This window comes from Butyricimonas faecalis, assembly GCF_003991565.1.
Taxonomy (GTDB): Bacteria; Bacteroidota; Bacteroidia; order Bacteroidales; family Marinifilaceae; genus Butyricimonas; species Butyricimonas faecalis.
This window is the reverse complement of the sequence record NZ_CP032819.1, coordinates 4,258,740-4,489,425: the sequence shown is the minus strand read 5'-3', so window position 1 is coordinate 4,489,425 and position 230,686 is coordinate 4,258,740. Positions and strand designations below refer to the sequence as shown.

Annotated in this window: 175 protein-coding genes, 6 tRNA genes, 3 rRNA genes, 1 other RNA gene and 4 pseudogenes (2 of these 189 only partly in view); 97 read left to right on the top strand and 92 right to left on the bottom strand. The window is 43.8% G+C overall.

Going from position 1 to position 230,686, the window contains the following annotated elements; genetic code table 11:
- On the top strand, positions 1–260 hold the end of the coding sequence (locus tag D8S85_RS19120) for an RnfABCDGE type electron transport complex subunit E (RefSeq protein WP_087421176.1). It extends 328 nt beyond the left edge of the window; only the last 260 of its 588 coding nucleotides appear in the window; its start codon lies beyond the left edge, outside the window; it ends in the stop codon at positions 258–260.
- Positions 261–340: 80 nt separating this feature from the next.
- Entirely contained in the window at positions 341–913 is a 573-nt protein-coding gene (locus tag D8S85_RS19115; RefSeq protein ID WP_106482098.1) for an electron transport complex protein RnfA, read from the top strand.
- 32 nt (positions 914–945) lie between these two features.
- On the opposite strand, the gene D8S85_RS19110 is transcribed toward D8S85_RS19115, so the two are convergent.
- Positions 946–1,614 carry an HAD family hydrolase gene (locus D8S85_RS19110; RefSeq protein WP_106482096.1) on the bottom strand — a complete coding sequence of 223 codons (669 nt, stop codon included), beginning with the start codon at positions 1,612–1,614 and terminating at the stop codon, positions 946–948.
- A 123-nt stretch (positions 1,615–1,737) separates the two neighbouring features.
- On the opposite strand from D8S85_RS19110, the gene D8S85_RS19105 reads away from it, so the two are divergent.
- Complete coding sequence (locus D8S85_RS19105) at positions 1,738–3,141, top strand: CCA tRNA nucleotidyltransferase (protein ID WP_106482094.1); 1,404 nt, start codon at positions 1,738–1,740, stop codon at positions 3,139–3,141.
- An 8-nt stretch (positions 3,142–3,149) separates the two neighbouring features.
- On the opposite strand, the gene D8S85_RS19100 is transcribed toward D8S85_RS19105, so the two are convergent.
- Together D8S85_RS19100 and D8S85_RS19095 are read right to left on the bottom strand one after the other, a co-directional pair.
- On the bottom strand, positions 3,150–3,926 hold the full coding sequence (locus D8S85_RS19100) for a class I SAM-dependent methyltransferase (protein WP_106482092.1): 777 nt from the start codon (positions 3,924–3,926) through the stop codon (positions 3,150–3,152).
- Between the two features lie 273 nt (positions 3,927–4,199).
- On the bottom strand, positions 4,200–6,140 hold the full coding sequence (locus D8S85_RS19095) for a SpoIIE family protein phosphatase (RefSeq protein ID WP_127075545.1): 1,941 nt from the start codon (positions 6,138–6,140) through the stop codon (positions 4,200–4,202).
- Positions 6,141–6,588: 448 nt separating this feature from the next.
- On the opposite strand from D8S85_RS19095, the gene D8S85_RS19090 reads away from it, so the two are divergent.
- Both D8S85_RS19090 and D8S85_RS19085 read left to right on the top strand, forming a co-directional pair.
- Positions 6,589–8,181 carry a thiamine pyrophosphate-dependent enzyme gene (locus D8S85_RS19090; protein WP_127075543.1) on the top strand — a complete coding sequence of 531 codons (1,593 nt, stop codon included), beginning with the start codon at positions 6,589–6,591 and terminating at the stop codon, positions 8,179–8,181.
- Between the two features lie 47 nt (positions 8,182–8,228).
- Positions 8,229–8,816, top strand: a complete 588-nt coding sequence (locus D8S85_RS19085; RefSeq protein ID WP_106482088.1) for an indolepyruvate oxidoreductase subunit beta — start codon at positions 8,229–8,231, stop codon at positions 8,814–8,816.
- Positions 8,817–8,935: 119 nt separating this feature from the next.
- Here the strand turns inward: D8S85_RS19085 and D8S85_RS19080 are convergent, their stop codons facing one another.
- The 7 genes from D8S85_RS19080 to D8S85_RS19050 all read right to left on the bottom strand — a co-directional run bounded on the left by D8S85_RS19080 (position 8,936) and on the right by D8S85_RS19050 (position 17,104).
- Complete coding sequence (locus D8S85_RS19080; RefSeq protein ID WP_127075541.1) at positions 8,936–12,244, bottom strand: golvesin C-terminal-like domain-containing protein; 3,309 nt, start codon at positions 12,242–12,244, stop codon at positions 8,936–8,938.
- A gap of 159 nt (positions 12,245–12,403) precedes the next feature.
- Positions 12,404–12,817, bottom strand: a complete 414-nt coding sequence (locus D8S85_RS19075) for an immunoglobulin domain-containing family protein (protein WP_158641647.1) — start codon at positions 12,815–12,817, stop codon at positions 12,404–12,406.
- A gap of 388 nt (positions 12,818–13,205) precedes the next feature.
- Entirely contained in the window at positions 13,206–14,006 is an 801-nt protein-coding gene (locus D8S85_RS19070; protein WP_106482082.1) for a metal ABC transporter permease, read from the bottom strand.
- A 98-nt stretch (positions 14,007–14,104) separates the two neighbouring features.
- Positions 14,105–14,860, bottom strand: coding sequence for a metal ABC transporter ATP-binding protein (locus tag D8S85_RS19065; RefSeq protein ID WP_106482080.1), 756 nt, complete (start codon positions 14,858–14,860; stop codon positions 14,105–14,107).
- 4 nt (positions 14,861–14,864) lie between these two features.
- Complete coding sequence (locus D8S85_RS19060) at positions 14,865–15,752, bottom strand: metal ABC transporter solute-binding protein, Zn/Mn family (RefSeq protein WP_106482078.1); 888 nt, start codon at positions 15,750–15,752, stop codon at positions 14,865–14,867.
- Between the two features lie 10 nt (positions 15,753–15,762).
- Complete coding sequence (locus tag D8S85_RS19055) at positions 15,763–16,458, bottom strand: 5'-methylthioadenosine/adenosylhomocysteine nucleosidase (protein WP_127075539.1); 696 nt, start codon at positions 16,456–16,458, stop codon at positions 15,763–15,765.
- 7 nt (positions 16,459–16,465) lie between these two features.
- Positions 16,466–17,104 carry an MBL fold metallo-hydrolase gene (locus D8S85_RS19050; RefSeq protein ID WP_106482074.1) on the bottom strand — a complete coding sequence of 213 codons (639 nt, stop codon included), beginning with the start codon at positions 17,102–17,104 and terminating at the stop codon, positions 16,466–16,468.
- Between the two features lie 166 nt (positions 17,105–17,270).
- On the opposite strand from D8S85_RS19050, the gene D8S85_RS19045 reads away from it, so the two are divergent.
- Positions 17,271–18,302, top strand: coding sequence for a hypothetical protein (locus D8S85_RS19045; RefSeq protein WP_106482072.1), 1,032 nt, complete (start codon positions 17,271–17,273; stop codon positions 18,300–18,302).
- A 70-nt stretch (positions 18,303–18,372) separates the two neighbouring features.
- Here the strand turns inward: D8S85_RS19045 and D8S85_RS19040 are convergent, their stop codons facing one another.
- Both D8S85_RS19040 and D8S85_RS19035 read right to left on the bottom strand, forming a co-directional pair.
- Positions 18,373–19,269: a YitT family protein gene (locus D8S85_RS19040; protein WP_106482070.1), complete on the bottom strand. Its 897-nt coding sequence runs from the start codon at positions 19,267–19,269 to the stop codon at positions 18,373–18,375.
- 4 nt (positions 19,270–19,273) lie between these two features.
- Positions 19,274–20,977, bottom strand: coding sequence for a glutamine--tRNA ligase/YqeY domain fusion protein (locus D8S85_RS19035; RefSeq protein ID WP_106482068.1), 1,704 nt, complete (start codon positions 20,975–20,977; stop codon positions 19,274–19,276).
- A gap of 79 nt (positions 20,978–21,056) precedes the next feature.
- On the opposite strand from D8S85_RS19035, the gene D8S85_RS19030 reads away from it, so the two are divergent.
- The 3 genes from D8S85_RS19030 to D8S85_RS19020 all read left to right on the top strand — a co-directional run bounded on the left by D8S85_RS19030 (position 21,057) and on the right by D8S85_RS19020 (position 25,701).
- Complete coding sequence (locus D8S85_RS19030; RefSeq protein ID WP_106482066.1) at positions 21,057–23,033, top strand: putative porin; 1,977 nt, start codon at positions 21,057–21,059, stop codon at positions 23,031–23,033.
- Positions 23,034–23,141: 108 nt separating this feature from the next.
- Positions 23,142–24,524 (top strand): MltF family protein, encoded by a 1,383-nt coding sequence (locus D8S85_RS19025; RefSeq protein WP_106482064.1) that lies wholly within the window; start codon positions 23,142–23,144, stop codon positions 24,522–24,524.
- Between the two features lie 427 nt (positions 24,525–24,951).
- Entirely contained in the window at positions 24,952–25,701 is a 750-nt protein-coding gene (locus D8S85_RS19020; RefSeq protein ID WP_106482060.1) for a hypothetical protein, read from the top strand.
- A 45-nt stretch (positions 25,702–25,746) separates the two neighbouring features.
- Here D8S85_RS19020 and hydG read toward each other — a convergent pair whose 3' ends face one another.
- The gene (gene hydG / locus D8S85_RS19015; RefSeq protein ID WP_106482059.1) at positions 25,747–27,252 is read right to left on the bottom strand and encodes a [FeFe] hydrogenase H-cluster radical SAM maturase HydG; all 1,506 of its coding nucleotides are present in this window, start codon (positions 27,250–27,252) and stop codon (positions 25,747–25,749) included.
- A gap of 83 nt (positions 27,253–27,335) precedes the next feature.
- On the bottom strand, positions 27,336–27,785 hold the full coding sequence (locus tag D8S85_RS19010) for a GatB/YqeY domain-containing protein (RefSeq protein WP_106482057.1): 450 nt from the start codon (positions 27,783–27,785) through the stop codon (positions 27,336–27,338).
- A gap of 147 nt (positions 27,786–27,932) precedes the next feature.
- On the opposite strand from D8S85_RS19010, the gene D8S85_RS19005 reads away from it, so the two are divergent.
- Together D8S85_RS19005 and D8S85_RS19000 are read left to right on the top strand one after the other, a co-directional pair.
- Positions 27,933–28,859: a lytic transglycosylase domain-containing protein gene (locus tag D8S85_RS19005; RefSeq protein WP_106625178.1), complete on the top strand. Its 927-nt coding sequence runs from the start codon at positions 27,933–27,935 to the stop codon at positions 28,857–28,859.
- A 60-nt stretch (positions 28,860–28,919) separates the two neighbouring features.
- The gene (locus D8S85_RS19000; protein WP_106482055.1) at positions 28,920–30,587 is read left to right on the top strand and encodes a nucleoside kinase; all 1,668 of its coding nucleotides are present in this window, start codon (positions 28,920–28,922) and stop codon (positions 30,585–30,587) included.
- 78 nt (positions 30,588–30,665) lie between these two features.
- Here the strand turns inward: D8S85_RS19000 and D8S85_RS18995 are convergent, their stop codons facing one another.
- The 4 genes from D8S85_RS18995 to D8S85_RS18980 all read right to left on the bottom strand — a co-directional run bounded on the left by D8S85_RS18995 (position 30,666) and on the right by D8S85_RS18980 (position 38,297).
- Entirely contained in the window at positions 30,666–32,108 is a 1,443-nt protein-coding gene (locus D8S85_RS18995; RefSeq protein WP_106482053.1) for a thioredoxin family protein, read from the bottom strand.
- 89 nt (positions 32,109–32,197) lie between these two features.
- Positions 32,198–33,253 carry a hypothetical protein gene (locus D8S85_RS18990; protein ID WP_127075537.1) on the bottom strand — a complete coding sequence of 352 codons (1,056 nt, stop codon included), beginning with the start codon at positions 33,251–33,253 and terminating at the stop codon, positions 32,198–32,200.
- Positions 33,254–33,275: 22 nt separating this feature from the next.
- The gene (locus D8S85_RS18985; protein WP_127075535.1) at positions 33,276–34,790 is read right to left on the bottom strand and encodes a RagB/SusD family nutrient uptake outer membrane protein; all 1,515 of its coding nucleotides are present in this window, start codon (positions 34,788–34,790) and stop codon (positions 33,276–33,278) included.
- A gap of 12 nt (positions 34,791–34,802) precedes the next feature.
- Positions 34,803–38,297, bottom strand: a complete 3,495-nt coding sequence (locus D8S85_RS18980) for a SusC/RagA family TonB-linked outer membrane protein (RefSeq protein ID WP_127075533.1) — start codon at positions 38,295–38,297, stop codon at positions 34,803–34,805.
- Positions 38,298–39,203: 906 nt separating this feature from the next.
- Between D8S85_RS18980 and D8S85_RS18975 the strand changes: the two genes are divergently transcribed.
- From D8S85_RS18975 to D8S85_RS18940, 8 genes and pseudogenes are all read left to right on the top strand, one after another.
- The gene (locus tag D8S85_RS18975; protein ID WP_127075531.1) at positions 39,204–40,439 is read left to right on the top strand and encodes a site-specific integrase; all 1,236 of its coding nucleotides are present in this window, start codon (positions 39,204–39,206) and stop codon (positions 40,437–40,439) included.
- A gap of 18 nt (positions 40,440–40,457) precedes the next feature.
- Positions 40,458–40,832: a hypothetical protein gene (locus D8S85_RS18970; RefSeq protein WP_127075529.1), complete on the top strand. Its 375-nt coding sequence runs from the start codon at positions 40,458–40,460 to the stop codon at positions 40,830–40,832.
- Positions 40,833–41,054: 222 nt separating this feature from the next.
- On the top strand, positions 41,055–41,432 hold the full coding sequence (locus D8S85_RS18965; RefSeq protein WP_127075527.1) for a hypothetical protein: 378 nt from the start codon (positions 41,055–41,057) through the stop codon (positions 41,430–41,432).
- Positions 41,341–42,282, top strand: a pseudogene (locus D8S85_RS18960) (MobV family relaxase); the annotation flags it as partial. The gene D8S85_RS18965 and the pseudogene D8S85_RS18960, both read left to right, overlap by 92 nt.
- A 110-nt stretch (positions 42,283–42,392) precedes the next feature.
- Entirely contained in the window at positions 42,393–42,956 is a 564-nt protein-coding gene (locus D8S85_RS18955; protein WP_127075525.1) for a Crp/Fnr family transcriptional regulator, read from the top strand.
- A gap of 90 nt (positions 42,957–43,046) precedes the next feature.
- Complete coding sequence (locus tag D8S85_RS18950; RefSeq protein ID WP_127075523.1) at positions 43,047–43,373, top strand: DMT family transporter; 327 nt, start codon at positions 43,047–43,049, stop codon at positions 43,371–43,373.
- A gap of 20 nt (positions 43,374–43,393) precedes the next feature.
- Positions 43,394–44,041 carry a DNA-3-methyladenine glycosylase family protein gene (locus tag D8S85_RS18945; protein WP_127075521.1) on the top strand — a complete coding sequence of 216 codons (648 nt, stop codon included), beginning with the start codon at positions 43,394–43,396 and terminating at the stop codon, positions 44,039–44,041.
- 1 nt (position 44,042) lies between these two features.
- Positions 44,043–44,744 carry a DNA alkylation repair protein gene (locus D8S85_RS18940; RefSeq protein ID WP_127075519.1) on the top strand — a complete coding sequence of 234 codons (702 nt, stop codon included), beginning with the start codon at positions 44,043–44,045 and terminating at the stop codon, positions 44,742–44,744.
- Positions 44,745–45,415: 671 nt separating this feature from the next.
- On the opposite strand, the gene D8S85_RS18935 is transcribed toward D8S85_RS18940, so the two are convergent.
- From D8S85_RS18935 to D8S85_RS18880, 13 genes are all read right to left on the bottom strand, one after another.
- Positions 45,416–47,980, bottom strand: coding sequence for a zinc-dependent metalloprotease (locus D8S85_RS18935; RefSeq protein ID WP_127075517.1), 2,565 nt, complete (start codon positions 47,978–47,980; stop codon positions 45,416–45,418).
- Between the two features lie 52 nt (positions 47,981–48,032).
- A complete protein-coding gene (locus tag D8S85_RS18930; RefSeq protein ID WP_172726544.1) occupies positions 48,033–49,163 on the bottom strand; it encodes an amidohydrolase family protein in 1,131 nt (376 codons plus the stop codon).
- 74 nt (positions 49,164–49,237) lie between these two features.
- A complete protein-coding gene (locus D8S85_RS18925; protein ID WP_172726543.1) occupies positions 49,238–50,113 on the bottom strand; it encodes a TlpA family protein disulfide reductase in 876 nt (291 codons plus the stop codon).
- A gap of 11 nt (positions 50,114–50,124) precedes the next feature.
- A complete protein-coding gene (locus D8S85_RS18920; RefSeq protein WP_240648746.1) occupies positions 50,125–51,246 on the bottom strand; it encodes a TlpA disulfide reductase family protein in 1,122 nt (373 codons plus the stop codon).
- A complete protein-coding gene (locus D8S85_RS18915) occupies positions 51,243–52,337 on the bottom strand; it encodes a TlpA family protein disulfide reductase (RefSeq protein WP_127075511.1) in 1,095 nt (364 codons plus the stop codon). Before D8S85_RS18915 ends, D8S85_RS18920 begins: the two co-directional genes overlap by 4 nt.
- A gap of 175 nt (positions 52,338–52,512) precedes the next feature.
- Positions 52,513–53,457 carry a hypothetical protein gene (locus tag D8S85_RS18910; protein ID WP_127075509.1) on the bottom strand — a complete coding sequence of 315 codons (945 nt, stop codon included), beginning with the start codon at positions 53,455–53,457 and terminating at the stop codon, positions 52,513–52,515.
- Between the two features lie 20 nt (positions 53,458–53,477).
- Positions 53,478–55,070: a RagB/SusD family nutrient uptake outer membrane protein gene (locus D8S85_RS18905; RefSeq protein ID WP_127075507.1), complete on the bottom strand. Its 1,593-nt coding sequence runs from the start codon at positions 55,068–55,070 to the stop codon at positions 53,478–53,480.
- Between the two features lie 11 nt (positions 55,071–55,081).
- Positions 55,082–56,476, bottom strand: coding sequence for a TonB-dependent receptor domain-containing protein (locus D8S85_RS22175; protein WP_317128925.1), 1,395 nt, complete (start codon positions 56,474–56,476; stop codon positions 55,082–55,084).
- Positions 56,473–58,626: a SusC/RagA family TonB-linked outer membrane protein gene (locus D8S85_RS22170; protein ID WP_317128924.1), complete on the bottom strand. Its 2,154-nt coding sequence runs from the start codon at positions 58,624–58,626 to the stop codon at positions 56,473–56,475. Before D8S85_RS22170 ends, D8S85_RS22175 begins: the two co-directional genes overlap by 4 nt.
- Before the next feature lie 163 nt (positions 58,627–58,789).
- A complete protein-coding gene (locus tag D8S85_RS18895; protein ID WP_106482045.1) occupies positions 58,790–59,941 on the bottom strand; it encodes a FecR domain-containing protein in 1,152 nt (383 codons plus the stop codon).
- A gap of 86 nt (positions 59,942–60,027) precedes the next feature.
- On the bottom strand, positions 60,028–60,600 hold the full coding sequence (locus tag D8S85_RS18890) for an RNA polymerase sigma factor (protein WP_106482043.1): 573 nt from the start codon (positions 60,598–60,600) through the stop codon (positions 60,028–60,030).
- Between the two features lie 63 nt (positions 60,601–60,663).
- Complete coding sequence (locus tag D8S85_RS18885; protein ID WP_106482041.1) at positions 60,664–61,317, bottom strand: HAD family hydrolase; 654 nt, start codon at positions 61,315–61,317, stop codon at positions 60,664–60,666.
- 53 nt (positions 61,318–61,370) lie between these two features.
- Positions 61,371–61,443, bottom strand: a tRNA-Trp gene (locus D8S85_RS18880).
- A 205-nt stretch (positions 61,444–61,648) separates the two neighbouring features.
- On the opposite strand from D8S85_RS18880, the gene mnmA reads away from it, so the two are divergent.
- Positions 61,649–62,695 (top strand): tRNA 2-thiouridine(34) synthase MnmA, encoded by a 1,047-nt coding sequence (gene mnmA, locus D8S85_RS18875; protein WP_240648745.1) that lies wholly within the window; start codon positions 61,649–61,651, stop codon positions 62,693–62,695.
- Between the two features lie 17 nt (positions 62,696–62,712).
- On the opposite strand, the gene D8S85_RS18870 is transcribed toward mnmA, so the two are convergent.
- The 4 genes from D8S85_RS18870 to lysS all read right to left on the bottom strand — a co-directional run bounded on the left by D8S85_RS18870 (position 62,713) and on the right by lysS (position 67,822).
- Complete coding sequence (locus D8S85_RS18870) at positions 62,713–63,912, bottom strand: hypothetical protein (RefSeq protein WP_106482037.1); 1,200 nt, start codon at positions 63,910–63,912, stop codon at positions 62,713–62,715.
- Between the two features lie 4 nt (positions 63,913–63,916).
- Positions 63,917–64,873 carry a nucleoside recognition domain-containing protein gene (locus D8S85_RS18865; protein WP_240648744.1) on the bottom strand — a complete coding sequence of 319 codons (957 nt, stop codon included), beginning with the start codon at positions 64,871–64,873 and terminating at the stop codon, positions 63,917–63,919.
- Positions 64,874–65,000: 127 nt separating this feature from the next.
- Positions 65,001–66,005: an NAD(P)H-dependent glycerol-3-phosphate dehydrogenase gene (locus D8S85_RS18860; protein ID WP_106482035.1), complete on the bottom strand. Its 1,005-nt coding sequence runs from the start codon at positions 66,003–66,005 to the stop codon at positions 65,001–65,003.
- 92 nt (positions 66,006–66,097) lie between these two features.
- Positions 66,098–67,822, bottom strand: coding sequence for a lysine--tRNA ligase (lysS, locus tag D8S85_RS18855; protein WP_106482033.1), 1,725 nt, complete (start codon positions 67,820–67,822; stop codon positions 66,098–66,100).
- Positions 67,823–68,143: 321 nt separating this feature from the next.
- On the opposite strand from lysS, the gene recJ reads away from it, so the two are divergent.
- From recJ to D8S85_RS22060, 3 genes are all read left to right on the top strand, one after another.
- The gene (recJ, locus tag D8S85_RS18850; RefSeq protein WP_106482031.1) at positions 68,144–69,862 is read left to right on the top strand and encodes a single-stranded-DNA-specific exonuclease RecJ; all 1,719 of its coding nucleotides are present in this window, start codon (positions 68,144–68,146) and stop codon (positions 69,860–69,862) included.
- A gap of 3 nt (positions 69,863–69,865) precedes the next feature.
- Positions 69,866–70,483: a recombination mediator RecR gene (gene recR / locus D8S85_RS18845; RefSeq protein ID WP_106482029.1), complete on the top strand. Its 618-nt coding sequence runs from the start codon at positions 69,866–69,868 to the stop codon at positions 70,481–70,483.
- A gap of 503 nt (positions 70,484–70,986) precedes the next feature.
- A complete protein-coding gene (locus D8S85_RS22060; RefSeq protein WP_228423273.1) occupies positions 70,987–71,487 on the top strand; it encodes a DUF4143 domain-containing protein in 501 nt (166 codons plus the stop codon).
- Positions 71,488–71,548: 61 nt separating this feature from the next.
- Here the strand turns inward: D8S85_RS22060 and D8S85_RS18835 are convergent, their stop codons facing one another.
- From D8S85_RS18835 to D8S85_RS18795, 9 genes are all read right to left on the bottom strand, one after another.
- Positions 71,549–72,154: a TlpA family protein disulfide reductase gene (locus tag D8S85_RS18835; RefSeq protein WP_228423272.1), complete on the bottom strand. Its 606-nt coding sequence runs from the start codon at positions 72,152–72,154 to the stop codon at positions 71,549–71,551.
- A 15-nt stretch (positions 72,155–72,169) separates the two neighbouring features.
- Positions 72,170–73,879, bottom strand: coding sequence for a hypothetical protein (locus D8S85_RS18830; protein WP_106482025.1), 1,710 nt, complete (start codon positions 73,877–73,879; stop codon positions 72,170–72,172).
- 27 nt (positions 73,880–73,906) lie between these two features.
- On the bottom strand, positions 73,907–74,458 hold the full coding sequence (locus D8S85_RS18825) for a TlpA family protein disulfide reductase (RefSeq protein WP_106482023.1): 552 nt from the start codon (positions 74,456–74,458) through the stop codon (positions 73,907–73,909).
- 1 nt (position 74,459) lies between these two features.
- The gene (locus D8S85_RS18820) at positions 74,460–75,011 is read right to left on the bottom strand and encodes a TlpA family protein disulfide reductase (RefSeq protein WP_106482021.1); all 552 of its coding nucleotides are present in this window, start codon (positions 75,009–75,011) and stop codon (positions 74,460–74,462) included.
- 104 nt (positions 75,012–75,115) lie between these two features.
- Positions 75,116–76,564 carry a hypothetical protein gene (locus tag D8S85_RS18815; protein ID WP_106482020.1) on the bottom strand — a complete coding sequence of 483 codons (1,449 nt, stop codon included), beginning with the start codon at positions 76,562–76,564 and terminating at the stop codon, positions 75,116–75,118.
- A 19-nt stretch (positions 76,565–76,583) separates the two neighbouring features.
- On the bottom strand, positions 76,584–77,330 hold the full coding sequence (locus D8S85_RS18810) for a DUF4843 domain-containing protein (RefSeq protein ID WP_106482019.1): 747 nt from the start codon (positions 77,328–77,330) through the stop codon (positions 76,584–76,586).
- Positions 77,331–77,343: 13 nt separating this feature from the next.
- On the bottom strand, positions 77,344–78,816 hold the full coding sequence (locus D8S85_RS18805; RefSeq protein ID WP_158641646.1) for a RagB/SusD family nutrient uptake outer membrane protein: 1,473 nt from the start codon (positions 78,814–78,816) through the stop codon (positions 77,344–77,346).
- A gap of 10 nt (positions 78,817–78,826) precedes the next feature.
- On the bottom strand, positions 78,827–82,114 hold the full coding sequence (locus D8S85_RS18800; RefSeq protein ID WP_127075505.1) for a SusC/RagA family TonB-linked outer membrane protein: 3,288 nt from the start codon (positions 82,112–82,114) through the stop codon (positions 78,827–78,829).
- A gap of 97 nt (positions 82,115–82,211) precedes the next feature.
- Positions 82,212–83,366 (bottom strand): FecR family protein, encoded by a 1,155-nt coding sequence (locus tag D8S85_RS18795; RefSeq protein ID WP_106482013.1) that lies wholly within the window; start codon positions 83,364–83,366, stop codon positions 82,212–82,214.
- A gap of 132 nt (positions 83,367–83,498) precedes the next feature.
- Here D8S85_RS18795 and D8S85_RS18790 point away from each other — a divergent pair, with 132 nt between their 5' ends.
- The gene (locus D8S85_RS18790) at positions 83,499–84,062 is read left to right on the top strand and encodes a sigma-70 family RNA polymerase sigma factor (protein WP_106482012.1); all 564 of its coding nucleotides are present in this window, start codon (positions 83,499–83,501) and stop codon (positions 84,060–84,062) included.
- Between the two features lie 103 nt (positions 84,063–84,165).
- On the opposite strand, the gene D8S85_RS18785 is transcribed toward D8S85_RS18790, so the two are convergent.
- The 7 genes from D8S85_RS18785 to D8S85_RS21605 all read right to left on the bottom strand — a co-directional run bounded on the left by D8S85_RS18785 (position 84,166) and on the right by D8S85_RS21605 (position 94,307).
- Positions 84,166–85,776 carry a PKD-like family lipoprotein gene (locus tag D8S85_RS18785; RefSeq protein ID WP_158641645.1) on the bottom strand — a complete coding sequence of 537 codons (1,611 nt, stop codon included), beginning with the start codon at positions 85,774–85,776 and terminating at the stop codon, positions 84,166–84,168.
- A 16-nt stretch (positions 85,777–85,792) separates the two neighbouring features.
- Complete coding sequence (locus D8S85_RS18780) at positions 85,793–86,626, bottom strand: DUF4843 domain-containing protein (protein WP_106482008.1); 834 nt, start codon at positions 86,624–86,626, stop codon at positions 85,793–85,795.
- Between the two features lie 12 nt (positions 86,627–86,638).
- Positions 86,639–88,114: a RagB/SusD family nutrient uptake outer membrane protein gene (locus tag D8S85_RS18775; RefSeq protein WP_158641644.1), complete on the bottom strand. Its 1,476-nt coding sequence runs from the start codon at positions 88,112–88,114 to the stop codon at positions 86,639–86,641.
- A 12-nt stretch (positions 88,115–88,126) separates the two neighbouring features.
- On the bottom strand, positions 88,127–91,231 hold the full coding sequence (locus tag D8S85_RS18770) for a SusC/RagA family TonB-linked outer membrane protein (RefSeq protein WP_106482005.1): 3,105 nt from the start codon (positions 91,229–91,231) through the stop codon (positions 88,127–88,129).
- A gap of 909 nt (positions 91,232–92,140) precedes the next feature.
- A complete protein-coding gene (locus D8S85_RS18765) occupies positions 92,141–93,232 on the bottom strand; it encodes a nucleotidyl transferase AbiEii/AbiGii toxin family protein (protein ID WP_106482001.1) in 1,092 nt (363 codons plus the stop codon).
- A gap of 29 nt (positions 93,233–93,261) precedes the next feature.
- Positions 93,262–93,981, bottom strand: a complete 720-nt coding sequence (locus tag D8S85_RS18760; protein ID WP_106481999.1) for a DUF6577 family protein — start codon at positions 93,979–93,981, stop codon at positions 93,262–93,264.
- Positions 93,982–94,076: 95 nt separating this feature from the next.
- Positions 94,077–94,307: a hypothetical protein gene (locus tag D8S85_RS21605; RefSeq protein ID WP_172726456.1), complete on the bottom strand. Its 231-nt coding sequence runs from the start codon at positions 94,305–94,307 to the stop codon at positions 94,077–94,079.
- 794 nt (positions 94,308–95,101) lie between these two features.
- Between D8S85_RS21605 and D8S85_RS18755 the strand changes: the two genes are divergently transcribed.
- From D8S85_RS18755 to D8S85_RS18605, 31 genes and pseudogenes are all read left to right on the top strand, one after another.
- Positions 95,102–96,274: a DUF3575 domain-containing protein gene (locus D8S85_RS18755; RefSeq protein WP_106481997.1), complete on the top strand. Its 1,173-nt coding sequence runs from the start codon at positions 95,102–95,104 to the stop codon at positions 96,272–96,274.
- An 18-nt stretch (positions 96,275–96,292) separates the two neighbouring features.
- Entirely contained in the window at positions 96,293–97,141 is an 849-nt protein-coding gene (locus D8S85_RS18750; protein ID WP_106481995.1) for a FimB/Mfa2 family fimbrial subunit, read from the top strand.
- Positions 97,142–97,173: 32 nt separating this feature from the next.
- Positions 97,174–98,205: a fimbrillin family protein gene (locus D8S85_RS18745; protein ID WP_106481993.1), complete on the top strand. Its 1,032-nt coding sequence runs from the start codon at positions 97,174–97,176 to the stop codon at positions 98,203–98,205.
- Positions 98,206–98,384: 179 nt separating this feature from the next.
- Positions 98,385–100,046 carry a fimbrillin family protein gene (locus tag D8S85_RS18740; RefSeq protein ID WP_240648961.1) on the top strand — a complete coding sequence of 554 codons (1,662 nt, stop codon included), beginning with the start codon at positions 98,385–98,387 and terminating at the stop codon, positions 100,044–100,046.
- A 29-nt stretch (positions 100,047–100,075) separates the two neighbouring features.
- Positions 100,076–100,774: pseudogene (locus D8S85_RS22320) on the top strand (fimbrillin family protein); the annotation flags it as partial.
- A 24-nt stretch (positions 100,775–100,798) separates the two neighbouring features.
- Positions 100,799–101,749 carry a hypothetical protein gene (locus D8S85_RS22315; protein ID WP_240648963.1) on the top strand — a complete coding sequence of 317 codons (951 nt, stop codon included), beginning with the start codon at positions 100,799–100,801 and terminating at the stop codon, positions 101,747–101,749.
- Positions 101,750–101,764: 15 nt separating this feature from the next.
- Positions 101,765–103,561, top strand: a complete 1,797-nt coding sequence (locus tag D8S85_RS18730) for a fimbrillin family protein (protein ID WP_240648743.1) — start codon at positions 101,765–101,767, stop codon at positions 103,559–103,561.
- Positions 103,562–103,583: 22 nt separating this feature from the next.
- Positions 103,584–105,206: a fimbrillin family protein gene (locus tag D8S85_RS18725; RefSeq protein ID WP_240648736.1), complete on the top strand. Its 1,623-nt coding sequence runs from the start codon at positions 103,584–103,586 to the stop codon at positions 105,204–105,206.
- A gap of 84 nt (positions 105,207–105,290) precedes the next feature.
- Positions 105,291–106,976: a fimbrillin family protein gene (locus D8S85_RS18720; RefSeq protein WP_127075503.1), complete on the top strand. Its 1,686-nt coding sequence runs from the start codon at positions 105,291–105,293 to the stop codon at positions 106,974–106,976.
- A gap of 21 nt (positions 106,977–106,997) precedes the next feature.
- Positions 106,998–108,257, top strand: a complete 1,260-nt coding sequence (locus tag D8S85_RS18715) for a fimbrillin family protein (protein ID WP_317128922.1) — start codon at positions 106,998–107,000, stop codon at positions 108,255–108,257.
- 18 nt (positions 108,258–108,275) lie between these two features.
- Positions 108,276–108,548: a hypothetical protein gene (locus tag D8S85_RS22045; protein WP_240648735.1), complete on the top strand. Its 273-nt coding sequence runs from the start codon at positions 108,276–108,278 to the stop codon at positions 108,546–108,548.
- 46 nt (positions 108,549–108,594) lie between these two features.
- Positions 108,595–110,274 carry a fimbrillin family protein gene (locus D8S85_RS18705; protein WP_172726542.1) on the top strand — a complete coding sequence of 560 codons (1,680 nt, stop codon included), beginning with the start codon at positions 108,595–108,597 and terminating at the stop codon, positions 110,272–110,274.
- 28 nt (positions 110,275–110,302) lie between these two features.
- A complete protein-coding gene (locus D8S85_RS18700) occupies positions 110,303–111,928 on the top strand; it encodes a fimbrillin family protein (protein WP_106481987.1) in 1,626 nt (541 codons plus the stop codon).
- 41 nt (positions 111,929–111,969) lie between these two features.
- Positions 111,970–113,658 (top strand): fimbrillin family protein, encoded by a 1,689-nt coding sequence (locus D8S85_RS18695; RefSeq protein WP_106481985.1) that lies wholly within the window; start codon positions 111,970–111,972, stop codon positions 113,656–113,658.
- 62 nt (positions 113,659–113,720) lie between these two features.
- Positions 113,721–115,379 (top strand): fimbrillin family protein, encoded by a 1,659-nt coding sequence (locus D8S85_RS18690; RefSeq protein ID WP_127075501.1) that lies wholly within the window; start codon positions 113,721–113,723, stop codon positions 115,377–115,379.
- Between the two features lie 35 nt (positions 115,380–115,414).
- Positions 115,415–117,127: a fimbrillin family protein gene (locus tag D8S85_RS22040; RefSeq protein ID WP_228423269.1), complete on the top strand. Its 1,713-nt coding sequence runs from the start codon at positions 115,415–115,417 to the stop codon at positions 117,125–117,127.
- A gap of 20 nt (positions 117,128–117,147) precedes the next feature.
- Positions 117,148–118,827: a fimbrillin family protein gene (locus D8S85_RS18680; protein ID WP_106481981.1), complete on the top strand. Its 1,680-nt coding sequence runs from the start codon at positions 117,148–117,150 to the stop codon at positions 118,825–118,827.
- 43 nt (positions 118,828–118,870) lie between these two features.
- The gene (locus tag D8S85_RS18675) at positions 118,871–120,556 is read left to right on the top strand and encodes a fimbrillin family protein (RefSeq protein ID WP_158641642.1); all 1,686 of its coding nucleotides are present in this window, start codon (positions 118,871–118,873) and stop codon (positions 120,554–120,556) included.
- A 222-nt stretch (positions 120,557–120,778) separates the two neighbouring features.
- Positions 120,779–122,140, top strand: a complete 1,362-nt coding sequence (locus tag D8S85_RS18670; RefSeq protein ID WP_127075499.1) for a Fic family protein — start codon at positions 120,779–120,781, stop codon at positions 122,138–122,140.
- A gap of 123 nt (positions 122,141–122,263) precedes the next feature.
- Positions 122,264–122,575 carry a hypothetical protein gene (locus D8S85_RS18665; protein ID WP_106481977.1) on the top strand — a complete coding sequence of 104 codons (312 nt, stop codon included), beginning with the start codon at positions 122,264–122,266 and terminating at the stop codon, positions 122,573–122,575.
- A 327-nt stretch (positions 122,576–122,902) separates the two neighbouring features.
- Positions 122,903–123,448 (top strand): RNA polymerase sigma factor, encoded by a 546-nt coding sequence (locus D8S85_RS18660; RefSeq protein WP_106481975.1) that lies wholly within the window; start codon positions 122,903–122,905, stop codon positions 123,446–123,448.
- An 11-nt stretch (positions 123,449–123,459) separates the two neighbouring features.
- On the top strand, positions 123,460–124,047 hold the full coding sequence (locus tag D8S85_RS18655) for a Spy/CpxP family protein refolding chaperone (RefSeq protein ID WP_106481973.1): 588 nt from the start codon (positions 123,460–123,462) through the stop codon (positions 124,045–124,047).
- Positions 124,048–124,117: 70 nt separating this feature from the next.
- Positions 124,118–124,411, top strand: coding sequence for a hypothetical protein (locus D8S85_RS18650; protein WP_106481971.1), 294 nt, complete (start codon positions 124,118–124,120; stop codon positions 124,409–124,411).
- 27 nt (positions 124,412–124,438) lie between these two features.
- Complete coding sequence (locus tag D8S85_RS18645; RefSeq protein ID WP_106481969.1) at positions 124,439–127,276, top strand: TonB-dependent receptor; 2,838 nt, start codon at positions 124,439–124,441, stop codon at positions 127,274–127,276.
- Positions 127,277–127,297: 21 nt separating this feature from the next.
- The gene (locus tag D8S85_RS18640; protein WP_106481967.1) at positions 127,298–128,482 is read left to right on the top strand and encodes a DUF4876 domain-containing protein; all 1,185 of its coding nucleotides are present in this window, start codon (positions 127,298–127,300) and stop codon (positions 128,480–128,482) included.
- A 17-nt stretch (positions 128,483–128,499) separates the two neighbouring features.
- A pseudogene (locus D8S85_RS22310) lies at positions 128,500–130,095 on the top strand (DUF6850 family outer membrane beta-barrel protein).
- Between the two features lie 42 nt (positions 130,096–130,137).
- Entirely contained in the window at positions 130,138–132,069 is a 1,932-nt protein-coding gene (locus tag D8S85_RS18625) for a 4Fe-4S binding protein (RefSeq protein WP_228423268.1), read from the top strand.
- Between the two features lie 177 nt (positions 132,070–132,246).
- Positions 132,247–134,424, top strand: coding sequence for a S46 family peptidase (locus D8S85_RS18620; RefSeq protein ID WP_106481962.1), 2,178 nt, complete (start codon positions 132,247–132,249; stop codon positions 134,422–134,424).
- Between the two features lie 295 nt (positions 134,425–134,719).
- Positions 134,720–134,807 (top strand) — tRNA-Ser (locus tag D8S85_RS18615).
- 451 nt (positions 134,808–135,258) lie between these two features.
- Complete coding sequence (locus D8S85_RS18610; protein WP_106481960.1) at positions 135,259–135,795, top strand: DUF5063 domain-containing protein; 537 nt, start codon at positions 135,259–135,261, stop codon at positions 135,793–135,795.
- 11 nt (positions 135,796–135,806) lie between these two features.
- Positions 135,807–136,406, top strand: coding sequence for a 3'-5' exonuclease (locus D8S85_RS18605; RefSeq protein ID WP_106481958.1), 600 nt, complete (start codon positions 135,807–135,809; stop codon positions 136,404–136,406).
- A gap of 18 nt (positions 136,407–136,424) precedes the next feature.
- Here D8S85_RS18605 and D8S85_RS18600 read toward each other — a convergent pair whose 3' ends face one another.
- A complete protein-coding gene (locus tag D8S85_RS18600; RefSeq protein WP_106481956.1) occupies positions 136,425–137,549 on the bottom strand; it encodes a hybrid sensor histidine kinase/response regulator in 1,125 nt (374 codons plus the stop codon).
- Positions 137,550–137,866: 317 nt separating this feature from the next.
- On the opposite strand from D8S85_RS18600, the gene ffs reads away from it, so the two are divergent.
- From ffs to D8S85_RS18575, 5 genes are all read left to right on the top strand, one after another.
- An RNA gene (ffs, locus tag D8S85_RS18595) (signal recognition particle sRNA small type) lies at positions 137,867–137,965 on the top strand.
- Positions 137,966–137,973: 8 nt separating this feature from the next.
- Positions 137,974–138,047, top strand: a tRNA-Thr gene (locus D8S85_RS18590).
- A 44-nt stretch (positions 138,048–138,091) separates the two neighbouring features.
- A tRNA-Thr gene (locus tag D8S85_RS18585) sits at positions 138,092–138,163 on the top strand.
- 108 nt (positions 138,164–138,271) lie between these two features.
- Complete coding sequence (locus D8S85_RS18580) at positions 138,272–138,571, top strand: nucleotidyltransferase family protein (protein WP_106481954.1); 300 nt, start codon at positions 138,272–138,274, stop codon at positions 138,569–138,571.
- The gene (locus tag D8S85_RS18575) at positions 138,564–138,902 is read left to right on the top strand and encodes a HepT-like ribonuclease domain-containing protein (RefSeq protein WP_106481952.1); all 339 of its coding nucleotides are present in this window, start codon (positions 138,564–138,566) and stop codon (positions 138,900–138,902) included. The genes D8S85_RS18580 and D8S85_RS18575 overlap by 8 nt, the downstream gene beginning before the upstream one ends.
- A gap of 61 nt (positions 138,903–138,963) precedes the next feature.
- On the opposite strand, the gene D8S85_RS18570 is transcribed toward D8S85_RS18575, so the two are convergent.
- The 7 genes from D8S85_RS18570 to glpA form a co-directional block, all read right to left on the bottom strand.
- Entirely contained in the window at positions 138,964–139,932 is a 969-nt protein-coding gene (locus tag D8S85_RS18570) for a YncE family protein (protein WP_106481950.1), read from the bottom strand.
- Between the two features lie 41 nt (positions 139,933–139,973).
- Positions 139,974–141,140 (bottom strand): porin, encoded by a 1,167-nt coding sequence (locus D8S85_RS18565; RefSeq protein WP_106481949.1) that lies wholly within the window; start codon positions 141,138–141,140, stop codon positions 139,974–139,976.
- Positions 141,141–141,191: 51 nt separating this feature from the next.
- Positions 141,192–142,133, bottom strand: coding sequence for an HAD family hydrolase (locus tag D8S85_RS18560; RefSeq protein ID WP_106481947.1), 942 nt, complete (start codon positions 142,131–142,133; stop codon positions 141,192–141,194).
- Between the two features lie 40 nt (positions 142,134–142,173).
- Complete coding sequence (gene pgtP, locus D8S85_RS18555) at positions 142,174–143,574, bottom strand: phosphoglycerate transporter protein PgtP (RefSeq protein ID WP_127075493.1); 1,401 nt, start codon at positions 143,572–143,574, stop codon at positions 142,174–142,176.
- A 331-nt stretch (positions 143,575–143,905) separates the two neighbouring features.
- Positions 143,906–145,123, bottom strand: coding sequence for an anaerobic glycerol-3-phosphate dehydrogenase subunit GlpC (gene glpC / locus D8S85_RS18550; protein ID WP_106481936.1), 1,218 nt, complete (start codon positions 145,121–145,123; stop codon positions 143,906–143,908).
- A 7-nt stretch (positions 145,124–145,130) separates the two neighbouring features.
- Positions 145,131–146,387: a glycerol-3-phosphate dehydrogenase subunit GlpB gene (gene glpB / locus D8S85_RS18545; protein ID WP_106481938.1), complete on the bottom strand. Its 1,257-nt coding sequence runs from the start codon at positions 146,385–146,387 to the stop codon at positions 145,131–145,133.
- A 1-nt stretch (position 146,388) separates the two neighbouring features.
- The gene (glpA, locus tag D8S85_RS18540; RefSeq protein WP_106481940.1) at positions 146,389–148,014 is read right to left on the bottom strand and encodes an anaerobic glycerol-3-phosphate dehydrogenase subunit A; all 1,626 of its coding nucleotides are present in this window, start codon (positions 148,012–148,014) and stop codon (positions 146,389–146,391) included.
- A 431-nt stretch (positions 148,015–148,445) separates the two neighbouring features.
- On the opposite strand from glpA, the gene D8S85_RS18535 reads away from it, so the two are divergent.
- The 5 genes from D8S85_RS18535 (at position 148,446) to D8S85_RS18515 (ending at position 154,867) form a co-directional block, all read left to right on the top strand.
- Positions 148,446–148,865, top strand: coding sequence for a helix-turn-helix domain-containing protein (locus tag D8S85_RS18535; protein ID WP_127075491.1), 420 nt, complete (start codon positions 148,446–148,448; stop codon positions 148,863–148,865).
- A gap of 285 nt (positions 148,866–149,150) precedes the next feature.
- Entirely contained in the window at positions 149,151–150,383 is a 1,233-nt protein-coding gene (locus tag D8S85_RS18530; RefSeq protein ID WP_106481943.1) for a site-specific integrase, read from the top strand.
- Between the two features lie 162 nt (positions 150,384–150,545).
- Complete coding sequence (pgtP, locus tag D8S85_RS18525; protein ID WP_127075489.1) at positions 150,546–151,946, top strand: phosphoglycerate transporter protein PgtP; 1,401 nt, start codon at positions 150,546–150,548, stop codon at positions 151,944–151,946.
- A 28-nt stretch (positions 151,947–151,974) separates the two neighbouring features.
- Positions 151,975–153,498, top strand: a complete 1,524-nt coding sequence (locus D8S85_RS18520; RefSeq protein ID WP_106481932.1) for a glycerophosphodiester phosphodiesterase family protein — start codon at positions 151,975–151,977, stop codon at positions 153,496–153,498.
- Positions 153,499–153,517: 19 nt separating this feature from the next.
- Positions 153,518–154,867: a porin family protein gene (locus tag D8S85_RS18515; protein WP_106481931.1), complete on the top strand. Its 1,350-nt coding sequence runs from the start codon at positions 153,518–153,520 to the stop codon at positions 154,865–154,867.
- Positions 154,868–155,330: 463 nt separating this feature from the next.
- Here the strand turns inward: D8S85_RS18515 and tamL are convergent, their stop codons facing one another.
- Entirely contained in the window at positions 155,331–157,652 is a 2,322-nt protein-coding gene (gene tamL / locus D8S85_RS18510; RefSeq protein ID WP_106481929.1) for a translocation and assembly module lipoprotein TamL, read from the bottom strand.
- On the bottom strand, positions 157,633–162,378 hold the full coding sequence (locus D8S85_RS18505; RefSeq protein WP_106481927.1) for a translocation/assembly module TamB domain-containing protein: 4,746 nt from the start codon (positions 162,376–162,378) through the stop codon (positions 157,633–157,635). The genes tamL and D8S85_RS18505 overlap by 20 nt, the downstream gene beginning before the upstream one ends.
- Before the next feature lie 338 nt (positions 162,379–162,716).
- On the opposite strand from D8S85_RS18505, the gene D8S85_RS18500 reads away from it, so the two are divergent.
- From D8S85_RS18500 to D8S85_RS18485, 4 genes and pseudogenes are all read left to right on the top strand, one after another.
- Entirely contained in the window at positions 162,717–164,261 is a 1,545-nt protein-coding gene (locus tag D8S85_RS18500) for an acyl-CoA carboxylase subunit beta (RefSeq protein WP_106481926.1), read from the top strand.
- Between the two features lie 17 nt (positions 164,262–164,278).
- Positions 164,279–164,593 carry an acetyl-CoA carboxylase biotin carboxyl carrier protein subunit gene (locus D8S85_RS18495; RefSeq protein ID WP_106481924.1) on the top strand — a complete coding sequence of 105 codons (315 nt, stop codon included), beginning with the start codon at positions 164,279–164,281 and terminating at the stop codon, positions 164,591–164,593.
- A 45-nt stretch (positions 164,594–164,638) separates the two neighbouring features.
- The gene (locus tag D8S85_RS18490) at positions 164,639–165,559 is read left to right on the top strand and encodes an ABC transporter ATP-binding protein (protein WP_106481923.1); all 921 of its coding nucleotides are present in this window, start codon (positions 164,639–164,641) and stop codon (positions 165,557–165,559) included.
- 131 nt (positions 165,560–165,690) lie between these two features.
- Positions 165,691–167,030 (top strand): annotated as a pseudogene (locus tag D8S85_RS18485) (ABC transporter permease).
- A gap of 46 nt (positions 167,031–167,076) precedes the next feature.
- On the opposite strand, the gene D8S85_RS18480 reads toward D8S85_RS18485, so the two are convergent.
- From D8S85_RS18480 to gcvT, 4 genes are all read right to left on the bottom strand, one after another.
- Complete coding sequence (locus D8S85_RS18480) at positions 167,077–168,327, bottom strand: DUF1015 domain-containing protein (RefSeq protein ID WP_106481919.1); 1,251 nt, start codon at positions 168,325–168,327, stop codon at positions 167,077–167,079.
- Positions 168,328–168,418: 91 nt separating this feature from the next.
- A complete protein-coding gene (locus tag D8S85_RS18475; RefSeq protein WP_106625173.1) occupies positions 168,419–169,336 on the bottom strand; it encodes a 3-phosphoglycerate dehydrogenase in 918 nt (305 codons plus the stop codon).
- Positions 169,337–169,439: 103 nt separating this feature from the next.
- On the bottom strand, positions 169,440–170,513 hold the full coding sequence (gene serC, locus D8S85_RS18470; RefSeq protein ID WP_106481917.1) for a 3-phosphoserine/phosphohydroxythreonine transaminase: 1,074 nt from the start codon (positions 170,511–170,513) through the stop codon (positions 169,440–169,442).
- 225 nt (positions 170,514–170,738) lie between these two features.
- Positions 170,739–171,836, bottom strand: a complete 1,098-nt coding sequence (gcvT, locus tag D8S85_RS18465) for a glycine cleavage system aminomethyltransferase GcvT (protein WP_106481915.1) — start codon at positions 171,834–171,836, stop codon at positions 170,739–170,741.
- A 239-nt stretch (positions 171,837–172,075) separates the two neighbouring features.
- Between gcvT and D8S85_RS18460 the strand changes: the two genes are divergently transcribed.
- On the top strand, positions 172,076–172,420 hold the full coding sequence (locus D8S85_RS18460) for an STAS domain-containing protein (protein WP_106481913.1): 345 nt from the start codon (positions 172,076–172,078) through the stop codon (positions 172,418–172,420).
- A 48-nt stretch (positions 172,421–172,468) separates the two neighbouring features.
- On the opposite strand, the gene D8S85_RS18455 is transcribed toward D8S85_RS18460, so the two are convergent.
- Positions 172,469–173,470 carry an ornithine carbamoyltransferase gene (locus D8S85_RS18455; RefSeq protein ID WP_106481911.1) on the bottom strand — a complete coding sequence of 334 codons (1,002 nt, stop codon included), beginning with the start codon at positions 173,468–173,470 and terminating at the stop codon, positions 172,469–172,471.
- Positions 173,471–173,605: 135 nt separating this feature from the next.
- Entirely contained in the window at positions 173,606–174,574 is a 969-nt protein-coding gene (locus D8S85_RS18450; RefSeq protein ID WP_106481909.1) for a carbamate kinase, read from the bottom strand.
- Between the two features lie 249 nt (positions 174,575–174,823).
- Here D8S85_RS18450 and D8S85_RS18445 point away from each other — a divergent pair, with 249 nt between their 5' ends.
- From D8S85_RS18445 to D8S85_RS18420, 6 genes are all read left to right on the top strand, one after another.
- Positions 174,824–175,135, top strand: a complete 312-nt coding sequence (locus D8S85_RS18445; protein ID WP_228423267.1) for an FtsB family cell division protein — start codon at positions 174,824–174,826, stop codon at positions 175,133–175,135.
- Between the two features lie 4 nt (positions 175,136–175,139).
- On the top strand, positions 175,140–175,565 hold the full coding sequence (ruvX, locus tag D8S85_RS18440) for a Holliday junction resolvase RuvX (protein WP_106481905.1): 426 nt from the start codon (positions 175,140–175,142) through the stop codon (positions 175,563–175,565).
- A 2-nt stretch (positions 175,566–175,567) separates the two neighbouring features.
- A complete protein-coding gene (def, locus tag D8S85_RS18435; protein ID WP_106481904.1) occupies positions 175,568–176,122 on the top strand; it encodes a peptide deformylase in 555 nt (184 codons plus the stop codon).
- A gap of 82 nt (positions 176,123–176,204) precedes the next feature.
- Positions 176,205–178,133, top strand: coding sequence for a ComEC/Rec2 family competence protein (locus D8S85_RS18430; RefSeq protein WP_106481903.1), 1,929 nt, complete (start codon positions 176,205–176,207; stop codon positions 178,131–178,133).
- Positions 178,134–178,197: 64 nt separating this feature from the next.
- Positions 178,198–179,541, top strand: coding sequence for a Trk system potassium transporter TrkA (trkA, locus tag D8S85_RS18425; protein WP_106481901.1), 1,344 nt, complete (start codon positions 178,198–178,200; stop codon positions 179,539–179,541).
- Positions 179,538–180,986 carry a TrkH family potassium uptake protein gene (locus D8S85_RS18420; protein ID WP_106481899.1) on the top strand — a complete coding sequence of 483 codons (1,449 nt, stop codon included), beginning with the start codon at positions 179,538–179,540 and terminating at the stop codon, positions 180,984–180,986. Before trkA ends, D8S85_RS18420 begins: the two co-directional genes overlap by 4 nt.
- Positions 180,987–181,080: 94 nt before the next feature.
- Here the strand turns inward: D8S85_RS18420 and D8S85_RS18415 are convergent, their stop codons facing one another.
- The 8 genes from D8S85_RS18415 to D8S85_RS18380 form a co-directional block, all read right to left on the bottom strand.
- On the bottom strand, positions 181,081–181,689 hold the full coding sequence (locus tag D8S85_RS18415) for an L-threonylcarbamoyladenylate synthase (protein WP_106481897.1): 609 nt from the start codon (positions 181,687–181,689) through the stop codon (positions 181,081–181,083).
- A gap of 9 nt (positions 181,690–181,698) precedes the next feature.
- Complete coding sequence (gene fsa / locus D8S85_RS18410) at positions 181,699–182,355, bottom strand: fructose-6-phosphate aldolase (protein ID WP_106481895.1); 657 nt, start codon at positions 182,353–182,355, stop codon at positions 181,699–181,701.
- An 87-nt stretch (positions 182,356–182,442) separates the two neighbouring features.
- The gene (locus D8S85_RS18405; RefSeq protein WP_106481894.1) at positions 182,443–183,690 is read right to left on the bottom strand and encodes a YeiH family protein; all 1,248 of its coding nucleotides are present in this window, start codon (positions 183,688–183,690) and stop codon (positions 182,443–182,445) included.
- An 89-nt stretch (positions 183,691–183,779) separates the two neighbouring features.
- Positions 183,780–184,160 carry an SRPBCC domain-containing protein gene (locus D8S85_RS18400; RefSeq protein ID WP_106481892.1) on the bottom strand — a complete coding sequence of 127 codons (381 nt, stop codon included), beginning with the start codon at positions 184,158–184,160 and terminating at the stop codon, positions 183,780–183,782.
- A 104-nt stretch (positions 184,161–184,264) separates the two neighbouring features.
- Positions 184,265–184,858, bottom strand: coding sequence for an OmpH family outer membrane protein (locus D8S85_RS18395; RefSeq protein ID WP_106481890.1), 594 nt, complete (start codon positions 184,856–184,858; stop codon positions 184,265–184,267).
- 89 nt (positions 184,859–184,947) lie between these two features.
- Complete coding sequence (locus D8S85_RS18390) at positions 184,948–185,622, bottom strand: hypothetical protein (RefSeq protein ID WP_106481888.1); 675 nt, start codon at positions 185,620–185,622, stop codon at positions 184,948–184,950.
- Positions 185,609–186,229 (bottom strand): RNA polymerase sigma factor, encoded by a 621-nt coding sequence (locus D8S85_RS18385; RefSeq protein WP_106481886.1) that lies wholly within the window; start codon positions 186,227–186,229, stop codon positions 185,609–185,611. The genes D8S85_RS18390 and D8S85_RS18385 overlap by 14 nt, the downstream gene beginning before the upstream one ends.
- Positions 186,220–187,350, bottom strand: coding sequence for a glycosyltransferase (locus D8S85_RS18380; protein WP_106481885.1), 1,131 nt, complete (start codon positions 187,348–187,350; stop codon positions 186,220–186,222). The genes D8S85_RS18385 and D8S85_RS18380 overlap by 10 nt, the downstream gene beginning before the upstream one ends.
- Before the next feature lie 128 nt (positions 187,351–187,478).
- On the opposite strand from D8S85_RS18380, the gene D8S85_RS18375 reads away from it, so the two are divergent.
- The gene (locus D8S85_RS18375) at positions 187,479–188,669 is read left to right on the top strand and encodes a 6-phosphofructokinase (RefSeq protein WP_106481884.1); all 1,191 of its coding nucleotides are present in this window, start codon (positions 187,479–187,481) and stop codon (positions 188,667–188,669) included.
- 83 nt (positions 188,670–188,752) lie between these two features.
- Here the strand turns inward: D8S85_RS18375 and D8S85_RS18370 are convergent, their stop codons facing one another.
- Entirely contained in the window at positions 188,753–188,965 is a 213-nt protein-coding gene (locus D8S85_RS18370) for a hypothetical protein (protein ID WP_106481882.1), read from the bottom strand.
- Between the two features lie 573 nt (positions 188,966–189,538).
- On the opposite strand from D8S85_RS18370, the gene D8S85_RS18365 reads away from it, so the two are divergent.
- From D8S85_RS18365 to D8S85_RS18340, 6 genes are all read left to right on the top strand, one after another.
- Positions 189,539–190,900 (top strand): TrpB-like pyridoxal phosphate-dependent enzyme, encoded by a 1,362-nt coding sequence (locus D8S85_RS18365; protein WP_106481880.1) that lies wholly within the window; start codon positions 189,539–189,541, stop codon positions 190,898–190,900.
- 50 nt (positions 190,901–190,950) lie between these two features.
- Positions 190,951–191,802, top strand: a complete 852-nt coding sequence (gene prmA, locus D8S85_RS18360) for a 50S ribosomal protein L11 methyltransferase (protein ID WP_106481878.1) — start codon at positions 190,951–190,953, stop codon at positions 191,800–191,802.
- A gap of 324 nt (positions 191,803–192,126) precedes the next feature.
- Positions 192,127–193,443, top strand: a complete 1,317-nt coding sequence (locus D8S85_RS18355) for an aspartate kinase (RefSeq protein WP_106481876.1) — start codon at positions 192,127–192,129, stop codon at positions 193,441–193,443.
- A gap of 28 nt (positions 193,444–193,471) precedes the next feature.
- Positions 193,472–194,617: a diaminopimelate decarboxylase gene (gene lysA / locus D8S85_RS18350; RefSeq protein WP_106481874.1), complete on the top strand. Its 1,146-nt coding sequence runs from the start codon at positions 193,472–193,474 to the stop codon at positions 194,615–194,617.
- Positions 194,618–194,718: 101 nt separating this feature from the next.
- Entirely contained in the window at positions 194,719–195,045 is a 327-nt protein-coding gene (locus D8S85_RS18345) for a helix-turn-helix domain-containing protein (RefSeq protein ID WP_106481872.1), read from the top strand.
- Positions 195,029–196,141 (top strand): type II toxin-antitoxin system HipA family toxin, encoded by a 1,113-nt coding sequence (locus D8S85_RS18340; protein WP_106481870.1) that lies wholly within the window; start codon positions 195,029–195,031, stop codon positions 196,139–196,141. Before D8S85_RS18345 ends, D8S85_RS18340 begins: the two co-directional genes overlap by 17 nt.
- Positions 196,142–196,215: 74 nt before the next feature.
- Here the strand turns inward: D8S85_RS18340 and floA are convergent, their stop codons facing one another.
- Positions 196,216–197,202 carry a flotillin-like protein FloA gene (gene floA, locus D8S85_RS18335; RefSeq protein WP_106481868.1) on the bottom strand — a complete coding sequence of 329 codons (987 nt, stop codon included), beginning with the start codon at positions 197,200–197,202 and terminating at the stop codon, positions 196,216–196,218.
- 3 nt (positions 197,203–197,205) lie between these two features.
- The gene (locus tag D8S85_RS18330; RefSeq protein ID WP_106481866.1) at positions 197,206–197,673 is read right to left on the bottom strand and encodes an NfeD family protein; all 468 of its coding nucleotides are present in this window, start codon (positions 197,671–197,673) and stop codon (positions 197,206–197,208) included.
- 641 nt (positions 197,674–198,314) lie between these two features.
- On the opposite strand from D8S85_RS18330, the gene D8S85_RS18325 reads away from it, so the two are divergent.
- The 12 genes from D8S85_RS18325 (at position 198,315) to D8S85_RS18270 (ending at position 215,700) form a co-directional block, all read left to right on the top strand.
- Positions 198,315–201,611, top strand: coding sequence for a PL29 family lyase N-terminal domain-containing protein (locus D8S85_RS18325; RefSeq protein ID WP_106481864.1), 3,297 nt, complete (start codon positions 198,315–198,317; stop codon positions 201,609–201,611).
- A 15-nt stretch (positions 201,612–201,626) separates the two neighbouring features.
- Positions 201,627–205,076, top strand: coding sequence for a PL29 family lyase N-terminal domain-containing protein (locus D8S85_RS18320; RefSeq protein WP_106481862.1), 3,450 nt, complete (start codon positions 201,627–201,629; stop codon positions 205,074–205,076).
- 1 nt (position 205,077) lies between these two features.
- The gene (locus D8S85_RS18315) at positions 205,078–205,791 is read left to right on the top strand and encodes a hypothetical protein (protein WP_106481860.1); all 714 of its coding nucleotides are present in this window, start codon (positions 205,078–205,080) and stop codon (positions 205,789–205,791) included.
- Between the two features lie 342 nt (positions 205,792–206,133).
- Positions 206,134–206,775, top strand: coding sequence for a DUF6266 family protein (locus D8S85_RS18310; RefSeq protein ID WP_106481858.1), 642 nt, complete (start codon positions 206,134–206,136; stop codon positions 206,773–206,775).
- A 95-nt stretch (positions 206,776–206,870) separates the two neighbouring features.
- Complete coding sequence (locus D8S85_RS18305; protein ID WP_127075485.1) at positions 206,871–207,518, top strand: hypothetical protein; 648 nt, start codon at positions 206,871–206,873, stop codon at positions 207,516–207,518.
- 114 nt (positions 207,519–207,632) lie between these two features.
- Positions 207,633–208,259 carry a GTP cyclohydrolase I FolE gene (gene folE, locus D8S85_RS18300; RefSeq protein WP_106481854.1) on the top strand — a complete coding sequence of 209 codons (627 nt, stop codon included), beginning with the start codon at positions 207,633–207,635 and terminating at the stop codon, positions 208,257–208,259.
- Between the two features lie 18 nt (positions 208,260–208,277).
- Positions 208,278–209,153 carry an ACP S-malonyltransferase gene (gene fabD, locus D8S85_RS18295; protein WP_106481852.1) on the top strand — a complete coding sequence of 292 codons (876 nt, stop codon included), beginning with the start codon at positions 208,278–208,280 and terminating at the stop codon, positions 209,151–209,153.
- 136 nt (positions 209,154–209,289) lie between these two features.
- On the top strand, positions 209,290–211,350 hold the full coding sequence (locus D8S85_RS18290) for an HD family phosphohydrolase (protein ID WP_106481850.1): 2,061 nt from the start codon (positions 209,290–209,292) through the stop codon (positions 211,348–211,350).
- Positions 211,351–211,367: 17 nt separating this feature from the next.
- Entirely contained in the window at positions 211,368–212,408 is a 1,041-nt protein-coding gene (locus tag D8S85_RS18285) for a LacI family DNA-binding transcriptional regulator (RefSeq protein ID WP_106481848.1), read from the top strand.
- 122 nt (positions 212,409–212,530) lie between these two features.
- Entirely contained in the window at positions 212,531–213,457 is a 927-nt protein-coding gene (locus tag D8S85_RS18280; protein ID WP_106481846.1) for an ATP-binding cassette domain-containing protein, read from the top strand.
- Positions 213,458–213,460: 3 nt separating this feature from the next.
- A complete protein-coding gene (locus D8S85_RS18275) occupies positions 213,461–214,183 on the top strand; it encodes an ABC transporter permease (RefSeq protein ID WP_106481845.1) in 723 nt (240 codons plus the stop codon).
- A gap of 17 nt (positions 214,184–214,200) precedes the next feature.
- Complete coding sequence (locus D8S85_RS18270; RefSeq protein WP_106481844.1) at positions 214,201–215,700, top strand: GldG family protein; 1,500 nt, start codon at positions 214,201–214,203, stop codon at positions 215,698–215,700.
- Between the two features lie 4 nt (positions 215,701–215,704).
- Here D8S85_RS18270 and dapA read toward each other — a convergent pair whose 3' ends face one another.
- Both dapA and D8S85_RS18260 read right to left on the bottom strand, forming a co-directional pair.
- Complete coding sequence (gene dapA / locus D8S85_RS18265) at positions 215,705–216,580, bottom strand: 4-hydroxy-tetrahydrodipicolinate synthase (RefSeq protein WP_106481843.1); 876 nt, start codon at positions 216,578–216,580, stop codon at positions 215,705–215,707.
- 1 nt (position 216,581) lies between these two features.
- Positions 216,582–217,091, bottom strand: coding sequence for a DUF6913 domain-containing protein (locus D8S85_RS18260; RefSeq protein ID WP_106481841.1), 510 nt, complete (start codon positions 217,089–217,091; stop codon positions 216,582–216,584).
- 197 nt (positions 217,092–217,288) lie between these two features.
- On the opposite strand from D8S85_RS18260, the gene D8S85_RS18255 reads away from it, so the two are divergent.
- A tRNA-Arg gene (locus D8S85_RS18255) sits at positions 217,289–217,361 on the top strand.
- Between the two features lie 149 nt (positions 217,362–217,510).
- Here the strand turns inward: D8S85_RS18255 and rrf are convergent.
- The 5 genes from rrf to trpS form a co-directional block, all read right to left on the bottom strand.
- Positions 217,511–217,621, bottom strand: a 5S ribosomal RNA gene (rrf, locus tag D8S85_RS18250).
- A gap of 193 nt (positions 217,622–217,814) precedes the next feature.
- A 23S ribosomal RNA gene (locus tag D8S85_RS18245) occupies positions 217,815–220,699 on the bottom strand.
- Positions 220,700–221,005: 306 nt separating this feature from the next.
- Positions 221,006–222,530, bottom strand: a 16S ribosomal RNA gene (locus tag D8S85_RS18240).
- The 16S, 23S and 5S rRNA genes sit together here, the layout of an rRNA operon.
- 775 nt (positions 222,531–223,305) lie before the next feature.
- On the bottom strand, positions 223,306–223,887 hold the full coding sequence (gene ruvA / locus D8S85_RS18235; protein ID WP_106625172.1) for a Holliday junction branch migration protein RuvA: 582 nt from the start codon (positions 223,885–223,887) through the stop codon (positions 223,306–223,308).
- A gap of 72 nt (positions 223,888–223,959) precedes the next feature.
- The gene (gene trpS, locus D8S85_RS18230) at positions 223,960–224,943 is read right to left on the bottom strand and encodes a tryptophan--tRNA ligase (protein WP_106481836.1); all 984 of its coding nucleotides are present in this window, start codon (positions 224,941–224,943) and stop codon (positions 223,960–223,962) included.
- A 368-nt stretch (positions 224,944–225,311) separates the two neighbouring features.
- Between trpS and D8S85_RS18225 the strand changes: the two genes are divergently transcribed.
- Positions 225,312–225,665 (top strand): DUF3276 family protein, encoded by a 354-nt coding sequence (locus D8S85_RS18225; RefSeq protein WP_106481834.1) that lies wholly within the window; start codon positions 225,312–225,314, stop codon positions 225,663–225,665.
- 36 nt (positions 225,666–225,701) lie between these two features.
- Here D8S85_RS18225 and D8S85_RS18220 read toward each other — a convergent pair whose 3' ends face one another.
- The 7 genes from D8S85_RS18220 to murB all read right to left on the bottom strand — a co-directional run.
- Positions 225,702–226,160, bottom strand: a complete 459-nt coding sequence (locus tag D8S85_RS18220) for an SRPBCC family protein (protein WP_106481832.1) — start codon at positions 226,158–226,160, stop codon at positions 225,702–225,704.
- Positions 226,161–226,166: 6 nt separating this feature from the next.
- Positions 226,167–226,796, bottom strand: a complete 630-nt coding sequence (gene pyrE / locus D8S85_RS18215) for an orotate phosphoribosyltransferase (protein ID WP_106481830.1) — start codon at positions 226,794–226,796, stop codon at positions 226,167–226,169.
- A gap of 21 nt (positions 226,797–226,817) precedes the next feature.
- A complete protein-coding gene (locus D8S85_RS18210; RefSeq protein ID WP_106481828.1) occupies positions 226,818–227,846 on the bottom strand; it encodes an aminoglycoside phosphotransferase family protein in 1,029 nt (342 codons plus the stop codon).
- A 317-nt stretch (positions 227,847–228,163) separates the two neighbouring features.
- The gene (locus D8S85_RS18200) at positions 228,164–228,553 is read right to left on the bottom strand and encodes a hypothetical protein (protein ID WP_106481823.1); all 390 of its coding nucleotides are present in this window, start codon (positions 228,551–228,553) and stop codon (positions 228,164–228,166) included.
- A 197-nt stretch (positions 228,554–228,750) separates the two neighbouring features.
- A tRNA-Leu gene (locus tag D8S85_RS18195) sits at positions 228,751–228,834 on the bottom strand.
- A gap of 107 nt (positions 228,835–228,941) precedes the next feature.
- Positions 228,942–229,691: an acyl-[acyl-carrier-protein] thioesterase gene (locus D8S85_RS18190; protein ID WP_106481743.1), complete on the bottom strand. Its 750-nt coding sequence runs from the start codon at positions 229,689–229,691 to the stop codon at positions 228,942–228,944.
- Positions 229,692–229,744: 53 nt separating this feature from the next.
- Positions 229,745–230,686, bottom strand: partial view of a UDP-N-acetylmuramate dehydrogenase gene (gene murB / locus D8S85_RS18185; protein ID WP_172726541.1) — the 3' portion only. 72 nt of this gene lie beyond the right edge of the window; 942 of the gene's 1,014 nt are visible here — the last part of the coding sequence; its start codon lies beyond the right edge, outside the window; its stop codon occupies positions 229,745–229,747.

Sequence of the window (230,686 nt, the reverse complement as noted above, 5' to 3'; positions counted from 1 at the left end):
TATTGGGACGAGCAGAATCATTCGCATCCAAGAACAAAGCCATTCCTTCCATGCTGGACGGTTTGGGGATCGGTCTAGGTTTTGCGATGGCATTAACCATATTAGGTTCTATCCGTGAGATTCTGGGTAGTGGCAAGTTCTTCAACATGACTCTCTACAATGAAAACTACGGAATGCTCGTTTTCGTTCTAGCTCCGGGAGCATTTATCGCCCTAGGTTACCTGATCGCTTTTATCAACAGAATAAGAAAAACCAATTAATTTTTGATTTATGATTCTAGATTTCAGATTACCAAGTCTCATCTTAATCATAAATCACCAATCATAAATCGTAAATTATTATGGAATACGTTTTTATATTTATAGCCGCCGTATTTGTCAACAATATCGTGTTGGCACAATTCTTGGGGATCTGCCCGTTCCTAGGGGTTTCCAAGAGCGTACCCACGGCACTCGGTATGACAGGAGCCGTTACGTTCGTGATGATTCTGGCAACCATGGTAACGTTTATCGTGCAGAAAACCGTACTTGACCCGTTCGGCATCGGATTTATGCAAACCATCGTGTTTATCTTGATCATTGCCGCCCTCGTTCAGATGGTGGAAATCATTCTAAAGAAGGTAAGTCCATCGCTTTATCAAGCATTGGGAGTTTTCCTACCCTTGATCACGACGAACTGTGCCGTGCTCGGTGTGGCCATTATGGTGATTCAAAAAGATTATAACTTACTGGAATCCGTTGTTTTCGCCGCTTCAACCGCTTTAGGCTTCGGGTTGGCATTAACCATCTTTGCCGGAATCCGGGAACAACTGGAACTATCCTCCATTCCCCAAGGCATGAAAGGAACCCCCATCGCTCTGATTACAGCCGGATTGCTGGCCATGGCATTCATGGGATTCTCGGGAATCGTGTAATACGCCAATAGTATATAAAAAAGAAACCATCATTAAATGATGGTTTCTTTTTTATCCATCAAACCTATAAACTGATCATACACGCATCCCGTGAAATCGGAAAGCACTCTATCGACCTTATCCTGTATCTTCTCTCTCGAATTCGTGGTTGCCAGACCGATAACCTTCATCCCTGCACGCCGTCCAGCCTCGATTCCGGAAAAAGAATCCTCGAAGACACAACAGTCATCCGGTTTTATCTGCAACTCCCGTGCTGCCAGCAAATAACACTCCGGATCGGGTTTAGAGCGGGTAATCTTGTCTGCCGTGACCATACATTCAAACAACTCGGAGAACTCCGGATGAACCCTGAAAACGTGAGCCATTTTCTTGTTGTTCGAACTCGTAACCAAGGCTGTTCTCACCCCATGCTTCTGTAACGTCCGGATAAACTGTTCCACCCCGGGAAAGTAAGGAAAATCCATCCGGCACTCGAACTCGTCAAGTTCCCGTGAAATCTGTTGCTGTAAAGCGACATCACCTTCGAAATAATTCTTCAAGATCCGTTCTATCGTCTGTCCCTTAATCACTTTATGAAATTCCGGCATATCCGGATGAAAACGTTTTCCTTGTTCCTGCCAGAAATTGTCGTATTGTCCCTCCGTGTCAAGCACTACCCCATCCATATCGAATAATGCCGCAAATCGTCTCTCTCTATCCATAATCTTTCATCTCAATAATACATATCACAAAAATATCGAAAAAAGGGTAATCCGGACAAATCCGAAACAATTTATTTGGTCTGTACAAGATAACTTGATAATTTTGCAACCAAAATAAATAATATGCAGTTAGCTCATCCTATTTTTAAGATATTATCCGAAATCGCGGTAGAGAAAGGGTTGGAAATTTATGTTATCGGGGGATACGTGCGCGACCTGATATTACGACGCCCCTCCAAGGACATTGACATTGTCGTGTTGGGGAGCGGAATAGAATTGGCTGAGACGGCTGCCAAGCAACTCGGAGATTTAACGGTTTCCGTGTTCAAAAACTTTGGAACTGCCATGTTCCGTTATAAAGGGGTTGAGATTGAATTCGTGGGTGCCCGCAAGGAATCCTATCATCTCGATTCCCGCAAACCCGTTGTTGAAGAAGGCACCATCGATGACGATCAGAAACGGCGCGATTTCACGATCAACGCCTTGGCCATATCCCTGAACCGGGAGAATTATGGCACCCTGGTTGACCCGTTCGGGGGACTTCAGGATTTGGAGAATGGAATACTAAAAACACCTCTCGATCCGATCATCACGTTTTCAGATGATCCCCTGCGCATGATGCGTGCCGTCCGTTTTGCCTCACAACTGAATTTCAAGATCGAGCCCGTGACCTTTGAAAGTATTATCGCAAATCGGGAGCGGTTGAGAATCGTGTCGAAAGAACGGATCATGGATGAGTTCAACAAAATCATGGCTTCACCCAAACCATCCGTGGGCTTAAAATTACTGGAACAATCCGGTCTATTGAGTGTCTTCTTCCCGGAACTATCCGCTCTAAAAGGCGTGGAACACGTGGACGGCATCGGTCACAAGGACAATTTTTACCACACGCTGACCGTTGTGGACTCGGTAAGTCGTGTTTCCGATAACCTGTGGTTGCGCTGGGCTGCCCTGTTGCATGATATTGCCAAACCAGTTACCAAGAAATTCATCCCGGGACAAGGGTGGACTTTTTACGGACACAATCACGTAGGTGAACGTATGGTCGGGAGATTATTCAACCGACTGAAACTTCCCCAAAACGAGAAGATGAAATACGTGCAGAAACTGGTAGGCCTGCATATGCGCCCGATCGTTCTCTCGGAAGACACCGTAACAGATTCAGCCGTACGCCGTCTGCTTTTTGACGCGGGTGACGATATCGACGACCTGATGACTCTCGCAGAAGCGGACATCACCTCCAAAAATGAAGAGAAAGTACGCCGATTTCTAGCAAATTTCCAGATCGTGCGCCAAAAACTGAAAGAAGTTGAAGAAAAGGATGCCATCCGGAATTTCCAACCTCCTGTCAGCGGGGAAGAAATCATGAAAACATTCCAACTCCCACCCTGCAAAGCCATCGGAGATATAAAAAATGCCATCAAAGAGGCAATCCTTGATGGCATTATCGGGAATAATTCTACTGAAGCCCGGAAATACATGTTCCAAGTAGCGGCAGAATTAGGAATTCAGCAAGAAGGCAAATAAGCATCAGTTTACTTTACCTTTTTAGCGATATAAAATACATAACCGTAAAACTCTTTATACTTACGGTACAATTCAGCCTCGTGCCGTCCAAACTTCATCAGTTCCTCAACTGTCTTATTCCCGGGATATTTCTGACTAAATATCTCTCTGGCTTTAATCAATGGAGTAAAATAATTCTCCGTCCAGCAATATTCCGGCAGAATAAAAGTCGCCACGGGAATGTATCCCGCTTTCTGAATCTGGGCCACTTTATTGGGTATCGTGTCAATCTCCGGGTAAACGGACATCCAGAAATCATGGATCTCAGCCGGACGTTCCTCGGTGAACCACGAACTCTCGGAAACGGCAACGTATCCTCCCATCTTCAAGTATCTACGCCACTCATTCAATCCTCGCTCAAAACCGATATTATAAATAGCACCTTCTGACCAAATCAAATCTAATCCCTCTTCCTCAAAAGGTAAAGCATCCATCGATCCGACAATACCTTTCACCCGTTCTTGAAGATTCAATTCTCTGGCATTATAATTAAAACGCTCAACAAATCCCGGGAAACAATCTAGTCCGGTAATGTGTCCTGTCGTATGTTGAGCCAGAGTCATGGTCTGTCCTCCCGTCCCGCAACCAAGATCGGCAATCAAAGATTTTTCGGTCAGATTATCTACAAAACTCAATGCTTTAAGAGTCACGTCGGGACTTCCCGGTCCTTGTCGTTTCACATTCAGAAAAAACTCACAAATCAAATTAACGTCGATTTCAAGAATAGTTTTATTTTCGTTACTCATGATATTTCAAATAATAGCGTACACGTGAAAATAGAATGACATTTTTATCACTGCACACCAATTCATAATTCAAATTATAATAATAATAGAATAATTACTCTCGAAAAGAACTTCCGAAAGCAAGCGAAAGGACAACCCGTATCAGAGATACAGATTGTTTACTACACCAAATCCGATTGTAATCTAGTTTTTAACATGGTGCAAAGATAAGAATTTTTTGTATAAAAAGAGTACGATAAACGAGCTAAAGTTCCCAAAACTTCATGGGGAGGTCTACAAAAGTCCCTCCGTCTTCTTTTTCCTACGTGCATTAAGCCGGAAACTCATCACGGTCAAATCATCCGATTGTTCCGCATTCCCGACAAAACGGTTCACATCCTCGATCACGCTCTCCACCATTTGTTGTGGAGCAAGTCCTGAATGAGCTGTCACCAAATCAAGCAACCGCTCTATCTTATAAAATTTGGATTGTTCATTTTGAGCTTCAGACACGCCATCCGTGTACAAAAGCAATTGAGAACCCGGGGCAAAATAACATTCTTGTTCCTCGTAATTATAATCGGAGGTAACACCCAAAGGCAAATTATCCGCCGTCTTGAAGAAAGAAACCGTTCCATCCGGAGCGATCAACAACGGGTAGGGATGCCCCGCATTACAAAATCTCAGGCGATCCGTGTTTAGATTCAATACCCCGGCAAAAAAGGTGATAAACATGTTCGTGTTCCCGGTTCGACACAAACTCTGATTCATCAAGTTCATAATATAATTCAACGAGGTATCCTGTAGGGCCAATGATCGTATCTGACTAATTGTGGTTGCCATAAACAAAGAGGCGGGGACACCTTTCCCAGAAACGTCTCCTACAGCGAAACCGAACTCGTCCTCATTCAACATCAAATAATCATACAAATCACCTCCTACCTGACGGGCCGGACACAACACGGCATGAATATCAACACATTCTGCTCCCAAGGTGGGAACAAATTGTTTAGGGACCATTCCCAGCTGAATATCATGAGCGATGCGTAACTCACTCTCTATTTTTTCATTCGCTGTCGTTGTCCGACGTAACTGGTCCACGTATTCCGTTAATTGTTTCTGCATGAAAAGAAAGGATTCGTACAACTCTCCCAATTCATCCTTAGATCGGATACGCAGTAACGGCGTGTTAAAGTTTCCCAATGCCACATCTCGGGCTGAAGCGGCAAATATGGTCAACGGTTTCGTGATTCGTCGTACGGACACGAAACAAATAAAATAAACAAATAGCAATAACAGGACAAAACCAATCAAAAGATACATACTAAATCTGCTCAACTTACCAAACACTTGGTCGTATGGACAAATTACCGCCATATACCAGTCAGTTGCCACCACGGGTGTGTAATACACGTAAGACAGCACACCCCCGTCGTCCACGATGATACTACCACTTTTGCCGGCAGCCATTTCGTTTACCAATACAATAACATTAGTATCTCGTGCCTCCTTTGCTGTTTCGAACATGTTTTTACCAATCATGGTCTCGCCTTCTTTACGTAATATATAACGTCCCTGCTTATCTATAACCACGGTATAACTCCCCTTGTAAGGCTTAATCGAATCTACCAGGTCATGCAACCAACGATTGGTTAAATCTACTGATAAAATACCAATTAGTTCATTCTTTTCCCCGTGAATCGGAACCGCGTAAGACGTTGTGATCACATCCGGATCGCCCACATCCCAATAGGGTTTACTCCAGTACCGATGCTCCCTCGCACCATTATACCAGCCTTTTTCAAAATAATTATAATCTTCACTTCCCACTTGAATGGTCTTCACGGAATCTTCAACCATAAATGAATAAGGTGCAAAGTACTGCCCTTTTTCTGGGAAATAGTAGGGTTCGAAAGCGATCGCACAACCAAAAATTTCCGGGTTATCTTTTACAATCCGTCGAGTAATTCCAAACAAAGAGTCCAGTTCCTCGACATATTCAACGATCATCCATCCCAGGTTTTCAGGAATCTTTTCCACCTTGCTCAACAAGGCACTCACGCGCAAATTTGCCTGAGCTGCCATGCTCTCTATCTTATCTTCAGCCTCCTGCGATAACGTTTCTGTTGAGTAGTGATAAAATACACCCACTAAAACAAAAGATAGAATTGTAATGAACGAAATCACGTACAAACTCAACTTAGCAGGAAAAGATTTTTTATATCGATCAAACATAACAATAAACAATTGATGAGAAGTTCCTTTTTATACCCCATTGTAACAAGTTACGAATATACGAAAAAACAATAAAACACGTACAAAAAAAAGCAATTATTCAAGCGTGTTTCCCAAGTAATTCCAGCGAACAAGCTTAACCAGTCCTGATTGGGGATATAAATCCGGAAAAGAATTTCTACACACGAAGACTTCTCATCCGAAATATTTGTTCTTGTTAAATATTAATAGTAATTTAGTCGCGAATTACAAACGAAAACGTTTTAAATATTTAGTAGATGTATAAACCATCAGAATATTATTTCGTTTTAGCCTACATCGTGGGCGTTCTTAAATTGTTCGGGGGACTATGAAAATTCCGCCGAGATAATGTGTAGGCATCTCTTGGCAACAGGTATGTTGCACTCTTTTAAGCAAATAAACAACTTAAATCAATAATCTTTTAATTATGCAAAAACAACTATTATTAGGTGTTGAAGCTATTGCACAAGGTGCTATAGACGGAGGTATATCCGGCGTGTTCGCATACCCGGGAACCCCTTCAACAGAGATCACGGAATACATTCAGGAATCGAAACAGGCTATCGCCCGTAACGTTCACCGGATGTGGTCTGCAAACGAAAAAACAGCCATGGAAGCTGCATTAGGGATGTCCTATGCAGGAAAAAGAGCCTTGGTATGTATGAAACACGTGGGGATGAACGTGGCCGCAGACTGTTTCATGAACGCTGCTATTACCGGGGCTAACGGAGGTATGGTTGTTGTCGCTGCCGATGACCCATCCATGCACTCTTCTCAAAACGAGCAAGATTCACGTATGTACGGTAAATTTGCCTTGATTCCGATCATGGAACCTTCCAACCAACAAGAAGCATACGAGATGACCCGTTATGCTTTCGATTTGTCAGAGCAAATGGGTACCCCCGTGTTGTTAAGAATCACGACTCGTTTGGCACACTCTCGTGCTGGTGTTGAAACGAGAGAGGCTAAAGCCGAAAATGAAATGCGTTTACCGGAAGACAAACGTCAGTTCGTGTTACTTCCTGCTATCGCTAAAAAAAGATATAAGTTATTACTAGAGAAACAAGCTGCTTTCGAAGAAGCATCCGATAATTCTTCTTTCAACCAATACATCGACGGAGCTGACAAATCAATGGGTATCGTCGCTTGCGGTATCGGTTACAATTACCTGATGGAAGTATTCGGTGGCAATTGTCCTTACCCAGTAGTAAAAGTAAGTCAATATCCTCTTCCGAGAAAGATGATCACCAAGTTGGCCGAAAGCACCGAAAAATTGTTTGTATTAGAAGAAGGCTACCCGATCATCGAGGAAGCATTGAAAGGCTACTTGGAAAAAGAGTGTGTACTCGGACGTTTGGATGGCACGCTCCCCAGGGATGGAGAGTTGAACCCGGACCTCGTGGCAAAAGCATTCGGATTACCTTCAATCGAAGGATCACCTGTACCGGAAATCGTGGCACCTCGTCCACCGGCCCTTTGCGTGGGATGTAGCCACAGAGACGTGTACACCGCGTTGAATGCTGTTATTGCCGAATACCCAAACGCACGCGTATTCTCAGACATCGGTTGCTACACTTTAGGAGCTCTTCCTCCATTCCAAGCGATCAATTCCTGCGTGGATATGGGTGCTTCCATCACGATGGCCAAAGGTGCCGCTGATGCAGGATTATACCCGGCAGTATCCGTGATCGGAGACTCCACGTTCACACACTCCGGAATGACCGGATTGCTGGACGCTGTAAACGAGAAAGCAAACATCACGATTATCATTTCCGATAATGAATCCATCTCCATGACCGGAGGTCAGGAATCTTCAGCATTGGGACACTTGGAATCCATCTGTCGCGGTATTGGCGTTGAGCCGGAACACATCCGCGTTCTGCTTCCCGTACCGAAAAACCACGATGAACTATGTAAGATCATCCGCGAGGAAATCGAGTACAAGGGAGTATCCGTGATCATACCGAGAAGAGTTTGTATCCAGAAAGCTGCAAGAGACGCTAAGAAAAAGAAAAAATAAATTGATTTAATGATCAATTTAAAATCTAAAATTAAAAATTTAAAATTATGAAGACAGATATTATATTAGCGGGTGTAGGTGGACAGGGTATCCTCTCTATCGCAGCAGCACTGGGGTCTGCCGCCCTTAACAATAACCTGTACATGAAACAAGCCGAGACTCACGGGATGAGTCAACGCGGTGGCGATGTACAGTCTTTCATGAGAATCTCCGACAAACCGATTTTCTCTGACTTGATTGCCAAAGGAACTGCCGATATTATCCTTTCAGTTGAGCCGATGGAAGCATTACGTTATCTTCCTTACTTGAAAAAAGGAGGCTATGTGGTAACGAACGCCACTCCATTCATCAATATTCCAAATTACCCGGAAGTTGAAACCTTAATGGCAACGTTAAAAGCTCTTCCTCATCAGGTTATCATTGACGCTGACAGTATTGCCAAAGAAGCTGCAGGCAACGTACGTGCCAGCAATTTCGTGATGTTGGGAGCCGCCTCTCCTTTTATCGAGATTCCTTTCGAATATTTGGAGAAAGGTATCACAGCCATTTTCGAACGTAAAGGAGCCGATGTTGTTGAGATGAACTTAAAGGCATTACGTGCCGGACGTGAATTTGCACAAAATTACATTAAATAATCGAAGTCCAAGGATGTCCGCAAGACTTCCTTCTTAAAACAAAAGTCCGTCTAACAAATTTCAAGAGTCAGACGGACTTTTTTAATCTAAGAATAACTTAATTTCCTTGGCCAAATTTGTTATTCACGAACTTTAACCCATTTCATGGCATCGGCAACAACCTCCTGCGGTCCCCACTTTTCATCGGTAGAATCGGAATCCCTGTCCCTATCACTCAAAGTTACCCACGCTGTTGGCCCGTGAAAATTAAAAATACCCAAGGAGATCCATCTCCAATCATCCTTGTCCATAGTCAGAACAACCTCGTGTTCTTCCTCCCCGTCAAATACAGTATAGTAATATTTCCTCGAAAAACGAGGTGCTTTGGACGGATATGCACTTTGTTCATCATAAGGCAGATAACAAAATACCTCGTATTTCCCCTCTTGTGGTAAACGAGCTTCCCACCGCACTTTCTGGTTACCTTTACCGGCTTTTTTGAAATACGCCCCTTTCATGGGAAAACCTTGGCAATTACGTTGAATTGTGAATCCCCAGTGATTGACAGGGGCAAATTGGTAAGATTTGGCCCGTGTCTCAACCTTTCCGAATAGGGAAGCAAGACTAAACTTTCTTGTTTCTTGGATCGTGAAGCCCGGATCCTTGTCGTCCACGATGATCTCATTGTCATTTGTCGGGAACAATGGAGCATCAAGGGGTAAAAAACGCATAGTAGTATCGGTATCGGCATTTCCTTTTTCGTTCGGTAATTCTATTAAGGATGGGAGATTTAAAGCCAATATTGTATTTACATTAAAATTGGTAGCATTTTTTACGTACTTCCTTATATTTCGTCCCTCTCCCGGGGGAATAACCCACCCTGGATCATTACCACTCAACGTAATAATACCAGGCACTTCACCCTGATTAAACACTTTGAAATCATATATTTTATCACCATCCTCGACAGAAATACAATGTCCGGCTATTTGAAAAACAGGTAACCCGTTCTGCTTGAATAGATTCTCGACAATAGTGTCCAACCCGACATTGCTACTTTTGAAAAATTCCTGGGCGAACTCTTCAAAAGTTCTTTCCTCGAAAAGGTGTCGTTTGAGAAAATTGTGATAAATTTCCTGAAATTTATTCTTTCCAATTCGAATATCCAAAAGGTTTAGCAACTCATTGCACTTCTTCTTGATAATATTATCAAGTAATACTGAGGAGAGCGAAGAATCTCGCAAGGCATCCTCCAGGCTGTGATCCTTCAAATAATCCACGATAAGATACTCAACATTCTCTCTCAGCACATAACCATAGGGAGAACTAAATATCGATGTCAACATATCATTTATCAAAGGCCACTCGTCAGAATGAAGAAAACTCGTGTTACCTATGACACTCGGCTCCAGATCACAACTACCGTCCTCCAACAAACTTAATTCACTGTACAAGTGAACACGCCTTTCGGTTTCTTTGTTCTCAAAAGAAGTTGTCAACTCGTCTGCCGAGTATTTCTTCTCCGGCAGGAACACCATCCCTCCCTGTACACGTTCTCCTGACTGCAAAGACCTTCCCGTAAACACGTGAAAATTACAAGGGACTTCCACACAAGTAAGCCAACTGTAAGGGTATTGTAACGTGGGATCGTAGTCCATTTTATTCTTCTGTCGTTTACTTTCATAATCGAAATTATTACTATAAAAATGCACCCTTCTCTTTGTTCCCGCAATAGCGAGAAGCAATTCCTCTCTGGTAACAGCATCATAACGGTCAAGCAAAAATTCATGCTCAGGCAAATAGAAAAGTTCTGCCCTTACCGGGCGATCGTCTTCTACGAACTCAACAGGTTCTCTCACATCAAATCTCGTTCCTATCGTATCATTGCAAATCAATATCTCCCGCCTCTTGTAGTTACCGATACAGAGACTGATCCCGGGCATATTATGATCGAAACTGAACTTCGTATCCCCGGCAGTCTCCCGATCGGCCTGTCCCTGAGATATCGCTATAAGCTTGGAATCATGTTCCACCTCCAAAGTGTAACGAGTGAACATCTTTTCCCGGAAGCACAGGGAATGGTAAGGAGGAATACTGACCGGATACCAAATGCATTCCGGAGAAAGCAGTTTGTATTCTTTCTCGCAAAAAGCGGGGGAATAACCGAAGTGATAAATACCAATCGTGTTCACTTCCGTAGATACATATTCCTCTTCCGGAGTATCGAGGAAACAGAAACTATTGTCAATTTTCCCCTCGTATTTCACGACAACATCTCTCGTTTTGCCGGGAGCCACCGTCTCGTCCGCAAGAATCACTTGTTGTTCTCGTCGGAAAGAAACCGTTTTCCCATCCACCGTGATCGAGGAAACGACGAGCCCAGGATTCAGGTAAAATACCAACGGAAGAATCACACTCTCCCTGTTCTTAACAGTCATCTCGCTCGTCACGGAAATCCCACCGTTCTTTGTTTCTTTCAAATGGAGGTGGTTTGCGATAATCTTGAGTGGTTTCTCCCGCCCGTACCCTGCATAAGCCTCACGGAAAACTGCCCGCTTTTGAGAGACAGTCTGAATGCAATGAATATACACGACAGCCAAACTGCCAGTAACAAGCAACGGCAACAAGGCCACATAAACCAACCGGAATGGCGCCTGCGGATTATTATGAATCCTAGGGTAAGGAATCACGGACAGAATGGCCAACCCACCCCCGAAAAACAGGACAAACACCCGTTGCAACAAGTAATCTCCGAGATTCACGTGACCCGTGAAGTCTGAAAACATATTAGGAATCCTCGTTGCCAAGGGATCAAATAATCCGTTTAACCAAACAGATCCCGGGAGAGTTAACACTCCGAGGATAACCACAAGGAGGATCATGCCTAAGCCTTGGTTCTCCACCAACCTCATCACGCAGGAAGAAAGAGCAATACAGAAAACCGCGACCGGAAGGTTCAGGGTCAACCAATAAAAAAGATAATATCCGGCGTTGAACACTTCGGGATAAAAAAGAAGGTTCAATAACCCACAAAAAGCAAGTACTGACACGTTGACAACCGTGAAAGCAAGAATTTTACCGATGACATTTCCTGTCACGATCTCAGTATTCCCTTGGGCGTGAACATTCAAAGCCATCGTCGAATCCAAACGGGATCGTCTTGTGTCGTTGATCACGAGGATCGCCCCAAAAAACAGTTGCAAGATGTTGAACACGTAAGCACACCTAAAGGGAATGGACGAAGACAGTGACCGCGAAACCCAGTCCATAACCGGTCCCCGAAACAGCTCTCCGATACTTGCCGTAGAACCCAAACGGGATAGTGGTGTGAACATGTAAAGGGTGATCCCCACGATCCCAAGAATAACAAATATTCTAAAAATCACGTTCCGACGAGAACGCTTGTACTCGTATAAAATTTCGGTAAAAACATGGTTATTGTCCATCATGCTTGTCATTTATTATCAATTTAATCCCTAAATACAAATTTTTCGCAAAACACATATGAATAATTATAAAAATCACCTCAAAATACACGACAAGGTGTTCTTGAGGTGATTTCAATTAGATACCAGCAATAAATTAAGTATGCTATCTTGCTTCTAATTTTACTTTGTGACAGTTAACTTTGCTTCTGATACATCCTCTCCAAAAGCGTTACATATTTTAACTCGATATATTCCAGCATCTGCTGGCTTAACTTTATTTATTACTAATGTCGCATATCCCTCTTTAAGATAGGATTTAATCCGATCGTCACTAATCGGAAGTGTTTTTTCATTATGATACCATTCAGCTTTGAGATTCGGATCGTCAATAGGCGTAAAACGAGCAAGAAATACAGCTATCCCCCCTTCATTAAGTTCCAAATTCATGAGTTTTTGCTCTATTTTAGGTTTTTGTCCCACAGCAGAAATTCGCCCAAAGATTTCCGTATTACTTTGTTCCACAAATCTTTCCTCTTGATTGAACCCTGTCAACATAAAGGATAGCACACAAATCGAAAAAATCAATTTTTTCATACTGGTCATGTTTTAAATTAGTAATTATACAAATCTAAGAAAATAATGGCACAAGTTTAAAGATTTATTGATTTTTTTAAAATTTTATAAATAATCCATTTAATACGGATTCATGGTTCTAGAAAATTAGATAAATGAACACGGTAATCTTTCCTATTGTATATACAAAAAATCCCAATATAGATCTGCCCACTTCATCGCTCTTTGAATGTTCGTTTTCTCATTCAGCCTAATTACTTTTACAAGTATAAGCATAGTTATTTTCTGTTCCAAGCCAGCTACCTTTCCCTGAAAAATTTATATAACACCTTCCCCCTAACGCAAATATTACCCTAAAACAACACATAAAAATAACCCGGCTTTTGAAAAACTTATTGTACTTTATTTATTACCGATTCCTTTTCCACAAATAGCAAACAAGAAATATCAACAAGAAGCAAAGCACGATTGTCGCTCCCGAAGGTAACTTCAACGCCGCTGAGGCAAACAACCCGATAATCGAACCCACACAACTGATGATCGTTGCCCACACGAGTTGTTTCGTGAAATTTTTATGAAACATTCCGGCAATAGCCTGCGGCATGGTAAGATACGAAATCACAAGAATAATTCCCGCCAACTTCATGCACAACACGATACACAAAGCGATCAACGCCGTTACACCTATTTCCAAGCCATTTAACGCTATAAAATGCGTCCGACTGTATTCCTTATCAAAAGCGATGTAAAATAAAGGACGATAAAATTTAGCAAAGAACACAATAATCACCAAGCACAACAAAAGCGAGAGAATCACTTGTTCGCCCGTCACCGTGAGGATATTACCGAACAAATAGGATAACAAATTAGGAGCATACCCCGGTGTCAAATAAATAAATAACACCCCGATAGCCATACCTGCAGACCAGAATATCCCGATAAGGGAATCTTCCTTGAATCGTTTGTTATCCGAGAGATATAGAATACAAAAAGCGGCAGCCAAAGCAAACACAGCCGCCCCCAAAAGAGGTGATAGTCCCAAGAAATAGGCCAACCCCAATCCCCCGAAAGAGGCATGCGTGATTCCCCCACTAATAAAGACCATCCGTTTGGCCACGATATAAGTCCCGATCAATCCGCAACTCACGCCAATCAGAATCGTACACAACAGTGCATTCTGAAAAAAAGTATATTCTAATAATTCAAACACCGTATTAATTTTTTGATTTTAGATTTATGACTTTAGATTTTCCCCACGAATCACACCTTTCTCCCCCAGAAAATCGTAGTCCATATATCGTAAATTGATTAGTTTTCATTTGTTCCATCGTGTTTCAACAGCACCCGATGAGGCACTGTTCCATGAGAGATCAATTCAATCGGACAATTATACAATTTCAATTGTTCCGGCGTGATCAGATTGGATTCGTGATAATGCAAGCCGCCATTCACGCAGGCAATCGTCTTCACGTAAGAGCAGATCGTTCCCAAATCATGAGAAACCATCACGATACTCATTGTCTTATTCAATTCTCCCAATACAGCATAAAACTCATTCTCAAAATTCGCATCCACGTAAGTAGAAGGCTCATCCAAAATAAGAATTTTCGGAGAAGAAATAATGGCCCGGCACAAGAACACCCGTTGCATTTGTCCTCCCGAAAGTTCTCCAATCGGACGATTCCCGAATTCTCCCATCCCATAAGTTTCTAAAAGCTCATCCGCCTTTTCCCGATCGGCCTTCGTGTAGCTCTTAAAGATCCCTTTCTCTGACATCAAACCGGACAAGACGACCTCTTTCACGCTAATCGGAAATCTAGCGTCAAAACGGCTGTTTTGAGGCAAATAGCCAAACAAAGATTGCTTGGCGACGTGATAAACGACTTCACCGGAAAAAGGTTTTAACAATCCCAAAATCACCTTCAATAAAGTTGTTTTACCTCCCCCGTTCGGTCCGATAATTCCGATAAAATCATGTTCCCGAATGGTAAGATTCACACCCCGCAACACGACCGTCTGCTCGTATCCAGCTGTAATCCCTCTTAACTCCAGAAGTTCATTCATCCTTCTATTTCATTTTCTGTTCAATGATACCCAATAAAGAACACATCTCCGCCTTCCAGTCCGGGCTCAACGGATCGATGGTGATAACTTCTCCATCAATCTCCTTGGCAACAGCCTTGGCATTGGCCACGTCAAATTGATTTTGAATAAAAACAATCTTTATTCCTTTGACCCGGCAAGTATCGATCACCGCTTTCAAGTGAGAAGGATTCGGCTCTTTTCCTTCATCTTCAATAGAGATTTGTTCCATCCCATAATCCTTGGCAAAATAAGTCAGTGCCGGATGGTAAATCAAAAAAGTCTTATGCTCTTTCTCCGAAATAATTCGACGTGCCGCTTGATCGATGCTGTCTATCTCCACCCGCAACTGACGATAGTTTTTTTCAAACGTCTCCCGCTGATCGGGAAACTTTGCCGCCAATACATCCAATATCGTACGAGCCATCATCTCCGCATACCGGGGAGACATCCACACGTGAGGATCAAAATTTCCTTCACGCGAACCATGATCGTGCTGATGCCCATGACCGAGGTCATGATTACAAGTTCCTTGCTCCAAATCCATCCCGACAGATTGCTTCACAAGCAACATATTCTTCTGTGTTTCCAGAAAAGGATACAAATTACTCAACTCGAAAGGCAAATACCCCACGGCAAAATAGATAGAGCTATTGTGTAAAGCTTTTAACTGTTCCGTACTCAAATCACTCACCGCGGGATTCGCACCCGGCGGAATCATCACGTTCACCTTCACGTAATCACCCGCAATTCTCTCCACGAAATAACGCTGTGGCAAAATACTCACGCTAATTGTTCTCTCTTTATCCGTATTTTCCCCACAAGCCGTCAACATGGCGATTAAAACAACTATAATACTCGGTATTTTTTCCATACTACAAATTTCATTCTTCTGACAAAGCTGTAATCAACACTTTGATCATTTCAAAGGAACGCTTGGGAGCCTCTTCCCAAAAATTCAAATATTGTTTGTAATGATCCCTTACTCCAGGCGTGTCACTGATGATGCGGTAACTCAAGAATGGTACTCCACGCATATAACAAACCTGTGCTATAGCACAAGATTCCATATCTACCGCCATCCCTTCCGGGAAACGTTTTTTTATCTCCGTCAACTCTTCTTTATCGGTAATAAACTTATCTCCACTACATATCAATCCTCCGTAAACATGCCCATCATGAGCCACGGACAATGCCAATTTACACAACTCTTTATCCGACACGAAACGAGCCGGCAAACCTTGCACTTGCCCGTATTCATTCCCTTCTCCACACCACACGTCATGATAAACCATATTCTCTCCCACCACAATATCCATCACTTGGGTCAAGGGATCTATCCCTCCAGCAACACCGGTATTTACAATAACATCCGGCGCATAGCGCTGTATCATTTCCATCGCACCAACAGCAGCACAAACCTTTCCTATACCGCTTTTAGCCAAAATAACTTCCACGTTTCCGATACGGCCTTCTGTAAAGAGAAGCCCATGAACGAACTCGTCTTTCGTCTGCTCCAACAATGATTTTACCAGTCCGTATTCGGACGTCATAGCCACAATTATACCGATCCTTCTCATATAACTTCTATTGAAAAAATGGATTCATTCTTTTTTCTTCCCCGATCGACGTAAATCCTCCATGCCCTGGAACGACACGAACATCATCGGGTAATACAAACAATTTTTCCCGAATGCCCTTCAACAATTGATGCATATCCCCACCCGGCAAGTCAGCCCGACCGATACTTCCCTGGAACAAGACATCTCCGGCAATCAATAATTTATCTTTCTCGGCATAAAAACAAAGTCCCCCGGGTGAATGCCCCGGAACATGAATCACCTTCAATTCCGAATGCCCGAACTTCACGGTATCACCATCCTTCAAATATTCGCCTAAAGCCGGAGGTGGAGTAATTCCCCGCATTCCTAACATCGCGGCATACTTTTCCGCATCTTCCACCCAAAAAGAATCAGCTTCGTGAGCACGTGCAGAAAGACCGTATTCGTCCAACATAAAATTATTTCCGAAAATATGATCAATATGCAAATGAGTATCCAATAAGGCCACAGGTTTTAATTGATTTTCTGACAAAAATTTCTTTAAACGTTCCCCCTCTTCTTTAGAGAAGCAGCCACAATCTATGACTACAGCCTCGCCCGTCTCATCATATAACACGATCGTATTCTCTTGCCATGGATTATTTGTAAATACTTTAATTTTCATCTATTATACATTTTAACGATTACAAATATACGAAAAAAAAGACGTGTATCAAGGTAAAAATTCAAGAGTACATTGTTTTGACATAATCGATCAAAAACTTACTTTTGCTTTTATAAAAGTAAGTTTTTATCTGATAAAATATATTTAATTTCTAATTCTATATGCAATGAAAAGCAGGCTATTTTTTTTGTTCGCTATTTTTTTGTTTGCGAATATAGGACTATTTGCCCAAACTTGTACAAGGTGTCATGGCAAAGGCATCATCTACTTCCAATATGGCACGGGTACCTACGGACATAATAATTCAAAAAAACAGTGTCCCATATGCCACCAGTGGGTTCCATCGGGAGTCTCACACTCCGACCCCTGTCCCTCATGCAATGGTCGCGGTAGTATTCGTAGCACCAATACAAATCATTCTTCCAGAAACAACAACTCATCCCAAACGAACGGAACATTCGAAGCGACACAGAATTTCATCCTTGAGAATGCATTGAATGCCCAACTGAAAGGTTACGATGGCTTCTTAGATCAAAACAATTGCTATGGAAATATCGGCAAGTACAATCCAAACAATCATGTTTATCTGAACAGTTTGACAAATAAAATCAAAGAATTGAATAGATGTACCTCTGGAGGCTTCTCCTCAAAAGGAGCAGGGGTGATTATTTTCGATGGTTACGGTTTCCAAGCAGAGAATGTGCCTCAAGAGTTACTCGATCAACTTTTTGAAATTAATAGAAACGAACAAACGATCAAAGATATCACCTTTTCAGACAATGGCACCTATTGGTGTGTTGTTTACAACATCAATGGGTGGTTTGCACTTGCACCACAGGAAGTCTACGATCAATTAAACAGCATGATTGATAAAGAAATCGGAATTCGATCTGTTGCTTTGGATGATTTCGGACATTACATTATCGTGGGTGATGATGGAACCGTTCTTTGTTCACAGAAGTATCAAAACATCGTAAATGAAGCAAGAAACAAATTCGGAAAAATCGTATGTGCCTCTACAACCCTGCATGGAGGTGTTGTTTTGTGCTGTGATAACGGTGTATATTTCAACAGAATATCCAGTAGTGTTGCCGATGTTTTGAAAAAGCTCGACTTTATTCCTAAAGTTGTGAAAATTTCATACACGGGACACTATTTAATAACGGATGGCAACAACTATTCCTTTTATTGGTTTTAAAAGGATAAGCCAGCTAATTCGCGACAAATTAGCTGGCTTATCCTAAAACAAATCCTTTGTATCTATCCGATCAAATCCTCAACGTATCAAATCCTCGTCCATAGACACCCATAACCGTATTCATCGTAAGGAAGGCATCCGGATCTACCATTTTCGTTACACGCATAATATCTTGCATTTCGCTCTTACGGGCTACGACAATCAACATCTTACGAGCCTCTCCCGTGTACCATCCATGGCAATCCACCACGGTAACACCGCGTCGTAAATCACGGGTAATAGAATTCGCCACTTCCTCATATTTTGGAGAAAATATAAGAAACTGTACAGACTGCATCTGTCCCGTGAACACCAGATCAACCGTGTAGGAGTTAACCCCCATCACCACGTAACCATAGATAATCGTGGCTATTTTTGCCGTAGGATCGATCTCCGTATTCTCTCCGATAAAATAACTGCATCCGATGATGAACACATCAATATACATGATAATCTTACCCGGACTAATGTTACGATATTTATTGATAATCATGGCGATAATATCCGTACCGGCAGTACTTCCCCCGTTTACCAGAGAAATACCGATACCCGCACCACACATGATACCGGAAATCACGGCACACATGAATTTATCTTCCAACAGAGGTTCGTGTATAAAATTCTGCAACACACTCAACAGGAAGGAACTCATGAAGATAGCATAAATGGTTTTGAAACCGAAACGAGGTCCCAAGATCTTGATCGCAATCGCCACCAACAAAAAGTTGATCACGAAATAGCTATACCCGATCGGAATCACCTCCCCGGAAAGAAAATAAATAATTGTTGAAATACCGGTCACACCACCACCTACCATACGATGCGGAGCTAGGAATGCCGTTACCGAAAACGTGTATATCAACAAACCGAACGTAATCAACAAATACGCCCGGATTTCACTCATCAACTTCTCCTTTGTAATTTTCATCACATTAATTATTTTGTTTTGCCCACGTATCCTTCAAACCAACGGTCCGGTTAAACACTAACGCACCCGGCTTGGAATCTTTATCCACGCAGAAATATCCCAAACGCTGGAACTGGAAACGATCACCTTCCTTAGCTTCTTTCAAGCTCGGCTCCAACTTACATCCCGTCAAAACTTTCAATGAATTTTCATTCAAGAATTCCTTGAAATCTATATCTTTATGTCCGGCAGGATCCGGGTCTTTAAACAAGCGATCGTACAAACGAACTTCCGCCTCGATAGCATCCGGAGCAGACACCCAATGCAGGGTACCTTTCACCTTCCGGTTACTTGCCGATCCGGTACCGCTACGGGTATCCACATCATACGTACAATGAATTGTCGTGATATTTCCTTCCGCGTCTTTCTCCACGCTTTCGCACTTCACGATATAAGCCCCCTTCAAGCGCACTTCGTTACCCGGTGTCATCCGGAAGAATTTCTTCGGAGCGTTCTCCATGAAATCATCCCGCTCGATATACAATTCGCGAGAGAAAGGAACCATTCTTGTTCCAGCCGTTTCATCTTCCGGATTGTTCTCGATCTCCACGGTTTCGGTCTGTCCTTCCGGGTAATTGTCTATCACCACCCGAACCGGATCCAACACGGCCATCACGCGGGGGGCAATCTTGTTCAAATGCTCCCGAACACAGAATTCCAATAAAGCCATGTCCACCACGATCTCCCGACGGGCAACTCCCACCTTCTCCGCAAAATTACGGATAGATTCGGGCGTATACCCGGCACGTCTCAACCCGGTAATCGTCGGCATACGGGGATCATCCCAACCGGCCACGATCCCTTTTTGAACAAGTTCCAACAAACGGCGTTTACTCATCACCGTGTAACTCAAATTACGACGGGCAAATTCAATCTGACGGGGACGATACTCCGTGTCAATCAATTGATCCAAAAACCAATTGTATAACGGGCGGTGTACTTCGAACTCCAACGTACAGATAGAATGCGTGATTCCTTCCAAATAATCGCTCTGACCATGCGTGAAATCATACATCGGGTAAATACACCATTTATCCCCCGTTCTGTGATGAGGCACATGCATGATACGGTACATAATCGGGTCGCGCATCAACATATTGGAAGATGCCATATCTATTTTTGCCCGCAAAACTTTCTCTCCGGCTTGGAACTCACCGTTTTTCATCCGGCGGAATAAATCCAAGTTCTCTTCCGGAGTCCGATCCCGGTAAGGACTGTTCACTCCGGGTTCCGTGGGTGTCATACGTTGAGCACTGATCACCTCTGCCGGCTGATCATCCACGTAAGCCTTTCCCTCCAGAATCAATTTTTCAGCCCAATCATATAATTGTTGAAAATAATCAGATGCAAAATGCGGTTCTCCATCCCATTGGAAACCTAACCATTGAATATCTTGTTGTATGGAATCAATATATTCGACATCCTCTTTCGAGGGATTAGTGTCATCAAAACGCAGGTTACACTTCCCCTGGTATTCGGTTGCCAATCCGAAATTCAAGCAAATAGAAGTTGCATGCCCGATATGCAGGTACCCGTTCGGTTCGGGCGGGAAGCGCGTGTGTACCCGACCGCCGTTCTTTCCCTCGGCCAACTCCTCTTCAATAATCTGTTCGATGAAGTTTAATGATTTACCTTCACCTTCTTCTTCTACGAGATGATTTTTATCCATACTAAAATTATTATAACATATTCGACGCGAAGGTAATTAATTTATGAGAGTTTTAAAAGTTTCTGTATATTTGCAGGCCATGAAAAATATATTTTATACCATAATATGCTGCCTGATTTCACTCTCGTCATTAGCCCAGAGTGATTTTGGTTACGGGAATCCGGATAGAATGGGGCCCCAAGAAGAAGGAATGCAACGCGATTCCACGAAAGAACAACCTTACGTTCCGCATCATCGACTAACTTGGAAATGGGTACATGACGGGGTATACAAAAAATTTTACCCGCTTGACACGCTTCAAGACGGGCTGCAAAACACGAACTTGATATTCAAGCATAGTGTTTCCAACACATATTTGGGCAACTTCCCGGCTCCTTACGTGTCCGACATCTACATCCTGCGCCCGCAAGGAGAAGATTTCCTACCGCAAGACCGGCTAAGAGATTATTTCTTCAAACCGGAAGACGCCTTGGATTACAACACCACCACACCTTTCACGCAATTAAGTTATTTCAACGGCGGGGGTCGGGGAAAAACGGAAGACTGGCTGGACGTGTGGCACATCCAAAACATACGCCCCTACTGGAACGCCGGATTCCGGTATAACCTCATTTCATCCGACGGAGCCTATTCTTACCAGAAATCCAAAACATACAACTTTTCCTTCTTCAGTTCATACGAAAAAGACCGGATGGCCGTGTCCATGTTTATCAACCAAAACATCGCACACATCACCGAAAATGGCGGTATCGAAAACTTGGCAGACATTCGGGACACCTCGCTTGATCCCAAAGTGGTCGGTACGCGACTTGCCTTGGAGCCTAGAAACAACCTTATGAATTTCAATTTTAAAGCTCTAGCACAATACAACATTGGAAATCCCAAGGAAATCACCACGCAAAAAGACAGTACCACGATCGACACCACGATAACCTATCCCATGAAATTCGCTTTGGCCTTCAAAGCCGAGGATAATCGTTACTCCTTCAAAGAAGAGAGTGTCGAGGAAGGATTCTTTTCTGATACCACCTATATCAGCAATCAGAAAAATTCCGACATGATCAAAAACCGGAAATACGAAATCGATGCCAAACTCATTGTAAACGAGCATCCCAAGTATAAATATCTACCGGGTGTGTACGCCGGATTAAAATTCAAATACCTGAGCTACGACCAACGCGTCTCGCTGGACTCCGCCAACAACAGGGGAACCAGCAAATACACCGGGACATACTTGACTGCCGGGACTTTCAACATGGACAGTACCACCCTGTTTAATTTCGACATCTGGGGAAGTTTCTGTCTCGCCGGAGAGTACTCTGCCGATTACTCGTTAGAGGGAGAAATTATCCAATATTTGAACAAGGGACGCAACTCCTCTGTCACCGTTCATGCTTTACTGGAAACGCAAACCCCGAATCATTACTATCTCCAGTACCAAGGGAATCATAATCAATGGCAGAATAGTTTCTCCAAGATACACGCTTACAACTTACGAGGCCATTACACGAACAAGCGTCTACGGACGGAAATCGGGGTTGCCCTCAACAACACGAAGAACTACATTTATTTCGACACCACCGCTATGCCCCGTCAATATGATGGAGACCTCATGGTATTCACGGCATGGGCAAAGCAAGTATTCCGTTTGGGACATTTCTATTTCAACCAGAAAGTGTACTACCAAGTAACCAACAAGGAAAAAATATTGCCATTACCCCAAGTGGCGCTTCACTCGCACAACTACTACCAAAATCGCTTTTTCAAACAGGCCTTGGGATTCCAAATCGGTATAGACTTGTTCTACAACACCTCGTTTTATGCCAACGCGTACGACCCGGCAATCATGCAATTCTACAATCAAGAGATCGAGAAAACCGGAAACTACCCGAAAATGGATGTATTCGTCACGTTGAATATCAAGCGAGCCGACCTGTTTGTTAAATACGAACACTTCAACGAGTTCTTCGGGAGCAGGGATTATTTCTCGGCTTACACCTATCCAATCAACCCGGCAAAGTTGAAATTCGGTATCCGATGGAACTTTTTTGACTAAAGAATCGTAAGGTCCATAAACTCTTTCGACATTATGGACCTTATGGACTTTATATACCTTCGATCGCCCCAATTTGGTAATTCACAACATTTTCCGTATTTTTGCAGCATGTATATAATAAAGACTATTACGTACACGCTGTCATTTTTATTTTGTTTCGTCTCGTGCAAAACGAAACAAGAGACACTGGTTATACCTGAACCCGGAACGTTGGAACAAATAGAACAACGCGGTGTATTAAATGTTTGTTGTTACTACAACACGACAGATTACTACGTGTACAAAGGTATCCCCAAAGGATTCCATTACGAACTGGTAAAAAATTTTGCCGACTATCTGGGGGTAAAATTAAATATCGAGATAAACACGAATATTGACGAAAGCATTCAGAGATTAAATGACAACAAGTATGACTTGATCGCCATGAGTCTTTCCGTCACGGATGCCCGCAAGGAAGATGTACGATTCTGTCTCCCCTTGTTTACAACCAGCCAAGTACTGGTTCAATATAAATCAGACACCCTCCTCCAATCGATTGAAGACTTAAAGAACAAAGAGATTTTTTTACAGGAAGGTACCTCCCCCACAAGATTCCTGCAACACTTAAATGATTCCCTGCAACTGAATTTAAAAATTACCGAACTGGAAGACGTCACATTCGAGGATATTCTATTAAAAATAGAAAACGGGGAAATTCCCTACACCGTAATCGACAAAAACATCGCCCAGATTGCCTCCCAATACATGAAACACATTGATTACTCCCTCCAATTATCCCCCGAGAACCCCGTGGCCTGGGCCATCACGAAAAAGGCGACACTACTGAACGAGGAAATCAATAACTGGCTGGGTGCAATAAAAAAAAGCGGGACATTAAATGTCCTGTACAATCGCTATTACAAGAACAGTTACATCACGTCACTACACAACTCCAAATACTACAAATTAAAAAATGGAGTTATCTCCAGCTTTGACCCGATCATCAAAAAAGAAGCCCAAGCAATCGGTTGGGACTGGCGTCTGTTGGCAGCCGTTATCTACCAGGAATCCGGATTCGACCCGGAAGCCACCTCCCATCTCGGGGCCGTCGGTCTGATGCAAGTGATGCCGGAAACTTCCCTGGAACTGGGATTCGAGGCATACGAAGAACCCCAAGACAACATTCACGTCGGGGCATACTATCTAAAATATTTGGAAAACAAATTCAACAAGTTCGAACTCGACACGTTGGAACAGATTAAATTCACGCTAGCCGCTTATAATGCCGGCTTGGGCCACGTGCTCGATGCCATCCGGTTAGCCGAATCATACGGGAAAAATCCAAAAGTTTGGAATAACAACGTGGATTATTTCATACTCCACAAATCCCAACCGGAAATATACCGGGATTCTGTTGCCCGCTCCGGCTATTGTGACGGAAAACAAACATTCAACTTCGTCAACAACATCATAGAAAACTACACTCATTACAAAAACACGATCAAAAAATAACCACTTTACAACGAAATTCAAAGTAAACTTTTCCTAGGAAATACACGTTTATCTTCCGTGGCATATTCGATGTTCTTAGGGATTAAAGACGTATCAAAGACGAATCAAAGACGTTACAAAGACGTTCACGAACGTCCCTGCCACGTCTCCGTGGCGAAATTGATTGACGCTTGTCTTGGAAATGAATCCCTTATCCATTGGATCACGAATGGTAAATATACCTTCTTGCATGCAGGAGTTAACATCTCTCGACAAAATCGTATATAACCACCAAAACAATTGATACATAAAAGTTAGCTCCTAGAGAGGAATCACTTCATCGTGAATCATAAATCATAAAATCTCACTGGCGAATATTGATTTACACTAATATTTTTTATATCTTCGCATCGAGGTTTAGATCATTATTTAACTAATTGCTAAGGATATGCCTTACAGAAGATTACCAAATACAGACGCAGCAAGGATAAGAGCATTAGAAACAGCCTTGAATAACGAAGAGTTTTCTAATATCAACAACTTACCGTTTTCATTAAACCTCAGGCAAAAGATTGAATTCTTCTTACCGAAGTTCAAAACGGCAATTGCAAATTCCCAATGCGCCAGGGACAAACAGAATAAAAACAGCCAAAAATACGGTGAATTCACCAAGAAAGCGAAATTATATATTTCCCATTTCCTGCAAGTACTGAATTTCACGATCATTCGCGGAGAATTAAAACCCGTGGCAAGAACTTTTTACGGGATTGACGAACACGACACCAAACTCCCCCCCTTGGTTTCAGACCAAGACTTGCTGGAATGGGGTGCAAAAATTATTGCCGGAGAACAGGAACGCACTCGTAATGGCGGTGGCAGCCCCGTGTACAGTCCTTCCATCGCCTTGGTGAAAGTAAACTACGAAAACTTCAAACAAGCCTACGCCTCCCAAAAGCAATTCCAACAGAACTCGGCCCGTTGCAGTGCAGAAGTTGCACAATACCGGGGTGAGGCCGACGAATACATCCTTACTTTGTGGAACGAAATCGAGGCTCACTATGCCGACCTCGAAGATGAAGAAATACGCCGCCAAAAATGCGAACATTTCGGGCTGGTCTACGTCTTCCGCAAAGGTGAAAAAGAAGATATAAAAAGAAAAAAGGAAGCAGAGCGTATCACACTCAAACTCCCCTTTTGATATTTTAGATTTATGATTTACGAATCTAAAATCGTAAATCATAAATCACATATACAAGTCCCTCTCCCCTCTCGCGATTCTATCATAATAGGAACGGAACGTGGGGAGTAACTTTTTATCGGTAAAGAAGGGCATTGATTCTATCTCCTGCAACTCCCGGGCGATCAACTTCTCACCCACCTCACGAGTTTCCGGAGAAGCGTAGTCATTCAAATATTCCCGGAACGTCAACACGGCATTCAGTTTACAGAATTTGCCTTCCACCCCTTTCTCCAACAAATTCATGATCTTATCTCCCGTACGACCGCAACGATAACCCGCCGTGCAGAAAGAAGTAATCATCCCGTCATTTGCCAATTCACGGATCACCTCATCCAACGAACGCTGGTCACCCAACATAAACTGCACCTTATCCGGGTTCTCCTCCTGTTTCAACTTCTTGGCATACGCCCCGATTCCCAACTTGGAAGAGGCATCCGTCTGCGTACAGCCGTAATGATTGATCAACTCGCGTTTCAACACCGGATTCTCGCGAGCCGTCACGATCAACCCGCTGTACGGGATGGCCAGACGCAACACGGCAACCACTCGTTTCATGGCTTCGTCGCTCACGATATACGGAGAATGTTCACTCAAGAATGAACCGGGAGCCGGTTGCATACGCGGGAATGACACGGTATGCGGTCCGATGCCGAAATGTTTCTCCAAATCCCAAGCATGATGAACCAACCCCATCACCTCAAATTTCCAATCGTACAAGCCGAATAACGCACCGATAGCCACGTCATCCACCCCGGCTTCCATCGCCCGGTGCATGGCGTAAAGCCGCCAGCGATAATTTCCTTTCACCGTATTGGCCGGATGCAATTCGGCATATCTTCCCCGGTGGTAAGTCTCCTGGAACACTTGGAACGTACCGATTCCCGCACGCCACAACTTCTTCATGTCGGCAATCTCCATGGGAGCCGCGTTCACGTTTACCCGGCGGATATTATTAAAACCATTCCCCGTGGGAGTCGTGCGCTTCACGGAATAAATCGTGGAAATAGAATCTGCAATATAGTCAGCTCCATTCTTCGGATGCTCGCCATACACGGCAATCATCCGCTTATGCCCCTCATCAATCACGGCAGCCACCTCATCCCGCACCTCATCCATCGTCAACACGTGGCGGACCTCGTCTTTATTCTCCGCACGAAACCCGCAATATTTACAGCTATTCACGCAAAGATTCGATAAATACAAGGGTGCGAAGAAAACGATACGGTTATCATACACTTTCTTCTTCACCGCCAACGCAGCCTCCTGCATCTCATGCAACAACTCCGGATCCTCCACGTTCAGCAATGTAGCCGTTTCCGCCGGAGTTAAAATTTTTATATCCAAAGATTTTTGTAAAATATCCCGCACTTGCTGTTTATCGGGATTTTTATGCTTCTCAATATCTGCAAATATCTGCTCTTCATCAATAAAATCCTTTCCCCCATCCAGATATTTATCAATCTCTGCTTGTTTGATTACACTGGCAGTCCAATCTTTCACACTACTCATTTTTCACTTAATTACAAGTTCATAAAGAAAATCAATCACGCGATCGTGAAATCCGTAAACATTTCTTCCAATTCCTACGAACTTTAGCTCAATAATTCTTTTACGATAGCGGAAATCGCTTTACCGTCAGCTACCCCGGCCAATTCTTTGGAAGCAACACCCATCACTTTCCCCATCTCTTTGGCTGAAGTCGCTCCCACCTTCTCAATAATCGCCTTCAACGCTGTTCTCAGTTCTTCCTCGCTCAACTGTTTCGGCAAAAATTCGTTCAACACCTCAACCTGCGCCATCTCATGAGAATACAAATCTTCTCTTCCCTGACTTTTATATATTTCAGCCGATTCGCGTCCCTGTTTCGCCAATTTCTGGATAATCTTCACGCTCTCGCTATCAGCAATCTGATCCGGAGCCCCGGCTACAGATTTTGCCTCGATAAAAACTTTCTTTATATTTCTCAAAACTTCCAAACGGACGGTATCTTTAGCTTTCATGGCCGCCATGATGCCTTTGCTAACTTGTTCCTCTATAGTCATTGCTCTTGAATTTAAAATTAAAACCTACGAAATTACTATTTATTCCTCAAATGTACAATTCTTAGCGATTCTACACACACTTTTTTTCTCTACTTTATCGTAAAAATCAAGAAAAAGATGTATTTTCGAAAAATAAAATCATTGGCAGTGAAAAGGAACATTTTACTTACATTTCTGACAATTCTTGTCTTGCTAAATAGTGCAGCGATCGGGTATTACATTTATCACGATCAAAAGGAACATAAGAAGAACGAGGAACCGCCATTCCTCCTCATGAAATCATCAGACGTGGATTTACCGACAACATTCAGTTTGGCCGGAGAACCGGTACCCCTGGAAAGAATCGACGTGACAGAAGCTTTCAAAAAGGAACTGATCGTGAATACCTACTTGCATTCACACACGATCCAGATTCTGAAAAATGCTCCCCGCTATTTTCATATTATCGAACCCATCCTAAAAGCGGAAGGCGTTCCGAATGATTTCAAATACCTGGCCGTCATCGAAAGTAGCCTGAACCCGCTGGCCGTATCTTATGCCGGAGCCGTGGGAATATGGCAACTCATGAGTGCTACGGCCAAAGAACTGGGACTGGAAGTGACGAACGACGTGGACGAACGCTATCACGTGGAAAAAGCTACCCGTGCCGCTTGTACCTACTTGAAAAAAGCCTATCAAAAATTCGGTTCCTGGACACTGGCTGCAGCCTCCTACAACGGTGGTATGAACATGCTCACCAAACAGATGAACCGACAAAAAGAAAAAAACTTTTACGACCTCCTGCTAAACGAGGAAACCGGAAGATACGTGTACCGCATGCTGGCCTTAAAGCAAATCATGGAAGAACCTCACTTGTATGATTTTTACGTGGACCACTTGTATCCCGTGGAACCGACCACGCAGGTCAAAGTAACCAAAAACATAAAGGACTTGGCGGACTTCGCGCAAGAGCATGGAATATCCTACAAAACGTTGAAACGCTTTAATCCTTGGCTACGGCAGACCTCGTTAAAAGTCGGGAAACATAAAACGTATTATATCGCCATTCCTGAAAACAAGCAAGTATACAAATAAAAGGTGTTCGGCACGCTATTTGTACCATTCAGCCTATATTTGATGTAAAAAACTCCCAACATGGAAAAGAATAAAATAACCATCTTTTGCGAAAACAATGGAAAAGAATACCAGATACCCACTGGATCTAGTTTAAAAGAATTCAAGAAAATTGTATTCCCCACAAATCACCAGAACATTCTGGGTGCGTTAGTCAATAACGAGGTACGAGATCTGCATTACGAGATATACAACCCCAAATACGTGAACTTCATTGATGTCACCACGTTGGACGGGTATAGCGTGTACCTGCGTTCTCTCATTTTCGTACTTTACAAGGCGATACGCGATCTCTACCCGAAAAAAACACTCGTCGTGGAATACCATCTTTCTAACGGAATCTTCTGTCGCTTGGCAAACAAAGAGTTTACACTCACCGGTGACAGGATTACCGAGATAAAAAAAGAAATGCAACGTATCATCGATCACGATTACGAGATCATGCGCACGGAAACTCCCACGGAAGAAGCCATCAAACTTTTCAACCGTCAAGGTTTAAAGGATAAAGAGATATTACTTTCCACCCGAGGGAAGATGTTCACCTCTGTCTATTCCATTGACGGGACTTGCGACTACTTCTACGGGACACTGGCACCTTCCACCGGATGCTTGAAAGTATTCGACCTGATGGATTACAAAGATGGCATGCTATTGATGCTCCCCGACCGGACAAACCCGACGCAAATACTCCCGTTCGTCCCCCAAGAGAAACTGTTCAGCACCTTCAGCGAGTTCAAACGGTGGGGCAAAATCTCCGAAGTAATGCAAATCGGGCATTTAAACCAAGCCATCGAGCACAAACATGCCGGCGACATGATCAAGGTCAGCGAAGCCCTACACGAGAAAAAGATCTCCCAGATCGCCGACCAGATCAAAAAACAAAAGAAGGTAAAAGTCGTGCTCATCGCCGGTCCCTCTTCTTCGGGAAAAACCACATTCGGGAAACGATTGGCCATCCAATTATTGGTAAACGGCATCAAACCTGTCAACTTATCCCTGGACAACTATTTCGTGAACCGGGAAAACACGCCCCGAGACGAGAAAGGGGAATATGACTTCGAGACGATTGACGCTTTGGACATCAACACCTTCAACGATAACATCATGAGTTTATTGAGAGGTGAAGAAGTAGAAATTCCCAAGTTCTCCTTCGAAACAGGCCAACGTTTCTACGACGGAGAGATATTAAAAATGAGTAGCAACAACGTGATTATCGTGGAGGGGATTCACGGTTTGAATCCCAAACTAACCGAATACCTGCCTCATGAAAGCCTGTTCAAAATATTTATTTCGGCACTTACGGTGATCTCTATTGATAACCACAACATTATTAACCCATCGGACAATCGTTTGATCCGCCGCATGGTTCGGGATCATAAATACCGGGGCTATTCGGCTCTCGACACGTTAAAAAGATGGGAAAGCGTGCTTTCCGGTGAACAAAAACACATCACTCCCTACCAGGAAGAAGCCGACGTCATGTTCAATTCGGCACTCGTGTACGAATTGGGAGCTTTGAAACAACAAGCGGTTCCACTTTTGGAAGAAGTGCTGGTAAAATACCCGGAACACTCCAAGGCCTCCCGCCTGTTGAAGTTCTTCTCGTACGTCCAAGCCGTACCGACCCGAGAAATACCACCAACTTCCATCTTGAGGGAATTTTTAGGAGGAAGTTCATTCAAATATTAGAACATAACAGAGGAAGAGCCGGTAATCCCTATTCATCATAGCAGAATTCCAACTCTTCCTCTGTTTGTCGAAAACACGTCAAATACCTTCCAACCCTTTCCGTAACGAGTCTCTAAAGACTTGATCTTCTTCAATCATACCTTCCCAAGAATATTTGACCTTACCCTCTTTATCCAGCAAAAAATAAGCGGGGTAATTGGTTATTTCAAATCCCTCCTTCAAAAAAGCCACAGCGGGATCATCCATATCAATCCTCACGCTAACACATAAAGAATCCAGATAACTCACCCGTTCGGGTAAATCCCACGCCCAATTCCGAGCAATAAAATAAGCATCATTACCTCTCACACATTCTAACAACAACGGCTTATCCTTCACCCTTACTTGCTCCAAAGCATTACTCCAAAATTTCCCGTTACAACTTATCGGAAACCCCAAAAACCTAAACTTTTGATAGAAATCCCATTGTTCAACAGGAGTATTGGCAAATTCGAATAACATCTTGAAAGTAAATTGCCCCATGCGTTCCTTATCTTCACCATTCCCATTCACCCCCACGTATTTCATGGCATACCACAAACAATCCTTCCACTCGTTAAGCTCCACCAATTCTCGCATTCCTTCCACCATCCCCGAGATGTCATTTTCCAAGAAAGCTTTCACTTCTTTTGCCCAAGCCAACACGACTCTAACTTTATCTTCCTCCGAGATCATCGTACGACCAGGGACGGACAACGCTGTTGTAATTTGTTCGATCAAATCGAACGCTTCGGGAGAAGCCTGGCAATCATACATCAAACGCAGGATCTCATGCTTATAGCCTTGAACCAGATAATCGTCAATACGGTCTTTCCCTTGCTTCTCCCGAAATTTATCTCCATGCTTCACCACGTATTCAAAATATTCGCTTCCATATGTATCTCCACTAAAAAGAGGCCAACACTCTTTATCTATCAATTTTTCAAATGATGTCTGTTCAAACAAAACCGACCGAAGACTATCGGCTTCGTGCAACTTCCTTGTATCTTGCAACACCAAATAATAATCCACCCTATTCTGCAAACTCATCTTCTGTTTTTGTTCAAGCAAACTATTCAAAAAAAACAAGGATGACGTTTCACTCACACCCCGGTTGGCCCAAGCCAGAAAATCTTCCGGTCTTCTTGATCCCTGCAAACGATGCCTTACGGTGCCATCCTTTTGCAAAATAAAAAATGTCGGGAGGGACTTCACACCATACTTCTTTTTAAAATCTTTCCCTTCCAATTTATCTATATCTATTTGTATACAGACAAATTGTTTGTTACAAAACTCTCCCACCTCTTTTTTACTCAACACCTCTTCAAACATCAATCGACACGGCTCACACCAAGAAGCAGTAACATCAACAAAAACGAGCTTTCCCTCCGCCTGTGCCCTAGCAAGAGCTTGATCCAAAGAAATTGTATCAAATTTTACACCCTGGGCAAACACACTACAATAAGTCAAAAGACTTATTCCCAATAAAATAATTCTTTTCATACCTGATTTATTAACAAAAGAGGAACTAATTCACCAATTTCATTCAGCAAGCATTAGTTCCCCTTTCATTCTAACATTCTAATTCCTTTCTAACGAAAAGATTGATACGTAGTACCGTTTGCTTCACAAAAAAGCTCCACTAACTTTTTCATGTACAAACGTCTCTGAATACATTTTTCGCTATACTCCACACCTGTAAAAAGATTCTTGAACTCTTCGTCCGAAAAAGCGTAAACAGCAGCAATATAATTCATCGCATCACAAGTTTTTTCCAAAGCTTTACGATGTACTATCTCTCTGTTACTATTGTTAGGATCAATTTCACGCCATTCCGTATCCCCCCATTCCAAAAATCCCATACGCCAATGGTCCCATAATTCTGCACCGAAATACCAATCCGAATTCAAATCAATCTCCTCTCCGGTATCAATCATTCTATAAAATTTATAATCATGCAGATTGTATAGAGTTCTAGCTTTTGTTGGTAAATCCGAATTAGTCATTTTATAAAAGACTTTTAGGGAATCAGAACAATGACTGTCTAACCAAGTATATACTTTAGCACTCAGCACCATTCCGGCCCAAAACTTCAACGTGGATTCATTCATATTCTTTATATCTGCCAGTTTACCCACGGGAGTTGTTTCTATTGATTCCTCAAAAACCCATGCCGTTTTTCCCCCCTCTCTTATCGTATCACCGCCATAATCTGCCGTCAACAAGCTATCAACCAACAATAAAGATTTCATCCTATATTTACCCGAAGGAGGCAAATTCGGGACCACCCATTTCTCGATCGCAGAAGCAGCCTTCAACATGGCAACCGTATCTTTCGATAAAACGAAACGAATATCTTTTGACACGGAACTGTAAATAAGGTATCTTTCACTTACGGTCTCATAAAATCTGACCGGATCTCCGTTAGCATCAACACCATCTTCCACGTACCCCAACGTGTCGTTAACGAACACGGAAACCCCTGTCTCTTCATATATTTTATGAAGTAAATGTCCTAATTCTCCCGGTCTATCCGGCACGGCAAACCAGTCAACAACAGTACTTGCATCCAGTTTAATATCTTCTTCATTACAAGAAATCAATAACATAAAGACGCATACACTATATAATAAATAACTTTTCCACATATAACTTATTTTTTATTATCCGTTACTCCAATTCTCTTTCCACCCGCTGGGGATTATCCACCAAATTACCTTGATTGTACACGATCTCGTAACCGGGAATCGGTAACACCCACGCCGGATCTTCACCATACGGTTTCAACACGTAATCCCCTTCCAAGACTCCATTTTTATCATAAGTCTCATGTCTTATGGATTTTTTCTCCGGGTATTTCGGAGAAACAGCGTACCGACGCAAATCAAACCAACGGTGAGCCTCGAAACAAAGTTCCCGACGTCGTTCATCCCGGATAAACGAGACTAAATCCTTCCCACTCAATCCATCTACAGGGGGGATTTCTCCTTCAAAGCGATTGTACAATAGCGTTTTAATCGTCTGCTTGGCATCCGCTTTATCCAACATGGCTTCAGCTTCCGCCTTGTTCAAATATAATTCCGCGCTCCGAATCACAAAACAATCGTAGACTTTCTCTACCACTTTAGCCACCTTGTACTGCTCATCTCCATGAAGTTCAAAAAAGGCATTCAATCTCAAATCCTTGACTCCCTGATCATCCCATTGGTTATATAAAGAAATCAACTCTTCCGAACAAGCGAAAGAACATATCATAAAATAGCTAATATCCTTGTAAAATAAAGTAGTTGCATTATACCCTTGAGTAAATACAATTTCCGGATTTTGTACATCTAGCATATTCCGGTTTCCCTCTCTTCCCGGAAACGAATTCAAATCCATCAACTCTACACCTTCCAACGCCAATGCTTTCTGGCATTCATCCAACGCCAATTGCCACTCTCCCATATACAGGTACACCCTGCTTAACAAGACACGAGCGGCAAGCTCATTCACCCGATAGATGGTCGGTTGGGTTACCCCCTTCAATTTCTCCGCGGCAGCTTTCAGATCTTCCACGATCACCCGATAACACTCTTCCATGGAATTACGTTTATAATATTCATCCACAATATCCTCGGTAAGATTTAAAGGAACTCCCATATCCGTGGACGCCGTCTCTTTCACGTAAGGATTCGCATAAAGATTGACCAGCAGGTAGTAATAAGCCCCTCTTAAGAAACGAGCCTCCCCTTCAATTCTATTTCGAATCTCAACAGAATCGTTTGTAAATTTTTTCACGTGAGCGATGATGACATTCAGGTAAGCAATATGACTATACATTTTCTCCCAATCCCGATCTTCCCACTCCTCCTCTGTCTTCGGGTTTATCGTCAATTGGTCAGACCAGTCATAGAAATTCTTGAAAGAAACCAAATTGTTAATCACATCTCTAGTGCCATCTTTTTTAAATATTGTCATCACCACATCGTCATCCATCACATGAATATAAGGATAGTAGCCATTTCCATAAATACTGGCCTCTGTAGCAAACGTCGGCTGATCCATGTACCCATTCCCGATAAGAATCTCGTCCAAATCGGTACAACTCTCCGCATACGCCAAATCCTGTGAAAACTCTTCCAAGAATTTTCCGCACGAGTTAAACAATAACCCACAAAGTATTAAGATTACATATTTTCTCATCTTTTTCACGCATTAAAATGTTACATTCAAGCTAAGGCTATAAGTCGGGCGAACGGATATGTTTATCAACTCGGAAGAACCGGATTGAGAGGGATCCTGCCCTTTCAATTTTTTACTGCAAATGGTAAATAGATTTGTTCCACTCACATTCAAATAGGCCGATTTCATATACATTTTATGGCAAATCCTCTCCGGAACGACATAACGTAACGACAAACTCGTCAATTTCAAATAATCTCCCGAAGCAACACGTAGATTGGAATTGTCGTACATATTCCAAATCGTTCCGGCAAATTCATACGGTTTATCATTCCACCAGGGAGTTTTAGTCCTGTTGTAACTTTTAGCATCCAACAAACCGGGAACATTCGTATATTCCTCATCTCCGGGACGTTGCCAACGATTCACGAATTCACCTCGCATATTTGTCACCGGAGGTAAAACGGCTGAATTATTGCTTCCATACATTTGCAACAGACGAATCTTCGATCCCACACTATAGGCTAAATTAAAAGATAAACCCCAATTTCTCCAGCCCAAATAATTACTGATACTTCCCTGCAAAAAAGGTTCCCTACAACCGGAATGCTCCATGACTTCCATACACACCTCTCCCAACGTCATCAACTCATACGCTCTCTGACGAGTCAGGTCATTCCCATTTTTATCCTTTCCGACAATCTCGTCGGCATCCGTCCCGTAAAAAGTAGGACGACCGTCCTTGGGATCCAAGCCTGTAAACTTATAGGAATAAAACGTGTTCACGGGACGTCCCGACACTTGCACCCGGCCATCCAGATAATCCCCGTACCTGATTTCATCCTGTAAAACCTTGTCTTTACCTTTCACTTTATCCACCAATTGATTGAACACGGAACCGAAATTCGGGTTTATACGCCACACAAAACCGCGTTTCTCCCCTCCCGCACCAAGATTCTCGATGGGGGTATAATTAATATCAAATTCAAAACCTTGATTATTTAACGTCCCCTGATTTACCGTGTAACTGCTAACACCGTTAATTCTCGAAACCGTTTTTGACATAAACGCATCCGTCGTGTGCCGGTAATAATAACTGAAATTCCCGACTAGCTTGTTATTAAACAACGAATATTCCAACTCGATGTTATAGGTTGACGTCTTTTCCCATTTTAAATGCGGGTTCGGGTAATACTTGATGGAAGAGTATAATTCGTTAAATGCCCAATGCGTGCCCTTCCGCTGTACAATCAAGTTGGGAGAATCCTGGGCAGACATATTCCCCTGGTAACCGAACGAGGCTTTTAACGCAAGAGTATTGATCCACCATTTATTCGACAACAGATTCTCGTGTATATTCCACCGACCGGAAACGGACCATATCGGGTTTAATTTTTCATTACTAGCATCCCCGAATTTATTACTTCCGTCGATACGCATATTAGCATTAAAAATATACGCATCTTTATAAGCATAAAACAACGTTCCGACCAATCCCACCTGACGAGTCAAATTATGAGTCAAAATCCCCTTGGCAGCAGAATTAGTTTTTAACCAATTGTCATAATCAGGATATGACACGTATCCCCACGAATCCGACAAATTAACATCATCAAAAAGCATTCCCCGCTCCGGAATGTACCCTCGTTTGGTAATGGCAAAACCGGTGTAAAGCGTAGAACTCAACTCACCGATAACAGACGCCTGAAACTGATGGCTGTTTTCTTTATCCAAAAATTTATTGAAGGCCAAATTCGCCCGAATACTATAATTCTCATTTTTAGTATTATTCAATCGCAATTCACCCCCGACAGGCATTCCCGAATTAGCTGCTATATACCCGAAATTAGCAGTCCCGGGAGCATACTCTCTCTTCAAATTTGCCGCATACCAACTTTTCTCTCCAAAGTAAACTTTCTCTTCAAAATTAGATACCCCGTAAGAAAATTGCATCCCGACCTTCAAACTAGGAATCAATCGATACTCAACATTCGCACTCGCACTAATCGCATTGGTTTGCACATCATCATCCGTATTCTTCCTTTCATTAATAATACTGAACGGCTTGGAATACATGTGATCCAAATTATTATCCCTCTGATAAAACATCAAACTACCATCCTCGTTATATGCCCCCACGCTACGAGCCGTATTCAATGCATACGACATCAACCCGACTTCCTGAGGAGTATACTGCCTTTTCTGTACATTCCCGTTTAAATTAAATGACAGAATAAACTTATTGTAATTGATATCGACCTTAGCCATCGCGCTGTAACGATTATTCTCTTCTCCTTTCAAATTTCCATTCTCAGCCGAATACCCCAACGATGTATAATAACGAACATTTTCCGATCCCCCGGAAACACTCAACGTATGCGCGTGAGAATAGGTGTCTTGCATTAACAAACCCAACCAATCGGTATTCACCGTTTCCATATACTTCACCTTCCGAATAAATTCATCCGGAGATATCACCCCATTCACATAATCATTATAGGCAGCCTCATACCCCACGTAGCTCGTCAAATTCGGCACAAGTTGCTTTTTGCGCACAACTTCCTTGGAAAAATCAATTCGTTCCTGCGAATTCATCACATCAACAGAACGATCCGTGTAACGAGGACGTTGGCGATAGGTTCCCGATAATGAATAAGAAACGGTTGGCGCCCCGACTTTTCCCTTTTTCGTGGTAATCACGATAACACCGTTAGAAGCTTTAGGTCCGTAAATGGCAGTAGCCGAAGCATCTTTCAACACGTCCAACTTTTCGATATCCTCGGGATTCAAACCGGAAATGGCATTCCCTAACAAGTTCACGAAATCCAAGTCATTGATACTTGCAGGATCAACATTCACAGGATCAGTCAAAATCACCCCATCCAACACCCACAAGGGAGCTGTACTTCCCAACAACGTTGTTGTTCCACGTATCTTAATCTTGGGTGCAGCTCCCACTTGTCCGCTATTCTGCATAAAAATCATTCCCGGAATCCTTCCCTCCAGCATTTGATCCAACGTCCCGACTCCCGGTTGCATGATATCATCCATCTTCAACGTGGTCACGGAACTTGTCAAATGACGCTTATCCACTTTATAATATCCCGTGGACACCGTCACTTCCTCCAACTCCATCAAATCTTCCTCCAATACAATTTGCAACGTATCCGTCTTCTCCGTAAAATTTATAAGTTGCTTTTTTAAACCTATAAAAGAAAATTCCAGGGAACCCCGTTGTATGGGCAGTGTTATCCGAAACCACCCTTTCACATTCGTGGAAGTTCCGATTGATGTCCCTGCTATTTTTACCGAAACACCGGGTAATACTTGCTTATTTTTATCATACACCCACCCTTGGATAACCTTGGATTTTTCTTTCTCAGATACTACTCTTTCCTGAGCTATTCCTCTGGCAGGCAAAAACATACACACAACAAACAACAAGATTCCCAATAATTTCGTAAACATTAACATTTTGCGCCATGCTATCCAATAGCATGACCAAGCGCAGTTTCGCTTTTTTTCCATAAATTTGTGCTACATAATTTAATAAAACATTTTGTTTTAGGAGAGTTCCAAGGTTTCCTAGGCGTTGGGCTCTCTTTTTTGTATAGAATGCCACCTTAGTTTCTATTGACTTTCAATCTTTTCACACGAGTATTCTATTTAATCATACGCCTCAGCCATAAAACTATACCGGACAAAAAGACAAGAAAACATCGTTTAGAAACAGGTATAAAAGTATTCCAAATTTCACCTTGTGAATATGGTTAGAGAAGTCTCGTTAATTCTTTACCCTGGTGATTTATTCATAACCTTGATTTTAGTTTTACTCCAATCCCCAAAAGCAAAAATTACACAATAAAAAAGCGAGGATCGTGCTATTTGAACCTCGGTATCGCCAAACACCTGCACACAATAGACAACAATCCACGCTTGCCAGCGTGAACATATGTCCATCTTGTGTGCATCAAATTTGGCGATTTCAGGCTCAAGATGTAACAATTTTCACAATATATCCAAGGTAGGCTCTCCTACCCATTATTTCCATTAGGGCAAATATATGAATACTTTTTTTCATTCCCATAACTTTTGCTTCATTTTATTTATCCATCTATAATTTTAATCCAAGCAACCCTCCTTTTGCATGAAACCTGCATTTTTAAAATAAACACATAGCGAGAATACAAATTTGAGCGAAGCGTAGCGAATAGCACTGAAACAGTGTCCGTTACGCTTCGTTTTTATGTGGTAAGGAAGCAACTGAAAGCCACTTTAAAGCCAAATGCGGCAGGAGTTCAGTTACCACCCCATTACTGCCGTAACGGATGAAAATTTTTAGTTAAACGCTTCTATTTCTGCGATTTGCGCAGATTTGCTTATCTGTCGGTAACTCACTGTAATTTAATTTTGTAACCAAAAAAAGGGTGAGTTATGCGAAGTACATTCAAAGTCTTATTCTACGTGAAGAAAGGCAGTGCCAAACCCAACGGCAACCTGCCCCTGATGTGCCGTCTTACCGTGGACGGCGAGATTAAACAGTTCAGCTGCAAGCTGGACGTTCCCCCACGCCTGTGGGACGTGAAAAACAGCCGTGCTTCGGGCAAGAGCATCGAGGCGCAGCGAATCAACCATACCGTCGATAAAATCCGTGTGGACGTGAACCGCCGCTATCAGGAGCTTATGCAGACGGACGGGTATGTTACAGCCGCCAAGCTCAAAGACACCTATCTCGGTATCGGTGTCAAGCAGGAAACCTTGCTGAAACTATTCGAGCAGCACAACGCCGAGTTCGCCAAGAAAGTCGGGCACAGCCGAGCGCAGGGGACATTCACCCGTTATCTGACCGTCTGCAAGCACATCCGGGAGTTCCTGCCCCATACCTACAAGCGTGAGGATATTCCCCTCAAGGAGTTGAACCTCTCTTTCATCAACGACTTCGAGTATTTCCTGCGGACGGAGAAGAAGTGCCGCACCAATACCGTGTGGGGCTACATGATTGTACTGAAACACATCATCTCGATAGCGAGAAACGACGGACGGCTGCCGTTCAATCCCTTTGCCGGATATATCAACTCCCCGGAAAGCGTGGATAGGGGCTACCTTACCCAAGCGGAGATACAGACGCTTATAGATATGCCGATGAAGAACGGACAGCATGAACTCGTACGGGACTTGTTCGTCTTTTCGGTGTTCACGGGGCTGGCGTATTCCGATGTGAAGAATTTCACCGCCGACCGTCTGCAAACCTTCTTCGACGGCAATCTGTGGATTATCACCCGAAGAAAGAAGACGAACACGGAATCGAACATCCGTCTGTTGGATGTTCCGCAAAGGATAATAGAGAAGTACAAGGGAATGACACGGGACGGTCATGTTTTCCCCATGCCGAGCAATACCACCTGCAACAAGATACTGAAAGAGATAGGCAGGCAGTGCGGTTTCAAGGTGCGCTTGACCTATCATGTCGCAAGGCACACGAACGCAACGACCATGCTTTTATCCAATGGTGTGCCGATTGAGACCGTGAGCCGACTGTTGGGGCACATGAACATCAAGACCACGCAGATATACGCCAAAATCACCGCTCAAAAGATAAGCCGGGACATGGAAGCCTTGTCGCACAAGCTGGAGGACATGGAGAAGAACATCTGCCGTGCCATTCAGTAACCTTAAAAGTGAATACCGATGAAAGAAGAAAGGAATATTATCACGATGGACGAACACGGTAATATCATCATGCCGACTGATACAGCCAACGTGTGGATGTCCGAGCCGGAACTTGTCGGGCTGTTCGGGGTAACCGCCCCTACAGTCCATGCAGGAATCAGAGCCGTTTACAAGAACGGAGTTCTGAAAGAGTACGACACAAAACGTTATCTGCGTTTGGAGAACGGTTACGGGCTGGACGTTTACAGTTTTGAAATGGTTGTCGCACTCGCATTCCGTATCGCCTCATGCGGTGCGGAAAGGCTGCGCAATGCCTTGTTAAAGAGGATGTACCGGCAAAAAGAGAAAATATGTCTGTTCCTACTATCATCCGGGGGTGCGTATTGCTGTTAGTACGTACCCATACACGAAACATGTGCGACCGTTTCTGCCATAAGATACACCGTTATTCTAATGAATTGTTGAATACAAGCATTAAGTATATGATAATGAGTAATATATATTCTCAACAAAAGCTCAACAATAGAAATTAGCTGTTGAGGACTGCAAGCAGGAACATTTGCCCTTTCTCTTTTGGTTAGTACTTTGTTGAGAATGTGTTGAGCTGTTATAGCAATGAATATCAACATTATAGATGCCCTATTCATCAATTCAACGGATTTTCATCCGTCATCAACCCGGCAGGAAAACGGGATATGGGGAGTTTGTGACGGCTGCAATGCTCACAGATTAACGATACTCTGTTTACATTGTCATATACGCAAAGCAGGTAAGCAAGGCAAACAAAGTAAACTGGCAGGGACGGACGGCGCACGGGTATTTGCGGACAGAAAATACCGTAGCTTATTAGGGAATTTTCCGAGCCGCATTGCAGGCAACGCTGAAAATTCCCCAATAAGGCAAGGGGGAGCGCAAGCGCAGGAAACGGGAGGAGCAGGCGAAGAAACGCTACCGCAAAAAGCCTGCCGACAGCGTGAGGCTGTGCGCCGATGACATCATGAACCGTTTGAAACTGAAATCCTATCAGGACAGCTATGCCGCAGCGATGGCGAAATACGGGCTGCAAAGGGGGATTGACGGTTCGGACGCAAGGCACGTTTCCACGCAGCAGTACTACCGTGACATAAAGCGTCAGACTGAAGAACTGAAAGCGGAGGTGATGGAATTGCAGGAACGGAAAGATACGGCACAGGAGGAGCTTGTACGGGCGAAAAAGGAGATACAGACCGAGCGGCTGAAAGGGGCTGCGACGACCGCAGCTGCCAACATCGCCGAGAGTGTCGGCTCTCTTTTCGGGAGCAACAAGGTCAAGGCATTGAAGAGGGAGAACAGCATCCTGCATAGGGAGGTAGCCGACCACGAGGAAACGATAGAGGCTCTGCAAGACAAGATACAGACCATGCAGGCAGACCACAGCCGCCAAATGCTGGATATGCAACAGAAGCATATCAACGAATTGGCACAGACAGAAACAAACCTCAAACGTGAGATTTCACGGCTTACGGTGTTGTTAAACAAGACCTTGAAATGGTTCCCACAAATCAAGGACATGATTAACATTGAAATATTGTGCCTTGCTGTAGGTTTCAATAAAGAGCAGACTGCGACATTGCTGACAGGTAAACCCATTGAGTACAACGGCGAGTTGTATTCGGAAGAACACAAGCGGAAATTCATGGCAAAAGATGTTAAAGCCAAAGTATTCTCTGACAACGGTAAGTTTATCCTTACGATTGACTTGCGACCCATCGGCGAATGGTTCAGGGAGCAGTTCGAGAAACTAAGGCAGACCATACGCCAACCCGTTATACAGCAACGGAAAGGCAGGGGAATGAAACTGTAGCCGTTTTATTTCACTGGGAATAATAAAAAGTGCCGTTCATCATTTCGCATGAACGGCACTTTTCGTAATTTTGCAACGGTATAATTGTTCGATATGTAAGATTTAACAAAATGAATATTAATGATATAATAAACAGTATATATCCGCTGCCACAACTTTCTCTTGACACATTGGCAGCTTCAATATCGGAAGTGGAATACCCTAAAAAATTTCATTTGCATCGGGAATATAAAAAGGAAACAAAGTCTTATTTCATAAAGAAAGGAATCGTTCGGGCATATGCACATAAAAACGACAAGGAAATCACATTCTGGTTCGGTCAGGAAGGAGACCTTATATTTCCTCTGCAAACTCTTTTTGCAGGTTTGGGAGAATATGCCACAGTAGAACTTCTAGAGGATTGTGTTTTGTATGAAATTGATTTGGGACGGTTGCAGGATTTATATCGGAACGATATACATATAGCCAATTGGGGACGCCGGTATGCGGAATCAGCTTGTATCAAATCAGAAAAATTGTTTATAGCACGGCAATTCAAGACATCATTGGAAAGGTATCAGGAACTCATAAATGAATATCCAAGCATTATACAGCGGGTTCCATTAGGTATAATAGCCTCTTATTTGGGTATTTCCCAAGTCAATTTGAGCCGTATCAGAGCCCAAATGAAATGAATTTATCAAATGTAAAATCGCTTTTTAAAACATGTAAAGAAGAAACAAACCGCAAATACCGAAATTCGCACCCCATAAAGAATTAAAGTTATGAATTGGTTGCTTTTAGTGGTATCCGGGTGCATCGAGCTCGTTTTTACCTTCTGCTTGAGCAAAGTGAGCAAGACTGCAGGATTTGAAAAAGGTTTGTGGTGCATAGGCACGGTAAGTGCCATTGCGCTTAGTTTGTACATCGTGACTAAAGTTTTGAAAACTTTGCCTATCGGCACAGCTTATGCCGTCTGGACGGGAATCGGTGCCGTCGGCACGGTTCTGATTGGCATTCTCTTTTTTAAGGAGCCGGTAAGTTTCGGAAGGCTTTTCTTTATCTTTACGCTGATAGTTTCCATTATAGGCTTAAAGGTCGTATCTTCCTGAATGACAAAAGATGAAGTAATATGACGGAACAAAACTTTCCACTATATGAAGAAGCTGTTTCTGTTCTTAAAAGAAGGGATAAGAAGCTGGCTTGGCTGATAGAGCGGGTCGGTCCGCTTTCTCATACTGACCTCAAAGATGATTTTCGCTTCTTCATAGAGCAGGTTATAGGACAGATGCTTTCTATCCAAGCCGCCGATGTGATGACAGGACGATTGTCAGACCTTTGTCGGGGAGAAATGACGGCCGGGGCAATATGTTCGTTGTCTGTCTATGAATTAAAAAAGACAGGTATTTCCTTGAGAAAAGCCGAGTGCATCCGGGAAATAGCGTTCATGGTAGAAACCGGCAGTCTCGACTTCGGAAAACTCAAAGAACTTTCCGATGCGGAGATTATAAAGTCCCTGACGGCTATCAAGGGCATAGGAAATTGGACTGCCAAAATGTATCTTTATAAAATCAATCGCCCCGACGTGCTTCCATACGAGGATGCCACCTTTTTAGCCGCTTACAAGTGGCTTTACCGTACCCGGAATGTGAAACCGGAAGCGGTCAAACGGCGTTGCCGGAAATGGTCGCCATACTCTTCCGTTGCCGCTATGTATCTATATGCTGCATTCGATAGAAAGTTAATTGCAACAGAATCGCCTAAATTGAAAGATTTATAAAATGGAACAGTTATCTGCGCAGGTACATAAGCTGATAGACGAACTGGATGAAGTGGCTGACAACCGAACCGCTTTCCGTTCCGAATCAAACAGAATAGGATGCGTGGGGGCTGATTTCTTTATAGGCATTAAAGTTGCGGAAATAAGAAAAGTAGCCGAACGGTACGTCAATATTTGTTTGGATGAAATAGAACAGTTGCTTTTGTCAGAAGTCCATGAACACCGAATGTGTGCGCTTATCATACTCAAAAAACAGTTCAAACAAGGAGACGAACGCGAACGGACTGAAATTTTCGAGTTCTACATCAATCATACGAATTGTATAAACGATTGGGATTTAATAGACAGTTCATCTCCCTATATCGTCGGTGAATATCTACATGACAAACCGTGCGATGTATTGTACCGGTTAGCCAAAAGCGATTCGCCTTGGGACAACCGTATCGCTATGATGGCTACATACACGTTTATACATAATGGTAATGTTGAAGATACATATCGTCTTGCTCTCTCCTTGATGGGGAGTCCCCACGTTCTGGTACAAAAAGCTGTAGGATGGATGTTGCATGAAGCGGGTAAATACGACCTCATTCGGCTCAGTCTCTTTATTGACAAATACCGGCAAGAAATGCCCCGTGTCATGCTTCGTATTGCCGCCAACCGTTTTCCGAAAGAGAAACGTAGAGAATGGATGCAGCTTTGACAATAGAAATAACAAGGCGGCATTTAATTTGAATATAAATTCTTGGAATTTCAAAAAAGATATTCTAATTTTGCAAAAAGAGTTATTTGACAGCATAGCACCGCAAACCGCTGAAAATCGCACGGTTGCCAATTCGTTACTGTTATTTCTCAAATACTCCGCTAAATGTTTATTCCTCAAATGGTTGTGTCAAACCGTTGAAAATTTAAAATAAAACTTTTAGGAACTTATATACAACTTTACAGGGAATCAACTCCCTCCCGGCTTCGCCGTACTCCCTCTATAAACAGAGGGAGAGCTAAGTTACTCTCCGTGGTAATTATTTAATGCAAGTTTAATAGAACCATCGGGAATAACTTATACTGAAAACTAGGGGAAATCCTACTGAAAAGCTATAGAAATAATCCCACTTAACCGTTGCTCAAACGTTGCACATCCGTTGCTCAAACGTTACGGGATGGTTCAGCTACGAGTGAACTTCGGATGAGTTCTGAGTATGTGGTATTATTTGGGTTTGTTTACTACCTTATTGGGGTAAGATTTGAGTAGTATCACGAGAGTAGATTTAAAAGAAGCCTGCCATTGCTGGGAATTTCATCAATGACAGGCTACACACTTTATTTTGAGTTGTATCAACTCATTTTAATACTTACATTCTTTTTGGAATTATATCAATCTATTTTCAACGCTTTACTCACCTCTCGATATAAATAAGCATAATGAGCTTTATCAACAGATGAATTCACTTTCGTCTTCAACAAACTACTTATTTTTTCCAATAATGCTAATTGATAAACTGCGATGTCATTAATCTCTGCAACACTATATCCATACAGCACGGAACGAGATGTCGGACCAAAGGTATTTACCTCGTCCTCTTCCGAAGCAGAACAACAAGAATCTTCTGTGTGATTTGCAATTCCCATTCCAACTACAAAATTACCTCCACCCCGACTATTTAGAGCCTGCGTTAAACTCGTAACGATTCCTCGTTGTAAACCTTTTTCTGTATCAGTCAAACGTTTTCCCTTAATCGTAGAGGCAAATAATTCTGCATACAAATCATTCATGTATTCTTGTAATGTATACGGATTCTGATTTTTAGCCATGTGTGAAGCCAAAACTACTTTTTCAAGTGTTTTTCCTAACAATTGCTGGTGTAATCCTGCCAATTTAGAAGACATGTTTATTCTCACCCCAAATTTGTTCAATAATTCCGAATCATCAAGCCACTCACAATTTCGTAATTCATTCATCACCCAAGTTAAAGCTTCCTTCTGATCTTTTTTGGATACAACCTCAACAGGTTTTCCCGGTGTATTTTCTTTTACGCGAGATACTTTAAAACCTCCAATCTGATAAATGGCATTTGATAAATAACGAACATATTGACTTGCCAATTCTCCATAAAGCTCTTTACGGCGTTCAACATCACCGGTTTCTCCACTCCATTCATCCAAGTTTTTCAGTATATATTTCAAGTTTTTCACACCATATTTACCTGCTTTTACCGGATTATCACCCAAATCTTCCGCCAAAGAACTGGGATCCCAAATGGCAGATACCTGTTGTGCCCCGTAACGATAAAAAGGATCACCGGCCTTTTCGTCTATCCATTTCTCTGCAATTGCTGCTTCTTCCCACATATCTTTCGCTCCAAAAATAGGAGTATAAAGCCATTTAATAGCGTAATAATCATATACTCCTAACTCCGGAGGAGTCAATTTCACCCCTTTGTCTTCCGGTTGAGCCACATAATTAAAGCGCGCATAATCCATTATGGAAGGAGTTGTCCCGTATTTTTGCGTAAATGTAGCAGAACGTAAAGAATCTACCGGAATAGCAGCAGAAGCCCCCATATTATGCATCAATCCCAACGTGTGACCAATCTCATGAGCCACCACATACTCGATGGATTCGTCTCTCACGTCTTGAGGCATCTTTTCTACTCGTACGCGAGGATCAATTTGAGATGTTTGTATAAAGCGCCAGTGATTAATTAATTTCACCATATCGTTATACACGATCACGGATGCATTTATAATTTCTCCGGTTGTCGGATCAACCCAACTCGGCCCCATGGCGTTTTTCTCATCATCCGGACAATAACGAATACAAGAATATTTCAAGTTGTCCGGGTCGAACGAGGGATCATCCGTTGGGAAATCTCGAACTTGCATCACATTTTTTAAACCAATTTGCTCAAAAGCTTTGTTCCAACGTAAAACGCCTTTTTTTATCGGTTCTTTCCAAGTTGACGGGAATGTATTATCCACATACCAAACAATCGGTTTCTTTACCTCTGTTAATTCACCACGTTTCCAAGCCTCTTCGTTTACCGGTTCTAGTTTCCAACGATTGGCAAACAAAAATTCCCGAAAACCGTCTGTTTTATCGCTCACCTCTATTTTAGGCATGGAAACCATAGCCCCGCTAAATCCATTTGTTGAAAAAATGCCAATACGCGAATCTTGGATACGCGGTTTCATCTTCTCTTCCGGCAACAACAATAAAGACACTACAGAAGAAACAGATAAATCTCCCATCGGAAGATTTCCCATAAATCGCATAGAAACATCCACTTGTTGCTTCATCTCAATAGAAGCATTATCATCAAATGCTTTTATTTTCCCATAAGAAATATTCTCTTTTTTGGGTTCCATCATAAATCCTCTTATAGACATTCCAACGGGTCCCAATTCCGATAACATCTTGGTTGCCTCAAATACAACTCGGGAACTATCCGCATTATAAGCTAACACCGGGAATTTCTTATAAAGATTAGGGATGAAATTCTTCTCCATGGCTTCTTTAAGTCCTGGATCCTCACTATTCAAATAGGCTTTTGTATTTGGAACATTAAAAAATACCGTTGAATCTTTCAACTCTACCATTAAATGCTGAGGTCCCTGATACTTATACCCCACATTAATCATTCTTGCAAAACCAGACGAAGCAACCGTACTTCCCACAAGAATTTCACGATCAAAATACTTTACCGGATATTCAAAATAAATTTTATCTCCGATCTTATGAATTGTCATAAAATCACCTTTTGCTGTTTCAACACCAGGCTGTTTTAATAATTTGTCATACTTACTTACATTTTTCTTTTTCTCGACATCTGTCTGTACGACATTTTCCTTTTTCTTGTTCTTTTTCCGCTCGCTCCCGTTTACCAACAGACAAGGGATGAGCATTACCACTACAAGTAGTGTTACATACAATCTTTTCATTACAATGATTTTTATATAAGATTAAACATCTATACTGATCAAAAGATCAGTATCACTTTACTTCTATTCCATTTATATACAACGCTTTCCGGTCTTGAAGAGCATTCAATGACTCCAATGGGTTAGATTTCAATACTAACAAATCCGCTTCTGCTCCTTCTCGAATCACTCCCAATTTCCCTTCTTTTCCGACGACTTCAGCCCCGACAACAGTTGCAGCCCGCAGTACATCAGGAATACTCATCCCACAAGAATCTACCAATAAATTCAACTCTTGCTGAAAAATAGTTTTTCCATCAATCACATCAGTTCCTGCATCTATTTTCACCCCGGCACGATAAGCTTCATTTACCACACGATAAAGGAAATTCATCTCTTTTGAAACTGTGATTGTGGCATCCAGAATTGTACCTCGGGCAATCATCTCTTTGTAAATAGAATCCCGACGGGTTATCTCCTCTGGAGTAAAACATTTTTTCCGGTATTCGGAAGAATAACAGTTTCTCAAACCGACAATCAAATAAATATGAGACACGGTTTCTACGCCCGCTTTCACGACCTCCAATGCATCTGCTAACCTGTTTTCCGCATGTCCCCACGCTTTAAGTCCATGCTTATGACACAATGGAATTATTTTCTGTAGCATCTCTGCAGAAAGATAATCATACAACTTCAATCCCGTGCAACCATATTCTTTAGCCTCTATAACCATTTTTTCCAGTTCCTCCACGCTAGCCGTATCAGAAACACTTTGGCTCCAGGGTGCATTTTCAGTCGGATAACCCTTCGTTTCAAAACGAGGCCTCATATAAAAATATTTCGGTCCGGCCCAAAAAGAAGAAAAATAAACGTCCGGTCCCACCATTGTACCACTATCCAACTGAGCTTTATAAATTTTCAGCGGGCGCATATCACCTCCAGCATCTCGAATCGTCGTAACACCCTCTTTTATGTAAGATTTCACGGTATTATTAAGCCATCCCATTCGTCCACAATCCCCTAGATGAGCATGAGAATCAATTAAACCGGGCATCATATACAAACCCGTTAAATCTTGTTCTCCCTCTTTGATCCGAGTATCTGCTTTCTTTATTTTTAAAATGATTCCGTCTTTCACCGAAACAGTCATTCCCGGTACAATTTTCCCGTTTTCAACATCTACCACGTTAACATTATAAAACACGGTATCCGGTCTTTTCTCACAAGAAAGTAAACAGAAAAAGCATATTAACAGAAGAAATATATTTTTCATCGGTATTATCTATAGTCATTTATACTTACAGGTTCAGCTTCCAACCTGTTTATCACACGATCAAGATAAAACATAAAACCATCTTCTTTGGGAGAAATACCCCAAGCGTTCACGATCTTTCCATCCTGATCTATTAAAACACACCGCGGCAACTCCGTAATACAATAATCTTGAATAAAAGAAGAGTTTTTTTCTGTATGCAAGCATTTGAGATGATTACCTATTTTTTCTCGTTGTACAAAATTCTCCCAAGCCTCTGTCTTGTTTATCGGTAATACCGCTACGGTCAAACAACAAACATTTGTACTATCTTTATATTTTGCACCAATTGCCTTCATTATCGACAACTCTTCCATCGCATTCTCTCCGTCCCATACAAACATAAATACAAATTTCCCTTTCAAATCAACCAACCGGACATCTTCTCCTTGCAAAGATTTCAATTCAAAAGCAGGAGCCTCTACTTTTCGTCCTCCGCGAATCCGACAATACCGATCAACAAGGACCTTCGCCTGATTGCTCAATTTCATGGATTTCGAACACAACCGAATATCTTCCAACACATCATTCACCGTTCCAAATCCATATCCATGTTGCGCCAATTCTTTCTGAATAGCCCACATTACATAACATTCCCGGACTTTCTCACTTTTCACGTTATATAATATCCATGTGGCTCGTCTGAACCAATCGAACGAAGGATTTTTAAGTGTTAGAACATTATTGACTACATTTATAATCTCAGTAGAATCCAATTGTTCCACCTCTGACGAATCCAAATCTATTTCATCCCACTTTTTCTCTTCTTTATTGTCCTGAGCGTTGACAAATGAAATAACCCCCACCGTTAAAGCCAAACACAATATGATTATTTTTCGCATATCCATTTGTTCTATTGATTCAACAATTCAACAATTTTCTCTCGCAATGTATTTCGGCGTATATTCTTGGCGGCAATTTTTCCATCCTTATCAAGTAATATGATAAAAGGGATCTGAGTTATTCCAAATATCTCTCGAATTTTTGAATTATTCCACCCCTTTTCATCCCACACACTTAACCACGGGAATCCCTCTTCTTTATAAGCCTCTTTCCATTTTTTCTCGGAGTCATCTATAGATATACTTAAAAATTGTACTCCTCGCCCGTTAAATTCCTTGTACCGTTCCATCAAACTTTTCATCTCCTGTCGACACGGCCCACACCAAGATGCCCAGAAATCAATGATAACCAGAGAATTTTTGAAAGAAGATCCCAATAAAGAGCTCATCATAAATTTCTCTCCATTAACCCCCGTCATTTCAAAATCCGGACAGTTCTTTCCGATAGCAGTTCTTTCTAACTCTTCAACTCTTTGTTTCAATGCCACACCCCACGATGAAGCACGAGCTTTACTTCCTAATAGATCATATAGCTTTTTCCCTTTCTCATAACTTCCTCCAAGAACAAGAGTCGAAATATGAGCAGAAAATATACTGTTCGGATTCTCTCGTACAAGTTCTTCTGTCAATTGAAATTGCACTTCATTCTCCAATTGCAAAATACGAGTCATTAGCCGATCTCCCAACTCCACATCATTCGCCCCAAATGCTTTCCTATATTCTCGTAACAAAGAATCACATTCCGAACGAACATATTTATCCAACAAATTCTGATATTTTTTATCCAAATCATTAGCAGGAGAGCCCTCCAATTTACTTTTAGAAAAAGAATCATAATTTCCTTTTAAGAACATCTCTTCTCCATCCAAATAACAAATCAAGCTTTTTCTATTTACTTGAATCGTAAACTTTCCTGGTTCCGGCACTGCTGTTTTTAATACAAATTTACCACCACTCACTTCTGCAGAATCCAATGGATGCCTGCTATCCCCCTGTTTGTACAAAAACATTTTTCCATATTTCATCCCGTCCAACTCACCTCTCAACGTAAATCGGTAACAAGATGTTCTTGAAGAACATCCTGTTACGATATAGAATGAAATTAGACAAAACATTAAAACATTGCTTCTCATCGCTTTCTCTCGTTTAATACTTTCTCTATCATTTCTTCCAAATTTTCAAATGGAATTTTTGAAACAATAAAATTGCCTTTCTCATCGATGATCATATACAATGGAATTCCCGGTATATTGTAATCTTCGGCAAACGTTCCACATTCAAACAAATTAGTTAATTCCGTTGCTTTCAATCTTACAAGTCCTTTTTGCCATGCATCCCAATTACGATCCTGAGACACAGTGATAAACTCGATATCTTTTCGTCCTTTATATTTTTCAGCTATTTTGACATAATAAGGCAATTTAGCCACACACCCGCTGCACCAAGTTGCCCATACATCTATAACCAAAATCTTTCCTCTATAGTCTTTCAACGAATGCTCTTTATCGTGTGCATCTTTCATGGTAAATGCCGGTGCCGGTTTTCCCGGTTCTACTCGTTCAGCCCTCTGAAATCTTGCCATCAACTCCTCCTTTTTTTTCCCTTTTGGCATTTTTTGCTCTACCAAAGGATATATTTGTTTCAACGCGGGAGTATAGCCTTGGTACATAAATACGGTTCGCAAAGAAGGAAAATAGTTTAAAATTGCTTTCGTACACCCTGATTCCAATAATTCTTTATATTTCTCATAATCATATTTATATTTCCCCTTTTCTCCCCAAAGTTCATCCGCAATAGCTCCTTCGCCCAGAGCTCGCACGGAAAAATATTGGTCGACTTTTAAAGCAAAAGCTTTATCTTCCACAAATTCATCCGCATAAATATCAATTGAGTTCATCCACTTTTTAATCTCCTTTTGATGCTTTACAGGAATTATTTTTTTATCTTTCTTGTAAGGAACACTATAATAAACAAAAAGTTGTCGAACAAGTTCTCCATTATTTTCAAGGGTAGCTTTTACATCATTTTTGTCTTTGGAAGCAATATATTTTTTTATTTTATCTCCCTGCGCCAAGATAGCTTTGACCGTATCTTTGTCACTGATCTCAAATTCTCTCCATAAATCTTTAACTTCTTCTTTTAAAGATTTTTCCGATTGTCCCATTACACCAGAAGGCATAACAAACAACATCATACAACATACTGTTACTAACCAATTTTTCATTTCAATTCTTTTTAAGTGATTTACAATATACAATAGGTAAAGAAAAGCACATCGAAGGCCATATGTCCCAATTCCTCCAATTTGTGGAACTAAAACACAATACTAAAAAACACAAACATTATCCACTCTCCATGTCACAAATGACATAGACTTTCGACATGCTTTCCTTTAAATTTTAGTCTATCTCCGGTCCATTATGTATAGCCTGAAGATCTATTCCATACGTTGTTTTTAAATGATTTTTTACAATATCCAATTTCTCCCGCAAAAAAGGATAAGTCTCTCGGGGAAACTGAACTTCTATCTCCTCATCTGAATAATAAAAACCAAGGTGAATGTATTGAAAGAAATTCTTCAAACGAGTAACAGGCTTTCTGGAAGTTATTTTATAAAAGTAACCAAATCCATCTGAAGCTGTAATAAATCCCCGATTATAAGGATAATTTGCATTTCCGGGATCATTCGTAACAAATTCTGTAGAATAATCAAATCCGTCATCATATTCCTCCGGAATAGTTATGTTCCCTAAGTTTACAGCATTTTGCAAAATCGTGTACAACAGGCCTCCTCGCAATGAAAAGTATTCAGCTTTCGTGCTAGGCAAGTTTTTATATTTGTCCCACTGTGATGCATAATAACTACCAGCCGTTTTCTCCATATAGACCTCTTCTGTAAAATGCATACATGAAGCCCAAAAATCCATTCCATTATAATTACTTTTCAAAGGACGTCCATTACTGAAATAGTTTTTTAGCAAAAACCAATAAGGTTTAAATACTTTTGTTGTCACCTTCGGAGATAAATAGGCAAAAATATGATTCTTTAAATAATTCACGAGAAACTTCACCTCCTCGTCTTTCAACTCTTCAGCGCTATTATTCGTGGAAGCATAGGACATCCAAGAACGACTCAAGTCGGCTGATGTTACCCCCTTATAAACTAACATGACACCATATTGATCCAAAATTTCTTGAATATCTTCATCCCAAGTATTATTTCCCTGAGGAAATTCAAAACGATCGATATTTTCCTCATCAGAGGTCTTTAATGCATCCTCGTTATAGCAGGATACAAACAATAAACATATCGATAAACTATATAGATAATTCTTCCATTTCATAAATATTCATTTTTATCATTTCATTCTGTAACTTGAATCCCGGTTCTTTTAGCGGGTAACGGATTTTGGGTTAAGGCACGATTCATTTCCATGATGTATTCCGGAATTGGCAATGTATAAAATGGATCTTTTTCTTGTAACACATAACGTGTCATATCTTTACCTCCGTTTCCATTGCTAACTTTCCAATCATGAGTAATGGACGGCATGCCATAACGTCTCAAATCAAACCACCGAAATCCCTCGAAACACAATTCCATTCGACGTTCTTCACGAACCTTCGCTAACAGGGCATCACCGGTCAAACCGGAGAGTGGTGCATAATTCTCAAAACGTTTTTCTCTCAAATCGTTCAATGCTTTCAATGCCGTGATAGTACCATCCTCATCCTCTCGCAAAACGGATGCTTCCGCCAAATTCAAATAAGCCTCAGATAATCGAAACGCATGTGCGAAATATCCTTGACCGCTTGTCATAACAACTGATGGTACATCATACCTACTCTTCGATATTGCAAACTTTCCAAAAGGAAGATAGGCTCCAGTTGCAACACCTTTGTAAGTAGATTGGTCAAGATATACCTCACTCACCAAAGATTTTGTTTTTCGCAAATCGTTATCCAGATAAAGCGAAACCAAATCAGACGAAGCATTCAGGAAATAAAAAGAATAAGTATAAGTATCCCAACGGTCAGACTCTTCTCGTTTCATCATGATATCAAAATCCGACCAATAAGATCTCACAGAACCAAATACCCAAATTGTTTCCGGACATTCCTGTGTTGTAAAATTGTAGTAAGCTTCTTTCTGAGAAGAGGTAAACGTATTCAGATCAGCCAAAGAAAAATTCCCATTATCAATTACAGCTTGGGCATACTTCGCAGCCTCTGACCAATTCTCCATATAGAGGTACACCCGGGATAATAATAATTGTACCATCGGCAAACTTGTTCTCCCGTTTCGCTTGAATTGCATATCTTCAGGAAGGGTCTTGTAAAGTCTTTCCGACTCTTTCAAATCAGCTAACACTTGTGTATATACCTCTTCAACCGAATTACGTGGAAGTTCATCTGAACCTAATGCACTTGTCAGCTTCAAAGGAACACCATCAGCCTTTTTATTATCATTATAAGGAGCTCCAAAGAAATTTACCAATTGAAAATAATAATACCCTCTTAAAGCCAAGGCTTGTGCCTTCACATTATTCTTTTCATCCTCCGTACCTGATACGTCATCAATATAATCCAATGCAGCATTCGCTCCTAGAATAACGCCATAATAAATATCCCATATGGCCATATTTACTCCTAATCGTTCTGCTATTACACAAGCATCCGGTTGCCATGTGAAAAATGCTTGACATTTTTCGTATTCAGTCGCATCCGATCCGTCTTCCTCTGCATCTACATCAGAACACATAATGTCATCATCCAACAACGACAATGTTGTCAAAATATCACGCTGAGCACTAGCAGCGACATAAGCTTCAGCCAACAACATCTCGTTAAGAGAGGAGGCCTCTTTCGGAATGTATTCGCTTTCCGACTTCGGTTCTAAGAAATCAGAACAAGAGATCGTTAATCCTGCAATAAATATCGTCAATAACTTTTTCATCTTCCTACATTTTAAAATCCGACATTAATTCCGATAGAGAAATTCTTCGGGTGTACGCTATTCCCTAGTTCTGGATCGAAACCATTAAAGCGTTTACTAGCAATTACGAATAAATTAGAAACAGATCCATTCAAAGAAAGAGATTTTACTCCAATCCGCTTGCACCAAGCATCCTGCATCCGCCAAGAAAGAGACAATTGATTACAACGGAAAAAAGAGGCATTTGCAACCATAACATCCGAGTTCTCCCAAACTTCAATCCACGACTCTTGTTGTCCGTCGGGCAAGGTTATCATTCCAGTTTGTCCCATGGTCACGAATCCTGGTATATTCGTTTTATCTCCCGGTTTCTGCCAACGTTTCAACAAATCTTTGCTCAGATTGACGGTTGCATCAGGCATGTACATACCCTTACTAATATTTTCATAAGGAGAAGGTAAACGTTTCTTTCCTCCTAACAGCAACGAGAAATTAGACGACAAGGACAAATTCTTCCAACGTAAACTAAGATTTAAACCTCCGGTGAAATCAGGTTCCGTCGTTCCGGAATAAACCAAATAAGTTGTCGGGTCAATATCTGAACTTCTCTCTTCTTCCGGAACATCCAAATAATTAAACAACGGTCGCCCATCTTCATCACTTATGCCGGCAAATGAATAAGACCAAAACGCTCCAAGAGGATACCCTTTTTTCAATATTCTACTAGTTGAACCTGAAATAAAAGCAGTTCTCGTTGGTTCGTAATCGGTTTTTCCCAATTCGTTCCAATTCTTTGATGCATTTAAAGCTACACTAAATGCCCAATTCTTCGTTCTTACCGGGGTAAAACTCAATGTAAACTCAACGCCTTCATTCGTCAACATTCCACCATTCTTCTCCATGGAAGTTTTTCCATATTCGTAAGCAATTTTTTGAGTCACAATCGCATTGGATTTACGCCAATAATAGTCAAATGATAAATCAAACAGATTAAACAATCCAAAATCTACACCCAAATCCCAAGATTTTGTTCTTTCCCAGGAAAGGTCAGGATTAGGCAACCGATAAATTTTTGAAGTAAATTGCTTATAGTCAGAATCAAGAGCACCTCTACTTAAAACTAAATCCGGACCAATATTTGTTAGTGCATTACCTTGTATTCCGTATGTTACGCGCATATTTAAAGCATGTATCCATTTTTGTTGTTGCAACCACTCTTCACCCATTGCATTCCACGACAACCCAAAAGAATAAGTCGGATCAAAACGATTCTTCGTATCTTGGCCGAAACGATTGGAAACATCGTTACGAACTGAAAAATTAAACACGTATCGATTTTTCAACGAATAAGCCAATGTAGCAAAATAGGACAAATAATTATCTGTTTGATGCGAGCGCTTCCAAGCTCCGGAATATAAACTGCTCAATATGCCCAACCGGAAATTGTTGCCGTACCCATGGATGTAAAATCAGACGGTAAAGTGGGTGTCGCTACGGTTTCTCCACGTTCCGGTAAATAACCAAATACCGTATTTCCATTTACAATCTTTTTCCCAGATCGCAATTCCATAGCAATCATCACATTTAAACGATGGTTTTCATCAAAATTTTTAGAAAACAAGATCTTATTTTGAATGTTATAAGAACGTTGAGTCGCATCAGAAGTAACTAAAACTCCACCAAATGGCAACATGGCTGCCTTGTAAAGAGGATCGGTAGCTTCCACCGTTCCGTAATCATACCCTCTATAGCTATTAGCAACATAAAAACTTTGCTCAGTCATGTAAGACTCCGAATTCGTGTTGTTTGAGGTATATCCTCCAACAAATTCATATGACAATCCGTCTAGAATTTCCCACTTAAAATTCAAATTTGCTGAAGCATAAAAATTTCGACTCGTAGAACCTCCATTATCTCGCTCGTTAATAAAATTATACTTTAACATCTTAACAGAATTATATCTGCTATACATCGAACTCACATTATAATAAACGGGGTCTCCTTTTTCATCGTAAGCTGGGATCGCCCGACTTGTTGTCGTCGCATACGACATGGGATTCACGCCTGCCCCAAATGCATTCGTTTCCGTAGAAGATACATTGATCATTGTATTCAAACGTACTTTTTCATGTAATCGCGTATCCACAGAAACTCGTCCTGTCATTTTTTCACTCTCATTACCGATTTCTTGGCCTAAAGAATTACTATATCCTAAAGATACATTATATGTAATTGTTTCATTACCACCGCGGAAACTCAAGTTATGGTTGTGGCTCACGGCCGAACGGGTTAATAAATCAAACCAATCTGTATTCACCGTTTCCAAAAAAGCCTTCCGTTTTGCAAATTCATCTCTCGTCATATCCCCGGCAATATACATTTGCATAGCCCCCTCGTACGTGTACGGATCGGCAAACGGTTCGCTACTATATCTCATCCCCGCATTGAAAACATCTTGAGAAAATTGAATACGTTCCTTAGAATTCATGTAATTAAACATACCGTAATTGGGACGAGTATTGATCGTCATATTACCGGAATAATTGATTGTCAATTGACTTGCTTTTCCCTTTTTAGTCGTAATCACAATCACACCATTCGACGCCTTCGATCCGTAAATTGCCGTAGCTGAAGCATCCTTCAATACCGTTATTGTTTCAATATCCATCGGATTCAACCAAGACACTTGACTACCAATTATATCTTTCAGATCTTGAGTCATAGAACTGGATACCTCCAACTCAAGCGGATCCTCCTGCACAATTCCATCTACCACCCACAAAGGAGATTGATTCCCCAAAATTGTAGAAGTTCCTCTCAATTTTATTTTAGGACTAGTTCCAACACGAGAACTTGTATTAACAACCATTAAACCGGCAACCTGTCCCTGTAACATTTGGTCGATTGAACTATAAGCCGGCATTAAAATATCGGAAGCTTTTAATGTTTTATGGGCACCAACCATGTCTCGTCTATTTACAGTTTGATAACCGGTAACAACAACTTCCTCCATCTTTTGTGAATCTTCTTCTAGGGTTACATACAACGTATCTTGAGCCGTTTTTTGAGAAAAGTCAATTATTTGCTTTTTATATCCTACAAAAGAAAATTCCAAAGATCCTTTCTGTAAAGGCAAATCTAACACAAACCAGCCTTTAGAGTTTGTGGACGTTCCAATAGGCAATCCTGCTACCTTCACCGTTACTCCAGGCATTCCTTGCTTGTGAATGTCATACACATAACCTTTGACACGTACGAATTTCGACTTCTCGTCACTTACTTTCTCCCGGATAACAATAACATTTTGGTCAAAAGTAAATGTCAATCCTAACTTGGGTAATAACTCTTCCAAAACTTTTCCAAGTTCCAGATTCTCTGCTTTCACATTTACCATCCCTTTCGACTGCATCAAAGCGTAATTGTAAAAGAAATCACATTTCGATTGTTTACCAAGCTCCTCTAACACGGTGGTTAACGCCACGTTTTTCATGTCAAGAGTAACTTTCGCCTCTTGAGATAGTACTTTAGCATGTAAAGACATACACATCCCAAACAATAGAATACTCAAAAATTTCATAAACATTAACATCTTGCGCCATGATATCCCAAGGTATGACCTGGCACCATTTCGTTTTTTTTTCATAGATTTGTAGAATAATTATACATGATATACTTTCTTCTCGGTGCAAATGACAAGAAAAGTATATTTTAATTTAGCAGATTGAAGATTGATCAGATTTTCAATCTGTTTTTCTTTTTATAATAATGGTATTACCGTTAATTACAAACTTCACATCTTGAGTTCCTTCCATTTTTTCCAGCAAATAACTTATATTCTCATAGCGTCTCAAGCGTCCGCCAAATTCCATACTCTTCAACTCTGAATTCTGGAAAAAGACATTCAAATTATACCATCTGGCTAATACATCCATTATTTTCTCCAAAGACTCTTGTTTAAAATAATAATAACCATCTTTCCAAGAAGTATAAAGTTCCGTATCAACAACACGCACATCCGCTGTCCCATTTTCCCGATCATACACAAGTCGCATGCCCGGATCCAAATCATATTTTTGTGTTCCGTATCCAACCCTTACTTTCCCCTCTACTAACGTCGTTGCGACCATTTTTTCATCCGGATAAGCATTTACATTAAAAGAAGTCCCCAGCACGCTCACGTCCACGTCTTCAGTTTTCACTATAAAAGGCCGTTCATTATCTTTTGTCACTTCAAAAAATCCCTCTCCTGTCAAAAAGACTTCCCTAACACCTCCCGCAAACCTGACCGGATAACGCAATGATGAACCGGAATTCAGGTACACACGCGTATTATCGGACAATTGAAGGCTAAATTCCCCTCCTAACGGAATCCGAACAGTATGGTACTCTACAGCCACAGAATCTGTGTCACCACCATAAATCAATGTATTTTTGCTACTCGTCACTTTTGATTGATGATTGGCAAGAAGTATCTCCCGAGAAGAAGAGTCCAACTCGATAACTTGCCCTTGAGGTAACACAAGTTCCGCTTTAGGTGAACCCGGGCCGATATTCACCAACTGCATTGTTTTATCTTCACTTTCTTGAGAATACATTAAATACCCCACAACACCGGCTAGCAACAATATACTTGCAGCAATAGAACTCCAACGAATAAACAATCGCCCTTTTCGTTGCTTTCGTACATTTTTTTCGATTCGAGCAAAAACAAGATTCTTGTCTTCCCGGCTTTTCAAATCTTTACCAAGCTCTTTCAACTCATGCAGTTCATTCTCAAACCACTTATGTCCATCCTCTTGTTTCCATTCTTCCAACAGACATCGTTCCTCCTCGGAAAGCTTTTCTCCGGTAAAACTGGCAGCTAAAATTCGATCTATATCATTTTCTTCCATTCCAAAATATTTGTTCTTCTACATATATATCACCCCACCTTTCATTTAGGGTGAAAAGAAAAAAAGATTTTTTCCCGAATTTTTAATTATTTTCCTGTAGAAATAAAAAGTAGAATAGAAGAAAATGTATCTCGTGTCAAGTGCTCCCGCAAAAATCGCAAGGCTATCTTCATTTGTGTTTTGACCGTGTTAATGCTGATATTCAACGTTTCCGCGATCTCCCGATATTTCATATCATCCAAACAAGCCATCAAAAATATCTTTCGACATTCATCCGGAAGGCAACTAATCGTGTAGTGCAACAATTCTATTTCCTTTCCCACCTCTTCCTCTTGAAAATAAGTCGGTAGTTCATCATTCTCCTCAGAAATATTATCAGCTAACCGATCTCTTCGATATTGATCGCGGACATAATTGATCGCCCTGAACTTTATTGCCTGAAACATGAACCGATCCAGTTCTCCTTCAAAATTTTCCAAGCGCCGAGAACGCCATATGTGCACGAAACAATCCTGTACGATATCCTCTGCACTTTCCGAATCTCGTATCAAACGGTAGCAATAAAGCAAAAGTGGTTCATAATAGATATCAAAAAGTTTCTGCAAAGCAGCCCTTTCATCATGCTTGTACAAAGATAATATCTCATTAGAGTTTGCCATTTCACTCGCATTTGGCACAAAAATAGAAAATATTTTCGAGTAAACAAGTAAAATAAAAAATGCCTACAAATGAACCCACTTCATAATCTCATAAGGTTCATCAGCAATATATTGAGCCCCATTTGCCAACAACTCTTTCCGATCCCGGAATCCCCAGGTCACCCCGATCGAGGTCACACCGCTATTCACGGCTGTCTGCATATCCACACCGGAATCTCCCACGTAAAGCACCTCTTCCTTAGAAACTCCAGCCTCTTTCATGATGTCAAAAACAATCGTGGGATTGGGTTTCGCGGGAATACCTTCCCGTTGGCCATAAACAAAATCGAAGACTCCCTCACCAAAGTACTCCGGAATCAACTCCCGCGTAGCCGCGTGGTATTTATTGGAGGCCACGGCTAACAACAGCTGATGACGCTTCAGTGTCTTCAGCAATTCGCAAATCCCATCATAAGGAGCCGTGAAGTCTGCCTTATGCTCGGCATAATAAGCCATGAAATCTTCCCGGATCTTCAACACATTCTCACGCGAGCGTTCTGCCTCCGGTAAAGCCCGTTCAAGTAGCTTATCGATCCCGTTCCCCACGAAATAACGAAAAGCAGGCAATTCATGTGTCGGGTACCCATGTCGCTGCAAAGCATAATTCGTACTCGTTGCCAAATCCTGTAAAGAATTCAACAATGTCCCATCCAAATCAAAAATTACCAATTTCGTCATATCATTTTATCTATATAAATAAAAAAAGAGGTTGTCTGTTCAACCTCTTTCTGCACGGGAGGAGAGGTTCGAACTCCCGACCCTCGGTTTTGGAGACCGATGCTCTACCAACTGAGCCACTCCCGTATTTCGTGCTGCAAATTAAGACAATTTAAACGAGAAAAACAAGTGTCTCGCAGGAGTACGTGTGAAAAATATCATCTTAAAAATACTTATTATCCCACAACTGTCAGGACTTCAAGCAACAAATTCATCCAACAAAATACAAAACCGCATGACAATTCTAAAATTAAACCGTATTTTTGTCCCCGACTTCAATAAATTAAGGAACATGGAAAAAGTGGTAGTCGGCCTCAGCGGAGGCGTGGATAGTTTCGTAACGGCACTCCTGTTACAACAACAGGGGCTTGAAGTCATTGGCGTTCACCTGCAATTATGGGACTCACAGGTCGGACACTCGCAAGAACCGGAAGTCGAAGAATTGTGCAAACAAACGGGCATCAAGCTCTACCGGTTGAATGGCAGGCAGCTCTTCCAGGAACGAGTGGTCCAACCTTTCATCCAAGGCTATCTCTCGGGAATTACCCCCAATCCATGCGCCACGTGTAACAGCTTTATCAAATGGAACCTGCTACGCGATCTGGCAGACGAATTAAACATACGTTACATCTCCACGGGTCACTACATCCGGGTACTCCCTTTCACGAACCATGATTACGTCCACAAAGGAATTGACCCGAATAAAGACCAATCTTACTTCTTATGGGGCGTGCCGGAAGAAATACTACACCGGGTCATCACCCCGTTGGGAGATTACACGAAAACACAGGTCAAAGAAATAGCCAGAACTCACGGCTTCACCCGCCTGGCAGAAAAACAAGAAAGCATGAGTATCTGTTTCCTTGAAAAAGGTGACTACCGGAACTTTATCGCCCGACAACCCGGCACATCCTCTTGCTTCACTCCCGGTTGGATCGTGGATGAATCCGGCAATCCCGTGGGAGAACATACCGGGATTGTAAATTACACCGTGGGACAAAAAAAAGGAATTCCCCTCAAGGGACAAACCCCACAGTACGTTTCACGCCTGTCCCCCTCCACGAACCAAATCATCGTAGGAGACAAAACAAGCTTATTCCGGACAACCTTCTCCCTACACCAAGTGCATTTAATTGACCCCGAAGAAATCTTGTCCGAAGACATCGAGGTAAAAGTACGAGGTATCGGGCTAAATCCGGAAGGATTCGCACGTCTCTCCTTCCAACCCGATCAGACATTACACGTGCAACTATCCTCTCCCGCCTGGGCCGTCGCCCCCGGACAACCGGCAGTCTTTTACCGGCAAGACCGAGTGATCGGGGGCGGGATCGTTCGATAACCGCTTTCCGCACCTTATCACTCTTCACTCCCTGTATCTTTCACCTTTTTATCAATGGAACGACAAAATGCAATATCATCACGGAACAATTTGCGATAAGTAATATACGTCTGAGACTGTTTTGCCCCGATGTAATCCATCAAATGCATCATCTGCGGATTAAAATCTCCCACCCAACTCATATCCAACCAGTCATAAGTCTTTTTCGACAAAATAATATTCTTACAGAAAGCATAAATCATGGCAGCCTCAACCCCACGTCCTTGGAATTCGGATGCAACACCAAAAATTAATCCCAAGGCCACACGCCCGCGCTTGATATAGCGATAGTACAAGAATTTCAAAATACCCAAACCGCTAATCTTACCATTCACATGCTTCACGATATAATTCAATTCCGGAATCATGATAAAGAAACCGATAGGCTCTCCCTTATAGTAAGCAAAATACAACAAATCCGGATCAAGCACCGGCTTCAAGGTCTTGAACAACACCTCCACCTGCTCCTTATCCATTCCTCCGACACCATGCACGTTCAGATTCCACGCCTTATTATAAATGACAAGGAAGGCATCTTTCGCCTGCTGAGGCGTCATCTCCCGGTAAGAAGTAATCCGGTAATCTTCATTCTTCAACAACCGTTCCGACTTCCAAATCACCACTTTGGAAAGACTCTCCATCACAAGGTGAGTCCGGTAAATATATTGCTTAAAATAATCACGGAACCCGTAATTTTCAAAAAACGGGACATAATACTTATGCGTGTAAGGCATCTGAAATACTGGCGGCTTGAAACCGTCCACCAGCAAACCCCACCACTCGTTACGCTCCCCGAAATTCACCGGCCCTTCCATGGACTCCATGCCTCGTTCCTCCAACCATGCCCGACAACGGTCGAACAGCATGAAAGCGGCCTCCTGATCATTAATACACTCGAAGAAACCCATCCCCCCTACCGAATACGAATCCAAATGACAAGAACTTTTATCAATAAAAGAAGCCACACGCCCCACGCATTGTTTTTTTTCATCCCGCAACAACCAACGGGTACACTCGCCATGGTTGAAAAAAGGATTCTTCCTCGGGTCGAATACCTTTGTAATGTCATTATCTAAAGGCCGCACCCAATTTTTATCATTCTTGTAAAGGGATACAGGTAACAGCAAAAATTCTTTTGCCTGCTTTTCGTTCAAAACCTCTTCAATAGTGTATTTCATATCTTTATAAACTAATATTTTCAACTTTTACCGGTGGGTGTATATGCACCTGCAACAAATAAATACCCCGACGAACCCACACGACAATCATAGCCAACACCACCCGGGGAAGGATCAACCAACCGACAGGCAACCCCATCACGGCAAACAACAGCGGATCCTCCAATTGCGAATGAGAAATTGCCAAGTGATGATTCAGCAAATCAGTCTCTTGATGCCCCAATTTTCCCATCTTGACATAATCCATCATGATCGCCGAGCCGTAAGCCAATCCTACCGTGTTCCCCACCAACCACAGGAAAGCCACATTCGGATTCAACCCGAACAAGCGCATCAACGGGGACAACATGGCAGACAATATTTTCAAAATACCGAACTCTTCCAACAATCGCTGCAAAATCATCAATCCCGAAATCACCAGCACGATTTTCAACCCCAACATCACACTACTCTCCAGCCAATGCAACATCGTCTCTCCAAAACCGAAAGAGATCGCCGTTTTCACCATCATTTTCTCGTTCATTTCCGGTAGCAACCAATTCAAACCGATTGCCGCAACGAAACTACCCACGATACGCAGAATCACCATCCACACCGCGGACGAACCGGTTTTCTGCAACACGATGGTTTCCACCACAAAATTATGGGAAATCAGACACATGGTCGCCATGATTAAACTTTCCCGCACGGAGAAATCGAGCGTGGAAAGCAAGGCAATCACGGTATATATGTTCGTAAATATACTGGTTACAAACACCAAAGCCGCGTCTCCCGGCAAACCGATCAAGGTAAACAACGGGGAAGCAAACGAAGAAATATAAGGCAAAATAGTAAAGTACGACAACAAGGTCACGAACAAAGATACCGGCAACATGATTTTCAGGAACCATATTGACGTCTTTATCGCCACGGGTAAGGCCTTCTTCACACACCCCCAAACCCTCGCACTGTAACTTGACATACTTTATTAATTGAAAATTGAAAATTGAAAATTGAAAATGATAAAACCCCACCCCCAACTTCCAATTTTCCAATTAAACTTTTATAATTTTAAAATCGCTTGGCGACTTTTCATTTTAAATTCTAAATTACCGAAGCTCGTCGGTCAGCAATCGAATTTCCATGGTCGGGCTGATTCGCTCGTAGAGAATGTTATAAACAGCCTCCGTGATAGGCATATGAACTTTATACCGCTGATTGATTTCATGAATTCCCTTCACGCCAAAGTATCCCTCGGCAACCATCAGCATCTCCATTTGCGCGGACTTCACGGAATACCCTTTCCCGATCATCGTCCCGAACGTCCGGTTCCGGCTGAACTGGGAATAGGCCGTTACCAGCAGATCTCCCAAGTACGCGGAAAACTTAATATCCCGTTGCATCGGATGAACGGCATTCACAAAACGTTCCATTTCCTGGATAGCATTAGCAACCAACACTGCTTGGAAATTATCGCCATACCGCAATCCGTGACAGATCCCTGCCGCAATCGCGAAAACATTTTTCAGCACCGCGGCATACTCGGCCCCGTATATATCATCGGAAATCGTGGTCTTTACATAGAAACACTCGAATAATTGAGCCACCGCCCGTGCTACCCGCAGGTTCTCACTGGAAAATGTCAGATAAGACAAACGTTCCAAAGCAATTTCCTCCGCGTGACAAGGCCCGGAGATAATCACGATCTGGCCAAAAGGCACCCCGTACTTCTGGTGGAAGAACTCCCCGATAAGCAAATTTTCATCCGGAATCATCCCCTTAATGGCCGAAACAACAATCTTATCTTTCAGCGATACTTGCAATCTTGGAGTTACCACGTTTTGCAGGAATGCGCTCGGGATGGCAAACACGATCACGTCGGAATTCATGATCACCCAATCCAGATCATCCGAAAACGAGATCCTGTCTATATCAAAATCGACACCACATAAATACCGTGGATTGTGTTTCAATACTTTAAAGGCCTTTATCGATTCAATATTTCTCATGAACCAATTAATATGCCCGTTATTTTCGGTCAGCATCTTAGCGATAGCGGTAGCCCAGCTACCCCCACCAACTACTCCAATCCTTGGTTTTTCAACTATTTCCATGATCCAATAAGTTACAAGTTCACAGGTTACAAGTTCCAGGTTTTGTTCCACACGAACTTGTAACCTGTGAACCTGTAACCTGCAACGTTCATTTAGTTAAACCAACTTTTTACCTCATCCGGGGATAAGGTCTTCAAACCTAATTTCATTTTCTTATTCAAACCGCTTAACTCCTGATGCAACTTGTTCGGGTTCTCTACCGCCTTCAAGGCTTCCACGGTCTGGTATCCGGCTTTACGAACCACAGCCACCCAATCAGCCGGGATGCCCAATTCGATAAATTTCTCGTCAGCATCCACGGTAGCCACTTTCTCCGGTTTCATCTGCGGGAACAACAGCACATCTTGAATAGACGGGCTATTCGTCAAAAACATACAAAGCCTATCAATTCCGATACCCATTCCCGAGGTCGGGGGCATACCGTACTCCAAAGCACGCACGAAATCATAATCGATAAACATAGCCTCATCATCCCCTCTCTCCTGAAGCGCCAACTGATCTTTGAACCGATTCAACTGATCGATCGGATCATTCAACTCGGAATAGGCATTAGCCACCTCCTTACCATTCACGAACAACTCGAAACGCTCCGTCAACCCGGGATCGGAACGATGCATCTTGGTCAACGGAGACATCTCCACCGGATAGTCGTAAATAAAGGTCGGCTGTATATAATGGCTTTCACATTTCTCCCCGAATATCTCGTCAATCAATTTTCCCTTACCCATGGTCTCATCCACGTTCAAACCGATAGACACGCAGAATGCCCGAATCTCGTCCTCGCTCTTCCCCGTGATGTCAAACCCGGTATACTCCTTAATCGCCTCAGACATTTTTACACGCTTGAACGGACGCTTGAAGTCCACCTCGTTCTCCCCGAAAGGAGCCTTCGTAGTCCCGTTCACAGCCATAGCCGCCGCTTCAATCATTCTTTCCGTGCTATCCATCATCCACAAATAATCCTTGTACGGCACGTACACCTCCATGCAGGTAAACTCCGGGTTATGCGTCCGGTCCATTCCCTCGTTACGGAAATTACGGGAAAACTCGAATACCCCGTTAAAACCGCCCACGATCAGACGTTTCAAATACAACTCGTTCGCGATGCGCAAATAGAACGGGATATCCAGCGCGTTATGATGCGTGATAAACGGGCGAGCCGAAGCACCTCCCGGTATAGCCTGCAACACCGGAGTCTCCACCTCCAAACATCCCATTTCCGTGTAGAACTGACGGATGGCGTTGATCATCTTCGTACGCTTGATAAACACATCCTTCACCTGCGGATTCACGATCAAATCCAAATAGCGTTGACGATATCTTAATTCCGGATCGGTAAAAGCGTCAAACACCTTACCGTCCTTTTCTTTCACAATCGGTAGCGGACGCAAGGACTTGGACAACATGACCAACTCTTTCGCGTGAACCGAAATCTCCCCCATGTTCGTGCGGAACACGAAACCTTTCACGCCCACGATATCACCAATATCCATCAACTTTTTGAAAACGGTATTATACATCGTGCAAGCTTCATCCCGACTCACATCATCCCGACTCACGTAGACCTGAATCCTACCTTCGGCATCCTGTAATTCAAAAAATGAAGCCTTACCCATAATCCGCCTGCTCATCATTCGCCCGGCGATCACAACCTCTTGCAACTCCTCCGGTGATTTTTCAAATTTATCCCGAATCTCTTTAGAAAGGTGAGTTACTTTAAATTCCGGTGCCGGATAGGCATTTATTCCCAAATTTTTCAACTCGTTTAAAGAGTTCCGGCGAATAATTTCCTGTTCGCTTAATTCTGCAAGACTCATTTTTATATGCTTTAAAAGGTTATATAAAATCTATTCGTTACCGGACATACGCCCGTTCTGAATTTTATTCAAAAATTAATGTGCAAAGATAATAAATAAAGTGCAAAGAAGAAAGCAAAAGGACCACACACCCCCTCGTTATTTACATTTCCCCTGCTTTTTGTTAAAAATTTATCATCAAACATTCAATCACATTTTTATAAAACTGAAACACAAGCGCATAACCTTATTTAGAACAAACCTGTTAAAAAATATAATCCGTATTCTTTTGAAATCCCAAGGAATTTCTGCTTCTTTGTAGCAGAATAGGAGAAAGAGATAATGAAAAAAAGATGGGTCATCAACACCCCACCCGAGTGGGAGAAAATTGACAAACTATCCAAAGAACTTAACTGCAGTCATGTTATCGCTAACTTGCTTTTGCAACGCGGTGTGGACACTGCAGAAGAGGCCCATGCTTTCTTCAATCCAACCAAAGAAATGCTCCACGATCCGTTCCTAATGAAAGATATGGACAAAGCCGTGCTCCGGTTGGAAAAAGCAATCGACACCAAAGAAAAAGTCATGATCTACGGTGACTACGACGTGGATGGAACCACGGCGGTTGCTTTACTCTACAAATATTTAAAGAACAAATGCAAAAATCCGGAATATTACATCCCGGATAGATACACGGAAGGGTACGGAGTTTCCATCCTAGCCATCGACTACGCGGCTCTCAACGGGATTTCACTCATGATCGTAACCGACTGTGGCGTGAAAGCCGTGGAAAAAGTCCGTTACGCCAAATCCAAAGGAGTGGACATCATCATCTGCGACCATCACACCCCGGGAGACGAACTCCCGGATGCCGTGGCCGTCTTGGACCCGCAACGGAAAGACTGTCACTACCCCTACCGGTGGTTAAGCGGTTGTGGCGTGAGCTTCAAACTGGCACAGGCATATAACAAGAAACACAACCTGCCGCCGGAAGACCTCGACAAACTACTCGACTTGGTTTGTGTCAGCATAGCCAGTGACATTGTTCCGATCACGGGAGAGAATCGCATCCTCGCCCATTTCGGTTTATTACGATTAAACAGTGAACCCAGCCTGGGATTAAAAACAATATTAAGTTTCTCCGGCATCAATAAAGACCTGACGATAAATGATATTGTTTTTCGCATAGGTCCCAAGATCAACGCGGCCGGGCGGGTTGAATCGGGCAACAAATCGGTCGAGCTTCTGATTGCCGACGATGAAACCAAAGCCACGGAAGTCGCCGCAAGCATCAACAACTTCAACGACCAACGCAAAAAACTGGATCACGACATCACCGAAGAAGCCCTTGAATACATCAACCAGTCCCACTACGACCAATCCCAAAAAGCAACCGTACTTTACAACCCGAACTGGCACAAAGGTGTCATCGGGATCGTGGCCTCGCGTCTGACGGAATATTACTACCGCCCGACCGTGATCCTGACGGAATCCAACGGTTTGGCTACCGGATCGGCACGTTCCGTGGAAGGATTCGACTTGTATTACGCCATTTCACAATGCAGCGAATTCCTGGAAAATTACGGGGGCCACAAATACGCGGCAGGATTGACATTACGGCTCGAAAACATCGAACCTTTCACGGCTAAATTCCAAAAAATCGTGAGTGAAACAATCACGAAAGAGATGTTGACCCCTCAAATCAATATTGATGCCCAAATCAAATTAAACGACATCACTCCGGATCTTTACGCCATGATTCAGAAGTTTGCCCCGTTTGGTCCCAACAACACCATTCCGGTATTCATGACTGAAAACGTGACGAATTTCATCGGTTCAAAACAAGTCGGACGCAACAACGAACACTTGAAACTGGTTGTCGTGGACGACACGAGAGTCTGCAACGACCGGAGCGGCATAGCCTTCGGCATGGGAAAGGCATTTCCCCGTATCAGTAAAGGCGAGTATTTTGATATTTGCTATACGCTTCAAGAAAACGAATTCATGGGTAGAAGCGACATTCAAATGATGATTCGAGATTTAAAATTCAAAGAGGAGTAAAACATGCAATCTTTATCTTCCAAACTATTGGAAAAAGCGGTAGAACAATTTGCTTCCCTCCCGGGAATCGGACGCAAAACAGCCTTACGCTACGTGTTACACATGCTTCGCCAAAGCCCCGAAGAAGTAAAACAATTCACGGACAGCATCACCGCCTTAAAAGAATCCATCAAGGAGTGTACACAATGCCATAACATTTCCGACAGTGACATCTGTGACATCTGTTCCGATCCCAAACGGGATACCCAGACCCTATGCGTCGTGGAAAACATCAAGGACATCATGTCCCTCGAAGCCACCGGACAATACCACGGACTTTACCATGTTTTAGGAGGAATCATCTCCCCCATGGACGGCATCGGCCCCTCCGACCTCCACATAAATTCTCTATTGGAACGAGTAGCCAATCCTTCCGTGAAAGAGGTCATTTTCGCCTTGCGGGCCACCATCGAAGGAGACACCACGGGATATTACATCTTCAAAAAACTCCCCCGCCAGGATGAAATCACGGTCAGCACCCTCGCTAAAGGCATAGCCATCGGTAACGACCTCGAATACACCGACGAACTCACGCTGGGACGCTCCTTAGTCAACCGGATAAAATTTAGTTTAAACGGATAACCCCATACTGGCAAATTTACATTTCACTAACAGTTAATAAACAGCTAACCTAGAAATAAGTTCACAACTACAGAGCACCGACGTGTCATAGTCGCTCAATACCCACTCTCTTAGAACGTCTTTGTTCTCTAGTAAACACTCTCGGCCAACCCCCGTATGAACTTTACTCTCACCTTTCTCCCAATTAACACTCACTATACTTTATTTGCAAACCGATTTCATACAACAAGAAATTTGAACACCTTTCCTTGTAACTTCTTTCATTATATTGAAAGATATCTTATATTTGTGTTGAAAGAAATTCAATTAAAGACAAGGCAAGAAGAAATCGCCTTAGTAATAAATTCACAAAAGGAGACTTTTCTGAAACAAGATACGGGATTTACCCGTGATGCACTTGTGGATATACCTATTGCAAATTCATTTGCAACGATCATTACAGGAATACGCCGGTGTGGGAAAAGCACCCTCCTTTTACAATTACTTCGTAGAGATTAGTCGGCATGTTTGACATAAAATCTCCCGCAACTTTCTTAGAATATTTTTCATTCCTGCAAGATGCTTATTTACTTGAATTTGTTCCGATATTCAATCATTCATTAAAAGTTCAAGCACGTAATCCGAAAAAAGTATATATTATGGACATGGGGTTATATACGGAAAACTCCATATCAATAAGCGACAATATGGGTCGACGTTTAGAGAATCTTATATTCTTACACCTACGTCGAAAATACAAGCATATTTTCTATTATAAGGATAAAGGAGAATGTGATTTTATCACGATGGAAAAAAATACAGTAAAAGAAGCTATACAAGTATGCTTAACTATAAATGACGAGAATTTCGACAGAGAATTCAACGGTCTATTAGGAGCCATGCAAAATTTGGGTTTGAAAGAAGGATATATTGTTACCCTTAATCAAAGTGATTTATTCGAAAAAGAGGATATGACAATCAAAATGCTACCTGTACATGATTTCTTTGAAATTATTGTATTATAATGAGTTGTACATCAAATCTAGATTACAACTCATTACAACACACAAATACACTTGACAACCCTCAAATCCCATTCAACGCATTGAAAACCTTTTCCGTTTGCGGATCGGATGGACGAGTCATTGTTGCATTCACGATCTTTCCCTCTTTATCCAACAAAATAAAACGGGGAATAGCTGTAATACCGTAAGCCTCCCGGAACTTCATGTCTCGCCCCATATGCAACTGAATTCCGCCCAATTTTTCCTTTTTCACCATTTCCTTCCATACTGACGGGTTTTCGTCACAGGAAAGACTGACAAAAACAATCTTTTTTTTCCTCATCTTCTTTTCCAACTCTTTCAAATAAGGAATCTCTTTGCAACAAGGCCCACACCACGTGGCCCACACATCTATATACACGTATTTCCCCTTAAAATCTTTTAATGAATACATTTTCCCTTTCATATCCGGATAATTAAAATCCGGTGCCTCCGTTCCCGGAGCAAGCTCTTTTTCAATCTGTTTATTAACTTCCTGTCGCTGATTTTCCATTGCTTTCATCAGCACATTGAAGATATCAACCTTTTCTACATTTACAGAATCCTTCGCTTCGTTCACCCCCTGCGCCATCAGGCAAAACGGGGAAAAGAACCAACAAACCAAACTTATTAATCCTATTTTCTTCATATCAAAATTCATTTATCACTCTACAGAAAGCACAACTTTATACGTCTCGTTCGGTTCGAAAAAACAATCATAGATAAAAATAAAATTATCATTCACCTCCACCGTTCCCTCAAACTTCAATTTCTTGGCCAGTTTCGCACCTTTCAGCCTCTCCGGAAAAAAATACGAAAAAGGCAACCGACCTATCGTAGCTGCATTAAAAGGATCCGGTTTCTCCATATAATAATTGCCCGTCATCTGTTGACGTCGGAATTGCCCATCCGTTTGAATAGTCAGCACATATTTTTTACCTTTCCGTTTTCCGGTAACTTCATAATACATCTTTTTTCCTTCTCCATTCAAGCGCACATCCCACTTGGGATCACCGTAATACACAAACACATCCCGGTCATACAAATACCCCATTTGGTTTAACGTGACCAATTCCTGTTCTGTTGCCCGCCCGACAGTCGCGAGACTTTCCTGATAATCACGTCCCACGTTATCCGTTTCCGGATAATCAATCGTCAAAAATTTCGGATTCCATTCATGCAAACGACTCAATATAAACTGAGTATTCAAGTACACGGCCTCCGCAAGAGTGTATCGTCCCGGATCAGTCATCCAGAATTTCCAAGTTCCCCATCCGGCTTGCCCGTGCCATTCGGGAACACTATACCCGGCCAAAGCACTCACGTTACCGTCCTTGATCCAAGCGGTCACCAAATTATCTGATTTTTCAAAAGTAGCACCCCCGTAGTTTCCCATGGCCAAATACACCCGACGATTACTCCCCCGCGGGAAATACAACTTCCCTTGTTTCGAATCCGCATATAACTTTCCGTGATCCACCCGGATAGCATAATTTTGAGCCTTAACAATCTTCAGTTCCTCCATTCCATAAGAACAAGTCAACAACAAATTCGGATCCAATTGTCCGTATAAATCCAAAAACTTATTCAACAACGAATCTGTAATAATCTCATAGGCTGCCAACGTGTCGTTTTTCCTTTGTTTTTCTTTCCAAACAGCCATAACCCTAGTTTTTTGCAAATAACGATCCACTTGAAGTTTCTCCCTAAATTCTTTCTGTAACAATAAAAGAGAATCATCAACAGGCTGCCCACCTTCTCTTTTTTCCGATATCACTTTATTCAAGTGTTCAACCTGTCGTGCAAATTCCGGATCTGCATTAGCCAGTGCATCTTGAAATGCCGATATATGTCTAGAAAAAGCATTACTCTTTATATTAGGATCTATCACGACACATTTATCAAAACTCGATGTATATTCCATTTCCGGGGCAGTGCTTAACGCCGAACGGATAATCATAGGAGTTTTAGCATCTTCAATCATACGCATAGCACTCTCCGCATCATATCCCGTGATAATTCCCCATAGAAAAGTTCCAAAAATACCCGAACTCATCTTACGGTTTATTTTATGCATCATTTTAATATACTCGGCGGTAATATTCTCCGCTTTCTCTACCACGGCCACATACCGGGGATTCGCCTTCTTTAAAGCAGGCAACGCCTCCTCCGGCCAGCTCTCAAAAGGGATAACGAATGCATCATGTCGTTTTTTCAACACCTCGATCACCTTATTCCATCCCGCATCCTCCCGCACGGTCTTACCGGCCAATATCACGTATTCATACTCGTTTACATCCCGTTCCGCCAAAGCGATCGCGGGAAACAAACACACCAATAACACGACACCACACCATATCTTTTTTATACTCATATCCACTCATTCAATATTTTATCATTTTCAAATACCATCCAATTCGGACAACGCCTTTTCTGTCTGGGACCAAGCAGGCATACCGAAATTACTTTCCAGTATCCGTCCTTTCTTATCCAACAGTATAAAACGGGGAATAGTCAAAATCCCGAAATCTCTTAAAATAGGAGCCTTTTCTCCCTCCGGACACACCCATTGCAAAATTCTCTTTTTCTCCGCTTTCACCAACCGCTCCCAAACCTCTCGATGACGATCCACGGAAATACTCACGAATACAATCTTCTTATTATGGAATTCCTCCTCTAACTTTTCAAAATAAGGAGTTTGCTCTATGCAGGAGGTACACCATGTCGCCCAAAGATCGATATACACGTATTTTCCCCGGAAACTTTTTAACGAGACTCGTTTACCGTTCAAATCCTTAAAAACATAATCCGGCATTTTATCCCCTTTTTTCAACAAAACAACCGGTTGTTCTTCCCCCTTCACGGTATCTTGTTGCAAGGCAGCCTCCACGCTCGCGAAAGCGACAACCGACAACAGGGTAAAAACCAACCTCATCCCTCTTTTTCCAAACATATCAAATTCCCTTTAATGCACGTAATGTCTCGTCTGTTTCCGGATCAGATGGTCTTGTCATATCCGGATCAATCACCCGCCCCTTTTTATCCAACAAGATAAAACGAGGAATGGCTTTCACCCCGTACGCTCCCCGAAACATCGGATTCCCGTCAAAATTCAACTGTATCCCACCCATCTTGTTACGCCGAAGATAATTCAACCATGCCTCCCTGTCATCATCGCAAGAGATGCTCACGAAAACGATCCTTTTCCTCTTAAACAACCTTTCCAACCGTTGAAGGTGAGGAATTTCCGCCTTACAAGGAGAACACCACGTCGCCCAAAGATCAATATACACGTACTTACCTTTCAAATTCTTCAATGAAAACTTCCGTCCACTGGTATCCACCGCCAAAAAATCAGGAGAAGGATCTCCCGGTTTCAATTTCTTACCCGGAGTATTTACCTCGTTCTCTTTTGCCACGACCTCATCCACATTCTCTCCCCAACAAGCAGCAAAAGAAAAGTCCATGCTTACCAGCATACAAACTATAATAAACAATACTTTCATATCTTTCAATTCATAACATGATACTCATACAAACCTCTTCATTGGAGGGATAAATTTTTGCACGGGAGGGATATTCCACGTCTCTCCCGTGCAAAAAAATTCGTTTAACTATCTTTCTTATAGAATATTTTCAACGGTTTATCCGCCACTCCCCGGTATTCCCGAACGATCTTTTTCGTATCCATTTCCAGAATATAAATACTCCCCTTCAACTCCTCTTCCGCCCCCGGATTCCATATTCCCAAATAAACATATTTTTCGTCCGAACTCAACTGCATACATGTAATTTCTCCGTCTAACGTCATAAGAGGCGTTTCCGGCAACGTGAAACCTTTATATATCCACTCGTACAATTTATTCCCTTCGGCATAAAAAGTCAAATAATACGTGTTATTGGTCAACATCACGGTTTCCCGGGTCAACGTGATGGGTTGTGTAGCCAGATACGATGATGTTTTGGGATTTTGAAAAGCTCCTTTATAATTGAACAATCCGGCCCGAGCTGTCATATCATCAAAATAAGTTATCGTCACAGACAATGGATTTTCCGGATCGGTAGTTATCACGTGCAATCTATTTCCCTCATCCGCCATGAAATTCACGATATACTGCCCTTTGAAAATTTCATCACTTGAAAACCTTTGATTCGGGAATGACACACTAAATACATGATTAAGATAAGATTCTTCAAAATTCACGAACAACGCATTCCTACCACCTTGAAAATAAACTTTATCATATTTTTCCTCGGTAAAAGACCCCGTATTCGGTGTTACAAGTCCCAATTCATAATCAATGGACCATATTTTCTTGTCCCCTCCCCAAGCCAACGACTTGTACACAGGACTATTCTCAACGAGAACAAACGCACGCAAGCTAGCTTCCGAATATTCCTGATCAACCCGAATAGAGTTCAGATAATCGAAAGTCACCTTATCATATTCGTGAATCACTTTTCCTCCATCTGATATCACAAGTAATTTCTGTTTATACCACGACACGTCTCGCGGATGATTCAACACAATTTCCGGATTTACTTCCTCACAAGCGTTCAGCATAAACTCTTCCTCTCCCGTAACCACGTCTTGCGGTCCTTTCGTACGCAAAAAGGACGTTCTTCCCACATGATTTTCATTCTCGCTCAACACCAGCAACCCCTCTTGAAAAGGAGTTCGAACAAAAAGGTGAAAATAATAAAAACCACTTCCATCTTCATTCGTCACACGTAAACGCACTTTAAATTGTCCCAATTTCCGAAAGGCATAATGCAACACGGGATCCTTTGAAATAACCTGAAGAGAATCCACTATTTTCCCGGCATCATTTACGGCACCCCACGACCATTCATAAGTCATGTTTCCTTCTCCCGATTGAGTTATAGAAGCCTCAATCTTCGAATCTAGTCCGAAATCCACGTAAAAAGTATCTTGAGCCGCTTCTATATGAATCAACGACAACTCCCGAATCACCCCAACCGACTCATCATCAATACAAGATTGCCATATTCCCAAGCAAGCCAAAGAGGTCAGTATATATAAAACTATTCTTTTCATAACTTCTTATAATTTACAATTAATATTTCGGCATTGGAATATTCACATCCGGATGCGGATTCTCCTGATAATAGTCATATAAAGGATGTACAATATATTTTACTGTCACATACTCGTAATTTTGCCAAATATACGAGGCATTCCACCCGGAAAGATAACTATACAACGTTTTGTAGATAGTCGGATTTGTTGTTTCCAGACTTGCTAACTGTTTCATGAATGCCCCATACAACTCTTCCGAAAAACTACCCAAATATGTATCACTCCACCACCCGGGGCGTGCCACCTGCTGTAATTGAAGGATAACCCGATAAGGGGCACTACCACCCATTCCCGGAACCAGGTCAAAATCCTCATTTGCTTTCAGCCGGAATCCGATCGAGACACGCTTAAAAGAAGCCTCGGGATCCCGATTCCGATATAAGGTTAAAGGCAACGAAGTTTCCACCTCTCCGGCTTTCACTATCGCCTCTTTTCCGAGAAAATAGTGAATATTTTCTTCTCCCGTCGTTAAAGAATCTATCAATTCCACGCCTACCGCCCGATCATAATCTCGCGGCATTCCCATGACCTGAATGTATATGTTTAAAGACGTGGAATCGATAAGATATGTAGAACTAAATCCATAGGGGAGAGAATCCCCGACCAACGTCCAATATGCTCCATCTTTCTGACTAGTATCATATCTCAGGTAATCACGGCTACAAGCACTAAACAATACAATTCCCAAAACAATCCACCAATTGATACTATTTATATGTTTCATAATTCGTCCTATTTTAATTTATGTCACTTTCCTCTTCGTCATCATACCTGTATTCAAATTCCGAATCCGGAATTAAAAGCGTGTACAACTCTTCTGTCCCCGTCAGAAGCGTATAAGGCGAGGTCGCGGTCAAATACACTTCTCTCATCTGCCGTTTCATGTTGTAAAACTCTTGTCCTTCCCCGAAGAACTCTTTTTTACGTTCCCGGTTAATATCATCCTGTGTCAGAGCTTTTCCCCGATCTTTAAATTTATTCAACCCGCGGGAGGCAATAAAAGTATCAAAATAATCCCTGGCCAAATCCGGATCTTTTTCCAACAAAGCCTCCGCCATAATCAGATACATTTCGGGCAAACGGATCATATTAATTCCGGCAATGCCACCTCCATAGTCCAGTAGAGAGGCTGTCATATTGCTCTCCAAAAGCAATTTCATAAAGTAATCTTTAGCTTCAGCGTCACCCGTTTTTTTCCGAATCCATCCCACCCGCATTTCGTTTCCCACATCCACGCCACTCGGGTACAAATCATCAAACAACGTGTAAAGAGCGTTCGGATACAACGTTCCGTCCAGTCCTGTTTTGAAAATACCGTAAAAAACCTTCTGATATGTTTCCGTCAACTGATTATTATAGATACCCCATATTCCCTCTTTTTTCGCAATAATTTGCGCCGTGAGTTCTTTTATTTCCGTGGGTTGCGCCAACTGGAATTTCTCACTCTCGATTACTTTACGCGCATAGATGGCAGCACTATCCATATCCTCTTTCATCCAATACACCCGGGCCAGCGTGGCCTGACAAGCATACAGGTTAAAATGAATCAGCGGTGTATTCGTAAAATCATTTCCTCCATCCATTTTTTCCATTCCCTTTGTCAAAAAGCGTTCGGATTCTTTCAAGTCCTTAATCACGGACGCATATACCTCAGCCACCGTGCTAAAAGAGGTTACCAAAGGAGTCCATTGCCGCACATAAGGTATTCCCCTAGCTTCCGGCTCCCTTGCCACGTGCGGGGCAAACAATCGAACCAAATCAAAATGCAAAAAAGCGCGTACTCCCAAAGCTTCTCCCAAGTAAATGGAATAATACCTCATCGAATTTTCATCCTTAGCCGATAAAGCATTAATCAAATTGTTCGTGTAACCGATCGTTTGGTACATCTGAATCCACATCGCACCATATCGAGCTCGCGCATCTGTGTTCTCGTGAGAAAACTGCGCGACAGCATAACGATCACTACCATGATTCGTGTTCAACAAAAAATATTGTGCCATCAAATCGACCACACCCCACGTCATATCCTCCCCGTACAATGCACTCTGTCCCAATTTGGCATAAACACCATACAAAGCATCTTCCACACCCACAGACGTGGCAAATAAATCACTTTCCAAAATATCCGACTTCGGACGGACAGTCAGGAAATCATCACAAGACCACATTCCAAGGGCCAATCCTAATATCAAAACATATATTTTCATCATTCTCATCATATTAAAATGTTGGACTTATTGTAAAATTAAATCCTCGCATATAAGGATAACTGGTTCCCCTCTCATATTTCACGGTCGATAAGCGCAATACATCGGAGAACGTCACCCCGACCATTAATTTTTTCAACCCGATTCGGCGTACCCACGAGGGATTTACGTCATAATTAATTCCCAAGGAAGATAAATACAACTCATTCTGTCTCTCCACGAAACGTTCCGAATGATTATAAGGCATATTCGGATCTATTCTTATATAATCCACCACATCCCCCGCTTTTTTCCATCGTTCCGTGAAAGCCCGTTTATCCACATTTACCCGGTAATCAATATTTTCAATTTTTGCCGCACGGGTGGAATTATATATATCTCCACCCCAAGTATAAGATAGAGCCATATTCACCGAAACGGATTTCCACGCGAAGGAAGACATGATGCTACCCTGCATTTTAGGCACCGAGATTCCAACCGCCACCTTATCTTGTGGATCAAATTTAAACGTGTAAGTTCCATCCTTCTTGATAAATATCTCTTGTCCCGTTGCCGGATCAATTCCCTTGGAACGCACGGCATAAATGGCGTCTTGCGATTCCCCCTCTTCATATTGGAACTTAGGAGACGATAAAGTAACCTCATCCCGATTCTCCGAGTTCTGTCGTTTTAAACTACTACTGATCTTGGTAATCTTGTTTCTTGTCTTACTTCCATTGAGGGTAATTCTCCAAAACATATCCGTTTTTTTGATGATTTGACCGGAAACAGACCATTCTATTCCCCAGTTTTCACTTTCGCCCAAATTAGCCATCGTACTGGAAATCCCGGCAGAAGGCGGTAAAGAAATAGACAACAGCAAATCTTTCGATATCTGCTTGTAACCATCCAAATTCACATCCACCCTGCCATCAAAAAGAGAAATTCCCACTCCCCCGTTCCAAGTCAGCGTACGTTGAGCCTTTAGCTGGTCATTTCCCATCGAACTAGGTATCGCCCCCAATCCCGTGTAATACGTATTCTCCGGATCGTATTGATAAATCGTCATGGGTTTTATTCCCCCGAAGTTAGAACTGCCCACGTACCCCACGCTTAAGCGAAAACGCAATAAATCCACCCAAGAATCTTTCAGAAATGCCTCATTCTGAGCATTCCAACCGACACCACAACTCCAATAAGGAGAGTAAAGATTATCCGTCCCGTAATTCGATCCCCCGGAAGTTCGAAAAGAGCCGTCTACAAAATAACGATTATCGTAAATAAAATTCAGATTCACGTACCAACCGACAGAAGTAGAAATCGTCTCTGTCCCGGAAGGCTTTCCACTTGCGGGATACGAAGATGCATAACTCAAGTCATCAAACTCGGGTTTCAAAAATCCAACCCCCAAAAAGGAGAAATTAGATCGACGATTATGCGAGGCCGTTCCCCCACCGTGTAAACTTAATATAGTTGTATTATCTTCTCCAAATAACTTACTATAATTCAATGCATAAGTCAAACTCCACGAATTTCCTTTACTTCCGGTAATAGTATAACTACCCTTCTGTGATTTTTCCAGTTTATCCGACCACGTGGATGAAGTGGGAGAATCGTACACGTCACTCTGCGTATTGGATTGCGTATAAGAAAAAGTTCCTGTCGCGTAAAGATTTTTAATGATATCCCAACGTGCACCCAGAGAATTCGTAAAATTCTTGATGGTACTTTTACTAAAACCACCTGTTGTTGCATCGTACAAGGGATTCCGGAAGCCGAAAGACAACGATTCATTCCAGTTTCCATATTCATCTTTAGGCGCATCATAAGGATTAATCTTCACAAAATCGGCAAAAGAACCGTAAGGAGAATTTTTAGAATCCGTTTCCGTCCAATTCGAACGATAATTCAAATTCAATTTTTCAGCCACGTTATAGGAAAAATAAAAACCGATACCATAAGTTTGATGAAAATCTCCTTTCATCACCCCGCGCGTATCCCCGTAACTCAAATTAATACCGTAATCAACCCCACCCCCTCGTCCGGTCACAGCCAAAGAGTGTTTGAAAGACCACGAATTTCGCAACGGTTTTGATTTCCAATCCGTGTTTACCCCGGACTTTACCAATTGGTATTTCCGATTATATTCCTCGTCTTTTTCCCCTTTCGCATCGACATACTCCCCGTATAATCTCTCCAACTCCAACTTTTGCTCTGCATTACACAGGTTAAAAGACGACACGTCCGGGAATTGCACGTTCGGTACGAAATTGTAACGCACCCGCAATTTGCTATCCGTTACCTTCTTGCGCTGTACGACAATCACCCCGTTGGCAGCCTTGTCCCCGTACAACGCCGTGGCAGAAGCATCTTTCAACACATCCACCCGGTCTATCTCGTACATATCCAAATCGTACAGTTGCTCCAAGGTGATCTCAACCCCGTCCAAAATAATCAACGGACGATTCAATCCAAGCTCCCCTTGACTGGCAATAGAAGTGGTTCCCCGAATGATAATCTCCGGAATGTAATTCGGGTTAGACCCTTGTTCATTATTCTCCACGATTCTTAAACCGGGAGTCAATATAGACAAAGCCTGAAAGAAATTCGTTTGGGACACACGCAACAAATCCTCCCCTTTTACCGTGGACACCGCTCCCGTGTAACTATTCCTGTTTTGAGTGAACAAACCGTTCACCACCACCTCTTCTACTTCTGTCACATCATCTTCCAGCGTTACCTGTAAGTTCTTCTGATTTTTCAGTTTTACCTCGACGGTTTTCATCCCGACAAAAGAGAACACCAGCACTTGATCTTCTCCTTCGGGGACAGCCATTTCAAAACGACCTTCCGCATTCGTCGCAACTCCTTGACTGGTTCCCTTCAGCACGATAGTCACACCCGGCACCCCATCGCCATTCACATCAACAACCGTTCCCTCGTAAACCGTCACGTTCATATTCTGCTCTTTGGGTAACCGAGGAGAAATAATCACGTGAGATTCTTCAACTTTAAACCCCAAATCCGTGCCCTTCAAACAAAGTTCCAACGTCCTCTCCAATGTCTCATTTTTCACCGTCAACGACACCTTCACGTTCTCCGGCAAAAGAGAACTGCTATACACGAATTTATAACCCGTTTGCCGCGTTATCTCTTTAAACACCTGCTGCAACGAGTTCCCCTTTACATCCAAGGTAACTCGCACCTCTTTCTTTTGCGCCTGCCCATTGAAAATGGAAAAAAAGACGAGTAAAATACCCAAAAACAACCTTTTCATGATGTAAAAACAACATCCGACATCATAATTCTCATTTTTTTTCATAATTTTGTTCTCATTAAATTTTATGAATTTATTAGGTACACCTAAAGCTAGGGGAGTGTTCTCAGCACTTCCCTATTTTTATTTTAACACGTTTCAATTATTCAGCCATTCGTACTGTAATTGTTCGTCCCCGCACTTCAAACTTGACGCAAGTTGCCAGCTCTATAATATCCAAAACCTTATCTATATCCTCGTAACGCGGAAAATCACTCGTGAATTTCAACTGTTCAACCCTTTCATCTTCAACCACAATCTGCACATCATACCATCGCTCCAACTCTCGTAACACTTCAGCCAACGGATGATCCTCAAATACAAAACGCCCGCTTTTCCATCCCGAGTAAATATGAATATCTACCTGCCGCACCTCCAGATGCCCGTTATTCAATGCCACCTGCTGTCCCGGATTTATTTTCACTCGCTGCTCCCCGTAAGCGACTTCCACGCACCCCTCGACTAAAGTTGTTTGCCGCTCTTCCCCCTCATACGCCCGCACGTTAAAAGAGGTGCCCAATACCCGGATCCTCATCCCGTTCGCGTTCACGATAAACGGCCTGTCAACACACTTAGCCACTTCGAAATAAGCTTCTCCGTTAACCTCCACTTCCCTGCAATCATTTTTAAACCGCACGGGATAAGATAATTCACTCTCGGCATTTAACCACACGATCGTTCCGTCTGACAATTCCAAGCTATACTCGCCTCCCCGGGGAGTATATACCCGGTTCACAGCCTCTATTTTCAACGAATCTTCTCTTGAATAAACAATATGGTTATCTTTTATCGAAATCACGGTAGATTTTTCCTCTACTTTCAACTCAGACCCACCGGACAATTTCACCCGTTGCCCGTTATCCAAAACCAACACGGCCCGACGCTCACCCGGAACAATCGGAATTTCCACCCGGGCAATCTCATGCTTTCCCTGTCGTTCGGATCTCCATAACCAAAAAACAGAACCACTCACCACACAACAAACCACGGCAGCAACCATCGCCACCCGCATCCATCTCGCACGTCTCACTTCCCGTCTCTTTCTTGCCTCAAATTTCCGATACCCTTTTTCAAAACTAAACGCCCGATGCCCCCGTTCCTTCCTATCCCAATACTCCCGACCACGAAAACCTATCAACATTTCCCGGTGCCTCTCGCTCTGCCGCACCCATTCATCCAAAAGACGTTGCTCCTCCTCGGATATTTCCCCGAGTAAATAATCATGGATAATTCGTGCTATTTCAAAAGTATTTTTCATGTATCCTTCCGTTTTTCATGAGTAGAACACTACCTATAAACGAAAGTGTCAAAAAAAAAGTATACTTTTTTAAGATAATCCAAGGAAAGGCCATTAAATATATTCCTATATTTGCCCATGCAATAAAACAACATGATATCCAAAACAGAGCAGCAAGATTGGCTAAAACGGCTTTGCGCCGGAGAGGAAGAAGCATACCGTTTTTTCTTTAAAGAGTATTATCAAATATTAGGTTCTTTTGCACAGCAATACGTCAAAGAAGAAATGATCGCCGAGGATATTGTCAATGATGTCATATACGAATTATACCGTAACAAAAAATCATTTCCCGATATCGTTTCCTTAAAATCATTTCTCTTCACGTCTATCAAACATCGCAGCCTAAACTATATCCGAGGCAAAAAAGCACAGGAACGTTACCTGCAAGATCCACAAGTCGCAAATGATACGGAAGAATTTTTCCTCGATGCCATCATTGAAGAAGAAGTATACTTTCTCATGCACAAAGCCATCACCGAACTGCCCGAAAAAATACAAGAGATCTATAAATTAAGCCTCTCCGGGGAATCCAATGAAGCCATCGCCGCACAACTCCATTTGACAATCGACTCCGTTAAAGCCTATAAAAAACGGGGAAAACAGATATTGAAAAAGAAATTACAGAATTTACTCCTGTTCTTAAGCGTCACATTATAAACAGAGAATGAACCGGTACTTCATCCCAAAGACAAAAAGGCATTGAACTTTGAGAGGGAGACATTCCCATCTCCCTCTCCTTACATCATAATTGTCAAATCACTTACCTCCGCTCACGGTACACCACATCCTTTATTCTAGCGAACCCCTCGTATTCCGTCCTTTTCGTCACGCTGTTATTCACCCCGTCCACCGGGTAAAATCCCAACCTGCCACCGTTATTATCCGAAGCTGAATGATTATAAGAACCCACCATCAACTCGTACTGCCGGGCCATAAACTCATCCGATTGGTTGCTCAAGTCAGCCAACGAACACTGCCTGTACAGGTTAAACTTCAACATTGTCACTTCCTCGTTATCCCCCAACGCTATATTATCCATCGGGTACGTCACGTTCGTCCCCAAGTTATGCAAGTACACCTTGTTGCCCACGGCATAGAACATGTAAGGGAACTGGGAATGAAAGGCAAAACTCGTTGCCTTGTCAAAATCCGGGGCGTTCAAGTTCTCGTACTTTGCCTCCTGCACAAAACCGTTACCTGACATGTTGATCCCGTAAATACAACGCTTTCCCGCATCATCCTGCAAAATTGCATAAACCAGACCATTGGAATAACGAGTACTTTCCATGTACACGAGCTCCATACCCGCTCTGAAACTGAACAAAGCGTCATCCGGATCTGGCACCGGGGTCAATATTTGCATGCCATCTGCATCAGAACCGTACTTCCATCCCACGAATCGTTGATTATCCACGTCGTAAAATAAAGCTGTCGAACTGCGCCCCGGACGAGCCAAACTCACTCCGATATATGGGGCTACCCGGTACTCGGGAGTAGCTCCCCGTGCTGAAGTATTCACGGGATATTCAAACGCAGCCCCTCCGTAATCAAGCACTTGGGCATAAGCATTCCCAACATCTGTCACACAAAGACAGGCAAGAGCCCCTGCCGCATTGCTACCATTCACGGATGTATAAAAAATCACATTTTCACCCACCCGAGGAATAACAAAATCAACATTATTTATATCCCATGAAGCATCCGTCTTAAACGTCTCCCGGTCTATTTTAAATGTACCCTCTCCCGACATCACGTATATAATATCGGAAGGATTCGAGTACAGCGTCGGATAAAAACCGATTCCCGCGGCCTGTTTCAATTCCGGTAAACCCAATGGAGTTAAAATATCATAAGCCGGAACAGTCCGCTCTGCAGAGATCACCGAAATCATATCCATTCGCACGCGTTTTTGAGCCCCCTCATCACAAAGAATCATCCACCCCTCGTAAGTTGGGGAAGCAACTTTTACCTCAAACATAGCAGAAGTCTGTACACCCGAACGCTTGTCCATCACGGAGAACCAGCCGACATACGTGTTCGCGACGAATGCCGCCAATGTGTCCAAGTACAACTTTTTCATCGGATTCAAGTCCACCCACCTTTGCCCGGATACAATTGTTCCTCCCGCCTTTAACTCAATCTTGTAATTAAATTCAAAATTAGGGTTATCCTCCGTGATTTCTTCTTTAGAAGGAGAAATCACTTTTGGTTTCACCACGATATGATCCGAGCTACCTAAAACTTCGATTAACTCCGGAATATTTTCTATCGTGATCTCTGCCATTTCACGATAATCGTAATTTCCCTTGTCGTCAAAACAAGCACAAAGAGAAAAAACAAATAAAAACAATATAATTACCTTTATCTTCATAACTTTACATTTTAAATCATTCATACCGGGAATAATCTACAGAATAAGCCGGAGCAAGTTGCATGTATTTCCCATCCGAATCCACTTCCGGTGTATCGGCATCCGCTTGTTCCTGCAGATATTTTTGAACGGCAATGGCAAAAAAGCTCAAACGTCCAAGAGTCACTTTCGCCCCCGCCAATCCTGCATCGTCCCAATCCTCATCACTCAGCCCACAAACAGCATTAACCACAAGATATTTTTTCGACGTCCACTCACCTAGATATTTTTTCCCCTGCCTATTCCAGTACCTCGGTTCTGAGTACATCTCACTCAATGAAAATGCGAACAAATCACCGCGGATTTGCACTCCTTTAGCCGCATAAGCATTCGTATTTTTATACTCCGGGAAATGACATTTAAAATGCTCGTTATCCTTCAAACGTAAAGCCAAACGAATGGTCTTTTCCAACAAATCGTCTGTTCGAAAAAAACGGATCTGAACTTCCGCGGAACTTTTCCCCGCGGGGATAACCATCGTATCGAAAGCCACCTCGTAATGCTTCCCTTCCACGGCTGTCGTTCCTTCTTGATCAATCTCTACCTTAAAAGGTCTGTCGTAATCCACAACCTTACCCATTGTCCGAACCGTGGTTGAAAGCACCTCACTCTTAGCCGATGCCTCCACGGCCAAGAACGAATACGATAATGAATCCGAATAAAATTCCGTGGTGGTACCGTAATAAGAACTCGACACTCGTTGAAAATAAATCCCGGTGTCATCCGTGGTAAATGTCGGTATTTCTTTCTTTTCACAAGCCCCTAAAAGCCCCCCAAAGGCTAAAACCAATAATATATTTCTCCATTTCATAACTTTACTATTTTAACGATTTTCAATTTCCCCGGAAGGCATAGGCAACACGTAATTTTCCTCCTTCGCCTCATACGTGTTCAAATCGTACCCGTTTTCACTAGGAATGATGTTACCGAATAAACGTTTATACAAGAAAAAAATCTGTCCCTCACCGAGGAACTCGCGCAAATATTCCACGCGTAGGCGAGTCATAAAATCCTCTTCCGAAATAACAGGCGAAACGGGCAACCCTCTTCGACCACGTATCTCGTTCAACCACCCGTATTTATCCTCCAACACGGGTTCACATTCCGCCGCGATATAATACACCTCGCTCAAACGAATCAAAGACATGAAAATAGCATAAAAGTATTCAGAATCAGTTTCCCCGCTCGGTTTATCTATATCTTTATATTTGATAAGCATATGTCCGGTCTCACCCACACCGGAAGACACCTGCCACCACGTTTGGAAACGATAATCTTGCGTTTCACTGGCAAACAGGTTAGTACTCACAAAATCTTTTCGGGGATGCAAGTAATTATTTCCAGCCGAACTGGAGCTGAAATAACTGTTATAAACAGCAACACGATCCTTTTTATAAATTCCTGCTAACACTTCTGTAGAGAACACCCGGTCAGGATTTCTTTGATTGGCGAGAAGTTTAGTCGGATCAACGGCCGGAAAATACTCATTCACTTTAGGATCTGTCAACAGTTTTTTGGCCACGTCCAAAGCTCTCGCTTGCTCTCCCGCGTAGAGGTACACCCTCGCTTTCAACGCGAGAACAGCATAATAATTCATCCGCAATTGGCGATAACGCAGGTAAACATCCTGTCCGTCTTCAAGAGAAGCCATCGGACCACCCGCGATCACCGGGTCACTATTTGCCAATAAACTTTCAGCCTCGTTCAAATCACGCAAGATCTTTTCGTGAATCACTGAATCTGCTGTCAACAAAGGCAGCACTGACACCCTCGACGATTCATTGTACGGGATAGATTCCCCATCCGGATTCAATTTGTAGACAGGCCCGAACAATCGCAACATATCAAAATGCAAGAAAGCACGTACTGCCAACATTTCCCCCTTTAACATCCGCCTTTCTTGTTCCGGCAACACACCTACACTACCGTCTATATTCTCCAATACCACGTTACAATTCAATATCGTGTTGTAGGCCGCCGTCCACGTGCTGGACAACTCCTTCTCCACCGAATTATCCGTGTAAGCAAACGTGCTTAATGCAGTCAAATATGTATTGGCCAATAGAGGCTGGTAACGCTTTGAGATCACGTCCACTAATTCAAAAGAGAGGTTTTTACCGTATAGGGCCGAAGCCGCTATTTTATTGTATATACCGTTCACCGCCATGTAATACCCTCCCCTCGTGGCAAACAATTGTTTCTCCGATTGCTTGTCTTGAGGTTGCACGTCCAAAAAATCAGCACACCCGGCAAAACCCGTCAACATCATTCCGAACAATATAATATCTCGTAATTTCATACTCATCAACTATTAAAAATTAAACGAAATTCCCGCCTCCATGCTTCTCGCGAAGGGGTATGATATTCCTCTCTCCGACCTAACCGTTGAGGCACGGAACACATCACGCATGGACCACTGCAATTTTAAACTGCTTAATCCCAGTTTTTTGATCCATCCGTCATAAAATTCGTATCCCACGTATATTGACTCCAATGATAACACGTTCTCCCTTTGCACAAAACGAGAGGACATCGGAGTAGTCTCCGCGCTGGCAATATCCTTAAAACGCACGACATCACCCTCCTTCTGCCAACGCTCGTACAATGCACGCCGATCCTGGTTCTTATTCAAGTCACTCCGGGAAATATTCTCCACTTTGCTATACAACGCCTCGTTGAACACGTCTGCTCCCATCTGGTAACGGAAATTCAAGTTCACAGAAAATCCCTTCCAGTTCAACGAAGTTCCAAGAATCCCCTCCACGTCAGGCCGGGTATTCCCACAAATCACCTCTTCATCGTAAGAGAAATCGTATGTATAACTCCCGTCCTTGGCATAAAACAACTCCTTACCGTTCGAGGGGTCAATCCCCACCGATTTCACAGCCCAGATATCATCCGGATCCGCCCCGTCGTAATACCTCTGCGTATTCCGTCCTTTACCACTGGCATTCAAAGTCGAAAGTTTGTTGCCGATGTTATCTATCCGAGTTTTTTGAGTCCTCAAATTTCCCCGAATCATCCACAAAAAGCGATCTTCAAAATTCTGAAAAATATAATAAGTCACCGATACCGTAAAGCCTTGTGAAATTTGTTCCCCGGCATTTGTCATATACATCGATGTACCCGAAGATAACGGAACGCTCACTTTGATTAACAAAGGATCTGTAACTTTGTAATAGTAATCCGCTGTTAGTGAAAACCGCTTGTTGAACAACGTCACGTCCAAGCCGATATTCTTGTCCATCGTGATTTGCCATTCTAAGTCCGGGTTGCCGATCTGTGACAACATGGCTCCCTGCCCGAAATAATTCATCGAGCCATACTGAAATGAATAAGTTAACAACGATTGCGCAGAGTCAAAATTCTGGTTCCCGGGATTTCCTACCGAAGCTCTCAATTTCAACAAGTCAATCCATCCCACGTGATCCATGATAAACTTCTCCTTGTGCAAGTTCCATCCCAATCCCACCGACCATGTCGTGTTATATTTCCGGGAGGTACCGAAAACCGAAGAGCCACTTGTTCGCAAGCTGAAGTCCATCAAATAACGATCATCAAACGAATACCCCGCGTTAAAATAACCGTTCAAAGAACGAGACTCAGATTCGTAATACGAAGGAGTCCCGTTTTCCGGATAGCCGTTCGCGAAAGAGGGGTAAGAAAAATCCCCATCCGGGAATCCCACTGCCGAATATCCCTGCGTGAGAGACTTGTTACTATATATATTTCCTCCCGCGATCAAATTAATCCGGTGTTTTCCCAACATCTTTGCATACGTGATACTCAATTCCCCTTCCACTCGATTCGTCCGGATATTTGAAGAACGAAACTCTCCTTTTTTAGTTGTTTCCATATTCTCGTAACGGGTATCGTTCCGGGAATAAAATCTCTCCGTGTCATCATTCCCATAGGTTAACCCCAAACGAGCTCGCATTCGCCATGCTATCGACGGGGAATACTCCGCGATAAAATAATTACTCAAGGCGAGATTTTTCCCCTCGTCCCGGCTATTTTGGCTTGCATTCCACAACGGGTTGGGAGCCTCAAAAAAGTCATTGTTTTCCAACCACTTCTCCACCGTCCCGTCTGGATTACGTTTTTTATAATACGGGTTCGCCTGCGCATACTCGTAAAAAGCCACGATCGGATTTTTATAATCTGTGGAAGAAAACGAGAACTTGTTCGAGAACTGGAATTTCGACACCCGGTAAATCAAATCGATATTACCGCTGATCACACTCCGGTCTGACTTTTCCATTACCCCGGAAATTCCGTTGTATCCCACTCCCAAACCAAACAAAAAATTCTCCTCTCCGCCCTGCACGTAAAGCGAGTGTTTCTGGTTCACACCCACCCGCAAAGGTTCCGCCAACCAGTACGTGTCCACCCCGCTCTCGATCTCCTTCAACTTCTCATTATATACTCCATCCAATTCGATCTCGTTTGTCGTACTTGACGGATTAAATCTTCCTGCCAGCCGTTCGAACTCCAACTTCTCCCTCGCGTTCATCAAGTTATAACTCGACAAATCCGGCATCGAGAGATTCAAGTTCCCCGTGTAACTCACCCGCAATTTACCCGCCTCCGGTTTCACCGTCTCCACCACGATCACCCCGTTGGCAGCCTTCGATCCGTAAATGGCCGTCGAGGCCGCGTCCTTCAATATCGTGATAGAGGCCACCCGGTTAATATCCAAATCGTTAATCGCCGCCAACGTCGACTCGAAACCATCCAGGATAAAAAGCGGCTGGTTCGGGTCTGCCTCCAACTGATCTCTCAATCCCGACATGCTCGACTTGCCACGGATCTCCATGTTCGGCAAACGGTTCGGGTCCGAACCAAACTGGTTATCCTCCAAGATAGCGAAAGCCGGGTCCAGCGTCTTCAACCCCTGCAGGATGTTCTGCGTTCCCATCGTTTTCAACTCCGCGGCGGAATAGGTGGAAGCCGATCCCGTGAAACTCTCCTTCTTTCGGGTAAAAATACCCGTCACCACCACGTCCTCCAGCCTCACGTCCTCATCCCGCAACACGATTGTCAACTCTTTCTGCTCCACGCCCGCCCTCAACCGGGGAAGCCTCACGATCTCCGTTTTCATCCCGATAAAGGAAACCACCAGCGTGGCCGTGTCTGCCGGAACTAACAATTTAAACTTCCCGTCCACGTCCGTGGCTGTTCCCATCGATGTTCCTCCCAGGCGAACCGAAACTCCCGGAATGGGTTGCTTCTTCTCGTCTATCACCTTTCCCCTCACCTCCCGGTTCTCCACCCGGGTAGAATCCATCGTCCCGGCCCTCGTCAATAGCGGGAATCCCAGTAACAAAATCATAAACAACCGGATAATCACGTTTACCCCAATCCTTCGAGACAGTAATTTTCGCTTAAAAACTTTCCTGTCATAAGTTTTTTTCATAACTTTGATTGTTAATTAATTAATAAAATTGATTTACACAAGAAGGTGATATTCAAAGTTTTCCAGGCCGAGAATACACCTTCTATTCTATTTTCCGTTCCTTATTTCACCATCCACATTCCATTACAGTTTGATATGATACACACCCCCTTTATCTTGCAAGACAAAGATTTCACCTAACCGGCAAAAAATAAAAAGATCAAAACATTCCTAAACACGAATGCTCTTCTAGCCGATCTCGTTACAAGTAAACGCTAAAAATCAAAGAAAAATGGAAGCCGGATCAGCAACCTCCATGCTAAAATATGATCACGATTTCCCTTCATAAATCTTTTAGTATAAAATTAGGGCGAAAAGAAACGGTTCCGCCTGTCCCGCTGCATAACACCACAAAGGCTGTGGGTGCATTAACACTCCACACGGGGGTTCGGAACCGCCGTATGGAGTTAACAGGCAAAAAAATGCCTGCTACACTGTGGCAGGATTCCCCGCCTTTGTGGTATGTTATGCATCACAAATATACATACATTTTTATAAAAAACAAATATCACCTCAAAAATTAACAATCAAAATTATCCGATGTAGCATATCTTACATTTATACCACTATAATGTGTTACCACTCCGTATCTAAAAAGGATAGAACACCACTTTGTAACAAAATACATTTTTAGCAAGCGAATCATCTGATCTCCTATACAAAAACAGACTCGCAATTTCCCTTCATAAGTCTTTTGATACAAAATTAGGGCAAAAACGGTTCCACCTGTCCCGCTATCTAACACCTCAAGGGCTGTGGGTGCATTAACATTCCATGCAGGGGTACGGAACCGTCATATAGAGTTAACAGGCAAAAGAATGCCTGCTACACTGTGATTGGCAGTTGTAGGACCGTGTCTCTTATTTGAATCTATTTATTCTCTTCGTTCTCTTGAATAATCTTATAAATTTGATACCAGTAATGGAAAGCCTCTGGATTGGATTTTTTCAGTTTATTCAGTTTGTTCAATTCATTTAAAGGATGTGCTGGATTGAACTGCTTTATTTCTAAATCCTTTAAATTAACTTTAGGGTTAAATCTGATTATTTCTTCTTTGGAGTATTTTATTAATATAGTTAAATAAGCAGCTTTGGAGGCGTACGTAACAGCTTTATCCAGGTGAAAGGAATCGGAGAATATATAAGACTTAATTGAAGTAATCCCATTATTCAAGACAGCAAAATTGGTATTCTGAATATCTTTTCTGAAACAGATAGCCAACGCTGTATAAAAAGTATCATCCAACACGTCAGAGATTGTATGTGTGTTTCCCCTGTACTTTAGTTCAACGGTGGCAAAAGCATTGAATACATCCTTAACCATACTGACATTATCAATCTCATCAAATAGACACCCCACATCATACATTTGTTTAATAATCTCCATTCCCATCTCTTTATCCTTTTTGATATAAGGAATGCCGGTTGTTGTTGGAGCAAACGCAGTCAGTTTATCTCCTAATATATTATTAAAGTCTGGAGTGGTAACCATAATGGGAGGTCCTGTTTCTTTAAGGAAACTACTGCTTACCGGAGTTTTCACAAGAGTTTTATAATAAATGCCCTCTTTCAGCACATCTAGTAAAATATGTGATTCCTTTCCGTTAAGTGCAGATATAAAGAACAGTTTATAGTGCTCCTTCTCTATGTCACTTTGTACCTTTCTTTCCTGCTTCTCGTATCGGGCAAATCCCTTTTCTGTTATGAACTTATCCAGATAATCAGTCAGGTCAACGCTCCTGTTAGGTACAATAATGTCAATGTCTATAGATAGACGTTTGGTTGTACCTAACAACAGCATAAGAGCTGTTCCCCCCTTAAAAACGAAATCCAAACCTGAGTTGCTTAATCCCTCCAATAACATCAATGCTCTGATAACTTTCTCTATAAGGATTTTATCGGCTTTCTTCCTCTTTGAAATTCCTTCAACCCAATCCTTTTCAATACTTTTTATGTCTATCATAATATCAAAATTTTGGCAGTATAAGTGAATTACTGCCGTTTTATAGAATTAATAATTTCCTCTATCTCCGCCTTTTTCTCCTTGCGGCTTGCATACCTTAACATTGTGCTTTCATTTACGGTATAATCATTGAAAGCATTCTTATATATATGGTATATCTCGTTCCCCTGAAAGGGGGTAAACTCTCTGTCGCAATACAAATCAACCAATATTTTTTCCAACGAAGCTACTTGACCACTCTTTTCTTTCAGTAGAGGAGCCTCAGTAACCAATGCACGCACACAAATATATCCGGCAAAATCGGACAAATCTTCTTTTATATCCTTGATACGGACAACCTTGTACCTCATATCCTTCAACGCTCTGTAAACTGAATCAATAACCTCACGTTCCACTTCCAAAAAAATCACGTTATAATTAATGAGATGTTGGCTAAAACTATTGATTATCGACAGTTCCCAAATACAATAATTAATATAGGGATATTCTTTCCTGATAAATTTCCCCGCCTTTATAGTCTTTGCCGACAATTCGGGAGAAAAGGTTAGTGTTTTACCTTCACGATATTTTCCCCTGCCAATTCTCTGGATTATCCCTTTCTGAACCAAGTGATATATCCGCCAGTTTGCGGTTGCCTCCGGTATCTCAGGTTCCTCTTTTCTATATAAATAGAGTATATCCGTATTGGTGATAACTTCCTGCCGGGTAAACAACTGCTTCACCTTACTTTCTTGTAATTTGCTATTCATATCTCTTCTTTATAATGTAGTACAAATATACATCAAAATTTCGGCAGTAATATCTTTCTACTGCCGAAATTTTGAAAAAATATCCTATCCTATTATTACGACAGCATGAGATATAACGTACATAATATCAAAGTAATAAAGTCCTGCCGTCCGAAAATACCCCGTGCCATTGCCACGAGTTCATCCTCTTTCCGCTTCTCCTTTACCGTTTTACATTCCAGTCCGTGTAACCTCCCCACCAGTGCGAAGCAATCCCCTGTATAATCATCATTCCCAAAATCCTTCATTTCATAAACTCCGCTTTCGCACTCATAGTACAATTGCATGAAGCCCGTTTATCCTGATAGAATAGATTAAGGAAAATAGGAATACAAGGATAATATCCCGTGTTTACCCGTTGCACATTTGATGTACTTAGGGATTAAAGACGTATTAACTTCGATACAAAGACGTTTCAAAGACGTTCACGAGTGTCTTTGAAACGGAATTAATAGGTCTTTGCCTTATGATTATCCGATAATTACCTTAAGTCTTCATTCTTCCTTCATTTGGTAACGGGTAATAATACATACATTCTTGCATTTGGGAATGAATACAAAATAACTTATACTGAAAACCATAGGAAATCCTACCGAAATCCTATGGAAATAATCCCGCTTAGTCGTTGCTCACACGTTGTTCAGACGTTGCTCAGACGTTACGGGATGGTTAAGCTCTGGATAAACTTCGAATGATCTCCGGACGTGTGGTATTATTTGGGTTTATTTACTGCTTTATTAGGGTTAGATTCGAGTAATATCACGGGTATTATGGCATGATCACGATAAGTAATAAATCTTCGCTCCGCATGAAAGATGATGCGATACCCCCGAGAAGAGCATGGCAGAAATCATTGGAATGGGGAAAATCGTCAAAAAACGTCAAAAACGTACAAAACGAAAAGTGCTCAAACAACAAAAAATATGCTCAAACAACAACGTAAAGTTATCTAAACGACAAAAATATGCGATTACCACAATTAAAACGCCACTCCCCTGTTCGGTACTTTTTAATTCTAGTCCGTTTCTCTAAATTTGCGTATGTTTAACCAATTTACATAATAGTAAAACATACCGAATATATGAGCAAAAAAGTCTATTTCTTATCCTTATTCTTATGGTTGTTCGCCATGACCGTCCCCGCGATGGCACAAGAAAAAAGCGACACCACGTACACTTTCCGGTTCGTCTCTGGAAAAGACATCTTCTACATTCCATGGAGCGGCAACGGCAAGGAACTATCCCGGTTGCTGAAAGCCATAGAACAGAACCGCACGGCCATCGAATCCGGCCAAATGTATATCTACGTCACAAGCCTCACCACGCGTTCTTCTGCAGAAATGGCAAAGATACGCCGCAACAGGGTGAAGTCGGAACTCATCTTACATGGAGGGGTGAAAGAAAGCCACTTCGTGACCGACAAGGAGATTGAAAACAACCGCAAGGACATGAAAGGAAACAAGCATGATTATGTTGTGGTCATGTTGCCGGCTCCGGTAGATAAGGTTGCCCGGATTGCGGGTGCGGAAGCTGCCGCCAGAGTAGCAGCGTACAATCGCGAAGTATCGGGCGAGGCCGAACGCGAACGCCTTGCCGCGGAGAAAAAGAGGGAGGAAGAACGATTGGCAAAAGAGCAAGCCGAAAAGGAACGCCTCCTCGCCCAAGAGCGGGCAGCGCGTGAAAAAGCGGAAGCCGAACGCCTTGCCGCGGAACAAGCCGAACGGGAACGATTGGCAAGAGAGCAAGCCGAAAAGGAAACCCACAAGCCCACGTCTTCCACTTTCGCCCTACGTGCCAACCTGTTGCGCTGGGCCACGCTCACTCCCGATCTTGGAGCAGAATGGCACGTGAACAAAACGTGGAGCATTCAATTGAACGGCACCTGGACGTCCTGGACTTGGGATAACAAGGACCGCCGTTACGCCCTTTGGGAAATCTCGCCCGAGGTACGCTATCATCTCGGTACGGAAAAACGAGGCTACATCGGGGCCATGTACCACACGGGACATTTCAACTACAAGCTTTCCGACACGGGCAAGCAAGGCGATCTCATGGGCGGCGGCCTGACGGGAGGTTACATCCTGCCTCTCGGTTGCAACTTCTCGTTCGACTTCACGATAGGAGTGGGTTGCACCCACGCGAAGTTCGACAAATACAGTGTCATCGATGGCGTACGAGTAAAAAAGGGCAAAGAGAGCAAGAATTACCTGGGCGTGAACCGCCTCGGTGTATCACTGGTGTGGAACATATTTTAAACAGGGAGGAATATCAAGATGAAAAACAAGAAGACACGTTATATGACCATCCTGACGGCGGCTATCGCGCTGTCGTTGACCTCTTGTGTCAAGGATGAACTCTTCAACACGCCCCATCCCGACCTAGGGGCCGTGATCGTTACTACCGACTGGAGCGCGAAGAGCGCGGAGGCGGAAATACCGCAAAACTACACGCTCCGCATGGGAACGGAGGAGCAGGCCGCGAGCGGCATTATCAACACGTTCAAGACGTTGCTGCCACAAGGCAGTTACGAACTGACGGCGTACAACACCCCCGAACACATCGGCATCAGCGGTAACACCGCCACCGTCGGGGAGAGCGAACCGGGATACATGGAGCCGATGCCGGGTTATCTATTCTCGGCACACCAAACCATCGACGTGATGGCGGATGACACGCTGAAAGTGACCGTCCCGGTAAAACAGCTCGTGAGACTGCTGAACGTGGAACTCACGGTAACGGAGGGTGACTACAACCGCGTGCAATCGGCCACGGCAACGCTCGACGGGGTGGCCTCGCGAATCGATATCGTAACGGGCGAGCGCACCACCGCGGCAAAGAGCCTGAATACCCTCGTGCAGAACGGCAACAAGTTCACGACCTCTTTCCGTCTGCTAGGCATCATTCCTACTGCAAGCCAAAAACTTACAGTATCCATTCTTTTCACCAACGGTGACACGCAGCAGATAGAAAGCAACATCTCAGATAAGCTTGCCGACTTCAACGACCGGACGGAAGCGAAGACACTCACGGGCGAGTTGCTGCTGCCGATAGAAGCGGGAGTAACGGGGGCCACCATCACGAACTGGAAGGAGACCGACGGCGGCAACGTGGACGCGAACTAAAGAAATTAATCATGTAAATTCAAAATAATGTTATGAAAACGAATACGAAATTTTTCATTCTCGCGGCGGTAACGCTACTAGCAGCGTGCGCGAAAGAGAACGAGGAACCGAAGAACCCCGTGGCAGCACGCATCACGGCTGGCGTGAGCGGTCCGATGACCCGTGCGATCAACAACACGTGGAACACTGACAAAATCGGCGTGATGGTGGTGGATGAACCCAACACGCCCACGACCATGGGTAACAAGTACAAGAACGTGGGATACCAAACCACGAGCACCGGCACCACCGCGGACTTCACCCCGATAACGAAGGGTTACGGCATCTTCTTCGAGGACGCTTCCAGCAAATTTACCTTTGCCGCCTACGCACCTTATACGTCGAGCGCAAACGCTTCCATCCTACCGGGGAGTAACGGGGAAATAACCGTCACGACGGATAACCAGCCCACGGTGGAAGACCAAGAGAAGATGGACTACATCTATGCCACGGGAGCCCAAGCCGGCAAGAGTAACCCGACCATCAGTTTCACGGACAACACTGCCACGGGCGGCAGCGACTGCTCCTTCAAGCACCAGATGGCCCGCCTTATCCTCAAGGTGCAAGCATCAACAACTGACGGATTCTCCGACACGGACGTGCTGAAACTTGCTGACTACAAGTTGGGCGGCCTGATCCACGAGGGAACATTCAATGTGACGACCGGTATCGCCGCAACCACGGGTAGCGTTGTGAACGATTGGAAGTTGCGCGAATGCACTGGCACCCCGAAAACGGCCGCGGACAAGTGCGTGGCAAGTTTCGATGCCGCCACGGGCGTGATGACCTTCTCCATGATTCTACTCCCGCAGACGCTCGCCGACTACTTGAATTTCGAGGTGATTCCCGATGATGGTATGTCGCAGACCTACGCCAACAAGGACAAGATCAAACCCGCGCTCGAAGCCGGTTACTCCTACACCTACACCATCACGGTGAAGAAGACGGGACTGGCCGTCAGCGGGTGTACCATCGAGGACTGGAACGACGGTGGAAGTCATTCGGGCGACGCGATGATGCAGTGATGCCTGACAGCCGCCGCCGTGCATCAGGCGTAAGCACGGAGGTACGCCAAAAGGTGTAGCTGCCCGCGTCGCGGCGGGCGGCGGCACGAAGAAAAGAAATACGATAAAAAGATAATGATATGAAAATAACAGGTTATTCAAGGCGATGGCCGCATGTCGGCTCGTGGTTGCCGGCCTTGATGCTCGCCGGCGGGTTGCTTGTTTCCTGCGGCAAGGATGATACGGTGGGAAATACCACGTCTCTACCCGAGGGCATGTACCCGTTGAAACTGACGGCAGAGGTGGCACAACAGCCGCAGACCCGCGCCGGTGGCAAAGAGACGTGGACGGGTGGCGAGGAAATCGGAGTGACGGTAGAGGGCTACATAGGTGGTATGCCCAAGACATACGTGATGGATGCCTCGGGCAACGCTGTTCCAAAGGATGACGCGAACGCCATTTACTGGAAGAACACAGCCGAAGCCCGCATCACGGCATGGACTCCTCCATATATTAATGGTAGCCCGGATGTCGACATTTCCGACCAAAGTGGCGGGTACGCCGCTTTCGACGTCCTGTATGCCAGTGCCGTAGGACGTTATGGCCAGACCATCAACCTCCGTTTCAACCACCGTATGGCTAAAATGGAAATCACGCTAGCGGCGGGCGAAGGTGTCACGGAAGAGGAGGTGGAAGGGGCAACCGTCACCCTGCTCGGTGACTCGGAGGCTTACTTCAGCTGCGGCATGGTGGGTGCGGCTGACCAATCGGATGGCGAGATAAAACCCTATCACGATGCCGCAACCAAGAAATACGAGGCGGTGGTTGTACCGCAGTACATGACGGGAAAGCCGCTCATCCGGATAGCTGTCGGCTCGGATGTCTTTACCTACACTCCCGATACGGATGCCGCGGGCAATCTCAAGTCTGGCAAGCGGTATACCTACGCCATCACCGTGAAAGCAAACGGAATAGAGGTACAGGCGGCGACCAGTGGCACGTGGAGCGATGGCGGCGAGGAGAGCGTCTCCTCCAAAGAAGTGAAACGGAGTTTCACGGCTGACGAGCTTAAAATCGGCGACTACTTCTATTCCGACGGGACTTGGAGCGACGGCGGTCTGCGCAAACGCTATGACGACGGCAGTGTGGCGATAGCGGAACCCAAGCCCGCTCCCGTGATGGTCAACCCTACAACCGGCGCAAGCAGGGCAGTCGTCGGCATCGTGTTCCAGACGGACAAGAGCCGTATCGGTGCAAAGGAAAAAGAGAAGTTAGGCGGTGAAGGCAAAGTTCACGGCCTTGTCATGGCTGTGAAGAATGCTGCGACAGATCGGCAGCGGTGGGGACCGTATGGTCAAGATGAGGGTCTGACGAAATGCAATACGAAAGCCGATAACTATAATGACATCAGCGGTTACGGAAATTGCGAGCATATCCGCACCAATCGCGGCAACTTCGACAATTATCCCGCATTCAAGGCCGCCTATGATTATAACACGACCTGCCCGGTTTCCGCGACTACTACCGGCTGGTATTTTCCTTCCTCCGGCCAGTGGTGGGACATTCTGCAAAATCTGGGCGGTTGTCCGGCTTTGGCAAAGCAGGATGAACAAACCTCATCGCAAAGCGGTGATTTCACTTGGACAGGTCAAGGCGATGTTCCCGCTGCTTTAAATGCATGGATGGAGAAAATTGCCACAGACAGCAAGGATAATTTTAGAAACGGTGACTGGTTTTGGTCGTCTTCGGAGTACTCGGACTACCGCGCACGGCTCTGTTACGTGAGCGACCGTGGTTCCGTGTACTGTGAGTGGTCTAATAAGAGCAGCAACTTCGATGTTCGTCCCGTCCTTGCTTTTTGACCTATTTACCTGTTTAATCCATTAAGAACATGAGTATGAAGATACAAAACATATACCACCTCTTGCAAGCCGCGTTGCTCCTGCTGCTTGCTGTCTCCTGCACGCAGGAAAAGTCCCCTGCCGCACAAGACAAGGCGCGGCAACTCACCATCTCCGTTACCGACGGGGGATATACATCGACTGAGGGTAAAACGACCCGAGCCGTGGAGAACGGCTACACCACCGAGTTTACCGAGGGGGATGCCTGTGGACTCTTCGTGGTGCGCGGCTTATACTCGGATAAGAAGATGATTTATTCCAACGTGAAACTGACCGCCGAGAGAGATGTCGCCACGGGGAGCCTCGTTTGGAAGCCCGAGGCTGGTACGACACTTGCGGGAGGGCTGTCGGATGAGGAATACTACCTCTATTACCCCTATAGATCGGACTTGGACAACACGGTCATAAGCAATCTGTTAGAGCACGCAATTGAGTTTCCCGAAGAGAATTTCTTTAAGCCGATTTCGTATGATTGGCCGGTGAAGACCGACCAAAGCTCGTATGCGGATTACACCGCTTCCGACCTGATGACAGCCTCTTGCACTCCCACGTTGGACAATGGTAAGCTTCGGCTCGATTTCGTCATGACCCACGCCCTATCGTTGGTCGTCATCGAGATGCCGAAGACCGTTTACAAGTTTACCGACGCGCAGGTTCCCGACTACACCGTGCAGTCAGAAGCCACGTTCACCGGTACCGCCAAGCCACTGCGCATGGCCGACGGCACTTACCGCTACTTGTTGCCGAACTCCTTGCCGACTATCGAGGGAAGTTATGACGAGGGGAACAGGGAGTTTACCATCACCACGTCCGCGTCCCATCCTGTCGTAGGGGAATACAAGAGATACAAGGTGGACGGCGCGGCGGAAACCATAAAGAACGTCACCTATGCCGAATCGGGCATTGCTCGCATCGGAGACTTCTACTGCACGAAAGATAACGGTACGACGGGGTATCTGATTCCGAAAGAGGCGGACGAAACGACGGTGCAGGCGGCTACAGTCGTCGGTATCGTGTTCCAAACGGACAAGAGTCGTATCGGACAGGCAGAGAAGAATGCGCTGGGTGGCAAAGACAAGGTACACGGTCTTGTCATGTCTGTCAAGAATGCCGCAACAGGCCAATGGTGGGGACCACTTGGTACAGACGAGGATCTGACGAAATGCAAGATGAAAGCCCAGAACTACAACGATATCAGCGGTTACGGAAATTGCGAGCATATCCGCTCCAATCGCGGTAACTTCGACCGTTATCCCGTCTTCAAGGCTGCTGACGGCTACAACACGACCAGACCGGTTCCCGCGACTACTACCGGCTGGTACCTTCCTGCATCAGGTCAGTGGTGGGACATTCTGCAAAATCTGGGCGGTTGTCCGGCTTTGGCAAAGCAGGATGAACAAACCTCATCGGATGACGGTGATTTCTACGGTGATTTCTCATGGGGTAATCAAGGTGATGTATCCTCTGCCTTGAACGCCTGGATGAATAAAATTGCAGCCGACAGCAAGAATGATTTTAGCGACGGTGACATTTTTGGGTCATCTTCGGAGTGCTCGGCCGGCGATGCACGGGGCTGGCGCGTGCGCTCCTATGGTTACGTGTACTGTTTATGGCGCGATAAGTACTACAGCTACTTCGTTGTGCGTCCCGTCCTTGCTTTTTGATTTCACTTTATCAAGATGGAGACAAACATCCGGTGCGTGCCGTGTGTGCTTTCTAACTGCATAAAACAAAGAACAAATGACGATATGAAAAAAACAGATTCTTCCAAACTATGGTCGTACTTCTGCAGCCGGTTATCGGTTTTGATACTCGCAGGCGGACTGTTCGTCGCCTGTGACAAAGAGGAAACAGGAGGCGTCACGCCCCTGCCCGACGGCAAGTACCCGTTACAACTGACAGCAGAGGTGGCACAACAGCCGCAGACCCGCGCCGGTGGCAAGGAGACGTGGACGGGTGGCGAGGAAATCGGAGTGACGGTAGAGGGCTACATAGGTGGTATGCCCAAGACATACGTGATGGATGCCTCGGGCAACGCTGTTCCAAAGGATGCCGCGAACACCATTTACGGGAAAAACACAGACGAAGCCCGCATCACGGCATGGACTCCTCCATATATTAATGGTAGCCCGGATGTCGACATTTCCGACCAAAGTGGCGGGTACGCCGCTTTCGATATCCTGTATGCCAGTGCCGTAGGACGTTATGGCCAGACCATCAACCTCCGTTTCAACCACCGTATGGCTAAAATGGAAATCACGCTCGCGGCGGGCGAAGGTGTCACGGAAGAGGAGGTGGAAGGGGCAACCGTCACCCTGCTCGGTGACTCGGAAGCTTACTTCAGCTGCGGCATGGTGGGTGCGGCTGACCAATCGGACGGCGAGATAAAACCCTATCACGATGCCGCAACCAAGAAATACGAGGCGGTGGTTGTGCCGCAGTACATGACGGGAAAGCCGCTCATCCGGATAGCTGTCGGCTCGGATGTCTTTACCTACACTCCCGATACGGATGCCGCGGGCAATCTCAAGTCTGGCAAGCGGTATGCCTACACTATCACCGTGAAAGCAAACGGAATAGAGGTACAGGCGGCGACCAGTGGCACGTGGAGAGATGGCGGCGAGGAGAGCGTTTCCTCCAAAGAAGTGAAACGGAGTTTCACGGCTGACGAGCTTAAAATCGGCGACTACTTCTATTCCGACGGGACTTGGAGCGACGGCGGTCTGCGCAAAATCTATGCAGACGGCAGTATGAAGATTGCCGCGGAGAAACCCGCTCCCATGCTGACCAACCCGAATACCGGTGCTGCTAGAAAGGTTGTCGGCATCGTGTTCCAGACGGACCCAAGCCGCATCGGCGCTGCCGAGAAGGCCAAACTGGGCGCAGGCAAGGTGCATGGGCTGGTGATGAGCGTGAAGAATGCCGCAACAGGCCAAAATTGGGGGCCTTACAGTAAGGACGAGGGGGTGACGAAATGCAATACGAAAACCGACAACTACAACGACATCGGCGGCTACGGAAATTGCGAGCATATCCGGGCCAATCGCGGCAACTTCGACAATTACCCTGCATTCAAGGCTGCCGACGATTATAACACGACCTGCCCTGTCCCCGCGACCACCACGGGTTGGTATCTTCCTGCCTCCGGGCAGTGGTGGGACATTCTCCAGAATCTGGGCGGTTGCTTAGATTTGGCAGACGCAGGTCAGCAAACCTCGTCCGAGACTTTGCCAACGTCAGGATATTTCAAGTGGTTCAGGTGGGGACAAGGCGCTCCCGCCCTGAATCGTTGGATGGAGAAAATTGCCGTCAACAGGAAACATGAATTTGACAGCTTTGGCACGTTTTGGTCGTCTTCGGAAGACCTTTCGTATAAATGGGGCACATGGTTTTGGGAGATACAAGCGAATGCCGTGTGCTGCACTCGCAATGGCAAGCAACTCAACCGTATTGTGCGCCCCGTCCTTGCTTTCTGAACCATTTAATCCCTATACACGCATGAATATGAAGATACAAAACATATACCCTCTCCTGCAAGCCGCGTTGCTCCTGCTGCTTGCTGTCTCCTGCACGCAGGCAGAGTTCCCTGATGCGCAGGACAACGTGGCGCGACCACTCGCCATCTCCGTTACCGACGGGGGATATACATCGACTGAGGGTAAAACGACCCGAGCCGTGGAGAACGGCTACACCACCGAGTTTACCGAAGGCGATGCCTGCGGACTCTTCATGGTCCGCGGCTTATACTCGGATAAGAAGATGATTTATTCCAACGTGAAACTGACCGCCGAGAGAGATGCCACCACGGGGAGCCTCGTTTGGAAGCCCGAGGCTGGTACGACACTTGCGGGAGGGCTGTCGGATGAGGAATACTACCTCTATTACCCCTATAGATCGGACTTGGACAACACGGTCATAAGCAATCTGTTAGAGCACGCAATTGAGTTTCCCGAAGAGAATTTCTTTAAGCCGATTTCGTATGATTGGCCGGTGAAGACCGACCAAAGCTCGTATGCGGATTACACCGCTTCCGACCTGATGACAGCCTCTTGCACACCCACGTTGGACAATGGTGCCGTCCGGCTCGATTTCGTCATGACCCACGCCCTATCGTTGGTCGTCATCGAGATACCGAAGACCGTTTATAAGTTTACCGACGTGCAGGTTCCCAACTACACCGTGCAGTCAGAAGCCACATTCACCGGTACCGCCAAGCCACTGCGCATGGCCGACGGCACTTACCGCTACTTGTTGCCGAACTCCTTGCCGACTATCGAGGGAAGTTATGACGGGGGAAACAGGGAGTTTACCATAACCCCGTCCGGTCTTTCCAGCGGCAGTTACAAGAGATACAAAGTGGACGGTGCGACAACGATTCAAAAAGATTATCACTTGCAGGTGGGCGACTTCTTCCTTGCCGACGGCCGGGTGCTGCCGAAAGATGCCGAAGCCTCAGTAGTGCAGGCAGCCGATGTAGTAGGCATCGTTTTCCAAACGGACAAGAGTCGTATCGGTGCAAAGGAAAAAGAGAAGTTGGGCGGTGAAGACAAGGTGCATGGACTGGTTATGTCCGTGAAGACTGCCAGGACAGGTTTGCGGTGGAGTCCTTCACCTATTGATGAGGGCCTGACGAAATGCGTAACGAAAGCCGATAACTATAAAGACATCAGCGGCTACGGCAATTGCGAACATATCCGTACCAATCGTAAAGGCTTCGACAGTTATCCCGCCTTCAAGGCTGCCGATGATTATAACACGACCTGCCCGGTTTCCGCAACTACTACCGGCTGGTATCTTCCTGCCTCGGGTCAGTGGTGGGACATCCTGCAAAATCTTGGCGGCTGTCTGGCTTTTGCAAAGCAGGATGAACAAACCTCATCGCAAAGCGATGATTTCAAATGGTCAGGTCAAGGCGATGTTCCCGCTGCTTTAAACGCATGGATGGAGAAAATTGCTACAGACAGCAAGGATAATTTTAGAAGCGGTGACTGGTTTTGGACGTCTTCAGAGTACTCGGACAACTGCGCGAGGTACTGGAACGTGTACTCCGATGGTCGCGTGTCCTGTATCTGGGGCCTTAAGAGCTACTACAACGGTGTGCGTCCCGTCCTTGCTTTTTGATTTCACTTTATCAAGATGGAGACAAACATCCGGTGCGTGCCGTGTGTGCTTTCTAACTGCATAAAACAAAGAACAAATGACGATATGAAAAAAACAGATTCTTCCAAACTATGGTCGTACCTCTGCGGCCGGTTATCGGTTTTGATACTCGCAGGCGGACTGTTTGTCGCCTGTGACAAAGAGGAAACGGGAGGCGTCACGCCCCTGCCCGACGGCAAGTACCCGTTACAACTGACAGCGAAGGTGGCACAGCCGCAGACCCGCGCCGGTGGCAAGGACACGTGGACGGGTGGCGAGGAAATCGGAGTCATGCTGGAGGGCATGCTCGGCTCTAGGACATACGTGATGGACGCCTCGGGCAATGCCGTCCCAAAGGATAACGGGAACACCATCTACTGGAAGAGCACCGCCGAAGCTCGCATCACGGCATGGACTCCTCCATATATTAATGGTAGCCCGTATGTCGACATTTCCGACCAAAGTGGCGGGTACGCCGCTTTCGATATCCTGTATGCCAGTGCCGTAGGACGTTATGGCCAGACCATCAACCTCCGTTTCAACCACCGTATGGCTAAAATGGAAATCACGCTCGCGGCGGACGAAGGTGTCACGGAAGAGGAGGTGGAAGGGGCAACCGTCACCCTGCTCGGTGACTCGGAAGCTTACTTCAGCTGCGGCATGGTGGGTGCGGCTGACCAATCGGACGGCGAGATAAAACCCTATCACGATGCCGCAACCAAGAAATACGAGGCGGTGGTTGTGCCGCAGGACATGACGGGAAAGCCGCTCATCCGGATAGCTGTCGGCTCGGATGTCTTTACCTACACTCCCGATACGGATGCCGCAGGCAATCTCAAGTCTGGCAAGCGGTATGCCTACACTATCACCGTGAAAGCCAACGGCATCAATGTGCAGTCGGTGGGCAGTGGCACGTGGGTTGCAAATGGCGAGGAGAACGTCACCTCCAAAGAAGTGAAGCGGCGTTTCACGGCTGATGAACTTAAAATCGGTGATTACTTCTATTCCGACGGGACTTGGAGCGATGGCGGTTTGCGCAGACTCTATACTGACGGCAGTGTGGTGATAGCCGCAGAGAAGCCTGCCCCTTTGAATGGCAAAACCGTCGTCGGCATCGTGTTCCAGACGGACAAAAGCCGTATCGGCTCAAAGGAAAAAGATAAGTTAGGCGGTGAAGACAAGGCGCATGGGCTTGTCATGTCCGTGAAGAATGCAGCGATGAGCCAAAAATGGGGGCCTAATAGTCAAGACGAGGGTCTGACGGAATGCAAGACGAAAGCCGATAACTACAACGACATCAGCGGCTACGGCAACTGCGAGCATATCCGTACCTGTCGCGGCAACTTCGACGATTATCTCGCCTTCAAGGCTGCCGACGGCTACAACACGACCTGCCCGGTTTCTGCGACTACTACCGGTTGGTATCTTCCTTCCTCCGGCCAGTGGTGGGACATCATGCAAAATCTGGGCGGTTGTCCGGCTTTGGCAAAGCTGGATGAACAAACCTCATCGCAAAGCGGTGATTTCACTTGGTCAGATCAAGGCGATGTTCTCGCTGCTTTAAACGCATGGATGGAGAAAATTGCCACAGGCAGCAAGGATAATTTTAGAAACAATGACTGGATTTGGTCGTCTTCGGAGTACTCGGACAGCTTCGTACGGTACTGGAGCGTGTTCTCCGATGGTCGCGTGGAATGTGACTGGCGCGCTAAGTACAACTATCTCGATGTGCGTCCCGTCCTTGCCTTCTGATTCGTTTAATCCATTAAGAACATGAATATGAAGAAACAAAACATATACCCACTCTTGCAAGCCGCATTGCTCTTGCTGCTCGCATCCTGCACGCAAGAAGAGTTCCCTACCGTACATTTGCAAGACAAGGCACAACAACTCACCATCTCCGTTACCGACGGAGGTTACGCGCCGGCTGATGGCAAAACTACCCGTGCGGTGGAGAACGGCTACACCACCGAATTCACCGAAGGCGATGCCTGCGGCCTCTACGTGGTGCGCGGCACTCAAACCCTCTATTCCAACGTGAAGCTGACCGCCGAGAAGGATGCCGCCACGGGCGACCTCGTGTGGAAGTCTGAAAATACGACACCGCTTATGGGTGGATTGTCGGATGAGCACTACTACCTCTACTATCCCTACCAAGCGGATATGAGCGGAAAGACTGCAACCCTCACAGGCTCGGCCTTGACCGACACGGAGTTCTTCGCCCCGTTGGTTTCCGCTTGGCAGCCGCAGGACGACCAAAGTACTCATGCGGCATATACCGCCTCCGACCTGATGACGGCCGAGGGGATCGCCACTCCAGACGCAAACAACACCCTTAACCTCTCCTTCCCGATGACCCACCAAATGGCTTTGGTTGTCATCGAGATGCCAAAGACCATTTACAAATTCACCAGTACGAACTATCCCGATTACACGACCGATACCGAAGCAGAGTTTACGGGTGCCGTCCAGCCACTGCGCGTGACCAACGACACTTACCGGTATTTGGTGAACTCGCAAGCGACATCTTTCCCGACCATCGAGGGAAGCTACGATGATGGCAGCAAGGAGTTCTCCGTAACCCCGTCGAATCTTGCTGCCGGCCATTACAAGAAATACAAGGTGAACGGACTGACGGAGTTAACGAAGAGCTACGCCATACAGCCTGGCGACTTTCTCCTCGCCGACGGAAACCTTGTGCCCAAAGAAATATCCCTCACCGAGGAGCAGAAGGCAAGCGTGACGGCCATCGTGTTCTATGTCGGTCACCATGAAAATGATGCTTCCGATTATTCCGCCACACGTATCGGTCAGAAGAAATGTCACGGCTATGCAGTCGCCTTACAGGATGCCACCACTACTAACATCTATTGCATGTGGGGTGTTTACGATAAAGAACTTGGACTTTATATTTCGGGTACGAATAATGTCGGTAATCCTGATATTGACTGGAATGGCTACTCCAACACCCAAAAAATAGTCAATGCAGCGGGTGGAGAGCAGAATCTGAACAAGGACACAGAAGCGGGGTAACCCGCAACCTGGTATGCCGTGGTGGACTACGAAAGCAAGACCCCTGCCCCTCCAAAGAGCAGCGGATGGTTTCTTCCCTCCATCGGGCAGATGCAGCGGGTTCACAAGCAGGGTAACCTGTTGGAAGAAACAAGCGTGTACAGTTCTTTGAACGGGCGATATTGGTCATCTTCGGAACTATACTACTCTCCGCATAGGAGTGTAGTCCATGTGGACTTGTCCAAATACTACCTTGATGTTTCTTATAAGAACAAAGAGGAGTGCTATGTGCGTCCCATCCTGGCTTTCTGATCTGTTTACTTATTCAATAATACATATTTCATTTAAGGACAAAAATATGAAGACACAAGGAATATACACACTACTGCAAGTTGCGTTGATCCTGCTTCTTGCTGCTTGTACGCGAGAAGAGTTTCCTGCCATCCAAAACAAGGTGCAGCAACTCACTATCTCCATTACCGACGGCGGGTATGCATCGGTTGTTGACAACAAAACCACCCGTGCCGTGGAGAACGTCTATACCACAGCGTTCACCGAAGGCGATGCCTGCGGCCTATACGTGGTGCGCGGCACTCAAACCCTCTATTCCAACGTGAAGCTGATCGCCGAGAGGGATGCCGACACGGGCGACCTCGTGTGGAAGTCTGAAAATACGACACCGCTTATGGGGGGATTGTCGGATGAGCACTACTACCTCTACTATCCCTATCAAGCGGATATGAGCGGAAAGACAGCCACTCTCACAGGCTCTGCCTTGACCGACGCGGAGTTCTTCGCCCCGCTCATTGCCTCGTGGCAACCGCAGGAGGATCAAAGTACCTATGCAGCCTATACCATCTCTGACCTGATGACTGCCGAAGGCTCCGCAACGACCGGAGAGGACAATACCCTCCACCTCTCTTTCACCATGAATCACCGCATGGCGTTGACCGTCATCGAGATGCCGATTTCCATTATATATCAGTTTACCGACAAGAGGATTCCCGATTACATCGTGTCACCCGTCACCACATTCTCCGGCATTGCCCAGCCGCTGCGCATGAACGATGGCACATTCCGCTACTTGGTGAATCACGCGACTTCCGCACCGACTATCAAAGGAAGTTATGACAACGGAAGCAAAAAGTTCACCATAAACCCGTCCGGTCTTTCCTCCGGCAGTTACAAGAGCTACAAGGTGGATGGTGCGACAAGGCCTAAAAAGCCTATAGAGCACAAGTTGCAGCGAGGCGACTACCTGCGCGCCGACGGCAGTCTGGTGCCCAATTGGGTACACTTGACCTATGAGCAAAAAGCAAACGTGGTGGCCATTGTATTCTGGACTCCGACCGAGACGGATACTGAAGGACGAATCACGCCGGCATCTTTGACTTTCGACAAGATTATGGCGAAAGAGCACCCCTTTTGTAACCATGGCTTGGCCGTGTCGATTAAAAATGTTTCTTCGAGCCCAATGACGTGGCAAAACGTTAGCGACGGAGTAGAGGATTTTCAAAGCGGACCGAATTTCAATCCGGTCGACAAGGTCGACTATGTGACCATTCGTGAGTTTTCTCATAACCCTAAACTCGGAATTATCAACCGGATTCTCGGCTACCAAAATACGAAAGTGCTGTGGGCGTATAACGATTATTGCAAGGCAAACGGCAAAACAGATTTCTTGGTCACTCCTGCCGAGCTCCTGAAAACATTTATCACACAGAATCCGGCACCGGCAAACAGCACCGGATGGTACATTCCCTCGGCAAAGGAACTGCACATGCTCTGCTACAAGGATGTGGATGACATTACATCCGCATTTAATGATTCTTACTGTGAAACCAGAAATATCGTCGATGCTTCCATCTCTGCCGTCAGCGGAGACGTAGTGGGAATGTACAATAACTACCAATCGTACTGGTCTTCTTCGGAGGGTTCCGCTACTAGCGCTTATAACATGTATTCCTACACTGCATTTATAGTAAATAGCTACAAGGATGGTGGTGTCTTGATGGCACGTGCCGTGTGTGCTTTCTAACTGTATAAAACAAAGAACAAATGACGATATGAAAAGAACAGATTCTTCCAAACTATGGTCGTACCTCTGCGGCCGGTTATCGGTTTTGATACTCGCAGGCGGACTGCTCGTTGCCTGCGACAAGGAGGAAACGGGAGGTGTCACGCCCCTGCCCGATGGCAAGTACCCGTTACAACTGACGGCAAAGGTGGCACAGCCGCAGACCCGCGCTGGCGGTAAGGACTCGTGGACGGGCGGCGAGGAGATCGGGGTGATGTTGGAGGGGATGCTCGACCCCAAGAAATACGTGATGGACGCCTCGGGCAAGGCGGAACCGGCAGACGCCGAAAATACCATTTACTGGCAAGATCCCACCAAGACACGCGTTACGGCATGGACTCCGAATGTATCGAATGTGGATATCTCCAACCAAAGGGACGGGTATGCAGACTTCGACCTCTTGTACGCCTCCGCGCTGGGACGTTATAAACAGACCGTCACGTTAAATTTCAACCACCGTATGGCGAAAATCGAAGTCACGCTCGCGGCGGGCGAAGGCATCACGGAGGAGGAGATAACGGGTGCGACCGTTACCTTTTTCGGTGACTCGGAAACCGACTTCAGCGGTGGTATGGTGGAACCGGCAGACCAGTCCGACGGCGAGATTGCACCGTATCACGATGTCACAACGAAGAAATACGAGGCAGTCATGGTGCCGCAAAACATGAAGGGCAAGCCGCTTGTCCGGGTAGACATCGGCGGAAAAACCTTTGCCTATACTCCCGAAACGGATGTCGCCGGCAATCTCGAGGCGAACAAGCGATACGCCTACGCCATCACCGTGAAAGCAAACGGAATTGACGTGCAGACAGTAACCGGAGACACGTGGAGCGAAGGTGACAAGGAGGACGTGGTGTCGCTTATGAACACGTACACCGCCGATGAACTAAAAATAGGAGACTTCCTCTATTCGGATGGCACGTATAGTGACGGAGGCTTGCGCAAACTCTACACCGATGATTCCTCTGAATGGGACGAAAGCATAAAACCTATAGACGGGAAAACGTGCATCGGCATCGTGTTCCATGCCGGTCAGCATGAACATGATGATTCCGACTATTCCACTACAGGCATTGGTCAGAAAAAATGTCGCGGCTATGCAGTCGCTTTGCAGGATGCCACCACTACTAACATCTATTGCATGTGGGGTGTTTACAATAAAGAACTTGGACTTTATCCTACATATCCAGGTAGCAATAAACGTCCGAATAATATTGATTATCCCGATTATGATTGGAGCGGTTACACCAACACTCGAAAGATAGTCAATGCAGCGGGTGGAGAGCAGAATCTGAACAAGGACACAGAAGCAGGTTACCCCGCAATCTGGTATGCCGTGGTGGACTACGAAAGCAAACACCCTGCCCCTGCAAAGAGCAGCGGATGGTTTCTTCCCTCCATCGGGCAGATGTACCGGCTTTACACGCAGCGTAAAGTGTTGGAAAAGATAAGCGTGTACGACTCTTTGCACGGGCAATATTGGTCATCTTCAGAAGAATACGGCGCTCCAAATTACGAGGCACTCTACGTATCCTTCACGTATACTATTTGGACCATAGATGGCGGTGAGAAGGGAAGTAATGATTGCTATGTACGTTCTATTCTGGCTTTCTGATCCATCTGCCTATTCAACACATTTTATTTGAAAACAAGAATATGAAGATACAAGGTATATACACATTCCTGCAAGCCGCCCTGCTTCTGCTGTTTGCTTCTTGTAGTCAAGAGGAGACGGGAGGCGTTACGCCCCTGCCCGACGGCAAGTACCCGTTACAACTGACGGTGGAGCAGGCACAGCCGCAGACCCGCACCGGAGGCAAGGACACGTGGACGGGCGGAGAGGAGATCGGAGTACTGTTGGACGGCATGACTGATGCCAAGAAGTATGTGATGGACGCTTCCGGCAAGGCGGAACCGGCAGATGCCGGGAATACCATCTACTGGAAGAATACCGCCGAGGCTAGCGTTCAGGCATGGTATCCTTATAGGACCGACTCGCCTGTCAACATCTCCGACCAAAGTGGTGGGTATGCAGACTTCGACCTCCTGTACGCCACTGCCAGAGGGCGTTATGACCAAGCCATCAACCTTCGTTTCAACCACCGCATGGCGAAAGTCGAAGTCACGCTCGCTGCCGGTGACGATATCACGGAAGAGGAACTGGATGGCGCAACGGTTAAAATCTACGGTGTATGGGAAGTCAAATTCATCGACGGTAGCGTGAATCCGAAGGAAAGTACATACGGTGAGATAAAACCGTATCACGATGGTGCAACGAAGAAATTCGAAGCAGTGATGGCACCGCAGAATACGACGGGCAAAGTGCTCATTGAGATAGGCATCGGTGGTAAAACCTTCACATATACCCCCGATACGGATGCCGTAGGCAAGCTCGAAGCGGGCAAGCGGTACGCTTACACCATCACCGTGAAAGCAGGCGGAATAGACGTGCAGGCGGTGAGCAGCGGCACTTGGAGTATCAGCAACGAGAACGTGAATGTCTCCTCCAAAGAAGTGAAGCAGAGTTTCACAAGTGATGAACTTAAAATCGGTGACTACTATTACTCCGATGGGACTTGGAGCGATGGAGGCCTACGCAGAATCTATTCTGACGGCAGTATGGAGATAGCAACTCCCAAGCCCGCTCCGATGCTCAACACGGAGAGCGGTGCAAGCAGGACGGTCATCGGCATCGTTTTCCAGACCGACCCGAACCGTATCGGCACAGCCGAGAAGTCTAAATTGGGCGAAGGGAATGTGCATGGTCTTGTGATGGCCGTGAAAAGTATCTCCGGAGTTACAACGTGGGGACCCAATTATGCTGAGGTTATGACGAAATGTGATTCCAAGAAGAAAAACTACGACGACATCAGCGGCTATGGCAACTGCGAGTTTATCCGTAACTATTATAGTCATTTTATCAACCATCCTGCCTTTAAGGCAGCCGACGACTGGAATGCTTCGGATAGTGAACACAAAGCGCCTGAGAACACTACCGGCTGGTTTCTTCCTTCCTCCGGTCAATTGTGGGACATTATGCAAAATCTGGGCGGTTGTCCGGCGTTGGCACGATTGGATGAGCAAACCTCGGGAACCCCCAATATTAGCATGAAGTGGGATAAGCAAGGCGATGTCCCCGCCACTCTGAATAACTGGATGATACATATCGCCGATAAAAGCAAAAGTTTATTCCGCGAGATCGACCAGTTATGGACATCATCTCAATACGGTGACTACGACACGTCGACATGGTGGGTGTACTCCTCAGGCACCGTGTTCTGCTATAAGACTTTTAAGAATAACGGACTATCAACAATATTCGTGCGTCCCGTCCTTGCTTTTTGACTATTCACCTAATTTAATCTATTGCAGCGAAACCACACGACTTTTTTACATTCATTGGAAATATGAAACTATACAATATATACCGAACCTTACATCTGACAGTCCTCGTTCTTGTCGTCATCTCGTGCAGCAAGAACGAGCCGGTGTCGCCTGACGGTACAGAGCCGGGACAACCCGTCTCCATCTCCATCACCGACGGGGGCTATGTATCCGCCGATGCCTGCAATGCAACAAATGATCCGGCCTCCCGTGCCGTGGAAAACGGTTATACCACCGAATTCACCGAAGGCGATGCCTGCGGCCTCTTCGTGGTGCGTGGCGGAAAGCCGGTTTATTCCAACGAGAAACTGACGGCCGAAAGGGATGCCGCCACGGGCGATCTCGTCTGGAAGACCGAGGAGGGCACGACGCTTTCCGGCGGACTATCGGATGAACACTATTATCTCTACTATCCCTATCAGACGGACATGACCGACAAGACCGCAACCCTTACGGGCAACGCACCGACCGACGCGGAGTTCTTCGCCCCGCTCATCGCCTCGTGGCAGCCGCAAAAAGACCAAAGCACATACGCCAACTACACGAAGAGCGACCTGATGACCGCCAAGGGAACCGCCGCTAAAGGTACAAACAACACGCTTCGGCTATCTTTCTCCATGACCCACCGCATGGCTCTCGCCGTCATCGAGATGCCTGCAACGGTTTATGAGTTTACGAATACCCCCGCCATCCCTGCCTATACTGTCAGGATTCCTGCCCGCTTCCAAACCGAGAATCTGCCATACGCTCTTCCCGGCGGTGTCTATCGCTATGTAGTGCATCCGGCAAATGCTACCAAACTCATCGGCTCTTACGATGACGGAAAGGAGCGCGGGTTTGCCATTGAATTTGCGGCGGGTGAACTTGGTTCCGGCATCAGCAAGACTTATAAGGTGGACAGTGAAAGGGCAACACCTCAGTCGCACCATTTGCAGATCGGTGATTTCTTTCTCGCCGACGGCCGACTGCTGTCTAAAGACGCCGAACAGTCCGAGGTACAGGCAGCCAAGGTCATCGGCATCGTCTTCCAGACTGCATCCGGGCGTATCGGTGAAGCCGAGAAGAGAGCCTTGGGCGAAAGCAATGTACATGGTCTTGTGATGTCCGTAAGGAATGCCGCAGCGAGTGCCCAATGGAGCTCTGAGACACATGAGTTTGAAGGTTTGAAAAACTGCGAGTCTAAGTCCGATAACTACAATGACATCAGCGGCCTGTACAACTACAGAACGGTCATCGACTACGCGGAAAAGAACGGCAAACTTTCGTCATATCCCGCTTTCGAGGCCGTCGCCAAATGGAATGCCGACGGCAGTGGACATGAAGCCCCTGACCATACCACAGGCTGGTTTCTTGCTTCCACCGGCCAGTGCTGGGATATCCTTCAGAATTTGGGCGGTTATGCAGCTCTGGCAGATCCCACCGAACAAGGCTCGACAGATACCGGCAATACTATCTTTTCATGGTCCAATCAAGGCGATGGTCCCCGCCGCTTGAACGTTTGGATGGAAAAAATCGCCAACGGCAACAAGGATAAATTTGTCAGCAGTTGTTTTTGGGTGTCTTCGGAGTACTCTGTCAACAAAGCACAGTGCTGGTTCATGGAGTCCTCTGGCTATGTGCATTGCATCTCCGAGGAGAAGGAGGAGAGCAGCATCGGCGTGCGGCCTGTCCTTGCTTTCTGACCTATTTAATCCATTTATCCATTAAGAACATGAATATGAAGATACAAAGCATATACCTACTTTTGCAAGCCGCGTTGCTCCTGCTGCTTGCCTCTTGTAACCAAGAGGAGACGGGAGGCGTTACGCCCCTGCCCGACGGCAAGTACCCGTTACAACTGACGGCGGAGCTGGCACAGCCGCAAACCCGCGCCGGAGGCAAGGATACGTGGACGGGCGGTGATGAAATCGGGGTGCTGTTGGGTGAGATGCCCGATGCCAAGAAATACGTGATGGACGCCTCGGGCAAGACGCAGCCAGCAGATGCCGAAAACACCATCTACTGGCAAAGTACCGCCGAGGCTAGCGTTCAGGCATGGTATCCTTATCAGATCAACCCGTATGTCGACATTGCCGACCAGAGTGGCGGGTATGCCGCCTTCGATTTTCTGTACGCCACCACGCGGGGACGTTATGACCAAGAGATCTACCTCCGTTTCAATCACCGGATGGCAAAAATCGAGTTCACACTGGCGGCGGGCGAAGGCATCGCGGAAGAGGAGGTGGATGGCGCAACGGTTAACATTTACGGTGTACAGGAAGTCAACTTCATCAACGGCACCGTGCAACCCGTGGAAGGTTCATACGGCGAGATCGAACTCTATCACGATGCCGCAGCGAAGAAATTCGAGGCGGTGGTGGTGCCGCAAGATATGACGGGCAAGCCGTTTATCCGGATAGGTATCGGTGGAAGAACCTTTGCCTATACGCCCGAAACGGAAGCCGTGGGCAAGCTCGAAGCGGGCAAGCGATACGCATACACGATCACCGTGAAAGCAAACGGGATTGACGTACAGGCGATGACAGGCGGCACTTGGAACACAGCCGGCGAGGAGAACGTGGCGGTGGTCAAGCCGATTGTTTACACCGCCGATGAAGCGAAAGCGGGAGACTACATTTATTCGGACGGAACCACCTCCGACGGCGGACTGCGCAAGCGTTATACCGATGGACGAGCACCGGTCATCGCCAGCCCGAAGCCGCAACCCATAGCGGGCAAGAATGTTGTAGGTGTCGTCTTTTGGACACCGAAAGATACCGACCCCACAGGCAGAAAAACTCCCGCCTCCCTGACCGATGACAAGGTTATGGCAAAGGATTTTCCCAACTGCACCCACGGACTGGCCGTTTCCAAGGTGACCCACCAGATATTGGTGGGCTATCAAAAAGCGTATGAGCATATTTCGGTGAATTTTCAAGACTCCGAAAATTTCAACCCTGCCAACAAGGCGGATTATGTGTCTATTCGCAGCAGTACGATGTATTTCGACCCCATTAACCGAATTCTGGGCTATCAAAACACGAAAGTAATGCGGGCCTACAATGAATTTTACAAGAATACAAGCAACCGCATCGTCAAGCCCATTGCCGAACTGGAGAACTTGACCGCATCCAACCCTGCACCGAAGAACAGCACCGGATGGTTCCTCCCTTCGGTAAAGGAACTGCATATACTCTGCTATAAGGATGTGGATGACATCAAACGGCATTATAATTACACTTACTCTCAAGCCGAAAATTGGAATTATATAGTCAACCCATCCCTCGATGCAGCCGGCAGTCAGCGAATAAGAACCACCGCTTACTGGTCGTCCACGGAGGGATATTATAACGACGCTTTGGCCTATATCATGTTGTTCCCCGGGGCCACCCAGCGCCTTTCTCATAAGTGGGAGTACGAAGTTGAGGTGCTGGCCGTATGTGCTTTTTAATCACGTTAAAAAATGAAACTATGACAAAGCTACAAATTCTATATCCCATTTTGGCGGTGACGCTGTTGCTCGCGTCCTGCACTGCCGATGATCATACGACATTCGTCCCAAACGAAGCGCAACGGTTGTCCGTCACCGTTACTGACGGAGACTATACCTCCGCGACAACCGATGACACGAGTGCTACTTCCGCCACCCGTGCCACGGAGAACGGTTATACCACCGAGTTCACCGAAGGCGATGCCTGCGGCCTCTTCGTGGTGCGCAGCGGACAGATGATTTATTCCAACGAGAAACTGACTGCAGAAAAGGATGCCGTCACGGGCAACCTCGTATGGAAGCCCGAGGAGGGTACGACGCTTTTCGGCGGGCTATCGGACGAACACTATTATCTCTACTACCCCTATCAGGCAAGCATGGACGGAAAGACTGCAGCCCTTACGGGGAACGCACCGACCGATGCCGAGTTCTTTGCTCCGCTCATCGCCTCATGGCAGCCGCAAGAAGACCAAAGCACATACGACAACTACACGAAGAGCGACTTGATGACCGCTAAGGGAACCGCCGCCAAAGGCGCAAACAACACGCTTAGGCTATCTTTCGCCATGACCCACCGCATGGCTCTCGCCGTCATCGAGATGCCCGCAACGACATACAAGTTCGAGAACGCAACGGATATTCCCGACTTCACCACTCCGGTAGCGGCAAGTTTCACGGGGAATAACCTGCCATTCCGCAACACCGATGGCTGCTACCGTTTCCTCTACAACTCCGCCACCTCTCCCTCGCTCGCAGGCAGCTACGATAACGAGCAGAAAGAGTTCTCCTTCAGCCCCTCAGCCACGGCAGGCAGCTACAAACGCTATAAAGTGGACGGCGCAGCAACAACAGTAAAGAAGTGCACGATGCAGCCGGGTGATTTCTATTGCCGAGACGCGGAAGGCAACGGTTATGTCATTCCGCAGGAAGCCTCTTTCGCGTTAAGTCAACATCAGTGCATCGGAATCGTCTATTACTTAGACGATATAACCGGTGACAATTCCGGATTGCTGGACACGAAATTTCCCAATGGCACCCACGGCATCGTCATGTCACTCTGGGATATCGACGAAAACGGAGAGCCTAAAGATGGCAACGGAATAATGACTTGGACTTATGGCGATTCCGAGTCTGTCTACGACTGGATTAAAAACAATATTTCGATACTCGAAGCCATCGGCGCTATCGAAATACCCGATATACAGGAAACAGATTCTTATTCCGGCTATGCCAACACCTGCGCTATCCGTGCATATAACGAACATCTTTCGCCCGATGACAACAGACGGGTAAAACCGCTCTATGCCCTTGATGCTTTTTCGATGAAAGAGGCCTATAAAGCACCCTCCAACAGCAGCGGTTGGTACTGGCCTTCTTGTGAGGAATTGAAGGTCATGTTCCTGGGGCAGGGTAACAGCAAGGGTACATCCGGTCGTGACCTGCTTGACGGGCAGATAGGCAAACTTCCACTCAAAGACACCTCGAAACCCGAACAACCTGCAAATGCTATAAAGTTAGGGATTGCCGAACGCTGGTCGAGTACGGAGTACAACCGCCAGGCGGAAATCGCCTGGAACATAAACTCTAATGGCGAGGCGGGCAAATATCCTAAATACGACGAGTTCATGGGCTACAGGGTACGCCCTGTACTCGCATTCTGACCTATTTACATGTCTAATCCATTTATCCATTAAAAACAAGAACATGAAGATACAAGACATATACCACCTCCTGCAAGTCGCGTTACTCTTGTTGCTTGCCGCCTGTACAAAAGAAGAGCTTTCTGCCATCCAAGACGAGGCGCAGCAACTCTCCATTACCGTTACTGACGGCGGATATATTTCTGCGACAAGTGCCGACCCGAATGCCAGTCCCACCACCCGCACCGTGGAAAAGGACTATGCAACAGAATTCACGACAGGCGATGCCTGTGGCCTCTATGTGGTGCGGGGCTCCCAGATGATCTATTCCAACGTGAAACTGACTGCCGAGAGGGATGCAGCCACGGGCAATATCGTCTGGAAACCCGATGATGGAACAATGCTTTCCGGCGGGCTGTCGGATGAACACTACTACCTCTACTACCCGTATCAGGCGAACATGGACGGCAAAACCGCTACCGTCCCGCCGGGTGCGACTCTGACGGACGTGTCGTTCTTCAGACCGCTCGTCAACTCGTGGCAGCCGCAGGATGACCAAAGCACCCATGCTGCCTACACGGCCTCCGATCTGATGACCGCCAAGGGTACTGCCGCTAAAGACGCAAATAACACTCTTCGGCTTTCCTTCTCCATGACCCACCGCATGGCATTGGCCGTCATCGAAATGCCGACGACCGTTTACAAGTTTACCGACGCAAGGATTCCCGACTACACCGTTATTACCCCGACCTCGTTCGCCGGCACGGCCAAACCAAGGCGTATGGAGGATGCATATCGCTACGTGGTGCACCCGAACGCAACATCTTCCCCGACCATCGAGGGAAGCTACAACGGCGGAAACAAGGAGTTCTCCTTCACCCCATCCGGTCTTACTGCCGGCAAATACAAGATATACGAGGTGGACAACGCACCCGTGACAAGGAAAAGTTACACGATACAGGTGGGAGACTACCTACTCACCGATGGTAACCTGCTTCCCAAGGATACACCCCTCACTGCCGAGCAGAAAGCAAACGTGGCAGCTATCGTATTTTGGACTCCGGCCGAAACCGAAACTACCGGACGGCAGACCCCCGCATCACTGACAGATGACAAGATTATGGCAGCAGATTTTCCTGCCTGTACCCACGGACTGGCCGTATCATTTAAAAATGTCTCAACAGCTATGGTATGGCAAGCCTCTTCCGAGTTCGTGAAAGATTTTCAGAACGGAACGAACTTCAACCCCATCAACAAAGCGGATTACGCATCCATCGCCTCAGATAGAGGAGCGACCGACAATATAAATCGAATCCTCGGCTACCAGAACACGCAAGTGCTGCTGGCATATAACGCTTATTGCAAGGCAAATGGCAAAGACGATTACATTGTTCTTCCTGTTGCTGCACTGGCAAACTTTCCCGCAAGAAATCCGGCACCGGCAAACAGCACCGGTTGGTTTCTTCCTTCGGAAAAGGAATTGCACATGCTTTGCTACAAGGATGTTGATGATGTTTATAAACAATCTAATGACACTTACATCCAGACCCGAGATATAGTCAACGCATCCTTGCAAACGGCCGGCGGTAATCCCTTGGGAGCTTATTCGTACTGGTCTTCTTCAGAGGACGCCTCCTACAGAGACCTCGCTTTTGTAGTGGAATTAGGGAATGCCTACGTGCGCACAGAATATAAGAAAGGTTCCAGCGTCATTCACGGATGCCGGGTGCGTGCCGTGTGTGCCTTTTAACTATTTAGTCTGTCTATTCTCCCATGCATCATTATCCTTCCCTACAATCCGTCTAACAGAAGGGGGAATGGAAATTTGGAGTTTATGGGCAATCTCTTTGCCCATAAACCCTAATAGACAAAAATAATTCGTATTTTTAATTGTTTTTATAAACAAAACCATTGCAAAATAGTATCTTTGTAAAGAATAGACTGTCTTATCACTAAAGCTAATATCAAGTTTATGAATGCTGAAACAAACCGTATAGAATACAAACAAGAACTCACCGATGATTTAGAAAAAGAATCTGTAGCCTTTCTTAATTACCTAGAAGGAGGTGTACTCTATATCGGAATTGAAAAAACTGGCACAGCAATCGGAGTTACTGATATCGATCGTGACATACTCAAAATCAAAGATCGTTTGAAAAACAATATTACTCCATCTTGCATGGGATTATTTGATATAGCTACAGAAAATATTGATTCTAGGGATGTAATAAAAATCACATTTGCCAGTGGCCCCGAAAAACCTTATTATATAAAAAAGCTCGGGATGTCAGAAAAAGGTACATTCATTCGAGTGGGGACTGCTGCAGAACCCATGCCTGTAAAAATGATTGAATCACTCTTTGCTAAACGTACCCGCAATTCAATTGGCAAAATAAAAGCTCCCAACCAGAATCTTAATTTTGAGCAATTAAAAATATATTACGAGGGAGCTAACAAAGCATTAAATCAACAATTCGCAACGAACCTTGAATTGCTCACTGAAGATGGACAATATAACTACGTGGCCTATTTACTAGCAGACGCGAATGGCATGTCTATAAAAGTTGCTAAATATGAAGGCCTTGACCGTGTCGACTTAATGGAAAACAATGAATATGGTTATTGTTCGTTGGTCAAAGCAACTAAACAAGTATTGGATAAAATCAACGTTGAAAACAAGACCTTAGCAAAGATTACCCCAAAAGAACGAGAGGAAAAAAGAATATGGAATTCCGTTGCCTTACGAGAAGCAGTGATTAACGCTATAGTACACAATGATTACACGTCTGAAGTACCTCCTAAATTTGAATTTTTTGATGATCGAATAGAAATCACTTCATTTGGAAGTTTGCCACAAGGTATGACTGAAAAAGAATTCTTTGAAGGCTATTCCATACCCCGCAACAAAGAATTGATGCGAGTATTCAGAGACTTGGATTTAGTTGAACATCTAGGCTCCGGAATACCTCGTATTCTAAGGTGTTATGGGAAAGAATGCTTCAAATTCACAGAGAATTTTTTGCGTATGACATTCCCTGCTTTAGAAAAGACTACCCCCCAAGTTACCCCCCAAGTTACCCCGCAAGTTACCCCGCAAGTTACCCCGCAAGTTACCCCGCAAGTTAAAGAACTTTTAAAGGCATTGACTGGAGAAATGAATCGCTTAGAACTCCAAAACAGACTAAACCTTTCAGACAGAGAACACTTCCGGAGAAATTATTTAAAACCTGCACTAGAATGTGGTGTTATAGAAATGACAAAACCAGATAAACCCAATAGTAGCACTCAAAGGTACCGCCTGACAGAGCTAGGGAAACAAATAATTAAAGTATAACGATAATCCGACATATTGATTGCAATATATTAAAGAATAAAAATAAACTTTTATTGTCTTTCATTCGTATGATTCTGGTGTGATTTTTGTGATAATAATGATATAAACCATTCGAATAAAGTTATGAAAGCAGCTTTGTTTTTTGAAGACGACCAGCTTTGCCACCTCGGTGAAAACATGGGGAAAAAGGCGATAAAAGTATCTACTATTACGACTGAAGATGATAAAATCATTTCGATAAAAAATAGTGAAGTGAAAAATCGGAATATGAATTATTTTACCCAGTGGTTAGTGGAGTGTGGTATAAAAATGATTTATGTTTCCGGTATTGACGAGAAAGTAAAACGATTCTTTGAACAGATGAAAATCATTGTGAACGTGAAGAACCAGTCTGATAAAACTCTTTTGTTGGCAGAAATTACTTCTCAAAAGTAATGAATTGGATTTTGCAGTTTATCCCGGATCTCAACCCCGGGATAATTTTTTTACTTCCTTCGAATACTATTGTTTAAATCTTCTGTCCCCGTATCAACGTTATCCCCTCCTGCATATCGATAGCATTATCACGGATTCAATATAAGCGTACTTGTCTATTGCCTGTTAAATAAATGAACATTGTTTTTTTTTGGACATTCAATATTTTTACTACATTTGAGATCAATAAAAGAACGTTTTATGATATCACGGCATCTGTCGTAATACCATCTTACTTGTAGGGATTAAGCGATATTCCCCAAATGAGAAGTGTGAGAAAATCTTGATATGGGCGAAAAAGAGATGATAAAAGCGATACTTAAAGGCGATCAGAAAGCCTTTAAGCTATTGGTTGACACCTATCAACTGATGGTTGTCAATACTTGTTATGCTTTCGTTCATGATCAGGATGAGGCAGAAGATATCGCCCAAGACGTCTTTATCCAAGTCTTTGAGTCTCTAAGCACATTCCGGTTCCAAAGTAAATTATCCACATGGCTATACAAAATCGCGGTGAATAGATCCATTAATCACTGCAAATCCCCCAGGGGACGAGCCATAAAAGTCGATATTGAATCATGGAAACAACAAGAGGTGGCACTATCGCCTGAAATGCCACAACAACAGCTATTGGAAGAACAGGAACAATTGGAATTATTACACCGTTCCATTGACAGACTTCCTGAAAACCAGCGTACAGCATTAATCCTAAACAAGTATGAAGAACTTTCATACAAGGAAATTGCTGAGATCATGGGGACTACTCTCTCCTCCGTGGAATCGCTTCTTTTCCGTGCGAAAAGTAATCTTGAGAAAATATTCAACACGAAATAAAAGATATTATCATGAAAAAAATAAATAAAAAGTATTTGATTTACTGGGTGAACATTATTCTGCTGATGTTGAATACGGCTCTTCTCGTATTCTTCTGTTTCACACCCGAAAAAACAGTCTACAAGAGTGAAAACTCCACCATATCCAATGAATTTTTACGCAAAGAACTGAATTTCACTGATGAGCAGTATAAACTCATCAACGAATTGGATAAAGACGTCCTAAGAAGACACCAAACCGTATTAAAATTACTCTGCCAAAGACGTTATCAGATGTTGAACGAACTGGCTAAACCCAATCCGTCCACGGAAGAATTGAACAAGATTGCCACCTCCGTGGGACATTTGCATAAAGCATTGAAGACACAAACAGCACGACATTTACTCAATATAAAAAAGGTATGCACCCCAGAACAATCGAAAAAACTCGAAAAAATGTTTATCGATTTACTGGAGATTAACAAACATTGCTCGGAATGCGCAGAAAAATGTACGGATCAAGAAAAATGTAAACGATGCAATAAATTTCAGAACTACAAGAATATAGAATCCGATTCATTAGAGATAAACAAAGATTCTATAAAAAATGTCGTGAAATGATGAAAAAAAACATCTTACCAGCGCAAGTTTTTATTGCGAAGTCTGTCATATAACCAAAGAGAGAAAAATCATGAAAATTGAAGAGATCATCGAAAAAGACAAGGTAAGGGAAGTACGTGAGGACTTTTACAACGGGATCATGAAAAAAATGACCCGGAATAAAACAGACAATGCCGGTCTGATGATCCGAAAAAGGCACCTAGGTATGAGCATTGCCGCAGGAATTGCACTAGGCATTCTGGTGGGCAGTATACACCACTATATGCACAAGACCGATCGGCAAGTGGCAATGCAGGAGTGGCTAGGGAAGTATAATATTAACGACACTAAACTTGAATGTATTGAGGACAGACTTTTTAATTAGAAACAGCTAAATCTATAAGATCTTACTATGAGTTTGAAAAAATTGTTTTTTTTAAGCACGGTTATCTTTTTGATCGGGCAGATAGACTTGTATGCCCAATCTGAAAAGGTCAGCCTATCCGGAACCATACAAGACGCGAAATCCGGTGAAACACTTCCCTTTGTAGTGGTCAATATCAAGGACTTAAATCTATGGACCACTTCTGACATCAACGGAAAATTTTCTTTCAAAGACGTAAAAAAAGGCGAATATACCTTAACCGCTTCCTGCCTTGGGTACAAAGATTATGAAATGAAAATTAATCTAAGCAAAAATATTGAAAAATATATCCTAAAACTAGAGGAACAAACCCTGGCACTAAAAGAAGTCACCGTGACAGCGACAGCTGGAAACAAACTTAGCAGTTCTTCTTCCATTAAAAAAGCGGCATTGGAACACGTACAGGCTTCCAGTATCGTGGACGTGATGCAATTATTACCGGGAGCATTGACCGTTAATCCGAACTTAAACGATATCTCGAAACTGACTATTCGCGATGTCACGGGAAAAGATGCCACCAACGCTTTCGGAACTGCCGTGATCGTTGACGGAGCACGTATGTCAAATGATGCAAACATGCAAATGACCTCCACTGCCCTATCCAATCAAGGCATAAGCACTTCGGCCGGAACCGGAATCGATGCCCGTCAGATCGCCGTGGACAACATCGAGTCGATCGAAGTTATCCGGGGAATCGCTTCTGCAGAATACGGAGACTTGAACTCGGGAGCCGTGATCGTCAAAACAAAGGCCGGGAAATCACCCCTGGAGGTACGTTTCAAGACAGACCCGAAAATCAAACAGGTTTATGCGGGCAAAGGTTTTGCCTTGGGAGAAAATAAAGGATTTTTAAATATTGACGCCGATTACGTGCAATCACAGAATGACATTCGAACTCCGGCAAAATCCTATAACCGTTTGACCGCACAAATCGGTTACTCCAACGTGTTCAATCCACAGGGGAAAGCTTTCAGTTTGAATGCCAAATTTAAAGGTCTGACCACGTTAGACAAACAAAAAAGTGACCCGGATAAGCAATCCGAAGAAAAGACAAAAGTTGAAAATCAGGAAATCAGTTTGAATATCTACGGAAACTGGATGGTAAACAAAGCTTGGTTAACCAGTCTGAAATACACCGTAGCCGGATCCCTTGGGAGACAATATAACTGGGACCACGAACAACATACAACAGTCGGGGCTGCCACTACGAACGCCATGGAATCCGGGGAACATGTGGCCGGTTTCCTGCCTTATGAATACTATAGCGATTTGAAGATCGAGGGAAAACCCGTTTACGCGCAAGCCAAACTAACAGCCAATATCTCCGGGAAATACGGAATATTCTATAATAACTTCATGCTAGGAGGTGAATGGAGTACCAAAGGAAATGAAGGAAAAGGAAAAAGTTTTGACCCAAGCAATCCTCCCTCACAAAACATTCGTCCCCGTTCATTCAAAGACATTCCCTATATCAATGAATACAGCGGTTTCATCGAAGATAAAGTAAAAATTGAAATAGGCAAAAGATCAATAGAACTTTCTGCCGGAAGCCGATTCACCAAGATTGACACGAAAGGAGCAGATTTTGACGTGATCGTGGACCCGCGTTTCAATGCCCGACTAACGTTATTAGAAAATCGCTGGAACAAGAAAGGCTGGGAAAGCTTAAGCATTCGTCTAGGATGGGGAATTCAGCATAAAATGCCGACTTTGGCCTACCTGTACCCGGATCCGGCTTATATAGACAAAGCCAGCTTCTCGTTCAAAGACGATGCCAATAATCGTAAATTGGCCGTGATCACCACGAATGTATTCGAAACGGACAACGATCATTTGAAAATCCCCAAAAGTAACAACTTCGAAATCGGGGTAGACTTCAAAGTATTCAATATTAATGCCAACTTAGCTTACTTCAAAGAGAAGTTGACCCATGGATACAACCAAGCCAACTATGCCGTTCCCTATCAATACCGGGAATATAACTACAGTTCCAGCTTGACCAATCCGGAATACGTGAACGGAGAAGTCGTGGAAAACGGAACTCCCGTGGGTTACCGCATCTTAAAAACATTCGGACTTTTCCAACGCCCGGATAACGGCATCACCACTGACAAATGGGGGATCGAGTACTCCTTCGACTTCGGGAAGATCGAGGCGATCATGACATCAATTCTCGTGGACGGAGCATTTTTCCACACCAAAACATTCGACAACAGCCTCAAAATGAATCATGAAACTCGCTATATAAATAATGAACCTTATCCTTATGTCGGGTTGTACGTGGGCGGTACCAATGTCGGAAACGGGAATCTGTACCAACGCTTGAACACGAACGTGCGTTTAGTGACCCACATCCCCCAATTACGACTTGTGTTCACGTTAGGCGCTCAATGCGTGTGGATGGATAAATCGAAAGCCTTATCGAAATACCAAGGACAATGCCTGGCTTACATGAAAGACAACGACGGGAACATAATTGAAGGAGATGTAGAAAAAGACAAAACCTATAATAAGTATATAAATCCGGTTGCATACATGGATCGGGACGGAGCTATTCACCCGTTCACAGAAACGGAAGCAAACGATCCGGTATTCCAACACATGATCAAAAGCGATAAATCTACCTATTTCGTGGAAGACTCTCTTGATCCGTATTTCATGTTGAACCTGCGTATGACGAAAGAAATCGGGAAATTAGCCTCTCTTTCTTTCTATGCGAACAACTTCACAAATGCCAAACCTTGGAGATATTACAAATCCAGCGGTTCTGACTTTAGAGTAAACAGTGACATTAGTTTTGGTGCTGAAATCAGTCTGAAATTTTAACGGATAAAAAAAGGAATAAAGATGAAAACATATCATATACTTACACTTCTGGTTGTATTCCTTTTCACGGGATGCTTGGAAGAAGAAAAAATGAGTATCGGAGCCCGAATCAAGGTGAACATGCCGGAAGGTTATGAGGATATAAGCCCGGAAGGGATTGATGTGAAATTATACAGTACGACTTCCGGACTAACTTACACAAGCCAATGTGACGCCTCCGGAATCGCAACATTCAACGCAGAATACGGTTTCTACGAGGCAGTAGCCCAACACCGGGAAAGAGGAGAAAATACGATCGACATCTTTAACGGGAGAATGGAACGAATCGTATTAAATGAAAACACAAAAGATGGGGATACTTACACGATAAATTTGAGCCATGCCAAATTACAGCAGCTAATCATCAAAGAGATTTACTATGCCTCTTGTAAAAATGATGACAATAAAAACTATGGGAAAGACGCTTACATGTCTATCTACAACAATTCCGATGAAGTCGCTTACCTGGACAGTCTGTGCATAGGAAGCGTATATCCACCTACGAGCAACAGTTCTAGTAACTTCACCAATCAGGACGGAAGTTTATGGGATGAAATGCCTTTATTCATGATGGCATGGCAATTCCCCGGAACAGGCAAAGACTACCCGTTACAACCCGGAGAAGAAACAATTATCGCAGTCAATGCCATCAACCATGTGGATATTGCTTCGCAATCCGTAGATCTTTCCAATATAGATTTTGCATTCTGGGATATGCGGTTAACAGCAGCATCCACTCCCTCACAGGGTGTTGAACCCTTAAAGATGATCGGTTATACCCAAGGTACGTCATATAGCATCAGTTTACCAGGACCGGCTATGGTAATTTTCAAAATTCCGACATCCGTAGCCATCAGTGCACAAGCCTATGGTGATGATCCAGAAAACTTTAAACCAGACCCAACAAAAACTTCTGGCCAAAAATACCTGATGATACACAAAGATTGGGTAATTGATGGAGTTGAATGCGTAGCGAGTGCCAGTAAAGCAAACAAGCGAATCCCGAATAACATCGATGCCGGATTCACCTATATGCCAGCGAATTATCTGGGTAATTCTGTTCACCGAAAAGTAGATGAAATTATCGATGGTAGAATCATATACATGGACACCAACAATTCCAGCGAGGATTTCGAAGTAGTTCCGAACACATTAAAAAACAGATAGACGAACTGTATCTAAAAATGAAGATTATGAAATTCAAAAAAATATATACATTGGGTCTGGGTCTACTCATCGCCGGGATGTCGGCAGTAAATGCCCAAACCCAAGACGACGAGAAGATTTTTTACCGGATGGATCGGGTCAAAGCGAATAATCCTTGGACAAAATCTTTAAACTATGCCGGATTGACATTCAACGAAAATCAAGATTTCACTATCGTAGAACTTGATTTCCAATACGGGAAAGGCAATTTCAGAAATGTAAATGCCCCCCACGCGTTCAATAAAACAAGCCTGCAAACAGAGTCTTTCCGAAGACTGAACAAAGTATTCTTCTACGGGAAATTCAGTTTTGACTACATGAATCGGCTTAAAATGGGGTGGTGTAACGTTATCAACCCGTACCGCTCCCCCATATTCTTTGCCGACAGTATGCCGGGACGGCAAACCCTGGAAACTTACATGCTGGAAGGCGGTATCGGCTACATGATCGGAAATCACTGGAGCATCGGGGCCAAAATCGATTACTTAACTGCTAGTAATGCCAAGAAAAAAGATGCCCGAAACAAGAACACATACGTGAACTTGAAAGTGTATCCGGGAGTGGTTTATCGTTCCCAATACGTGAACTTGGGACTAAACTTCATTTACCAGAGAGAAATTGAAAACATTAATATCAGAACCATCGGTACCGGACGGACTCCGGAACTTCTTTCCGTTGAAGGGTTGTGATTCTACACATCCGAACAGGTAACCTCAACCACCAGTATCACTCGGGACATTCAGGATGAAGCCTTAGGCGGTGCCGCACAAGTGGAATTCTATACCTCTCGGATCCGACTCTTCAACCAATTCTCCATGCTGGAAAAGAAACAGGAAATTTTCAATGCCAACTACAACAAAGAGCGCGGAGGAGAAATGAAACAACGTGTATATAATTATACCGGAGCACTCAATATCAGCGGAGAAAAGTACAGTCACTACATGAACCTGCAAGCCGATTTTTCGAACATGCTAGGCTACGAAAACATCCAACAAAAGGAGGTTATAAACCAAAACAGCACTTGGACTCAATTCGGGAAAAAGAATAAATCTTCTATCGAATCCATTGTTTGTGATGCAAATTACAACCTGTTCCGCAATCGTACCGCGTACAACAGTTGTTGGAATGCACAAATCGGGGCGAAAGGCTTTTACGCGGAAAGAGTGTATCGTCTCTACCCGGCCAAATTCCAACAAATATTGAAAAACATGGAAGGTTATCTTTCATTCGAAAAAAACTTCCTGCTCAAAAAAGGAATGCTGGATTGCGGCATCCATGGAGCTTACACGATCGGTGGAGGCACAATGTTAAAAATGAAACAGGAAGCCGAAACAGCCTTACCGAATATCGATGAATACCCACAACGGAAAGATTTACTGGAACAGGAATTCGAGTACATCGCATCGGATAAAATCGCCGGAAGCATAAACGTTCGTTACACCTATTTCCTCAACAAGGAAAAAGGGATGAACTTGTACGCTATCGGTCATGTCAATTATAAAAAATCTACCAGCGGCCTGTATGACGGCAAGGACTGGACCACCTTACAAGCCACGATAGGACTATCATTCTAGGGAATCAAAAACAACAAATATTAAAAAAAAGAAATGAGCAAGATGAAGAAAAACTTATGGAGACATGTACTGCAATTGGGTGTAATTGCGGTTATTGCCGGATTCATTTTAAAAGTATTCGTCGGAGGCGGGCCGGCCAATGTCGAAGCCTATTGTCCGTTCGGGGGACTGCAATCTCTCGTAACTTACCTGAATTCAAACACACTGGCATGCAGCATGTCAATGGTGCAGATCATGATGGGAGTAACCTTGGCAATCGGCGTTATTCTTTTCAGCAAACTATTCTGCGGCTACCTCTGCCCTCTGGGTACGGTAACGGAATGGATGGCCGTTTTACGCAAAAAAATGAAGATAAACATCAACATCTCCACAGGTTCAGTTGTAGATAAAATTTTGAGAGCCATCAAGTATATCCTGTTATTCTGGATATTTTACATGACCATCTCAAGTAGCGAATTATTCTGTAAAAACTTTGACCCATACTACGCTATTGCAACCGGGTTCAAAGGCGAACTTACCGCGTGGATGGCGTCGATTTCTATAGTCTGCCTATTCCTGGGGAATTTGTTCATCAATATGTTCTGGTGTAAATACATCTGTCCTCTCGGGGCATTAAGCAACGTGTTCAAATTCACGCTTACCTTCTTGGGATTGTTAATACTCTCATTGATTTTAGGCCGTTTCGGGCTACCGATGCAATGGTATTGGTTACTCGGTGCAAGCTGTGTAATCGGTTACATTTTCGAGATCGTTTACCACAAGAGCAAAGTATTCCCATTACTCCACATTACCCGGGATGACGAAAAATGTACCCACTGCGGCTTGTGTAGCAAAAAATGCCCGCACCAAATTGACGTGGCAAACTTGAAAGTCGTGAAAGACATTGATTGTACCTTATGTGGTGAATGTATGGGAACATGTAATAAAAATGCTTTACAGATAAACCGCAAACCGGCATTCCGATGGTTGCCCGCAATTCTAGTCGTTGTTCTCTTCTTCGTCGGACTGTGGATGGGTACCCATTGGGAATTGCCGACCATCGATGAACGTTGGGGAGATCCTGCAAAATTAGAACATTTGGAATCCTTCGAACGTGACGGCATGAGAACCGTGAAATGTTACGGTAGCTCCAAGGCATTTGCTGCCCGCATGAAAAACGTTCCGGGAGTTTACGGGGTAACGACCTACGTGAATCGATTCGCTGTCGTGGTTTACTATAACCCGGATGAGACAAGCAAAGAAAAAGTTGAAAACGCCATGTTTACCCCGGTAAAACGGAAACTGAACACGCCTCCAGCCGAAATGGAACAATTGAAAGTGATCACCTTGGGCGTTGAGAAACTATTCGACAAAATGGACGTGACCTTCTTGGGAAATATTATTCGTGAAAAAGAAGGCTTCTATGGCATCCAAACCGAATATGACTGTCCGGTAAAAGTGAAATTATTCATGGATATCAACAAACCGATCGATAAAAAAGAATTAAGCAGCATCATCGAAACCCGTGAATTCGAAATGCAGGTACATGGCGGTGGAATCAAGAAAGTAGAATGTGACTACGAGCTAGTAAACATCTCGAATCAAGTAGACACGATCGGTCGTCAGGAGTTCCTTGAAATGATGTTCCCGGCAACCAATTCTCGTTTCCAAATTGCCTTGAAAAAATACGGAGAAGATGCTGCCACGGCTGTTTACGAGATGCCCTACCCGGGATTGGATAAACCGTTAGTTCAGCGTCAAGTCCCCTATTTGGGAAGTTTCCTTTCCACTCAAGATGGCGTGATGGGATTCGCCACGGCATTGAACGGTGACACCCCGGTTATCCGGATCACGTACGTGAAGGATGTGCTAGACGATGACAAAATTTGGGAAATTCTTCAAACCCCGAAATGGAAAATCCATTACACGAACGGGACAACCAAAGAAATTGACGCCACCTTAACCTTCAAAACACCGGGTAAAACCGTAGAATAAAAACACAAAAAATTTTATCATTCATTTATCTCGCCAGAGCAATCCAAATGAATTGCTCTGCGAGATTTATACCCATACAAGTTGTAAATCTGATCATCAGCCCCTTGATGACACAGGACATTGGTACTGACCAAACAATCCCGATGGGATTCGTATTATTACCCAAAAAATAACAGGATGAAGAAAACAACATTTATCAAAAGTATTTTTGCTACGCTCTTAATTGTAAGCAGTGCGTTTACAACAAAGGCAGACGAAGGAATGTGGTTGATCCATCTCATGGCTCAAACCAATTACGAGGCGATGAAAGCCAAGGGTGTAGAACTCTCTGCAGAAGAAATATATAGCGAAACCACTCCTTCTTTAAAGGATGCCATCGTGGCCCTGGATTACGGAAGTTGCACGGGAAGCATGATCTCCAAAAACGGTTTGATGATCACGAATCACCATTGTGCTTACGATGATATTCAAAAGTTGAGCAGCCTTGAACACGATTACCTAAAAAATGGTTTTTGGTCAAAAAATCAAGGCGAAGAAATTCGCATCCCGGGTAAAACCGTCATGTTTTTGGATCGGGTGATCGATGTCACAGACGAATACCGGAAAGTACTGAAAAGCTTAGAAAAAGATGGCGAAATCATCCCTTACTCATCCAGAAGAGCCAACTCCGTGATCGAGAAGAAATACGCGAAGAAAGGGTATGAAGCCTCATGTGCGGCCATGTTACGCGGTAACAAATATTACTTATTTTACTATAAAGTGTACGAGGATGTGCGACTCGTAGCAGCTCCTCCCACTTGTTTCGGGGCATTTGGACAAGACACGGACAACTGGTCATGGCCACAGCACAAAGGAGATTTTGCCATGTACCGGGTGTATGGTGACAAGGATGGAAATCCGGCAAAATACTCTCCCGACAATCAACCGATCACACCGAAATACGTGTTACCCGTGTCTATAAACGGGATTAAGGAAGGTGACTACGCCATGGTCTTGGGTTACCCGGGATCAACTGCCCGCTACACGCCATCCTTTGGGGTAAGCGAGAAAATCAACATCACGAACCCCGCCATGATCAAGGTGCGGGACACGAAATTAGCGATCCTGCGAGAAGCCATGAATGCCGACGAGAAGATCAACATCCAGTACGCTTCCAAATACTTCATGAACAGCAACTACTGGAAATATGCCATTGGCGAATGTGAGTACACGAAAAAATATGATGTAGTCGGAATCAAAACAGCAGAGGAGACCAAACTAACCGCATGGATCAATGCAGACCCGACACGCAAAGCTAAATATGGTAACCTGATCGATGAACTTCGAGCTTGTTACGCCTTCGCCGCTCCCTATGCGGCCTCGGCTATCTATCACCGGGAAGCTATCGTAAACGGGGCTGACTTGACTCGTTTGGCCATGCGTTTTAAAGGCTTCGAAAGTACCATGGAAAAACAAGGGTGTTGTGTCCTGCACAAAGATTGTTCCCAATGCAAAAATCTAAGACACTTTTGCGAACAATATTTCAAGGATTACGACGAACAGGTAGACCGCAAGGTCTTCACGGCTATGATTGAATTATACGTGAATAACATCGACCCGAAATTCTTTCCGGAAGAAATTGGTAAACTGGTGAAAAAATTCAAAGGAGACTACCAGAAATTGACAGACTACGTTTACAAAAATTCTGTACTAGCAACGAAAGACCGTATGTTTGCTTGGTTGGACAAGGGGGTTGACAAAAAAACGATCGACAAAGACCCCGCATATTTAATCTCGAAGTCCACACAAGCGAAAAACTACGAGTTACGCGATTATTTAAAAGATAACACTCAGAAAATAGGTGCTTTACGCACGCTTTACGTGGAGGCCCTTGTAGAGATGAACAAGGGAACCGTGCTTCCCCCGGATGCCAACTCAACAATGCGAATCACCTACGGAACGGTTGGCGGTTACTCTCCAAAAGACGGAGTTACCTATGATTACCGTTCTTCCATCGATGGCTACAAAGAAAAATACATAGAAAACGACCCGGAATTCAACTTGAACCCGGACTGCTGGGCCGCTATCCAAAAAGGAGATTGGGGACGCTATGCCGATAAAGACGGCAAACTTTATACCGGATTTGCCACAAATCTCGACATCACGGGAGGAAATTCCGGTAGCCCGGTAATCAATGCCAAGGGAGAATTAATCGGATTGGCCTATGACGGGAATTGGGAATCTATGGCCGGAGACCTCTATTATAACCCGAAATATAATAAATGTGTATGCGTTGACATTCGTTTTGTTCTGTGGATGATAGACAAATACGCGGGGGCTTCAAATTTACTAAAAGAAATTAGCATTGTTGAATAATAAAAATTACTATATTTGTTTGGTCAAGGAGTGAGTAATCTTGATACGAAAAGCACACTACGATTATTTAATGTTTTTAATCAATCGGTCACTGAAGCACGCACCAAAAAAGTGATCTTAGTTTGATTCCTTGACATAGCGGTCTCTGAGCGGGACCGCTTTTTTTTGCGTTTACCACCATACATTCACCATTTCATCCATATGCCTTGATTTTCAGACTACAACGATTTACCATTAAAAATCCTCCCGAATATACACTTTCATTAAAAATAATTTCTATCTTTGTCCCGCATTCGGAAAGATGCAGGAGTGGCTGAACTGGCACGCCTGGAAAGCGTGTAATCCTCTAAAGGGATTCGGGGGTTCGAATCCCCCTCTTTCCGCTGAAAATGAGATAAATGAGAGTTGGAACAAGAATCTGACTCTCTTTTTTCTTTTAAGGGATTCGAAGGAAGGGCTGGCGGGGTTCGTAAGAATCCGACTCTCTTTTTGCATATAAAAGGATTCCAAGCTCAATTCTTATCGATTTTTAACGGGATTTCTACAACGATTTTTCCCGCAGGGCGTATCAATAGTACAATTTCACCAGACAGATGACAACATCAAAAGGGAAATAAAAAAATTGCTAGCATAGGTAGAGAGTGAGAATTCCCGACGTCATAGCCGGGGAATATAGTGAATGTAGATTGTTGCTAGTCTCGGTGCGGTTACTTCGTGATGGACGTAGCCGCACTTTTTTATTTCACATTATCGAATAATTATGAAAAACTTTCCCACATATTACAGATAGTCTAAGATATTTGGTAATTTTGTGGCGAAAAATAGAAACAGATTATGGACGATTTACAACACATCGGATATAGCAGGGAGGTCATTGAATTCGTCGCCGTAGCAAAAGAATTTTGCAGTTATCTAGAAGGTTCCCACGAGGAAGAACCTAGCGAATTGCTTTCGAAGCTACAAAAGTTTATCCCGCTCATTTACCTGAAAGGAAGTCTGCTACCCTCGTGCGAAAGCGACAACCTCGGAATGATAGAAGAAGTGGTGACAGAAGAGGATTATAATGCATTACTTGCAACATTAAGTCGGATCCTTGGCGAGCATGACGAGTATCTAGAGGTTTTTGACGACAATATGCAATACAGTGAGGCTCCGGTCGTGAATTCGATTTCCGAGAAACTTTGTGATATTTACCAAGATTTGAAAAATTTCATTTCTGCATATCGCAGCGGGATGATCGATGTCATCGAGGAAGCATTATGGCAATTAAATAACAGTTTTGAATTATATTGGGGAAAGGCGTGTGCTAGCGTATTAAGGGCTATTCACTTAGCAATATACAAAGTTGTAGACACGGATGACTCCATGTAGGAGAAATTGGTATGGAATACAAGACGAAGATCAGCGAAGAAGAAATAGAAGAATTACCAAACTTTACGTTTGACGGGGAGATCATCGTGATTGATCATGAGGATAAAGTGGATGCAGCCGTGGACGATTTATTATCCTACTCACACATCGGATTCGACACGGAAACCAAACCGGCATTCAAAAAAGGGGTAACACATCACGTAGGCCTGTTACAACTGGCCACTGACAAACGGGTATATTTATTCCGTTTGAACAAATGCGGCCTGCCCGAATCGCTACAGGAGCTTTTGGCCAATGAAAACATAATGAAAATCGGCGTTGGGATACGCGATGACATTCGAGGACTCAGAAAACTAGCCAATTTCACCCCGGCAAGCTTTCTGGATTTACAGATATTTGCCAAGGCTTTCGGCATAGAAGAGATGTCATTCTCTAAATTAATGTCCATTATTTTCAAAGTGAAAATATCCAAACGACAACGGACATCAAACTGGGAAGCTCCACGATTAACCCCGGCTCAATTACACTATGCGGCAACCGACGCATGGGGGGCACTAAAAATGTACAAGGCATTAAGATCCGGAAACAGCCAGTTGCAGCAAGTATCCTAGAGTTTATAAAGTATTACTTTATAAACTCTCGCTCAGAGGCATGGAAAAATAAAACGTGGAGCCTTCCCCCTCTTTCGATTCAAACCACAATTTTCCGTGATTCATTTTCACGAAATCCTTACAGAGTTGTAACCCCAACCCACTCCCCTTCTCTTTCTGCGTTCCATAAGAAATAAAATGTAAGCCATCATCCAGCAACCCCTGTTGATGCTCCTCACTGATTCCCTGCCCTCTATCTTTCACTGCTACCTCCAAAAAACCGTTTTTTTCCTTGCAATCCACATCAATCCTCCCTCCCGCGTAACTGAATTTAATCGCGTTGGATAATAAATTACGCAATACAGTCTTCATCATATTCACATCCGCATACCCGGTAAAAGGTTGATCAATATGATTGCAAATCTCGACCCCCTTCGCCTCTGCAATATTCTCCTGCAACACGATCACCTCCTTTGCCGCCTCAGTGAAAGAAAATGCCTGCCCGTACGGCTGTAATAACCCATTTTGACTATTACTCCATAGCAACAAATTTTCCAGCAACAAGAAAGCCTCATCTGTAGTCTCTTGCAACATTTTGATAAGATGCTTCATATTATCATCCGGAATTTTCTCCTTCTGGTGATCAATCGCTTCAAGAATCATTTTAAGCGTACCGATCGGAGCTCGCAAATCATGGGCGATGACGGAATATAGCTTATCTTTTGAACGGGACTCACGCTGGATTCGTTCATTCTGCCTCTCGATAATACGCTGAGATTCCAGTAAAAGCAATTGATTATTTATTCGCAGAATCAACTCTCTCTTACTCAACGGTCGAGAAATAAACTCCACCCCCTCGTAATCGGCCACTTCCCGAAAATCGTCATAACGAGTGGGAATCGTCATGTAGAGAATTGGGATCTGTTTAGTCAGTACACTTTGTTTCAACTGATGTACAACCGTAACCCCCTTCCCTTCCTCTAGTGCCAAGCGAATAATAATCATATCCGGCAACCTCAACTTTGCAAGTAGAAACACCTCATTCGCCTCCAGAGTAGACAACAATTTAAAATTCTCTCCGGCCAGCAAGCTTGTCATCTTTTCCAAATTCGAAACAGAATCGTCAGCCAAAAGGATTGTATATTCGCTATGATCTATATGCATTAGCCACAAATTTATAATCAATTTTTGAAAAAAGTTTCGCGTAGAGCCTATAAAAACTCTGCGCCCGTTATTCTATTTTCTGTCTGCATACGCTTCTTGGGGATCGTTCAGCCCTCAATATTTGTTTCTTTTCCTAGCATTTATACACGAATTTTACACCTCAGGTTACATGATTCCACATTTTTATTGTACAAAATCAAAATACTTTTGCAAACAACTTTCTATAAACCAATACATTAAACATACACCCAAAAATTAGCCTATAAAAAAGGACGAAAACATTTGGTAACTGAGAAGATTTTTGTACTTTTGTGCCCGGGTAAGTCCTATGCGACCAGCTCCTGTCGAACTCCCCCAGGGTCGGAAGACAGCAAGGGTAGATGGTTGAGCGGTGCGACATAGCAAGCTTACCCTTTTAGGAAACGCCTCTTTAGCTCAGCTGGCCAGAGCACGTGATTTGTAATCTCGGGGTCGTTGGTTCGAATCCGACAAGAGGCTCAAAAGAAGAGAGGGAGGAAAAGTGAGTAAGTTCTTTTTAAGTTGCTGATGTAGCTCAGGGGTAGAGCACTTCCTTGGTAAGGAAGAGGTCTCGGGTTCAAATCCCGATATCAGCTCAGAGGTAGCAGTCAATAAATTGGCTGCTTTTTTGTTTTATAGTTAGTTACTCTCGACATTATGGTTTTCTCCTCAACATTCACTATATTTGCAGAGAAAAGAGTAATATGAATTTAATTGAATTAAATATCGATCAAATAATTGCCTTATGCAAAAAATACAAGGTGAATAAATTATTTGTCTTCGGTTCTATTCTCACCGATCGATTCAATAAAGAGAGCGATGTCGATTTTATCGTTAATTTTGACAAAGCACAAGTAACAGATTATTTCAGTAATTTTTTTGATCTGAAATATGCCTTGGAAGATATTCTGGGAAGAGAAGTCGATTTACTGGAAGAACATGCCATTCGTAACCATTACTTGAAAGAAAATATAGAGCAAACCAAAGCGTTAATATATGGATAACTTTACCAAGAAACATTTGCAAGATATACTCAATGCGATTGATGACATTGAAACTTTCTTCGATGGGCAACCGAAATTATTTGAAGAATTCTGTAGAGATATACGTTTACAAAGAGCGATCGAGAGATGTATTGAAATTATCGGTGAGGCGATGAACAGAATATTAAAGGAAAACAAGGATCTTGCCATCACAAATGCTCGCAAGATCGTGGATGCTCGCAACTATATTATACATGGTTATGATAGTCTTTCCGTGGATATTCTTTGGAGTATTGTTGTCAATCACCTGCCCCATTTAAAAAGTGAAGTAAAGAAGTTACTGCAAGAATAAAATCCCCAAGGTCTTTATGCCCCGGGGGATCTTCATTTAATTCAGATTCCTTCGCTAAGAATTATTTTACTTTCTCGTAGATATAAAGTTCGTGAATCTCTCCAGTATACCCCTCTTCTTTGAACGGACCTTGTGACATACCAAGAACAATCAACGTACCACGATTATTTAATACAACCAAATCATCATTTACCGGGTCAATTGAAAGACCTTCAATTTCTCCAGCACGACGGAAATCACTCATTTCACGGAATAACTCAACTCTTCCGGCCTTTGCCCCGGCTGCAATTTTACCTTTACGCATCACAGGCTTTCCGTTTTTGTCAAGTTTCACGCTGAACGGAGTGTCTTTAACCACTTCAGTTCCTTCCTGCAAACCGGTAAAATGTACTTCTGTGATGTCTGCAACATAAATATTGTCAGGAATATTGTACAAAGATTCTCCATCATCTGAAGTAAAAAGCATTTTTCCATCTGCGATGAAGATTCCCTGACACCAATAGGGGGTCGGACGACATTGCATTTTCGTGTAGTATTGCCCTGTTTCAAGACTATAGCAATACACGTAACGGCTATCTACCCAGTCTGACATCCAAACCATATTCTTCTCACGATCCACAGCAAGACCGGACACCTCTACTTGTCCTGATTCAGGAGACCAAGGAAGATCACGCTTCCACTTTAAAGTCTCTGCGTCATAAATAGACACGGCAATATTGTAACCACGTCCGTATTCGAATTTCTCAATTCCACAATAGATCTCGCCATTATACACGTCAATATCACCAAAGTGATTGGCTATCTTAGGATCCTGGAACGGTTGATCATTCTTCATGATAAGATTACCTTGCTTATCATATTTGTAAAGAACTTTAGTATCAGACACATAGTAATAATTACTGTCAATGGCTATTCCTTGACGTCCTGCCACGGGAATAACTCTTTTCAAACGATACTCAGTTCCTAGATGCTGAGCACTTGCAGACATTCCAATAAAAAGTAATGCCAGAGCGAAAAATAATTTATTCATAATCCTATAATTTAATTTGTTGGTAAAAAGATTGAGTATTATTAGAATTTAAGAAGACACATGAGTTGCAAGCTATTACCGGTGCCGGTTTTTGTTCCTGCATCTTTCACTTTGTCCGGATAAGTTGAGATGATATAATTCAATTGGAATTTAACATCTTTGATCACTTCATAAGTACAACCTAAAAGGAAATTATCCTTGTTGTTTGCAGATGTCTTAACGGCTTTGTCACGATACATGTCATAACGCACTACCGGTAAAAATTTACCTAATTTATAAGCAGCAAGCACGTAGAAGCCATCTTCTTTCACGTTAGCATCATCACTTTGAATGTGACCGTACTCTGCACGAACATCAAGACCATTCGGATCATAATACCAAGCACCAGTGATGAAACGATTCATCGGGAGGTAATTCTTCACCTCGTTGTTTTCGTTCAAACCTTTGTATTCACCCCAGTTATAACAACCGATGATACGTAATTTTTCTATCGGACGAATCGTGATCCGACCCACGAAATCTTTTGATTTATTATCATCATTCAACGTCGGAAGATAACCATTCGTCAAAGATAATTGGTAACTCAAATAACTAAATTTCTGATCTTTACTCTTGAAAAGATCTCCATAAGCCATTACTCCAAGATCGCGACCATAATCAATAAGATCTGGTGAAGAGATCGCGTTACGACACACCATACGATAGCAAATATTAGAAAAATCTACCGTCTCCAAAGTAGCCGGGGAAATATCATAATTCTCGAAACCAAGTGGTAAATAGTATTGACCTGCACGAAAATGCAAAGCATCTGTGATGTGAGCATTAACAAAGGCATCCATTACAGTAATCACTTTTTTCTTGTAAGCAGAATTATCTACTGATCCCGAGAAACACTCTAGTTGGGCGCGGAAATCAAATGTTTTTGAAACTTTTTTATCAATGATCAAACGCATACGTTTCAATTGAAATGACGACCTATTATCACCATTCTTGTCTCCCCAGTTATAACCAGTTTGAATATAACCGGAGAATTTCGGCAATATGGATAACAGTTTATTTACTTGTTTCGCAAGATCGTCGTTGCTGATTTGCGCAGCCTCGCTTTTCGTGTTAGAAGGTTCGTCTTTATCAGACTCGGCCCGAGCAATTGTACATACAAAAAGAGTACAACATAACACCAATACATTTAATAAATAGTTTTTTTTCATAATGACATAAATTAAGTTCATTGTAACTATGTTGGATAATTCTTCTCGAAATTATTCTTTAGGATTAATCGCGTTTTCTCTAATTCCCCACTCTGAAGTATGGAATCGTACTTTGGGATCTCTGACATCATTACACCGAACGATCACAGCGCCTTCTTTTTCCCAATACCCTTTTACAGTGAGACCATTCATCGGACCATCTTCTGGACCACGTACCGTCTTGTCATCCGGATTTACGACGATCTTCAAACCACAAGATTGATTCAACATATCCATATCTCCCCGACTATTTCCTCCCACTACAAGCGGGCGAGTTTTAATGAATGTCGGGATAACATTCGCTTTTCCATCATCTTGCGGAATTGGCAGTACGATTTCATTTGTCAACACTCCGTTTACCACGACAGACTTCATCCCGAGAATATTTACTTCGGGGATTCCCAACTCCTCAGATAAAAATTTTTGATACAAAAACTCGGGAGAAGCTGTCAGTATCCAAACTTCAAATCCATACTCTTTCAAATTGGCGATAAGCTGTTTCATTTCCGGGTAAAACTTTCCTTGATATGATTCTACATAACAATCGTATCCTAAATTTGCAACTTCCTCCGGAGTCATGCCTGCCAAAAAATGTGCACGATCCTCAACATAAGCCTTTCCTACATTATTACCGTCTTTTACCATCCGGTTGAGAATTGCCATTTTCTCCTTGGAAAATTTATCGCTCTTACCCTTGTAAAATTTATCGGCATAACGATACAACGCCTCATCAGCCAAGTAGTGAGGTGCTTGACCTACCACGGTTCCATCCCCATCAAATACTGCAACTTTACGAATATTCATGGTCAGCGTCGTATTCAAAAATGTTTCGATACGTTCATTGATTTCTTTTGACCATCCCTTGATCTCCCGGTAAGTTTGTGCGGTGATCGAGGGTGTAATAAATAGTAATAATACAATCACTATCCCACTCATCAAATGTTTTTTATTCATACAATTTGCTTTTAATAGTTGATCTGAATAATTCTATTCATTATTTTTTATTTTGTACCAGATACTGTTCCTCCTTGTAAGTGAAACCCACGAAAACGATGGACAGGGCGCAGGCGACGAGCAAGAGGACGAACGTGCCGTCCCAGCCGAACGAACTCTGGGCGACGTACCCCATCACCACGTTCGCCAGGATGGCGGTGCCGAAGAAGTAGCCGAAGAACCCGGTCAACCCGGCCGACGTGCCGGCGGCGTTTTTCGGTGCCAGGTCGAGGGCTTGCACGCCGATCAACATCACGGGACCGTAGATGAAGAACCCGATGGCGATCAGGGAGAGCGTGACGATCATGTAGTTATCCGAGAATTGCCAGTACAGGAAGATGAAGAACGCCACGAGAGCCATGAATATGATCGTCGTGATCGCCCGGCGTCCCTTGAACACCACGTCGCTGAGCCAGCCGCAAACGAGGGTTCCCGGGATCGCCGCGAACTCGTAAGCGAAGTAAGCCCACCCGGCTTCTTTAATATCGTACCCCTGCGCCTCCTTCAGGTAGGTCGGGGCCCAGTCCAGGCAACCGTAGCGCACCATGTAAACGAAGGCGTTGGCGATGGCGATAAACCACAACATCTTGTTGTTCAACACGTACTTGAAGAAAATCTCCCTCGTGGTGAGCACCTCTTCCTGCTTCTCGCTGTAATTCTTGGGGTAATCGTCCCGCCATCTCTCTATCGTCGGCAACCCGCAGGACTGCGGCGTGTCGCGGATCAGCACGTACGCGATCAAGGCCACGAACAAGGCCACGGCCGCCGGGAAAATGTAGGTTCCTATGATGAAGTACCTGGAGCTGTCCGCGCCGTAGAACCACGACCCGAACCACATGGCACCGTACACGGCCATCGGGCCCACCAGGGCGCCACCCACGTTGTGGGCGCAGTTCCAGATGGACATCTTCGTCCCCCGTTCCTTCACGGAGAACCAGTGTGTCATCACCCGGCCGCAGGGAGGCCACCCCATGCCGTTAAACCAACCGACCAGGAAGTTCAGCACGGCCATGATCACGATGGACGTCGTGCTCGCCCCGAACAGCTCGACCGGCACGGCCATGAACATCATGGACAGGGCCGCCAGTACCAAACCCAGGGGAAGGAACACCCGGGCGTTGCTCCGGTCCGAGACGCTCCCCATCAAGAACTTCGACAGGGCGTAGGCCACGGCGTTCAACGATAACACGATACTCAGTGAACCCTTGTCGAACCCGTAAGGACCGGTGGGGTCTGTTAGAAACGGCATCGCCATCGAGAAGTTCTTACGCACGATGTAATAGCCGGCGTAACCGACGAAGATGCCAACGAAAACCTGCCAACGCAAGCTCTTGTAACTCGAATCGATCTTACCTTCCGGTAATAAATCCTTGTGAGGTGCTGGTTTTAAAAAATTCCACATGTTATTAGATTTTTATTGTAAAAATATTTTGTCAAAACACACTTCCACGCTTTTTTGTTCTATGGACTTGTTTTCAATACTCAAAATACGTTTTTGTATCCTGCTTTTTTGTCAATTCATACTTGTCATTTTTTATAGACGCCGCACTTATTTCTTAAATCGAAATCGATTGCTTTCTTTTATACAATCATATTGTTTCATTTTGCAACAAATGTATGCCAATTGATTTTTAAAACAAAATGTTTTTCGAGAAAAAATTGTTTAAATTTTGATTTTAACACATTGTTTTTCGCTACCTGGCTATAAACACCTTAGCGTGGCATGGCAATAATCACTCTAAGGCATTGGCTAATATTGATATAGGATGTTCGCATCGTTTGGAAGTTGACATTTCGATTTGCCATTTACATGTTTCACAATCGGTAACCACGTAATCAATGTCAAGTGCTTCTATTTGCTTGAATAAAGACTCGCCTATATCTTGAGAGGTTTTGTAATTCTCTTTTTTGAAACCGTAAGTCCCCGCGATGCCGCAACATTGTGAATCCAATACGGTTAATTCAACATTCGGGATTAATTTCAACAACTCGATGGAATAGTGAGCCCATCCCAGTTTTTCCATGTGACAAGGCGTATGATAGGCTACCTTGATTTTTTCCCCTGTTTTGAAAGTCAATTTTGTTTTCTTTTGACTTAATAACCGATAGATATACCGGGTGGCCAATTCCACATTCTCTCGGACATCGGCATTATCAACATCCAGCAAGTGAGGGTATTCGTCTCGAATGGTAAACGTGCAGGTTGAAGAAGTCGCAATTACAGGCAATTTCTTTTCCAACACGGACTTGCGGATTGAATCTATATTCGTGCGAGCCTGTTTTTGGGCTTGTTTGATCAACCCGTTGGAGATTAAGGCCACCCCACAACACTTTTCTTTTTCTAAAAGTTGTACCCCGATACCGAAAGCGTTCATTACCTTAATTAAATCTTTTCCCAATTGAGGGTTGTTGTAGTTTACGTAACAACCGTGAAAATAGCTCACTTGGCTCGGATAAGCTGCTTGCTTTTTGGCAACTTTTTTATACCAACTTTCAAAAGTCCCGAAAGCGTATTTCGGGAATGTGCGTCGGTGATCGATTTTCATAACTCCATCCAGAATTGCCTTTACTGGTTTTAGTCCCAAAGTTGTGTTTACGATCGGGGCAAACGGGGTGGATAGTGTTCCGACAAGATCCGTGTTTGCTAAAATATAATCTCGGAGTTTCGGTTGTTTTTTGCTGTATTTAATCCGGGCCGCTTGGATGATGTCGCCAATTTTCACATTCGAAGGACACGCTACCTCGCATCTTTTACAATTGATGCAATATTTTAAAGATTCGTCGTAAAAGTTGAATTTCTTCAACCGCAAGCGCTCCCCGTCCGGGCCGGCTTGTTTGGGACCCGGATAATTGGGATTTACTGCTGCTACAGGACAATAAACGGTGCAGATCGTGCATTTGATGCATTGTTCAAAATTGTTGTCGCTGATATTATGTTGTTGGAGATTCATGGCTTCTTTATTTACTTAAAATCTGTTCTGCTATATACATGGCGCTCAAAATGGAAACTCCGGCTCCGCATCCCTCTTTTAAAGGATTGAATCCCTCAAGGATGGCCCCGGTTGCATAAAGATTCTCGAGAATTTTACCTTCTCTCATACAACGGAACGAGTTGTCGGTTTTGATTCCGAAAGATTGGTAGGGTTGTGATTCGAACACGTCGCTGTTGTACCATTGTGTTCTGTTCGGGGCATACGTCACGTCGAGATCAAAAATGGGTTCGTATATTTTTTCCGTGCTGGCAATCAATCCCTGGCTGAAATAACTTCCTGTGGCAAGAATGAAATTTTGTCCTATAAAAGGTATATCTCCGTGATTGGAAGAGTAAATTTGCGAGATTCTGTTCCCTTTTATTTCTGCCCGTAAAACCGTATCCCCCAGCATATAGACACCTCCGTTTTGCTGGAAGACGGAACGAAGTTTTTGTTGGGTGTGAATACCCGGAACGGAAGGCGGGAGCGTGGGCAAGAGATAGATAGGTTTGTCAACTTCTTTTCGCAAGTAATCTACCACATCTTCGCGGTTTAATCCCGTGATGGCAGGTAAAATGATTGAGTCACAATCTTCGCTTTCCGCTTTTAGTATTTGGACTAATTCTTGTATGTTTTCTTGTTTGTCAAAAATACGGGCTATATTGACAGAACGCATTTCTGTCGGATTCTTACGCAAGTTTTCAAGAGCCGGAAAATTGACAGCATGAATGCTGCATTTGGTTCCCAGCTTTAGGAATTCATCTGCAATAAATTGCGTGTAAAAATCAAGAAACCCTGTGACGTTAAAAATGCCCGGATGTCGGATCGGCAAACATTTTTCGTTCTCGCTTATCAATAAATTCTCAAGCGTGAGCCAGGTAGATTTTAATGTCCCCATGGGAGTCACTCGATAGTGATTCTTCTCGTAATCCCCCTGGGTGGCAATTCCCGCGTTTTTTAAAAACTCTTTGGTCTGTTGAGTTAATATCTTGAATTTGTTTTCGCCAAGTTTCGCATAAGGATGTGAGGGAGCTTGTTGGATGAGTTTGCCTATCGCGTCCAGTGGTTTTTGAACACTTGTCCCGTCTGGCAAATTATTTAACAAGTCAAATGATCCAGAAGAAAAATGCAAGGCACTTTGGCCTGAGGATATGATAACGCATCGTTGTCCTCGTTGGGACAAGTAAATTCCACTGATTAAACCGGATAAGCCACCACCGATGATAATTGTATCGAATTTCATATTATTTCTTAGATGATGATGTTAAACCACAAACGCCTTCATAAATCCAGGCCGTATACTCACACTCGCGCAACGTGTCTCCCCAAGCAATAGGAGACATCCCTTTCCACCTTTCGTTCAAGAAAGAGGCGAGATCCGCCTTGGCTCTATTCGTGCATACTTTTTTCATATCACTCATTAAACCCGCTGCACGACACGCACAAAGTTCTCCTTGACAGGTTCCCATCCCGACGCGAGTTCTTCTTCTCAGATCAATCAAATTATTGACATCCAGTTCATTTAATGCATATTTCGCTTCGCCGACAGAAACCTCTTCACATTCACATATCAAACTATTGTCTAATGGCGTGTTTCCAGAAAAACGATCAGCCATATCCCCGTGTCTGTAAATAGTTGAATTGCGTTGCGTCAGAGGTACGGATATAATTTTTTTGCTGATTTCTTCCATGTTTTCCCTTGAGCCGGGGAGTTTTTCCGTGGCAGTCGTACACGGGGCAGAGAGATGGAGTTTTTTACATATCAAGTCTGTCGTCCACTCGGCCATTAATCGATAGGTCATCAATTTTCCTCCCGTGATCGTGATAAATCCTTCCAGCCCATCGCGGGTTGCATGATCTAAAAGTACAATTCCCCGACTTACACTTCGTCCGCTTGGATCATTGTCAGATGCGACCAACGGACGCACACCAGCGTACGCTCTTAATATACGGGTTTGAGCCAAAATGGGTGCCATTTTCTCCCCTTCTCGCAACAATACATCAACTTCTTCCGGGGTCACCTTCATGTGATCAATTTCTTCAAAAGGCACCTTGCTGGATGTTGTTCCGATGAGGCAGATCGTATCACCCGGAACGAGGATGTCAGCATCCGCCGGCTTGCGACACCTATTTAGTACGATATTATTAACTCGATGTCCAAAAATCAGCAATGCTCCTTTTGAAGGAAGCATGTTTATATTAATATCCACGAGCTTCGCTATATTATGCCCCCAGATTCCTCCGGCGTTGACAACAATAGAGGCATAGTAGGATTTGATTTCGTTTGTTTTATGATCTAGAACTTTTACTCCGATCACTCGATTTTGCTCTCGTATAATCTCGATCACCTCTTGATACGTGAGTATTGTTGCTCCATGCAATTTAGCGTCCATCACGTTGGATGCCGTTAGACGGAAAGGATCCACTGCTCCATCAGGAACTCTTACTGCCCCGATAATATCCCGGTTTGCGGATGGTTCTAGACGTAATGCTTCTTTCGGATCGATGATATCCGCACGGATTCCCGCTTGATGACATGCTTCTACAAATTGGGACTGATAACTAAGATCATCCTCCGGTAAACTTAAAAATAAGCCGTCCGTTTCTTCCACACAATGACTGGCAATTTGGCGAAGAATCATATTCTCTTTGATACATTCTTCCGCGGACTCTTTGTCGGTTACGGCATAACGGGCTCCACTATGTAATAAGCCGTGATTCCTTCCCGTAGCACCGGTAGAGATGTCAAATCTTTCCAATAGAAGTGTTTTTACACCTCTACGAGAGCAATCCCTGGCAGTTCCTGCTCCGGTAGCACCACCTCCGATGATTATCACATCAAACGATTGTGTAGTTTCATTTTGCTTCATGTGTATGAAATTTTATTTTTCACCACAAAGAAATGAATAAAACGAAACATATCAAAATTAAAAAGCAATTTTTTTGCTAAAATCGAAATAAAAGAAAAGTAATTTCATTTCGATCGAAAATACATGACATGATAAAAGAAACAATAATGATATTGAATCGATAGATCCAGAATTTCATGTTCAGAAAATTTTATATATGAATAAAGGGTACTAGAGAAATATAGAAAGGAGACAAAAGCATAACGGGAAAATGCTCTGTCTCCTCACATCACTAACTGATTAATGTCCTCCTTTTTTGGGGGATTCATCAATAATCGTTATATTTGTAACAAATGATAGTCAAAGGTAATACAAATTTGGATTAAAGCAAATTTACATTGGATTATTTTTGTCAAAACAGCATAATTTACAATAATTCTAAATAACACAATATGTCATTTTCAGAAAGATTACAAAAGGTAATGGATGAGAAAGGGTACACGAAATATAAAGTGGCAAAATCCTTACATATGTCTGCGACAACGATTTCCAACTACTTAAAGAACAAAACAAAGCCAGACACCACAAAGTTAGAAGTGATGAGTCTTTTATTGGGAGTAAATCGAAGATGGCTTTTAACAGATGAAGGAGAGAAGTATCGTAAGGAAAATGTTGTAACAGAGCAAACTTACGGAAATCTTTCTGTTCGGGATAATGACGAACTTACGGTTCGATATCTTGCAGGAATTGTTAACAAACAGGCGTCTTCGTTACAAGCTAGAGATGAAGAAATCAGAAAGTTAATAACAATGCATGAAGTTTTGTTAGGAAAGTTGACCGCATTGGTGGAAAAATTGTTTGAGAAGCTCTGAAAATAACACAATATTGGATCACACTAATTCTCTGTAATTTATCGTTATAAGATGAAATATAGAGGGTGTTCAGCTACTTATTCGTTACCTAATTCAGCAAAATGAAAATATTTTTGAACAATTCTCTCATTTCGAGTATTACTTTTTAGATATTAGAGAATTGTTTTTTCTATATATACTCTTGAATGGCAAATTATGCAAGAGTAAATTCCATTATATCTAAAATTTGTCAAATGAAAAGTGTTTACTTTATTTTGACTTTACATCAATTATAAAAATAGAATTATGCGTAGTACATTCAAGTTGTTATTTTACGTTAAGCGTAACGCTCCCAAAAATGATAATAGCCTACCATTGATGGGAAGGATAACTGTAAACAAGGGAATTGTTCAATTCAGTCTTAAAATGACAGTCCCGCCTGAATTATGGGATAGCAAGGCTGGGAAAGCTATGGGGAAAAGTGAGAAAGCAAAAGATATAAATCGACAGTTGGAACAAATTCGGGTGACAATAAATAATCGTTATCAAGAAATTGTGCAAGCGGGTGGAGGTGTTACTGCTGAACAAGTAAAAAATGCTTATTTGGGAATTGGCATAAAGCAGGATATGTTTCTCAAGTTGTTCGCTTGGCATAACGAATTGTTCGCTCGTAAAGTAGGTAATGGTCGAACCCAAAATACATACAAAAAATATTGTAATCTTTACAAACTCATGCAGGCTTATATTCTGAAAGAATATAGGCGTGAAGATATATCATTAAAAGAATTGAATCTTTCTTTTATTAACGGCTTTGAATATTTTTTACGCACGGTCCGGGGGTGTTGTACAAATACAATTTGGTTGTATATGATTGGGATAAAGCATATTATTTCTATTGCACGGAATGAAGGTTTACTTGTTGCTAATCCATTTGCAGGCTATATGATCAGTCCCGAACAAGTGGATCGGGGGTTTCTTTCGGAAGAAGAATTGCAATTATTAATGAAAGCCCACATGAAGAATAAATCCTATGAATTTGTACGTGATCTATTTGTTTTTGCTGCATTTACAGGACTAGCTTATTCCGACATTAAAAATTTAACCAAGAGTAACCTGCAAACATTCTTGGACGGCCATTTATGGATCATCACGCGCAGGCAGAAAACAAATATCGATTCAAATATTCGACTGCTGGATGTTCCCAAGCGAATAATTGCAAAATATGAAGGCAAAACCGGAGATGATCGTTTATTTGCCGTTCCAAGCAATTGGTCATGTAACAATATATTGAAAAACATCGGCAAACAATGCGGATTCAAGATTAAACTTACCTTTCACGTGGCACGTCACACGTTCTCAACTTCGCTTACATTAGCGAAGGGCATGCCTATTGAAACTGTAAGCCGAATTCTAGGTCATACGAATATAAAAACCACACAGATTTATGCAAAAATAACTAACGAGAAGGTGAGTAGGGATATGGAACTTCTTTCGCAAAAATTAGCCGGGTTGGAAAAACAATTAACAGCAAAGATCTAAGTCTGTCACAAACTGCAAAAAGGATGAATAAATTTACAAGGTTTTATCCATCCTCTTTAGCTACTAAAACATTACCTTTTTATTGATTCACATCTTATTAAGGTATTCTTGTTCAAGTTATTAGATGATTGTAAATAGTTTTTACAATAAAAATCTAATAACATGTGGAATTTTTTAAAACCAGCACCTCACAAGGATTTATTACCGGAAGGTAAGATCGATTCGAGTTACAAGAGCTTGCGTTGGCAGGTTTTCGTTGGCATCTTCGTCGGTTACGCCGGCTATTACATCGTGCGTAAGAACTTCTCGATGGCGATGCCGTTTCTAACAGACCCCACCGGTCCTTACGGGTTCGACAAGGGTTCACTGAGTATCGTGTTATCGTTGAACGCCGTGGCCTACGCCCTGTCGAAGTTCTTGATGGGGAGCGTCTCGGACCGGAGCAACGCCCGGGTGTTCCTTCCCCTGGGTTTGGTACTGGCGGCCCTGTCCATGATGTTCATGGCCGTGCCGGTCGAGCTGTTCGGGGCGAGCACGACGTCCATCGTGATCATGGCCGTGCTGAACTTCCTGGTCGGTTGGTTTAACGGCATGGGGTGGCCTCCCTGCGGCCGGGTGATGACACACTGGTTCTCCGTGAAGGAACGGGGGACGAAGATGTCCATCTGGAACTGCGCCCACAACGTGGGTGGCGCCCTGGTGGGCCCGATGGCCGTGTACGGTGCCATGTGGTTCGGGTCGTGGTTCTACGGCGCGGACAGCTCCAGGTACTTCATCATAGGAACCTACATTTTCCCGGCGGCCGTGGCCTTGTTCGTGGCCTTGATCGCGTACGTGCTGATCCGCGACACGCCGCAGTCCTGCGGGTTGCCGACGATAGAGAGATGGCGGGACGATTACCCCAAGAATTACAGCGAGAAGCAGGAAGAGGTGCTCACCACGAGGGAGATTTTCTTCAAGTACGTGTTGAACAACAAGATGTTGTGGTTTATCGCCATCGCCAACGCCTTCGTTTACATGGTGCGCTACGGTTGCCTGGACTGGGCCCCGACCTACCTGAAGGAGGCGCAGGGGTACGATATTAAAGAAGCCGGGTGGGCTTACTTCGCTTACGAGTTCGCGGCGATCCCGGGAACCCTCGTTTGCGGCTGGCTCAGCGACGTGGTGTTCAAGGGACGCCGGGCGATCACGACGATCATATTCATGGCTCTCGTGGCGTTCTTCATCTTCCTGTACTGGCAATTCTCGGATAACTACATGATCGTCACGCTCTCCCTGATCGCCATCGGGTTCTTCATCTACGGTCCCGTGATGTTGATCGGCGTGCAAGCCCTCGACCTGGCACCGAAAAACGCCGCCGGCACGTCGGCCGGGTTGACCGGGTTCTTCGGCTACTTCTTCGGCACCGCCATCCTGGCGAACGTGGTGATGGGGTACGTCGCCCAGAGTTCGTTCGGCTGGGACGGCACGTTCGTACTATTGCTCATTGCCTGCGCCCTGTCCATCGTTTTCGTGGGTTTCACTTACAAGGAGGAACAGTATCTGGTACAAAATAGAAAATAAGATCACCAAATAATTCAAATTTAATATTATGGTTAATAAATCATGGAGAATTGCAATGGCATGTGGAATAGCCTTAGCTTTCATGTCTTGCGAAAATCAAAAATTCAATGACACGTTTGTCGATTCAGAACGTGTACATGTAGACACGCTATCAACCGAATTACAAAAAGTACGGGATTATGTCCCCCAATATGCCGTAGTAGCTCACCGCGGTTCAACCTATTGGACTCCGGAAGAAACCGAAGCTGCCTATCGCTGGGCACGGGAGATGGGTGCCGATTATTTAGAAGCAGACTTGCAAGTGTCCAAAGATGGCGTTATCCTTGCTCTACACGATACTGACTTAAAACGTACCACCAACATTGAAGATGTTTTCGGGGAAAGATTCCCGGAAAAAACGAGAAGAGAATACTATAAACTTTTAAATTACAGTGCTCAAAAAATAGACTCGTTGATCAGCGCGGATAAAAAAGCATTCGTGCCCAACTATCCTTGCTCTTATACTTATTACGAATTAATGCTTTTGGACGCAGGAACTTGGTTTAACCAAGATGCCGCCAGCCAGGAACAAGCTCGTAAAGGATTTTCAACGAACCACCAGTACATCTCTACACTTCAAGACTTGATCATGTACTCCAAAGGATACAAACTGGAAAGATACAATGGAGACGACCAAGCAAACGGTCACGTGAATATTTGGGGTAGCGCGACGAACAATGAAAGAGTTGTAAAAACAATGGTTGTCACCAACGAAGAATTCAGCAACCCGGTAAACTTCGGAGTAAAAGATAAAGTCGTTCGTTATGAATTCGGCTATATAAAAGATGCAGAAGGTAATAGCGGAAACACACCCGGAATTTACATCGAATTCAAAGAACCGTGGTTAAACCCGTCTAACTTCGAGCAAATGGTGTACGATGAATTGCAAATGAAAAACGTAACGGGCTTCCAGGAAAAACTCAACATGAACATCATTGCAGGAGGCGAGGAAGCAGAAAACACCCCATTCTACGTAAATGGAAAAATCAACGTGGGTAACACGAACGGAAAAGTCATCCTTCAAACCTTCTCATTACAAAGCTTGACACGCGTATGCGACTTGTTCAAAGGCCAGGTTCCAATGTGTTTCTTGTTATGGAAAGGAACCGGAGCAACCGACTTAGCTTACGATGATCCGCAAGGGTACGCTTCGTTCATCAACTTGGGTGTAAAATACAAAGCACACTACATCGGACCGTGTATTTCCGGAGCACCGAACAATTACCCGGAATTAAATTACCCGTGGCAACACAACTTGATCCATCGTGCTAAAATGAAAAACCACCCGTACTCTTTCGATACTTACGACCAAATGGCTAAATACTTCGGTCAATACAACTGGGGTAACGAAGGTGGTTCACGTTATGAAGCCCCTTATTTGGATGCCTTCTTCACGAATCACACGGACATGAGTCTTCAATACATGGTAGATTTCGGTTACCGGAAATCCCCCGCTCCGACAGAAATTCCGGACGCACGTGAAGTATTGGAAAAATTAGGTTATGACAAATAATTTTTAATCGATTATCGTAATGAAAAAATATATATTATTACCTGTCATGATGGTAGCCGCCATGTTGTCTACCACAGCAGTGAAAGCCCAAGAAGATGTAAACCCTTTGTTGAAATATGTCAATAAAGAAAACGATCTTAAAGCAAGCATCGGTGGTCGTATGTTCGCTGATTTAGCCTATTATCACACGGAATGGACCCCGATGAACTCCGGTGCCGCTATCACGGATGCCCGTATTCACGCCTCCCTGACTTACGGAAAATTGTATATCTACGCGGACTTCGGTTTCGGAAAAGGTGAATTCAGTCAAAAAAATCTATTCGCTCAATACACTTTTAAAGAAAGTTTAAAAGGTATCCACCTGGTAAAAGCCGGCTATTACAACGAACCGTCAAGCATGAGCATGATGACCAGCTCCTACAATTATCACTTTATCAGCCGCCCGTCGGTTGCACAAGCATTGGCTCCGGGACGTTCACTAGGAGCTACTTACAAATTCTTCAACAGACACTTCTTTGCAGATCAAGGTATATTCTCCCAATTGAAATACAACGACCAAGAAGAAGGTTACCAAGGATTCAGCTTGAGCGGACGCTGGTTATGGAAACCGATAAACGATAACAACATCACCTTACAATTCGGTACCGGGTTACGTTATCAAAGAATCAACGGTGGCGAAGTCTACCAAGATGGTGTTTACAAAACAAACATGCACGTGGCTGCCAACATGCAAACCTACGTGGACGAAACAACTAAATTCTTAAGTTGCGATCTACCATGGGCTAAAGACGCGTTCACCATCAGTCCTGAATTCTTATTCAAGAGCAATCGCGTATTCGCTCGCGGAGAATTTATCTGGAAAAAAGTATGGAAAGACCGTGACGATCAAACCTTATTTGAAAGTCAGCTGGGTGGCCAACAAAGTTGGACGAATGTTGAAGGATGGAGAGGTGGCAACAAATTACGCCCGACAATCATGAACGGCGGATACGTAGAGTTCGGCTACTTGCTTCGCGGTAAAGCCTATACTTACGATGACGAGTACGGCTTATTAAAAGGCATGGGAGACAAAGGTGGCTTGGAACTCGTTGCACGCTACTCTTGCACGAACTTAACTGACATTACGGATGGGGATATTTTCCTTGTTGGTAATCACAAATTCTATCCCAACGGAAAAATCGTGGACTACCCTTATTCTTCCAGTATTGACGGGGGAACCATGCACACGGTAACACTCGGGTTGAATTATTCTTTCAATCAATATATCAAAATTATGGGAGAATATCAATACGCGAACTTAAGCAACGTGTATTTCCCGGATGATAAAAACTTCCATCAATTGCAATTGCGTGTCATGTTTGCCTTCTAATTGCCCAGAAAATTTCAGGGAAAGAAAACACGCCGAAAAAAGGCTGTCAAACAAGTCTATGCTTTAACGACTACCTCCCCTAACCCCTCCTACACAGGAGGGGTTTTTGCTTGGTTATCAACCCTTCCCCTGTGTAAGGGGGAGTTGGAGGGGGTAGTTTGTTGATACGGAATAAGACTTTGAGGACAGCCTCGTTCATTTTGAATCCGAAATAAATTAACGGGGAAGTAAAACGGAAACAGGTAAATACAAATCTCCTACAAACATTCCCTCCAAAAAGCAAAGACAGTTGCCAAACGGCTTTAATACGTAGGGGACACGTCCGTGCTTCCTAGTGGGTTGCTTATTACCCGCTTATCTCCCGCCTAATTCAAAACATCATCAACAAAAGTAAGGAAACACTTAAAAATATCATGCCGGTAAAAGCATGACACATCAAGTCATATCATGCCAATATTCCCTTTTAGAACGGGTAACCAATGGCCAAATGAAACTTCAACCCGTCTTTGAATTTAGGAATATTATAATATCCCGACTTATCCGGATTCTTATAAGGGGTGTGTAGAGCAATTCCCAGATCCCCCCGGAGCACGATAAAACCGAAGTCATAACGTAAGCCGAAACCCGTTCCCAAAGCAATCTCTTTCAACAAACCGGCAAACTTAAACTCCCCGCCCGGACGCTTCGGATCATTCCGCAACAGCCACACGTTACCGGCATCCAAAAAGATGGCGCCGTTCAGTTGATACATAATTTTAAAACGAAGTTCCACGTTCCCTTCCAATTTTATATCTCCCGTCTGGTCGAGGTATGCCGTTTTGTTATCGCTTTCCTGATGATAGCTACCGGGGCCTATCGACCGGATCGTGAATGCCCGGATGCTATTGGCTCCCCCGATATAAAATTGCTCGCTATACGGCATCACCCGGGAATTTCCGTAAGCATAACCGATGCCCCCCATAAAGCGGGTAGCCAGAAGAGAGGTCTCCGTTACCTTACGATACACGATGACCTCAGAGGTCAATTTCAAGAATTGCGAGTAGATATTACCGAACAACTTTTTGTTTTGCCCCTGGTGATTTCCCGTGATATATTGTATGGCAGAAAGAATATTTCCGGCTGACATCAGCGTGTTTTGCCAGTATAATCGATTGGGATTCCGTCTTGTTGCCGCCCTGTCGTATGTGTACGAGTAGGACATGGAAGGGATCAACTGGTTTTTAAAACTCATCGCTATCGCGGGGTTATTCTCCATCGTTTCATCAAATTCTTTCGAGGTTTGCAACAAATGGGTGTACGTGATCTTCAAAGGGGTGATCGTGTGGAATACCCGCCACGAGGATTGAAAATCATAACCGAGAGATCCCGTGAAAGAAAGCATCCGGAAAAAGGTATGACGATTCAAAAAATCTACTCCTACCTGAAAATTCGTACGCTCGGCAAAATCTTTGTTGCTTTTCAGAAAGTCGGGTACCAGCAAGCGGGGTAATGACAACCCGACATTCACACCCAGCTCGTAAGAATTGATTAGCCCGGAATTTGAATTCGTTTTTTTATCCCCGACTTCCCACTCGTAAGCACCATTCAACTTAAAGGTCAGGTTTTCCCCGCCCCGGAATAAATTTTTATTCGTTATTCCCAACGATAGGCCGGGTCCGAGCAAATTATTGGATTTAGAGGAGACGTCTACTTCGATCTCCGTCTCAATCGGTAGGTCATACACGGCATTAATGCTAAAGTCCAAACTTCCGAAACCGGATTTTTTCACGCTATCCGCCCGGGTCACGTTCAAATTCGTGTACTTAAAAATCCCTAACCGGGCCAAGCTTGTCTGGGTTCGATTTTGTCGTCTGAACGAATAGATGTCCCCGGGAAGCAAGTGCAGGGAACGAGCGAGGACTTTAGGCTTCACGTCCAAAGGTTTGGTGTATTTTACTTCTATCCCCTTATAAGACAGGGTGTCTTGAGTTTCTGACTGGTCGGAATTTTCCAACACCAGTTCCACGTTCCCCACCTTGTACGGTTGCAGGGCTACCGCCGGAACGCCATGTTTCAAGGCTACGCGGACGTCCGCCACCCGTTTTTCCCGTGTCGTATCGACCAGGAATTCGATGTAATCCGCTTGAAAATAATAATACCCGTTATTCCGGAACATTTTAGTGATCCGGGTGCGCTCGTCTTCCATCGTGTACAAATTATACTCTGCCCCGGATTTTAGCAAACATCCCCGTCGCGCCCTCTGTATCAAACTATCCATCCTCCCCGTCCATCCCCAAAATTCAACACTCCCCAACAAGTGAGCTTCCGGCACGTAGACCTGATAACTGATTTTCGCCTTCTTGGGATTCCGTTTGTTGGGGATCAGTTCGTAACTGGTTTTTACCCCGAAATAACCGTATTCGCTGGCAGCGTTTTCCACCACTTTCAAGCGTAATTCCGGTTGTACATCAGAGATCAACACGGGTTTTTTGGCCAATTTTTTATACAACCAATGTTTTAGTCCTTTCTCTTTTTTCACGTTCCAGTTATACACCCACAGCCCGATCGGAAAGGGCGAACGTATGTAAGGAGCGTAAAGCGGGTTATTCGGCGGGAAACCCAAGGGGCCGGAAATAGCCGAACTCTTCGGTCCCTCCAACTTTACTCCTTTGGCCGTTTCGATGTTCATTTTTTTCACCCCGGTGTACAATATCTCTCCTTCCGTCAGCCGCTTCGTCTGAGAACAAGAGCTTCCCAATATCATAAATACGATAATAATACATAAATTATTTCCCAGACTTTTCATTTTCTATCGGTTCTTTTTGGGGTTCAACTTGTACTTTCTTTTTACGCCGGAATATATCCATGAATTTTTGGAAGTTCTTTCTCAATACCACACCTATACCGGTTTGCGTCACCTCACCTTCCAATACGCTTTCGTAACCCGTGTGACGGAAAATTTTCAGGAAGAAATTCGGATTCTTTCCAAACACGTACTCGATGGCAATGTCATCCACGAGGTTTTCCTCGACTCCCCCGGCCGCGGGATCGTTATCCGTAGAGATCCGTCCCCCGACTTTCACCCGTACTTTATTATTAAATAAGCGTTTCGAGAATTGATAAGAGTAATCCGTTTTCTTGGATTCTCCCGCTTCAGACACTTGATTATAGGTGTTGATTCCAAACGTCAAATCCATATTTTTCAGATGTTTCCGAGACCATTGATTTAATTCGTTTTCCACGAAGTTATTAAGAGCATTATCGGAAGCATTGGACTTTGCCACGGTCCCCGGCCCGGAATAGGTGCCATAGATCATCATGTTCATCGCTTCCTTGGAACGTTCTTCGGCAGTCATCGCCGCCAATTGATTCTGTACCGTGATATCTCCTTCTGCGGCAAGATCAAAGGTGATATCCAGTTTTTCCAGTGTATTCGAAATTTTGATCATGGCTTTGAACGTCACCAGGCGGGACTTCTGGCTGTCGTCCGTCACACTGGCCGAAACGGTTTCCGCCGCCGTTATATTCAAGGTCGGATTGGCCAAATCCCCGGTCCACTCCACGAAACTGCCGTCCTGTATTTTGAAATCCTTTTGCCCGATGACCGGCAGTCCATACGAGACGACACCACTTGTCAACACGTATCTTCCCACGAGGCGGGTCTCTCCCACCGGGTTCAAGGTGTACGTCAGGTTTCCCCCGCCATTGATCGCCACCCGATTCTGACCGTTCGATGACAGCAACACGTTCAGTCCGACCAACGGCGCGATGTTCACGGACATGAGCAAATCCAAGTTCACGGGGCTAATCTGTTGCAACTCGTCGTCCGCCGCCAATTGGGTCGTATCGCTGAAAGATACGAAACGCACGACATCCGCGCTTCGGTCTGTCAATTCCAACGGAGAGGATTTCAGCGTGTAGTAGACTTCGCTGTTATCCAACAGATTGATATTTCCCCGCACCTTCAGGTTGTCCAACATTCCTTTCAGCGTTGCCGAAAGGTCGACAAACAATTTCCCGAAGACCATGGTCTCCGTGTTCTCTTTCACTTTCATTGCCTGGAAGTTTTTAGCTTGAATGGAGGCATCCATTTTTATGGCCGAGAACGACGCGAAGTCAACCGTTCCCAATAGTTCCAAACGTTGTTTATTGGGAGCAATCAGCCCGAAATGGTTAAAATCCAGGAGGTTGTTATGTATTTTAATGGCTGACGAATCTATTTTAAAGGTTGTCCCGATCATTAAGGCTTCTATGGTTCCGTCCTTGAAACGCAAATCTCCATTTATCAAGGGTTGGTCCATTTGCCCTTTCACTTGAAAAGCCCCGATCATATCCCCACCCAGGTTCATTATACCCGGGGGCGTAAAAGCTCCCGCTACACGCAACGGGAATTTAGGGATGTCGATATCCAGGGCCATATTTTTATCTTCAATTCCTGTCATTAATTTGCCTTTGACCAAAAGCGCCTTTACTTTATCCACCGACAAGGAAAAATCCACGTCGTGTTCCGTCTGTCGCGACAATCGGTATGTCATGCCAATTCCCAAATCTCCCACGTGTTCTTTCCCATAATAAAAATCATCGACCTTGACCGCCCCGTTAAGGTCGATCACGTCATTTTTACTATACATCTGCATATCAACTCCTAACAAACCGGATATATCCGGAAGGAACGAGAGCGCTTTAGAGAAGCCGCCCAAGTCAATGGCTTTAATGTCTACAATTAAGGATTCCGGTTCATGATGTGCGTTTTCTTCCGAAATCAGACGGATCCGCTTGTCGCCATTCAATAATTGCAGATTAGCTGCCGGTATCTCCCCTTGTTTCAAGCGAATGAAGTTGCCCCGGTTGATTTGCCATGAAACATACCCCAAGATAAGGGGATCCGGGGAAATACTCACGCTAAAAGCACTATCCTGTAAAGCGATATTAGCCCCGACATTGAATATTTCCCCTTCCTCGTTGGCATGTTCCCGTATTCTCACGTTTATTTGATCATATTCGACGTTTCCTTCCGCGGTCAAGCGGGATAATCCTTCCAATTGATCTTTAGCCCCGAAAATTTCCGCTCCATAGCACAATGCCACGTTCTTTTGCTTGGCATACACGAACAGGCTGTCCAGGAGAACACCCTCGATATTCAATCCATAAATTTTTGAATTTAACCGGAAATCACGCGACACGTCGGTTCCGACGTCCAGTGCCACGCGTTCAAAGCGTATCCCGTTATTTTTCAAGTAACCGTTCAATAAATTTTCCCGACCGGCACCTAGGGTCAAGCGGAAATCAGGTAGCAGTTCGTTCAATCTCTCCATGTTAAAATCATGTTTCTCGATCTGCTCAACCAATAATCCGCCAACAGCACTAAAACGATCGATTAAAGTGGTGCTTCCCCCATCCCCTTCAAACGTCACGGTCAAGTCTCCCGCCTTGACATCCAACAAGGTCTTGTCGGGCAAGCCGGAGAAAGTAATATCCAAATCCCCCAACTTGCGAGTGGCAAGGTCCCGCAAGACAATATTTGAAAAATCAGCCTGTAAAGAGGAGGTTCTGTCCGCCTTTAATTCTGCATCGACATTCAGCCCCAAAGAAAAAGACATATTTTCCGGCATAAAATGCAATCCTTTCAGATCTACCTGTTGAATATCTCCATTCACGTGTATCTTGTAGGCGTTGTCATCCAAGCCTAACCGGAATTTCATTCCCAAGTCCAATTCCGGATTATCACTCACCAATTCCCCGGTTAATTCCCGATCTTTCAACGCCGCGTCCAAAACGATATTTTTATAATCGTACCCGTTATAAAATAAGGAGTCGAGTCCAACATCCACTTTCGCGATCATTTCTTTCCAATCAAGCCCCCGCCCCGAGGCCAAAAGATGAGCCGTAATAGTCCCTAACGAGTCATTCGGCATGAATTTATTCAACGCAAAATCTTTCCAATGAACTTCCGCACGATAGGTTTCCTCCTGCCAGGCAAAATCGGCAACTGCATGCAAGATTCCTCCTCCGGGCTTCAATTTCATATCCACTTTTGCCGTCCGGTTCGCGATAGTAACATCGGTGGTTAATGACAAGTGGTCCGGTAGAACAAATCCAACCTCCTCATTCTCTGACAAGAGAGGCGCGAAATACGCTCCCCGATCGACAACAAACGCCAGATTCAATTCCCCTGCCATTTTTTCCATATCGGTCACGCATGACACGCTCCCCTCGCTTTTCAACGAAAAACCATCCGTTGCCCCAATTTCAAAACGAGTAATGTTCAATTGATCGACCTTGCCTTTTACCAAACCGGATAAAGAAAAAATTTTATCCGATAACCAATTAGTGATCTGATCATTGGAATCCGGCAGAAACAACAGGACGTCTTGTCCGGCGATATTTCCGTCTATTGATAACTGTATAGGGGTTTCCATGCCGAAATCACTGATCCCAGATTCCGCCCGAAGATTCATTTTCAATTGGCTGTTACCGGTTTTTAACACCAAATTCGACACGTTCGTTTGCTCGCTTTCCAAGCTAACCCGACAAGATAAGTCTCTTAAATCTAATCCGTTTCCTTCTTTGAAACGCAAATTTTGAATCATTGCCGCCATCTCGGTTCCCCGGTTAAACACGCTATCCATTTTCAACGAAAGTGCTGATACGCGAATCGTTTCCGGGAACTGTTCCGCATCAACAGGCACACGCATCGGTTTCATCAAAAAACGATTATCCACCAATTCAACGGTCCCTACCCGAATTTGCCAAGGAGTACTTTCCTCCGCGGTCACCTCTGTTTCACGTTGTTCTCCGGTAGATTCTGACATCAGCAAATCGCAAAAGCCGCGTACCAAGGTGATTTTTTCCAAATCAACCGTCTGGTTTTCCAATCCGACATCCACGCCTTTCAAGAGTGCCTCTCCCATCCCAGCATGAAATTTTCCCATGGGAAGACCTTGTAACTGATAATCAACGCTATCAATGGTTACTTCTCCCACCTTAAAATGCCAACGAACGGGTTCCCCGCCCCCGGTTGTATCAACCGCGGATGGGCCACTACCCAAATTCATCCGGATGTTTCCGCCTTTAAGAGCGATGAAAGGGATTTCTGCCTCTTGTTGAGAGAGATTCAATCGATCCACGCGAAGGCTCAATTCCTTCAAAGCGACCTTCATTTTTAACGCAGAGAGAGAATCCTCAAAATGAATCGCCGCGTTCTCCACGATCAAACGACGAATTTCTATTTCTTTTTTCAAAAGTTTTGTCAAGGCAACATTTACCTGAATGACATCGGCATACAGCATCGTGTCTTTTTCCGTCTGTCCCAGATAAATATTTTCAACGGCCAGATCGAGTGGAAATTTCAACAAGATTCGACCGACCGACAGTTTCATGTCCAAATTTTCATCCACGTACTGCTCCGCCTTCCCTTTAACAAAATTTTGAATGGCCGGAACATACAAAAGAATCATCACGAGAATTACCAAAGAAAAAAGAACCAGAATAATTCTCAATGCATATTTAAAAAGCTTTCGCAAAAATCTCATTTCCCTTTTTTCATCAAAGATTAATCAACTACAAAACTACAATTATTTCTCCAATTCGACCACCAGGAACAAGGCTTTTGCCTCATATTTTCTGATCATACTTTTCCTCAACCCACAATTCGAATGGTTCATTTAACGAACAATCCAAGCGGAGAGTTACGAGATAGTGTAAATTCACGCGTTGATTATTATTCCATAAAACCTTATCTAATAATATTTTACTTACAACCATTCAAAATAGTGTTTTTTTCTTCATTTCTTTTTCGTAATTTTGCAAATTGGTTGATAGGATCTAACACGAGATAAGACCTGTCATTTACAAATAAAAAATAATATTTATGTCACTTAAAAGAAATGTTCTTGATTTAAGAAAGAGAAAAGAAATTGTTCTTCAAGGAGGTGGCGAGGAGGCGATTAAGAAGCAAGCTGCTATGGGGAAATTGACAGCCCGGGAGCGTATTGAAGCAATTTTGGACAAAGACTCTTTCCATGAGTACGACATGTTCGTTGAGCATCAGTCTAAAGATTTTGATATGGATAAGAAAGTTCTTCATGGTGACGGTGTCATTATCGGTACCGGAACAATTTATGGAGAACCCGTATGTATTTACGCGCAAGATTTCACCGTTGCCGGTGGTTCATTGGGTTTGATGCATGCGCGTAAAATCACCAAAATCATGGACCATGCTTTAAAAATGCGTGTACCTTTAATCGGAATTAACGATTCGGGTGGTGCTCGTATTCAAGAAGGAGTTGACTCACTAGCCGGGTACGGAGAGATCTTCTTCCGTAATACCCAAGCTTCTGGTGTAATCCCTCAATTATCCGTAATCCTCGGTCCTTGTGCAGGTGGAGCCGTATACTCTCCCGCCTTGACGGACTTCGTGTTTGTGGTGGACAACATCTCCAAGATGTTCATTACCGGACCGGAAGTGGTAAAAACGGTATTAGGTGAGGTGGTAACCATGGAAGAACTCGGAGGAGCCAGAGTTCACAGTGAAATCAGCGGTAACGCCCATTTCTTCGCTCATTCAGAGTATGAATGTTTCGAACAGATTAAAAAATTGTTGACCTTCATCCCCTGGAGTAACGAAGCAAAAGCCAAACCGTTCCCTTCCAAACCGCCAAAACCGGAATACAAAATCGAAAAAATTATTCCTTCCGACCCGACCCAACCTTACGATGTACGCGATATTATCCGTGCTGTTGCCGATGATTCGGACTTCCTTGAGGTTCAGCAAGAGTTTGCTAAAAACATCGTTGTCGGATTTGGACGAATTGACGGGGAAACGATCGGATTCGTGGCAAATCAACCTTCGGTTCTTGCCGGAGTACTGGATTGCGACTCTTCAGACAAGGCCGGACGTTTCATACGTTTCTGCGATGCCTTCAATATCCCCATCGTAACCTTCGAGGACATGCCGGGATATTTACCGGGTGTTGAACAAGAGCACATGGGAGTTATCCGTCACGGGGCTAAAGTTCTTTACGCGTATAGCGAGGCCACGGTACCTAAGATCACGGTTATCCTTAGAAAAGCATACGGTGGAGGTTATATCGCCATGAATTCCCGCCATTTGAAGGCCGACTTCATGTTTGCATGGCCGACTGCCGAGATTGCCGTCATGGGACCTGAAGGAGCCGCCAATATTATCTTCAAGAAAGAGATCATGGCTGCCGAGAACCCGAATGAAATGCGTAAAATCAAAGTTGCCGAATATCGTGAAAAATTCGCCAATCCTTACGTGGCCGCTTCTAAAGGTTATATCGATTCCGTGATCGAACCCGAGGAAACCCGAAGGATTTTGAAACACTCTATCGAGGTATCCAGCAACAAGTCGGTATTGACCCCGGCTAAAAAACATGGAATTCCTCCATTTTAAACTAAAATTATACCACGATGAGTACACCAAAATACGATTCATTAGAAATCGACGGCTTGAAATACAAAACCCAACTGACCGATAAATTCATTCATCGGAAACAATGGGAAAAACCCGATCCGGGTGCCGTTATCACCTACATACCGGGTTCTATTATCGATTTGTACGTGAAGGAAGGTCAAGAAGTGAAAGCCGGAGATTTACTTTGCCTTTTGGAAGCCATGAAAATGCACAATAAAATTCAAGCTCCCATAAGCGGTACGGTCACGAAGATCCACGTCAACAAGGGAGATAAACTTCCAAAAGACGCTTTAATGTTTGAAATAAAATAACTTCAAAGGCTGCCGAATCCGGCAGCCTTTGACAAATATCCGATTATGAGTTTCTTTAAAGCCTTGAACATCGTCAAAACCTATGCAAATCACAAGGCATTGGACGATGTGTCGATCAATATCCCGGAAGGAGCCATCTATGGACTACTTGGTCCTAATGGAGCCGGAAAAACCTCCTTAATTCGAATCATTAATCAAATTACAGCCCCTGATTCGGGAGAAATATTTTTCAGAAACGAACATCTGAAACCGTCTGATGTCAACCGGATAGGTTACCTCCCGGAAGAACGAGGGCTCTACAAGAAAATGAAAGTCGGAGAGCAAGCCGTTTATTTAGCTCGCTTGAAAGGAATCAGTAAACACGAAGCGATCATCCGCCTTAAAATGTGGTTCGAGAAATTCGAAATTGAAGCTTGGTGGGATAAAAAAGTGGAAGAGCTATCCAAAGGTATGGCTCAAAAAGTACAATTTATCACTACCGTTCTTCACGAACCGGAATTATTGATTTTCGATGAGCCCTTCAGCGGTTTCGACCCCATCAATGTCGAATTATTAAAACGGGAAATTCTTGAATTACGCAAGAAAGGTACAACGATCATCTTTTCCACTCACAACATGGGATCGGTAGAAGAAATATGTAGCCATATCGCTCTGATTAACAAATCGCGCAAGATTATCGAGGGACCGATCAACCAGATTCGCGAGAAGTATGCCAGCAACACGTACCAACTCAGTTGCCGTTACAACCCGGAGTTTTCACCCGAACAAATTATCGGATCGGAATTCGAGATAGTATCTCAACGTGTCGAAGGAGACCGCCAAGATATTATTTTGCAACAAAACACCTATTGCCCGGCAAATACCCTTTTGTCAAGAGCTCTGCCCCAAACAGACATTATCTCTTATCAAAAGATTATTCCCAGCATGAACGACATCTTTATAAAACTCGTAAAAGAACAAATCTAAATAATTTTAGATTTACGATTTTAGATTTACGATTGATGTTTTAGATTAAAAATAATTATACTAGATTGAAATATTAAAATGACGTTTTCAATACCTCATTTTCCATTTTCAACTTTCAATTTTCAATTAAAATGAACAAGATACTCATTATTATAAACCGGGAGTTTACCACGAGAGTTCGTAAAAAGACCTTTCTTGTTGTTACTATTTTTGTCCCGATCCTATTCGCTTTATTCTACGCCTTCCTGATGTGGATGCTATTGCGAGACGATAGCCAAGAACGCACCATTGCGGTGATCAACGAATCACCGCTAGAAACCCCGCTTCAAAAAATCAATAACACGAGTTTCACGTATATCGATCAAGATGTACCGGAAGCAAACTATATTGACTTTCTGCAAGAGCATGATTATTACGCCATTGCCCGCATACCGGCCGATGTTATAACCCATGCTGAGGTTCCGGTATTCTCCACCTCTCAAGTTCCCATGGAATTGAAGAACGAGATTGCCTCACAATTACGCCAGAAAATAGAGACGGTGAAGCGTGCTGAAGTAATCGCCAAGACCCAAATGCCGGATCTGGAAGCAGAATTGGACGCCACCAAAACACCTGTATTGGTGAGAACGTTACTCGTCACGGATACCGGAGACGCCAAAGAGAGTTCGTCCGAGATCACGTCTATCATCGGACTGGTTGCCGGGCTAATCATCTATTTCTTTATTTTCATGTATGCCTCTCAGGTAATGAAAGGGGTTATCGAGGAAAAAACGAATCGCATTATTGAAGTATTGGTTTCTTCGGTAAAGCCTTTCCAATTTTTGCTGGGAAAGATTATCGGAGTAGCTGCCGTGGGACTCGTGCAATTCTTGATATGGATTGTTTTGGGAGGAGGCATCATTCTGATTTCTCAAGTTATCTTCATGCCCAATCTTGACCTGGAGGCCTTAAAGAACGCCAATGATTTAAATATGTTTGCCCAAGGTACGGAAATTAATCCCGAACAATTGGCTATCATCCAGAATCTGGTAAAAACCATTGACCCGCTGTTTATCTTGAAATTCGTGGGAGCCTTTTTATTCTATTTCATTGGAGGGTATTTATTATACGCATCATTATTTGCAGCCATTGGAGCCGCCGTTGATAATGAAACAGACTCCCAACAATTCATGACTCCCCTGTCAATTATTCTGGTTATTGCACTTTACATCGGTATTGCCGCAATGAAAAGCCCCGAATCCCCCTGGTATTATGGAGTTCTCTCATCCCGTTCACCTCACCGGTGGTCATGCTTGTACGTATCCCGTTCGGTGTTCCGGCATGGGAGATCATCACTTCAATGGGATTGTTAGTCGGTTCTTTCCTTTTCTTCACGTGGTTATCCGGTAAGATTTATAGGGTGGGAATCCTCATGTACGGCAAGAAGGTCACTTGGAAAGAATTATACAAATGGCTTCGCTATAAAGCATAAGAAAAGCGACTCTTTCGAGTCGCTTTTTTATTGGAATCAAATCTTATTAGATTTTGTGGATTACCATTCCTGAACGAAGTTTCGGCTCAAACCAAGTCGTCTTCGGAGGCATGATATTACCGGTATCGGCAATATTGATCAATTGTTCCATAGAAACAGGATATAAAGCGAAAGCCACTTTCATTTCGCCATTATCAACACGACGTTTCAGTTCTCCCAATCCGCGGATACCTCCCACGAAATCAATCCGTTTAGAAGTACGCAAATCTTGAATATCTAAAATGTCAGCCAATACATGCTTAGAAAGGATGGTTACATCCAATACCCCGATCGGGTCATTATCATCGTAACTTCCCGGTTTAGCCGTCAATTTATACCATCTTCCACCTAAATACATACTGAATTCATGTAATTTAGCCGGGTGGTAAATCTCCGTACCCATATCTTCAACCGTGAAGTGTTCTTTCAATTTAGCCAATAATTGCTCTTCGGTTAAACCGTTCAAATCTTTTACCACCCGGTTGTAATCGATGATCTTCAACTGATGATCCGGGAAGTGAACAGCCATGAAGAAGTTATATTCTTCTGTACCATTGTGGTTCGGGTTCTTTGATTTGAACTCGGCACCGATACGAGCAGCAGCAGCGGTTCTGTGGTGTCCGTCAGCAACATACGTGTAAGGAACTTTCGTTGCAAATAATTCCTCCAGACGTTTGTTTGTTTCCGGGCAGTTGATAGCCCAGAAGTGATGACCGAATCCGTCTTCTGCCACAAAATCGTAGTCAGCTTTCTGGTTCTTCACGATATCCTCAACGATAGCATCAATTTCCGGAACAGCTTTGTAAGCAAAGAATACCGGTTCCAAGTTTGCTTTCACGTAACGAGTCAAGATCATACGATCCTCTTCTTTATCCGGACGAGTCAATTCGTGTTTTTTGATAATCCCGTTCATGTAATCCTCGCAGGCAGCGCAACCTACGATACCATATTGAGTTCTTCCGTCCATTGTCTGGGCGTAGATATAGAATTTAGCATCCTTGTCTTGAACCAACCATCCCTTTTCCTGGAACATTTTGAAGTTCTCAACACTCTTGTTATAAACAGTTTCGGAGTGAATATCAGTTCCTGCAGGGCAGTCAATCTCGGCTCTGGTAACATGTAACAATGAACGAGGTTTTCCTGCAGCCATTTGTGCTGCTTCCTCTGAATTCATTACATCGTAAGGTAGACACGCTAACTCCTCACAAATTTCTTGAGACGGTGTACGCAGTCCTTTGAATGGTTTTACTATTGCCATATATAATTTTAGATTTGTGATTTACGATTTATGATATTAAATACATTTCAATCTAAAATCATCAATCGTAAATCTAAAATTTATAACTTGTCTATTTGTTTACTCTGAATTTCTCGTCACCTTTCTCGATGAAGTTCACGATCTGGTGAGCGGCAGCCAATCCGGCGTTAACGTTAGCCTCTTCAGTTTGAGCACCCATCTTTTTCGGGGTAGCGAAGAAACGACCTTCGAATTTGCTGAAACAATCACAATCCGGAGCGATATCCGTGATATAGTGGAAGTCAGCTCTTTCTTCCATCAACTTAGCCAAACCTTCTTCGTCGATCACTTCTTTACGAGCGGTATTTACCAAAACAGCGCCCTTCGGCATGTTTTTCAACAAATCATAGTTAATTGATTTCTTGGTTTGTTCTGTTGCCGGAATGTGCAAAGATACGTACTGACACATTTTGTACATTTCTTCTGCAGAATGTACCGGGGTTGCACCAGCATTCTTAATTTGTTCGTCCGTCATGAACGGGTCGAAAGCGTAAACTTCCATACCGAATCCACGAGCGATACGTCCCACGTTTTGTCCCACGTTTCCGTAAGCATGGATACCGATTTTCTTGCCTTTCAACTCAGAACCTGATTTTCCGTTGAAGAAGTTACGAGCCATGTAAACCATCATACCGAAAGCCAATTCAGCCACAGCATTTGAGTTTTGTCCCGGAGTGTTCATAGCGACTACATTGTGAGCGGTACAAGCAGCCAAGTCGATGTTATCGTATCCGGCACCGGCACGAACGATTACTTTCAATTTTTTAGCTGCCTCGATTACTTCTTTGGTAGCTTTGTCGGAACGGATGATCATAGCGTCAACATCGGCAACAGCAGCGATCAATTCGTCTTGTGAAGCATATTTTTCCAATAAAACTAACTCATATCCTTGAGCTTCTACGATTTCTCTGATTCCGTTAACGGCAACCGGAGCAAACGGTTTATCTGTAGCAATTAATACTTTAGTCATGATAATTACAATTTTAAATGAAAAAAGATTTACGATTTCCGACATCTTTGCTTTCATTTTCATGAAAGAGAAGCATACGTCCGAAATCGTAAATCGTCAATTATTAGATGTGTTTTGCTTCAAATTCTTGCATTGCAGCAACCAAAGCTTTCACGTCTTCGATCGTACAAGCGTTGTAAGTAGAAGCACGGAATCCACCTACTGAACGGTGTCCTTTGATTCCCACGATGTTTTTAGATTTAGCGAAATCAAGGAATTCTTTCTCCAATGATTCATATCCTTCTCTTAACAAGAACGGAATGTTCATTCTTGAACGAGAACCTTCTTTTACAACCGGACGGAACATTTTGCTTCTTTCCAATTCAGCGTAAAGCATATCGGCTCTTTCGATCGCTAATTTTTCCATCGCTTTAACACCGCCCATAGCTTTTACCCATTTCAAGGTTTCTTTTACTCCGAAGATGTTAACGCATGGAGGCGTGTTGTACATGGATTCTTTGTCCACGTGAGTTTTATATCTCAACATTGTCGGGATCATTCTGTCAGCTACCACGTTGTTCAAGAAGTCATTCTTGATGATCACGAAAGTAACACCGGCAGGTCCGAGGTTCTTTTGGCATCCACCGTAGATCATGGCATATTTAGACACGTCAACCGGACGGCTGCAAATGTCAGAAGACATATCTGCAATCAAAGGCACCGGAGAAGTCGGATCATAGAAGATTTCCGTACCGCGGATCGTGTTGTTTGACGTGATGTGCATGTAATCCACGTCTGAAGGAATCGTGAATTCAGGATAATAAGTAAATCCGTCAGCCTCAGAAGAAGCAACGATTTCAACTTCACCCCACATTTTAGCCTCTTTAATAGCTGCAGTTGACCAAGTTCCGGTATTTACATAAGCAGCTTTCGTTTTCAAGAAGTTGAAAGGGATCATGCAGAACTGCATACTAGCACCACCACCCAAGAAAAGAACAGAGTATCCTTCCGGAATATTCAATACTTCTTTGAACAAAGCAACAGCCTCGTCGTAAACAGCTTGAAAATCTGCAGAACGGTGAGACACTTCCATGATTGATTGTCCCGTGTTACCGAACTCTAATACTGCTTTTGATACATTTTCCAATGTAGAATCCGGCAATTTACATGGTCCGGCATTAAAAATGTGTTTTCTCATCTCTAAAATATTTAAGTAGATAATTAATTAAAATCTTGTTTGCAATCGCGTTACAAAGATGCAAAATAAGTCTGTATAAAAGACTTTTTTCCGTAATTTTTATTCGTTTTTCTTAGTAACTAAAAATCAACGTTTTAAATATTTTCGAAAACGTTTTTTCTTTTATATAAAAACGAAGCACCCAGAAGCGGGTGCCTCGTTTATGTCTAGCTTAAAAGCACCCGACTAAAAGAACGGGGTCTTGACAATTTTAGCTTTTAACGCTTTATTTCTTACACGAATGAATATCTCGGTATCCAGTTTGTGGAAACCACTCTTCACGTATCCCGTACCGATAGACTTCCCAGTCCAGGGAGAAACTGTACCGGAGCAAACCACTCCGATCTCATTTCCTTCTGCATCCTCGATCACGTATCCCTGACGAGCAATACCTCTGTCTTGCAGTTCGAACGGTTTCATGTAACGGCTCGGCTTGTCAGCTTTCAATTTTTCATGGTAAGCACGGTTAATAAAATCATTTCCCGGTACGAATTTCGTGATCCAGCCCAAGCCAGCCTCGATCGGAGAGTGGTCGTCATCGATCTCGTGTCCGTACAAGCAGAAACCTGCTTCCAAACGCAAGGTGTCACGAGCCCCCAACCCGGCAGGTTTGATTCCGAATTCAGCCCCGGCTTCAAACACGGCATGCCAAAGTTTCTCGGCATCTTTCACGTATGCATAGATTTCGCAACCACCGGCTCCGGTATATCCGGTTGTAGAGAAGATCACTTTATCGATTCCTGCAAACGGGATCTCTTTGAAGGTATAATATTCCATATCTACCACATTAGCCGTGGTCAATTTTTGCATAGCCTTCAATGCCAAAGGACCTTGAACTGCAAGCTGACAAATATTATCAGAAGCATTTTCCAAATCGGTATCCACGTTCATACCCAATTCTTTCGCCCATTTCGTACACCAAGCCCAGTCTTTTTCGATATTTGCTGCATTTACAACCAACAAATATTTCTCTGCGCTGAAACGATATACCAAAAGGTCATCCACGATACCACCTGTTTCATTCGGGAAACAGCTATATTGCACCTTACCATCCGTAAGGGCAGCCACATCATTAGAAGTAAGCTTCTGTACCAATTCGAAAGCTTTCGGGCCTTTTACCCAAAATTCTCCCATGTGAGAAACATCAAATACACCTACTTTTTCGCGAACCGTGTTGTGTTCGTCTTTAATACCCGTGTATTCAATCGGCATATTGTAGCCGGCAAAAGGAGCCATTCTTGCCCCCAGTTCCTCATGGAAATGTGTAAATGGAGTCGTCTTCATTTTTATATCGTTTAAATATTCATTATATTATAAAGTATAACTATAACACTCCGCAAAGTTAAAACTTTTATTGTTCTTGCCTACCCTTTCTGAAAAAATATTAGCATTTTGGTCTAATCTTCAAAATTAGGGACAAACCACCCGTTAACTTATTTGCAATCTCGGTAAAAATGATTACTTTTGTTCAAAACAACTACAAGTAAATTTACTACATATTAACCCATAGAAACTATTTGAACATGATTCTACAAGTAACTGAACAAAATGGTATCACCATTGTCGAATTCATAAACATGACTCGTTTCACGTTAGCGTCGGCAGACGAAGTGAAAACGGAACTCAGACCTTTGTTAAACAATAAAGATTGTCGGATGCTTTTCGACTTTCATGACATTGAATTTGTAGATAGTAGTGCTATCGGCTGTATTATTGCACTTTTCAAAACAGCGAAAAGTGTTGGCTCTAACTTGAAACTTTGTAACCTTACACCGGAAGTATTAAAAATATTCGAGCTCTTACACCTGCAAGTGATCTTCGACATCACGGGAACGCGTGAAAGCTGCATGGCAGACTACGTGAAATAAAAATAAAGCCGCCTTTTGCGGGCGGCTTATATATAAAGTAACTCAACATTAGTCACCTAACGTAGCAACCATCACGGCTTTGATCGTGTGCATACGGTTTTCAGCCTCATCGAACACGATTGAATTTTCTGATTCAAATACATCCTCGGTTACTTCCAATCCATTCATACCGAATTGTTTGTAAACGTCACGACCTACTTGAGTTTCCAAGTTGTGGTATGCCGGCAAGCAGTGCATGAATTTGCATTTTTTGTTTCCAGTCAATTCCATAACTTTAGCGTTAACTTGGTACGGGGTCAATAATTTGATACGCTCTGCCCATACTTCAGCAGGCTCTCCCATGGATACCCACACGTCGGTATACAAGAAATCACAACCTTTCACACCTTCTTCTACATTATCCGTGATGGTAACGGTAGCACCGGTTTCTTCTGCAATAGCCTTGCAAGTCGCAACTAATTCTGCATTCGGTTGCAATTCTTTCGGAGCAACGATACGAACATCCATACCCATTTTAGCTCCACCTACCATCAATGAGTTACCCATGTTGAAACGTGCATCGCCAAGATAAGCGAAAGTTACTTTGTTCAACGGTTTATCGATATGCTCCATCATGGTCAAGAAGTCAGCTAAAATTTGAGTCGGGTGGAATTCATTGGTCAAACCATTCCATACCGGAACCCCAGCGTAACGAGCCAATTCTTCAACGATATCCTGTGCAAAACCACGATACTCGATACCGTCAAACATACGTCCCAATACGCGAGCCGTATCAGCCATAGATTCCTTTACTCCAATTTGAGATCCGGAAGGACCCAGATAAGTTACATGTGCACCTTGATCATAAGCGGCAACTTCAAAAGCGCAACGAGTACGGGTTGAAGTTTTTTCGAATATCAAAGCGATATTTTTACCTTTCAAACGAGGTTGCTCGGTTCCGGCATATTTTGCTTTCTTTAAATCAGCAGCCAAGTCCAACATGTATTTGATTTCTTTCGGAGTGAAGTCCAATAACTTCAAAAAGTTTCTGTTTCTCAAATTAAAAGCCATAACTTTATTTATTTTAGATTTATGATTTTAAATTTCAAATTGAAAAAAATGACGAGCATTTTTCTTTTATAAAAACGGTCAAAAGTAATATATCCTAACGAGAATTAAAACCAATTCTTCGTTTTAAATTCTCAATTATCTTCTGTCGTCCTCGTATTCCATTGTAATCTTGGATCCGTATCTCCGGTCTTCCAATTTGGTTGCTTCTGTGATAACGGATTTTTGCCCTCCGGCTTTCACGAAACGCAAGCAAGCCCGGATTTTCGGGGCCATACTACCTTCAGCAAAAGTACCATCTTCCAAATATTTCATCGTGTCGGCATAATCCAAGAACTCCAATATTTGCTGGGTCGGTTTCTTGTAATCCTTATAAATATAAGGTACATCTGTCAAAATATAGAATTCATCCGCTTTTACCCGGGTTCCAACCATGGCAGAAGCCAAATCCTTGTCGATTACCCCTTCGATCGGCTGAATATCACCTTTCTCATCAATATATACCGGAATTCCGCCACCTCCGGTCGTGATCACGATGTTTCCCTCGCGAGCCAAACGTTCAACCAAGTCTGCATTCATGAAATCTTTCGGGTCTGGAGAAGGAACCACTCGACGCCAGCCGCCTTCCACCTTGATCTCTTCTTTGAAGACCCAACCTTTTTCCCGGGCCAGCTTGTCAGCCTCATCTTTCATGTAGATTTTACCCACCCGCTTGGTCGGATTCTGCAAAGCCGGATCGTTCTTGTCAACAATCACCTGTGATACCATGGAGATCACGTTACGTTGCAATCCGTGTTCTTTCAATATATTACGCAAATTGCGTTCAATCATGTACCCAATTTGCCCTTGCGTGAAAGCCACACAAACATCCAATGGCATCGCCGCATTGTCATATTTTTCAACTCCTGCAGCATTATCCATCAAAACATTTCCGACTTGAGGACCGTTCCCGTGGGAAATGATCAGATTATATCCTTCTTTTATTAAATATACCAAATTTTCCAAGGTGTCGATGGTATTGGCATTTTGCTCTTCAATAGTACCTTTTTGATTCCCTCTTAAAAGAGCATTACCTCCCAACGCAATAACTGCTAATTTTTTTTCCATTACTCGTATTTATTTATTATTTTCTTTTCTGTTCGAAAAATTCTGTGTCCACAAAGCTAGCGAAATTAGTTATACAAAAAATAGGTAAAATTCTTTTTTATCAAAAGACAAAATATTGGAAATCAATTAGCTGTATAAATATTCTCCCCATTTTTATAAATATGCAGCGTAAAAACGAGACTTTTGCCCGTTCGGAAAAAATTTATCATTTATTTCTCTTAACCATCTCTTTTTTTGTACCTTTGCGAGATGCAAAACGAAAACAAACCATTATCGAGAAATTTGTTCCAGCGATTTGCAAACAAATACACTTTCGTGGGGTTGCTATTTGTTATCTGGATCGCTCTATTCGATAAATACAGTTTTATCGACCGGCTACAGTTATGTTCAAAGATCAACCAGTTGGAGAACGAGCAAAAGTATTACCGGGAAAAGATAGAAGAGGACAAACGGAAGAAAGAGGAATTGTTGGGGAACCGGGATAACTTGGAAAAGTTCGCGAGAGAGCAGTATTTAATGAAGAAGGAAAACGAGGATATTTTTATCATTGTAAAGGAATAATCAATTGGGAAGAATTATTGCTATTGATTACGGAAAAAAGAGGGTGGGTATTGCCGTTACCGATCCATGCCAAATTATTGCCAACAGTCTAACCACGGTCAGATCGCACGAGGTTTTACAATTTTTGTCGGACTATTGCTCGAAAGAGAAAGTAGATTTGATTGTCGTGGGACATCCCAAGCAGATGGACAACATGGATTCGGAAAGCATGACTTATATCAAACCTTTCCTTACCGCACTCGGTCGCAAACTTCCTGATATTCCAGTTGTTATGTACGACGAACGTTTCACCTCTGTACTGGCTCACAAAGCCATGATCGAGGGAGGAGCAAAAAAGAAACAACGTCAAGACAAGGCTATAATCGATGCTATTAGTGCAACAATTATATTACAGTCATATATGGAATCACAAAGAAATTTGAATATTTAAAAATGCTTTTACCTATTTACATTTATGGACATCCGGTTCTTCGGAAAGTTTCCGAAGATATTACCCCGGAATACGCGGGGTTGAGTAAATTACTCGATGATATGTGGCAAACCATGTACGAATCAGATGGCGTCGGCCTGGCAGCCCCGCAGATTGGAAAAAACATTCGTGTTTTCGTGGTTGACGGTTCCCCGTTCGAGGAGTTGGATCCGGACTGCAAGGATTTTAAAAAAGCTTTTATCAACGCACATATTTTAGAGCGCTCGGGAGATGACGTACCTTTCAATGAAGGCTGTTTAAGCATTCCCGGCATCCACGAAGATGTTATGCGAAAAGACCGGATAAAAATTGCTTACCGGGATGAAAACTGGGTGGAACACGTGGAAGAATTCTCTGGCCCCCGTGCCCGCATTATCCAGCATGAGTATGATCATCTGGACGGAATCGTGTTCATAGATCACCTGTCAGCATTGAAAAAACGTTTACTCAAAGGAAAACTAAATAACATCAGTGCCGGGAAATTCAAACAAAATTACCGGGTTGTTTTACCCAAGTAAATCAGAATAATTTAAAATGTAGCATGTAGAATAGTATTCTATACCTACATTTTAAATTCTACATTTTAAATTCTACACTAGTTTGCATTCCATTTACTGGCATAGATTTCCTTTTTTATTTCTCGCGATCCCGCTGATCTTGGGAATTACTGTCAGTCAATATTTATCAAACTTTCTTTCAGCGTCCATCCTCGGTGTCATTATTACATCTTTCTCCCTGCTTTTCATTATCCGGAAAGTACGTTCCGGTCTTCCGTTTGTACTGCTCTCGTTTACCGGACTTTTTTTCACGGGGGTATATCTATCGGGGACCAAGACTCCTGCAATCATTCCAGGAGAAACGTACCAATTGGCGGGGCGTTGCGAGCAAATTCTTTCCCCCGGAAAGATCGTTGTTTCCTCTCCCCATTTATGCACGTATCTAAAAATTCCGGACTCTACGGAGATCTCGGTAGGAGATTCCCTCTCCGGTCTGATAAGATTATACCCTTTACAAACCTCACACAACCGTCATGATTTCAATTACGACAATTACTTACAACACCAAGGCATACAGGCAAAAGGTTTTCCGGCAGGCGAAATCCACAAAACCGGACACTCGCAAGATCTTTATTCCGTGTGTCACACAATTCGGAATAACCTGGCAACTAAGCTACAACGGGTGATTCCGGATAGTGCAACTTACAAGTTATTAGCAGCTCTTTGCCTAGGGTGTCGACAAGAAATCACTCCCGATACGAAAGAATTGTTCCAGAACACGGGAACGATTCACATTCTTGCCATATCGGGATTACATATCGGAGCGATCTTCGCTTTTTTCTTGGGGCTATTCAGGTTATTCCATTTCAAAAGTAAAAAGTTCCGATTGATTTTGATCCCGCTAATATGGTTCACCGTCTGCATCACCGGCCTCTCTCCCTCCGCTTGCAGAGCAGCAACCATCCTAAGTTTTATTACCATTGGAGAGGTATTCAGACAAGAAACCATACCCTTGAATGCCATTGCCGCCGCTGCTTTTTTTTCACTTCTCATCAACCCGGAATTACTTTATTCGGTCAGTTTCCAAATGTCGTACGCGGCTTACACCGGAATCATTCTAATTTACCCGTTGATGCAAATCAAAAAGATGCACAAGTATCTTCGCCCCTTGTACACGCTACTTTGCATCAGTTTTTCGGCACAAGTCATGACACTCCCCATCATGGCTTACTATTTCCACACCATCAGTTTGAACAGTATTTTCATAAATCTTATCGCGGTGCCTGCAGCTTCTTTTCTTTTATACGGGGGAATTATCTTACTCGCATTGCCAGGATTTATCAGTTTTTACTTATCCTATATTATCATAGGTCTTACACGCCTGTTCATTTTCAGTCTGCAACAATTTTCCAAAGTCGTGATAAATTTACCGGATTTATACCCGACGACGACTCACGTCATCCTATTTTACCTCCTCATCATCCTTGCCATCATTTATTTCATCACGAGAAAACGTCACGTCCTTACATTTATCTGTTGTAGCCTGAGTATCTTGCTCGTTTTTCATTGCTGTTTCATATATTATATCCAAAACCATCAGGAAATCGTGATTTGCAATCTCTATAAGCATTCAACTATTTTATTGAATTACAAAGGCTACTACACTTATCTCAAAACCTCGGATGTCGATGCTCGTTTGTCCACTTACATCACGGCCAATCATCTACAAGCTTTACCCTCCCACGAGGCTTTTGTCGGACAACAAATAAAATTTATCCGGAACCACCTGTCGTCTCCTCGATATTCAATATCAATAGTGGACCACGCTTACCCTACATTTTCGAACGAAGACATCGTCATCATTACCGAAAATATTTACCCGCCCAATTCCCCCGAATTTCACCCACGACAAATCATCATGGACAATTCAAACACAAGTTTTTGCACAAAAGCCTGGCAAAAGTTCTGTCTCAAGAATCAGATCCCGTTTTTCAAGACAAACGAAGTCGGAACAATTATCTTGAAAATATAGGTAATTTTTTATGGAATTCGAATTATAATGCTTTATTTTGCTCGTTAATTAACACCTAACTAAAATGAACATCGTCATAGCGGGAGCAGGAGAAGTGGGGACACATCTCGCAAATATGCTTAGCAAGCAAGAACATAATATCATGTTGATCGACAGCGATGAAGAAAAGCTGGAAGCATTAGGTAATCAACTAGATGTCATGTCAATCGTGGGATCTTGTACCTCAATTGGTGCATTGAAAGATGCAGGAGTACATAAATGTGATTTGTTTATTGCAGTAAATCACCAAGAAGACCAAAATATCAACTCAGCAATCTTGGCAAAAAAACTCGGAGCCAAACAAACCATTGCCCGGGTAAATAATAGCGAGTACCTGGAAGATGAGAATAAAGAATACCTGAAAATGATCGGTATTGATTCGCTGATTTACCCGGAACGATTGGCCGCGGAAGAAATCGTAGCCTCCTTGAAACAGAGTGGTTCAAGGCAGTTGCACGAATTCTCGGATGGTCGCCTGCAACTACTGGGAATCAAGCTCTGGGAGAATGCTCCGGTACTCAACTTGACCTTGATAAAAATGGCAGAACGCTACGGAGCCCAACATTTCCGCGTTGTAGCCATCAAACGAGCTGATCACACAATCATACCGAGAGGGAATGATTCTTTCCGCTATGGAGACCTGGTGTTTATTGTAACAAAGCCTTTTTATGTCCCCAATGTATTCGCTCTTTGTGGCAAATCGCAATATGAGATTAAGAATGTTGTTATCGTGGGAGGCTCCCGTATCGGTATTAAAACAGCTTCTCTATTAGAGAAGAATTACAACGTAAAGATTATCGAAAAAGACCGGGAGAAATGTATTCTCATTGCCGACAAATTGAAATCCTCGCTGGTAATCAATGGTGACGGAAGAGATTTGGCCTTATTACGAGAAGAAGGGATAAAAAATACTGACGCTTTTATCAGTGTAACCCACTCATCTGAAACCAACATTCTTTCATGCTTGCTAGCAAAAAAACTCGGGGTAAAAAAGAGCGTGGCAGAGGTCGAGAATATCGACTATATCGATTTGGCTGAAAACATCGGCATTGGAACTCTCGTGAACACGAAATTGATTGCCGCCTCTCATATTTATCGTTACACGATGAACGTGGACGTAAAGCATTTGAAATTCCTCACCTTCTCGGAAGCCGAGGTGTTCGAGGTCACGGCAGAATTGGGTTCCAAGATTACCCGTAAAACTTTGGCAGACATGAATTTCCCAGAGAACGCAACGGTCGGGGGTGTTATCCGCAACGGGGATGCCATTATCGCTAAAGGAGACGTGCAAATCGAGGCCGGAGACAAAGTTGTTATTTTCGCCTTACCCAGTGCCGTGAAAAAAGTAATCAAATTATTTCAGAAATGATTAACTTTAGGTTTATTACCAACATTATAGGAAAACTTTTATTTGTAGAAAGTGCTTTCCTGATCCTATGTATTATCGTAGCCTTGATATACGGGGAGAATGATCTCATGGCTTTTATTTACTCCTCGATCATCACGCTGGGAGTCGGGAGTCTCATGACATTTACCGTGAAAGTCAAAGACCGGGTACTTGCCAAAAAAGACGGTTATTTTATTGTAACCTGCACGTGGATTATCTTCACCATCTTCGGTTGCTTACCTTACTTGTTCGGAGGTACAATTCCATCGGTTGTTGACGCCATATTCGAAACCATGTCCGGTTTCACGACAACAGGTTCCTCGGTGATAGACAATGTCGAGACCTTACCTCATGCCACGCTATTCTGGCGTTCCCTGACCCAATGGATGGGTGGTATGGGTATCATCGTGTTACTTTTAGCTATCCTTCCCGGCTTGGGAATCGAGGGACGCGATCTTTTCGTGGCCGAAGTGCCAGGTCCAACACATGACAAATTTACGGCAACCTTCAGATCTACGGCCCGGCGTATGTGGTACCTCTATATTTCACTAACAGCAGCTCAAGTCATTTTACTTCTATTAGGGGATATGGATCTTTTTGATGCCATCTGTCACTCGTTCACAACAATGGCTACCGGTGGATATTCAACCAAACAAGCTAGTATTGCTTATTGGGACTCCGCATATATCCAATACGTGATCATTATATTCATGTTTATTGCCGGAACAAATTTCGGTTTACTTTATGTCATGTTGCACGGTAAACTCCGAAAATTGTTTCATGACGAAGAATTTAAACTATACCTTTACATCACGTTAGGAGCCAGCGCAATCATCGCAATTGTCTTATTCCTGAATGGTTATGCAAACTTAGAGTTAAGCATACGGGAATCTATATTCCAAGTAGTTGCCATTTTAACTACAACAGGATTCGTCACTGCAAACTATCTATTATGGCCACCGCTCACGGGCGCCATCATCTTTGCCCTTCTATTTATCGGGGCGTGTGCCGGTTCTACTTCAGGAGGCTTGAAATGTATTCGACTCAATCTATTATTCAAAAATTCGTTTATCGAGATGAAACGAATTATTCATCCTAACGGAATTATCAATGTCAAGTATAACGGAAAAAGTGTTCATCCCAATATCATGACCGGAGTAATGGGCTTTTTTATCTTGTATATATTCATTTTCGCTATCTCCAGCCTGATCATGTCACTATTTACTCAAGATATAGTCACTGCCTGCAGTGCTGCCATCTCTAGCATGAGTAACGTGGGCCCCGGATTCGGAGGAATCGGACCGATGGATAACTTTGCAAACCTACACGACTTTGCCAAGATATTCTTATCCATTCTGATGATGGTCGGACGCTTGGAGATATTCACGGTTCTTGTTCTATTCAGTAAAATATTCTGGAAAAAGTAATCTACCACAAGACAATTTGATCTCATCAGATCCGCTAAAAAAGAATCCCCAAATCATTGACTTGGGGACTCTTTTTTAATTTTCTACAAGTATTCTATAACTCACCCAAACCTTGTCTAGTAACAATAATCTCATCCCCAGTACAATCAATCACCGTTGAAGGAATATTATTTCCATATCCTCCGTCTATCACCAAATCAACCAGACGATGATATTTCTCGTGAATCAATTCCGGATCTGTGATATATTCCTCGACTTCTCCTTCTGCAACTTTCACCGAAGTGGTCAGCAAAGGCCCCCCCAGTTCTTCGACAATAGCCTGAACAATAAAATTCTTGGGTATTCGAATACCTATTGTTTTACGTCTATTCATCAAAACATTGGGCAACTTACTGGTAGCTGGCAATACAAAAGTATACGGTCCCGGTAAATATTGTTTCATCAACCGGAACTCTTCGTTATTTACCTTTGCATAAGCGGCAATGTTTCCCAGATCCTTACAGATCATCGAGAAATTTGCTTTTTCCGCTTTCACGCCACGAATAGCCGCAACCCGTTGAACGGCTTTCACGCTATTTATATCACACCCGATCGCATAAATCGTGTCGGTCGGGTAAATGATAACACCACCATTACGCAAGAGCTCAACGATCTTTCGAATCTCCCGATCATTGGGATTGTCCTCGAATAAACGTACAAGCATGATCGTAAATTATGAATTCACTTTCTTGTGATCAGCCAGGAACGTAGCCAGGCCTGAATCCGTTAGCGGGTGTTTTAACAAACCTTTGATCGCACTCAACGGGCACGTTGCAACGTCTGCCCCGGCCTCAATACATTGAATGATATGTTGCGTGTGGCGAATGGATGCAGCCAATACTTGCGTGTTGAAGCCATAGTAAGCATACATATCCACGATCTTTTCCACCAACTCGATTCCATCACTACTGATGTCATCCAAACGTCCCACGAAAGGAGACACGTAAGTAGCACCGGCCTTAGCAGCCAACAAAGCTTGTCCCGGAGAGAAGACCAACGTACAATTCGTACGAATCCCCTTGTTGGTAAAATATTTGATTGCCTTAATACCATCGGCAATACAAGGCACTTTTACCACGATATTCGGGTGTAATGCGGCTAATTCCTCTCCTTCTTTGATCATGCCTTCGTAATCCGTTGCGATTACCTCTGCACTTACATCTCCATCCACGATATTGCAAATCTCAACGTAATGTTTTTTACAATTCTCGTCACCTTTAATACCCTCTTTTGCCATTAAAGACGGGTTGGTGGTTACACCGTCCAACACTCCAAGATCATTTGCCTCGCGAATCTGGTCAAGATTTGCCGTATCAATAAAAAATTTCATATTCTATTTGGTTTTATTGTTTAACTTCAATATCACGGACAAAATTACAAACAATATCTGTAATCCGATCATATTTAGTTACAAAGTTTACGCTATTAGCCCGAAAAGTATCCAAGCAACAAGTAAAGTAAATACCACGTTAAACGCTTGTGCACCTAAAAAAGCATACGTAGAGCGACGATTTTCTGAGGTTATCAAACTCTTGAAATCCGTCTCCAAGCCAATAGACATAAATGCCAAGGCAAACCACATACCCTGAATATTCTTCAAGATCGGTTTAGCATCCGACACAACCTCAGGAGCTACGAAAAATGAAAAAATAAGAGAAGCCGCAACAAATCCCAACACGAATTTCGGGAAGCGTAACCAAATTACTTTCAGTGTCGGTTTCTCTTCTGCTACCTCTTTCTTTGAATAAGACCAATAAATACTGATCAAGAAAGCCGCAACTCCCAACAACACGTTCTGAGAGAACTTCACGATTGTACTTGTCTGCAAGGCCACTTCTCCATATATCGCTCCGGTTGCGGCCACGGCACCAGTCGTATCAATCGTTCCACCGATCCAAGCCCCTGCCATATCCTCAGGTAATCCCATCAACTTAGCCAAACCGGGCATGATCAAAATCATCGGCACAGCCACGACCAATACTAAGGATACCACGTATGACAATTTTGTCTTGTCGCCCTTGATAGCTCCGGCAGTCGCTACTGCAGCTGACACACCACAAATGGACACTGCACTGGAAAGCATCAATGACATTTCTTTGTCAATTTTCATTTTACGACATAACCAAAAGCAGAAATTCCACACGGTAAAGACAACAACACAAGATTGTATCAATCCTAATGCCCCGGCTTTCAACAAATCATCAAAAAGTACGGTTGTTCCAAGTAACACCAAACCGATCTTCACGAAAAGTTCAGAAGAAAGAGACTCCTTCAACCACTTGGGAATAGAAAATATATTACTAATGAAAAGTCCTATCAACAAACTAAATATCACGGTTTCAAATCCCCAATCCTTCAGGAATTTATTCCCACCGACAACCATAGCCAAAAGTGTGAGGAAAAACACGACCGGAAAACTTGCAGCAATCATTTTCAATTTCTTGCCCGTTAATAACCCGGCAATCAAGGCCATCAAGAACATAAAACAGAAAACAATCAAGGCATGTCCCACGTTATCCAACGTAAAAACCTTATTCATCAAAACATCAGCATTCGGCCAACTGAAAGAAGGCCAATGAGGTTTCAACTGAAATACTACTAAAAGAATTATAAACCACCCCACGATCGTAGAGGTCCAATCTTCGGAAATCTTTAACTTGCTCATCTGGAAATTTATTAATTTAGTGAATAATTTCTGTGGCAAAGTTAGTACCGGAAATCAAAAAAATAATCCGTATTTTTACTAATTCTGAATTAGTACATTTCCAATAGCCCTTTAATAGAGCCCAGGTAATACTCTTTCCAACCTTCAACGATCTCCTCGAAGACCTCATCCGGAATATTTGTATGTTCTAATTCTACACGAGTTCGGGGACCGTCTTTTTTCAATTTAATGGTCACAATAGAACGTTGATCCGTCTCCCCGAAGAACCATTCCTGTACAAGCAAACGATTGGGCTTTACCTCCAGGTTCACGCCACAAATATCTCCCTCCCATAAAGAAAACACGAAACCCTCCTCCGCTTTCATTTCCGCGGGGTATCCACTCCAGAGTTCGATTTGAAAAGGATTCGTCAATGCCGTAAAGACTTCCTCCGGATCAGCCGTAATATCAATTGTGTATTTAAAATTCATGTATAATAATAGACTTTATGAACTTTCAGAACCGGAGGTTCAACCCTATAGATCTTACAAATAAAAAGTGTGATAAAAGTTATTTTATCACACTTCATTATTATTTATTTTTTCGCGTATTGTTCATTTAGTTGACTTACCACCTCATTGGTAATATCAAATCCCTCTTGTGCGAAAAGCACGTTACCACCTAACGTCGTGCTCAGTATTAATTGGAACCCTTTCGCTTTATTATACTCCGTCAAGAAATTCGTGATTGCATCATACAATTTCCGATTTATTTCCATCTGCTCGCGTTGAGCATTCTCGGTCATTTCCTGTTGCAATTTCTGCAAATTTTGTTGTTTGATCATCAAATCCATTTGGGCTTGTTCGGCTCTTTCGCGAGTCATAAAACCGTTGTTTTCCACTTTATTCCGGAACTCTGCAGCCTCACGATCGAAGTTCTTCACTTTTATGTTCAACTCTGTCCGATTTGCTTCCAATTTTTTCAAAAATGCTTCATTCAATTCTCTAGATTGAGTATAATTGTTAAGCAACGTATCCATGTTAATGTAGACTATTTTTGCATCCGCATTCACAGTTGCAGTTCCGCCTTGATTGCTCGTACTTTTACCATTTCCACTGAAATGCAAAATATACAAAACTATCACAGCAATCAACAATAACACATTTAATCCTATCGACAAATTCTTCATAAAATGTAACTTTGTTATTAATAAATCGATTTTTTGAAATTTCGGCCCACACAAGGCCCGTTTCGAATACAAAGATAATCTTTCTTCTTTTAGTTATCCGATTTTTCTCTTTTTTCTATATAAAAAATTTTCTTTAACAGGTCTATTTCCTCAATATTAATGACTTTTCCTTTTTCTGCTTGTCGACGAGCTCGCACCAACCCTTGCAATACAGTGACAGACCGAGTTCCAACACCTAATTTCACGTCAACCATGCCTTTCATTTCTACCTTACGGGCAAAATCCTCGATCATCATACGCCTGTTCATTTCCTGATCCATCGCTTCCACCGGTTTCGAGGCGGCATGTATAGCTTGATTTAGGTTATTCTGAGCATTCAGCAAAAAAGCATTTGATTTATAATTCCCCGTAAAAAAACGCGGCAAGATTAAAACTTCCGACAGCAAAACAGTATCTCGTACCATAAAAACCCCCAGTAAGAAATCATTTTCTCTTAAACTGTCTGAAATTACAACCTGAGTAGGAGCATAACCTATATGTGAAAAACGCAATGTATCCCCCACTTGCACGCTCAATGAAAATCTACCTTGTTTATCAACTCCTCGCACCTCTTTTCCCAATCGAAAGATTGCTTCCGGCAATGGGCGTATGCTATCTCGATCGCAAACGATCCCCGTGACAAACACATCGTTCTTACCCTGATTTTGCCCTTGTACTCCCAAGCAAAAAAATAGAAGAAAAAAAAGAAGACTAAGCTCTTTCATTTTCCCGGGCTATTTCACTATTCTGCAATATATTCAACAACAACTCCCTTGCACGAAACAATTGAGCTTTCACGGTTCCTAAGGGAATACTCAGTTCCTGAGCAATTTCTTCGTAAGAATATTCCTCAAAATAACGTAATTCTATCAATTTACGGTAACGACCTTTCAACATAGCAACTTTTTCCCGCATAAATTCAGCTCGCTGTTTACGGATCGTTTCCTCTTCCGGATTCAACACGTCGGCCGGGACACTATTTATATACCCACGATCATCCGGATTTATATCATCCTTATCCAAAGAAACCACCTTGGCTTTCTTCTTCCGGATAAAATCAATCGTGTTATTAGAGGCAATTTTGAATAACCACGTACTAAACGCAAACTGAGGCGAGTAGTAATTCAAACTTGAGAAAGCTTTCTCGAAAGCCTCGAACATTAAGTCTTCTGCATCAGTTCTGTTATTCACCATCTTCAGTATCATAAAATATACTGAATCCTTATACCTTTTAAATAACTCGGCATAAGCTTGCTCATCTCCCGTTACAGCCCTCTTTACAATCTTGTAATCATAAAGAGCTTTCTCTGACAAGTTGTTTGTTAACTCCATTTCTTCTTGTTAAAAAATGAATATCCATTTTCATACACTCGATAAACAAAACCGATCATACTAATAATAAACGAAGTTAGGAATAATTTTTTTTGTTTCAGACAAATAGCACAAATATTTAACAAAATTACATCCATTAAAAACATTGTCAACATGACAAGAGATACGTATATCGGATAAAGACCTAAGACAATCAAACAAATAGCTGTCAAATAAAAGAATAAACGCACGATCATATCACCATCTATCATCATCCTTTCTGTCATTGTCAATCTCATCTTACTAGCATAATAATATGAAACTTCATTTATTTCTCCTTTTTTGTCACTCTTATCAATTATCACGTACGAATCCGGATCTTTTGTCATCTTTATTGTCCCAAACCTTGATAATTCTCTAACCATATCATTATCGTATCCTAAATACGATTGTGAATTCTTCGCAAATCCACGATTTTCTATGTAATACGATTTTCGGTAGGCCATGTTACATCCATCCCCAAAAATATATTTTTTATTTTTTGCCATGACCATCATTTTTATAAAGCGCAAGAAACGAAACACACGCAAATTCCTCACGTTTTTCTCGGAGAAATCATAATTCGCAAAACCGATGACAGCTGCTGTATTTTCATCAAAATATGACTCCATGGTCTTTATCCAATACATGGAAGAGGGATGGCAGTTAATCTCTGAAAACAACAAGATATCGTGCTTGGCAGCTAAAACACCAATATTTATAGCCAATTTTTTAGTAAATCTGAATTTCGTGTCCGGAAATATTCGCGTGCATCGCAATTGTGGATAATCCTTCTGAATCTCGGCCAATACATCCTGCGTGTCATCTTCAGAACATTCATCCACCACGATCACCTCAAAATTATCGTATTGTTGCATCAAAAAACTTGACAAATTCCGTCGCAAACACTCCGCATTATTGTGTGACGTGATGATAACCGACACTCCTTCATGTACCTGTTTATCTCTTGGTTTGTTTTTACGAGACACAATCACACACCGACGGATAATGTGATAAGTGTAAGTGAGTATCAACACAAACAGAAGTATTACCCCGTACTTAAAAGCACCCAGTTCTCCCCAAAGAAATCTCAAACTCTCCATATCATTATATTAACATTCTTTTATCCATAAAAAACAGACAAATATACTTACTTAATGATGATTTTAACGTATTAATTGAACAATTTTGTGTACATTAGTTCGATTTTACTAACATAAAGCAATACATTATGGGACAACAAAAAAACAGAGGAATTATAGGGATTCTCACTGGCGGAGGAGATGTTCCCGGCTTGAATCCAGCTATCAGGGCGGTAACGATTCGAGCCTTACGCGAAGGATATAAAGTTATCGGGATTAAAAGAGGCTGGGGTGGCTTAATTGACATCGTACGAGATCCGCAATATGACAATTCCGGCAATTTCTTTGAATTGACAGAAGAAATCGTGAATAAAGCTGGACGCACCGGAGGAACATTCCTACACACGTCTAGAACCAGGGCATCCCACGTACCCAAAGCAAACGTACCCAAGCATCTACAGGACAAATACACGGACGAAATCAACGACTTGACCCCGGAAGTATTGAAGAACCTGGAGTTCATGGGCATCGATTACCTGATCCCTATCGGGGGCGACGACACGTTGAGCTACGCGGTACGCTTGAGCAAGGAAAGAGTGAAAGTCGTGGCTATTCCCAAAACCATGGACAACGATGTTCCCGGAACAGATTACTGTATTGGTTTCAGCACCTGTATTACCCGCACGATTGCCCTCACACATGATCTCCGCACGTCTGCCGGATCTCACGAACGAATACTGGTTCTGGAAGTATTCGGACGTTATGCCGGATTCACGGCAATGCTCCCCACCTTGGCCGGGGCTGCCAACCGTTGCGTCATTCCGGAATACGAATTCAACATCGAACGTCTGACCGAACTGCTTTGCGAGGATCGTTTCACGAATCCCAGCAAATACTCGGTAGTACTCGTATCCGAAGGAGCCACGTTCTCCGGAGGCAGCATGATTTTTCAAAGCGAAGAAACAGACATGTTCGGACACAAAAAACTGGGAGGCATCGGGAACATGATCTCGCAACAATTGAAAGAACTCACTCCACAATTTAACCACGGACAGGTAATCAACACCATCACGCAAAGATTGGGATATTTGGTTCGTTGCGGGGACCCGGATGCACTGGACTCTATCGTACCCATGGCATACGGGAACCTAGCCCTGGATTTAATCAATAAAGGATTACACGGCAGGTTAGTCATCCTAAGAAACGGACGTTATGACAACGCCCCGATCGAGATTGTAACCAGTAGTAAAAAGATCGTGGATGTCCCCAAATTTTACAACACGGAGAGATTACGTCCCCAATACAACAGTTTTGAATTCATGCCGCAAATGATACTATAAGACTAAAGCTCCCGGGTACCCGGGAGCTTTGTCTTTTAAGATAAAAGAATCAGTACCAACTTTTAGCTTTTAGTTTTTAACTTTTATCTTTTAGTGTTCTGAGTAATCGAATCAGGCGTAATACTATCAACCTCCACGACAACTTCCGACTCCTCCACAACAGTCCCTACCGGCTCTTGTACTTGTTTCCCCGACTGTACCTTGTTCTTTTGGCTATTCCCGCAAGAAGCAAACATCAGAATCGCGGCAACTGCCACCATGCAAATCCATCCAATTCTTCCAAAAGTTTTCATCATATTCAAATTTAGTTTAGCTAGAAATTTAACATGGAACTATACGAAATTATGACGGTATAGGTTACAAAAAGGTGGGTCACCATCACGGCCCCACCTTAAGACAATTTAGAATTTTCAAAAATTGTTATGCAAAAACATAACAATAACTTTAAACCAAACGTTAAACCAATTTAGTAAGAAATGCCTCCGGCTCTTTATAAATTAGATCCCACTCTGAATTTAAAAAAAGACGTGCTATTGCACACCGGAGGCAATCTCTTTTATGCAATACACGTCTTTTATAACTTTAATTCGAGTGGGATGCTGCAAATGTAAGCATTAAATTTCATTTAGCAACATTATTTTTACGATAGAATTTGGAAAAAAGAAAATCTCTATATAGCTTTGTCTTTACAAAATAAAGAAACATGATGCATAATCAACACATAGCCCAAACTTGGTGGTGGCACCTTTTTAAACTTCATCGTAAACAATGAGGTTATGTGATTGTATTGCATAATTAAAATATAGAGAGCCTATTGTTTACGAACAGTAGGCTCTCTTTTTTTATTCACCTTTTTTAAAATCAAAATCATGAAACCAATCAAAAAATTTATGCTCACCGAGCAAGAAATGCCAACTCAATGGTACAACATCGTGGCTGATATGCCCAATAAACCCCTTCCACCTCTCCACCCGGGAACAAAACAACCGTTGAAACCGGAAGACCTTTATCCGCTATTTGCCCAGGAATTGGCAAAACAAGAGTTCGCTACAGAACGCTACATCGAGATCCCCGACGAAGTGCAAGACTTATATAAAATATGGAGATCGACCCCTCTCGTGCGAGCCTACGCTTTAGAAAAAGCGCTAGATACTCCCGCGAAAATATATTTCAAAAATGAAGGTACAAGCCCGGCCGGCTCTCACAAACCGAACACAGCCATTGCACAAGCTTACTACAACTATAAGCAAGGCATTAAACGCATCACCACAGAAACCGGTGGGGGACAATGGGGCACAGCATTAAGTTTTGCCTGTCAGCATTTCGGTCTGGACCTGAAAGTGTTCATGGTAAAAGTAAGCTACAACCAAAAACCCTATCGCAAGTTGATGATGAACACGTGGGGAGCAGACGTGATCCCGTCACCCAGCAAGCTGACAGAAGCCGGAAGAAAAATTCTGCGGGAACACCCGGATTCAGCCGGTAGCCTGGGGATTGCCATCTCCGAAGCCGTTGAACTTGCCGCACAGGATCCCATAACAAATTACTCTCTTGGTAGTGTACTGAACCACGTGTTATTACACCAAACCATCATCGGAGAGGAAGCACTTCTCCAAATGGAAAAAGCCGGAGATGAGCCGGACATCGTGATCGGATGCTTCGGGGGAGGTTCAAATTTCGCCGGAATCAGTTTCCCATTCATTCGCCGGAATCTGAAAGAAGGAAAACACACCCGGGTAATTGCAGTGGAACCACAATCCTGCCCGAAGTTAACCCGCGGTCAATTCCAATACGATTTCGGCGATACCGTCGGGTTGACCCCCTTACTTCCCATGTACACGCTGGGACACGACTTCCAACCCGCAAGCATTCATGCCGGAGGATTACGTTACCATGGAGCCGGGGTCATCGTCAGCCAACTCCTCAAGGACAAATTGATGGAAGCCGTCGCCATCCCGCAATTAGAGACCTTCGAGGCCGGGATCTTATTTGCCAAAACCGAAGGAATAATTCCCGCTCCAGAGTCCACCCACGCCATAGCGCAAGCGATTCGGGAAGCGAAAATCGCCAAAGCCGAAGGAAAAGCCAAAACGATCCTGTTCAACCTATCCGGACACGGCATGATCGACCTCTACGCTTACGAACAGTACCTTGGGGGAAGCCTCCAAAACTTCGAGCTTTCCGATCAAGAAATAGCTCAATCTCTCGATAAATTAGAGAAAATCATGTGAAGAGCATAGCTATCTGATTTTTTGCTACATTTGCAAAAAAATCAGATAGCATGTTTTATACAGAACTCACATTCCACATCTTCCCTTACGTGGAGGACATTGCAGATGCGATTATTGCCGAACTCGGCGACCTCGGATACGACAGTTTTTCATACACGGACGACGGTTTTAAGGCTTACATTCCAAGCAACAAATTTGATGAAGAACAAGTAAAATCATTGGAAATCCTTTCCTTCTTCCAGTCTCTGTACACGATCTCCTGGGAAAAAGCAGAAATCGAGAATCAAGATTGGAATAAAATCTGGGAGGAAAACTTCACACCAATCCTCGTGCAAGACCGAATTCTGGTAAGAGCCGGATTCCATCCCACGATTGAAAACATAGAACACGAAATCATCATCGACCCGAAAATGAGTTTTGGTACGGGCCACCATGCCACGACAGCACTCATGCTGGAAACGATTCTTGACATGAAACCTGATTTCTCCGGCAAGAAAGTCCTTGACATGGGATGCGGCACCGGCATTCTATCTATCATGGCCGCACAAAGCGGGGCTCAATCGGTTACCGGTATCGACATCGATGAATGGGCCTACAACAACGCCATGGAAAACATTGCCACCAACAACCTGAACAATATACGCGTGCTCATCGGGGATGCAACTTTACTAGACGGACGGGAACATTACGACATCATTCTAGCCAATATCAACCGGAATATATTACTGAATGACATGCCCGCATACGTGAACGTGCTTAACGACAAGGGTTACCTCATCATGAGCGGATTCTACACCGAAGACATTCCCATCATTCGCGAGAAAGCTGAATCATTGCAACTAACCTATCAATCCAACAAAGTAAAAGACAATTGGACAGCCGTCATTTTCCGCAAAAACTAACTTTTTTGTGGGAAATTACAGGTTTCAGATTGTTAAAAAAGAACTTGAAATTTGCCAACCTGTAACTTGTGACGTGGCGTAGCCACATATCTGTTAATATTTTAACAAAGGCTTGTTTTTTCAATTTCAATATGCAATATTTGCATCGTGAAAAACACAAAAGAAGAATGAGAACAAAGTATACGAATAACTATAAACAGATGATGTGCATGCAAAGGCTCTTTGCAGGCTAACGCACTGTTATCAAAAAACTGTCGAAAAAGCCTGTGTGAAAACACGGGCTTTTTTCATGTAAAAAATAAATGATTTAAAAACAATAAACGTATGAACGTATTAAAATTTGGAGGAACCTCGGTTGGTTCCGCACAACGAATTCAAGAAGTGGCAAAATTAATCTCGGACAACCAACCCAAAATTGTCGTTCTTTCTGCCATGTCCGGAACGACCAACACGTTAGTAGACATCACCAACTATCTATACCACAATGACAGACAGGAAGCCTTGACGACAATCCAAAATCTCGAACTGGATTACCTGATGACCATTAGCGACCTCTACAGCACCGAGGCATTCAAGCACCGGGGACAAGAATTTGTACAAACCATCTTCACCTATCTCCGCTCATTCATCAACAAGGACTTCTACCCGTTACAAGAAAAAGCGGTGGTCGCCCAAGGAGAGATCATCTCCACCACGCTGATGCATTATTATTTGCAAGAACAAGGCATTCCTTCCACGCTCCTGTCCGCTTTGGATTTCATGCGTATCGACAAAGATTGTGAACCGGATTATTTCTACATCGAACAAAATCTAAAACGCCTATTATCCAATCCAGCCACAGAGCGCATTATCATTACCCAGGGATTTATTTGCCGAAACGCGTACGGGGAAATAGACAACCTGAAAAGAGGAGGCAGCGATTACTCAGCCGCGTTAATCGGTGCTGCACTCAACGTAGACGAAATTCAGATATGGACCGACATTGACGGTGTACATAACAGCGACCCGCGGTACGTGAAAAACACGAAAGCCATTCGTTCCCTATCTTTTGACGAAGCGGCAGAACTCGCCTATTTCGGGGCAAAAATTCTCCACCCGTCAAGTATTCAGCCCGCTAAAAAAGCAAACATTCCCGTTCGCATGAAAAACACGATGAACCCAAGTGACGAAGGAACTTTGATCACGAAAGAAAGCCCTATCCAAGATTTCAAGGCGGTAGCGGCAAAAGACGGAATCACGGCCATAAAAGTCAAATCCAGCAATATGCTGCTTGCCTACGGTTTTGTTCGAAAAGTATTCGAAATATTCGAATCCTGGAAAACCCCGATCGACATGATTGCCACGTCGGAAGTTGCCATATCCCTCACGATCGACAGCACATGCCATCTGGAAGACATCCAAAAAGACCTTGCTAAATACGGTACCATCGAGGTGGAAGAATCGCTTTCCATCATCTGCATCGTCGGGGATTGCTCGATCAACAATAGCGGACTCGCAGCTCGGGCTCTTACCGCCCTGAAAGATATCCCCCTGCACATGATCTCTTACGGGGCTAGCGAACACAGCATTTCCCTGCTCGTGAAACAAACCGACAAACAAAAAGCGCTCGAAGCACTTAGCGAAAGATTGTTAAACCAGTGAGTTCATAATCCTCATAAATTCAACCTCCATGAATATAGAAACCATCAAAACATTTCAAACCTTGAAGACCCCGTTTTATTACTACGACACGACTCTTCTACAGGCCACCCTTCAGGCAGCCTCCCAGGCGGCTAAAAAACACGGATTCCATTTGCATTACGCCATAAAAGCGAATGCCAACCCACATATTCTCGACATCATTCAAAGCCACGGGATAGGGGCGGACTGCGTGAGTGGCAACGAGGTTGCCCAAGCCGTAGCCAATGGTTTCTCCGCGCAACAGATCGTGTATGCCGGAGTCGGGAAAAGTGACGAGGAAATCCGGCTGGCGCTTGAAAAAGGGATATTTTGCTTCAACTGCGAATCTTTACCCGAAATAGAGGTGATCAACTTGCTGGCCGGAGAAATGGGGAAAAAAGCCTCCATCGCTCTTCGGGTAAATCCCAACGTGGATGCCCACACGCATCACTACATCACCACGGGAATTGAAGAAAACAAATTCGGGTTCTACCTTTACGACCTCGACCGCGCCATCACGGCCTGCCGGGAAATGGAAAACATCCATCTTATCGGGCTACACTTTCACATCGGTTCCCAGATCACCGATCTCACGGTATTCCGTGGACTTTGCCTGAGAGTGAACGAAATACAATCTCGATTGAAAGAACAGGGCATCCTTCTCCCCCACGTGAATTTCGGTGGCGGGCTGGGTATCAATTACGATTGTCCCGCGTGTGGTCTGATCCCCGACTTTGCTTCTTATTTCCAGATTTTTGCCGATTTCTTCGAAGCCCTGCCGGGTCAGCAACTTCATTTCGAACTAGGCCGATCCCTCGTCGGGCAATGCGGTTCACTCATTTCTCGCGTCCTGTACGTGAAGGAAGGGAAACATAAAAAGTTTGTCATCCTCGACGCGGGAATGAACGACCTTCTACGTCCGGCACTTTACCAGGCTTTCCACCGGATAGAAAACCTAACCTCCGCGGGAGAACACGAAAAATACGACGTGGTAGGCCCTATCTGTGAATCATCCGATTGCTTCGGCAAAGACCGGGAACTCCCCCTCACCAAACGGGGAGACCTGATCGCCATTCGTTCCTGCGGCGCATACGGGGAAGTCATGGCCTCACGCTACAATCTCAGAGAATTACCGGGGAGTTACTTTTCCCGGTAATTCCCCGCGGTATTTCGTTTCATAAAAAGAAATTCGTATCTTTGTAATGAATATTATAGTATTCTATAAACACAAAATATTCATATAAGAGATATTATAGTATGAATTTAATATACAATTTTGATTTAGATACCCCGGATGAATTACTGGAAATTCTTGCTAAAAACCTACAGCAACGAAGACTGGAAAAGGGATTATCAAGAAACGCCCTTTCCAAGCTAAGTGGCGTACCCACCCCCACGATTGCCAAATTCGAACAGAAACACACCATATCTTTGGCCGCTTTCGTGTCTATGGCCAAGACATTGGGTTACAGCAAAGATATTAAGGAATTATTGTCTCGCCCCCTCTATAACACGATGGAAGAGTTGGAAACAATCAATAGAAACAAAAACAGAAAGCGAGGACGAAATGAAATGGACCGATAAACTAAATGTACTTTATCACGACAGGGTTGTGGGCAAACTCTGCATGACCCCGGACAATTCATGTTGTGCTTTCCAATACGATAAAGAATGGATTGCCACGGGATTCTCAATATCCCCCCTTGACCTTCCCCTCAAACCGGATCTCTTTCTGGCCAAACCCAAACCGTTTTGGGGGAATTTTGGAATTTTTGAAGATAGCCTACCCGATGGTTATGGACGTTACCTGTTAAACAGGCTATTAAAAAAACAAGGAATAGACGATTCAAAACTCACTCCCATTCAAAGACTAAGCATTGTTGGTTGCTCAGGCTTGGGAGCTTTATGCTATCTGCCGGAAACTTACATTGGCGAAGATAAAAACCTACCGGAATTAGACAAACTCCAACAAATGGCACTAGACGTGTTATCAGAAAAATCTGACAAAGGCGAAGACACCCTTTATTTTAACAGCGGTAATTCCGGGGGATGCCACCCCAAATGTTTATTACTCGATGAACAAGGCTCTTGGCTAGTCAAATTCCGTCACACCTACGATCCCTCGGATATGAGCATCATGGAGTATCGATACAATGAAATAGCTCGCCAATGTGAAATCACGGTTCCTGACTTCAGATTATTTGACGGAAAATATTTCGCAACCAAACGTTTTGATATAGAAAACGAAAATCGATTGCATATTGCCACAGCCGGAGCATTATTGAACGAATCGATTCAACTTCCCAAACTGGATTATAAAACACTCCTCCACCTGACAGGTTATCTCACGCAAGATCCTCATCAAGTTGACGAAATGTTCAAAAGAATGATCTTCAACATACTAACAGACAATAAAGATGATCATGCCAAAAATTTCAGTTTCATTTGCAGGGAAGGAACTTGGTCTCTAGCCCCCGCCTACGACCTCACTCGTTGCAGCAAGGGCTACAACGGAGGACATGCCACCACCGTCAACAACCACGGAAATCCCAACATCGAAGATATGCTTATTGTTGGAGAAAGCATCCGTATACCTCGAAAGAAAGGATTAGAAATCATCCGTTTCGTCGCTAGTCATTGCGATGAATTGCTCGTTGATAACTATCGCTTCCAACTTTAACGGACACTTTAGTTTCATAATAAAACAGACCCGAGAAAACCCGGGTCTGTTTTACATTTTTAACCATCCATTCACTATTTCTGGTTATTCTTCTTATCATTCGGCTTGGCAATGGATTCTCTCATTTGCGTATCCGCCTCGATATTCTTCATTTTGTAGTAATCCATGATACCCAAATTACCGCTACGGAAAGCCTCGGCCATGGCCCGGGGTACTTCCGCCTCGGCCTCGATTACTCTTGCCCGCATCTCCTGGGCTAGCGCTTTCATTTCATGCTCGGTAGCGACAGCCATCGCCCGGCGTTCCTCCGCTTTCGCCTGGGCGATCTTCAAATCGGCCTCGGCCTGATCGGTCTGCAATTCAGCCCCGATATTCTTACCTATATCAATATCGGCGATATCAATAGACAAAATTTCAAAAGCAGTACCCGAATCCAACCCCTTGCTCAACACCACCTTCGAAATAGAGTCCGGATTCTCCAAAACCTCCTTGTGCGAGGCAGCAGAACCAATGGAAGAGACAATACCTTCCCCGACACGGGCCAGGATGGTTTCCTCCCCGGCACCCCCGACCAATTGACGGATATTAGCTCGCACCGTAACCCGGGCTTTGGCTATCAACTGTATACCATCTTTAGCCACGGCAGCCACCGGCGGAGTATTAATCACTTTCGGGTTCACGCTCATCTGCACGGCCTCGAACACGTCACGACCGGCCAAGTCCACGGCCGTTGCAATTTGAAACGTCAGGTCGATATTCGCTTTTGACGCGGACACCAAGGCATGTACCACTTGAGCCACGTGGCCCCCCGCCAGATAATGCGCCTCCAGCAAGTCGCGATAAAGTTCCAATCCGGCCTTTTTCCCCTCGATCATGGCACGAACGATGATCGTGGGAGGCACTTTCCGCCAACGCATCAAAACTAATTGCAACAAAGATATTTTCACATCAGACACTAACGCTTGAAACCACAAGCCAATCGGAATAAAGTAGAGTATCATCCAAAGTAAAAAAAGACCTCCGGCGATAACCGCTACCAGAAAAAACAAACTACTCTCCATCTTCTATTCAGTTTTTAATTTAACTACAATCTTATTTTTATATACTTTCAACACGATCACTTCCCGGTTCTCCTCAATATACCCGGAACGGGATTCTGCCTCGACCACACTATCCCCCACCCGTACTTTTCCCATCGGGGCCAAGCGTCCCTGTGTCACCCCGGTGTCGCCTTCCCGGATGGATTCATCCACTCCTTCCACCGTGCTGTCAATCTGCGTGTGTAACTGCATACGTCTCCACGTCTTCGATCGCAAAACATAATAAGTCACCCCGAAACCACAAAGAGCCGTCCCCAACAAAGTGAAATGCCCGACCGTTGTTCCCATCGTAGAATAAGCCAGCCAAACAGCCCCGACAACACAAGCGAAACCAAGAATCCCGGCAATATTCACCCCCGGAAATACTAGAAATTCGAGAATCAACAGGACAAGACCTATCGCGATAAGCATAAATAACACGAACCACTCCATATTCAATATTTTATTTGGCTAAAGATACATTTTTTCGTGAAATAAACATGCGCATCGTCTTGAAAAATTCTATATTTCTCCTTCCCTTCTCCTACATATCCGGCAAACATCTATTGATCACCTATTGATCATCTATCCATCATCTATTCCATCATACAATACATGATGAATAGATGCTCGGTAATTTATCCTCTCGTAACACCCGGAAGAGAAAGAGACATGTACAAGAAAATTCCGATTTTTCCCTGTGCAAATGGAAAATAGACTATCTCAAATTCTTTTTATTCTAACGTTTATTGTAAATTTGTAAAGCGGTCACCCCCGTGAGTGTTTGTAAAATGCTAATTATTCAATATATTTGTGTGTCGTTTAGAAACATCTAAACGATGACAATTTAACGAAAAGCGTTTAGTTTTATCCTTTCCTTTAAAATCGCCAATTTTTTTGCAAAGGGATAAACGGTACAAACGCTCATGCTTGCCATATAGTTATCTACATTATATATGGTTTAGCGTGGGGTGACTGTTTATTTTTGCAAGGGTGTTTGGCGATACCTAAAGGAAGATAAACTGAAAGTTCCCACGCTTTTCTTTTTATAAAAACTTACCTTCAGGGAATTAGGGTTACAAAAGTATGGTTGTATGAGGTATTTATTTACTCTCTTTTTCAAGTGCCAGCACTTGATATGGATTTTCATCCTATGCGTTGCTTTCGCAGGATGCAAGAATGATTTCGACGACAGTGAATTACGCGGACAAATCGCGGACCTAGACGGGAGATTAACCACTCTCGAAAAGTTGTGCGCACAAATGAACACGAACATCTCGTCCATGCAGACGATTGTCAACGCGCTGCAACAAAACGATTACATCACGGGAGTTACTCCTATCACGGAAGGCGAATCCATTATCGGCTACACGATCACTTTCACCAAGAACAAACCTATCACCATCTACCACGGGAAGAACGGCTCGACACCCGTCATCGGGATTAAGCAAGACTCCGATGGCATCTATTACTGGACGCTGAACGGGGAATGGCTGCTGGACGCATCCGATAACAAAATCAATGCACAGGGAACCGACGGAGAAAAGGGTGAACCTGGAGAGAAAGGCGAACCCGGGCGAGACGGGATTACCCCTGTCTTAAAAATAGAGGAGGGATACTGGTACGTTTCGTATGACAATGAAAACAGTTGGAAGCAACTGGGAAAAGCCTCCGGGGAAAAGGGAGAGCAAGGTGAAGCGGGAGAAAAAGGGGACTCCATGTTTAGTAGCGTGGACACCAGCAGTGACGAGTATGTTATATTCACGCTCGCGGATGGCACGGAATTAAAACTACCGAGAAAAGACTCGTTCGGAATATATTTTTCAAATACACTTCCTGGGATTAGCTCGGGAGAAACAATTGAAATAGGATACACGCTATCGAAAGGAGATGAAAAGACATTGGTGAAAACCGTCACCTCGAACGGATGGAAAGCCGTGGTGAACCCAAAAGATAATCTAAGCGGAACCATCACTATCACGGCTCCCGACCCGATCACGGATGACGAGGTACTGGTGTTCGTTTCCGACGGGAAAGAGAAAACCGTGATGTCAGCGATTTCATTTTGTATCATTATCCTTGAAAACGTGCAGAACAACACCGTGATAGTTGGCGGTGGGAATGGAGATTTGAACCTGGAAATCACGTCGAACTTGGAAATAAAAGCGGTGCCTAAAAATGAATGGATCGTGTTAGATGAACAACCATTGGGCAGATCTCTCGTGACGAATCATTTTCATTTCACGATTCAAGCGAACGAGGGAGAACAAAACCGCACCGGCAATATCGAGGTGCAAGACATGGGAGGCAAAGTATTAAAAACTATCATCGTCTTCCAAGGAAATGCTTCGAAAGAAAAACTCGCGAAAGAACGGGAAATTTTGATTAAATTTTACCATGCAACCAATGGCGATCAGTGGGAAGATAACACAAACTGGTGTAGCGATAAACCTGTCGGAGAATGGTACGGGATAGAAACTAGCAATTACAATGGTTTAATTGATCGAATACGATTTGTCGGTAATTTTAATGGCAACAATCTGTCGGGTTATTTAATTCCAGAACTGGGAGATTTATCTAATCTAAGTTTTTTAGAGATTCAATTCTCTAAAATTTCCGGTAGCATACCCGAAGAATTAGGCAAATTACAACACATCTATCACTTGAATTTATCATGCAATCAGCTAACCGGGGAAATTCCAACCTCTATTAGCCAAATGACAAATTTAAACGATCTAAATCTACAAAAAAATCAACTATCAGGAGAAATACCAAATTCTATTTGGCAAATGCCTTCCCTTGAACGCATAGAATTACAATACAATCAATTATCAGGGGAATTACCTCAAAATATAAATGACTTAAAAACTTTAGATTATTTGGATTTATCATACAATCAATTCACTGGAGAAATCCCCGAAACAATTTGTCTGTTACCAAATTTGTATAGATTAGAATTAAACAACAATCAACTGACAGGAGCCCTCCCCGAAAATATCGGAAATCTCAAAAAACTTTATATTTTAAACTTAGCAGACAATCAACTCTCGGGAACAATTCCAACCACAATCAAACAATGTTCAGAATTACGCTATATTCGCCTAAATAATAATCAATTACACGGACACATCATATTTGATTTCTTCATGCAACAATGTACTGGCATCGGTTTAAGCAACAACTATTTTACCGGATCTATCCCGGTAGATTTGGCGAGCTGGTTGCTGGACGATAATCATAAATCTATTAACATTTCATACAATTGCCTGTCGGGAACAATCCCTTGGGAGATTGTTTCTCACCCCAGGTGGGTCTCATTGAGGTCAGATTTCCTACCCCAAAATGAAGGATACCAGTTAGAAATACCGACATTATACGAATCGACAGACTACAGTGAAGACGGAAAGGTTGTAATACTACAAAAAGCAACAGAAGGGAATGGCATTAATGTCGCAATTGTCGGAGACGGATTCGCTGATGTTGATTTCACCAGCGGGCATTTCGATAATGTGATGCACAAAACCATGGAAGGATTATTTAGACTGGAACCTATGAAATCCTTCCGCCACTTATTCAACGTCTATGCCGTCAAAGCCGTTTCAAAACACAATGTTTTCCTGGATGGTGAAACCGCCTTAGAGGGTAAATACGGGAATAGCGACTCCCCTGGTTACGCCCGCGCAGAATGCAATCCAGAAATCCTCAGAAACAAATACATAAATAAAATACCCAATTTCAATACAGACCAAGACATCTGTTTCGTTATATTTAATGCTTACACGTCTAACGCCAAAACAACGTACACTAGCTATCCTCAAGGATTTTCTTATTCTATCTCAGGTCTTGGAAACTATACCCCTGCTGGTAATGATTTGCACGGATTTGAAAATGGCATCTGCCGTGGATTCGGTTTAACATTCGGCAAACTGGGAACCGAGGAATGGATTGAAACATTTGGCGATATCGCTACCGATGCCACCAAAGAGAAAATATTAAATTACCAAGCCAATGGCTGGTACGCAAACCTTAGTGTTGATCCTGAAAATGTTCCATGGAACAAATTTATGACGGATGAACGATACACGAATGAAGATATCGGAATCTATGAAGGAGGAATGTATTGTGCTTTTGGAATTTACAGGTCATCCAATACAAGCATCATGAGAACGACTATTGATGAGGTTATTTTTAATGTCCCTAGCCGCGAAGCCATTTACAAGCGCATGATGCGACAGGCTTATGGTGACAGCTGGCAATACGATTACGAGAAATTCGTGGAATATGACGCTATCAATCGCAATTCAATCCCCAAACTCTTGCGACGCACCACAGATACCCCTAAGGGAGACAGCCCTCAATATCATCCTGTCGTTATTATCCATGAACAATAATAAACATTATAGATTATGCTAGAAAAATATTGTTATACACGACATAAATTAACTCACTTTATCAAGTGCTTGCACTTAGTATGGCTATCGCTCCTCTGCGTTACTTTCGCTGGATGTAAAGATGATTTCGACGACAGTGAATTACGCGGACAAATCGCGGATCTGGACGGGAGATTAACCTCTCTCGAAAAGTTGTGCGCACAAATGAACACCAATATCTCGTCCATGCAGACGATCATCAACGCGCTGCAACAAAACGATTACATCACGGGAGTTACTCCAATCACCGAGGGGAGCACCACGATCGGGTACACGATCACTTTCGTTAAAAACAAACCCATTACCATCTACCACGGGAAAGACGGGGAAAAAGGAGAGAAAGGGGATGATGGTGTTACCCCACAATTCAAAATTGAAAATGGTAGATGGATGGTCTCCCGGGACAAGGGTTCCACGTGGGAGGACGCGGGACAGGCAACCGGTGACAAGGGAGAAGCAGGACTACCGGGTGTCACCCCTGATTTAAAAATTCAAAATGGCAGATGGATGATATCATGGGACAAAGGCTCCACGTGGGAGGATTTAGGACAAGCCACAGGGAATCAAGGACAACAAGGTGCAGATGGCATCACACCACAATTCAAAATCGAATTCGACAACTGGTTCGTGTCCTTTGACAACGGGACTAACTGGACCTTTTTGGGGCAAGCTACCGGTGATAAGGGAGAAACAGGCAAAGACGGGGTAACCCCTGTTATCGGAATAAAACAAGATATCGACGGTATCTATTACTGGACCCTGAACGGCACGTGGCTTTTGGATAATAACAATCAAAAAATCAAAGCAGAAGGGACCGACGGAAAAGATGGACTTCCCGGAAAAGATGGAATTACTCCTCTATTAGATATTAAAGACGGGTATTGGGAAGTATCATATGACAATGGAATAACGTGGAAAACATTATGGCGAGCCACCGGACCTCAAGGAGAAAGGGGAGAACAGGGCGAAAAAGGGGAACAAGGAACACCGGGAAAAGATGGGGATTCCATGTTCAGAGACGTGGACTACTCAACAAGTAATGAATACGTTATCTTTACACTCTCCAATGGCGAGCAATTGAAGATCCCGACATGGTACGCTTTCGAGGAATTAAGAACACAATGTAACCAAATGAACACGAACATTTCCTCGTTACAAAGCATTGTAACCGCATTGGAAAACAATGATTACGTTACTTCTGTCACTCCCTTAATGGAAGAAGGTAAAGCTATCGGTTACACAATTAGTTTTTCCAAAAGCCCGGCAATTGTTATCTATCACGGAAAAGATGGACAAGACGGAACACCCGGACAGAATGGCGTCGCTCCAATTATAAGCATTAAAAAAGATACGGACAACATCTATTACTGGACATTGAATGGCAATTGGCTTCTGGATGATAGTAACAATAAGATCAAAGCACAAGGAACAGATGGTAAGGATGGACTAGATGGAACACCGGGGAAAGACGGAAATGATGGAGCACAAGGAACACCGGGACAAAATGGCGTTACTCCTCAATTAAAAATTGAAAAAGGATACTGGTATGTATCATATGAAGAAGGGAAATGGCAACAGTTAGGACCGAGCACGACGGGTGGTGCATTTTTCGAGGAAGTAACAGAAGACGAAGATTATGTGCACATGACATTAAACGGTGGAAATACGATCTCGATTCCCAAATACAAACCACTTTCAATTACATTCAGCGAAACCGAAGACATACGGGTTCTTCCTAGTAAAACTTATTCCATCAATTACACGTTGGTTGGTTCTGATTCTAAAACAGTTGTAAAAGCTTTAACTCAAGATGGATTCCGTGCAGTTGTAAAACCGACTGACCACACCCAAGGGGTTATTGAAATTACAACTCCCCCAACAATTTTGAACAGCGAGGTATTAATATTCATTTCAGATGGAAAAGGACACACGATAATGAGTTCTATCAATTTCGTGGAAGGAATAATCAATGTTACAACAAAAAGCTATATCGTTGAATATAATGGAGGACAAGTTGAAGTGAAATTGTCTACTAATATTAACTATACCGTAGAAATTCCCACTGAAGCACAATCATGGCTAAGCGTGGCACCCAAGGGCAGGGCTGCAATGCGTGACGAGGTGATTACTTTCATCGTGCAACCGAATCAAACTGTACGAACTCGTTTCGCTAATATAAAATTAATTGACAAAATTGGAGTCACTATCGAAACGATTTTAATCAATCAAGAAAAAGGTATTGCCCAAACCGTATACACCGGGAGAGGACAACTTGAACAATTAATAAATGCAGAAGATGTACCATTAATAGAAGAATTAATTGTTTCTGGAGCCTTAGATAAATCCGATTTTGATTTCATGAAGACCATGCCAAACCTAACTAAAGTGGATTTAAGAGGGGTTTTGACTACAATGCCTGAGGGTGCATTCCGGGGAGCTAAAACAATTCTTTCTGTACGCCTACCCAGCATGGTGGTAATTCCTGATTACGCATTTACCGCGAGTTCTATAACATCTGTTGAAATACCAAGTTGCGTACGTAGAATTGGGGCTCACGCTTTTAACGGATGTCCATTAACATCCCTAACACTTCCTTCCGATTTAATAATCATTGATGAATATGCTTTCATAGGTTTACCTTTAAAAGGAGATCTAGTTATCCCAGATAAAGTAACCACAATCGGTAACTATGCTTTTTCTAATTGCAAACTTGATGGTAGGGTTATATTAGGAGAAAGCATTACAGAAATAGGTCAAGGAGCTTTTCAGAGATGTGAAACTGTTACGGGGGATTTGGTTATTCCTAATTCTGTGAAAAAAATCGGGAAAGAAGCATTTGCGAGATATGGACTTGCGCATACAAACGGATTCAATGGTTCTATAAAAATAGGGAACGGTCTGACATCTATCCCAGAAGACGCATTTATGACTTCTAAATTTAACGGCACACTTACAATAGGAGAAAATGTTACGGATATAGGTTATCGTGCATTTAATGATTGTCCCTTTTTGTCTGGAAATTTGATTATTCCTGACAAAGTACGAACAATTGCCGATTATGCTTTCCGTAATTGTACCGGTTTTACAGGTTATTTACTTTTAGGCAGTAGTGTTAAAACAATTGGTTGTTTATCGTTTGCAAATGCAGCCTGGAACTCAACATTTGAGCCTTGTGAGTTGAATTTTTCTAAAATATATTCCAAAGCGTATTCGCCGCCAACACTTCATGATACTAATTACGATGGAATACCACAACATTCTTTCGGTGGTGCATTCCGTAAACGTTTTGTTTTAGGAGTATCTTTGCCCGATCCTAATCCTAGCGGTTTGTATACTTCCCCGAAAGAAAAGTATGAAGCAAACCGATCATGGAAAAAAGCGTATTCTACCATTGAAGAAGTTGATTTTGAAACATTAATAAAATAACATGCAAAAAGAAAGATTATTAAAACTCTGGAAGAAATTTCAAAAACAAATGACCTCCGAGGAGCTAAACAATATCCTTGAGCGGGGCATTTGTTTCTCGAAGATAGAAATACCACACCGAATTTTAGTCACGGGTATGAACCCATCGTTCCGGCAAGGGGATGTGGCACGCAAGGAAAACATATGCGAGTATAATTACCAAGGGATAGTGGAAGGCGGAGAAGACCGTTATTTTTTGGCTTTCGACAAGCTTTTCCCGGAGGAGTACAAACAAGAAGTAGCATACATGGATTTGCTGAATTTCCGGGAAACGGATCAGGAAATGGTGTGGAAGTTTTGCAATGACCCGAAAGGTCTTGAACTCGTTGCCGAAAATTTGCGGTTGAATCAACTTTTCATGGAGCAGGTGGTGCGCCCGCGATTAATTATGGTCAAGAATAGAGGTTCATGGTGCTTCTGGGGTAAAGAAGCAACAGCGGACGCCAACATCTGGATGGGATACCGCTTCGAACACTTGGAGCCGCTCCCTTGCGGTGAGCTGTGCCGCATCACGGGACTAGTGGATCATCCGGACCGGGTAAGTGACAACGAACTGTTGGAAACGAACCTGAAAGGAACGTTGGTGCTGTTCACGAGCCATTTCCAATACCAAGCCTCGGATAAACTGCCCACACCGGAATTGATTGCCCGACTATGTGACATGATGGAAAAGTAAGATTATTATTACATTTTTATAAAACGAAGAGTTGCCGGAAGTTTTCGGCAACTCTTCGTTTTATAAAATTTTCCTATCACTTTTCCTAGAAAAATGGGCGTATTCTAGCTGATTTTCATATTTAACAATATTTAATGTGCGCCATAAACACCTATACAACTGCAATTTACAAAAATATCGTCTTCTCTAATGCAATATTCCCCCTCAGGTGCGCGCAAATTTAACATTTGCCGTGTATAATGCCTCATGTAAGGATAAGACTTCTCAAGAAGTTAGATGCTTACCTCTCGTCCAAGTGTGTTGGAGAGAGAAATATATTATTAATTTTTTAATTTTTGCAATATGGCAAAAATAATTTCGGATCCGATAGAAAGCTATCGGGGGCGTATTGGTAAAATAAGTTACTACATACGCGAAAGCGAGAACATGGCTCGCAAAAGTTCGTCGAACGCAAAAGTTTCCGATGCCCCGGCAGCCGTTGCACAACGAAAGAAGTTCAAAAGACTGACAGAATTAACCCAAGGGCTTGCCCCGGTTATTCAACTCGGATTTCCCCAGCGTAAAAGAGGACTGTCTCCCGCGAATGCCTTCATGTCCTTGAACAAAGGGATTTGCACGGTGGAAGAGGACAACACGGTGACCGTGGACTACGAACAATTGTTATGTGCACAAGGATCACTCATGGAACCGGAGATCACCGCTACTTACAGTGCCTCAACGTCAAGGATTACCTTCGAGAACACGAGTATGGAAGATTTCGGGTATTGTAACGCGGATGACAAGACGTACGCCATGGTGTTGAACACCCGGTATGCCGGATGCCGGGTGATACCCCTTCGCGAACGCGGAGAAAATAGTTCAACAAGCGTGACTTTTCCGGTAACGTGGGAAAAAGGAGACCTGAAAGTGTACATCTTTGCCACGAGCGCGAACGGGAAACAGGCTTCCCCATCTGTTTGCATCACGCTAGCAGAAGAGGCTTAACATGTAGGATGAGAGGGAGTTTTCGGACTCCCCCTCTTTACTAATCCAAACTGAAGGAACATAAATGTAATTATTAAACACCTTAATACTATATCATGAAAGTAAAAGACCTTATCAACAGATTTTTCCAAGGAAGACACAATAACATTATTTTTTACGCGAGGGGCGACAAGATGCACGCCCGGCGATATGCCATTCCCGGTAAAAAACGAAAATGGGAAACCGAGGGACGCACCCCCAAGCAGCAGGCTGTCACGACACGCTTCAAAGCCGTGCAAGTATTTTACATGACATTTGCCAAGCAAGTATCACCCGAGATATGGCGTGCCGTGGCGAAGGCAGAGAAACGATTCGCCTCGAACGTATTCTTTTCAAGAAATTTCCATTGTTTTGGAGACGAGGGAAAAATCGTGGATTTCGAGAACTTCTCGTTCACGGACGGAACACTGGCACTTCCCCGGGAGTTGAAAGTTTCACGAGAAGCAAACCGTTTTACCATTTCATGGCAAGAGGAACGGACATGGAAAACTACGGCAAGCACGGATAAACTGCAAGTGGGCGTGATCTATGACAATGACCCTCGAATACCTCGCTTAGCCTGTCAAGTAAAAGGCGTACGCGGAGAATCGCAAGGAGAGTTCTCGCTCAACGAAGAAATCGGGCAAAATGCCCACCTGTACATTTTCTTCAGCAGTGACGACGGTCTCAGATTCTCTCCCAGCCAACACGTGCACGTGGAGTAGTTTTATCCATTTTTCAATATACGATTTTCAATTCTCGATTATTATATTTTACTTTGCAACGAATTTTTCTTCGCCGAGATAAGCGATGAATCAAGCACCTAAAAGAGAGGAAGAATGAAATACACAGAATTGGATGACAATGAAGAATTCTACCGCAAAGTAGAATATTACAACAAGGCAAGAATCGAAAAACTAAGCTATCATTATAAAGAAATTCTCACATTATTGGGAGAAGATCCCGAAAGAGAAGGATTAGTGAAAACCCCGTATCGTGTTGCCAAAGCCATGCAATTTATGACAAAAGGTTACACGGAAAACCCGGAAGAAATACTTCGCTCCGCCCTGTTTAAAGAAGATTATCGCCAAATGGTAATCGTCAAGGATATTGAAATCTATTCTCTATGTGAACACCACATGCTCCCGTTCATCGGACATGCTCACGTGGCCTACATTCCGAACGGGTATATCACCGGGTTGAGTAAAATAGCCCGGGTGGTTGAAGCTTTTTCCAGAAGGCTTCAAGTACAGGAGAGGTTGACAAATGATATAAAAAATTGTATACAGAATACACTCAATCCCCTCGGTGTTGCCGTGGTCATTGAGGCCCAGCACATGTGCATGATGATGCGGGGCGTGCAAAAACAAAATTCGGTAACGACGACTTCCGATTTCAGCGGGGCTTTCGAAAAACTTGCCACGCGGGAAGAGTTCATCCGACTAATTAGTAACAAATTTCATTAAGAAATAAACATGACGAGTATGAAAAAAGCATTTGTTTTCCCGGGCCAAGGAGCCCAATTCGTAGGCATGGGTAAGAGCTTATACGAAAACTCACCTGCAGCAAAAGAGTTATTTGAAAAGGCAAACGAAATCCTGGGATTCCGCATCACGGACCTGATGTTCGAGGGGACTGACGAAGATTTAAAGCAAACCAAAGTAACACAACCGGCCATATTCCTTCACTCGGTGATTCTTGCAAAATCGTTGAACGAGAAACCGGATATGGTGGCGGGACACTCTCTGGGAGAATTTTCCGCGCTTGTAGCCAACGGGGCTCTTTCTTTTGAAGATGGCTTGCGTCTTGTTCACGCCAGAGCACTTGCCATGCAAAAAGCATGTGAGGCAAACCCATCCACGATGGCTGCCATCCTCGGGTTACCGGATGCGACCGTAGAAAATATTTTAGCTGAAATTGACGATATTGTCGTTCCGGCAAACTACAACTGCCCGGGCCAAATTGTTATTTCCGGAACAATGCAAGGAATTGCCACCGCTTGCGAAAAACTAAAAGCAGCCGGGGCCAAACGGGCTCTCCCGTTAAAAGTCGGGGGTGCATTCCACTCTCCGCTGATGGAACCCGCCCGGAAAGAACTGGCCGATGCCATCATGCACACCCACTTCTCACAACCCTCGTGCCCGGTTTACCAGAACGTGAACGCACAACCGGTATCTGACCCGGAGGTGATCAAAAAGAATTTGATTGACCAGTTAACAGCATCTGTACGTTGGACTCAAACCGTACAAAACATGTTGGCAGACGGAGCTTCGTCTTTCTTGGAAATCGGTCCCGGAAACGTGCTTCAAGGATTGATCAAAAAAGTAAGTACCGAAGTTGAAACTGCAGGAATACAATAATCTTGTTTAAAACATTGTATTCCCGCAGAGCTGAAAGCTCAACTTGAAACTTGTAACAATTTTAAAGCCTCCCATGGGAGGCTTTAAAATTTTATTTATATCTTTGAACAAAGATAATTCAAGATAAAATCGGGATATGTCAAACAATAAAACCAAACGACACCGTACGATCCAATACGTGTTCAAAATCAGTACAATAATCATCATCTGTGGCCTCATTGTCTTATTGCTCCCTAAAGTAGAGAGATTTAAATACTCCTACCAAAAAGGGATGCCTTGGAAATACGAGACATTGATCGCACCCTTAGATTTTCCATTGCATAAAAGTGCCGAAGAACTTGCTGCCGATATTGAAAAAATCAAAGAAGAGCAAGCCCCCATTTTTAACTTCAAAGCAACAAATGTTGAAGTTCAAATCAACAAACTTTCGGAAAAAATAAATCCATATCGAACCGCGCACAACGGAGAAGATATGGATAAAATCATTCAAAAACTGCGGGACATTTATTCCAAAGGTATTCTGCTGATGCCGGAAAAAATGGATCCTGCTAAAATAAAAAATATTCTTATCGTCAAGAACAACATTGCCTTCGATGAAAAGTTCTCCAACGTGTACACGCTAAAGCAAGCCTACGAAACGTTGGTTAAATACATCGAGAGCCTTCACCTGAACAAATCCACCGAGGAAGGAATACTTAGTTTGGGCTTGAACAACTACATCAACCCGAACTTGGAATACGATGCCGGAAAAACGGGACTTGCCATTGAAACCAGTATAAAAAGTATCACGCCAACCCAAGGAATGATCAACCGGGGAGATATTATCATATCCCAAAACGATCTGGTAACACCCGAAAAATATAAAATTCTGGAATCTTTCCGGATAGAACATGAGCAAAACTTGGGCTCAACCATTGACCGAATCCGGATCTCGGTTGCCCAAACCGTGTTGACCTTGATTGCTATCATGAGTTTTTCAATTTTCCTGTATGTTTCCCGAAAACGACTATTTTATAACAACAAGGACTTTTTCTTCCTGTATAGCATGTTCTTACTAACCATTGCCCTGGGAAGCATCAGTTACTTTCAACACATCAATATCCTCACGATTCCCGTTTTGTTCTTCCCGATCATCGTGAACATACTGTTTGGGACAAGACCGGCCCTTTATCTATTGATAGGTACAAGCTTGCTGGTTTCCTACTACGCTCCCAACAATTACATGTACTTCTTCATGCAAATATCGGCAGGAATCGTTGCCATGTTCAGCCTCTTGCACCTGCAACGTCGCTCTCAATTATTTATTGCACTAGGTCTAATATTCCTAACTTACACGTTAGTATATGGGGCATTCTCGCTCATTCAAGAGGGGGCGCTCACGCCAAAACATCTATTCGCTATCGTGTTCCTCATTATAAATACTGGTCTGTTAAGTTTAATTTATCCGGCCCTTTACCTAGTAGAACGCCTCTTCGGGTACACCTCTGAAATCAGTTTACTGGAATACTCCAACCCGAATCACCCGGCCTTGCGCAACCTGACCAAAAAAGCCCCGGGGACATTCCAGCACTCCCTCATGGTTGCCAACCTGGCGGAAGAAGCAATTTACCACATCGGGGGAAGCCCTCTTTTAGCCCGTACGGGAGCATTGTACCACGACATCGGGAAAACATACAACCCGATCATGTTCGTGGAGAATCAAACAGGTGGTTTGAATCCACACGACCTTCTGGGTTTTGACGAAAGCGCCCAAATTATTATCAAACACGTGACACAAGGCCTGGAACTTGCCAATAAATACAAATTACCGGAAGTGCTCAAGGATTTTATCCGCACGCACCACGGTAAAAGCAAAGTAAAATATTTCTACTATTCTTTCAAAAACAAATACCCGGACAAGGAAATAGACGAATCTTTATTCACCTACCCCGGTCCGGACCCCGTGAGAAAAGAGTGTGCCGTAGTCATGATGGCCGATGGCGTGGAAGCTGCCTCACGAGCACTGGAAATCAAGGATGAAGAAAACCTGACCAAACTGGTAAATAGCCTGATTGACGGCCTTCTTCAAGATGGACGTTTCTCTAACGCAGACTTGACATTCAAGGACATTTCCACGGTGAAACGAGTATTTACAGAAATGCTTATCAACGTGTACCATGCCCGTATCGCGTACCCGAAATTACAAACCAAAGCATAACCTCAAGACCTAAATATATGACACAAAAACCAATAACCATCAAAGACATTGCCGAGAAATTAAATATATCCGTGTCTACCGTTTCCCGGGCGCTAAAAGACAATCATGAAATTAGTGCACAAACACGCAAAACCGTACAGGATCTGGCAAAACAACTCGGTTACAAACCCAATCCCATCGCCGTAGCCCTAAAAACCCATAAAAGTCATTCGATCGGGGTTATCGTTCCCCAAATTGTGAGTACTTTTTTTGCCACGGTAGTGAAAACGATTGAGGAAGTGGCAGACGGTCACGGTTACAATGTTTTGGTCATATCTTCGAACGAAAGTTTCCAAAAAGAACAAAAAAGCGTAGAGGTACTTATGGCCAACCGGGCGGATGGAATTATCCTTGCCTTATCACACGAGACGAAAGATTACGAGCATATTAAAATGATACAGGAATCCGGAACCCCGATCGTGTTGTTCGATCGTACCACTAATGAACTCAACGTGTCACGGGTTGTAACGGATGGTGTCACTGCAGCATTTCAAGCCGTTCAGCATCTCGTTTCTGAAGGTTGCCAAAAAATAGCTTTATTATGCGGTCCCGAAAACGTTGGCATCGGGGGCAATCGTATGGAGGGCTACGAAAAAGCCATGGAAGCCAACCATCTTCCAGTGAAGCCAGAATTGATCTGCCATTGCTCAGACTTCACAGTAGAAGCAGGAAAAGAAGCAACACGCCAATTGCTCTCCCGGAAAGAAAGACCGGATGCCATATTCGGGATCACGGACGACCTGGCAATCGGGGCAATCGAAGCCATCAAAGAAAAAGGCCTTAATATCCCGGAGGATATCGCTATTGTCGGTTTCTCCAACACGAAACGCTCACGCTACATGAATCCGACAGTAAGTTCCATCAACCAGTTCCCAGAAAAGATCGGACGGGCCGCGGCTGAACTTTTGTTTGATCAAATACTAAACAGCAAGCACGCTCAGATTAAAAAAGAAATCATTAATTGTGAACTGATCGTTAGAGAATCTTCGGACAGACGATGTAGACACGACAGATGCTAACATAATTACAAAAATCTTAACAATATAAATCAAAACCTTGTTAATTACTCGGTTAAAGATTATTAAACCTAAAAATCAACGGTTTGAATGACTATTTTTGTAGAAATTAATAACAGCAGCCCATGGATGTAATTGTGGAAAACCTGACGAAATCTTTCGAGAATCAGAAAGCCGTGGATTCTATTTCTTTTCAAGCAAAAAGAGGCGAAATTCTTGGTTTTCTGGGGCCGAACGGTGCGGGTAAAACAACTACAATGAAGATCATGGCAGGACTACTGACACCGGATTTCGGGAATATCACATTCGGGGACTATTCGATTGGGAAACAAACAGGTAAAATAAAAAATATCATTGGCTATCTCCCGGAACGAAACCCCTTGTATAACGAAATGAACGTGATTGATTTTCTATTTTTCATTTCAAAACTCCACAACATTCCCAAATACAAAATCACATCACGTGTTCTGGATATGATTCGTTTATGCGGGTTAGACAACGATAAGCACAAACAGATTGGCGAATTATCCAAGGGATTCCGTCAACGGGTAGGAATTGCCCAAGCATTAATTCATGATCCGGAAGTAGTCATCCTGGATGAACCGACAACAGGACTCGACCCCAACCAAATTTTCGGAATCCGCAAAATCATCAAAGAAATCGGGGAAGAAAAAACAGTCATTTTAAGTTCCCATATTCTTTCTGAAATCGAAACGACTTGCGATCAAGTGATGATCATGAGCAACGGAAAAATCGTAGCCAACGGTACGACATCTGAACTTCGTCGCAAATCAGATGCTGAATATTGCCTGAAAGTAGGCATCAAGGGCGGAGAAACATCCGACATTCACAAGGCTTTAGACAACCTACCGGGAGTGCTCCACATCGAAATTATTCATAAACAGAATTTTGAACTTCAATGCAAACCCGATATAGAAATTGAAAAATCAATCTTTAGCCTTTGTCAAGACAACAACTGGTACATCAGCGAGTTAACTCCCGTACAAACCAGATTGGAAGATATATTTCGTAAAGTCACACAAAATGGATAATTCATGGGTGCAGTTAAAGTTATCATAAACAAAGAATTAAAAGTAGCATTTAATTCACTATTAATATACATCGCGTACACAGCTTTCCTTGGTGTAACAGGATTTGTTTGCTGGTTCTCCGGGAAAAACATCTTTTCAAGCGGACAAGCCTCTTTAAGCAACCTATTCAACGTGTTTTACTGGACACTCTTTTTCCTAATCCCGGCACTCACGATGAAAAGTATTTCAGAAGAACGCAAGGAGGGGACCTTCGAACTCTTATTCTCCAAACCGATTAAAACAGGGCAGGTAATCATGGGAAAATTCCTCGCGATACTATTACAAGTAGTTATATGTCTGACATTAACACTTCCCTACTATATCACGATTGCCTCACTGGGCAACGTTGACCATGCCGTTGGTTTTTGCGGTTACCTGGGGCTCATTCTAGTCAGTGGGTGTTACATCAGTATCGGAATGTTCGCTTCATCCCTCACCCCGAACACCATCGTAGCCTTCTTCATCACGTTTGCTATTGAAACAGGATTCGTGCTTTTATTTGAATTCATTGCGGAACTATGGGGTTCCGGATTCATGGCGGCATTATTCACGTATCTCTCCATAGGAGAGCATTTTGATGCTATTCCCCGCGGAGTGATCGACACGAAAGATTTGGTGTACTTTATCAGCGTAATTATTATATTTTTAGCATTAGCAAAACATTATATCAGTAAAAATCGGTTTTAATATTTAGAACAAAAGTGATGAAAAAGAAATTAATATATAATCCGACCTACTTGATTTTATCACTGATAGCGGTAAATATTATTTCCTATTTTCTATTTATCAGGATCGACCTCACGAGTAACAAAAAATATTCTTTAAGCCCTGTCAGCAAAACAATGATCAAAAAAATTGACAAGGATATTTCCGTTACCCTATTCATGTCCGAAGGTCTCACGCCCGACAAAGTAAAACTCGGGCGGGAATTCCGACACCTGCTAAAAGAATACAAAACAATCAGTAATAAAGTATTCACCATAAACACAATCATCCCGAACAATAGAGACAAGGAAGCTCTGGCGGAACAACTGGGGATAGAACCTATAGCACAGGAAATAGCCGAGAGAGACATGGTGAAAATTCAAAAAGTGTACTTTGGAGCTGTCATCCAGATTGGCGACAAAAAAGAAACCATCAACATTCTCCCGACCACGGCATTGGAATACGAGGTTACCCGTCGTTTAAAAGAAGCTTGCGACACGACCAAACCGACTATCGGCTTCTTACGTGGACACAACGAAATGTTGAGGCAAAAAACACAGTTAATCGAGCACGAGCTATCTCATAGCGCCAAGATCGAATCCATGCGCATAGACCAGTTTACAGATCTGAATGACTACAAAGTAATCTGCATCGTGGGACCAAAAGAATCATTCAGCAAGGAAGAACTCGTTCGGTTGGAGCAATACCTGGAACAAGGAGGAAGACTCTATATTGCTTTGAATCATGCCGTCGGACAAATCAGTTACAGCCAAAATAACGGATTCATCAATCGGGTCGGCATTGAAGACATGCTGGAAGAATTCGGGTTGAAAATCAACTATGATTTCGTCGTGGATAACTATTGCGGACGTATACTGGTCACGCAAGACCAAGGATTTCTACAACTCCAAAGCGATCGCCATTTCCCGTATATACCCATCATCCAGAACTTCAGTTCACATGTGATCACGAAAGGTCTGAATGCCATGTTATTACAATTTGCCAGCAGCATCACGAATGTAAAAACGACATCCGCTTACACGTTCACCCCACTGGCAAAATCATCTTCCATTTCGGGAGTACAAAAAGTTCCGGTATTCTTTGATATTTATAAAACCTGGACTCGAAAACATGACTTTAACCACCCTTACAACACCGTTGCCGCATTATTAAGCAACGAAGATAACAACAGTGCTATTGTTGTCATCACGGATGCCGATTTCATGCAAGACAAATTCTTTGACCCGTTCTATATCAGTAATATCAATTTTGCCGTCAACTCCATCGAATGGTTGGCGGACGATTCAGGATTGATTAAATTGAGAAACAAATATATCGAAAACCAGTCCCTAAAAGTAGTAAGCGATTCTTACAGGAGATTTTTAAAATATACCAACTTCTTCCTGCCCATCGTGCTCGTATTACTTATCGGTCTATATCAATACAGGGAATATAAAAGAAAACGGTTGAGACGCTCTCAACCGGGTCGTATCGATTAGGTGATCACTCATCTAATCGTTTTATTTTTTGATACAAGGTCTCACTCACCTCGCACAACGGCGATCTTAACTTTTGGCAGGCAATCACACCCCTGGCATGTAACGCTGCTTTTATCCCGGCAGGGTTTCCCTCTTCAAAGAGAGCTTTAAACATCTCGCCCAACTGCAAATGAATCTGTCGAGCCTCTCCATATTCACCTTCCAGAGCCAAATGTAACATCGAGGAAAACTCACCAGGCATCACGTTCGCTATCACCGAAATAACACCACTTGCCCCAATAGATACCAAAGGCAAGGCGATGCCATCATCACCCGACAAGAATATAAAATTCTTCGGCATACCGGAAATAATTGCCGTAGCCTGTTCAAAATTTCCCGAAGCCTCTTTAATGGCTATGATATTCTCAAAATCACGAGCTAACTTCAAGGTTATCGCCGCGGTCATATTCACGGATGTACGTCCCGGAACATTATATAGGATAACGGGAAGAGGAGTGTGTTCGGCTATCGCTTTAAAATGATTATACAAGCCTTGTTGAGAAGGTTTATTGTAATACGGGGTAACACTCAAGATAGCATCTCCCAATTGCAAATAAGGCAGTGTCGCAAGATCATGGATTACTTGCTCCGTATTATTCCCCCCGATACCCAAAACTATCGGCAAACGTCCAGCGTTCTCTTCAGCAATAACCCGCACGACAAAAGCTCTCTCTTCAGCCGTCATCGTTGCCGCCTCAGAAGTCGTACCCAAAGCAACCAGATAATCCACTCCGCCATCAATCACATAATTCACCAGATTCCTCAGAGAATGTTCATCTACACGTCCCGTTTCGTCAAATGGAGTCACTAGAGCAACCCCTACTCCCGAAAACTTTTTCATTTCAATACGCATTTATCTTAGTTAATAATTCAAACAATCGATTCATAAAATCATCTATATCCCTCACTCTGTCAAAATCAATATCATGCCCCGTATTATAACCGATCTTACAAGAAGTCTTAGCCGACCGCATGATATAACTCCCCCACGCATTCTGATTCAACGATAAGTCAATCAACAAGCCCTCCTTTCTGTCCAGCAGTTCCTGTACCCGGGGATCGCAAAATTCTCCCTTATAAGAAACCCCTGAACTATCCAAATAAATAGCATCCGGTATTTGTTCCTGATTCAATCTCGACCGCCGAAAAAAAGCAAACAAACAAACGGCCATATGATTCCCCAAAGCCTCCCGTACCTTATTAACGGAGGACATTGGGACATCATCAGCTCCCCAAAACACTATACATTTTTTAGCTGTATCTAAATTATAAAATGACAACACTCGTTCGTCTTTTACCACCATGTGCTTTAAATGGTGCTTTTTAAATTCTTCCGCAATACATTTAAACATATAAAACTATTTATCTGGCTTTTCTCCTAACTTTATCATATTCATTTGTACATAAACAGAGTAACACAAATGTAGTAATAAAAATTGTATGCCCTCCACTTTGTTATTTTTCAAACATAAAAAAAGTATTTGAAAAAATACCGTTAACTCTTGCAGAAAAAAAGAACATTCTCTATCTTTGCAACGCAAATCAAGAAGGACTCGTAGCTTAATGGATAGAGCACTTGGTTACGGCCCAAGAGGTTGTGGGTTCGACTCCCGCCGAGTTCACGAAAATCCCCTGAAAGACACTTTCGGGGGATTTTTTATTAGTTTAAACTTGCCTTCGGCAAGTTACAGGTTCGTCGAACAATTAAAAGTTGAAACTTGAAAATGAGAAAATAAAAAAAGAGCGAGTCGTGTTGACTCGCTCTCCCTAAATTCGGCATCGACCTACTCTCCCACCCAAGGGCAGTACCATCGGCGCTAACGGGCTTAACTTCTCTGTTCGGGATGGGAAGAGGTGGATCACCGTAGCTATAGATACCTTTTAATAAGTTTAGAATTTAGAACGTGGAATTTGAAATGACCTCTCGTCACCCAAAAACACCTTCCAGATTCCCGTCACTTCTCGCGGCCCTCCGGCCGGCGTGACAAATACCCTTGAAGATCGTTTATTCATGCTTTTCTCGCGATTGCCGCTTGACAATCGCCGGGAACGTTAACCGGATCATCTCACCCGCCGAACGTCAACTTTCGGGTGATTAGTACCACTCGGCTTTGCCGTCACCGGCTTTACACCTGTGGCCTATCGACGTCGTCGTCTACGACGACCCTGCAAGGAGATCTCATCTCGAGGCAGGCTTCGCGCTTAGATGCTTTCAGCGCTTATCCCGTCCGCGCGTGGCTACCCTGCCGTACGACTGGCGTCATAACAGGTTCACTAGCGGCGCGTCCAACCCGGTCCTCTCGTACTAGAGTCAGGACCTCTCGAATCTCCAACGCCCACGACAGATAGGGACCGAACTGTCTCACGACGTTCTGAACCCAGCTCGCGTGCCACTTTAATCGGCGAACAGCCGAACCCTTGGGACCTTCTCCAGCCCCAGGATGTGACGAGCCGACATCGAGGTGCCAAACCGCCCCGTCGATATGAGCTCTTGGGGGCGATCAGCCTGTTATCCCCGGAGTACCTTTTATCCTTTGAGCGATGACCCTTCCACGCGGGATCACCGGATCACTATGCCCTGCTTTCGCACCCGATCGACTTGTAAGTCTCCCGGTCAAGCACCCTTGTGCCATTGCACTCCAAGGTTGATTACCAACCAACCCGAGGGTACCTTTGGAAGCCTCCGTTACGCTTTTGGAGGCGACCACCCCAGTCAAACTACCCACCACGCGGTGTCCCCATCACATGGGTTAGATCCCAGACAAGAGAAGGGTCGTATTTCAACGATGGCTCCACGATTCCTGGCGAAACCGCTTCATTGCCTCCGACCTATCCTACACGTCCCGTGCCCGGGAACAACGCGAAGCTGCAGTAAAGGTTCACGGGGTCTTTCCGTCCCGTCGCGGGTACCCGGCATCTTCACCGGAACTACAATTTCACCGAGCTCATGGTCGAGACAGTGCCCAGATCGTTACACCATTCGTGCAGGTCGGAACTTACCCGACAAGGAATTTCGCTACCTTAGGACCGTTATAGTTACGGCCGCCGTTTACCGGGGCTTCAATTTGAACCTTCGGGTCACCCCTGAGCTCTCCTCTTAACCTTCCGGCACCGGGCAGGTGTCAGGCCATATACGTCATCTTTCGATTTGGCATAGCCATGTGTTTTTGGTAAACAGTCGCCTGGGCCATTACTCTGCGGCTCTATCACTAGAGCGTCCTTTTTCCCGAGGTTACAGGACTATTTTGCCTAGTTCCTTGACCATGAATCACTCGAGCGCCTTGGTATGTTCTACCCGACCACGTGTGTCCGTTTACAGTACGGTTCCTCGTCACTTGAAGTTTAGCGGGTTTTCTCGGGGGTAAATTGCCTGGACGCTATCCCCTCGGCCGAGGCCTCGAGGTACTATCGACTTTCGCCTCCGGTGGCGTGCTTGACTACCACCGTCAAAGGGTACGGTCTTCAACGCGCTATTCCGTCAGCGCGCGGTCCATTCATCACCCCGTCACCGCGTCACGGTGACGAGAAGCACGGGAATGTTAACCCGTTTCTCGTCGGCGTCCCCCTTCGGGTTAGCCTTAGAGGCCGGCTGACCCCCGGCTGATTGACATTGCCGGGGAATCCTTGGTCTTGCGGCGTGGGGGGTTCTCGCCCCCATTATCGTTACTTATGCCTACATTTGCTTTTCATGCCGCTCCAGTCACTCTCGCGGGTGACCTTCAACGCTGGCAGGAATGCTCTCCTACCGGTCAGTTCAACACTGACCCCACGGCTTCGGTTGACAGTTTGATGCCCGTGTATTATCCACGCGGGATCGCTCGACTAGTGAGCTGTTACGCACTCTTTAAATGAATGGCTGCTTCCAAGCCAACATCCTAGCTGTCTCCGCGATCCCACCTCGTTTGATCAACTTAACTGTCCATCCGGGACCTTAGCCGGTGGTCCGGGTTCTTTCCCTCTCGTCCGCGGACCTTAGCACCCGCGGGCTCACTCCATGATTTCGTGTTCCAGCATTCGGAGTTTATCCGGATTTGATAGGCGGTGAAGCCCTCGCGTCCAACCAGTAGCTCTACCTCTGGAACAGAACATCACAGGCTGCACCGAAATGCATTTCGGAGAGTACGAGCTATTTCCCAGTTTGATTGGCCTTTCACCCCTACCCGCGAGTCATCCGAAAACTTTTCAACGTTTACCGGTTCGGTCCTCCATCACGCGTTACCGCGACTTCAACCTGCTCGTGGGTAGATCACAAGGTTTCGCGTCTAGCGCCACCAACTCGTCGCCCTGTTAAGGCTCGCTTTCACTTCGGCTAACGGGCCTGAAGCCCTTAACCTCGCTGGTGACGACTAACTCGTAGGCTCATTATGCAAAAGGCACGCCGTCACCATATTTCATGGCTCCGACCGCTTGTAGGCGCGCGGGTTCAGGGTCTATTTCACCCCCCTGCTCGGGGTACTTTTCACCTTTCCCTCGCGGTACTGGTTCACTATCGGTCTCTCGGGAGTATTTAGCCTTGCCAGGGGGTCCTGGCGAATTCAGGCAGGATTTCTCGTGTCCCGCCCTACTCGGGATTCCGCTATCTTCGATGGGGCTGTCGTGCACGGGGCTATCACCCTCCGCGGCTTACCTTTCCAGGTAATTGCACTTCGTCCATCGTCGAATGGCGCGGTCCCATGACCCCGGTGTCGCCGAAACGGCACCGGTTTGGGCTCTTCCCCGTTCGCTCGCCACTACTGGGGGAATCACTGTTGTTTTCTTCTCCTGCGGGTAATGAGATGTTTCAGTTCCCCGCGTTCGCCTCCATTGCTGGATGACCGTCATCTAGACGGCCGGGTTGCCCCATTCGGAAATCCACGGGTCAAGGGTTACTTGCACCTCGCCGTGGCCTATCGCGGCTTATCGCGTCCTTCATCGCCTCCGAGAGCCTAGGCATCCACCGCGCGCCCTTGATCGTTCACGTTCGTTAGCGTCGTGTGTCTTTAATCATTTCACCTTTGCCGTCGTCTCCCGACGACGGCGGCTCTGTGTTATTCTACTACATTCTTATACTTCGCGGATCAAATGATCCGTTAACGTTCCAGCATGTCAAAGAACTTCTCGAATTCCAGATTTAAAGATTCTAGATTCTAGATTGACTAGATTCTAAATTTTAAATTCTAAATTCATGATGTCGGGACCGGGGCAACGAGCCTCGTCGTGAAGATCCCTCGAGGGAATCCCGTTGATGATGAACTTGCTGTAGCGAGCCGCATGACTCCAGCTCCAGAAAGGAGGTGTTCCAGCCGCACCTTCCGGTACGGCTACCTTGTTACGACTTAGCCCCAGTTACCGGTATTACCCTAGCCCGTTCCTCGCGGTCACGATCTTCAGGTACTCCCGGCTTCCATGGCTTGACGGGCGGTGTGTACAAGGCCCGGGAACGTATTCACCGCGCCATGGCTGATGCGCGATTACTAGCGAATCCAACTTCGTGGAGTCGGGTTGCAGACTCCAGTCCGAACTACGACCGGCTTTAGAGATTCGCTCCGGGTCGCCCCGTGGCTGCCCTCTGTACCGGCCATTGTAACACGTGTGTCGCCCCGGGTGTAAGGGCCGTGCTGATTTGACGTCATCCCCGCCTTCCTCGCACCTTACGGTGGCAGTCTCGACAGAGTGCCCGGCTGAAACCGATGGCAACTGGCGATAGGGGTTGCGCTCGTTATGGGACTTAACCCGACACCTCACGGCACGAGCTGACGACAACCATGCAGCACCTTGCAGGTGGCCCCGAGGGGAAGAGGTGTTTCCACCTCATGCAACCTGCATTTAAACCCGGGTAAGGTTCCTCGCGTATCATCGAATTAAACCACATGTTCCTCCGCTTGTGCGGGCCCCCGTCAATTCCTTTGAGTTTCATCGTTGCCGACGTACTCCCCAGGTGGCTCACTTAATACTTTCGCTTGAACCCTGGCCGTGTATCGCCAAGATCCAGTGAGCATCGTTTACGGCGTGGACTACCAGGGTATCTAATCCTGTTCGCTACCCACGCTCTCGCGCATCAGCGTCAGACCGAGCCTGGGAAGCTGCCTTCGCTATCGGGGTTCCAAGTGATATCTATGCATTTCACCGCTACTTCACTTGTTCCGCCTCCCTCGTCTCGTCTCCAGGTCGACAGTTTCAACGGCGTGCTACAGTTTAGCTGCAGTCTTTTACCGCTGACTTGTCGTCCCGCCTACGCGCCCTTTAAACCCAATAAATCCGGATAACGCTCGCATCCCCCGTATTACCGCGGCTGCTGGCACGGAGTTAGCCGATGCTTATTCGTCAAGTACTGGCAAGGTGGCACTCGTGCCGCTTATTCTTCCTTGACAAAAGAGGTTTACAGGCCATAGACCATTCTTCCCTCACGCGACTTGGCTGGTTCAGGCTCTCGCCCATTGACCAATATTCCTCACTGCTGCCTCCCGTAGGAGTCTGGACCGTGTCTCAGTTCCAGTGTGGGGGACCTTCCTCTCAGAACCCCTAGACATCGTCGGCTTGGTGGGCCGTTACCCCGCCAACTACCTAATGTCGCGCGTGCCCGTCCCGTACCACCGGGGTTTTAAACTCCCCCCCATGCGGGGGAAAGGTGTTATGGGGTGTTAGTCCACGTTTCCGCGGGTTATCTCCCGGTACGGGGTTGGTTGCACACGTGTTACTCACCCGTGCGCCGGTCGCCACCGGGGTATTGCTACCCCGTGCTGCCCCTCGACTTGCATGTGTTAAGCCTGTCGCTAGCGTTCATCCTGAGCCAGGATCAAACTCTTCATGGTAAAAGTTACTTTACAGAAATTTTATCTGGCAGGGTCATGTGTATGAATCTCGACTCCCGTCGATTCCGATTCACGCTCGCTACGTTTTGTTCATCTCAATATCTTAAAGAACTCTTCTTTCATCTTCTCCCGCTCTCGATCGTCCCTCCCGGCTCCCCCTCTTGAAAGCGGCTGCAAAGGTAAGGCTTGTTTTTCAATCTCCAAATTTTTTCAAGCTTTTTTTCAAACTTTTTTCCCGGCCCCTCGTTTTAACCTCTTCCCCCTCGCGCCCTCTCTCTCGAAAGCGGGTGCAAAGATAAGGCAATCATTTCCCTTTTTCCAAATATTCTAGCGATTATTTTTCAAGTTTTTTCCTCTCACCACCGCAAGAGCCTGGCTGGAAAAACGTTAGGGAGAAAAGTTTTTTCGCCCCCGCCCGGTAAAAAAGGGTCAAGCCCCCCGCTTCCCCGGGATCGAGGCGCGATTCAACGGGAAAAACAACCGGCAAAAAGATAATAATACCTGAATATACACCTTTCAAGGACGCCCGTGAACGTCTTTGAAACGTCTTTGATGCGGCAATGATACGCCTTTAACACCTGCATGCAACCGGAAAACTACGGGAAAATCACGGGCAAGGATCGACCGGTCCCAGGGATCGAGCGGGCCGGGAAACACTACCAATCCACAACGTCGCTCCAAAAAAACGCAACGGCGCATGAATATACATGACAGGTTCATGGGATAGACCAACCATTAACCAAGGACCAGGAAACCCCGAACAAGAAGCGGAATATTACAAATGTTTTAGAGCTAATTTGATCAGATTTTCGACAGTTTCGACTTTCTCCGAAGCCAAAATCTTATCCAATGTTTTCGCCACTTGAGCACGAGCAAAGCCCAACATAACCAAAGCGGCCTGTGCTTCTTCCCGAACAGCACTTGTAGAAAGACTCAATCCCTCCACAGGAACTCCCTCTTTGCCAACTTTATCCTTTAGTTCAATAATAACCCGCTGGGCAGTCTTCACGCCAATCCCTTTCACGCTCTTTATAGCATTTACATTTTCCGTAAGTATCGCCCCGGTTATTTCTTCCACCGACATAGAGCTCAACATGACATTCGCCGTGTTAGCCCCGATTCCGGAAACAGAGATCAATGCCCGGAATAAACTTCTCTCCTCTTTAGAAAAGAATCCATACAATAAATGAGCATCCTCCCGCACAATCTGGTGAATATAAAACATGACCTGATTCTGGGAAGCTATTTTAGAATACGTATTAACCGAAATATGAATATAATACCCGACACCCCCACAGTCGACAACCGCGTTTGCCGGAGTTGCCTCCACTAATTCACCTTTTATATATTCGTACATAATCATTGAAAATTAAAAATTGAAAATTGAAAATGCCACGGCATCTCAATTTTCAATTCTATGTTTATACTACTAGCGGAACCCGATAAGTTTACGCACTTCTTTCATCGTGACAGCCGCGCTAGCCCGTGCTTTCTCGGCCCCGGCCGCGGCAATTTTATCCAGATTATCCGGATTAGCGGCATATTCCATGATTCGTTCCCGAATCGGAGTGTTGAAATTAATAATATCCTCTGCCAGTTGCTTTTTCAAATCCCCGTAGCGGATTTCACAATTATTATATTTTTCGTTGAAATAATCGTACGTGTCTTTCGAAGAAACAACATCCATCAACGTGAACAGGTTCTGGATCACCTCCGGTTTCACGCTATTCGGTTCGGTTGGCCCGCTATCGGTAACGGCTTTCATCACCTTTTTACGTATTGTTGTTGCATCATCAACCAGATAGATGGCATTTCCCTCGGATTTTCCCATTTTCCCGGAACCATCTAATCCCGGAATCTTGATTCCTTCCCCCGTGTAGGAGAAAGATGCCGGCTCCGGGAACAATTCACTTCCGTATATCGTATTGAATCTCCGGGCAAATTTCCGGGCCATCTCCATGTTTTGCTCTTGATCTTTTCCGACAGGCACTTTGTGAGCCCTGTGTATAATAATATCCGCGGCCATCAGCGTGGGATAGGTCAACAAACCAGCATTCACGTTATCCGGCTGTTTACGAGCTTTTTCCTTAAAAGTAGTTGTACGCTCCAACTCGCCAAGATAAGCATTCATGTTTAGATACAAATACAACTCGGCAATCTCCTTAATATCACTCTGCACGTATATTGTCGCCTTCTCGGGATCCAAACCACAAGCAAGGTACTCTGCCAGAATCTTTCGCACGTTCTCCACCACGTTACCCGGGTGCGGATGCGTAGTCAACGAGTGCCAATCGGCAATAAAAAAGAAACATTTGTACTCGTCCTGCATTTTTAGAAAATTCTTCACGGCACCAAAATAATTTCCCAGGTGCAAATTACCCGTAGGTCTGATTCCACTTACTACTGTTTCCATTGTCTGAAATTTACAAATTTAAAACATACAAAGATACGGTTTTATTCGTTTTGTACAACTATGTAGCGCTATGCATCGGCAAACAATATTCACCACTACACTTTACCTGCATCTACACGCGAAGCGGTAAAATCCATTTTTACTGAACACTCAAAACGGCAACTGGCATTCGACCATTTAAATACAATCAAAACAATGACTATCAATAAATTACATCTACCACAAACGACCACACACCTTTTTAAAACGTTTTCATCAAAGTAAGATATTGATAGACAACGAGAAAAAAATAATACAAAAATCGATGTTGTTATATTATTTTTCCTACTTTTGAAACGCAAAGTCTAATTAATAATTTTAATTTAAACATGGAAGGTTACGAAAAGAATGATGGTATGGAAATGAATGATCGGGATGAGATCTATTCAAAACCGGTGAGAGCAGGGAAAAGGACTTATTTTTTTGATGTAAAAGCTACTCGTAATAACGATTATTATCTGACAATTACCGAAAGCAAGAAGAAACTCGAAAAAGATGGTTCTCAAAATTACGAAAAGCACAAGATCTTTTTATACAAAGAAGACTTTGATAAATTTGCAGAGGGGCTTGACAACGCTGTCGCTTATATCAAAGCAGCTCTTAACGGAGAAACAATGGCAGTTCACGAAGAAATTGAAACAAACAAATTTGACGACATTGATTTTGACGATCTATCCAAATAACAAAAAAGCTCTTCATCGTGAAGAGCTTTTTTGTTATTATATATATCCATAAGGAATTTTCGCCAAACCTTCTGCCATTTGATTGATTCCCTTTTCTAGCTTTCCCTTCAGCAACATTTTCATCATCATGTTCAAATCTGCCTCTGCCGTTATCCGCAAGCGGGTATCATAAGGGCCGTTATCCAGCAATTGTATCCATACTTGAAATTCGAAAGGTATGCGCCCGTCCCCCTCCAGTTTAATCAATTTCGGTTCTTCCCGTTCCACGATTTTCATCCCCATTTCACCAACGCCTTTTACCATAAAAGTACAGGTATCTTCCGTGGTGCGAACGTCCTCGATCTTGTCAGCTAGTTCCGGCATCTGATTACCGGCCCCCATCTGGCGTGCCATCTCGATCAATTTTCCGATCTTCGAAAAATCAGAAAGAAACGCGTACACGTCAGCTATCGCGCTATTAATTTTTTGGACCTCACTAACAACTCGTGTTGCCATATTCCCTTATTTATAAGATTCCGGGCTCAAGCGCCACTCTTTCAACTTGACCACGTCGCTCTCCTGCACGTATCCGGTTTTCTGTGCCAGGTCGATCATGGCGTTGTAATCACTCAATGTGTCGAGAACACAATGAGCATTCGTGAAATTATCAATCGCTTTCTGGAATCCATACGTGAAAATAGCCACCATTCCCAACACGTCACAACCTGCATTTCTCAACGCTTCCACGGCCTGCAAGCTGGATCCTCCGGTAGAAATCAAATCCTCCACGACCACCACTTTCTGTCCCTCTTTATACTCACCTTCGATTAAGTTTTCCAACCCGTGATTCTTCGCGGCGGAACGCACGTACACGAACGGCAACTCCAATTCTTGAGCCACCAAAGCCCCTTGGGCAATTGCCCCGGTAGCCACCCCGGCGATCAATTCCACCTGCGGGTATTTCGTTTTAATCAAGTTCACGAACTGATCCCGGATATAAGTACGCACTTCCGGGTAAGACAAGGTCTTCCGGTTGTCGCAATAAATAGGAGATTTCCATCCGGAAGCCCATGTAAAAGGGTGATTCGGTTCTAACTTTATCGCTTTGATCTGTAGCAAATGTGACGCTACTTGTTCTGCAACAGTATTCATATCTGTCTATTATTTTAATGGTTATTCTTTACTTTCAGGGTGCAAAGGTACGAAGTATTTTTCAAAAGCCATTCGGATAGCGTGCTGAATCTCGGTATATTCTCCTTCCAGCTTTCCGGATTCGAACAGCGTGATAATTCCTTGTAAACCGGGGACGATCGAGTCAATAAAATGAGTTTTCCCCTCGTGCAGGCCGCGCAACCCAAACGCACCCATGGCTTGTAACAAACGTACCAGCACGAAATGATAGTACATTTCCCGAAATTTTTCCGCGTATTCCGGTTCACACGCCGTTAATTTCCGGATATAGAAATTCAATAATTCTTCCTTTTGACTTTCAGGAATTTTCACGATCGCGTCATATAACAAGGACGCCACGTCATAATGCAAAGCTCCTTGCCTGCCTCCCTGATAATCGATAAAATACACCTCGTTATCAACGACCATGATATTTCTTGATTGAAAGTCCCGAAACATGAAACCACCCGTCCCGGCCATGACCAGTTTCGCCGTTAACCGATCGAAATCATCCTCCAACCGATCCTCATCAGCCTCCACTCCGGCCAATTTCAAAAAACAATATTTAAAATAGTTCAAATCCCACCGGATACAGCGTTCATCAAAAACAGGACGAGGCAAACATTCCGAATAATCCAATCCTTTTCCTCCCACTAACTGGAATTTCAACAACTCGGACAAGGCTTTTCGATATAATTCCATGGTATGTTCGCTCAGAAATTCTCCCTCTCGCTCCCGCTCCACGACATTCAACAGCATATCCGGCCCCAAATCATCCTGCAAATAGCAAAACCCGTCCTCCGAAACACAATACACGTGCGGAACATGCAACCGGGATTTTTCAAAATGCCGAGTAAAATCCACGAACAAACGATTCTCCCGCAAATTTTCATGGTACACACCCACGTATGTTCTGTCTTCCGTGAACACCCGGTAATATCTCCGGGCCGAACCGGACACGGGTAGTGACTCTACTCGCAATGCATCATTGCCACTATATTGTTTGAAAAGAGTTCTTATTTTTTCTTCCATAACTCAAAATATTCATTCTCTCTCGTCGGCAAAAGTAAAGAAAAAAAACAATTTACGCTATCATGTAACATAATCAACAAACCATCACTTTTGCTCTACAAAAGCGATAAAATCTTTAACGGATACCCCCATCGTTCTTAAATTTGATCGAATAATAAATTCCGGCACCGGATCCACGTGCGCTTGGAGAACAATGCTCCTTCCCAACCCACTTTTAGCCCACATCTCATGGCCTCCCTTTTTCCTTATAACTTTTAATCCTTGCGCTTCCAAGAATCTACGAAATAAAGCTAAAGATATATTCTGCAAGGTTCCCATCAGGCAAGAATTGGGATGTTAATATTTTGATCTATTTTTTTGAAATTATGATTGTTGAATATATCACTAAAGTCCTCGTTAATCTTTAGCAGTTTAGAGAATAAAGGCGGAGTAAACTTCTTTTTCCTTATCGTCCATCCCATTTTTGCCATCTCGGAATGTAATGTCCCCTTATTAAGGGTATATTTCAAGAACTCGCCAAGACAAACCTTGAAAGAATCTAATGCCTCTTTTTCCGTGACACCATAACCATACACGTCCAAAGCCGGACAATACACGACCTGCGAGCCGCTATCCTCAAAAATGATAAGTGATAATTTAACCTCAACTTGTTTATTAGCTCCTTCCCATTTCCCCTCAAAGTGAACATTTTTTGACGCTCTATCCATGGTGTTTCTTTTATTTTACGTTGTAAACGTACAAATATTATTTATGGAATCAAATTGCCCAATAGATTATTTTTGGTTTTTAACTTTAGGCCCACATTGCGATAACTGAAAGGACATATCCAAATTGAAATCCTTGTAACACGTATCCTTACTAATAAAAATCCCCTTCAAAATCAATCGATTAAGAAGGGGATTTGTGCCCAAGACAAGACTCGAACTTGCACAGCCGAACGGCCACTACCACCTCAAAGTAGCGTGTATACCAATTTCACCACTTGGGCATTTTTTAACGGTGCAAATATATAGCATTTTCTCGTTATTGCAAAACAAATAAGCGGTATTTTAACCCGAATTTCACGAAATAAACAGAAAAGGATGCACCTTGTCCTTACCGTTTTTTCCAGTAACTAACAGCAAAACAATGTGTCTTATCCAAACTTTCATTCTTCACTTGATGATACACTTTTACACGATTTCCCGCTTCCTCAACATGACATCCGGCACACACCACGCTATCCGGCAGGACCTCATGCTCGTAAATGATTTCCAACTCCGTGATCTCGTGGTCCTTCAAGAAGTCGTAAGACAAAGAATTGGTAACCCAGCGTACATACGTGGCTTGAGTGACATGCTTGTTGAAATCAATATTATCGTATGTTGCCGTGAAACGACGAGTGCTCTCGAAGTCTGTCGGCATCTTTTTCGTATCCAGTTCAAAAGGAATTTCCCGAATACCGTCCACGCAAAAGGCAGCCGTTTCCGTCACGCAAGCCGGTAAACGCACGGGACGACGACGATTCAAATCAATCACCATCCACTCGGAAGTAGCCCGCAATATAACCTCTTCCCCGTCCAGCATTCTAAAATCGCGAATCGCGAATAAACGGTCAATACCCGACGGCCACGTTTCCAACGTCACTTTTTCTCCCTGCTCCGGCATTCGGTCTATCAATATATGCAACTTGTGCAACATCCACGTCAACCCCTGCTCGTTCAACGTGGGTACGTCTATTTTCAGGGCGTAAGTCTGCACGTTTGCCACGTCGTTAAACAAATCACACAAGGACTTCACTATCAATCGCCCTTCCAAATCCGTGTAATGTCCCCGAATATCTATCTTTTCCGAATATTTTACCATCCCGTTCTGATTTTTGATTTAATGATTTTTGATTTTAGATTTAGAAATTCCATTCATATCACGTTCACCTCAGCTTCCAACCACACTCCAAACTGAAGGAACACGGATTTCTTTATCTCGTTGGCCAAATGTGCAATTTCTATACCGGTAGCCCCACCCGTATTCACTAACACGAGTGCCTGTTTTTCATGTACCCCGGCATGCCCCACCACTTTTCCCTTCCATCCGGCAGCCTCGATCAACCACCCGGCAGCCAGTTTCACATGGTCGTCATCCACGGGATAAATCGGCAGTGCAGGATACTTTTCCGACAAGGCGTCCGCGATAGCACGTTCAACCATCGGGTTTTTAAAAAAACTCCCGGCATTAGGCAAAACTTTCACGTCCGGCAACTTCGCCTCCCGTATACGAATAATGGCTTGGCGTATCGTTTTCAACGAAGGTTCGCCCAAACGGGCTACTTCATCCTTCACGCTCCCGTAGTGCAACTTAAACTCGGGATGTTTCGCCAAACGGAACGTGACATACGTTACCAGAAAACGATTCTTCCACTCATGCTTGAAAATAGAATCCCGGTAACTGAAACGACATGTTGCCGCGTCAATCGTCACCTTTTCTCCCTTCACGATATCCACGGCTTCCACCCGGTCAATACATTCCCCCGCTTCCGTCCCGTAAGCCCCGATGTTCTGTACCGGAGTCGCCCCGACATGCCCAGGGATCAGAGAAAGATTCTCCACCCCTCCATACTCGCGTTCAACCGTCCACGCCACGAAATCATCCCACACGAAGCCACTACCGACCCGGACAAACACGTGTTCGTCATCTTCCCCGACGATCTCACACCCTTGCATCATGGGATAAAAGACAACCCCGTCAAAGTCTTCCGTGAACAAGAAATTACTTCCTCCCCCTAAAAGCAAAATCTCTTCCGGGTCCAACTCGTATGATCTCACGAATTCCAACAATTCGCTCTCCTGATCACACTTCACAAA

What these genes read in the sequence shown, in the direction of transcription:
- D8S85_RS18660 (WP_106481975.1), top strand. Translation starts at nt 122,903, where the DNA reads ATGGGCGAAAAAGAGATGATAAAAGCGATACTTAAAGGCGATCAGAAA.
- D8S85_RS18575 (WP_106481952.1), top strand. Translation starts at nt 138,564, where the DNA reads ATGGATAACTTTACCAAGAAACATTTGCAAGATATACTCAATGCGATT.
- D8S85_RS18665 (WP_106481977.1), top strand. Translation starts at nt 122,264, where the DNA reads ATGAAAGCAGCTTTGTTTTTTGAAGACGACCAGCTTTGCCACCTCGGT.
- D8S85_RS18260 (WP_106481841.1), bottom strand. Translation starts at nt 217,091, where the DNA reads ATGTTTAAATGTATTGCGGAAGAATTTAAAAAGCACCATTTAAAGCAC.
- D8S85_RS18380 (WP_106481885.1), bottom strand. Translation starts at nt 187,350, where the DNA reads ATGGAGAGTTTGAGATTTCTTTGGGGAGAACTGGGTGCTTTTAAGTAC.
- recR (WP_106482029.1), top strand. Translation starts at nt 69,866, where the DNA reads ATGCAATCTTTATCTTCCAAACTATTGGAAAAAGCGGTAGAACAATTT.
- D8S85_RS18820 (WP_106482021.1), bottom strand. Translation starts at nt 75,011, where the DNA reads ATGAAAGTATTGTTTATTATAGTTTGTATGCTGGTAAGCATGGACTTT.
- D8S85_RS18315 (WP_106481860.1), top strand. Translation starts at nt 205,078, where the DNA reads ATGCAAAAAGAAAGATTATTAAAACTCTGGAAGAAATTTCAAAAACAA.
- D8S85_RS18770 (WP_106482005.1), bottom strand. Translation starts at nt 91,231, where the DNA reads ATGAAAAAAACTTATGACAGGAAAGTTTTTAAGCGAAAATTACTGTCT.
- gcvT (WP_106481915.1), bottom strand. Translation starts at nt 171,836, where the DNA reads ATGAAGACGACTCCATTTACACATTTCCATGAGGAACTGGGGGCAAGA.
- D8S85_RS19020 (WP_106482060.1), top strand. Translation starts at nt 24,952, where the DNA reads ATGCCTTACAGAAGATTACCAAATACAGACGCAGCAAGGATAAGAGCA.
- D8S85_RS18365 (WP_106481880.1), top strand. Translation starts at nt 189,539, where the DNA reads ATGAAACCAATCAAAAAATTTATGCTCACCGAGCAAGAAATGCCAACT.
- D8S85_RS18810 (WP_106482019.1), bottom strand. Translation starts at nt 77,330, where the DNA reads ATGAAACATATAAATAGTATCAATTGGTGGATTGTTTTGGGAATTGTA.
- D8S85_RS19105 (WP_106482094.1), top strand. Translation starts at nt 1,738, where the DNA reads ATGCAGTTAGCTCATCCTATTTTTAAGATATTATCCGAAATCGCGGTA.
- ruvA (WP_106625172.1), bottom strand. Translation starts at nt 223,887, where the DNA reads ATGTACGAATATATAAAAGGTGAATTAGTGGAGGCAACTCCGGCAAAC.
- D8S85_RS18310 (WP_106481858.1), top strand. Translation starts at nt 206,134, where the DNA reads ATGGCAAAAATAATTTCGGATCCGATAGAAAGCTATCGGGGGCGTATT.
- pyrE (WP_106481830.1), bottom strand. Translation starts at nt 226,796, where the DNA reads ATGAATACTGTTGCAGAACAAGTAGCGTCACATTTGCTACAGATCAAA.
- D8S85_RS18980 (WP_127075533.1), bottom strand. Translation starts at nt 38,297, where the DNA reads ATGGAAAAAAAGCGAAACTGCGCTTGGTCATGCTATTGGATAGCATGG.
- D8S85_RS18370 (WP_106481882.1), bottom strand. Translation starts at nt 188,965, where the DNA reads ATGATGAAAACTTTTGGAAGAATTGGATGGATTTGCATGGTGGCAGTT.
- D8S85_RS18750 (WP_106481995.1), top strand. Translation starts at nt 96,293, where the DNA reads ATGAAAAACAAGAAGACACGTTATATGACCATCCTGACGGCGGCTATC.
- D8S85_RS18655 (WP_106481973.1), top strand. Translation starts at nt 123,460, where the DNA reads ATGAAAAAAATAAATAAAAAGTATTTGATTTACTGGGTGAACATTATT.
- D8S85_RS18705 (WP_172726542.1), top strand. Translation starts at nt 108,595, where the DNA reads ATGAAGACACAAGGAATATACACACTACTGCAAGTTGCGTTGATCCTG.
- D8S85_RS19095 (WP_127075545.1), bottom strand. Translation starts at nt 6,140, where the DNA reads ATGTTTGATCGATATAAAAAATCTTTTCCTGCTAAGTTGAGTTTGTAC.
- D8S85_RS18935 (WP_127075517.1), bottom strand. Translation starts at nt 47,980, where the DNA reads ATGAAAAGATTGTATGTAACACTACTTGTAGTGGTAATGCTCATCCCT.
- D8S85_RS18605 (WP_106481958.1), top strand. Translation starts at nt 135,807, where the DNA reads ATGGAATACAAGACGAAGATCAGCGAAGAAGAAATAGAAGAATTACCA.
- D8S85_RS18865 (WP_240648744.1), bottom strand. Translation starts at nt 64,873, where the DNA reads ATGTCAAGTTACAGTGCGAGGGTTTGGGGGTGTGTGAAGAAGGCCTTA.
- D8S85_RS18965 (WP_127075527.1), top strand. Translation starts at nt 41,055, where the DNA reads ATGAATATCAACATTATAGATGCCCTATTCATCAATTCAACGGATTTT.
- D8S85_RS18740 (WP_240648961.1), top strand. Translation starts at nt 98,385, where the DNA reads ATGCTCGCCGGCGGGTTGCTTGTTTCCTGCGGCAAGGATGATACGGTG.
- D8S85_RS18345 (WP_106481872.1), top strand. Translation starts at nt 194,719, where the DNA reads ATGAATTTAATATACAATTTTGATTTAGATACCCCGGATGAATTACTG.
- D8S85_RS18815 (WP_106482020.1), bottom strand. Translation starts at nt 76,564, where the DNA reads ATGAAAAGAATAGTTTTATATATACTGACCTCTTTGGCTTGCTTGGGA.
- D8S85_RS18375 (WP_106481884.1), top strand. Translation starts at nt 187,479, where the DNA reads ATGGGACAACAAAAAAACAGAGGAATTATAGGGATTCTCACTGGCGGA.
- D8S85_RS18890 (WP_106482043.1), bottom strand. Translation starts at nt 60,600, where the DNA reads ATGGCAAACTCTAATGAGATATTATCTTTGTACAAGCATGATGAAAGG.
- D8S85_RS19100 (WP_106482092.1), bottom strand. Translation starts at nt 3,926, where the DNA reads ATGAGTAACGAAAATAAAACTATTCTTGAAATCGACGTTAATTTGATT.
- D8S85_RS18420 (WP_106481899.1), top strand. Translation starts at nt 179,538, where the DNA reads ATGATTAACTTTAGGTTTATTACCAACATTATAGGAAAACTTTTATTT.
- D8S85_RS18745 (WP_106481993.1), top strand. Translation starts at nt 97,174, where the DNA reads ATGAAAACGAATACGAAATTTTTCATTCTCGCGGCGGTAACGCTACTA.
- D8S85_RS18580 (WP_106481954.1), top strand. Translation starts at nt 138,272, where the DNA reads ATGAATTTAATTGAATTAAATATCGATCAAATAATTGCCTTATGCAAA.
- D8S85_RS18650 (WP_106481971.1), top strand. Translation starts at nt 124,118, where the DNA reads ATGAAAATTGAAGAGATCATCGAAAAAGACAAGGTAAGGGAAGTACGT.
- D8S85_RS19045 (WP_106482072.1), top strand. Translation starts at nt 17,271, where the DNA reads ATGAAAAGCAGGCTATTTTTTTTGTTCGCTATTTTTTTGTTTGCGAAT.
- D8S85_RS18395 (WP_106481890.1), bottom strand. Translation starts at nt 184,858, where the DNA reads ATGAAGAATTTGTCGATAGGATTAAATGTGTTATTGTTGATTGCTGTG.
- D8S85_RS18400 (WP_106481892.1), bottom strand. Translation starts at nt 184,160, where the DNA reads ATGAATTTTAAATACACAATTGATATTACGGCTGATCCGGAGGAAGTC.
- D8S85_RS18715 (WP_317128922.1), top strand. Translation starts at nt 106,998, where the DNA reads ATGAATATGAAGAAACAAAACATATACCCACTCTTGCAAGCCGCATTG.
- D8S85_RS18700 (WP_106481987.1), top strand. Translation starts at nt 110,303, where the DNA reads ATGAAAAGAACAGATTCTTCCAAACTATGGTCGTACCTCTGCGGCCGG.
- prmA (WP_106481878.1), top strand. Translation starts at nt 190,951, where the DNA reads ATGTTTTATACAGAACTCACATTCCACATCTTCCCTTACGTGGAGGAC.
- D8S85_RS18910 (WP_127075509.1), bottom strand. Translation starts at nt 53,457, where the DNA reads ATGAAATGGAAGAATTATCTATATAGTTTATCGATATGTTTATTGTTT.
- glpA (WP_106481940.1), bottom strand. Translation starts at nt 148,014, where the DNA reads ATGAAGCAAAATGAAACTACACAATCGTTTGATGTGATAATCATCGGA.
- D8S85_RS19060 (WP_106482078.1), bottom strand. Translation starts at nt 15,752, where the DNA reads ATGGAAAAAATACCGAGTATTATAGTTGTTTTAATCGCCATGTTGACG.
- D8S85_RS18670 (WP_127075499.1), top strand. Translation starts at nt 120,779, where the DNA reads ATGAATGCTGAAACAAACCGTATAGAATACAAACAAGAACTCACCGAT.
- D8S85_RS18775 (WP_158641644.1), bottom strand. Translation starts at nt 88,114, where the DNA reads ATGAAATTACGAGATATTATATTGTTCGGAATGATGTTGACGGGTTTT.
- D8S85_RS18675 (WP_158641642.1), top strand. Translation starts at nt 118,871, where the DNA reads ATGAAGATACAAGACATATACCACCTCCTGCAAGTCGCGTTACTCTTG.
- D8S85_RS18790 (WP_106482012.1), top strand. Translation starts at nt 83,499, where the DNA reads ATGATATCCAAAACAGAGCAGCAAGATTGGCTAAAACGGCTTTGCGCC.
- D8S85_RS18355 (WP_106481876.1), top strand. Translation starts at nt 192,127, where the DNA reads ATGAACGTATTAAAATTTGGAGGAACCTCGGTTGGTTCCGCACAACGA.
- D8S85_RS18720 (WP_127075503.1), top strand. Translation starts at nt 105,291, where the DNA reads ATGAAAAAAACAGATTCTTCCAAACTATGGTCGTACCTCTGCGGCCGG.
- trpS (WP_106481836.1), bottom strand. Translation starts at nt 224,943, where the DNA reads ATGGAAACAGTAGTAAGTGGAATCAGACCTACGGGTAATTTGCACCTG.
- D8S85_RS18480 (WP_106481919.1), bottom strand. Translation starts at nt 168,327, where the DNA reads ATGGCAATAGTAAAACCATTCAAAGGACTGCGTACACCGTCTCAAGAA.
- D8S85_RS18940 (WP_127075519.1), top strand. Translation starts at nt 44,043, where the DNA reads ATGGAACAGTTATCTGCGCAGGTACATAAGCTGATAGACGAACTGGAT.
- D8S85_RS19030 (WP_106482066.1), top strand. Translation starts at nt 21,057, where the DNA reads ATGAAAAATATATTTTATACCATAATATGCTGCCTGATTTCACTCTCG.
- D8S85_RS18835 (WP_228423272.1), bottom strand. Translation starts at nt 72,154, where the DNA reads ATGAAGAAAATAGGATTAATAAGTTTGGTTTGTTGGTTCTTTTCCCCG.
- D8S85_RS18520 (WP_106481932.1), top strand. Translation starts at nt 151,975, where the DNA reads ATGGTTAATAAATCATGGAGAATTGCAATGGCATGTGGAATAGCCTTA.
- D8S85_RS22040 (WP_228423269.1), top strand. Translation starts at nt 115,415, where the DNA reads ATGAAGATACAAAGCATATACCTACTTTTGCAAGCCGCGTTGCTCCTG.
- D8S85_RS18915 (WP_127075511.1), bottom strand. Translation starts at nt 52,337, where the DNA reads ATGAAAAATTGGTTAGTAACAGTATGTTGTATGATGTTGTTTGTTATG.
- D8S85_RS22170 (WP_317128924.1), bottom strand. Translation starts at nt 58,626, where the DNA reads ATGAAATTTTTGAGTATTCTATTGTTTGGGATGTGTATGTCTTTACAT.
- D8S85_RS18870 (WP_106482037.1), bottom strand. Translation starts at nt 63,912, where the DNA reads ATGAAATACACTATTGAAGAGGTTTTGAACGAAAAGCAGGCAAAAGAA.
- D8S85_RS18990 (WP_127075537.1), bottom strand. Translation starts at nt 33,253, where the DNA reads ATGTGGAAAAGTTATTTATTATATAGTGTATGCGTCTTTATGTTATTG.
- D8S85_RS19055 (WP_127075539.1), bottom strand. Translation starts at nt 16,458, where the DNA reads ATGAGAAGGATCGGTATAATTGTGGCTATGACGTCCGAATACGGACTG.
- D8S85_RS18210 (WP_106481828.1), bottom strand. Translation starts at nt 227,846, where the DNA reads ATGGAAGAAAAAATAAGAACTCTTTTCAAACAATATAGTGGCAATGAT.
- D8S85_RS18305 (WP_127075485.1), top strand. Translation starts at nt 206,871, where the DNA reads ATGAAAGTAAAAGACCTTATCAACAGATTTTTCCAAGGAAGACACAAT.
- lysS (WP_106482033.1), bottom strand. Translation starts at nt 67,822, where the DNA reads ATGAGTCTTGCAGAATTAAGCGAACAGGAAATTATTCGCCGGAACTCT.
- D8S85_RS18795 (WP_106482013.1), bottom strand. Translation starts at nt 83,366, where the DNA reads ATGAAAAATACTTTTGAAATAGCACGAATTATCCATGATTATTTACTC.
- D8S85_RS18570 (WP_106481950.1), bottom strand. Translation starts at nt 139,932, where the DNA reads ATGAATAAATTATTTTTCGCTCTGGCATTACTTTTTATTGGAATGTCT.
- folE (WP_106481854.1), top strand. Translation starts at nt 207,633, where the DNA reads ATGAAATACACAGAATTGGATGACAATGAAGAATTCTACCGCAAAGTA.
- D8S85_RS18505 (WP_106481927.1), bottom strand. Translation starts at nt 162,378, where the DNA reads ATGAGATTTTTGCGAAAGCTTTTTAAATATGCATTGAGAATTATTCTG.
- D8S85_RS18565 (WP_106481949.1), bottom strand. Translation starts at nt 141,140, where the DNA reads ATGAAAAAAAACTATTTATTAAATGTATTGGTGTTATGTTGTACTCTT.
- D8S85_RS18280 (WP_106481846.1), top strand. Translation starts at nt 212,531, where the DNA reads ATGGATGTAATTGTGGAAAACCTGACGAAATCTTTCGAGAATCAGAAA.
- D8S85_RS18885 (WP_106482041.1), bottom strand. Translation starts at nt 61,317, where the DNA reads ATGACGAAATTGGTAATTTTTGATTTGGATGGGACATTGTTGAATTCT.
- mnmA (WP_240648745.1), top strand. Translation starts at nt 61,649, where the DNA reads ATGGAAAAAGTGGTAGTCGGCCTCAGCGGAGGCGTGGATAGTTTCGTA.
- D8S85_RS18330 (WP_106481866.1), bottom strand. Translation starts at nt 197,673, where the DNA reads ATGGAGTGGTTCGTGTTATTTATGCTTATCGCGATAGGTCTTGTCCTG.
- D8S85_RS18780 (WP_106482008.1), bottom strand. Translation starts at nt 86,626, where the DNA reads ATGAAATGGAGAAATATATTATTGGTTTTAGCCTTTGGGGGGCTTTTA.
- D8S85_RS18800 (WP_127075505.1), bottom strand. Translation starts at nt 82,114, where the DNA reads ATGAAAAAAAATGAGAATTATGATGTCGGATGTTGTTTTTACATCATG.
- D8S85_RS19050 (WP_106482074.1), bottom strand. Translation starts at nt 17,104, where the DNA reads ATGAAAATTAAAGTATTTACAAATAATCCATGGCAAGAGAATACGATC.
- D8S85_RS18760 (WP_106481999.1), bottom strand. Translation starts at nt 93,981, where the DNA reads ATGAATAGCAAATTACAAGAAAGTAAGGTGAAGCAGTTGTTTACCCGG.
- D8S85_RS18895 (WP_106482045.1), bottom strand. Translation starts at nt 59,941, where the DNA reads ATGGAAGAAAATGATATAGATCGAATTTTAGCTGCCAGTTTTACCGGA.
- D8S85_RS18690 (WP_127075501.1), top strand. Translation starts at nt 113,721, where the DNA reads ATGAAACTATACAATATATACCGAACCTTACATCTGACAGTCCTCGTT.
- D8S85_RS19040 (WP_106482070.1), bottom strand. Translation starts at nt 19,269, where the DNA reads ATGAAAATTACAAAGGAGAAGTTGATGAGTGAAATCCGGGCGTATTTG.
- D8S85_RS18275 (WP_106481845.1), top strand. Translation starts at nt 213,461, where the DNA reads ATGGGTGCAGTTAAAGTTATCATAAACAAAGAATTAAAAGTAGCATTT.
- D8S85_RS19065 (WP_106482080.1), bottom strand. Translation starts at nt 14,860, where the DNA reads ATGAATGAACTTCTGGAGTTAAGAGGGATTACAGCTGGATACGAGCAG.
- D8S85_RS18765 (WP_106482001.1), bottom strand. Translation starts at nt 93,232, where the DNA reads ATGATAGACATAAAAAGTATTGAAAAGGATTGGGTTGAAGGAATTTCA.
- D8S85_RS18405 (WP_106481894.1), bottom strand. Translation starts at nt 183,690, where the DNA reads ATGAGCAAGTTAAAGATTTCCGAAGATTGGACCTCTACGATCGTGGGG.
- D8S85_RS21605 (WP_172726456.1), bottom strand. Translation starts at nt 94,307, where the DNA reads ATGCAATTGTACTATGAGTGCGAAAGCGGAGTTTATGAAATGAAGGAT.
- D8S85_RS18200 (WP_106481823.1), bottom strand. Translation starts at nt 228,553, where the DNA reads ATGGATAGAGCGTCAAAAAATGTTCACTTTGAGGGGAAATGGGAAGGA.
- D8S85_RS18640 (WP_106481967.1), top strand. Translation starts at nt 127,298, where the DNA reads ATGAAAACATATCATATACTTACACTTCTGGTTGTATTCCTTTTCACG.
- D8S85_RS18805 (WP_158641646.1), bottom strand. Translation starts at nt 78,816, where the DNA reads ATGATGAAAATATATGTTTTGATATTAGGATTGGCCCTTGGAATGTGG.
- D8S85_RS18970 (WP_127075529.1), top strand. Translation starts at nt 40,458, where the DNA reads ATGAAAGAAGAAAGGAATATTATCACGATGGACGAACACGGTAATATC.
- D8S85_RS18645 (WP_106481969.1), top strand. Translation starts at nt 124,439, where the DNA reads ATGAGTTTGAAAAAATTGTTTTTTTTAAGCACGGTTATCTTTTTGATC.
- D8S85_RS18460 (WP_106481913.1), top strand. Translation starts at nt 172,076, where the DNA reads ATGATTCTACAAGTAACTGAACAAAATGGTATCACCATTGTCGAATTC.
- D8S85_RS18320 (WP_106481862.1), top strand. Translation starts at nt 201,627, where the DNA reads ATGCTAGAAAAATATTGTTATACACGACATAAATTAACTCACTTTATC.
- D8S85_RS18785 (WP_158641645.1), bottom strand. Translation starts at nt 85,776, where the DNA reads ATGAAGATAAAGGTAATTATATTGTTTTTATTTGTTTTTTCTCTTTGT.
- D8S85_RS18220 (WP_106481832.1), bottom strand. Translation starts at nt 226,160, where the DNA reads ATGGCAACACGAGTTGTTAGTGAGGTCCAAAAAATTAATAGCGCGATA.
- D8S85_RS18680 (WP_106481981.1), top strand. Translation starts at nt 117,148, where the DNA reads ATGACAAAGCTACAAATTCTATATCCCATTTTGGCGGTGACGCTGTTG.
- pgtP (WP_127075493.1), bottom strand. Translation starts at nt 143,574, where the DNA reads ATGTGGAATTTTTTAAAACCAGCACCTCACAAGGATTTATTACCGGAA.
- D8S85_RS18825 (WP_106482023.1), bottom strand. Translation starts at nt 74,458, where the DNA reads ATGTTTGGAAAAAGAGGGATGAGGTTGGTTTTTACCCTGTTGTCGGTT.
- D8S85_RS19025 (WP_106482064.1), top strand. Translation starts at nt 23,142, where the DNA reads ATGTATATAATAAAGACTATTACGTACACGCTGTCATTTTTATTTTGT.
- D8S85_RS18340 (WP_106481870.1), top strand. Translation starts at nt 195,029, where the DNA reads ATGAAATGGACCGATAAACTAAATGTACTTTATCACGACAGGGTTGTG.
- D8S85_RS18695 (WP_106481985.1), top strand. Translation starts at nt 111,970, where the DNA reads ATGAAGATACAAGGTATATACACATTCCTGCAAGCCGCCCTGCTTCTG.
- D8S85_RS18975 (WP_127075531.1), top strand. Translation starts at nt 39,204, where the DNA reads ATGCGAAGTACATTCAAAGTCTTATTCTACGTGAAGAAAGGCAGTGCC.
- fsa (WP_106481895.1), bottom strand. Translation starts at nt 182,355, where the DNA reads ATGAAATTTTTTATTGATACGGCAAATCTTGACCAGATTCGCGAGGCA.
- D8S85_RS18495 (WP_106481924.1), top strand. Translation starts at nt 164,279, where the DNA reads ATGAGTACACCAAAATACGATTCATTAGAAATCGACGGCTTGAAATAC.
- D8S85_RS18190 (WP_106481743.1), bottom strand. Translation starts at nt 229,691, where the DNA reads ATGGTAAAATATTCGGAAAAGATAGATATTCGGGGACATTACACGGAT.
- D8S85_RS18385 (WP_106481886.1), bottom strand. Translation starts at nt 186,229, where the DNA reads ATGGAGTTAACAAACAACTTGTCAGAGAAAGCTCTTTATGATTACAAG.
- D8S85_RS18515 (WP_106481931.1), top strand. Translation starts at nt 153,518, where the DNA reads ATGAAAAAATATATATTATTACCTGTCATGATGGTAGCCGCCATGTTG.
- D8S85_RS18950 (WP_127075523.1), top strand. Translation starts at nt 43,047, where the DNA reads ATGAATTGGTTGCTTTTAGTGGTATCCGGGTGCATCGAGCTCGTTTTT.
- lysA (WP_106481874.1), top strand. Translation starts at nt 193,472, where the DNA reads ATGAATATAGAAACCATCAAAACATTTCAAACCTTGAAGACCCCGTTT.
- D8S85_RS18475 (WP_106625173.1), bottom strand. Translation starts at nt 169,336, where the DNA reads ATGACTAAAGTATTAATTGCTACAGATAAACCGTTTGCTCCGGTTGCC.
- D8S85_RS18905 (WP_127075507.1), bottom strand. Translation starts at nt 55,070, where the DNA reads ATGAAAAAGTTATTGACGATATTTATTGCAGGATTAACGATCTCTTGT.
- D8S85_RS19080 (WP_127075541.1), bottom strand. Translation starts at nt 12,244, where the DNA reads ATGATGGACAATAACCATGTTTTTACCGAAATTTTATACGAGTACAAG.
- fabD (WP_106481852.1), top strand. Translation starts at nt 208,278, where the DNA reads ATGAAAAAAGCATTTGTTTTCCCGGGCCAAGGAGCCCAATTCGTAGGC.
- D8S85_RS18290 (WP_106481850.1), top strand. Translation starts at nt 209,290, where the DNA reads ATGTCAAACAATAAAACCAAACGACACCGTACGATCCAATACGTGTTC.
- D8S85_RS18600 (WP_106481956.1), bottom strand. Translation starts at nt 137,549, where the DNA reads ATGCATATAGATCATAGCGAATATACAATCCTTTTGGCTGACGATTCT.
- D8S85_RS18620 (WP_106481962.1), top strand. Translation starts at nt 132,247, where the DNA reads ATGAAGAAAACAACATTTATCAAAAGTATTTTTGCTACGCTCTTAATT.
- D8S85_RS19035 (WP_106482068.1), bottom strand. Translation starts at nt 20,977, where the DNA reads ATGGATAAAAATCATCTCGTAGAAGAAGAAGGTGAAGGTAAATCATTA.
- D8S85_RS18450 (WP_106481909.1), bottom strand. Translation starts at nt 174,574, where the DNA reads ATGGAAAAAAAATTAGCAGTTATTGCGTTGGGAGGTAATGCTCTTTTA.
- D8S85_RS18610 (WP_106481960.1), top strand. Translation starts at nt 135,259, where the DNA reads ATGGACGATTTACAACACATCGGATATAGCAGGGAGGTCATTGAATTC.
- def (WP_106481904.1), top strand. Translation starts at nt 175,568, where the DNA reads ATGCTTTTACCTATTTACATTTATGGACATCCGGTTCTTCGGAAAGTT.
- D8S85_RS19010 (WP_106482057.1), bottom strand. Translation starts at nt 27,785, where the DNA reads ATGACTATAGAGGAACAAGTTAGCAAAGGCATCATGGCGGCCATGAAA.
- D8S85_RS18985 (WP_127075535.1), bottom strand. Translation starts at nt 34,790, where the DNA reads ATGAGAAAATATGTAATCTTAATACTTTGTGGGTTATTGTTTAACTCG.
- D8S85_RS19000 (WP_106482055.1), top strand. Translation starts at nt 28,920, where the DNA reads ATGGAAAAGAATAAAATAACCATCTTTTGCGAAAACAATGGAAAAGAA.
- D8S85_RS18625 (WP_228423268.1), top strand. Translation starts at nt 130,138, where the DNA reads ATGAAGAAAAACTTATGGAGACATGTACTGCAATTGGGTGTAATTGCG.
- D8S85_RS18500 (WP_106481926.1), top strand. Translation starts at nt 162,717, where the DNA reads ATGTCACTTAAAAGAAATGTTCTTGATTTAAGAAAGAGAAAAGAAATT.
- D8S85_RS19085 (WP_106482088.1), top strand. Translation starts at nt 8,229, where the DNA reads ATGAAGACAGATATTATATTAGCGGGTGTAGGTGGACAGGGTATCCTC.
- D8S85_RS18445 (WP_228423267.1), top strand. Translation starts at nt 174,824, where the DNA reads ATGCAAAACGAAAACAAACCATTATCGAGAAATTTGTTCCAGCGATTT.
- D8S85_RS22060 (WP_228423273.1), top strand. Translation starts at nt 70,987, where the DNA reads ATGTTTGACATAAAATCTCCCGCAACTTTCTTAGAATATTTTTCATTC.
- D8S85_RS22315 (WP_240648963.1), top strand. Translation starts at nt 100,799, where the DNA reads ATGGCCGACGGCACTTACCGCTACTTGTTGCCGAACTCCTTGCCGACT.
- D8S85_RS18390 (WP_106481888.1), bottom strand. Translation starts at nt 185,622, where the DNA reads ATGAAAGAGCTTAGTCTTCTTTTTTTTCTTCTATTTTTTTGCTTGGGA.
- D8S85_RS18490 (WP_106481923.1), top strand. Translation starts at nt 164,639, where the DNA reads ATGAGTTTCTTTAAAGCCTTGAACATCGTCAAAACCTATGCAAATCAC.
- D8S85_RS18730 (WP_240648743.1), top strand. Translation starts at nt 101,765, where the DNA reads ATGGAGACAAACATCCGGTGCGTGCCGTGTGTGCTTTCTAACTGCATA.
- D8S85_RS18920 (WP_240648746.1), bottom strand. Translation starts at nt 51,246, where the DNA reads ATGAGAAGCAATGTTTTAATGTTTTGTCTAATTTCATTCTATATCGTA.
- D8S85_RS18530 (WP_106481943.1), top strand. Translation starts at nt 149,151, where the DNA reads ATGCGTAGTACATTCAAGTTGTTATTTTACGTTAAGCGTAACGCTCCC.
- D8S85_RS18995 (WP_106482053.1), bottom strand. Translation starts at nt 32,108, where the DNA reads ATGAAAAGAATTATTTTATTGGGAATAAGTCTTTTGACTTATTGTAGT.
- tamL (WP_106481929.1), bottom strand. Translation starts at nt 157,652, where the DNA reads ATGAAAAGTCTGGGAAATAATTTATGTATTATTATCGTATTTATGATA.
- glpB (WP_106481938.1), bottom strand. Translation starts at nt 146,387, where the DNA reads ATGAAATTCGATACAATTATCATCGGTGGTGGCTTATCCGGTTTAATC.
- D8S85_RS18285 (WP_106481848.1), top strand. Translation starts at nt 211,368, where the DNA reads ATGACACAAAAACCAATAACCATCAAAGACATTGCCGAGAAATTAAAT.
- recJ (WP_106482031.1), top strand. Translation starts at nt 68,144, where the DNA reads ATGAAAAAAAGATGGGTCATCAACACCCCACCCGAGTGGGAGAAAATT.
- glpC (WP_106481936.1), bottom strand. Translation starts at nt 145,123, where the DNA reads ATGAATCTCCAACAACATAATATCAGCGACAACAATTTTGAACAATGC.
- D8S85_RS18725 (WP_240648736.1), top strand. Translation starts at nt 103,584, where the DNA reads ATGAATATGAAGATACAAAACATATACCCTCTCCTGCAAGCCGCGTTG.
- D8S85_RS19090 (WP_127075543.1), top strand. Translation starts at nt 6,589, where the DNA reads ATGCAAAAACAACTATTATTAGGTGTTGAAGCTATTGCACAAGGTGCT.
- hydG (WP_106482059.1), bottom strand. Translation starts at nt 27,252, where the DNA reads ATGAGTAGTGTGAAAGATTGGACTGCCAGTGTAATCAAACAAGCAGAG.
- D8S85_RS18755 (WP_106481997.1), top strand. Translation starts at nt 95,102, where the DNA reads ATGAGCAAAAAAGTCTATTTCTTATCCTTATTCTTATGGTTGTTCGCC.
- D8S85_RS18415 (WP_106481897.1), bottom strand. Translation starts at nt 181,689, where the DNA reads ATGCTTGTACGTTTATTCGAGGACAATCCCAATGATCGGGAGATTCGA.
- D8S85_RS18955 (WP_127075525.1), top strand. Translation starts at nt 42,393, where the DNA reads ATGAATATTAATGATATAATAAACAGTATATATCCGCTGCCACAACTT.
- D8S85_RS18830 (WP_106482025.1), bottom strand. Translation starts at nt 73,879, where the DNA reads ATGAGTATAAAAAAGATATGGTGTGGTGTCGTGTTATTGGTGTGTTTG.
- pgtP (WP_127075489.1), top strand. Translation starts at nt 150,546, where the DNA reads ATGTGGAATTTTTTAAAACCAGCACCTCACAAGGATTTATTACCGGAA.
- D8S85_RS18925 (WP_172726543.1), bottom strand. Translation starts at nt 50,113, where the DNA reads ATGCGAAAAATAATCATATTGTGTTTGGCTTTAACGGTGGGGGTTATT.
- D8S85_RS18535 (WP_127075491.1), top strand. Translation starts at nt 148,446, where the DNA reads ATGTCATTTTCAGAAAGATTACAAAAGGTAATGGATGAGAAAGGGTAC.
- D8S85_RS19115 (WP_106482098.1), top strand. Translation starts at nt 341, where the DNA reads ATGGAATACGTTTTTATATTTATAGCCGCCGTATTTGTCAACAATATC.
- D8S85_RS18560 (WP_106481947.1), bottom strand. Translation starts at nt 142,133, where the DNA reads ATGAATAAAAAACATTTGATGAGTGGGATAGTGATTGTATTATTACTA.
- D8S85_RS18945 (WP_127075521.1), top strand. Translation starts at nt 43,394, where the DNA reads ATGACGGAACAAAACTTTCCACTATATGAAGAAGCTGTTTCTGTTCTT.
- D8S85_RS18860 (WP_106482035.1), bottom strand. Translation starts at nt 66,005, where the DNA reads ATGGAAATAGTTGAAAAACCAAGGATTGGAGTAGTTGGTGGGGGTAGC.
- serC (WP_106481917.1), bottom strand. Translation starts at nt 170,513, where the DNA reads ATGAGAAAACACATTTTTAATGCCGGACCATGTAAATTGCCGGATTCT.
- dapA (WP_106481843.1), bottom strand. Translation starts at nt 216,580, where the DNA reads ATGAAAAAGTTTTCGGGAGTAGGGGTTGCTCTAGTGACTCCATTTGAC.
- D8S85_RS18325 (WP_106481864.1), top strand. Translation starts at nt 198,315, where the DNA reads ATGAGGTATTTATTTACTCTCTTTTTCAAGTGCCAGCACTTGATATGG.
- floA (WP_106481868.1), bottom strand. Translation starts at nt 197,202, where the DNA reads ATGGAGAGTAGTTTGTTTTTTCTGGTAGCGGTTATCGCCGGAGGTCTT.
- trkA (WP_106481901.1), top strand. Translation starts at nt 178,198, where the DNA reads ATGAACATCGTCATAGCGGGAGCAGGAGAAGTGGGGACACATCTCGCA.
- D8S85_RS19110 (WP_106482096.1), bottom strand. Translation starts at nt 1,614, where the DNA reads ATGGATAGAGAGAGACGATTTGCGGCATTATTCGATATGGATGGGGTA.
- D8S85_RS19075 (WP_158641647.1), bottom strand. Translation starts at nt 12,817, where the DNA reads ATGAAAAAATTGATTTTTTCGATTTGTGTGCTATCCTTTATGTTGACA.
- D8S85_RS18270 (WP_106481844.1), top strand. Translation starts at nt 214,201, where the DNA reads ATGAAAAAGAAATTAATATATAATCCGACCTACTTGATTTTATCACTG.
- D8S85_RS18225 (WP_106481834.1), top strand. Translation starts at nt 225,312, where the DNA reads ATGGAAGGTTACGAAAAGAATGATGGTATGGAAATGAATGATCGGGAT.
- D8S85_RS18455 (WP_106481911.1), bottom strand. Translation starts at nt 173,470, where the DNA reads ATGGCTTTTAATTTGAGAAACAGAAACTTTTTGAAGTTATTGGACTTC.